The organism is Streptomyces sp. NPDC058653, from assembly GCF_042716895.1.
Classification (GTDB): Bacteria; Actinomycetota; Actinomycetes; order Streptomycetales; family Streptomycetaceae; genus Streptomyces.
Genome location: NZ_JBHXRM010000007.1, coordinates 49466 through 233762, shown reverse-complemented (window position 1 = coordinate 233762; position 184297 = coordinate 49466). Strand labels below are relative to the sequence as shown.

The following is a 184297-nucleotide window of genomic DNA, read 5'->3' as shown; positions in this document are numbered from 1 at the left end:
CGACCACCTCGATCTTCACTAATATATACGTCTGCAGAGTAAGTTGTGTATAAGATACAGCCTCACAACTGGGCTCCCTCACAACTGGGCTCCCTCACAACTGGGGCCTGAGCAACTGGGGCCTGAGCAACTGGGGCCTGAGCAACCGGGCCCGTCAGAAGTCGAGTTCGGCCCCGGTCCCGTCGCGCCGCAGCGGGGCGACGGCCGACTCGTCGGCGAGGACCACCCCCGTGAAGGCGGTGGGCCGGAAGAACCGCCGGGCCGCGTCCGTCACGGCCTCGTACGTCACCCCGTTCAGCAACGACCCCCACCCGTGCAGCCAGTCCGTCCCGACGCCGATGTGCAGCAGATTCGAGAGGCCGGAGGCGAGGGAGGCCGGGGAGGACATCGCCGTGGCGATGGAGCCGATCGCATAGCTCCTGGCCGCGTCGACCTCCCGCTCCGACGGCGGTTCGGCCGCCATCCGCGCCAGTTCGTCCCGGATCACCGCGAGCGCCGCCACCGTGTGCTCGGCGGCGGTGTCCGCCTCGATCATCAGCGTCGACGCGCCCGGTACGGACTCCATGCCGGAACCGAGCTGGTACGCGTACCCCTTCTCCTCGCGCAGATGCGCGACCAGCCGGGAGGCGAAAGACCCGCCGAAGACCAACTGGGCCAGATGCAGGGCCGGATAGCCCGGATCGGTACGCGGCAGGGCCGGGGTGGCCAGCCGGATCATGCTCTGCACGGCGCCCGGCCGGTCCACCCACAGGGGCGGTCCGCCGAGGAACGGCGGCTGCTGGGGTACGTCGTCCGCCTCGCCCCGGTGCCACGCCCCGAACGCCTCACCGACCGCCGCGAGGGCGTCGTCGGGCCGCAGGTCACCGACGAGGACGAGCACCGCGCCGTCCGCGCCCAGTTGGCGGGCGTGCAACTCGCCCAGGTCCTCCGGTGTGCAGGCGGCGGCCAGTTGGGGCGCCGGCCGGAGTCGGGCGGCGAACTCCTCGCCGTACCGTCGGCGCAGCAGCGCCTGTTGCGCGACGGCCGCGGGCTGGTGCGAGGAGAGCTCGATACGGCGTGCCAGCCTGGTCCGTTCGGGGGCGACGACGTCCTCGGTCAGCCGGGGGCCGAGCACGGTCTCGGCGAGCAGGGCCAGGACGGCGGGCAGGGAGTCGGCGAGCGTGTGGCCGGTGACGGTGAACCGTCGCGCGTCGGCGCCCGCGTCGAGTGCGGCGCCGTGCGTGGCGAGGGCCGTGTCGAAGGCGTCGGCGTCGCGGTGCGTGGTGCCTTGCAGCAGGATGCCGGCGAGTAGTTGGCGCAGCGCGACCTCGCCGGGTCCCGTGGCTGCGTACGGGACGGTGAGCCGGATCTCGACGAGGGGGACGACGGGGGCCGAACAGAGCACCACCCGGAGCCCGTTGGGGAGGGTGGTGTCGAGGTCGGGCAGCGGCAACCGCGGTTCGCCGTACGCGCCCGAGCCGTACGCGCCGGAGGCCTTCGTACCCGACGGGTTCGCGCCCGAGCCGTACGTGCCCTGCGAGTCGGCGCCCGAACTGTACGTCCCCGGCGCGTTGGCGCCCGCGCCGCTCATGCCGCCACCGCCTTTCCGGGAGCCGTCGCGGCCCCGGCCGGGGTTGTCGCCGCAGCGCCCGTACCCGGTACGAACCGTACGACCGCCCGGTGCGACGCACGCAGCCGGGCGGCGGCCCGGCTCACCTGGTCACCGGTCACCCCGGTCCGTATCAACTCGGGCAGCCGCTCGGTCAGCTCCGCCTCCCCGAAGAGCATTTCGCGCTGGCCGAGAAGCTGCGCCCGGGTGCTCGGATCACCCAGTTCGCGCAGCGCGCCCGCCGCCCAGCGGGCGGCGGTGGCGCGCAACAGCCCCGGCTCCACCTCGTTCTGCGCCAGAGCCGTCAGCGCGGCGTCCAGCGCGTCGGTCACGCCACCGGCCACCGCCCCCTCCCGCGCACCGCCGGACCCTGACTCTCCTCCCCCGTACACCGCGAACAGCGTCAGCAGATCGGGCCCCGTCGTGTCCAGGGGCAGCCCGAACAGCCCGCAGCCCACCGAGAGGCTCGCCACCCCGGTCGGCGCGGCCGGCCCGCGACGCAGCAACGCGTGCCGGCCCTGGCCCAGCAGCGCCGCCAGCACCACATGCGCGAGATAGTCGGCGCGTTCGGTCACGGGGTCCGGCATCCGGTAGCCGATCGCCACCGCAGGCAGCCCGGCGTGCGGGTCGGTGACCGACAGATGTCTGTCCTCGTCCGGCTCCGGCTCCGCCCCGTCCGGAGCGGGGGCCACGGGACGGCCGGGCAGGGGGTCGAAATGCCGGCGTACGAGGCGCTCCGCCTCGGCGGGTTCAAAGGCGCCGGTCAAGGTCACCAGGGCGTTGCCGGGACCGTAGTGGTCGACGAAAAACCGTTCGCACAGCGGGATGTCGATGGCCGCCAGATCGACGGTCTCGCCATATCCGTCCCGGGTGTTCTCGGGCCGACTGTGCAGGGCACGCGGTATTACCCAGGGAAATGCGCCGTAAGGCCGATTGCGGACCATGAGACGTATTTCTTCGTCAATCACCGCGGTCTGCGTGCGTAGATTCTGCGAAGAAATGAGCGGTGAACGCATTCGATCCGCTTCAAGATCGAGCAGCATTTCCAACGCGGAGGCGGGAGCGGCGGCGTAATAGACCGTCACGTCCTGCCGTGTCTTCGCGTCACCGAGGCCGCCCGCCCGCTGTACCTGGGGCAGGTATCCATCGGGGGCGCTCCGGGAGCCGCCCTGGATCATGAGATGTTCGAAGAGATGGGCCAGGCCCGTGTGCCCCTTGGGCTCGGTGCGGAAACCCACTCCGTAGTGCACCGCCATACCGATTGACGCGCCCGTCGGATTGGGTGCGAGCAGCACCCGCAGACCGTTGTCCAATACCATGCGGCGCATCTGATTTCGGGTCATCCAGGCGAGCATAGACGTGGTCAACTACACCGCCAACGGGGCCCGTTGACCGAAAGCGGCCAGTGTCCGAAAGCGGTCAACCCCATTGCCAGCGCGGCACCGCTGGCGGAATGGTGCTGGCACGGCCGGAGAACGTGATTCCCCAATTGCCGATCCGGTGCACGGTTCAGGCGCAAGGTTCATTCGAGAAGTCCAAGGGAGTTGCCATGAACACCCAGTCCCTGATCAGCGGCTACACCAGCTACGCCGACGCCGACGAGCTCGTCCCCGCGGTCGACGCCCCCGGCGGCACCATCACCATCACGGTGACCTCGTCGCAGGCGTGCATCTCCGCGGCGTCCGCCATCTCGGCCGTGTCGATCGACAACACCTTCGACCACTCCTGCTGAACCGCGTAGCCGCACCACTGCACCACCGCACCACCGCACCACCGCTCGACCCTCGGCAATCGCCGAGAAGCCACGTTCATCCGCATCACAAAAGGGAGTTGCCATGAACACCCAGTCCCTGATCAGCGGCTACACCAGCTACGCCGACGCCGACGAGCTCGTCCCCGCGGTCGACGCCCCCGGCGCCACGATCACCGTCACGGTCACCTCGTCGGCCGCGTGCATCTCCGCCGCGTCCGCCATCTCGGCCGTGTCGATCGACAACACCTTCGACCACTCCTGCTGAACCGCCTGACCGGCTGAGCAGGAGCGGACGAGCAGGACGAGCAGGACGAACGAGAAACAGGGCGGGTGCCCACCGCCGCAATCGGTGGGCACCCGCCTCATCGTTTTACCCGTCGCGCTCGTCCCGGAAGCTCTCGCCGTCCTCACCGTCGATGCCGGACAGTCCCAGCAGGATCGAGGGCAGGGCCGCGGAGGTCAGCATCAACGTGGTGAGCAGCGCGGGGATCCGCTCGATGACATCCGGTTCGTTCTGGAAGGAGACCATGACCAGGACGACGACCATGCCGGCGCCGACCGCGCACTGGTACCCGATGAAGGCGACCCTGTTGCGCACGCCCTGCTCTCGTTCGTCCAGGCCGGCCACCGGCCGTTCACCGAGGCCGCGGGTCATCGAACGCAGCAGGCCCCAGAGCATCAGCCAGACGACGAAGGCCACGAGCCACCAGGAGTCGGAGAACGCGTTGCCGTCGGAGATCTGCGACAGCACCACCATCGCGGCGCTGAGCACGCAGAGCCCGATCGCCATCGGGCGCAAGGGCCCGCCGGCCACCGTCGTCGTCTCGTCGGAACTTGGTTGCGGGGTCACGGGCGTTCCTCCTTGTTGTACAGCTGCGCGGAGAGCGGGACGAAGGGCTTGCGACTGAAGATCGCCTCGACCGGAAGGCCGAACACATCACTGAGCCGGAACGCCAGATCGAGACTCGGGAAGTAGTCACCCCGTTCGATGGCACCGATGGTCTGCGGGTGCACCTCGACCGAGTTGGCGAGCGCGACCCTGCTGAGACCGCGCTCGGCGCGCAGGACTCTCAGCTGGTTGTAGATCGGCGATCCCTCGCGATGGCTCACTGGGCTCATAGCTAGAAGGTAAGGGAAACACAACATTCCGTCAAGGAATGACAACAGATACAGTCAGCAACAGGCACTGCCAGAGCAACCGTCACAGCTACCAGGGAAGGTGTGCTGCCTCGTGACCACCGACGCCTCCGACCGGTCCACGCTGCCGGGCATCCTCGTACCGAGCATGCCGGACAGCACCGAGACCGTACGTCCCTACGCCGAGCTGGTACGCGACGGCGACGCACGCCGCGTGTGGATGGGCCAGTCGCTCAAGGTGGAGACGCACCAGGTGTTCGCGCATCTCGCCGGTGCCGGGGTACGTGTCCCGGTGGGCACCAGCGTGACCCTGATGCCGCTGCGCCATCCGTACGAGGCCGCCCTCCAGGCCCGTTCGCTGGCCCTGACGACGGGTCACCCGGTGGTCGCCGGCTACGGCGTCGGCGCGCCGGCCTTCGTACGGAGTCTCAACGGGCGGCCGTACGACAGCCCCCGCACGATGGCGGCGGAGTACCTCCGCACCGTCCGCTCCCTGCTGGACGGCGAGATCGTCGACCACGCCGGTGACTACCACGCGCTGCGCGGGCGCCTGATGCCGATGGAACACGCGCGGGTGGAGGTCGGGGTGGGTGTGCTGCGCCCCAACATGGCGCGCACCGCGGGCGGTGTCGCCGATGTCGCCATCACCTGGATGACGCCACCCGGTTATGTCGCCGAGACCCTGATCCCCGCGCTGGACGAGGGCGCCAAGGAAAGGGACACCCGGTGCCGGGTCGCGACCGTCGTCCATGTCGCGGTGGACCGCCCGAAGCGGGACCCGTACGTCCTCGCGCACACCGCTGCGTCCGGGCATCTCTCCGCCGACCACTACACGGACATGCTGCGCCGGGCCGGTGTCGCGGCCGACCCGGCCGACCCGAGGGCGGGCGCCGTCGCGCTGGTGGACAGCGGGACGTACGTGTACGGGAGCGCCGACCACATCGCGGGCGTGCTCGGCGAGTACCGCGACGCCGGGGTGGACGAGGTGATCCTCAACTGCGGCGGAGTCCTCTTCACCGAGGGCCAGGACGCCGCGCTGAAGGACGCGCGGGAGATCGTGGACGCGGTCAGGCGGCGGGACGGCCGTGGCTGAACCCCCGGGCGCCTCGGACGCGGCCGGAGCCGCGCACGCCGTGGGCGACCGGGCGGCGGTCCCCGCAGCGGTACGGCCTGCGGGGACCGCCGGATCGGTGACCGTGCGCGAGTACGGCACCCGGTACCTGCGGATCAGCGTGCGGTACCACGGCGAGGGCCGCTTCAGCTGGCTGCGCGTCCCGGGGCCGGCCCATGACCGGCCGCAGACTTCTCCCTCGCCCGAAGTCGCCGCCGCCCTGCGCCGGGCGGCCGACACGGCGTTCGGCGCCCGGCTCGCACTCGGGGAGTGGGCGACGGGGCCCGGGGGCGAACGGGGCGGCATGGTCTACCGCGTGCCGGGCGCCATGTCGGTGGCCCGCCTGCTGCCCTCCGGAGACGACACGGGCTACCGGCTCTCGGTACGAGCGCTGACGGACATGGGCCGGACACTGCGCCAACTGCACGATGTCCCCTGGAATTTCAGCGCCCCCGCACCACCGCACCACGGCGTTCGACGCCTTCTGACCTGGATCGGGGGACGGGACGGGGCCTCCGACTCACCGGGCTCCGACCTGCGGGAGGCCGACCCGCGGGGACGCGGCCTGCGGGACCCCCGTTCGCCGGACCAAGGCTCGCGGAGGCCCGGCCCGCAGGGCGCGGATGCGCTTGGCGCCGACCCGGCGGGCTCAGGCTCGCGGGACGCCGACCCGCGTGACCCCGCCTCGCGGGAGCGCGGCCGTGGGCGGCTCGGTCCGCCGGACCGAGGCCCGTGCGACCCAGGCCCCGGCGGCCAGTTGTGGGCCCTTGCCCGTGGGCGGCTTGGGGCGCGGCTGTGGGAACGGCTGGGGGACTGGGCCGAGGCCGCCCGACAACCACCCGGCAGGGGAGGTGTGGTCCTGCTGCACGGCGCCCCCAGCACCGGGTGGCTGGTCCCCTCCCCTGCCGGTGACCACAGCGTCCTGCTCACCGGCGAGGAGGTCACCGGCGGCGACCCGGCGCTCGACCTCGGCTGGATCCTCGGGGAGCTGCACGAGCTGCGCTCCGCCGCCACGCGCGGGCTCGGCGCCGCCGGCCAGGGCCCGCCCGTGGACTATCCGGCGGCGGCGCGTGCCCTGCTCGCCGGCTACCTCCATACGGAGGAGAGTCCGGAAGACCTCGGCCCGGCACTGCCACCGGGCACCGCCCGCGCGGCCACCCTCCGACTCGCCGTCCATATGCGGGACTTCGCGTCCTTCGTCGGCTGGCACGAGGACCTGCGCCACTACGCCGACCTGCTGGCGGAGACGCTCGACGCGGACGGCGAGCCCACCCTCCACTGGTGAGCCCGCGCGGACCGCCCCCCGTCACGCCCCCGCGACGGTGGCGGTCTCCTCCTGCGCCTCCGCACCGGGCTCCGTCTCGCCGATGAAGCTGCGCCACAGCCGCGCGTACACGCCGTCCCGCACGAGCAGTTCCGCGTGCGTACCGTCCTCCACGACCCGACCGTGGTCCAGCACGACCACCCGGTCCGCGCGCGCGGCCGTCGTCAGCCGGTGCGCCACGACCAGCGTCGTCCGCCGCCCCGACAGCCGGTCCGTCGCCTGGTTGACCAGCGCCTCGGAGGCGAGGTCGAGCGCGGCGGTCGCCTCGTCCAGGAGCAGTACGTCCGGGTCGACCAGCTCGGCACGGGCCAGCGCGATCAACTGCCGCTGACCGGCGGAGAGATTACGGCCCCGCTCGGCGACCTCGTGCAAGTAGCCGCCGTCCAGGGTCGCGATCATCTCGTGCGCGCCGACCGCGCGGGCCGCCGCCTCCACCTCGGCGTCCGTCGCCCCGGGACGCCCGTACGCGATGGCGTCGCGCACCGTCCCGGCGAAGAGGTACGCCTCCTGCGGTACGACGCCCAGCCGGTGCCGGTAGGCGGTCATGTCCAGGTCGCGCAGGTCGGTGCCGTCCGCCGTGACACGGCCGGACGTCGGGTCGTAGAAGCGGGCGACGAGCTTGACCAGCGTGGACTTGCCCGCGCCCGTCTCGCCGACGAAGGCGACCGTCTGACCCGCCGGTATACGGAGGTCTATGCCCATGAGGGCGGTCTCCTCCTGGACGGGGGCCTTGGACAGTACGACGGACTCGTCCGGGTCGCCGGCGCCGCCGCCCTCCGCCAGGCCGCGCTCCAGCGTGCCGTACGCGAAGTGCACGTCCTCGAAGGCGATCTCGCCCCGCAGCGACTCCACGGCGAGCGGCTTCCTCGCCTCCTCTGTGGAGGTCGGCTCGCGCAGCAGTTCCTGGATGCGGCCCAGCGAGACGGCGGCCTGCTGGTAGCCGTCGAAGACCTGCGACAGCTGCTGCACGGGCGCGAAGAACAGCTCGATGTAGAGCAGGTACGCGACGAGCGCGCCGGTCGTCAGTGTCCCCGACTCCACCCGGGCCGCGCCCACGATCAGCACCGCCGCCGCGGCCACCGACGACAGCAGCTGGACGAAGGGGAAGTAGACGGAGATCAGCCACTGGCCCCGCACCCGCGCCTGCCGGTAGTGGTCGCTGCGGTCCGCGAACCGCCGCGCGCCGTCCTTCTCGCGCCCGAAGGCCTGGACGATGCGCAGCCCGGACACGGACTCCTGGAGGTCGGCGTTGACGACGCTGATCCGCTCGCGCGCCAGCTCGTACGCCTTGACGCTCTTGCGCCGGAAGAAGACCGTCCCGACGATCAGCACGGGCAGGGTCGCGAAGACCACCAGCGCCAGCTCCACGTCGATGACCAGGAGCACGACAAGGATGCCGAAGAAGGTGACGACGGAGACGAAGGCGGTGACGAGCCCCGTCTGGAGGAAGGTGGACAGCGCGTCCACGTCCGTCGTCATCCGGGTCATGATGCGGCCGGTCAACTCGCGCTCGTAGTAGTCGAGTCCGAGCCGTTGGAGCTGCGCGAAGATCTTCAGGCGCAGTGAGTACAGGACCCGTTCGCCGGTGCGGCCCGTCATCCGCGTCTCGCCGATCTGGGCGGTCCACTGGACCAGGACGACGAGCAGGCCGAGCAGGGACGCCACCCACACCGCGCCGAGCGCGAGCTGTTCCACGCCCTCGTCGATGCCGTGTCTGATCAGGACGGGCAGCAGCAGGCCCGCGCCGGCGTCGACGGCGACCATGGCCAGGCTGGCCGCCAGCGGCAGTCCGAAGCCGCGCAGCAGCCGGCGCAGTCCGTAGGAGGACTCGGAGGCGACCGCGCGGGCCTCGTCGATCGAGGGGACGTCGGTGGCCGGGGGCAACGCCTCGACCTGCGCGAGCAGTTCGGGTGTCGCGCCGGGCGCGGCCGACTCCTCGGCGGGCGTCTCCTGGCGCTCCCACAGGGTGGGGGTGATGCCGCGTTCGGCGTCGAACTCGGCGTCCATCTCCTCCTGGACGGTGCGGTCGTCCTCCGCCGCCGTACCGCCGACGAGGGCCGGGACATGGCCCGGGGAGACGCCGCCGAGCTCGTCGGGGTCGGTGAGCAGCCGCCGGTAGAGGGCGGACCGTTCCTGGAGTTCCTCATGGGTGCCGATGTCAGCGAGCCGCCCGTCGTCGAGCACGGCGATACGGTCGGCGAGGCCGAGGGTGGAGCGTCGGTGGGCGATGAGCAGCGTCGTACGGCCTGCCATCACCGAGCGCAGCGCCTCGTGGATCTCGTGCTCGACGCGGGCGTCGACGGCGGAGGTGGCGTCGTCCAGGAGCAGCAGACGGGGGTCGGTGAGGATCGCGCGGGCCAGGGCGATGCGCTGGCGCTGACCGCCGGAGAGGGTCAGGCCCTGCTCGCCGACGGTGGTGTCGTAGCCGGCGGGCAGTTCGGCGATGAACCGGTCGGCCTGGGCGGCGCGGACGGCGCGCTCGATCTCCTCGTCGGTGGCGTCGGGCTTGCCGTAGGCGATGTTGGCGCGGACGGTGTCGGAGAAGAGGAAGCTGTCCTCCGGTACGAGCCCGATGGCGGCGCGCAGCGATTCGGTGGTCAGTTCGCGTACGTCGTGGCCGCCGACGAGGACGGCGCCGTGCGTCACGTCGTAGAAGCGCGGCAGTAGCAGCGAGACGGTGGACTTGCCGCTGCCGGACGAGCCGACGACGGCGACGGTCTCGCCGGGGCGGATCTCCAGCGAGAAGCCCTCAAGGACGGTGCGGCCGTCTTCGTAGGAGAACGTCACGTCGTCGAACTCGACGGACGCCTCCGCGTCGGCGGGCAGCTCCTTGGTGCCGTCCTGGATCGACGGCTCGGTGTCGATGAGTTCGAGGACCCGCTCGACGCCGGCGCGGGCCTGCTGGCCGACGGTCAGGACCATCGCGAGCATGCGGACGGGGCCGACGAGCTGGGCGAGGTAGGTGGAGAAGGCCACGAACGTGCCGAGGGTGATCTCGCCCCGGGTGGCGAGCCAGCCGCCGAGCGCGAGCATGGCGACCTGCCCGAGGGCCGGCACGGCCTGGAGGGCGGGGGTGTAGCGGGAGTTGAGCTTGATCGTGCGCAGCCGGCCCGCGAAGAGCTTGCGGCCCGCCGCGCGCAGCTTGCCGGTCTCCTGGTCCTCCTGGCCGAAGCCCTTGACGACGCGTACGCCGGAGACCGATCCGTCGACGACCCCCGCGACGGTCGCGGCCTGCGACTGGGCGTACCAGGTGGCGGGGTGCAGCCGGGTGCGGCTGCGGCGGGCGATGTACCAGAGGGCGGGGGCGACGCCGAGGGCGACGAGGGTCAGGGGCAGCGAGAGCCACGCCATGATCACGAGGGAGATGAGGAAGAGCAGGACGTTGCCGATGGTCATCGGCAGCATGAAGAGCAGGCCCTGGATCAGCTGGAGGTCGCTGGTGGCGCGGCCGACGACCTGTCCGGTGGAGAGTTCGTCCTGGCGGCGGCCGTCGAGCCGGGCGATGGTGCCGTACATCTCCGTACGGAGGTCGTGCTGGACGTCGAGGGCGAGGCGTCCGCCGTAGTAGCGGCGGATGTAGGTCATGACGTAGATCACGACGGCCGCGGCTATCAGCAGGCCGGTCCAGACGGCGATGGACCGGGTGCCGGTGCCTATGACGTCGTCGATGACGACCTTGGTGATCAGCGGGACGAGAGCCATGACGGCCATGCCGGCGAGGGAGGAGCCGAGGGCGAGGATCACGTTGCGCCGGTAGCGCCAGGCGTAGCCGATCAGACGCCGGGCCCAGCCGCCCTTGCCGTCCCCGGACTCCCCGGGCTGTCCAGGCCCCCCGGGCTTTCCCGGCTTCACCGATGCGCTGTCCAGGGCCTTGCCCACTCCCGCTCCGCCCGCCTCTGTCCCGCTCGCGACCGCGTTGCCCGCGCCGGCCTCGTTCACTCCGGCCGGGCCTCCGCCCGGCCTTTCGCGCTCGGGGTCTGTTCGCTCCGCCGCCACTGTCTGCCGCCCTCCGTCTGCCCTGCCGCTTGTCGGTACGCGGGCGTCCCCCGTGGACCCCCTGCCGGAAGGCATCAACGCGCCCACGTGCGGATTTCATCCCGCGGCAACACATACCCGTCGCTGGACCGAGGCGCGCGCCGGAGGGACCAGGTCCTCAGACGTAGTACGTGTGGTGACTGTGCGTGCCGGGGCTATCCGGGTGACAGGTGCGTCGGGGCGAACAGTCTCAGGAGCGCCGGGAGCACCACCACCGACGGGCCGGGGGCCGCCAGCGCCTTCGACAGGTCCTCCCGCAGCGCCTCGGGGCTCGTGCGGACCGCGGGCACCCCGAAGGACTCGGCGAGCGCGACGAAGTCCGGGCGGGCCAGCTCGGTGCCGGTGGTCTCGCCGTAGGCGTCCGTCATGTACTCGCGGAGGATGCCGTAGCCGCCGTCGTCCACGATCAGCCAGGTGACGGGGAGGTCGTACTGCCGGGCCGTGGCCAGCTCGGCGATCGAGTACATGGCGCCGCCGTCGCCGGAGACCGCGAGCACGGGCTTCGTACGGTCCGCCGCCGCCGCTCCGAGGGCCGCCGGGTAGCCGTAGCCGAGGCCGCCGGCCCCCTGGCCGGAGTGCATCGCGCCGGGCCAGGCGGACCAGGCCCAGTAGGCGAGGATCGTCATGTCCCAGAAGCTGGGCGAGGCGGCGGGCAGCGCGTCCCGGACGGCGGCGAGCACCCGCTGCTCCAACTCCAGGTCCTGGGCGCCGATCCGCGCGCGTACCTTTGCCAGCACCGTACGGACGGCCTCCCGCGCGGACTCGGCGGCGGCCGGGTCGCTCCGGGGGGTCACGGACTCCAGGAGCGCGGAGAGCGCCTCGCGCGCGTCGGCGTGGATGCCGAGCGCGGGGAGGTTGGCCTCCAGCTTGCCGAGGTCGGCCTCGATCTGGATCACCCGGCCGCGCGGGCGGAACGTGTGGTAGTTGGAGGACAGCTCGCCGAGCCCGGAGCCGACGACCAGGACGACGTCGGCGTCTTCCAGGAAGTCGGTGGTGTGCCGGTCCTCCAGCCAGGACTGGAGCGACAGGGGGTGCTCCCAGGGGAAGGCGCCCTTCCCTCCGAAGGTGGTGACGACGGGAGCGGCCAGCTTCTCGGCGAGGCTCCGCAGCTTGCCGGCCGCGTCGGCCCGTACGACTCCGCCCCCGGCGATGATCACGGGGCGCTCGGCGTGCGAGAGGGCGTGTGCCGCGACGGCGATCAGCTCCGGGCGCGGCAGCAGTTCGCGCGGGGTGGCGTCGACGGCGGTGACGAGCGGCAGCGTCGTCTCCTTGAGGAGGACGTCCTGCGGGATCTCGACCCAGACGGGTCCGTGCGGCGCGGTGAGCGCGGACTCCCAGGCCGTGGCGATCGCGGACGGGATCTGGGAGGGCGTACGGACGAGATGGACGGATTTGACGATGTCGCGGAACGAGGCCTGCTGGTCGCGCAGTTCGTGCAGATAGCCGTGCCGGCCGCCGCCGAGGCCCGCCGACGGGATCTGGCTGGAGATCGCGAGGACGGGCGAGGACCCCGCGGCGGCCTCCTGGAGGGCTGCGAGCGAGGTGAGCGCGCCCGGCCCGGTGGAGAGCAGCAGGGGCGCGACCTCGCCGGTGACGCGGCCGTAGGCGTCGGCGGCGAATCCGGCGTTGTTCTCCACGCGCAGCCCGACGTACGCCAGGTCGGACCGGCGCAGCGCGTCGAACATGCCGAGGGCGTGCTGGCCCGGCAGACCGAAGACGGTGGTGGCGCCGAGGCCGTGCAGCGTCTCGACGACGAGGTCGCCGCCGGTGCGCCCGGCGGGCGGGTTCAGCGCCCGCGCGGTCTGCTCGGGGGTGTAGCGGGGGATCTCGTGGTGGTGGTCGTGGGTCACTTCGCGCGGACCTCCGAGATCTGCCGGGACATGATCGTGGTCAGCTCGTACGCCGTGTGCGAGGCGGCGACGGAAGTGATCTCCGCGTGGTCGTACGCGGGGGCGACCTCGACCACGTCCGCCGAGACCAGGTGGCAGGAGGCCAGGCCGCGGAGGATCTCCAGGAGTTCGCGGGAGGTGAGCCCGCCGGCCTCGGGGGTGCCGGTACCGGGCGCGTGGGCCGGGTCGAGCACGTCGATGTCGATCGAGATGTACAGCGGGCGGTCCCCGATACGCTGCCGCAGCTGGTCGGCGACCTCGTCGACCCCGCGCCGCATGACGTCGGCGGAGGTGACGATGCCGAAGCCCATCCGGTGGTCGTCGTCCAGGTCCTTCCTGCCGTAGAGAGGGCCGCGTGTGCCGACGTGCGACAGCGCCTCCGTGTCGAGGATTCCTTCCTCGACGGCTCTGCGGAACGGCGTGCCGTGGGTGTACTCGGCGCCGAAGTAGGTGTCCCAGGTGTCCAGGTGCGCGTCGAAGTGGAGCAGCGCGACCGGGCCGTGCCTCTTGGCGACCGAGCGCAGCAGCGGGAGCGCGATGGTGTGGTCGCCGCCGAGGGTCATCAGGCGCGCGCCCGTTCCCAGCAGGTCGTCGGCGGCCGCCTCGATCGTGTCGACGGCCTCGTTGATGTCGAACGGGTTGGCCGCGATGTCACCGGCGTCGGCGACCTGCGCGAGCGCGAACGGCGACGCGTCCTGGGCGGGGTTGTACGGGCGCAGCAGCCGGGACGCCTCGCGGATCGCGTTCCCGCCGAAGCGGGCGCCGGGCCGGTAGGACACCCCGCTGTCGAAGGGGACGCCGACGACGGCGACATCGGCGGCCCCGACCTCGTCCAGCCTGGGCAGCCGGGCGAAGGTGGCGGGTCCGGCGTACCGGGGCACGCGTGAGGAGTCGACGGGCCCCCGGGGGCCGCCCCCCTCCCCGCCCGTACGCGCTCCGGCGCCGGTGCTCTCAGGTCCTGCTGCGCTGCTCATGCTTGTCGGGCCCTCTCGTGGTGCGTGTACGTGTCCAGCATGACCCTGGCCACTGACAACGGGTGCGGCGCCCTCCCGGAGCGCCGGGTTCAGCCCGGGCTTCCGGCCGGGCTTCCGGCCGGGCTTCCGGCCGGGCTTCCGGCCGGGACGGAGCCGGGCCGGGAGGCGTCCCCGCCGCCGCCCGTGTCCTCGGGGCCGTTCGTGTCCTCGGGGCCCTCGCCCGCGAGGCGGCGGCGCCAGGCGGCGAGCACGGCCTCGTCCGTCGGCTTCGTCAGGAGGCTGACGACGAGGTAGACCGCCAGCGAGGCGAGGAGGCCGTAGTAGATGGGCTCGTTGGCCAGGATGCCGTGCGCGGCCATCAGGCCGATGACGGTCAGCCCGCCCACGACCATCGCGGCGAGCGCGCCCTGGACGGTGCCCCGCTTCCAGAGGAGGCCGCCGAGGATGGGCACGAGCAGACCGCCGACGAGCAGGTTGTACGCGACGGTCAGCGCCCCCACGACGTCGTTCAGCGCGATGGCGACACCGATCACGGCCACGCCCATGACCAGGATGAAGGCGCGGTTGTCCTTGACCTCGTCCCGCTCCCCGGCGTCCTTCGACAGCCCCTCGCGGCGCTGTCCGAGGAGTTCCCGCAGCCGCGCCCAGATGTCGTTGTTGGCGACGGTCGCGCAGGCGATCAGCGCGCCCGAGGAGGTCGACATCACGGCGGCGAGTGCGGCGGCCAGCACCAGTCCCCGTACGCCCGGCGGGAGTTCGTCCTTGACGATGGTGGCGAACGCGTCGTCGGCGCTCGGCAGCTTGGGGTAGAGGACCTTGGCCGCGGTGCCGATGACGGCTCCGGCGATCGCGTAGAGAAGACAGTAGGTACCGGCGACGGTGCCGCCCCAGCGGGCCGTGGTGTCGTTGCGCGCGGTGAACACCCGCTGCCAGATGTCCTGGCCGATCAGCATGCCGAAGGTGTAGATCAGCACATAGGTGAAGATCGTCTCGCCGCCGATGCCCAGCGGGTCGAAGTACTCCGTGGGAAGCTTCGCCCTCATCTCCCCGAAGCCGCCGGCCTTGACGACCGCGATGGGCAGCAGGAGCAGCAGCACCCCGATCGTCTTCACGACGAACTGCACCATGTCCGTCAGCGTGATCGACCACATGCCGCCGAGCGCCGAGTACGCCACCACGATCGCGCCGCCCAGGATGATCGCGACGGTGCGGTGCAGATCGAACAGGACGTCGAAGATCGTGGCGTACGCGATGGTCGAGGTGACCGCGAGCATCAGGGTGTAGGCCCACATGACCAGCCCGGAGATGACGCCGGCGCGTCCTCCGTACCGAAGGTCGAGCATCTCGGAGACGGTGTACACCTTCAGCCGGGCGATACGGGCGGAGAAGAACACCGAGAGGGCCAGCAACCCGAGGCCGATGGTGAGGACCATCCAGGCGCCGGAGAGGCCGTACTGGTAGCCGAGTCCCACGCCGCCGATGGTGGAGGCGCCGCCGAGGACGATCGCGGCCATCGTGCCGGAGTACATCCAGGGGCCGAGCCGCCGGCCCGCCACGAGGAACTCGCTCTTGGACCTGGCACGGCGCATGCCCCACCAGCCCATGGCGAGCATGCCGGCGAGATAGACGACGATCACCGCGTAGTCCAGGGCCATGGGGCTTCCTCCTGATCGACTCCGAAGCTTCCGGCGAGTCCGGGGGTCCGGTGCTGTGGGAGTCGACGGTAGGTGGCCGGAAAGGAACGCTGAAGTGTATGTTTCATCCATTCTTCGCGCTGTCGATGGATGGATCATCCATGCCGGAACCTTCCGCTCCGCCCACTCCGCCCGTGTCGCTGGCCGCGCTGCTCGCCGACGGCGCGCTGGGTCTGCGGCTGCTGTCGGGGCTGCCCGGCGATCTCCCCGCAGCCGCCGAGTCGGTCGCCGTCCACTGGGTGCACACCTCGGAGATGGCCGACCCGTACCCGTATCTGCTCGGCGGTGAGCTGCTGCTGACGGCGGGCGTCCAGCTCACCGACGCGCACGCCGACACCTATGTACGGAGGGTCGTCGAAGCGGGCGCGGCTGCGCTCGGCTTCGGGGTGGCGCCGGTGTACGACACGGTCCCCGACAGCCTGGTCGAGGCGTGCGACCGGCACGGGCTCCCGTTGCTGGAGGTCCCCCGGCGCACCCCGTTCACCACCGTGGCGCGCGGGGTCTGGCAGCTGATGGCCGAGGAGCGCCACCGCGAGCTGCGCCGGGTCACCGAGGCCCAGCAGGGCCTCGCCGCCGCTGCCGCCCGCCCGGACCCGGTTCCGGCGGTGCTGCGCCAGCTCGCCGGGCGCCTCGGCGGTCGCGCGGTCCTGTTCGCCCCCGACGGCGCGGAGTTGCACAGCACGGGCCGGGACCCGGCCCCGGGCTCCCGTACGGCGCTCGCCCGGCTGGCACGGGTGGTGAACCCGCCGCACGGCACGGCCACCGACGCCGCGCGGGGCGCGCGTCTCGCCGCGTACGCGCTGAGCGGCGGCCGGGGCCTCGTCCTCGGCGTCGCCGCCGGTGGCCGGGAGGCCGGGGACCACACCGTCACGGGCATGGCCGTCGTCCTCCTGTCGCTGCTCACGGCGGAGCACCAGGGCGCGGCGGAGGCGGCGCGCTCGGCGGCGCTCGTACGGCTCCTGCTGGGCGCCGCGCCCACCGACGCGGCGCCGCTGCTCGGCCCCGGCCCCTGGATCGTCGTGCACGGCCACGGCGGTGACACGCCCTTCGCCCCGTCGGCACTGGCGGCGGCCCTGGGCAGCGCCCTGGCGGAGTCGGACGGCACCACCGTGCGTGTCCTCACCGACCGCCCGGTCACCGCGCAGCCGGGCTGGACGCTCGGAGTCAGCGCGCCGGTCGCCCCCGCCGGCCTGGCCGAGGCCGACACCCAGGCCGGGCGCGCCCTGCGCCACGCGGAGGCCACCCGCGCGCCCCTCGTCCAGCACCGCGCGCCCGGCCCCGGCGCCCTGACGGCGCTCATCCCTCCTGAAGAGGCGGCGGCCCACGCCCGCGCCCGGCTCTCCCCGATCGCCGACTCCCCCGCCCTGACGGAGACCCTGCGCACCTGGCTCTCCCTGCACGGCAGTTGGGACCGCACGGCGGTGGCCCTGTCGATCCACCGCAACACGGTGCGCCAACGCATCACCCGCTGCGCGACCCTGCTGAACACGGACCTCGACGAGGCGGACACCCGCATGGAGTTGTGGTTCGCACTGCGCCTACTGTGACGTGCGCGACGGCTCGGACCCCGCCCTGGACAGTCGCGGTGACCGCCGGGTAACTTTCTAAGAACTGAGCAAGCGCTTAGGTCTAGCGCTTCAGGCCGCTCAGACCACTCAGACCGAGGAGAGGGCTTCCGTGCGCCGTAGCGTGTACAACGAGGACCACGAGGCGTTCCGGGAGACTCTCCGCGCCTTCATCGAGGCCGAGGTCGTGCCGGTCTACGACGAGTGGTACGCCGAGGGGCTCGTCCCCCGCGAGTTCTACTACAAGCTCGGCGAGCTGGGCATCTTCGGGATCGAGGTGCCCGAGGAGTACGGCGGCGCGGGCGAGGAGTCGTTCAAGTTCCAGGCCGTCGTCTCCGAGGAGTGCGCCCGCGCGGGTGTCTCCTTCGGAGGGTCCAGTGTGCATGTCGCGCTCTGCCTGCCGTATGTGAAGGCGTACGCCACCGAGGAGCAGAAGAAGCGGTGGCTGCCCGGGTTCGTGACCGGCGAGACCATGTACGCCATCGCCATGACCGAGCCCGGCACCGGCTCCGACCTCGCGGGCATGAAGACGACGGCGAAGCTCTCCGCCGACGGCTCGCACTACGTGCTCAACGGTGCCAAGACCTTCATCACCGGCGGTGTGCACGCCGACCGCGTCATCGTCTGCGCCCGCACCGCGCCGCCGAGCCCGGAGGACCGCAGGCACGGCATCTCGCTCTTCGTGGTGGACACCGCGTCCGAGGGGTACGCGGTGGGCCGCAAGCTCGACAAGCTGGGCCTGAAGTCCTCGGACACCGCCGAACTCTCCTTCAGCGACGTCAAGGTGCCCGTCGAGGACCTGCTCGGCGAGGAGAACAAGGGCTTCTCCTACCTCGGCCAGAATCTGCCGCAGGAGCGCCTGGGCATCGCCGTAGGCGCGTACGCGCAGGCGTCGGCGGCCATCCGGTTCGCGCAGCAGTACGTGCAGGACCGCACCGTCTTCGGCAAGACGGTCGCCTCCTTCCAGAACACCAAGTTCGAACTGGCCGCCTGCAAGGCCGAGGTCGACGCGGCCGAGGCCGTCTGCGACCGCGCCCTCGACGCGCACGACAAGGGCGAGCTGTCCGCGGCCGAGGCCGCGTCGGCGAAGCTCTTCTGTACGGAGGTCGCGCACCGCGTGATCGACAAGTGCCTTCAACTGCACGGCGGGTACGGCTACATGAACGAGTACCCGATCGCCCGCCTTTACGCGGACAACCGCGTCAACCGCATCTACGGCGGCACGAGCGAGGTCATGAAGATGATCATCGCCAAGTCGATGGGCCTGTAGGTCCGCGGGACCGCGCGTGAGCACCGGGGACACGATCAGCCCATGAACGCACTGGAGTCCCTCCTCGAACTGCTCGACCTGGAGCGGATCGAGGAGGACATCTTCCGCGGTGTCAGCCGCTCGGCCGCGATCCCGCGCGTCTACGGCGGCCAGGTCGCCGCGCAGGCCCTGGTGGCCGCGGGCCGTACCGTCCCCGCCGACCGCTCCGCCCACTCCCTGCACTCGTACTTCCTGCGGGCGGGCGATCCGGGCGCGCCGATCGTCTACACGGTCGACCGCATCCGCGACGGCCGGTCCTTCACCACGCGCCGGGTGGTGGCCGTCCAGCACGGGAAGCCGATCTTCCATCTCTCGGCGTCCTTCCAGGCGTACGAGGAGGGCCTGGAGCATCAGGCGCCCATGCCGCCGGCGACCGATCCGGAGTCGCTTCCGACGGCCGCCGAGACGCTGCCGCGCTACGCGGACCGGTTCGTGGACCCGTCCGTCGCCGACCGGCTGCTGGAGGCACGGGCCGCGGTGGATCTGCGGTACGTCGACGCCCCGCCGTACGCGACGGCCGGGCAGCCGCGCGAGGCGCGCTCGCAGGTGTGGTTCCGCACGGTGGGCAAGCTCGCCGACGACCCGCTGCTGCACGTCTGTCTGGCGACGTACGTCTCCGACATGACGCTGCTCGACTCGGTGCTGCTCGCGCACGGCAGGGGCGGCTGGGCGGTGGGTGACATCGTCGGGGCGAGCCTGGACCACGCGATGTGGTTCCACCGCCCCTTCCGGGCGGACGAGTGGCTGCTGTACGACCAGACGTCGCCGTCCGCGTCCGGCGGCCGGGGGCTCGGCCAGGCCCGTATCTACACGCAGGACGGACGGCTGGCGATCTCGGTGATCCAGGAGGGCGTCATGCGCGTGCCCAGGGAGTCCGGGGCCTCTCGCGCGGGCTCCGGGATCGGTGGCGGGAGCTCCGGGGCCTCCGGCGCGGGCTCCGGGCCGGGGCGCGACTGAGCCCGGCCGCTGTCCGTGTCCTCAGCGCCGGGCTGCTGTGGTGCCGTGGTGGTGCCGGTCGGCCGCTCAGACGGTGTTGGTGAGGCCGGCCGCGTTCAGCAGGTACTCCGTCATCGGGTCGTAGAAGCGGGGGTCCGTCACATGGTCGTCCAGCGGGACCGTCACCTGAAGGGTGCCCTCGGCCTCGCCGATGAACAGGGCCGGGTCGTTGCAGTCCGCGTACCCGATCGAGTCGAGGCCGCGCTGCCCCGCGCAGCCCGCCCAGCCGTGGTCGGCGAGCACCAGGTCCGGCTGCGGTCTGCCGTCGCGCTCCAGGCCGTCCAGGATGGCGCGCATCGGTTCGGGCGAGTGGGTGTGCCAGAGGGTGGCCCCGCGCTCCAGCATCGCGACACCGGCGAACTGGAAGACCATGCCCTCGTCGGCCGTGAGACCGCCGGGGATCCGGACGATCTCGCAGCCGGCCAGCCGCAGCGCGTCCGCCGTCTGACGGTGGACGTCCAGCAGCCCGCCGGGGTGACCGGTGGCGAAGAGCACGCTCTCGCGGGCGTCCGCCGCCTTGCGCAGCCGCGCCGCCATCCGTTCCAGGGCGTCGACGGTCAGTTCGGGATCGATGGTGTCCTGGCCGTGCCGGTGCTCCGGATCGTCGTTGACGCCGCACCGCTCGGCCATCACGGCGAGCACGTCCTGCTCGTCCGTCCAACGGTCGCCGAGCTCGAGGCCCAGCCAGAAGTGGCGGTCGCCGTTGGCGAGCTTGCGGTAGTGGGAGAGGTTGTTGTCCCTGGGAGTGGCCACGTCTCCGGCGATACGCGTACGGACGAGGTGGTCGACGAGAGCTTCGCGGCTGGGTATCGGCATGAGCCCATTGTGCCGTCAGATGTACGCGTCGGGCCGCTCGTCCCGGTGACTGGACTCGCCCGGCCCTGTCCGGGAGGGCCCGCGCGGCCGGAGAAATCCGGCGGAGCGCGGCGAGTGACGAGCGGGGAACGACCCGTAGGACCACGGAGTGCGCGGACAGCCGCGCACCCTGATCAGCGAGGAGCCTCTTGTGGCAGCGACAGCCGGTCTCGGCCTTCCCCCGGAGAATTTCACCCTGCCCGGCGGGGTGCTCGACGGGGACGACACCTTCGTACGGAGGGAGTACCGCCTCGACGAGCAGCGCGGCCGTCCACTCGTCCTGGCCTTCTACCCCGGTGACGACACCAGTGTCTGCACCAAGCAGATGTGCTCGTACTCCAGCGGTCTTGAGACGTTCACCGAACTGGGCGCCCAGGTGTGGGGCATCAGCCCGCAGGACGTCGACAGCCACGAGGGGTTCGCCCGTAAGCACCGGCTGCGCATCCCGCTGCTCGCCGACACCGGCCGGACGGTGGCGCGGGCGTTCGGGATCGCCGCCCCCGGGATCGGGCTGCGCCGGTCGGTCTTCCTGATCGCGCCGGACGGCACGCTGCACTGGAAGCACGTGGCGCTGTTCGGAGCGCGGTTCCAGGCGGTGGAGACGCTGGCGGGGCAGCTCGCCGGCCTCCGGGCCTGAGGTACCGCCGGCGGCAGCCGGCCGGGCCCCGCCCTCACAGACGCGCCGAGCCGTCCTCCTCCTCACCGAGGGCGGCGAACGCGCCGTGCGCCAAGCGCCGCAGGAGCGTTTCCGCGACCGCGCGCCGGGGTGTGCCGCGCCCGGTGGGGCTCAGATGCGGGGTCGAGTTCAGCAGGCCGAAGACCGCGTGCACGGCGCCGCGCGCCACCGGCTCGGGCAGATCCTGGTGGATGTCGCGGACGACACCGACCCAGAGCTCCACGTACTGCCGCTGAAGCTGCCGCACGAGCTTGCGGTCGCTGTCCCTGAGCCGGTCCAGTTCGCGGTCGTGCAGCGTGATCAGCGGGCGGTCGTCCAGCGCGAAGTCGATATGGCCGTCGATCAGCGAGGCGAGCACGGCCTCCGGGTCACCGGTCGTCGCCGCCACCCGCTTCCTGCCGCCGTCCAGCAGCCGGCCGCTGATGCCGACGAGCAGTTCGGCGAGCATGGCGTCCTTGCCCGCGAAATGGCGGTACAGGCCCGGCCCGCTGATACCGACGGCCGCCCCTATCTCGTCCACGCCCACGCCGTGGAAACCGCGCTCCGCGAAGAGCCTGGCGGCCTCGTTGAGGATCTGCTCGCGGCGCGTCGGGGCCGCGGTCCTGGTGCTCATGGAAATCCATTCTAGACAGGACGGTTAGCGGTCGTTAACCTGAGACCGTAACGTTAACGCTTATTAACCGTGCGAGGGAGCTCGACCGATGCAGCAGGCACCCGTGCTGGCGAGCGCCGCCGACCCGGCCGCCGAGTCCTGGCGCGTCAACGAGTCGGCGCATCAGCGGCTCTCCGACGCCCTGCGCGACCGGCTCGCCGCCGCCCGGCTGGGCGGCGGCGAGAAGTCCCGCGCCCGGCACGTGGCGCGCGGGAAGCTGCTGCCCCGCGACCGGGTGGACACGCTGCTGGACCCCGGCTCGCCCTTCCTGGAGCTGGCGCCGCTGGCGGCGGAGGGCATGTACGGCGGCCAGGCGCCCGCGGCCGGGGTGATCGCCGGGATCGGCCGGGTCAGCGGCCGAGAGGTGGTCGTGGTCGCCAATGACGCCACGGTCAAGGGCGGGACGTATTACCCGATGACGGTGAAGAAGCATCTGCGCGCCCAGGAGGTCGCGCTGGAGAACAGACTGCCGTGCGTCTATCTCGTGGACTCGGGCGGCGCCTTCCTCCCGATGCAGGACGAGGTCTTCCCCGACCGCGACCACTTCGGCCGGATCTTCTACAACCAGGCGCGGATGTCCGGCGCCGGAATCCCCCAGATCGCGGCCGTCCTCGGCTCCTGCACGGCGGGCGGCGCGTATGTGCCCGCGATGAGCGACGAGGCGGTGATCGTCCGCGGCCAGGGCACGATCTTCCTCGGCGGCCCGCCCCTGGTGAAGGCGGCGACGGGCGAGGTCGTCACCGCCGAGGAGCTGGGCGGCGGCGAGGTCCACTCGCGTACGTCGGGGGTGACCGACCATCTCGCCGAGGACGACGCGCACGCGCTGCGGATCGTCCGTACGATCGTCTCGACGCTCCCGGAGCGCGGTCCGCTGCCGTGGCGGGTCGAGCCGGTGGAGGAGCCGAAGGTCGACCCGATGGGGCTGTACGGGGCGGTGCCGGTCGACTCGCGCACTCCGTACGACGTCCGCGAGGTCATCGCCCGGCTGGTGGACGGCTCGCGGTTCGCGGAGTTCAAGTCCGAGTTCGGTACGACCCTGGTGACCGGCTTCGCCCGGGTCCACGGCCACCCGGTGGGGATCGTCGCCAACAACGGCATCCTGTTCTCCGAATCGGCCCAGAAGGGCGCGCACTTCATCGAGCTGTGCGACCAGCGCGGCATCCCGCTGCTCTTCCTCCAGAACATCTCGGGGTTCATGGTCGGCAAGGCGTACGAGGCGGGCGGTATCGCCAAGCACGGCGCGAAGATGGTGACGGCCGTGGCGTGCGCGCGCGTGCCGAAGCTCACCGTCGTGGTCGGCGGTTCCTACGGCGCGGGGAACTACTCGATGTGCGGCCGGGCCTACTCCCCCCGCTTCCTGTGGATGTGGCCCAACGCCAAGATTTCCGTCATGGGCGGCGAGCAGGCGGCCTCGGTCCTCGCGACGGTCAAGCGCGACCAGATCGAGGGGCGCGGCGAGGAGTGGCCGGCCGACGAGGAGGAGGCGTTCAAGGACCCGGTGCGCGCGCAGTACGAGACACAGGGCAACGCCTACTACGCGACGGCGCGGCTCTGGGACGACGGGGTGATCGATCCGCTGGAGACCCGCCAGGTGGTGGGTCTCGCGCTGACGGCCTGTGCCAACGCCCCGCTTCCCCAGAAGGACAGCACCGCCCCCGGCTTCGGCGTCTTCCGGATGTGAGTGACACATGACCTCCCTGCACACCACCAGCACCGCGCGTACGACCACCGCGCCCACCCCCACCGTTCGAGCGGCGGCTCCGGGCGGCATGTTCGACACGGTCCTCGTCGCGAACCGGGGCGAGATCGCGGTCCGCGTCATCCGTACGCTGCGCGCGCTGGGCATCCGTTCCGTCGCGGTCTTCAGCGACGCGGACGCGGACGCCCGGCATGTACGTGAGGCGGACACCGCCGTCCGGATCGGTCCGGCGCCCGCGTCCGAGAGCTATCTCGTGAGCGGCCGCCTCCTGGAGGCCGCCGCCCGTACGGGCGCCCAGGCCGTCCACCCGGGCTACGGCTTCCTCGCGGAGAACGCGGCCTTCGCGCAGGCGTGCGCGGACGCCGGTCTCGTCTTCATCGGGCCGACGGCATCCGCGATCTCGCTGATGGGCGACAAGATCCGCGCCAAGGAGACCGTCGCCGCCGCCGGTGTGCCGGTGGTGCCCGGCTCGTCCGGCAGCGGACTGACCGACGACCAACTGGCCGAGGCGGCCAGGGAGATCGGGATGCCGGTGCTCCTGAAGCCGTCGGCGGGCGGCGGCGGCAAGGGCATGCGGCTCACCCGCCTGGAGTCGGCCCTGCGCGACGAGATCGCGGCGGCCCGGCGCGAGGCCCGCGCCTCCTTCGGCGACGACACGCTTCTGGTCGAGCGCTGGATCGACCGCCCCCGCCATATCGAGATCCAGGTGCTCGCCGACGGGCACGGCAATGTGATCCATCTCGGCGAGCGCGAGTGCTCGTTGCAGCGCCGGCACCAGAAGATCATCGAGGAGGCGCCGTCCGTCCTGCTCGACGAGAAGACCCGGGCGGCGATGGGCGAGGCCGCGGTGCAGGCGGCGCGCTCCTGCGGCTACCGGGGGGCGGGGACGGTCGAGTTCATCGTCCCGGGCGACGACCCCGGTTCGTACTTCTTCATGGAGATGAACACCCGTCTCCAGGTCGAGCACCCGGTCACCGAGCTGGTCACCGGTCTGGATCTGGTGGAGTGGCAGCTGCGCGTCGCCGCCGGTGAGCGGCTTCCGTTCACCCAGGAGGACATCACCCTCACCGGGCACGCCATCGAGGCCCGGATCTGCGCGGAGGACCCCGCGCGCGGCTTCCTCCCCTCGGGCGGCCGGGTGCTGTCGTTGCGCGAGCCGGACGGCGACGGCGTACGCACGGACTCGGGCCTGAGCGAGGGCACGGAGGTCGGGAGCCTGTACGACCCGATGCTGTCGAAGGTGATCGTGCACGCCCCGGACCGGGCGACGGCGCTGCGCCGACTGCGGGCGGCGCTGGCGGAGACGGTGACGCTGGGCGTCCCGACCAACGCCGGCTTCCTGCGGAGGCTGCTGGCCCACCCCGCCGTGGTGGCGGGCGAGCTGGACACCGGCCTGGTGGAGCGGGACGCGGACGCGCTGGTGCCGGGGGACGTGCCGGTGGAGGTGTACGAAGCGGCGGCGGCGGTACGGGAGTCGGAGCTGGCCCCCGCGCCCGCCACCGGGTCGGGCGGCGGCTGGACCGACCCCTTCTCCGTACCGAACGGCTGGCGGATGGGCGGCATGACCGTGCCGGTCACCCACCATCTGCGTGTCGCGGGACATGAACCGGTCACCCACCGGCTGCTCGGCGGTGGCCCGCCGCTTGTGGAGCCCGGCCGGGTCACCGTCACGGTGGACGGGAGGACCCACACGTTCCACCGGGCGGACGGCTGGCTCGGCAGGGACGGCGACAGCTGGCACGTACAGGACCATGATCCGGTCGAGGCCGCGCTGCTCGGCGCGGCCGGCGCGGCGGGGCTCGACGCGCTCACGGCCCCGATGCCCGGCACGGTCACGGTCGTGAAGGTGGCCGTCGGGGACGAAGTCGTCGCGGGCCAGGGCCTGTTGGTGGTCGAGGCGATGAAGATGGAGCACGTCGTCTCGGCCCCGCACGGGGGCACCGTCACGGAGCTCGACGTGGTGGCGGGCTCCACCGTCGCGATGGACCAGGTGCTGGCCGTGGTCGCGCCGACCGCGGTCACCGAGGAGGAGAGATGACACTCCCCATGACCGTCATGGACGAGGGTCTGCCGACCCGGATCCGGATCCATGAGGTGGGCGCGCGCGACGGCCTCCAGAACGAGTCGACGATCGTCCCCACCGAGATCAAGGCCGAGTTCATCCACCGCCTCGCCGCCGCCGGGCTCACCACCATCGAGGCGACGAGCTTCGTCCACCCCAAGTGGGTGCCCCAACTGGCCGACGCGGAGCAGCTGTTCCCGATGGTGCGCGATCTCGAGAGCGTACGGCTGCCCGTCCTCGTGCCGAACGAACGGGGACTGGACCGCGCGCTGGCCCTCGGCGTCCGTCAGGTGGCCGTCTTCGCCAGCGCGACCGAGTCCTTCGCCAAGGCCAATCTGAACCGGTCCCTGGACGAGTCGCTCGCCATGTTCGAGCCGGTCGTCGCCCGCGCCCGCGAGGAGCGCCTCCATGTCCGGGGCTACTTGTCGATGTGCTTCGGCGACCCGTGGGAGGGGCCCGTCCCCGTCGACCAGGTGGCCCGCGTCGTCAGGGCCCTGGTCGACATGGGCTGCGACGAGGTGAGCCTCGGGGACACGATCGGTGTCGCCACCCCCGGCCATGTGCAGAGCCTGCTCGCCACGCTCATCGAGGAGGGTGTGCACGTCTCCAGGATCGGGGTGCACTTCCACGACACGTACGGCCAGGCACTCGCCAACACCTTCGCCGCGCTCCAGCACGGAGTGACGACCGTCGACGCGTCGGCGGGCGGCCTCGGCGGCTGCCCGTTCGCGAAGAGCGCCACCGGAAATCTCGCCACCGAAGACCTCCTGTGGATGCTGCAAGGCCTCGGTATCTCCACCGGGGTCGATCTCGGCCTGCTCACCGCCACCAGCGCCTGGATGGCCGGCCAGTTGGGACGACCCAGCCCCTCGCGCACCGTAAGCGCCCTCTCCCACAAGGAGTCCTAGCCATGACCCTGGACCACCGGCTCTCCGACGAGCACGAGGAACTGCGCCGTACCGTCGAGGCGTTCGCTCAGGACGTCGTCGCACCCAAGATCGGCGACTTCTACGAGCGGCACGAGTTCCCCTACGAGATCGTGCGCGAGATGGGGCGGATGGGCCTGTTCGGCCTGCCCTTCCCCGAGGAGTACGGCGGCATGGGCGGCGACTACATGGCGCTCGGCATCGCCCTGGAGGAGCTGGCCCGCGTCGACTCGTCGGTGGCCATCACCCTCGAAGCGGGCGTCTCGCTCGGCGCGATGCCGCTGCACCTCTTCGGTACGGAGGAGCAGAAGCGGGAGTGGCTGCCGCGCCTGTGCTCCGGTGAGGTCCTCGGCGCCTTCGGGCTGACCGAGCCCGAGGCCGGCTCGGACGCGGGCGGCACCCGCACCACGGCCGTACGGGACGGCGACGAGTGGGTCATCAACGGCTCGAAATGCTTCATCACCAACTCCGGCACGGACATCACGGGCCTGGTCACGGTCACCGCGGTCACCGGCCGCAAGGAGGACGGCCGCCCGGAGATCTCCTCGATCATCGTCCCGTCCGGCACCCCGGGCTTCACGGTCGCGGCCCCGTACTCGAAAGTCGGCTGGAACGCGTCGGACACCCGCGAGCTGTCCTTCTCGGACGTCCGGGTGCCGCTGGCGAACCTGCTCGGCGCGGAGGGCCGGGGTTACGCGCAGTTCCTCCGCATCCTGGACGAGGGCCGCATCGCGATCTCCGCGCTGGCGACGGGCCTCGCCCAGGGCTGTGTGGACGAGTCGGTGAGATACGCGAAGGAGCGGCACGCCTTCGGCCGTCCGATCGGCGCGAACCAGGCCATCCAGTTCAAGATCGCCGACATGGAGATGCGGGCGCACATGGCCCGCCTCGGCTGGCGCGACGCGGCCTCCCGCCTGGTGCACGGCGAGCCCTTCAAGAAGGAGGCGGCACTGGCGAAGCTCTACTCCTCGACGGTCGCGGTGGACAACGCCCGCGAGGCCACCCAGATCCACGGCGGCTACGGCTTCATGAACGAGTATCCGGTGGCCCGCATGTGGCGCGACTCCAAGATCCTGGAGATCGGCGAGGGCACGAGCGAGGTCCAACGCATGCTGATCGCAAGGGAGCTGGGCCTCTAGGGCCGGTCCGGCGGGACGGCCGCGACGGGACGGGACGGCCGCGACGGGACGGCCGGCGACTCTCGCCGAGTGGCCGCGCCGGATACGGGCCCTGTGATGTGCTGCGCCCATGAATGGCGTTCTCTCCACTCTGGTGGCTGTCCTCGGCACGATTCTCGGCGTGGTCGTCACCCACCTGTTCCAGCGCACCTCCTCGGAGCGCGCTCAGAACTTCGCGCTGGGCCAGCAACTCCGCGCGGAGCGCCTCACCGTCTACAGCGACTTCGCCGGCGCTGTCACCGAGCTCCGCCGAGGTCAGCAGGACCGCTGGCACAGGAGGCGTGAAGACCCGGAAAGCTCCCATCACTTCGAGGCGCGCACCGAGTCCTACCGCCTGCGCGGGGTGGCCCTGCACGCGTTGTTCCGTGTGCAGCTCATAGCCGACTCCCCGGAGGTGGTCGACGCCGCGAGGGACGCGTACGAGAAGACGTCCGCCCTCCACCAGGCCGATGATCAGCAAGGACTGCGCGCCAACGGGGAGCTGGCCCGAGAGCGCCTGGAGCAGTTCATCGTCCTCGCGTCCACGGATCTGGGGGTGAGCCCGGACGCGAGGCCCACCCTCAGCGGTGGCTCAGCACGTTGACGACCCGGCCGCCCGGGTCTCGGACGAAGAAGCGGCGGACGCCCCACTCCTCGTCCTGGAGCGGGTGCACGATCTCCGCGCCGCTCGCCCGCACCGCCGCGTAGGCCGCGTCCACGTCGTCCACCTCGACGCTCATGTCGGCGACGACGGGCCCCGTCATGTCATGGGTCAGAAGGCTCACCTGCGCGCCCGGTGTGGAGGGTGAGGCGAGGGTGAGGATCCAGCCCTGGTTCATGACCTCCTCGAAACCCAGGAGGCCGTAGAACTCCCGGCTCCGCTCCTGCTCCTCGGCCTTCACATGGAAGTTGGGCACCACGCGGCGCACGGACATCACTGACTCCTTCGGGACGACGGACGCGGCTGTCCTTCCCACTCTCCCGCACCGGTCGGACACCCGCCCCGTACGGCGCGGCCGACATCTCGCCGCGGCCGTCGGGAAGACCCGGAAAGTCGCGTGGTCCACGCCGAGTTGCCGTGCGCGTCGGTCAGCCGGCGGCGCCGACCGGGACCCGGGACGCCGACCGGCCCGCCGGCACGCCGTGCGAGTGCGCGGCGGTGGACCACGCGGCGGTGACCGCGCCGTGGGCCTGCGCGGTGGCGGTCCCCGGGTCGCCCGTCAGCCGCAGCGGGGGCCCGATGTGCACCCGCAGGTCCGGGCGGCGCAGGGGCGCTGTCGCCAGCCCCGCGAGTTGCCCGACGACCCCGCCGGAGGTGACGCGCCGGGCGCCGCTCTGCCCGAGGGGGACGACCGGGGCGCCGGTCGCGGTGGCGAGCCGGGCCAGGCCGGTACGGAAGGGCCGGGGAGGGAGCTCGGTGGCGTCGCCGCCGTCCGGGATGCCGCCCTCGCCGTAGATGAGTACGGTGCGGCCACGCGCGAGCGCCGCCGCCGCGTCGTCGAGACAGCCGGCGGCCCGTGGGTCGGCGCGCCGGACGGGGACGTGCCCGCCGCGGGTGAGGGCGCGCCCGAGGAGCGGTACGCGCCACAGCCCCGCCGCCGCCATCACGACGGGCTCGACGCCCAGTCGGCGCAGCGCGGCGAGGACGATCGCGGGGTCGCTGAGCGAGGTGTGGTTCGCGGCGACGATGCTGCCGGGAGCCAGCTCCGCCCCGGCGTCCAGCGTGACCGTGAGGCGGCCGAAGAACGGCACCAGTGCGGCGGCTGTACGGCTGAGCATGAGGGGCCTCCGGTGTCGACGAACGGGCGGTGGTTCCCATGGTCACCTGGGGCGCGGCCGACAGCGTGAGTATCCGTACTCACCGACCCGCGCCACAACGACCCATCCCAACCACCGCGCCCACCCCAGCAGTTGGCCACCGCCCGACGAGCAGTCCGGTCGTCCCGCCGAGGGTGCCGGGACCGGCGGGCGCCCGCGCTCACGCACGGTCCCTCTCGGGCGCCCGCCTGCTCGTCAGTGCCCCCGGCTCACCGGGATCCGCCCGTCCCCGGCCACGGCACGACCGGCGACGGGTAGTAGTCGATCCCCAGGGCCGTCATCCGCGGGCCCTGTGACGCCAGCCGTTCCTTGTACGTGTCCCAGTCCCGCGCCGACTGCGGGGACCAGCCGATCTCCGCGACACCGGGCAGCCTCGGGAACGCCATCCTCTCGATGTTGTCGCTGGTCGACAGGGTCTCCGACCAGAGCGGCGCCTCGATTCCCAGCACCGCGCCCGGGGCGACCCCCGCGTCGGCGAGATAGGTGGCCGGGTCCCAGTCGTAGGAGCGGTCCACCTCCACGAGACCGGCCCAGCTCTGGCCGAGGTCGGTGTTCCGGTCGTACTTCATGTCGAGGTAGACCCGGTCGGCCGGCGACAGGACCAGCTTCGTGCCGGCCTTCGTCGCCTCGGCGACCTGGGCGCGCTCGGCGGCGCCCGTGGCGTCGTAGCCCCAGTACTGCGCGACCGCGCCCTTCACCGGGTCGGCGCCGGTCAGCTGGTGCCAGCCCACCACCGTCTTGCCGTAGGCGCCCACGACCGCCTGGGTCCGCCGCATGAACTCCACATAGTCCTCGTGGCTGGTGGAGTGCGCCTCGTCGCCGCCGATGTGCAGATATCTGCCGGGCGTCAGGGCGGCCAGCTCGCGCACCACGTCGTCCACGAAGTCGTAGGTGATCTCCTTCGTCGCGCAGAGCGAGCTGAAGCCGACGGAGGTGCCGGTGTAGAGCGGCGGCGCGACGCCGTCGCAGTTCAGCTCGGCGTACGAGGCGAGCGCCGCGTTCGTGTGGCCCGGCATGTCGATCTCCGGGACGACCTCGAGATGGCGGGAGGCGGCGTAACGCACCAGCTCGCGGTACTGGGCCTTGGTGTAGTACCCGCCGGGACCGCCGCCGACCTGGGTCGAACCGCCGTACGTCGCGAGGCGCGGCCAGGAGTCGATCGCGATGCGCCAGCCCTGGTCGTCGGAGAGGTGCAGATGCAGGGTGTTGATCTTGTAGAGCGCCAACTGGTCGATGTAGCGCTTGACCTGCTCGACACCGAAGAAGTGCCGTGAGACGTCGAGCATCGCGCCGCGGTAGGCGTAGCGCGGCTTGTCGGTGATGGTTCCGCCGGCGATCCTCCAGGGCCCACGTTGCCGGCTGTCGCGCTCCACGGAGGCCGGTAGGAGCTGGCGAAGTGTCTGGACGCCGTGGAAGAGCCCGGCGGGCTCGCGGGCGGTGAGGGTGACCCCGTCACGGTCCGACTCCAGACGGTAGCCCTCGTCGCCGAGCGCCCGGTCGCGGTCGCCGGAGGCCAGCCGCAGCCGGATCCCGTCGTCGCCCCGGCCGCCGTGGCCCCGGTCCCGGCGGTCGTCGCTGATCCGCAGGTCATAGCCGGTGGAGGGCCGCAGCACCCCCGCCAGATAGGTGCCGACGCTCCGTACCTCGCGCGAGCCGTCGACCCGGATGCGGGTCGAGCCGGTGAGGGTGTACGGCTTCCCGCCCGGCCGCACCGAGGCGGGTACGGGCACGACGTCGCCGAGCGGCCGGACGTCCTGGGCGGCTCCGGCCGCCGTACGCCAGCCGCCACCGCCCCCACCGCCTCCGCCGCCGCCCGCACCACCGCCGCCCCCGTCTCCGGGGTCCGCGGCGGCGACACCGCCGGAGGCGGCCACGCAGGAGAAGAGGGCGACGGCGACGAGCAACGGCGCGCGCAGTCGCCGGGACGCGGGTGAGGCGACGGGCGTGCGGGACGCGAGAGGTGTGGGGGACGTGGGGGACGTGGGGGATGTTCCGTGCTGTCTCACAGGCTTGGCCCCTTCAGGGAATTCAGGACTGTGGTGCGGAGCAACCGAACCTCCCCATCGGACCCCAACGCCCCATCAGTGGTCAAGGTGTAGACCATTCTTCGGCGCCTCGGTGGAACAATCGGCGCCATGGCGGAAATCATCCAGAAGGACGGTACGTGGACCTTCGACGGCGACACCGTGCGGATCGTGCCCGGCAGCGACAAGCGTGTGAGTCCGCTGCGCAAGTCGCTCGGTGAAGTCGCCGTTCCACTCCGGGCGTTGGCGGGCATCACCTTCGAGCAGGGCCGTAGGTCGGGGCGGCTCAGGCTGCGGCTGCGTGACGGCGCCGACCCGCTGACGAGGGTCGCCGGGGGAAAGCTGGACGAGGGCTCGGACCCGTATCTGCTGACGGTGGAGAACGACCGTACGGGCGTCGCCGAGTACTTCGTGGACGAGGTGCGCAACGCCCTGCTGCTGGACGAGGTCGAGTCGGGTCCGACCGACCGCTATCTGCTGCCCGGCCCGTCCCTGCCGATCACGATGGGCGCCGGCGACGGGACCGCGAGCTTCGACGGCGAGCAGATCCGGCTGGAGTGGAACTGGAAGACGGAGGAGTCCAAGTCCTCACGGGGTATGACGACGCTCACGATCGACGACGTGGACGGCGTGGAGTGGCGGCCGAGCGCCGGGATGGAGAACGGCTTCCTGCGCTTCGTCGTCGGCCGGGGCAATTCCCCGGCGCCCAAGTACGACCCGCACGCCGTGGAGCTGTACGGCTTCCGGAAGGACCCGCTGATGGCGCTGGTGGCCGCCGCCGTGGTCGCCCGGCTTCCGCATCCGAACGCCGCGCCGTCGGCGGGCCCCGATCTCACCAAGGCACTCGACGGCGCCGTCCCGGGCCCCCGGCCGGCCGCGAGCGGTGACGATCATGACGCGCTGCTGCGCAGGCTGCGTGAGCTGGGCGAGCTGCACCAGGCCGGGATCCTCACGGAGGAGGAGTTCACGACCGCCAAGCAGGCGGTGCTGAAGCGTCTCTGAGGGACCCCTCGCAAGAGATCATGGGTACTCCTGCCCGGATTCGGGCAGGATTCTTGCAAAGAACCTCCTTGCACCCGCAGTATCTACGGGTGCTCGAACGCCGTTCACCGTCGTCCCACGACGACCTCGTCGACCATCTGGTCCGCAGCACCGCGCTCCCGCGCGGCGAGGCGGCCCGGGTGATTCTGGACGTACTGGCGTATTTCGACGAGACCGCCGAAGAGTTCGTCCGGCGCAGACACCGCGAGCTCCAGGCCGGCGGCGCCGCGAACCCGGAGATCTTCGAGCGGATCGCGGCGGAACTGCCGCACCGCGCGGTGGCTCCGCCGGAGCTGTCCCTCAGGCAGCTCCGGCGGATCGTCTACGGCTGAAGCCCCCGGGACGTGGCGCCGGAAGGCTCCGGGGCCGTGAGGCCGTACCCGTCCATGGACGGCGGCCGGGCACACCACTGGACATTGGCGGAGAGGCAGAGACTGATATGTGCGGAATCGTCGGTTACATCGGAAGGCGTGACGTCGCTCCACTGCTGCTTGAGGGCCTGCAGCGGCTGGAGTACCGGGGCTACGACTCCGCGGGCCTGGTCATCACCAACAAGCCGGCCGCGGGCAGGTCCGCGGGGCTGAAGATGGTCAAGGCCAAGGGCCGCGTGCGTGAGCTGGAGTCCCGTGTCCCCAAGCGCTTCTCCGGCACCACCGGCATCGCGCACACCCGCTGGGCCACCCACGGCGCCCCGAGCGACCACAACGCGCATCCGCATCTCGACCCGGAGAGCAAGGTCGCCGTCGTCCACAACGGCATCATCGACAACGCCACCGAACTGCGCGTGAAGCTGGAGGCCGACGGTGTCGTCTTCCTCTCCGAGACCGACACCGAGGTCCTGACCCATCTCATCGCGCGCTCACAGGCCGAGACGCTGGAGGAGAAGGTCCGCCAGTCGCTGAAGCTGGTCGAGGGCACGTACGGCATCGCCGTGCTGCACGCCGACTTCGCGGACCGTATCGTCGTCGCCCGCAACGGCTCCCCCGTCGTCCTCGGCATCGGCGAGAAGGAGATGTTCGTCGCGTCCGACGTCGCCGCGCTGGTCTCCCACACCCGCCAGGTCGTCACCCTCGACGACGGCGAGATGGCCACCATCAAGGCCGACGACTTCCGTACGTACACCACCGAGGGCTCGCGCACCTCGGCCACGCCGACCACCGTGGAGTGGGAGGCCGAGTCGTACGACATGGGCGGCCACGACACGTACATGCACAAGGAGATCTCCGAGCAGCCCGACGCCGTGGACCGGGTGCTGCGCGGCCGGATCGACGACCGGTTCTCGACCGTGCACCTGGGCGGCCTCAACCTGGACGCACGCGAGGCCCGGGGGGTGCGGCGCATCAAGATCCTCGGCTGCGGCACCTCGTACCACGCGGGGCTCATCGGCGCCGGGCTGATCGAGTCCCTGGCGCGGATCCCGGCGGACGCCGAGCCCGCGTCCGAGTTCCGCTACCGCAACCCGGTCGTGGACCCCGACACGCTCTACATCGCCGTGTCGCAGTCGGGCGAGACGTACGACGTGCTGGCCGCGGTGCAGGAACTCAAGCGCAAGGGCGCGCGGGTGCTCGGCGTGGTCAACGTCGTCGGCTCGGCGATCGCCCGCGAGACCGACGGCGGTGTGTACGTGCACGCGGGCCCGGAGGTCTGTGTCGTCTCCACGAAGTGCTTCACCAACACGGTGGTGGCCTTCGCGCTGCTCGCGCTGCACCTGGGCCGGATCCGCGATCTGTCCGTCTCCGACGGCAAGCGGATCATCACCGGGCTGCGTGAACTGCCCGCGCAGATCGCGGAGATCCTCCGGTCCGAGGCGGAGATCAAGAAGGTCGCGGAGGAGTACGCGGACTCCGCGTCGATGATGTTCATCGGCCGGGTACGCGGCTATCCGGTGGCGCTGGAGGCCTCGTTGAAGCTCAAGGAGATCTCGTACATCCACGCCGAGGCCTATCCGGCCTCGGAGTTGAAGCACGGTCCGCTCGCGCTCATCGAGCCGGCGCTGCCGACGGTCGCGATCGTGCCCGACGACGACCTGCTGGACAAGAACCGGGCGGCCATGGAGGAGATCAAGGCGCGCAGCGGCCGTATCCTCGCGGTCGCGCACCGGGAGCAGCCGAAGGCCGACCACACGATCCTGGTGCCGAGGAACGAGCCCGAGCTGGACCCGATCCTGATGGGCATTCCGCTCCAACTGCTCGCCTACCACACGGCGTTGGCGCTGGGCCGGGACATCGACAAGCCGCGCAACCTGGCGAAGTCCGTGACGGTGGAGTAGCCGTGACGGCGCGTCAGCCGCGCCGCCACGGCACGACCCGGGGCTAGGGGATGACCACGACGGGCCGTTGGGCCCGTCGTGCCAGCCGGCCCGCCACCGAGCCGAAGATGCGTCCCACGATGCCGTGCGTGGAGCCGACGACGATCGCGTCGGCCGAGTACTCCTGGCCGACCTCTTCGAGTTCGTGGCAGATGTCGCCGCCGCGCTCGACGAGGATCCACGGCACCTCGGAGAGGTAGTCGGCGCAGGCCAGTTCGAGACCGAGCACCTCGGTGCGGTGGTCCGGCACATCGACGAAGACCGGCGGCTCGCAGCCCGCCCAGACGGTGGTGGGCAGCCGGTTGGCCACATGCACGATGATCAGGGCGGATCCGAGTCTGCGGGCCATTCCGATGGCATAGGCGAGCGCGCGCTCGCTGGACGTCGACCCGTCGAATCCGACGACCACTCCGTGCCGGAAGGCCGGGTCGCAGGAGTGGCGTGTCTCTTCCGCCGCTTGCAGGTCCGACGCGTGGTCGGTCAACTGCTCGCGGTCAGCGGGTTCGGGGATCTCGTGACCGGCCATCGATGTCTCGGCGAGGAAGGTCCTTGTGTGAAGGAGCAACAATTGACGGGGCAACGGAGCTGTGTCTGGGAATCATCTTCCCAACCCCTTACCCGTAAGGGTACGGCGACATTCCTCTTCTGCCCAGGCGTGACCGTCGCACACGCGACGTATCAGGGGAGCATGCCCGAGCCCGTCGGGGATCGCAACGCCGGATGGCTCGTACACAAGGACGCGAGGGGCGGGCCACCCGGGGGGTGGTAAGTGACCGGACGACCGGACGCCTCGTTGATCATGGGTCCCCCGTAGTCGACGCAGTCAATCCAGTCACCACAGCCACCCCCGTAACCAGGGAGCTCACGTGTCCGTACGACCGCACCACCACGCCTCCCCCTCGGGGCCGGAGTCCGCGTCGGCCGCCGCCACCGAGTCCGCGAGCGATGTGGTTCGCTGGGCCGCCTTCAGCTGTGTGCTCGTGCCGGTGGTGCTTGTCGTGTTCGGGACGTCCGTCGGCGGAGCGGCCGTGCCCGCGCTCGGCCTGCTCGCCGTGACGGCCGTCTGCCGACTCCTGCTGCGCCGCTCGGAGCGCTCCCTCCGTGCCCAACGTACGGCGGGTAACACCAGGCCCCAGGGGGCGCATCGAGGCGCGCGCGCCCATGACTGAAGCGCGCCGGGCGACTTACGCTTCCGGGCCCGCACACCCGTAAGTTTTCAGCCAACTTCACCCCTGCGACCGATCCTTGGCGAAATGGCCTGCCAACCCCCTTGTCACCAGGGCAGAGAGGTCCTTTCCGGCCGCGAAGGGCCTACGGGGACGGGCCATGCGCGTGAGGCGCACTTCCCTGTGGGCCGTGGGAGTGGAACGCTTCGTGATCGAATGCTTCGCGCCAAGTTGCCTTGTCGACATAGCGCCGGATGGAGAACTTGTCACGCCGGCACCACGGGACACAGTAGATTCGATCATGAGTAGCGAACAGTGGGGTCCCGTGCAAAACCGAGGGGAATCGTGCAGGAGCGAAAGACCCGACACGAACGGGGAGACGCGAACACCGAGGGGGGCTTAGCGCCATGAGCCAGGACTCCATTGCCGCACCGGAGTCAGCACGGAAGCTTTCCGGCCGCCGCCGCCGGGAAGTCGTCGCAGTGCTGCTGTTCAGTGGCGGGCCCATCTTCGAGAGCTCCATCCCGCTCTCCGTGTTCGGTATCGACCGTCAGGACGCCGGGGTTCCGCGATACCGGCTGCTCGTGTGCGGTGGGGAGGACGGTCCGCTGCGCACCACCGGCGGGCTCGAACTCACCACGCCCTACGGCCTGGAGGCGATCGGCAGAGCGGGCACCGTGGTCGTACCGGCCTGGCGGTCCATCACCTCGCCGCCGCCGCCCGAGGCACTCGACGCGCTGCGCCGCGCGCACGAGGAAGGCGCGCGGATCGTGGGACTGTGCACCGGCGCCTTCGTCCTCGCGGCGGCCGGCCTGCTGGACGGCCGGCCGGCGACCACGCACTGGATGTACGCGCCGACGCTCGCCAAGCGGTATCCGTCCGTCCATGTGGATCCGCGCGAACTGTTCGTCGACGACGGCGATGTGCTCACCTCCGCCGGCACCGCGGCCGGAATAGACCTGTGTCTGCACATAGTGCGTACGGATCACGGGACGGAGGCCGCCGGGGCACTGGCGCGCAGGCTCGTCGTCCCGCCGCGGCGCAGCGGCGGTCAGGAGCGCTATCTGGACAGGTCTTTACCAGAGGAGATCGGCTCCGACCCGCTCGCCGAGGTCGTGGCCTGGGCGCTGGAGCATCTGCACGAGCAGTTCGACGTGGAGACCCTGGCCGCCCGCGCCTATATGAGCCGCAGGACGTTCGACCGCCGTTTCCGTTCGCTCACCGGCAGCGCGCCGTTGCAGTGGCTGATCACACAGCGCGTGCTCCAGGCGCAGCGGCTGCTGGAGACCTCCGACTACTCGGTCGACGAGGTCGCCGGCCGCTGCGGCTTCCGCTCGCCGGTGGCGCTGCGCGGGCACTTCCGGCGTCAGCTGGGCTCGTCCCCCGCCGCGTACCGGGCCGCCTACCGGGCCCGTCGTCCGCACGGGGACCAGCTCGCGCCGGCGACGGTGGAGCAGGCCGTACCGGTCCAGGCCCCCTCGGGGGCCAGACGGACCGCGGCGGCGGCGGCCCCGTCCGGTGCCACGACGGCCTCGTCGCCGGTGCCGGAGCCGGTCAAGTCCTACTCGGAGGCCTTCGCCTCCGGCCAGGGCCGCCCGAGCCTGCCGGGTCAGCGGAGCGCACCGTAGGGTAAGGCGCATGAACGATCGAATGGTGTGGATCGACTGCGAGATGACCGGGCTCTCGCTGACGGAGGACGCACTCATCGAGGTGGCCGCCCTGGTCACCGACTCGGAGCTGAACGTGCTCGGCGAAGGGGTCGACATCGTCGTGCGTCCCCCGGACGCGGCGCTGGAGACGATGCCCGAGGTGGTGCGGCAGATGCACACCGCCTCGGGCCTGCTCGACGAGCTGGCCGGGGGCACCACCCTCGCCGACGCCGAGGAGCGGGTGCTGGCGTACGTACGGGAGCATGTGAAGGAGCCGGGGAAGGCGCCGCTGTGCGGCAACACGGTCGGCACCGACCGCGGCTTCCTGCTGCGGGACATGCCGGAGCTGGAGGGCTACCTCCACTACCGGATCGTCGACGTCTCGTCGATCAAGGAGCTGGCCCGCCGCTGGTACCCGCGCGCGTACTTCAACAGCCCGGAGAAGAGCGGCAACCACCGGGCGCTGGCGGACATCCGCGAATCCATCGCGGAGCTGCGCTACTACCGCGAGGCGGTCTTCGTCCCGCAGCCCGGCCCGGACTCGGACACGGCGAAGGCGATCGCGGCGAAGCACGTGCTCTGACGCGGGCGGGGGTCCCCGGGCGCCGCCGAAACCCGTGCGCGAGCACCCTCGCGGAGGCTGTACACTTTTTCTCGGCCGGTCGGGTACAGGATTGACCGGACATGGTGGGTATAGCTCAGCTGGTAGAGCACCTGGTTGTGGTCCAGGATGTCGCGGGTTCAAGTCCCGTTACTCACCCTGACGAATGAAGGGCCGGTTCGCGCGAGCGGACCGGCCCTTCGTCGTGTCGCCGCCCGGTCCCTTGACACTCCTCATGCGAGCGGAGACTCTCGACCCAGCCATGGGAGCGCTCCCATAGCGGTCGAGGGAGGACGTCATGCGCACACATTCCCGTGCGTCCCGCCGGATGGCGGGCCTCGTGGCCGCCGTCGTGCTCGCGGGCGGGGCGGCGGCCGGGTGCGCCGAGGACCCGCCGGAGCCGGGCGTCGCCGCCGTGAGCGGTGGGGGCACGAGCGGTGGTGTCGACGGGGGGAGCCGGGGGACCACGCTCACCGTGGGCGTCTTCGGGGCCTTCGGTCTCAAGGAGGCCGGGCTCTACGACGAGTACATGAGGCTCCACAAGGACGTTGTTGTCAGACAGACCTCCATCGAGCGGAACGAGAACTACTACCCGCAGCTCCTCACCCACCTGGGCAGCGGCAGCGGGCTCGCCGACATCCAGGCCGTCGAGGTCAACAACATCGCCGAGATCACCGCCACCCAGGCCGGCAGGCTCGTGGACCTGGGCCGGACCGAGGGCGTACGGAAGGACAGCTTCCTGCCCTGGAAGTGGTCGCAGGCCACCACCGCCGACGGGCGGACCGTAGGCCTCGGCACGGACATCGGGCCGCAGGGGATCTGCTATCGCAAGGACCTGTTCGCCAAGGCGGGGCTGCCCACCGACCGTACGGCCGTCGGGAAGCTGTGGGCGGGCGACTGGCGCAAGTACCTGGCGGCCGGGAAGCGGTACAGGGCGAAGGCGCCCGAGGGGACGGTCTTCGTCGACTCGGCGGCCGGGGTGATGGCGGCGATCACCGGCGGGAACGAGAAGCGGTTCTACGACACCGGCGGCAAGGTCGTCTACAAGACCAACCCGGCGGTACGGCAGGCCTGGGACACCGCCGCCGAGTTCGCGCGCCAGGGGCTGACCGGCAGGCTCCAGCAGTTCACCCCCGCGTGGGACCAGGGCTTCGCCAACGCGACGTTCGCGACCGTCTCCTGCCCCGCCTGGATGCTCGGCTACATCCAGGACAAGGCGGGCGCCGCCGGCAAGGGCAAGTGGGACGTGGCGACCGCGCCCCGGCCGAGCAACTGGGGCGGCTCCTTCCTGACCGTGCCCAAGGCCGGGAAGAACACGGCCGCCGCCGCCCGGCTCGTCGCCTGGCTGACCGCCCCCGAGCAGCAGGCCAAGCTCTTCGAGAGGCGCGGCAGCTTCCCGAGCGCCCGCGCCGCGTACAGCCTGCCGGCGGTCTCCGAGGCCCGGCACGCCTACTTCGGCGACGCGCCCATGGGACGGATCTTCGCGGGCGCGGCGGAGGGCGTGCCCGTCCAGATCGTGGGTCCGAAGGACCTGATCATCGCCCAGAACCTCGCGGACGTCGGCATGCTCCAGGTCGACCAGAAGGGCAGGTCGTCGAAGCAGGGCTGGGACGCGGCGGTCAAGGCGATCGACAACGCGCTGGACCGGTGAGCGACATGGCGGGCGTGGCGGGAGACGCGACGACGACGGTCCCCTCCGGGTGGGAGGGCACCGCCGCCCGGCCCACGCCGCCCGGCGCCGACGGCACGGGCCGGGACGGGCGCGACGAGCGGAGACGGGAGCGGCGCCGGCGGTGGCACCACAGGGATCTGACGTGGAGCCCGTACGCCTTCGTCGCGCCGTTCTTCCTCTTCTTCGCCGTCTTCGGGCTCTTCCCGCTCCTCTACACCGGCTGGGCCTCGCTGCACCGGGTCGAACTCACCGCGCCCGGCGACATGGAGTGGGTCGGGGCGCGCAACTTCTCGCGGCTGCTGCACGACGACTTCTTCTGGAACGCGCTCCAGAACACCGTGACCATCGGACTGCTCTCGACCGTCCCGCAGTTGCTGATCGCGCTCGTCCTCGCGCAGCTGCTCAACCAGCGGCTGCGCGGCTCGATGTTCTTCCGGGTGGCCGTCCTCACGCCGTACGCCACGAGTGTCGCGGCGGCCACGCTGGTCTTCGTCCTGCTCTTCGGCCGCGACCACGGAATGATCAACTGGGGCCTCGGGCTGGCCGGACTGGACGCGGTCGACTGGCAGAACGGCACCTGGACGTCCCAACTGGCCGTCTCCACCATCGTCGTATGGCGCTGGACCGGCTACAACGCGCTGATCTATCTGGCGGCGATGCAGTCGATCCCCGACGAGCTGTACGAGTCGGCGGCGCTCGACGGGGCCTCGCCGCGCCAGCAGTTCCTGCATGTCACGGTGCCGTCGCTGCGGCCCACGATCCTCTTCACCTGCGTCGTGTCGACCATCGGCGCGACCCAGCTCTTCGGTGAGCCGCTGCTGTTCAGCGGCGGCGCGGGGGCGACGGGCGGCTCCGACCACCAGTTCCAGACGCTGGGGCTCTATCTGTACGAGCAGGGCTGGGTGAATCTGCATCTCGGCCGGGCCTCCGCGATCGCCTGGTCGATGTTCCTGATCCTGCTGATCATCGGTGCGGTGAACCGGCTCGTCGCCCGCCGGCTGCGGAGGAGCTCATGACGCCGGGGAAGCGCACCACGACGCGAGGCACCGACCCCCGACGCACCACGGCCCGGCGCGGCGCCGGGACGCACCGGCACGCGGGCCGGATCACCTACGCCGTACTGGCCCTGTTCGCCGCTGGCTCGCTGTTCCCCCTCGTCTGGACGGCGATCGCCGCGTCCCGCAACACCACCCGGCTCGCGCAGACTCCCCCGCCCTTCTGGTTCGGCGGCAATCTCCTGCGTAATCTCCGTATCGCCTGGACCGACGCCAACATGGGTACGGCGCTGTTCAACACGGTCCTGGTGGCGGGCGCCGTGGCCGCCGGGACGGTCCTGTTCTCGACGCTCGCCGGCTTCGCCTTCGCCAAGCTCCGCTTCCGGTTCAGGGGTCCGCTTCTGGCGCTGGTGATCGGCACGATGATGGTGCCGCCCCAGCTCGGTGTCGTACCGCTGTACATGCTGATCGCCGAGCTGTCCTGGACCGACCGGCTCCAGGCCGTCGTCCTTCCGACGCTGGTCAGCGCATTCGGGGTGTTCTTCATGCGGCAGTATCTGGTGCGGGCGCTGCCGACCGAGCTGATCGAGGCGGCGCGGGTGGACGGCGCGAGCAGCTGGCGCGTGGTGTGGCACGTCGTCTTCCCGGCGGCGCGGCCGGCGATGGCGGTGCTGGGGATGCTGACCTTCGTGATGGCCTGGAACGATTTCTTCTGGCCGATCATCGCGCTCACCCAGAACGGCAACCCCACCGTGCAGGTGGCGCTCACCGGTCTCGGCCGCGGCTACATTCCCGACCAGTCGGTGATCATGGCCGGCGCCCTGCTCGGTACGCTGCCGCTGCTGCTGGCCTTCGTGATCTTCGGCAAGCATATTGTCGGTGGCATCATGACCGGTGCGGTCAAGGGCTGACCGCGCGTTTCTCCCGACCCGGAGCGCACCCATGTCCCTCACCTTCCCGTCCGACTTCCTATGGGGCACCGCCACCGCCGCCTACCAGATCGAGGGCGGCGCGCGGGAGATCGGCCGCACCCCGTCGATCTGGGACACCTTCAGCCACACCCCCGGCAAGGTCGAGAACGGCGACACCGGTGACACCGCCGCCGACCACATCCACCGCCGGGCCGAGGACGTGCGCCTCATGGCGGACCTCGGCGTGAACGCGTACCGCTTCTCGGTCTCCTGGTCGCGCGTCCAGCCCATCGGACGCGGCCCGGCCGTCCAGCGCGGTCTCGACTTCTACCGCAAGCTCGTCGACGACCTGCTGGAGCGCGGCATCCGGCCCGTGCTCACCCTCTACCACTGGGACCTGCCGCACGATCTGGAGACGGCGGGCGGCTGGCCGGTGCGGGAGACGGCCTTCAGGTTCGCGGAGTACGCGCGCATCCTCGGGGACGCGCTCGGTGACCGCGTCGACCGCTGGGTGACCCTCAACGAGCCCTGGTGCAGCGCCTTCCTGGGGTACGCCTCCGGTGTGCACGCACCCGGCCGTACGGACCCGGTGCTCGCGCTGCGGGCCGCGCACCATCTGAACCTCGGCCACGGTCTCGCCACGCAGGCGCTGCGGACGGTGCTGCCCAGACGCGCGCAGGTGACCGTCTGCCACAACGCGGCGGCGATACGGGCCCGTTCGCACTCCCCGGAGGACCTGGACGCGCGGCGCCGGATCGACGCCCTGGCGAACCGGATCTTCACCGGGCCGATGCTGGCGGGCGCGTACCCCGAGGACCTGTTCAAGGACACCGCGCGGATCACCGACTGGTCCTTCGTCAGGGCCGACGACGCCGCGACGATCCATCAGCCGCTGGACTGGCTGGGCGTCAACTACTACACACCGCACCTGGTGTCGGCCGCGACCGGCACCGGCGCGGACGCCGACCGCCGGGACACCCGGGGCCTCGCGCCGCGGACGGCCGAGAAGTCGCCGTGGCCCGGCGCGGAGTCCGTGACGTTCCATCAGCCAGCGGGCGAGGTCACCGAGATGGGCTGGTCGGTCGACCCGACGGGGCTGTACGACGTGCTGATGCGCTACACCCGCGAGGCACCCGACGTACCGCTGGTGATCACGGAGAACGGCGCGGCGTACGACGACAGGCCCGACGCGGACGGTGTGGTGCACGACCCGGACCGGATCCGGTTCCTGCACGGGCATCTGGCAGCGGCGCACCGCGCGATGGCCGACGGGGCCGACGTACGCGGCTACTTCCTCTGGTCGCTGCTGGACAACTTCGAGTGGGAGCGGGGCTACGGGAAGCGCTTCGGCGCGGTGCACGTCGACTACGAGACGCAGTCGCGTACGCCCAAGTCCAGCGCCCGCTGGTACGCCCGGCTGACGGAGACGGGCGTACTGCCCGACCCGCCCGCCTGACGGGGCGCGCCCCGGCCGGGTGGGGGGTCGGACGGCCGGCCGGGACGCGGCGGGGTGGCGACCGGTGGGGGACGGCAGCCGTGCGGTCGGTGCGCTCTCGCGTCAGCACGCTAGTGCCCCCGATCCGGACAAGCCGCCGATTACGGACGGGTGTCGGTGTTCTTGAGCTCCCCTTAAGGAACCATTGGGAGCGGATTAATGGTCGGTCGCCGTACCGGCCCACCGCACCCGCCGCCCGCACCGCCCCACCGCGCTGCCCCGCCGCGCCCGCCCGCTCAGGCCTCGACCGACGTACGGCCGTTCCCCCGGCGGCGCAGCCGGTGCCCCCGGCTCTCCCCGGTGGACCGAGTGGCGCGCCGCCCGCCGAGTCCGATCCAGATCCGTACCTCCGTGCCGCCGAGCACGGAGCGCCCGATCCGTACGTCCCCGCCGGTCGACTCGGCGACCCGGCGCACGATGTCGAGCCCCAGTCCCGTCGAGCCCTCGCCGGCCCCGCTGTTGCCCCGTACGAGGGCGGCCTCGGGGTCCGCGATCCCGGGGCCGGCGTCCGACACCAGGACGATCACGGCGTCGTCCGCGTGGTGGACGTCGACGGCGAAGGCGGTGCCCTCCGGGGTGTGCCGGAAGACGTTGCCGAGCAACGCGTCGAGGGCGGCGGCCAGTTCGGGCCTGGCGACCGGGATACGGACCGGGCGGCCGACCCCGGCGAGCCGTACCTTCCGGCCCTCGTCCTCGGCCAGCGCCGACCAGAAGTCCATCCGCTCCCGGATGACCTCGGAGACGTCGCAGCCCACACCGGGTGTCGTCGCCCGGGTCTGCGGCTTGGCCTTGCGGGCGGTACGGATGATGGTGTCGACCTCGCGCTCCAGCTGCGCGACGGCCGCCCGGGTCTGCTCGGCGGCCGGCCCCTCGCCCAGTGAGGCGGCGTTGAGGCGCAGCACGGTGAGCGGGGTACGCAGCCGGTGCGAGAGGTCGGCGGCCAGTTCTCTCTCGTTGGCGAGGAGCTGGACCACCTGGTCGGCCATGGAGTTGAACGCGATCGCCGCCGACCGCAGCTCGGTGGGGCCCTTCTCCGGGACCCGGGCGCCGAGTCTGCCCTCGCCGAGGTCGTGGGCCGCGCCCGCGAGCCGCTGGGCGGGCTGGACCATCCGTACGCCGAGCCGGTCGGCGACGGCGACCGAGCCCACGATCAGCGCGACGCCCACGCCCGCGAGGACCAGCCAGGCGGTGGCGACACCGTTGGAGACCTCGTCCTCGGGGACGAACACCTCGATGATGGCGACCTTTCCGGTGGAGATCGCGATCGGCTGGAGGAGCGCGGAGCCGCCGCTGACCTCCGCGATGGAGGCCCGGCCGAGCCGCTCGGTGGCGGTCAGGTCCTTCTGGGCGGCCCGGCGGGTGCCGATCTCCATGGGCACGCTGCCGGGCTCGCCGGAGGCGGGCACATGGACGGCCAGCTGTCCGCTGTCGCCGATGGGGCTGGACTGGACGGCCCATTCGAGCTGTTCACGGCCCTGGGCGATGGAGAGCACCGGGCCGAGGGTGGCGGCCTGGCGTTCGGCGTTGGAGAAGGCGCGGTCCTTGGCCATCTCCTTGATCACGAGCCCGAGGGGGACGGCGAAGGCGAGCACGACCATCACGGTCACCGCCAGCGAGACCCTGACCAGCGCCCACCTCATGACAGGGGCTCGTACGCGCCGGGGCCGGACGCCGACGCGCGGGGGGCCGGCGGCTCCAGCTTCACGCCGACGCCGCGCAGGGTGTGCAGATAGCGGGGCCTGGCCGCCGTCTCCCCCAGCTTCCTCCGCAGCCACGACAGATGGACGTCGATGGTCTGGTCGTCGCCGTACGACTGCTGCCACACCTCGGCGAGCAGCTCCTTGCGTGCGACCACGACCCCGGGGCGGCAGGCGAGGAAGGCCAGCAGATCGAACTCACGGCGTGTCAGATCCAGTCGCGCGCCGTCGAGTTCGGCCTGGCGGCGCAGCGGGTCGATGGCGAGTCCCCCGACGCGGATGACGCGCGAGGGCGGGTCCTCGGGGGCACTGGCGCGGGCGCGCCGGAGCACGGCGGCCATCCGGGCGGAGAGATGTTCCACCGAGAACGGTTTGGTGAGGTAGTCGTCGGCGCCGTCGTTCAGCAGCCGTACGATCTCCGCCTCGTCGTCCCGCGCGGTGGCGATGATCACCGGCACGTCGGTGATCCCGCGCAGCATCTTCAGCGCCTCGGACCCGTCGAGATCGGGCAGTCCGAGGTCGAGGATGACCACGTCGAAACGGAAGTGGGCGACCTCACGCAGGGCCTCCAGGGCGGTGCCGACGCTCCGTACGGTGTGCGAGGCCTCGGTCAAGTGCCTGATGAGGGCGGAGCGCACGAACTGGTCGTCCTCGACCACGAGCACACTTGGCATGGGCGGCACCGTACGCCATCCAGAAGACGACGGGTCCTCCGTTCGGCGACGCGGGCGGGAACACGGAAGGGAACACCGGGCCGGGAACCGGGGCGGGAACCGGGTCCGGAGCCGGGCGGGAAGGCGGGTGGAAGGACAGAGCCGGGGCGGGTGGTGCAGTATGGCCCCGATGCGCAGAGGACTCGTACATGCCATGGCGTGGACGCTGGCGACCGGGGCGGCGGTCACGCTGTCCTGGTGGGGCGTGCACACCGTCGTGGTGGGCACGGTGTACGACCGGCCGAGGGCGCTGCCGATCACCGGGGAGAACGCGACGACGCAGCGTGCCCGGCCGCAGTCCTCGTCGACGCACCGCCCGCCGCCCTCGCCCTCGCCCTCGTCCCCCGGGGCCACGGCGTCCTCCGGGGCCCCGGGCCCGTCGAGGACGCCGGACGACAAGCCGTCGGCGTCCCCGCCCCCGGAGACCCGGGAGGCCGGCGAGCCCTCGGACACCGGCCCGGCCCCCACGGCGGACGGCGACGTGAAGAGCTATCCGGTCGACGGCGGACGGGTGGTCTTCGACCTCGGCCCCCACTCGGCCGAGCTGGTCTCGGCGACGCCGGAGGCCGGCTGGCAGATGCAGGTGTGGAAGCAGGACTTCTGGATCCGGGTGACGTTCACACAGGGTGACCGGGAGGTCTCGGTCTTCTGCACCTGGCACGACTCGGCGCCGCGCGTGCAGATCGACGAGCGGTAACTCCCCGGCGCCGCCCGGGTGTTCAGTCGAAGGAGCCCGCCGGCGGCAGGGGTGACGGCTTGGCGCCCGCGTCGGTGACGGGGGCCGCGCCGCCGGTGAAGTCCCTGAGGGAGCGGCCGTGTTCGAGCCGGCCCGGATGCGGGTCGCTCGCGACCCGGCGGGTCAGCTCGGCCACCGGCAGCTCCCGGTCGGACGCGAGGAGTACGGCGTTGCCGAAGCGCCGGCCGCGCAGCACGGCGGGGTCGGCGGCGAGCGCCAGCTCCGGGAAGACGGTGGCGGCCGTGGCGATCTGGGACCGCAGATGCGCGAGCGGGGGCCCGTCCGCGAGGTTGGCCGCGTAGCCGCCGCCGGGCGTGAGCACGCGCCGCACGTCGGCGAGGAATTCGGTGCTGGTCAGATGCGCCGGGGTACGGGCCCCGTCGAAGACGTCCGTGATCACCAGGTCCGCCCAGTCGTCGGGCATCTTGGCGAGACCGGCGCGGGCGTCGGCGGAGCGGACCCGGACACGGGCGCCCGGGTCGAGCGGCAGTTCCCTGCGCACGAGTTGGACCAGGGGCGCGTCCAGTTCCACGATCTGCTGGGTGGAGCGGGGGCGGGTCGCCGCGACGTAACGGGCCAGGGTGAAGGCGCCGCCACCGAGGTGCACGACGTGCAGCGGCCGGCCGGCGGGCGCGAGGAGATCGGCGAAGTGGCCGAGCCTGCGCTGGTAGGAGAAGGAGAGGCGCGTCGGGTCGTCGAGATCGACGTGCGACTGCGGGGCGCCGTCGATCAGCAGGGTCCAGGCACGGGCGCTCTCGCGGTCGGGTGCCAGCTCGGCGAGGCCGCCGCCGACGGCTTCGGTGACGCTCTCGGACCCCGGTCCGGCTCCGGGGGCGCCTCGTCCACGTCGCCTGCTCTTCGCCGCCGGGTTCCTCGCCACCGGTCCATTATCGCCCGGCGCCGGTCGTCGGCCCCCGCTCATGGGTTCTCGCCCGGAGGCCCCGGGCTACCGGTGGCCGTCCGCCGCCTCGATCAGCCTGGCCGCCTCGTCGAGGGCCTCCCGCAGCACCTCCGGGTCCGTGACCTCGCCGATCCCGGCGTCCGGCGGCAGCAGCCACGCGCCGCCGGTCACCGGCGGCTCGGCCGGCACACGCAGCCCCCGGCCGGCCGTCTCCGTACACGCGCTGCCGGGCACGTCCCAGCCCGCGGCCGTGCCGGGCGGCACCAGGAATCCGAGCCTGTCGCAGTCGACGTCGAGGAGCACGGGTCCCACGGCGGGAGCCTCGCCCGCGCCACGGCGCAGGATGTCGACGGCCTCCAGCCCCTGCCGGGCCGGCACGGTCACCAGGTCGCAGGGCCCCCGGTGGTTCTCGGCGGTGTCACCGGGCGGCGACGCGCTCTCCTCGGCGCCGGGCGTGTGCTGAGCGGTCGTCCATGAGCTGTCACCGGTCTTCATACCGACCTCCAACTCCAACAAGGGAACCCTCCTCGTCGAGTGGAGACACGTGGCGCGTCTCCGCATGGTTCAACGCCTCGCGGCGTCAACGGCTACGGCGCGAGTCCGCCGCAAAGGGTGGCAGTTCATGGCAGATCGTGGGTGAGATATCCGGTTTGTAGCCAAACCCTGTGTGAGCAACTCGTCACAACAGGTACGTTCTTGGACGCCGGAGCGCCGGAAGCCCGGTCAACAGGTGGACCGGCAGGCACGACCAAGGTGTTCCAAGAGAGGTCTCGGCCATGGCGTCGACCAGGGCAGTTCCCAATCTCGCCTTCCGCCGGCTGCGCGGGCGCCGCTCGCCGGGAGAGTTCGCGGCGGCCGTACGCAGGGCCGCGCGCGAGATCGGTGAACAAGTGGCGTGCGACGCACGCTACATCGGCCGGGTGGAGGCCGGCGAGATCCGCTGTCCCAACTACGCGTACGAACGCGTCTTCCTCCATATGTTCCCCGGCCTCACCCTGGCCGACCTGGGCTTCTCGGCGCGCGAGAGCGTCCGCGGCCGGGCGTCCAGAGCCACGGCCGACGCCCGTACGGCGCCGGCCGCCCCCGCGAACCCGACTCCGGCCCCGACCCCGACGTACGGCGACCCAGGTGACATCAGCGAGGAGAGCGACGTGCGGCGTCGCGCATTCATGACCGGCGGCACGGCCTCGGTGGCGGCGGTCGCCTCTCTGGGCATCGGCATCGGCATCGGCGCCGCGCCGGCGGCCGCCGTCCCCGGCCCCCGGCGGGTGGGCGAGGCCGAGGTGAGCGCCCTGGAGGAGGCGGTACGCCGGATCCGGCTGCTGGACGACCGGCACGGCGCCGACGGGCTGTACCGGCGGGCGGCGCAGCCGCTGCGGACGGCGTACGCGCTCCTCGACGCGGGCACCGCCACGCGCGGGACGACGGCCGACCGGCTGCACGCGAGCGCGGGCGAACTGGCCATCTCGGTGGGCTGGCTGGCGCACGACTCCGGCCGCTTCGACGACGCGCGTTCGCACTACGCGGAGGCGCTGGCGACCGCACGGGTCGCCGGGGACCCGGCGCTTGAGGCGCACGCGTTCTGCAACACCTCGTTCCTGGCGAGGGACGCGGGCAGGCACCGCGAGGCGGTACGCGCGGCGCAGGCCGGCCGGCGCGCGGCCCGCGACCTCGGCTCGCCCCGGCTGCTGTCGCTCCTCGCGCTGCGCGAGGCGGGCGGCTGGGCCGGGCTCGCGGACCGTACGGCCTGCGAGCAGTCGCTCGGCCAGGCGCACTCGCTCTTCGAGCGCGGCCCCTCGGACAGCGATCCGGAGTGGATGTCGTTCTTCGGCGAGCCCGAACTCCAGGCACTGGAGGCGCAGTGCCGGGCGGCCCTGGGCGACTGGTCGACGGCGGCCCGGCACGCGTACCGGGCCACGGTCCTCCTGGACCCGCACTTCACCCGCAATCTCGCGCTCTACCGGGCGGAGTTGGCCGTGGACCTGGCGCGCTCGGGCTCCCTCGACGAGGCCTCCGCCGCCGGCCACCGGGTGCTCGACCTGATGGACGAGGTCCAGTCGTCCCGTATCCAGGGCATGCTCGCGGGCATGGTGCGGGTGCTGCTGCCCCGGCGCCGTACGGCGGACGTCGGCGCCTTCCTGGACCGCCACGCGTCGACGGCGGCGACGGCGCACCGGGTCTGACGGCACCGGCCGGGCGATCCGTGAGAAGGGCCCCGGGTCGGTCGGCGCGGCTCAGCCCGCGAGATGCCCAGTGTCGTTCCAGATGTCGATCGCCGGCGCCCCGTACGCCCAGTCCAGGACGGACAGCGACGTCGGCGCCAGCCGGATCCGGGAGGCGAAGGACACGTCCTCCCCCAGCCAGCGCGCGCCGATCGCGCGCAGGATGTGGCCGTGCGCGAAGACCAGCACGTCACGGTCGGCCGAGCGCGCCCAGTCCACGACCTCGTCGGCGCGCGCGGCGACCTGCGCCAGGGTCTCGCCGTCCGGGACGCCGTCGCGCCAGATGAACCAGCCCGGCCGCACCGCCTGGATCTCCGCCGGGGTCATGCCCTCGTACGCGCCGTAGTCGAACTCCATCAGCGCGTCCCAGGGCCGGGCCCGTCCGGCGAACCCGGCCAGCTCACAGGTGTCGCTCGCGCGCAGCAGCGGACTGGTGCGGATCTCCGCGTCGGACAGCCCGGACCACGGCTCGCGGTGCAGCCGCTCCCCCAGGAGCTTCGCGGCGCGCCTGCCCTCGTCAAGCAGAGGGACATCCGTCCTGCCGGTGTGCCTGCCCGACAGCGACCACGCCGTCTGACCGTGCCGGGCGAGGAGGATGCGCGATGCCATGGAGACTCTCCCTGAGGTTCACAACAGGTGCCCTCACATCATCCCGCACCTGAACACGGGGCAACCTCCGGGACGATCGCGGCGTCCCCCTGATCAGCCGACGATCACGTCGCGAGGCGCGTCCGCCGACGCACGAGGGTTCTCCGGGGGGACCCCTCGCGAGCGCGCGATCGCCTACACCGTACGGTTGAACGTCGGCGGAAGGCCGCGTGAAAAGCATGAGGGAGAGCGTTCGGATGCGGCAGACCGACCACGCGCGCACCACCCGTCGGCCCCACTGGTGGGCCGAACTACTGCTGCTGGCGGTGTTGTACGGGGGGTACTCGGCGGGTCGGGTCCTGGCGCGGGGCGATGTGTCGACGGCCGTCGACCACGGACTGGCGATCCTCCGAATAGAGAAGGCGTTCTTCCTGAACGCCGAACATCCGCTCAACCGCCTCTTCACGGACACCCCGGCCCTCGGGATACCCGCCGACTTCATGTACGCCTCGCTGCACTACATCGTGACACCCGCCGTACTGATCTGGCTCTTCCGCCGCCGTCCCGCCGGCTACCGGGCGGCCCGTACCTGGCTGATGGCCTCCACCCTGCTCGGCCTGGTCGGCTTCACCCTCCTTCCGACGTGCCCGCCCCGGCTGCTGGACGCCTCGCACGGCTTCGTCGACACGATGGCGCAGTACAGCTCCTACGGCTGGTGGGGCACGGAGGCGAGCGCTCCGCGCGGGCTGGGCGCGATGACCAACCAGTACGCCGCGATGCCGAGTCTGCACGTCGGCTGGGCGCTGTGGTGCGGGGTGCTGCTGTGGCGGCACGGAAAGGCCCCGCTGCTGCGGGCCGTCGGCGCCGTCTATCCGGTCGTCACCCTGATCGTCGTCATGGGGACGGCGAACCACTACTTCCTCGACGCGGTCGCCGGTGCCGCGGTGATGGGGGCGGGCGCGCTGCTGACCGGGCCGGTCCTGCGGGCCGCCGACCGGGGGTGGGCGCGGGCGGTGGGCCGGTACGCGTTCGTGGGCCGGCTGGCGCGGGTGGCCGCGTCGGACGCGCGGCCCCCGGTGAAGGGCGGTTCCGTCACGGTCGCGAAGGGTTCGGCGCACTCCCCGGCCGTCCCGGTAGGACACCCGAATGTCAGTGAGGGATGCGAGACTTCCGCGGGTGAGCGAATACCCGGGCAGCGCACCCGCACCAACAGCAGCACCGGCCACCCCGGCAGTACCGGAGCCGCGACCGGCGACGCTCCGGCAGCGGCTCGCTGAGCTGCGCGGACCGGACGTCGCGCCGCATCCGCTGGACGCCCGCGCGCTCGCCGCTCTCGCCGCCAACCCCGGCTGTGGCCGCCGTGCGCTGCTCGACGGCGCCGGGGTCGACAAGACCGCGCTCGCGGCGGCGCTCGGCTCTCCCGCCCCGTTCGGTCAGTCGCAGTTCGCGTTCATGCGGGGCAACGCCTTCGAGGCGCGGGTGAAGGCCGACGGCGGTACGGAACTGCTGCGTCTGCTGCACGAGCGGACGGGCGCGGGGTCACCGGCGCCGATGCCCGGTCAGACGCGCGTCCCCGATCTGTCCGCGGCCGGTCCCGAGGGACGTGTCGCGCGTACGGCGCTGGCGCTGCGCGAGGCGGCGGAGGCGGCCGGCGGGTCCGAGGCGTGGACGCTGCTCGTGCACCCGCTGCTGGCGCTGGAGGTGGCGGGCTCGCCCGCCTATCTGGAGCCGGACGCCGTGGTGGTGCGGCCCGACGGCCGGTGGACGGTCGTGGAGATCAAGTCCTTCCCGATGATCGACGGTTCGGCCGACCCGTCGAAGGTGGGGGCCGCGGCGCGGCAGGCCGCCGTGTACGTGCTGGCGCTGGAGCGGGTCGCCGCCCGGGTGACCGGCTCCCGGGTGGACCACTCGGTGCTGCTGGTCTGCCCCAGGGACTTCTCCAACCTGCCGACGGCCTCGGTCGTCGACGTACGCAAACAACTCTCCGTGACCCGGCGGCAGCTGACCAGACTCACCCGGATCGAGGACATCGCGGCCTCCCTGCCCGACGGCGCCAGTTTCGATCTGGAGCGGTGCTCGCCGGCGGAGCTGACGGCGGCGGTCGACGCGGTGGGGGCGGCGTACGCGCCGGAGTGTCTGGCCGCCTGCGAGCTGGCCTTCCACTGCCGGGGCCAGGCCCGCTCCGCCGGCGCCGTGGAGGCGCTGGGACGGGGCGTACGGGGCGAGTTGGGCGGGCTGACGACGGTCGGCGCCGTCCTGGCGGCGGCGCGCGGCGAGAGCGCGCCGGGGGCCGCCGACGACGACCCGACGGTCGTGGCGCTGCGCAGGGCCGCCGCGCTGCGCGCCGAGGCGCTGGAACCGGTCCCCGGGGGCCCGGGGTCCGTCCCGGAAGGCGCGGTCGCCGGATGTCGCTGATCACCACCCTGGCCCGGCTGGAGGCGGTGGAGAGCGGGCGCGCGCAGCCGCTGGCCACCGTGCGCCACCGGCGGCTCTCCGAGCGCCCGCTCGTCTTCGTGCCGCTCACGACGGCCGGTGAGGCCGGTGCCCCGCTCGGCGCCCTCGTGGGTACGGACCGGGAGTCGCCCCGTCTGCTCTCCGTGGCGCAGCCCCGCGACCGCGATCTGCGGTTCGCCTTCCTCGCCGATCTGGCGGAGGTGCTCCTGCCGCATCTGGACGCGTACGCGGACGAGGTCGAGCCCGCCGAACGCGCGGAGACCGACCCGGAGACGGGCCGACGCGTCAAGGTGGAGGTCGATCTCTGTGTGGACGCGCCGCAGTTGATCGTGCCGAACCGGCCGGGTGTCGACTTCGTGCGGCTGCTGGGGCGTTCGATGCGGTTCCGGCGTACGGCGGAGCAGGACCCGGACACGCCGTATCCGGCGCCCGCGCGCGTCCCGCTGCTGGGCCGCTGGCTGACGCACTACGGCGAGCGGGCGCGGGTGCCGGGGTCGTCGCTGCTGCTCGCGGCGACCGATCTGCTCAACAGGCACTGGGCCACCGGGCAGTCCAGTCTGGAGGACCAGCATCTGGGCGCGCTGCTCGCCTGGATCGACCCGCCGCACGGGGGGTCGGGGCGGGACGCCGCTCTCCGAGCGGAGACGGAGCGGGACGGCCGTGGGCAGTTGCTCTGCCCGCCCGCGGGCCCGGCGACGGACCCGGCGTTCGACAACAGGCTGCTGGCGCCGGCGATCGACGAGTACGACCGGGCGCGTCAGTCGCTCGGGGCCGCCGAGGACGGTCCGGGCGCGGACGAGCAGCTGGGCCGGCTGACGAGGGCCGAGCGGGAGATCCGGCGGCTGCTGGAGAGCCAGGCGCGGCCGACGTGGGACGCGGTGTGGCGGGGGCTCGACCTGGTGCGGGAGCTGCCGGAGGGGGCGCGGGTCGCCGACCGCTGGACGCGCGACCGCTGGTCCTTCACGGGCCACCGGGACCGGGTGCGGTCCGGCGAACCGCCGCAGCCCCGGCACGACGACGCGGTGACGGCGGCGCAGAAGCTGGCCTCGCGGGAGACCGCACAGGCGCAGTTGGAGGCGCAGGAGGCGCTGGACGACCCGCTGGTGCTGGCCGGGCGCAGACTCTCCGGCGAGGCGTTCATCGGGGAGGTGACGGACGTGGTGATGGCCTACAGCGAGGGCAGACGGCCGGGTCCGCGTCCGCTGATCACCCTGTACAGCGAGGACCGGCCGCAGCTCGGCGAGCGCGCGAAGGTCTACCGCTCGCTGGACGGCAAGCCGCAGTCGGCCGAGTTCGTCGAACGGGAGCCCGGCGGGCACGGGATGCTGGTGGTGCGGCTGACGGACCGGATGGGCCGTGGCAAGGAGCCCGCCGAGGGGTCGGTCCCCCGGAAGGGCGACCGGATCGCCTGGACCCTGTTCGAACACGACCAGCGCGGTGGCCCGAAACTGCCGTCGGCGGAGGAGACGCCGTGGACGCACGGGGGGCCGCCGGGCGCGGAGGGCGCGGGCACCGTGAGCACGTCTGCTCCCGACGCCGGTGCCGGTGGCGCGGACGTGGCCGGTCCCGTCCTCGGAGCCGTACGCCTTCCCGAGTCGCATACGCCGGCCGACGACGCGCCCGCGCCCTCTCTCCCCCTCCCGCTTCCCGACCCGGTGACCGAGGACGACTTCCTGTGACCGCCACGACCGCATCCGACCGGGCCGGTTTCGATCCCGGCGCCGAGGCCGCGCGGGCCACCGACGCGATCCTGTACGACACGCTGCACGGCGCCTACCGGGGCGTGGTCGTCGACTCGCCGCCCGGCGCCGGGAAGTCGACGCTCGTGGTGCGCGCCGCGCTCGAACTGGCTGCGGCGGGAAGGCCGTTGATGGTCGTCGCGCAGACCAACGCGCAGGTGGACGACCTCGTCTCACGGCTCGCCGAGAAGGCCCCGGACCTGCCGGTGGGCCGGCTGCACAGCAACGACCCGGATCCGTACGACCCGTCGCTGGACGAGTTCCCGTCCGTACGGAAGTCGGCGAAGGCGGCCGATCTCGCGGGCCTGGACGTCGTCGTGTCCACGGCCGCCAAGTGGGCGCATGTGCAGGGCGTCGAGCCGTGGCGGCACGCGATCGTGGACGAGGCGTACCAGATGCGGTCGGACGCGCTGCTCGCGGTCGCGGGGCTCTTCGAACGGGCGCTGTTCGTGGGCGACCCGGGGCAGCTGGACCCGTTCAGCGTGGTCGGCGCGGACCAGTGGGCGGGGCTGTCGTACGACCCGTCGGCGAGCGCGGTCGCCACCCTTCTCGCGCACAATCCCGAACTGCCGCAGCACCGGCTCCCGGTGTCGTGGCGGCTGCCGGCGTCGGCGGCGCCGCTGGTGTCGGACGCGTTCTACCCGTACACGCCGTTCCGCAGCGGTACGGGCCCGGCGGACCGGCGGCTCACCTTCGCCGTCCCGTCCGACGGCTCGGGCCCGGACCGGGTGGTGGACGAGGCGGCGGCGTCGGGCTGGGGTCTGCTGGAGCTGCCCGCGCGTCGTACGCCCCGTACGGACCCCGAGGCGGTACGGGCGGTGGCGCTGGTGGTCCGCCGGCTGCTGGACCGGGGCGGCGCGACGACCGGCGAGCGCGGCCCGGGGGCGGCGCCGCTGACGGCCGACCGCGTCGCCGTGGGCACGGCGCACCGCGACCAGGCGGCGGCGGTCCGCGCGGCGCTGGCGGAGCTCGGGGTGACGGGGGTGGCCGTGGACACGGCGAACCGGCTCCAGGGCCGTGAGTTCGACGTGACGGTCGTCCTGCACCCGCTCTCGGGCCGCCCGGACGCGACGGCGTTCCATCTGGAGACGGGCCGCCTGTGCGTGCTCACCTCCCGCCACCGCCACGCCTGCGTCGTGGTCTGCCGGGCGGGCGTCCCCGAACTGCTCGACGAGCACCCGTCGACGGAGCCGGTCCAGCTGGGAGTCACGATCAAGTTCCCGGACGGCTGGGAGGCGAACCACGCGGTCCTCTCCCACCTCGCGGAACACCGCGTGACCTGGACGCCCTGAGACCTGCTCGCGCCGGGCGGTCCGGGCGACCCCGAGGCCCACTTGCGCGGGGCGGGACAATGGACGGTGGCCGTGGCGAACACGTGCGACATCACAGGCACCCGCACCAGGACCAGCAGGAGGCACACATGGCGGAATCCGAGTCGAGTCAGCGGCGGCTGCGGCCCGCCCCGCTGCTGTTCGAGCCGTCGGAGGCGGCCTCCGATCCCGAGCACTTCTTCGACCTGGAGTCCATCGACGACCCGGGCGCCCTGCTGGACCGGGCCACCGAGCTGACGCTCGCCTTCCGGGCCGCGACCGACCGGGCCGTGGAGTTCCAGGCCCTCGCCGCCGCCCAGCTCGCCGACCCGCGGCGGTTCGACCGGCTCACGCCCGCCGACATCGCGGCACGGGCGGAGTGGACCGAGGACTACGCCAAGAAGATGGTGGAGTTCGGGCGGGATCTGCTGCGGGACGGACGCACCCCGGGAGAGTGAACGGGCGGGTTCTCCGGCCGGCCGCCTGGCATATGCCGGGCCGCAGGTTACGCCCTCCCGCACCACCCTGTCCCGATTTCCGGCAACTCCCGGGAACGGGTCGGTTACTCCCGGTAGATGTAGATGTCATGAGCGCATGGCTGCGAGAAGAATCCCCCTTGAGTCCGGGTGCCTGTGACGACGAGCGCCGGACCGACATCTTCGACTACCTCCGTGAGGACGGCCGCCATCACACCGCGCAGGTCACCGCCGCCGGCGCCGGCTGGCTCGCCTCGGCGGAGCCGTATCCCCGTTCCACGCTCTCCCTCTGGGAGGCCAGACCGACGACCCCCGGAGTGCTGCCCTGCGGCGCCGTCTTCGACGTCGTCAACGTGCCCGCCGTCTTCGGCAGACGTGTGCTCGACCGGCTGTGGTCCGACGGCCCCGGCTCCGGACCGGTCGCCACGCACCGGGGCCGGACGATGCTGTTCGCGGCCCCCGGCACCGCCCAGCGGCTGCCGTCGCTGCTGGCCTGGGAGGAGTGGGGGCGCTCGGCCCCGGAGGGCGCCGCCCCGGCCGTACCGCCGCTGCTCTGCCACGGCTCCGGCGACGCCGTGACCGTCCCGCCGCTGGTGCCCGCGCCCTGTCCCGCGCCGCGCTGGGTGGTGGCCCCCGACACCCGCCATCCGTGGCTGCCGGGCCCCGAGGTCCTGCTGTGGGCGTGCGTCCGGGCGGGCCGCCCCAGGTTACGGACGGCGGTCACCCGCCCCCGGACCGACGCGGTGGCGAGCCTGCCGGGTTCCCGCCCCTGAGCAGCGCACCAGCGTCGCCCGGGGCCTGTCATATCGATTTTTCTTCGCACCGATCCTGGTGCTAAGGTCTACGACGTCAGCAGGCGCCGCTAGCTCAGTTGGTTAGAGCAGCTGACTCTTAATCAGCGGGTCCGGGGTTCGAGTCCCTGGCGGCGCACAGACACGGAAAGCCCCCTGCGGAAGCGGGGGGCTTTCTCGTACGCCCGGGGTCAGACGCCCGTCGTGACCTTCACCGTCCACGCGCCCGTCCGTGTGCGGTCGGCCACCTCCACCTTCGTGCCCTCCCCCGGCACCGTGAACGTCTCCCCGACGCCCAGGGGCGCGTCCGCCAGCGGTGGATAGACCGACTGGTCCCAGCACGCCTCGCTGTCCGGGTGGGTGTCGATCACCTCGATGGGGCCGCCGCCCGACTCGGCCTCGCCCTCGACCCGGTAGATCAGGACCCCCTCGTTGCAGGTGGTGGCGTCGTTGCCGGTCGCGCCGCGCGCCTCGATCGCGAGGGCGGAGTTCTCGCCGGTCCTGACCACCGCGAGCCGGGTCCCGGCGCTCGCGCCGGGCGGGGGCGCGGTGTCCAGCGGTTCCAGGGTGAGCATGCTGCTGCCGGTGGGCTTCACACAGCTGATCTGCCGTCCTTCGAGCCAGCCCAGTTTCCATTTGTGCCAGCCGAACAGGTCGGGCGAGAGTCCGAACTGGCTGCCCATCACATCCCAGTCGCCGACGTGGGTGTCCCAGTCGCCCTTGCCGTCGGTCGGCCGGTGGTAGAGGTCGGGCAGGTCGAACACGTGGCCGGTCTCATGGGCCAGCACATTGCGGTCCGGGGGATGGCGCTCGAAGACGGTGACGACGCGCTTGATGTCCGTGCCGTCCGCGCTGAGCGGATGGTCGAAGTTCACCACCTTCGTCGCGTCGGAGTCCACGCCGGGCGCGTCCGGGTCGGCGACCAGATAGACGAGGTCGTACCGCGAGAAGTCGATCACCGGATCGGCGACCGAGAGCGCGTCCTTGAGATACGCCGTGCGCATCGCCGGGTCCCAGTCGCGCCTTATGGCGTAGTCCGTGGAGGGGCGGGGCATCTCCACCCACCGGAGCCGCGGGTGCGGGCGCAGGGCGAACTTCCCGTACGAGGCCCGCTCGAAGAATCTGCTGGTCGCGGGGAAGTGGTCGGCCACCAGCTCGGCCGGTTCGAGACGCGGCACCCCGTCCGGGAAGGAGAGGAAGACCATGACGGCGTCCAGGGTCCTGGCCGGGCGCGGATAGGAGGCGTTCCAGGTGTCGAGGCCCAGGGAGTGGTGCGCGGCGGTACGCGGCAGGGCGCACGGCCCCGCGGAGTGGGCTGCCACGGCGGGGCCGGCCACCAGTGAGGTGGCGGCGACCGCGACGAGGGAGGTGAAGGCCGCGGCCGTGCTGCGCAGGCGCGGCCGTTCCACTCCCCCGTGTGTCGGGCGACGCTCCACGTGGACCTCCGGCTGTGGAATGCGGGACAGCTCACCCACCTTGTGCCTTTTTGCCGGAGGACGCCCTGTTCCAGTGGCCCGGTTGGGTGAGTGGACGACACCCCCGACGGATCACGGAAAGTCACAACCGATCAGGACGAGTCCGTCCCGCGCCGCAGCCGCGCAGAAACGATCGTCCCCGGTCCCGGCGTCGACCTCGCGCGCCCCCGTTCACCACCGAGGAGCTGGAACGGCCCAGTGGCCAGCCTCTATGATCGGCAGACTTATCTGCGCCGACCATCCCGAATCCCCCTGTACGAGACCACTGCACCGCGGGAGCGAGCCGTGAGCGGAACCTCCGAAAGGCCGCGGCCTGCGGCAGTCGCGGCACCCGATTCCAGCACGCCGTCGCTGACGGAGAGTGATGCTCTGGCCATGCGGGACGGTACGGGCTTCGCGTTCGGCGAGCTGCGGACCCTCACCCGCCCGGCGCCCGCGCGGCCCACCCCCGCCGGCCGGCGGGGCGAGCGCGAGAACCCCGGCCACCAGGCCGACCTCCGCGACTACCGCGCGGCCTTCAACGCCGCCCGGCTCCCGATGGCCGTCGTGGACCGCCGGGGCACCGTCGTCACCGCCAACGACGCCCTCGCCGAGCTGGTCGGCGCCGAACGCTCCGCACTGCGCGACCGCGCCGCCGCCGACCTGGTCGACCTCGCGTCCGACGACCGGACCTGGCACGCGTACCACGAGGTGCTCCGGGGCCGCCGCTCCCGCTTCCGCTGCACCCGCCGCCTCAAGCACCCCGACGGCCGCACGCTCTGGGCCGAGGTCACCGTCGCGCCGCTGCCCGACGGCGGCTCGGTGCTGCTCTCCCTCTCGGACATCAGCGAGCGGCGCGAACTCCAGGCCAGGATCCGCCATCTCCAGATGCACGACCCGGTGACCCGGCTGCCCAACCGCACGCTGTTCTTCGAACGGCTCTCCGCCGCGCTCGAATCGTCGTACGACCATGGCAGAACAGGGCGGATCGGGCTCTGCTATCTGGATCTCGACGGGTTCAAGGCCGTCAACGACACCCTCGGGCACCGGGTCGGCGACCGGCTGCTCGCCGCCGTCGCGGGCCGGCTCACCGAGTGCGCCGACAACGACGCCCACAGCCGGGGCGGCAGCCATCTCGTCGCCCGTCTCGGCGGTGACGAGTTCGCGATCCTGGTCGAGGACTCGGCCGGTACGGAACAGCTCGCCGACCTCGCCCGCGCCGTACTCGCCGCGCTTCAGCTCCCCTTCGACCTGGCCGGGCAGCGGCTCTCGGTCTCGGCCTCCATCGGCGTCGTCGAACGGACCGCCGACGGCACCACGCCCACCGGCCTGATGCAGGTCGCCGACACGACGCTGTACTGGGCGAAGGCGGACGGCAAGGCCCGCTGGACCCTCTTCGACCCGGAGCGCAACGCGCACCGGATGACCCGCCAGGCGCTGTCGTCCACGCTGCGCCCGGCGGTCGAGCGCGAGGAGTTCGTGCTCCAGTACCAGCCGCTGGTGGGAATGGCCGACGGCGTCCTCCAGGGCGTGGAGGCGCTGGTCCGCTGGGACCATCCGCAGTTCGGCATCCTCGCGCCCAACCGCTTCGTCGGGATCGCCGAGGAGGACGGCTCGATCGTCCAGCTCGGGCGCTGGGTGCTGCGTACGGCCTGTCTCCAGGCCCGTCGGTGGCAGCGCGACCACCCGGCGGAGCGGCCGCTGTTCGTGAGCGTCAACGTCGCCGTACGGCAGGTCTGGGACTCCGACCTGGTGGCGGACGTGGCCGCGATCCTCGCCGAGACGGGCCTCGCGCCGCATCTGCTCCAACTGGAGCTGACGGAGTCGGCCGTGATGGGCTCGGCGGGCCGGCCGCTCCAGGCGCTCCAGGCGCTGAGCGACATGGGGGTGCGGATCGCGATCGACGACTTCGGGACCGGCTACTCGAACCTGGCCTATCTGAGCCGGCTGCCCGTCTCCGTACTGAAGCTGGACGGCTCCTTTGTACGGGGCTTCCGTTACGACGGCGGCGCCCACCCCAATCCGGCGGACGAGACGATCGTCGAGACGCTGGTCCATCTCGCGCACCGGCTGGGCCTGACCGTCACGGCGGAGTGCGTGGAGACGGCGGGGCAGGCGGCGCGCCTGCGCGGGATCGGGTGCGACACCGGGCAGGGCTGGCTGTACTCGCGGGCGGTGGGGCCGGAGCGGATCGCGGAGATGATCGGGACCGGCCCGCTGAAGGTCTGACCCGGCCCCACCGCCGCACGGTCAGGCGGGCAGGCCGTACGCGTCGGCGATCAGACCGTAGCTGTGGAGCCGGGCTTCGGCGCCGTGGGCGTTGGCGGTGAGCATCAGCTCGTCGGCGTCGGTGCGCTTCTGGAGGTCGTCGAGTCCGGCGCGGACGGCGTCCGGGGTGCCGTGGACGATGTTCGTCAGCCAGCCGTCGACGAAGTCACGCTCCTGCGGGCTGAAGCTGTACGCCTCCGCCTCCTCGGGCGTCGGTACGAGTCCGGGGCGCCCGGTGCGCAGCCGCAGCATCGACAGCGCGCCGGTCAGGACCTGCCGGCGGGCCTCCTTCTCGTCGTCGGCCGCGAGTGCGGCCACGCCGATCAGCGCGTACGGGGCGTCGAGCACGGCGGACGGCCGGAAGGACTGGCGGTAGAGCTCCAGCGCGGGGATGGTGTTCTGCGCCGAGAAGTGGTGCGCGAAGGCGAACGGCAGCCCGAGGGTGGCGGCGAGCCGGGCGCTGAAGCCGGAGGAGCCGAGGAGCCAGATCGGCGGGCGTGCGGCCGGGCCCTGGACAGGTCCGGGGACGGCGTGGATCCGGGAGTACGGGTGCCCGTCCGGGAAGTCGTCGTCCAGGAAGCGGGTGAGCTCCGCGAGCTGCTGCGGGAAGTCGTCGGCGCCCTCGTTCAGCCGGTCGGTGCGGCGCAGTGCGGCCGCCGTCGCCCCGTCGGTGCCGGGCGCCCGCCCGAGCCCGAGGTCGACGCGCCCGGGGGCGAGGGCCTCCAGCGTGCCGAACTGCTCGGCGATGACGAGCGGGGCGTGGTTGGGCAGCATGACGCCGCCCGAACCGAGCCGGATCCGCTCGGTGTGGGCGGCGAGATGGGCGAGGATCACGGCGGGCGACGAGGAGGCGACGCCGGGCATCGAGTGGTGCTCGGCGACCCAGTGCCGCTGGTAGCCCCGGCGCTCGGCGAGCTTGGCGATCTCGACACTGGTCCGCAGCGAGTGCCGCGCGGTGCTTCCGCTGCCGACGGTGACCAGGTCCAGTACGGACAGCGGGACGGGCGCGTCGCCCAGCGTCGTCCCTCGAATTGCGTCAACCACCGGTGCGAGCCCTCCTGAGCGGGAATCAAGTACAACCCCCGGCAACAGGAGGACGGCTCCGTTTTATTCCCGGCCCGGGGGCCGCTACTCGCGGCTCGCGAAGAGCGTCCCGAGCTTCGGGGCCCACGCGTGCCGCTCCACCAGCCGCAGGCCCTCCCAGACCGTGACCTGGTTCGCGGTGAGCACCGGCTTGCCCACGGCCTCCTCCAGCTCCGGCAGGAACGCCACGGTGTGCAGCGCGGTGTCCGGCAGGAGAACCACCTCCGCGTCCGGGTGGTCACCCGCGCGGGCCAGGGCCAGCACCTCGTCCCGGCCCCAGGTGCCGACCTCGGCGGCGGTGATGATGCCGCTGCCGCGGGTCGAGACCACCTCGATGCCCGCCGCCTTCAGGAAGGCGGTGAAGTAGCCAGCGACGTCCTCCGGATAGGTCGCGGCGACCGCGACCCGCCGGGCTCCCAGCGCCTGCACCGCGTGCGCGAAGGCGAAGGACGTGCTCGAAGCGGGCAGCCCCGCCTCCGTCGCCAGGGTGCGCGCCTGCTCGTGCGCGCCGTCCCAGCCGTACACGAAGCTGCCGCTCGTACAGGCCCAGACCACGGACTCGGCGCCCGCCATCCGCAGCTCCTCGACACCGTCCGCCAGCCGCCGGGCCGAACCCATCTCCAGAAGGGCGTCGACCCGGTGGGCGTCCTCGCCGATGTCGGTGTGGACGAGGGGCAGTCTGATGTCGCTGTCGAAGAGCATCTCCAGACGGGGGTAGTCGTCCTCGGCGGAGTGGCCGGGGTAGAGAAGTCCGACGGTCGTCATGTCCACCCTTCCTGTTCCTCGGTCGGAGCGTCCGGCTGGGAGGGCTGCGCCCACTCGGCCGGCTGGGCCGGCTGGATGTCCTGCATCTGCTGGACCGGTTCCATCCGCCCCATCTCCGCGATGCCGGGGATGTCACTGATCGCGGAGATCTCCTTGATCTCCGCGATCTCGGAGATCGGGACCTCGGGTATGTCCGAGGCCTCGGCGAGTTCTCCCATCCCCTCCAGCGTAGGCACGTGGCGCACCGGAGGCGGGTTGAGCAGCAGGCCCTGGTAGGGCCCGACCGCGTGCGCGCCGATGCGGCGCAGCGCCGCCCACATCGTGACCTGGTTCGCCGACAGCACCGGCATCCTCAGCTCGGCCTCCAACTGCGGGATCGCGTCGTACGTCGGCAGGTTCGTACAGCTGATGAACAGCGCGTCGGCCGCACCGACGACGGCCTGCCGCGCCATGTCCACGACCGACCTGTACGGCACCTTCCAGATGTGCCTGGTCAGCCCCAGAAAGGCGCGACCCGTGACGGTTACCCCGGCCTCCGCCAGGTACTCCTCCAGCGACTCCGTGACCGACTCCGTATAGGGCGTGACCAGGGCGATCCGTTTCGCGCCCAGCTCCTCCAGCGCTTCGAGGAGCGCGCCGGAGGTGGTGAGCGAGGGCACCTCGCCCGCCCTGTTCATGGCCTCGCACATGGCCCGCTCGCCGCCGACCCCGCCGACGAAGCTGCCCGAGGTGCAGGCGTACGCGATCACTTCCGGTTCGGTCGCCCCAAGGGCACGCACCGCCTCTCCAAGGGTCTCGTGCTCACTCACGAGCCTGGCAAGGTCCAGCGACACCTCGACGGGGACGTAGGGCGTCCTCGTCAGGCGCAGCGAGATCTCGTCGGGCATCCAACGCCAGAGTTCACGGTCGAGAGCGAAATCGAATGGGGCGACCACACCGACACCACGCTGCGGCTGCGGTCCACCCAGAAAGGAGACATCCAAGGCACGGCCCCCTTTGGCTGTTGTTGACGACGGTAGGAGCTAAATGCGAGCGTGGTCAATCCGCACAGGAAAGACGTTGCAACGAGTTTTCCTCGGGGAAATCCCCGCCCCGCTCAGAAGGGCTCTCCCGATGGCCGAACCGACCCTTCTCGTACTGGGTGCCGACCCACCGCCGCGCCTCGGCCGGCTGACCGGCCGAGCCCGCATCCGGTACGCGGACGACTCCGACCTAGCCGCTCAACTCCCCCTGGCCGACGTCCTGTTGGCGTGGGACTTCACATCCGACGCGATCCGCCTCGCCTGGCCGGGGGACGGTCCGAGGCCGGTCTGGGTGCACACGGCGAGCGCCGGCGTGGACCGGCTGCTCAGCCCCGAGCTGATCAACTCCGAAACATTGGTCACAAACGCCCGGGGCATCTTCGAGGAGCCCATTGCCGAATATGTGGCGAGCCTGGTGCTTGCCATGGCCAAGGATCTGCCCGGAACTCTCGAACTCCAGCGCCAGCGGCGCTGGCGCCACCGCGAGGGACTGCGGGTCGCCGAGAGCCGTGCGACCGTCGTGGGCGCGGGTCCGATCGGCCGGGCGATCGCCGACACGCTGAAGGCGCTCGGCGTGACGGTGGCGATCACCGGCCGTACGGCGCGCCCGGGAATCCACGGCGCCGACCAGCTGGACCGGCTGCTGACGCGGTCCGACTGGGTGATCTGCGCGGCTCCGCTCACCGAGAGCACGCGCGGCATGTTCGACGCGCGTCTCTTCGGTCTGATGCAGCCGTCCGCGCGCTTCATCAATGTCGGGCGCGGTCAGCTCGTCGATGAGAACGCGCTGGTGGAGGCGGTGTCCAAGCGCTGGATCGCGGGCGCGGCCCTCGATGTCTTCGAGTCCGAGCCGCTCGATCCGGAGAGCCGGCTCTGGGACGTGCCCGGGCTGATCGTGTCGCCGCACATGAGCGGTGACACCGTCGGCTGGCGCGACCGACTGGGCGAGCAGTTCGTCGGGCTTTACGACATCTGGGCGTCCGGAGAGCCACTGCCTAACGTGGTGGACAAGAAACGTGGGTACGTCCCCATGCATGACTGAGTCCATGTTCCTCACCGATCTCACCGCACGACAGCTGCTGGCCGGCTACGAGAGGGGCGACTTCTCACCGGTCGACGTGACGCGCGCCACGCTGGACCGGATCGAGGCGATCGAACCGCTCGTCAACGCCTTCGTCCGGGTCGACGCCGAGGCGGCGCTGGCCGCCGCCGAGGAGTCCACCGTCCGGTGGCGCGGAAAGGAGCCCCAGGGGCTGCTGGACGGGGTCCCCGTCTCGGTGAAGGACATCTTCCTCCAGCGCGGCGGGCCGACGCTGCGCGGCAGCCGGACGATCGACCCCGCGGGTCCCTGGGACGAGGACTCGCCCGCGGTGGCGCGGCTGCGCGAGCACGGCGCGGTCCTCGTCGGCAAGACGACGACGCCGGAGTTCGGCTGGAAGGGCGTGACGGACTCGCCGCTGAGCGGGGTGACCCGTAATCCGTACGAGCTGTCCAGGACCGCAGGCGGGTCCAGCGGCGGCAGCGCGGCGGCGGTCGCGCTCGGCGCCGCGCCGCTGTCGATCGGCACCGACGGCGGCGGCTCGGTCCGGATCCCCGCGTCGTTCTGCGGCATCTTCGCGCTCAAGCCGACCTACGGGCGGATCCCGCTCTTCCCGTCGAGCGCGTTCGGCACACTGGCGCACGCCGGTCCGATGACCCGGGACGCCGCGGACGCCGCGCTGCTGCTGGATGTCATCAGCGCCCCGGACTGGCGTGACTGGTCGCAGCTCGCCCCGGCAGGAGGTGTCGGCGGCGCCCTGTCGGAGGGGGTGGCCGGGCTGCGGATCGCGTACTCGCCGTCGTTCGGCGGCCAGGTCGCGGTGCGGCCGGACGTGGCGGCGGCGGTCCGGCGCGGGGTGGAGCGGCTCGCCGAGCTGGGCGCGTACATCGAGGAGGCCGACCCGGACATCTCGGACCCGGTGGAGGCGTTCCACACACTCTGGTTCACGGGCGCGGCGCGGGTGACGCAGTCGCTCGGCGACCGGCAGCGCGAACTGCTGGACCCGGGGCTCCAGGAGATCGTGGCGACGGGGGCGCGGGCGAGCGCGCTGGACTATCTGGCGGCGGTGGACGCGCGGATGGAGCTGGGCCGCCGGCTCGGCCGGTTCCACGAGACGTACGACCTGCTGGTCACGCCGACCATGCCGATCACCGCCTTCGAGGCGGGCGTGGAGGTGCCGAAGGGCTCGGGCCACCACCGCTGGACCGGATGGACCCCGTTCACCTACCCCTTCAACATGACCCAGCAGCCCGCCGCGACCGTGCCGTGCGGGGTGGACGCGGACGGGCTGCCGATCGGCCTCCAGCTGGTCGGTGCCCGTCACGCCGACGCGCTGGTGATGCGGGCGGCACACGCGCTGTACGAGTCGGGAGCGACCTCGCTGCCGGCCCCGACCGGCGCGTAGCGCTCTGTCCGCACAGGGCCACCGGGCCCGTCCTGACGGCCGGTAATGTCCTCGGTCGCCGGACGGCCTCGGACAGGCCCGCCCGGCGACCGGGGACGGCGTGGGCCCACCGCCTCAGACCCGGCGGAAGTTGAGCGTCTCGCCCGTCGCGCCCGCGCGCCACAGGTCCTGGCACGCCTCCGCCATCGCGTCGAGCCCCTCGACCACCGAGCCCCAGACGATGCCCGGGATCCACCCCGTGTCGCCGTTGATCAGCAGGTTGTTGCGCTCGTAGAAGAGCGCGAGGTCGACGACGGTACGGCGGCCCCGGTGGGCGGCCTGCTCCTCGTAGCCGTACGACGTGGTGCCGAGCACCGTGTCGGAGAAGGTGAAATAGCAGAGATCACCCGGAATGGGGGTGACCGTCGGATTCTCCAACGGCGGCTCCTGCGCGGCGAACCCGGGCATCAGCGCGTAGATCTCGTTGCGCGCGTACTTGGCGTGGTAGACGTCACCGCCCAGCGGCAGCGCGTCCCACACCGCGGCGCAGGTGATCGGGGCCAGTTCGTCGAGGAGTTTGGCGGTGCAGCGCACTCCGCGCCTGTCCAGGGAGACTTCGATGAAGCGCTCACTCATAAGTCTTCGCGCCCTTCTCGTCGGTTCGTATACAGCCTGTGTCCGGCCATGAATACCCGCCCCGGCCGCGCGAATGCGGGGCCGGACGGACCGCCCGCCCCGCGGGTAACGATAGGCATATCGGTCCGAAAATGATCCGCATACCCTCGGACGATTCGGGTAGCCGCGCGCCTATGGCTCCACTAAAGGGGAACAACAGACGAAGCACAGGAAGCGGGCTCAGGCGCCGTTCGCTGCTCGCGGGCGCCGCGGCACTCGGTGTCGCGGGGGCGGTCGGAGCCTCCAGCGGATGCAGCCGCGTGGCCACCGCCGACGCCGGCGACGGAGGAACGCTCCTCGACCAGCTGCGCGCCAAGGGAACGGTGCGCCTCGGGCTGGCGGGTGAGCAGCCGTACAGCTACATCGGCAAGGACGGCGAGATGACGGGCTCGGCCCCGGCCATCGCCTCGCGCATCTTCAAGGAGCTGGGCGTGGACAGTGTCCAGCCCTTCGCCACCGAGTTCGGTTCGCTGATCACCGGACTGAACTCGCTCCAATTCGATGTGGTCGCCGCCGGGATGTACATCAACCCGGAACGCTGTGAACAGGTGATCTTCGCCGACCCCGAATACCAGATGCTCGACGCGTTCATCGTGCCGAAGGGGAATCCGAAGAATCTGAACAGTTACCAGGACATCGCGGACGCCGGCGCGAAGATGGCGACGGGTGTCGGTTACGCGGAGATCGGCTACGCGGAGGAGGCCGGGGTCAAGAGCATCACGACCCTGCCCGACCAGCTGGCCGGACTGCTCGCCGTCGAGCAGGGCCGCGTCGATGTCTTCGCCGGCACGGCGGTCACGGTGTTCAACGTCATCAAGGAGACCGAGAGCACGAAGGCGGAGGCCACCAAGGAGGTCACGCCCGTCGTGGACGGCAAGCCCGTCATCGACGTCGGCGGCTTCGCCTTCCGCTCACCGGAGACCAACCTCCGCGACTCCTTCAACCGCGAGCTGCACAAGCTCAAGAAGAGCGGTGAACTCCTGGAGATCATGCGGCCCTTCGGCTTCACGAAGGACCAGATGACGACCATCACCGCCAAGGAGAAGTGCGCGCCATGAGCGAAATCACCTGGGGTCTCTGGGAAATACTCCTCAAGGGCGTCTGGATCACCGTCCAGCTGACCGTCTTCAGCGCCGCCCTGGCCGCCGTGGTCGCCCTGGTCGTCGGCCTCGCCCGCTCCCACCGGCTGTGGATCGTGCGCTTCATATCCGGCGCGTACTTCGAGATATTCCGCGGCACCTCCGCGCTGATCCTGATGTTCTGGATCTTCTTCGTGCTCCCGCTGGGCTTCGGCTGGCAGCTCGTCCCGCTGTGGGCGGCGACGCTGGCGCTCGGGCTCACCTACGGGGCGTACGGCTCCGAGGTCGTCCGGGGCGCCGTACAGGCCGTGGCTCCCGCCCAGCGCGAGGCGGGGATCGCGCTGAGCTTCACCCCGGCGCAGCAGCTGCGGAAGATCATCCTGCCGCAGGCCTGGCCGGAGATGATCCCGCCGTTCAACAACCTGCTGATCGAGCTGCTCAAGGGCACGGCACTGGTCTCCATCATGGGCGTGGCCGACATCGCCTTCGGTGCGTCGCTGGTGCGCAACGCGACCGGCCAGAGCGCGCCCGTCTACACGATCATCCTGCTGATGTACTTCGTGCTCGCCTTCGTGCTCACGCGCGGGATGCGCGTCCTGGAGCGGCAGGCGAAGGCCGGGATCGGCCAGCGGCCCGAGAGGAAGTCCCGGCCGATCGGCCGCAAGGTCGAGATCTCCCGGGGGGACACCACCCCGGCGACCGTGGGAGGTGAGCGCCGATGAACTGGGACTGGTCCGCGGTCGGCGACTTCATGCCGATGTTCTGGGACGGCCTGCTCGTCACACTCCAGGCACTGGTCCTGGGCGCGCTGCTCGCCTTCGCCCTCGGTCTCGTCTGGGCGATGGCCCAGCGGTCCGGCCTCGCGGTGGTGCGCTGGCCGGTGAACGTCATCACCGAGTTCGTCCGCAACACCCCGCTGCTCGTGCAGCTGTTCTTCCTCTACTACGTGCTCCCCGAGTGGGGTCTGACGCTCAGCGCCATGGTCACCGGTGTGATCGGCCTGGGCCTGCACTACTCGACGTACACCGCCGAGGTCTACCGCGCCGGCATCGACGGCGTCCCGGCGGGCCAGTGGGAGGCGGCCACGGCGCTCAGTCTGCCGAGGTCGCGCACGTGGGGCGCGGTGATCCTGCCCCAGGCGATCCGCCGCGTCGTGCCCGCGCTGGGCAACTACGTCATCGCGATGCTGAAGGACACTCCGATGCTCTTCGTCATCGGAGTACTGGAAATGCTCGGCGAGGCACGGCAGTTCGCCTCCGAGACCTTCCTGACGGTCGAGGTCTTCACCGTCGTGGGTGTGGCCTTCATCGTCATCTCCTATCCGGCATCCCTTCTCATGCGAGCATTGGAGCGTCGCCTTGTCCGCTGACAGCACTCCCCTCACCACCTCGAAGGAAACGGCCAATCCCGTCGCCGACGGCAGCGAGCTGATCCGCTTCGACAAGGTCACCAAGCGCTTCGGGTCCAACACGGTCCTGGACTCGCTCGACTTCACGGTCAACTCCGGCAAGCACGTGACGCTGATAGGCGCCTCCGGATCGGGCAAGACGACGATCCTCAGACTCCTGATGACGCTGATCAAGCCGGAGGAAGGCACGATCAGGGTGGCCGGCGACTACCTCACGCACGAGGAGAGGGACGGCAAGCTCGTCCCGGCCGGCGACCGCCATGTCCGCGAGGTGCGCAAGAAGATCGGCATGGTCTTCCAGCAGTTCAACCTCTTCCCGAACATGAAGGTGCTGCGGAACGTCACCGAGGCGCCCGTGCATGTGCTCGGTCTCTCCCCGGACGAGGCGGAGGAGCGGGCGCGCGGCCTGCTCGACCTGGTGGGGCTCGGGGACCGCTGCGACGCGTACCCGAGCCAGCTCTCCGGCGGCCAGCAGCAGCGGGTGGCCATCGCGCGTGCGCTCGCGATGCGGCCGCAGGTGCTGCTCCTGGACGAGGTGACGTCCGCGCTCGACCCCGAGCTGGTCGCGGGCGTCCTCGACGTGCTGAGGGACATCGCCCACACCACGGACATCACGATGCTCTGCGTCACGCACGAGATGAACTTCGCGCGGGACATCTCCGATGACGTACTGATGTTCGACGCCGGTCATGTCATCGAGTCGGGGCCGCCGGAGAAGATCTTCAGCGAGCCGGAGCACGAGCGCACCCGGGAGTTCCTGAGCGCGGTTCTGTAGGGCGTACGCCCGGCGCGTTCACGCAGGCGGAGGGCGCGCCGTTTTCGGGGGAACCCGGTCCGACGATACGGACCGGGTTCCCCCGTTTCCCGCTCCGCGCGGCCGAAGGTTATGACTCGGGCATATGCCGGGGCGATACGCGCCAGATGGAGGCGCCGGACCTGCGGTCATTCTCCGCAACAGCCGCCCCGCAACCGGCTCTTGACGGCTATCGTGGTAAAGAAGCTTGCGGTCACAACCTATTAGGGGGAAACCGTGGCGCTGAAGCCGGAGCCGACCGCGCCGTTCCACTCGGTGCAATACGTCCTGCGCGTCCTCGAAACGGTTTCCAAGCACACCGGTGGTGTCACCGACGTGCAGATCGCGCGCGAGACGGGTCTGCCGACCGGCCATCTCGCCCCGCTGCTCGCGATGCTGCGCCGCGAGGGCTATGTGGAACAGGTCGCGGACGGCGCCTATGTCGTGGGCGACTCGCTGGTCCTGCTCGGCTCCGGGACCACCCGTGAGGAGGCCCTGGAGGCCAAGCTCCAGGACACGCTCGCGGAGCTGCGCGACTCGGTCGGGGCGGCGGTCTACATCAGCCGGTACATCGACGGCGAGGTGAGGATCACCCAGGTCGCGGACGGTCCGGACGCGCCCGCGGTCAACGAGTGGGTGGACTTCCGTTCGGCGGCGCACGCGAGCGCCGTCGGCAAGTGCCTGCTGACCCAGCTCGACCAGAACAGCCGCCGGGACCATCTCTCCCGGCACAAGATCGCGCGCCTCACCTCACGGACCATCACCAACGAGCGGGTGCTGTTCTCCAAGCTGGACAGCCAGCCGCCGACGGTGCCGATCCTGGACCTCCAGGAGTACGCGGTGGGGACGGTCTGCGCGGCGGTGCCGCTGACGGCGGGCTCCTCGGTCGGCTGTCTCGCGCTGTCGATGCCGATCGAGCACGCCCACCGGCTGCGCTCGGCGGCGGACACGCTCAACCGGGGCGCGGCCCCGGTGGTGCTCTCGCTGGCCATCTGAGTCGGCCGGGTCCGGCGGCGGAAAGGCCAAGGCCGGGCCGTGGCAGGCGGGTTGCGGCACACACCCCGCGTACGACGGCCCGGCCCGTCAGCGTGGAAGCGGACCCTCGTCGGTCACTGCTGATGGACTGGGATCAGACGGACTGAACCCAGGTGGACTGAACCCAGATGGATCAGAACTTCACGTCCGAGCAGGCGTAGAACGCGTTGGACGTGTCCGCGACGTTCCAGACCGCCAGGACGATGTGCTTGCCCGACTTGCCGCCCGGCATCGAGCCCTGGTGGACGAGCGTGGCCGGCGGCTGCATGTTGTTGTACGGGACGGTCATGAACGGCTGCGGGTCGAGGGCCGCGCGGGTGAGCGGCTTGGTCGGGTCCCATCCGTTCTTGGTGATGTAGTAGCGGAAGTCGCTCGTGGAGTGCCGGGCGGTGAACTGCCAGCGGAAGCTGTAGGACTGCCCGCCGGCAACGCTGGTGGCGGGCCAGTTGCCGCCACGCGGGTCGTCGAGCTGTGCGAACTGACCGTTGCCGCCCGCGCAGATCTTTCCGTCGGCGGGACCTGCGGCCGGGAAGCCCTTAGGTCCCTCGACGCTCTGCGGCTCCCACTGGATGTTCCCGCATCCGGTGACGGTGCCGTTCTGGCACAGCTTCTGACGGCTGATCGGTGAGTCGGTGTAGCCGTGGCTGGTCGCGCTGCCGGTGGCGAGCAGGGAGACGCCCGCCACCGCGAGACCGAGTACCGCGGCGCTGATTCTCTTCTTACGCATGCTCTCGCTCCAAGGACCGTGGGACGCGGATGGTGCGGTGACTCCTGACTGCGCAATCAGGTCTAGACCAAGGCTCAGAGTATTGACGGCACGTGATCGTGTCCATAACAAAGCCAAGAAAGGTCCAGACCAATCACCCGCGCGCGGATCGGTCAACTCCGCTCGTTCAGCCCGTGCCTGCCGGTGTAGAACGCCACCGTCAGATCCTTCACGAGGACCTTGCGCTCGTAGTCGTCCAGCTCCACCAGCCCGCGCGAGGTGAGCCGGTGCACGGTGTCGTCCACCGCGTCGACCACCGACGTCAGCACGCTGTCCCGGTGTCTGGCGTCGATCGCCGCGATCCGGCTGCGCTGCATGGCCGCCGAGATCTCCGGCGCGTACTCGATCCGCGTCGGCTGCGCCGAGAAGACATCCAGCCCGACGGGCCGGCACTCGGCCGACAGCATCCGGGTCAGCGCCTCACCGACCAGCTCGGCGTTGCGCAGCGTCGGCGCGGCCTCGTTGAAGGCGTCGGCGGGCAGCTGCGAGAGCACCCGGGCCATCGCCGCCTCGACCTGCTCGCGCAGATACTCCTCGTGGTCCCGCACCCCGAGCGCCGCCCGGACGGTGTCCCTGACGCGCCAGACCACCAGGACCACGACGCGCAGCTCCGTACCGTTCGCGTCGACCGCGGGCATCGGCTCGCTGCGCCAGTGCCGCAGCCGTACGTCCACACGCCGGCGCAGCAGGAGCGGGCTCACCCAGAGAAGTCCCGTACGCCGCACGCTCCCCCGGTACTCGCCGAAGAGCGTCAGCACCCAGGCGTGACCGACCCGGCCCCGGCCGAGTCCGCCGAAGGCGAAGAGCGTGAGCGTCACGGCGAGGGCGAGCAGCGCCCACTTGCCGATGCCGATCCCGTTGTACGGGTTCGAGTCGAGCCCGAACATCTCGGTCAGCGCCTCGGGGATCGCCCCGACCCACCAGAGCACCGCCGCGCAGCCGAACAGCCCGGCGAATCCGACGAGCGCCGCCGTCCAGCCGGGCAGGGTGGGGCCGGGCCGCTCGACCAGCTTGGTGTCCACCGGTGTCGCGGGACGCGAGGACGCGGCCGGGTCCAGCACGGCGGGCGCGGGCGGGGTGGCGACGGCGGGTCCGCGCCGCAGCTGCGGGCGCCCGGCCGTCGGGGCGGTCGCCGACCCCTCGTCGCGGAAGAGGAGATGCACGGGGATCTCGTGGGTGGCCTCGCCCACGATGAGCGGGCTCCAGCGCTGGCTGTCGAAGGTGAGAGCGGCCCGGGTGGGGACGACGGAGCCGGACCCGGCGGGCACGGTGACGTTCCACACGGGGGCGGGGATGCCACTGGACGTGGCGGCGGCAGAATCTGACGGATCGTCATCGGCGCCGGTCGCGACGGCCGCATCGGCGTCGCCGGTCCCGGTCCCGTTCTCGTTCCCGACGGACTCGGCGGCGGCCTCGTGGCCCGGCTCGGCCTCGGGCGAGGCCTCCCCCATGTCCGTCTCCCGCTCGGAGCGCTCTTCCGACGGGGGCATCCGCCACGACCCGCCCCGCGCCTGCGGTACGTCGGAGTCCCCGGGCGCCGGTTCCACCACCGGCATCGCGTACGTGGTGGGCGCGGAGTACTCGGTCACGATCTCCGGCGACTCCAGGAGCCCGCCCGCCGCCACGCGCTGTTCGACCGGGGCCTCGGTGGTGGCAGTGGACAGCGAGGTGCCCGTCTCCGTCGGCAGCTCCAGCGACACGAACTCCGGTGGCCGCTCCCGCTCCTTCTCCGCCGACGCCCACTCCACGATGTCCGCGACCTCGGGCGCCGTACCGCCGTAACAGGCCTCCGGCCCGGCGGCGAAGCCGTGTTCGGGCTCGGGCTCCCCCGACGGCATCGACTCGGGCGCGCGCCCGGCCGCGTGCTCCGGCGCGTGCTCACCCACCTGCCCGTGGTCGCGCCCGACGGAAAGCTCCGTCTCCGCGGGCTGTTTCGCGAACGCGTCCGGGCGCGCCGCCGTGGCCACCGGTCCCGGCGGCTCCCCCTCGTGCGGTGGGCCGGCCTCGGCGGGCGGCCCGCTCAGCAGACGTACGTTCTGGTACCAGCCGCTCTCGTTCCAGCCGGCCGGGGCGACCGGCGCGGGCGCCACCGGGGCCTCGGCCTCCCCGGGCGCGACCGAGGCCACCGGCGCCGTCGCGGCGACGGGTCCCACGGGCCGGGCCGGTTCCGCCGGGGCCCCGGAAAGCTCCGCCGAATCCGCCGGGTCCACGGGCTCCGCGTGCCCTCGTGCCGTCAGCGCGTTGCGTGCCGCCGCCCTGAGGGCCTGCGCTCCCCGCAGCATCTGCCCGTCACCGTTCGGTTGCGATGTCTGTGTGGTCATCCTTGCCTCCGTCGTCATGCGAAGAGTCGTCGCCAAGTCTCGGGGCCGGGGTACCCGTCGGCCGCGCTGCCGCGCCAGCCCTGCGCCCGTTGGAAGGCCTCGACGTTGCGCCGGTCGGCCTCGCCCCACGCCGGGCCGGGGTCCGTGACGTAGTGGCTGCCGTAGCCGCGCTCCACCAGCCGCTCGCCGAGCCGGGTGATGTGCTCGCCGGACCGGCCGGGCCGGAACGTCCCCGCGCCGGGGTACGCCGGCCCCGCGCCCGTACCGCCGGGGCGGCCCGCCCGCGCACCCGGGATGTCCTTGCCCTTCCCCTCCACGAGGTACCGCCAGGTGTCCGGCCCCGGCATCCCGTCCGCCTCCGCGCCCACCCATCCCTGCGCCCGCTGGAAGGCCTCGGTGGCACGCCGGTCGGACTCGCTCCAGCGGGGGCCGGGACCCACGGTGTAGAACCGTTGGCCGCCCCGGGCGACGAGCATGTCGCCGAGCCTGGTCACGTGCGCGTTGTCGGCGCCGGGGCCGAAGGACTTCGCACCGGGGAAGGCCGCCGGCTTCACGGTGTTCACCGGCTTCGCCGCGTCGCCGCCGCTGTCTCCGGTCACCCCTTTGTAACGGTACGCCACGTAACTCGCCGAATTGTTCCAGTAGGCCATCGGCGTCGCCTGCGCCCGGGTGGACGGCTTCGTCTGCTCGTACGCGAGGTAGTGCGCGTGCGTGTAGTCGGTCCAGCCGCCGAAGATCGTCACGTGCGACCCCTTGGTCGGGTCGGACGGGTTGTGGAACAGCAGGATGTCGCCGGGCTGGAGTTCCTCCCTCTCGATACGGGTGCCGAAGCGGGACAGGCTGCCCGTCCACTCGTTGCCGTCCAGGTTCCAGGCCATCGAGACATAGCCGGAGCAGTCCTGGCGGTAGCCGTCGGACCAGTACTTGGTCATGGAGTAGGGGACCTTCGCCTCCACCCACACCTTGGCCCGGTTGATGATGTCGGCGCGGCTGGTCTCGCGTGGAGCCTCGACCGCGGGGTCGGGCGAGGGCCCCGCGGACGGAGGCCCGTAGAGCGGGCCGCTCGCGCCCTGCGGAGTCGCGGGCTCCGGTTCGGCGTTCGGCGCCGTGGTCGTGGTCGTGGCCGTGGCGGCCCCCTCCGGGCCGGGCGAGCCACCGAGCGAGGCACCGCGCGCCGGCCCGCCGGTGTCCGCGTCGGCCTCGCCCGCACCCACGCCCGAGGCGGAGAGCGCGACTCCGGCCGCGGTGACGAGAACCAGGGCGCGGCGCGCGCCACGGGTGGCGGGATGGCCGCCCTCGCGCGGGGACATGCCCCGGGCCAGCAGGCGGCGTTGCTCGGCGCAGCCGCCACAAGGACAGTCACCAGCGGGTTCGTACTCCTCGAAGACCGGTGCGGTCATGCGATCCCCTCCACACTCGACAAGGTGTTGTGCGGTGTTGCACGGGCGTCAGTCCTAACAAGCCTGACTAATCACATTTTGACGGATCAAATGTAAAAAACGACCATCCGACAGGCCACATCGCTCATCAAATGGTTGGGAGCACTCCGGGGCGTCGGGTAGAGTTCTCCAGGTCAGCAGGCGCCGCTAGCTCAGTTGGTTAGAGCAGCTGACTCTTAATCAGCGGGTCCGGGGTTCGAGTCCCTGGCGGCGCACGCAACATCAAGGCCCCCTCGTAGCTGTACGAGGGGGCCTTGATCGTTCCCTGATCCCCTGTCGCGAGAGGGTCCGGCCTTCGCGGGAACTTCACAGTCCGGCCACAGCTCCACCCCCAGGGGGGCTTCAATGCGGGCATATCAGAAGCAAATAGTATCTTTCATCCTTGCGATCATGGCGGGGGTCGTAGAACCTATCCTGAAGCCGACGGGTCCAAAGAAGCGCGTGTGATTCGCAGTTGGGGCAGCTGAAGAATTTGCTCCGGTTTGCATACCGAGTGGGGTGGGGGTCCCACTCACGGGCCGATGTCGCAAACGGCATCATGCAACCGGAAGGTCCCGATGCGTGTCTGTACTGACGGTGGCGCGCACCCGGACGAACCGACCGACCAATCACGCACCAGCATGCGTGCGGGGGGATGACTGATGACGTCGACGCCGAACGGCGAGCGGCCGAACAACGACGCGTCCCGGACCACCCAGCTCCGGGTCCCCTCTCAGCTCAGGGCCGGCGGATCGCGGTTCCGGCAGAAGAAGACGGAACTGCCCAAGTACGACTACGAGCACTACAGCCGGCTCGCCGGGCCGCTCACCCAGCCCGATCCGAACAAGCCGTACAAGGTGCAGTACCGCTCGCTGCTCTCCCAGGAGCCGCACCGGATCCGCGCGGCCCTGCTGCTCGGCGCCGCCCCTCTCCTCTCCCTCGGTCTCTTCGCCTGGCTGATGCAGCCCCAGCACTGGACCGAGCGCGACCCGAACCTGAAGAACGACACGCTGCTCGTCCTCGACATCGTGATGCTCGTCTCGATCGGACTGATCGAGCTGTTCCGCACAATGAACGTGCTGTCCAACGCGCACGCCACGCTGGTGGCACGTGACCCCGTCCCCGTCGTGCCCGCGAGCGGCACCCGCGTCGCCTTCCTCACCTCCTTCGTCCCGGGCAAGGAGCCCCTGGAGATGGTGACGAAGACGCTGGAGGCCGCGGTCAAGATCCGGCACCGGGGGCTGATGCACGTCTGGCTCCTCGACGAGGGCGACGACCCCGCCGTCAAGGAGGTCTGCGCCCGTCTCGGTGTGCACCACTTCTCCCGCAAGGGCGTGGCGAAGTGGAACCAGACCAAGGGCGCGCACCGCGCCAAGACCAAGCACGGCAACTACAACGCCTGGCTGGACGCGCACGGCGACGACTACGACTTCTTCGCCTCCGTCGACACCGACCACGTCCCCACGGCCAACTATCTGGAGCGGATGCTCGGCTACTTCCGCGACCCGGACGTCGGCTTCGTCATCGGCCCGCAGGTGTACGGGAACTACGACACGTTCGTCACGAAGGCGGCCGAGTCGCAGCAGTTCCTCTTCCACGCGCTGATCCAGCGCGCGGGCAACCGCTACGGCTCGCCCATGTTCGTCGGTACGAGCAACGCCGTACGGATCTCCGCGCTCAAGCAGATCGGCGGGCTGTACGACTCGATCACCGAGGACATGGCGACCGGGTTCGAGATGCACCGCGCCAGGAACCCTCAGACCGGCAACAAGTGGCGCTCGGTGTACACCCCCGACGTGCTCGCCGTCGGTGAGGGACCGACCGCCTGGACGGACTTCTTCACCCAGCAGCTGCGCTGGTCCCGGGGGACGTACGAGACAATCCTCAAGCAGTACTGGAGGGGCTTCACCACCCTGCCGCCCGGCAAGCTCTTCAACTACACGATGATGATCATCTTCTACCCGATGTCGGCGCTCAACTGGATCCTGGCGGCGCTGAGTTGTGCCCTGTTCCTGGGCATGGGCGCCTCGGGTGTGCAGATCGACCCGGCGATCTGGATGATGCTCTACGGCAACGCCTCCGCCCTCCAGATCGGCCTCTACATCTGGAACCGGCGCCACAACGTCTCGCCGCACGAGCCCGAGGGGTCCGGCGGACTGGCCGGTATGGCGATGTCCGCGCTCTCCGCGCCGATCTACGCGCGCTCACTGCTGGACGCCGTACTGCGCCGCAAGAGCGGCTTCGTCGTGACGCCGAAGGGCGACTCGTCGAGCCCGGACACGCTGTTCGGGACGTTCCGGATCCATCTGTTCTTCATTCTCGTGTTCGCCGGATCGCTCGTCTCGTCCTTCTTCCTCGGGCACGATCATCCCGCGATGATCACCTGGGCGACACTGGCGCTGCTGATCACGGCGTCGCCGATCATCATCTGGCGGCTGGGGATGCGCGCGGAGAAGAAGAAGCGCGGGAAGCACGGGGCGCGCCATTCCTCCCGGCACTCCGCGCAGCGGCCGCCGCAGCCGCCCGGGGCGGACTCGCAGGCACCACAGGCACCCCAGGTGCCGCCGGCCTCGCAGCAGACGCCCCCCGCGGCCCTCGACCAGACCATACAGATTTCCCTTGGGGGACCTAAGCAATGAGTGCGCTTCCCGTCCGGCCGAACCACCGCAGGAACCGCGCCCGTCGCCTCGCGATAGGCGCCGCGGTGGTCGTCGTGGTGGCCGGGATGAACGGGCCGGCGATGTGGCGGTTCGGTTCGGAGCAGTACCACGAGTACAAGATCAACCGGCCGGAGTACAAGGCCGAGAACGGCCACTGGGACTTTCTCGACATCCCCTCGAAGTACAAGATCAATTCGATTCACGCGTCGCTGCTGCACACGGGCAAGGTGCTGCTGATAGCCGGGTCGGGGAACAACCAGAAGAACTTCGACGCGAACAAGTTCGAGTCCGTCCTCTGGGATCCGGCGACCGACGACTTCACGATGATCCCCACGCCCAAGGACATGTTCTGCGCCGGGCACACCCAACTGCCGGACGGCAAGCTCCTGGTGGCGGGCGGCACCAAGCGGTACGAGAAGCTCAAGGGCGACACCACGAAGGCCGGCGGGCTGATGGTGGTCCACAACGAGGACCCCGACAAGCCGATGACACTGCCGGCGGGCACAATGTTCACCGGCAAGAAGAACGGCAAAACCTTCGAGTCCAAGGACCCGGTCCTGGTCGAGAAGGCGAAGAAGATATTCGACCCGGCGACCGGCGCCTTTCTGCGGACCGAGCCCGGTCTCGGCCGTATCTACGTCGAGGCCGACAAGTCCGGGAAGAAGTACGAGACCGGCACCGAGGACAATTACCGGGTGCAGGGCATGAAGGGCGCCGACGCCCGCAACGTCTACGGCATCGCGCAGAAGCTCGCGCTCGACAAGAAGGACTTCCAAGGCATCAAGGACGCCTTCGAGTTCGACCCGGTCGCCGAGAAGTACATCAAAGTGGACCCGATGAACGAGGCCCGCTGGTATCCGACGCTCACGACGCTGGAGGACGGCAAGGTACTCGCGCTGTCGGGCCTCGACGAGATCGGGCAGATCGTCCCCGGCAAGGACGAGATCTACGACCCCGAGACCAAGGAGTGGGAGTACACCGGGATCATCCGGAAGTTCCCCACGTACCCGGCGATCTTCCTGATGGACAACGGCAAGCTCTTCTACAGCGGCTCCAACGCCGGTTACGGCCCCGCCGACATCGGCCGCAAGCCCGGCATCTGGGACCTGGAGACCAACAAGTTCCAGAACATCCCCGGCCTGAGCGACGCGGACACGATGGAGACGTCGGCGACCGTCATGCTGCCCCCCGCGCAGGACCAGAGGTTCATGGTCATCGGCGGCGGTGGCGTCGGTGAGTCGGAGAAGTCGAGCGAGAAGTCCCGGCTGGTCGATCTCAAGGAGGACAAGCCGGAGTTCAAGGACGGCGCCTCGCTCGACAAGGGCACCCGCTACCCCAGCGCATCGCTGATGCCCGACGACACCGTCCTCGTCACCGGTGGCGCGGAGGACTACCGGGGCCGGGGCGGCTCCAACATCCTCGAAGCGCGGACGTACGACCCGAAGTCGGGCGAGTACACGCGCGTCGCCGACCCCCAGGTGGGCCGCAACTACCACTCGGGCTCACTGCTGCTGCCCGACGGCCGCGTCATGATCTTCGGCTCCGACTCCCTCTACGCCGACAAGGCCAACACCAAGCCGGGCGTCTTCGAGCAGCGGATCGAGATCTACACCCCGCCGTACCTCTACCGGGACTCCAAGCCCGAGCTGACCGACGGACCGAAGCGGATCAAGCACGGCGACTCGGGGACCTTCAGGACGAAGGACGCGGCGTCGCTCAAGTCCGCGAAGCTGCTGCGGCCCAGCGCCGTCACCCATGTCACGGACGTCGAACAGCGGTCGATCGCACTGGACATGGAGAAGACCGCCGACGGGATCAAGGTGACGGTGCCGAAGAACCGGGCGCTCGTGCCGGCCGGCTGGTACATGCTCTTCGTCACGGACGACAAGGGGACGCCGTCCGAAGGCGTGTGGGTCGAGGTGCCGTAGCGCCGGACGTACCGACGCGAGAGGGCCCGTACGCCTCGTACGGGCCCTCTCGCCGTTCCCGCGTGCGCGAGGCGAGACGTCTACCTGGCGTTGCGCGCCAGCTCCAGCGCGTACTCCGGATACCACTCGCCGGCCTTGGGCCCGCCCTTGCAGTCGCCGTCCGACTCCCCCGGGCGCTTGACCCACAGATACGCCTTCACCAGCGGATCGCCCGTCTTCGTGGTCGGCGGCTCGCCGAGCGCGCGGCCGGGCGGGTTGCACCAGTTCTCGGCGGGATCGCCCTCCGTGTAAGGGCCGTTGCCATTACGGCTGGTGTCGATCACGAACGGCTTGCCGCCGACCTTCGCCGACAGCTTCTTGCCGAACTCCTGGCTCATGTCGGTCGGGAAGAAGTTGGAGACGTTGACCGAGAAACCGTCCGCCTTGTCGACGCCCGCCCGCTGGAGCGGCTCGAAGAGCGCGTCGGGCGACTGCCAGCCGGCGTTGCCCGCGTCCAGATAGACCGTGGTGGCCGGCTGCTGCTTGAGCCGTTCGACGGCACCCTTCAGCAGATCGAACCGCTCCTCGTGGAACTCCTGGGGCGTACACCCGTCCACCAGATGCAGCAGCGCGTCCGGCTCCAGGACCACCGTGGCCCGCCGGTCGCCGATGCCCTTGGCGACCTTGTCGACCCACTCCCGGTACGCGTTGCCGTCGGAGGCGCCGCCCTTGGAGAACTGGCCGCAGTCGCGGTGCGGCACGTTGTAGAGGACCAGCAGCGCGTCCCGGTCGGCCTTGGCGGCGGCCTCGGTGAAACCGCGGGCCTCCTCCTCGGGGTTGTCCGGGCCGATCCACTCGCCGACGGGCTGCGCGGCGATCTTCTTGATCAGGGCGGCGTTCTTGTCGTCGCCGTCCTTGGTGTAGTCGGCGACCTGCTTGGCCGCGTTGCCGTCGGGGTTGACCCAGTACGGATCCGTCGCCTTCGGCTGCTGGCTCGTCGCCGGGTTCTTCTCGCCCTTGTCCTCATCGCCGGACGAGCAGCCCCCGACGAGCAGAGCCGCTCCCGTGGCGGCCGCACACGCCGTCACTCGAAGACTGCGACCGGAATTACTGCCGTACATCCACTCCCCCTCGGTGCCCGTTCGTCGGAGCCGCCCCCCAGGCGCCTCGTTGCTGCCCTGCCTGCCGCCTGCCTGCCCGAACAAGCCCGGTCGAATCCATCCTGGCACACGGGCCGGGGCCGTAACGGAGCCCGATCGCCTTCGTGTGCGAGCTGTGACAGCGGGGTGGAGATGACGCCGGATCAGCCATGGCGGGGGGCCTCTTTCACATCGGTGAGGTACGCCGAGACGACCACGTTCGCCGTGTACGTACGGGTCTCGCGGTCGAAGGTCCCGCCGCAGGTGATCAGCCGCAGCTCCGCGCGGTCCGGCTGGTGGGGGCCGTACACCTTCCGCGCGTCGAACTTCTCCCGGGTGTAGACCCGTACGTCGTCGATGGTGAACTCCGCGATCGAACCGTCGGTCCGGGTGACCCGGATCTTCTCGCCGGGCCGGGTCGCGCTCAGGTCGTAGAAGACGGCGGGCTCGGTCCGGGTGTCGACATGCCCGACGAAGAGCGCGGTGCCCGTGGCGCCGGGCCGGGCGCCGCCGCCGTACCAGCCGACAGTCTCCGGGAGTTCGTACGGCGGCGGCTCGACCGCCCCCGTGGAGTCGAGGCCGCGGGGGACGACGGGCGCCTCTATCCCGACGGAGGGAACCTCGATACGGCGCGGTTCCGCCGGCTGTCGCGGATCGCGGGCGGGCGGCGGGCGCCCCTCCATCGGGCGGCCGACGGCGGCGACGTCGCCGGTCATCGGCGACGAGGCGCCTACGATGCCGTCGTGGCCCCAGCCCCAGAGGCCGAGGAGCAGCACGGCCCAGGCGACGCCGGCCAGCAGCCGGCCCGATCCCGCCGGGCGGTCGGCGGTGGCTGGGTTGTGCGCCTTGTCACCCATGTCGGCCCTCCCCGCCGTCTCAGTCCGAGTCCCGTGCGGCGGAACGCCTCCGGCGCGCGCTGCGGATCGCGACGGCCACGGCGGCGGCACCGGCGAGGACGAGCCCGATCACGGTGTGGGGGGTGCTGGGGCCCGCCTCGTCCCCGGCCAGCGCGGTGGTGGTCCGACCGCCGCCACCGGCCCGCACGGGTGCGACGGGCGAGGCATGCGGGTCGCTGGGGCGGGGGTGCGCGGGGTAGGCGACGTGGGAGTCCCGGCCGTTGGTCTGCACGGGAGCGGGCGACGACGGAGCGGCGGCCGCCTCCGGCGCGGTCTCCGACGTGGCGGACGGCTTGCCCGAGGCGTTCGTGGCCGGTTCCCGCTTGGGCTCGGACCTGACCAACGCGTTCGAAGACGACTTGGCGGACGCCTTCGCGGACGCTTTGGCGGACCCCTCCGCCGAAGGCTTGCCCGAAGCCTTCGCGGACGGCTTCCGCTGCGACTCGGACCTGGCCAACGCGTTCGAAGACGACTTGGCGGACGCCTTCGCCGAAGGCTTCACAGACGGCTTGCCCGAAGCCTTCGGGGAAGCCTTCGCGGTCGCCTTGCTCGAAGCCTTCGTAGAAGGCTTCTGCTTCGGCTCGGACTTGGCGGACGCCTTCAGAGACGGCTTGCTGGAAGGCTTCATCGACGCCTTACCGGACGCCTTCGCCGAAGGCTTCACGGACGCCTTGCCCGAAGCCTTCGTAGACGGCTTCTGCTTCGCCTCGGACTTGGCCGACGCCTTCGGAGACGCCTTGCTGGAAGTCTTCGTGGAAGCCTTCGCCGAAGGCTTCACGGACGGCTTCCGCTTCGGCTCAGGCTTGGCCGACGCCTTCGCTGATGCCTGCTGGGAAGCCTTCGCGGTCGCCTTGCTCGAAGCCTTCGTAGAAGGCTTTTGCTTCGGCTCGGACTTGGCCGATGCCTTCGCCGACGCCTTCTGGGAAGCCTTCACGGACGCCTTCCCCGAAGGCTTCGCCGACGCCTTGGGGGAAGCCTTCGCCGAAGGCTTCGCGGACGGCTTACCCGAAGCCTTCGGCTTCGCCTCGCGGTCCACCTTGAAGACCGCCGCACCGAGATGCTCGTGCCCGTCGCACCAGACGTCCGCCTTGTACTTGCCGTCCTTCGCCGACGACTTGATCTTCGCCTCGCCGAGCAGCGTCGGCTTCCGGTCGTCGCCCTTGCGGGCCGCGAGCTCGGAGTCCGCGACGAAGACGTCGGACCTGGCCGCCACCGCGCGGGGGCTCGCACAGCCCGTGACCTTGATCCGCACCTCACCGCCGGGCCGGACGGGGGCCGGCGTCACCGTCGCGTTCACGGAGTCGTGGGCATCAGCGGCGGTGGTGCCTATGACGGAGACCGCCACCAGGGCGACCACCAGCCCGGCGGCACGGAGAGCGAGCAAGCCTGAACGCATCGTGAACCTCCTGATGAAGGAAGCCTCACGCGTTCAGCCGGATCCCGCATCCGCAAGCGGCCCCAGAAAGCCCGACACACCGCCGTGACCAGCGATTATTCAGTCAGATCCGGTCAGATCAGATCCACCAGATCGGCGATGGAGTCGACGATCGTGGAGGGCCTGAACGGATACCGGTCGATGTCCTCCGGCTTTGTCAGACCGGTCAGCACCAGGAACGTCTCCATCCCCGCCTCCAGCCCGGCCAGGACATCCGTGTCCATCCGGTCGCCGATCATCGCGCTGGTCTCGGAGTGCGCCCCGATGGCGTTCAGCCCGGTGCGCATCATCAGCGGGTTCGGCTTGCCCGCGAAGTACGGCGCCTTGCCGGTCGCCTTGGTGATCAGCGCGGCGACGGAACCGGCGGCGGGCAGCGGCCCCTCCGCCGACGGGCCCGTCTCGTCGGGGTTGGTGCAGATGAAGCGCGCGCCGTCGTTGATCAGCCGGATCGCCTTGGTGAGGGATTCGAAGCTGTACGTACGGGTCTCACCGAGCACCACGTAGTCCGGTTCCTGGTCGGTGAGGATGTAGCCGATGTCGTGCAGCGCCGTAGTCAGACCGGCTTCGCCGATGACGTACGCCGTGCCGCCGGGACGCTGGGCGGCGAGGAACTTGGCGGTCGCCAGCGCGGACGTCCAGATGTTGTCCACGGGCACGGCCAGCCCCATCCGGGCGAGCCGGGCCTGGAGGTCGCGCGGGGTGTAGATGGAGTTGTTCGTGAGGACGAGGAAGGGCTTGCCCGACTCCCTCAGGCGCTTGATGAAGTCTCCGGCCCCGGGGATGGGGATGCCTTCGTGAACGAGGACACCGTCCATGTCGGTGAGCCAGGAATCGATCGGCTTGCGCTCTGACATGTGACGGACTCCTGCCGTACGCAGTGTGCTGGTGGCGCCGGGGCACTGCTCCGTACCGCTCGGCGCCCCCAGCCTAATCAGCTTCCGATGATCTTGGCTCTCGGAGGGCGCGGCCGTCAGTGTCCGGTCGCTTCCTTCCAGGAGTCCACGTATCCGTCGAGGCTCGGCTCGATGCGCTGCCAGTTGGGCTCGAAGAGCGTGACGCCGTCGATGACCCCGGCCAGCTCGATCGCGTTCTCGTCGGTCGGTCTGACGTCCGTACGAGCGGGGAAGCCGCCGCCGATACCGCTGACCTGCTTCTGCGCCTTCTCGGTGAGCATGTATTCGAGCAGCTTCTTGCCGTTGCCGCTGTGCGGGGCGTCCTCCATCAGACCCGCCCCGTAGTACATGGCGAAGGTGGTCGGCTTGCCGCCCTCTTTCGCCGGGAACCAGATCCCGAGGTTCGCCATGCTCTTGGACTGCTCGAAGTTCGTCTGGACGTCACCGTTCGCGACGAGGATCTCGCCCTTGTCCACCTTGGCCGCGAGCTTGAAGGTGGAGGGGGTGGGGCCGACGTTGTTCTCTTCGAGCTTCGCCAGGTAGTCCATCGCCGGCTTCTCCCCGCCGAAGTCCTGCATCGCCTTGATGAGCAGGCCCGTGCCGTCGCCGGCGACCCCCGGGGTGGAGTACTGGATCTTGTCCTTGTACTTGGAGTCCAGCAGCTCCTCCCAGGTGGCCGGAGGGTCCGTCAGTTCCTTCTTGTTGTATATGAAGCCGAAGTAGTTGTTGACGACCGACGTCCACCGGTTGTCCGCCGACTTCACCGAACCGTGCACCTTGTCGGAGCCCTTCGGGTCGTACGACGCCAACAGCCCCTTCCTCTCGGCATGTTGGATGTAGGGCGGCAGGACGATGAGCAGGTCGGCTCTGGTGTCGTCCTTCTCGCGCAGCGCCCGGTCCACCATCTCGCCGGAACCGGCCTCCTGGTACTTCACCTTGATTCCGGTGTCCTTCTCGAAGTCGGCGAAGACCTGGTCGTACCAGCCGTCGTTCTTCACACCCTTGAGCCCGTCCGCGCTGTAGACGGTGACGACCTTGTCCTCTGCGGCACCCGAGCCGCCGCAGCCGGTGAGGGACGCGGTGAGGACGAGGCTGCCGGCGACGGCGGTGAGGGGGGTGCGCAGGGCGCGGGAAGCGTGGAAGGCGCGGGAGTTGTTGCGGGACATGCGGCTCGTATCTCCTAGCGGGAGGTGGCTCGGGGTGGAGCCGGGCGGCGTCCCGTACTGCTGTGCACCGACACGCCCGCTCACCACCCCGTAGATCACATACGGACCCGCGGAAATGACGATATCGAGGGCCACGCACGCGACTTCATGGGTCGCGGGGGTGACCGGACTCCAGAATCGCTTCGTTCAGGCCCAGGACGTCGACGAGATTACCGCTCGCGGGGCCGCATGGCTCCGTGCGTGCCAGGATCGAGACACCGTCAGGAGCGGTTACGCGCGTGGCGGAGCGCGAGCAGCAGGGCGAGACCGGAGAGCAGGAGCAGTACGGCGCCGATCGCGGGCCCGAGGACGGAGCCGGAACCGGTGTCGGCGAGGGCGCCGATACCGAGGGGGAGCGAGGGATTCGATCCCTGCTTCTCGGAGTTGGGGGCGGTGGGGGCGGGGGTGCGGCCCGGGTCGCCGCCGTCGCGGTGGTTGTCGGGGCGGGTGTCCGGCGCGGTGCTGCGGGTACCGGAGCCGGTCCCGGTGTCCGGGTCCCCGTCGTTGCCGGTGCGGGTGTCCCTTTCGGAGTCCGTGACCGCGTCCCCGGCCGCGCCGCCCACGGAGAAGCGGTAGTCGTTCGACTCCCCCACCCAGTCGCCGTCACCGCCGCGCCGCTGCACCGTCGCCGCGTTCGCCACGATCCTGTTGGAGCCGGCCGCCGCCGTGAAGGCCAGCCGCGCCCGTACGGTGACGGTCTCCTGGCCCGGGACGGCGAAGCCCGAGAAGCCGCCTTCGAGGACGGCGATCATCTCGTCCTCGTCCGACTTCTCCAGTGACATGGTCCGCCACCGGCCCTTGTCGTCGGCGAGTTGGAGCCGGACCTGCTTCTTGGTGAGGGAGCGCTGACGGTCGCTGAGAACGATGACCGGGTGGATGTTGTGGCAGGCCTCGTCGGTGCCGTTGGTGAGATCGATGGACCAGATGCGCGGCGGGCCGCCCGGACGGTACTCGTCGGGGCCGCCGTGGATGCGGGCCCCGATGGGGAAGTCCGGGTCGGACGCCTTGCCGCAGCTGGGCTGGCGGTCGGCCCCGGGGCCGTCGGCCGACTCGTCGCCCACCTCCGACACGGACGTCCTCACGGACCCGCTCACGGACCCGGTCGCGGTCGCGGTCGTCGCGGGCAGCACCGTCGGCACGATCGTGCCGAGGGTGACGCCGACAGCTCCGACGGCGCCGATGACTCCGGTGACGAGGGCGGGGCGCAGTCGCGTGGATCGCATGGGGGGACCTTTGCTGATCGCGAAGCGGTGGGGACGGGCATGGACGTGGGAGAACTCCGACGCTGCCACGGCCCGGCCGCCGTACCCGGGAGCCACACCCCTTCACGGTCAGAAAATCGCACAAATGCACCCCAACAGCCCTACGCCGAGGCGTCGGCGGCGGGAGCTCAGGGACGCCCTCGGCCGAAGACCCGGGCGTGCCCGAACACCGGCGCGAGGACCAGCTGCGCCGCCCCCTCCGCGACCGCGTGCGCGCCGCCGCATGCCATCGCCACCGGTACGAAGGGGCCACGCGCCCGCTCTTCGAGTACGGCTCCGACTCCCGTGACGAACTGCTCCTCGGCGGCGGCCACGGCGCGCCCACCGAGCAGCACCCGGTCGATGTCGAGCAGCCCGACCAGATTCGCGGCTCCCGCGCCCAGCACCCGCGCGGCCTCCGCGAGGTCGCCGCGCGCCACCGCGGACATGCACAGGGCCTCGATACAGCCACGGTTCCCGCAGTCGCACGGCGGCCCGTCGAGCTGGATGACCTGGTGCCCGAACTCGCCCGCGCCGGTGCGGTCGCCCCGGTGGAGGGCGCCGCAGAGTACGAGGCCGGCGCCCAGCCCCGTACCGAGATGGAGATAGGCGAACGAGTCGCCGGGCCCGCTCAGCGCGATGCCGAGCGCGGCGGCGTTCGTGTCCTTGTCGAGGACGACGGGCAGACCGAGGCGGGCGGCGAGCGCGTCGCGCAGCGGGAAGCCCTCCCACTGGGGGAAGCCGGTGACGCGGTGGGGCACGCCCGTGGTGTGGTCGAGCGGGCCGGGCATGGCGACCCCGACGCCCAGCGGTCCGCCGGGGCTGTCTCCGGCGACGCCGGGGCCCCCGGGTGCGACCGCGCGCGCCGCCCCGGCGGCCTCCGCCCGTACCGACTCCACCTGCCGCGCCGCGATCTCCACGACCTCGGCCGCCCCGGCGCCCAGATCGAACGGCACCGTGCGGGCGGCGACGGGGGTGCCCGCCAGGTCGACCACCACGGCCGTCAGCTCGTCGCGGTCCAGATGCAGGCCGACGGCGTGCGCGGCGGAGGGGACCAGACGGAGCACGGTCCGCGGTTTGCCGCCGGTGGAGGCGCGTTGGCCCGCCCCGGCCGCCAAGCCCTCCGTACGGAGCCTGGCCGTGATCTTGCTGACCGCCTGCGGGGTGAGTCCGGTGGACTCCGCGAGCTCCAGCCGGCTGATGCCGCCCTCACCCGCCGTACGGAGCAGGTCGAGCACCAGCGCGGAGTTGTGGCTGCGCAGCGACGGCAGATTCGCGCCGGTGTGCGCGCCCGGGTTCACGCCGGTGTGCGGGCTCGCGTTCGCGCCCGTACGCATGCCGCTCACCGCCGGTACGTCCTCCGGTACGTCTTCCGGTGCCTCTGCCGACACCTCTTCCGCTGCCTCTTCGACCGCGCCGTCGTCGCCCGTGCCGTCATCGCGCCTACCGCCGCCGAGGCCGGCGTCACTGTTGCCCACGGTGTCATTGTGACGCGCGCTTGCACTATGGCAACACCGTTGCTTAAGTGGAACTCATGACTGGCACCGGTACGCCTCTGCGCGTCGCACTCGTGGGCTACGGCCTCGCGGGCTCCGTCTTCCATGCCCCGCTGATCTCCACGACCGACGACCTCGTCCTCGACACGGTCGTCACCTCGAATCCCGAGCGGCAGGCGCAGACGCGCGCCGAGTTCCCCGACGTCCGCTTCGCGGCGTCACCGGACGAACTCTGGGACCGGGCCGACGAACTGGACCTGGTCGTGATCGCGTCGCCGAACAAGACGCACGTCCCGATCGCGACGGCCGCGCTGAAGGCGGGCATCGCGGTGGTCGTGGACAAGCCGCTCGCCGGCACCGCCGCCGAGGCGCGCGATCTGGCGGCTCTCGCCGATGAGCGCGGTCTGCTGCTCTCCGTCTTCCAGAACCGCCGCTGGGACAACGACTTCCTCACCCTCGGCCGGCTCATCGCGGGCGGCGAACTGGGCGACGTACAGCGCTTCGAGTCGCGCTTCGAGCGGTGGCGGCCGGAGACCAAGGGCGGCTGGCGCGAGTCGGGAGCACCGGAAGAGATCGGAGGGCTGCTCTACGATCTGGGCAGCCATGTGGTGGACCAGGCGCTGGTCCTGTTCGGTCCGGTGGCGTCGGTGTACGCCGAGTCCGACATACGGCGGCCCGGTGCCGCGGCGGACGACGACACGTTCATCGCGCTCACCCACACGAACGGTGTCCGCTCGCATCTGTACGTGAGCGCCACCACCGCCCAACTCGGCCCCCGCTTCCGGGTGCTGGGCTCGAAGGCGGGCTATGTGAAGTACGGCCTGGACCCCCAGGAGGCCGACCTGCGCGACGGCAAGCGGCCCAACTCTCAGGAAATGGCCGGAAACTGGGGTGTGGAGCCCGAGTCGCTGTGGGGCCGGATCGGCGCCGGTGAGTCCCCGGCGACCGGTGGCGGGCACCCGGTGGAGAGCACGCCCGGCGACTATCCCGCGTTCTACGCCGCTGTCGCACGGGCACTGCGCGAGGGTACGGCGCCGCCGGTGACCGCCCACGAGGCGGCCGCGGCGCTGGACGTCCTGGAGGCCGCCCGGCGCTCAGCGCGCGAGGGTGTCACGGTCACGATCGGAGCCTCGTCATGACGGCGGACCAGGGCCGCGCCCTGCCGACGGTGGACGAACTGGAGGCGCAGGAGGCCCGGTTGGTCCTGCCCCGCTTCTCGTACGACGACGCCTGGGCGCTCGGCAGCCTCCTCGCCGAGCTGTCGCGCGAGCGCGAGGCGCCGGTCGCGATCGACATCCGGCGGGGCACCCAGCAGTTGTTCCACTGCGCGCTGCCGGGCTCGTCGGCGGACAACGACGCCTGGATCGACCGCAAGCGGAGGGTCGTGGAGCGGTACGGGTCGAGTTCGTTCCTGGTCGGTACCCGATTCCGCGCCAAGGGCAGCACGTTCGAGGACTCCTCGCGGCTGGACCCCGATCTGTACGCGGCCCACGGCGGCTCGTTCCCGATCGCGGTCGAGGGCACGGGAGTCGTCGGCACGGTGACGGTCTCGGGCCTCCCGCAGGAGGAGGACCACGCGCTCGTGGTGGAGGCCCTGGAGTGGCTGCTGGGGCGGATGTCGTAGTCCGCCGGGCCGCGTGCACGGTGCGCGGTAGGCCGTCGGGCCGCGTGTACGGCGCGGTAGTCCGCCCGGCCGCTTGTACAGCGCCGTAAGCCTGGGGCCGTACGGCGCTGGGCGCGCCCCGGAGTTCCGTCAGGTCTTGATCTCGCGGAACTCCGGGACGCTCGCGACGAGCAGCGTGCCGTCCCACAGACGCAGCGCGTCCTCGGGGTCCGGCGTCTCGCTGATGACGGGGCCGAAGAACGCGTGCCTGGCTCCGGAGGGGTGGGTGACGGCCAGGATCGGCGTGCCCACCTCCCCGACGACCAGGCTCATCGCCTCCTGGTGCGAGGCGCGCAGCGCCCGGTCGTGGTCGGTGGTGAAGCCCGCCAGGGCCAGTTCCGCAGGCAGCCCGGCGGCGCCCAGGGCCTCACCGATGTCACGTATCCACTCGCGCCGCCCGCCGTCCGGCGCGGTCCACAGCGCGTCGTAGAACCTGCCGAGCGCCTCGTGCCCGTGCAGCGTCCGGATCGCGACGCAGACGCGCGCCGGAATCCAGAGATAGCCCTCCTCGTCGCCCTCGGGGTCGACGTCCTTGCCCTCGTTCAGTACGGAGAGGCTCATCACCCGCCACCGGATGTCGATCGGTCGCCGCTCGGCGACGGTGACGATCCATGACGCGGTGATACGGCTGAGAGGACAGGCGGGGTCGAACCAGAAGTCCACGGTCCAACGGTCCCGGTCGCCCGTGGCCATCGAAACGCTCCTCCCGTCGGTCCGACCCCTCCGCGTCCTGCCGCGGCCTACGCGTCCTTCAACTCCTGGCGCTGCCGCCCCAGTCCGCCGATCTCCAACTCGACGACGTCACCGGCCCGCAGGTACGGCTTCGGATCGGGCTGCCCGAGCGCCACACCCGCCGGCGTACCGGTGTTGATGACATCGCCCGGGTAGAGCGTCATGAACTGGCTGACGTAGCGCACCACTTCGGCCACCGGGAAGATCTGCTCGGCCGTCGTGCCGTCCTGCTTCAGCTCACCGTTGACGGACAGCTTGAGCGAGAGCGCCTGCGGGTCCGGGACCTCGTCGGCCGTCACGAGCCAGGGGCCGAGCGGGTTGAACGTCTCGCAGTTCTTGCCCTTGTCCCACTGGCCGCCGCGCTCGATCTGGAACTCGCGCTCCGACACGTCGTGCGAGACGGCGTAGCCCGCGACATGCGCCAGGGCCTCCTCGTGGGACTCCAAATAACGGGCGGTGCGGCCGATGACGACGGCCAGCTCCACCTCCCAGTCCGTCTTGACGCTCTTGCGCGGTACGAGGACGGTGTCCTCCGGGCCGACCACCGTGTCCGCGGCCTTGAAGAAGATGATCGGCTCGGACGGGATGTCCGCACCGGTCTCGCGCGCGTGGTCGTGGTAGTTCAGCCCGATGCACACGATCTTGCCGATCCGGCCGACCGGCGGCCCGGTGCGCAGTCCGTCGGGGTCGACGACGGGTAGCTCGCCGGAGGCGGCGGCGGCCCGTACCCGGTCGAGCGCGGCCTCGTCGGCGAGCAGCGCGCCGTCGATGTCCGTGACCAGTCCGGACAGGTCCCGCAGGGTCCCGTCCTGGTCGAGCAGCGCCGGGCGCTCCGCACCCGCCGTACCGACACGCAGCAGCTTCATGGTCTGTTCTCCCTCTGGTCGAGCGGATCGACCTGGTCGAGCGGGGGTCCCACCGACGGGTTGCGGCCATCGGGGTGTTGGCTGATCGTCCAAGACATCGGATCACTCCGCAAGACCCCGTTCACACCCTGGACCGCGCCGACGCGACGCCCGGCGCCCCGCGCGGGGTCACGTGGCGGGGGCGAGCGCGCCGGCCGCCGGGGCGTCCCGGTAGAGGAAGACCCGTTCGACCGCGGTCCACGTGGTGCTCGTCACGACGTACAGCGCGGCGGCCAGCGGCACCACACCCACCGTGAGGAGCGTCGCGAAGGACATCAGCGGCATCAGCTTGGTCATCGCGCCCATGCCGGGCATCCGCTGCCCGTCGTCGCCCACGGCCGGCATCGGCATGGCGGCCATCTGCCGCTTCGTACGGCGGTAGTTGAAGGTGGCGACGGCCAGGACGACCGCGAAGAGGGCGACGTACACCAGCCCCGCTCCCCCGAGGATCCCGCCGTCGGCGAGCGCGTCCTTCCAGCGGTCGCCGAGCGGCGCGGCGCCGAGGGAGTGGCCGAGCAGTTCGTTCGCTTTGCCACCGATCTCACGGCTGGAGAACAGGTGGTACATCAGGAAGAACGCGGGCAGCTGGAGCAGGCTCGGCAGACAGCCGGAGAGCGGCGAGACCTTCTCCTTCGCGTGCAGATCCATGATCGCCTTCTGGAGGCGCTCGGGGTTCTTGCGGTGCTTCTTGCGCAGCTCGGCGATCTGCGGCGCGAGCCTGGTGCGGGCCTTCTGGCCCCGGGCCGCCGCCCGGGAGAGCGGGTGGACGGCGAGCCGTACGCAGGCGGTGAAGAGGATGATCGCCACCGCGGTCGCGCCGCCGTGGAAGAGCGGTTCGAGCAGATCGGCGAAGTGCCCGACCAGGGAGGCGAAGCCGGAGAGGAAGACGGACATGGGTGAGCCCTCCGAGGGTCTCGTCGTGCCGGATGGGATGCGCGGCGCCGGAGGTACGGCACGGCGCGGCTCGGCATGACGGCCCGCGTGGGGTGGCTCGCTCAAGGGTGTTCCCCGGCGCTTCGGCAGCGCTTCAGCGGCGCTTCTCGGCAGCGCTTCTCGGCAGTGCTGGAGCCGTGCTCGGGGAGCGGGCGGACTTCAGCGGTGCTGCTGCTCAGCGGTGGGTGGGGAAGCGGCGAACCGGCCCTACGCGGTCGTCAGGACGGGACGCCCTGGAGCTCGGGGCCTGGTGCGGCCCCGTGCGTCGGGATCTCGCTGGGGCAGGAAGGCCGTCCGCTGCTCGCGGTCGCGGATCGCCGTACGGACCCGGGTGGGCGGTACGGCGGGGGCGCACCGGGCCGAGATGGCCGCGGAGGCGGCGAACGCGGTGGCCGCCGCCGCGGTGGCTGCGAGGGCGACGGCGGCGGAGAGGCTGCCGGCGTCGAGGAGCAGGACCTGGAGAAGGGCGACGAGCAGGAAGAACACCGGGGCGGCGGGGCGCGGTGGCCGCGCTACGCGACGGATCATGGCCTGCCCCTTCCTGCTGTCGTGTCCCCGGTGCCCGGCGCCCGGTCCGGGCGTCGTGCCGGAGCGTCATGGCCCGGGGGGTGTGTCGGGCCGCGTTCGAGGCCCTCCAGCCGTTATACACGATCCGTTTCGATGGGCTGAAGCAGACGGCGGGGTCCGAGCATGGCCCGGCTCACCGGATTGTCGGGGTCCGGATCGAGCCCGGGGCCCGGCAGCACCTCCACATCGCGCGGGGGTACGAAGGAGCCGCAGGCCGGGCACTCGCCGTAGGAGCCCAGTTCCGTACCGCAGGCGGCGTGGGTGTAGACGCGCATGGGGAGGACGCCGTCGATGTGCTCGCGGCCCCAGAGTCCGAGGGAGCGCACGACGGGCCAGAGGGCGATGCCGCGCTCGGTCATGACGTACTCGTCGCGCGGCGGCGACTGCTGATAGCGCCGCTTCTCCAGGATGCCGGCCTGTTCCAGGTTCTTGAGGCGGGTGGCGAGGACGGCGCGGGGCACGCCGAGGTGGGTGAGGAAGTCGTTGTAGCGGCGGACTCCGTAGAAGGCGTCGCGTACGACGAGCAGCGTCCAGCGCTCGCCGACGATCTCCAGCGCGCGGGCGATCGAGCACTGCTGGGTGGAGTAGTCCTTCCCGAGGGCCATGGCGCCACCTTAACAAGACCAAGGTTCAATGAATGAACTCATCATGCTACGGTTCGGCACACACTTAGGTTCATTCACCGAACCTGCTGCTGAACCTGCCGTCGAGTCTTCCGTCGCCCTCTTCAACGAGCCTGAAAGGTGCCGCCTCGCCATGCCCCCGACGCCCGCGTCCGCGAGTTCTGCCACCTCGACCACGCCCTCCGTCTCCCCCTCCGGCTCCGCTGCCCCGGCCCGTGGCCGGGCGCCGGGCCGCTCCGGCCCCCGCCCCGCCGCCACCCTCGCGGTGACCAGCGCCGCCACGACCGTCGCGCTCATGAACTACACGGTCCCGATGCTCGCGCTGCCGGATCTGGCCGCCGACTTCGGCACCGCGATATCCGCGCAGGCCTGGCTCCTCAACGGCGCCCCGCTCGGTCTCGCGGCCCTGTTGCTCGTCGCGGGCAGCCTCGCCGACGACTTCGGCAGGCGTCGGCTCTTCCTCGCCGGGACCCTCGGCCTCGCGCTCACGACCGCCCTCGGCGCGCTGGCCGGCTCCACCCTCACCTTCACCCTCGCCCGGATCGCCCAGGGCGCCTCCAGCGCCGCGATCATCGCCAGCAGCCTCGGCCTCCTCGTACACGCCTTCCCGCCCGGCCCGGCCCGCGTCAGGGCGACCGGCGTCTGGGGAGCCTTCGTGAGCGCGGGGATCGCCACCGGTCCGCTGCTGGCCGGCGTGCTCGGCTCGTACGGCTGGCAGGTGCCGTACGCCGTCCTCGCCGCCACCGCCCTCGTCGTCGCGGTCTTCGCCCTCCGTACGCTCACCGAGTCCCGCGCCCCGCGCGGCGGACGGCCCGACCTGGTGGGCGCCGTCGTACTCGCCCTTGCCATGACCTCGCTCGTCAGCGCGCTCACTCTGGGGCGCGACGGATGGCTGCGTACGCCGGTGATCCTGCTGCTGGTGGCCGCCGCCGTACTGACCGGTGTCTTCGCCGCCGTCGAGCGGCGCGGTGGCGCGCCGCTGATCGACCCCGGGCTGCCGGGGCGGCGGCCGTTCCAGGCGGCCACGGCGGGGGCGCTGTTCACGGGGCTCGCGGTGATCGGGCTCTTCAGCTATCTGCCCTCGCTGCTCCAGCGCACGCTCGGCATCTCCCCGATGGGCGCGGCGGGCCTGTTCGTGCTCTGGTCGGGCACGGCCTTCCTGGTCGCCCTCCAGACCCGCCGTATCGCCCACCGCGTGAGCGCCCGCCACCAACTGGCGCTGGGCTTCCTCCTGCACGCGGCCGGCGTCCTGTCGATGCTGGGCGCGGTGGGCGCGGGGTCCTGGGTACGGCTCGTGCCCGGGCTCGTCGTCGCGGGGGTGGGCAGCGGCCTGCTCAACGCCGCGCTGCCACGGCTGTCCGTCGAATCCGTTCCCCAGGAGCGTGCGGCGATGGGTTCGGGCGCGAACAACACGGTCCGCTACATCGGCTCGGCGGCCGGCGTCGCGCTGATGATCGCGGTGGCGACCTCGGCGGGCACCCCGCAGCAGGGCACGGACCTGGTGATCGTGGTGTCCGCGGCGGCGACGGTGCTGGGGGCGGCGGTCCTGCTGGCGCTGCGGCACGACTCCCCGCGGTGACGACCGGTGACGCCCCGTTCCCGTACCACGAACACCCTCCGCCCCGACCGGCCTACAGCAGTACCGTGTGGACCATGCGCCCCGACATCCCTGCCGACCACACCACCGAAGCCGAGCGCCTGCTGCGCACGGCGGCCCGGTACCCCGAGGATCGTGAGCCCCTGCTCCTCCAGGCAGCCGCCCATCTGGAACTGGCCGACGCCCGCGACCGCGCCACCGGCCTCTACGACGACCTCCTCAGCGGCGACCCGGACCACCCCCACCTGGTGAAGGCGCTGAAAGCGGCGAACCTGTGGGAGTACGGGCACGAGGCCGAGGCCCGCGCGATCATCGAGGGCCTGCGCATCGCCGAACCGCTGGAGCCCGCTCCCTGGGAGATCGTCGCGGAGACGCTGGAGGCCCACGACGAACTCGAAGCGGCCCACGACTCCTACACCACGGCCCTGAACCTGCTGCTGACCCCCGGCGAGGAAGTCCCCTACTCGGCCGGGTCCCTCCTCCTCGGCCGCCACCGTCTGCGCCGCCTGCTGGGCCTGGAGCACGACGACTGGGACGCCCTGGGCGACCAGGTGAACAAGACGGCCGTCCCCCTCGACGAACTCCACGACCCCAAACGCCTCTGGGCCCTCGGCTCCGACAACCCGGCCGAACTCCAGGCCGAGATCGCCCGCCTGCGCGCCGAACTGGGCTCGTACCGCTCGGCGCTCTCCCGCCCGTTCCCGGTCGCGGTCCTCCACTGGCCGGCCGCGGAACTGGCCGAACTCCTCGCGGCGTACCCGAACCTGCGCACCGAGTACCCCTCCCGCAAGACGCACCTCGCCCAACTGGAGTCCTCCCTCCGCGAACTGGCCTCCACGGGCACTCCGAACCTGGGCATCGTGACCGGCACGGTCCCCTCCTACGAGGCCTTCGCCGCCTCGGAGTCGGCCTCCCCCTCGGACCCGAACCTGCTCCCCCAGTACGCCACCACCCTGGCAGCCCGCGGCCGCGCCACGGCCTGGCCCCCGGCCCGCAACGCCACATGCTGGTGCGGCTCGGGGGACCCGTACAGGGAGTGCCACGGGGCGGATTAGTCCGGAGGGCCCGCGGATGAGGGAACGTATCCACAGCGGCATCGCGTACGGCCTGACTCCGTGCCTCGCACCACGAGTCGGCCGGCACAATGCCGGGATGCCCAAAGTCGTTCCCTCGTCCGCCACTGTCTCGGCCCGTATGAGCCGCCAGGCCTCTCGCGACACAGCCCCGGAGGTGGCGGTGCGCAAGATCCTCCACGCGGCCGGGTTGCGCTACCGCGTGAACGTGCCCGTCCCGGGCATGCCTCGTCGGACGATCGACATCGTCTTCGGCCCGGCCAAGATCGCAGTCTTCCTCGATGGTTGCTTCTGGCACGGCTGCCCCGAGCACGCGACCAGCCCCAAGTCCAACGCCGAATGGTGGCGCGCGAAGTTGGACAAGAACATCGCACGCGATCGCGAGACGACGGAGCACCTGGAAGCCCAGGGGTGGACGGTCCTGCGATTCTGGGAGCACGAGGACCCGGAGGACATTTCACAAGCGGTCGCCCGGACCAAGGAGGCGACCTCGCCGCCACATGGACCATCGACAAGCGGAGCGTGATTCTCCCCGCACTCCTCGTTAGGGGTTTCCACACCCACTGTCAGCCCCAACCGCTACGGTCACTAATCATCGTATTAGTTGCAGGTTCTCCGAGGCGAGGAAATGACCCACGACTGGAAGTTCGACGTCCCCACCGTGGGGAGCAAGCGCCTGCCGCCCGACGCGAGATACATGGAGGCGCTCAGCAGCCAGGGGTACGGCTTCGAGATCGCCATCGCCGACCTGGTCGACAACTCAATCGACGCCGGGGCGAAGGATGTCGTCATCCACTTCCTCCGTGACGGCGATCAGCTCGTCAGCCTCCTCGTCGTCGACGACGGCCGGGGCATGAACGAGACAGCCTTGGACGTCGCGATGACCGTGGGCGGAAGACGCGACTACGCCGTCGACGCGCTCGGGATGTTCGGTACAGGCCTCAAGTCCGCCTCGCTCAGCCACGCCTCCGCCGTCACCGTGGTCAGCACCACCAAACGCACTCGCACAGCAGGCCGACGTTGGATGATGGAGCGCGCCCTCTCAGGATTCCACTGCGACATCGTCGATCCCCACTACGCCCAGACATTGATCGATCGGTACGACAACAAGCGCCCGATCGAGTGGCAGGGCACCGTGGTTCGGTGGGACAGTGTCAAGGATTTCCCCAAGCATGGGGGCGGAGGCCAGACCGACCGTTACCTCCACAGGACGATCAACAAGTTGGGCCTTCACCTCGGCCTCCATCTGCACCGATTCCTGGCCCGCGACGACTTCAACATCACCATCGCCGTGGAAGACGTGCGGTCCGGAACGATCTACATGAATTTCGGCGTCGAACCTCTCAACCCCTTCGGCTATCCGGTCTCGGGCCATCCCGACTACCCCCGTAGGTTCACGGCGTCCCTGCCCTCGTTCGGTGACATCACCTTGGACGCTCACGTCTGGACACCCAAGTCGAATCTCGACGAGTACAAAGCCGTCGGTTCGGTCATGGAGCGTCAGGGCTTCTACTTCTACCGGCACAACCGGCTCGTCCAGGCAGGCGGTTGGAACACGTTCCGTCAGGCCGAACAGCATCTTTCATTGGCACGCGTCGCCGTCGATCTCCCGGATTCCCCCGGTGATGCTTTTCGTCTCACCGTGAAGAAATCCGGCGTCGAGGCATCCCCGGAGTTCGCCTCCGCGCTCGAATCGGCGACAGACGGCAATGGACTCACCTTCCTCGACTACCTGACATCGAGCGACACGGCCTATCGGGATGCCCGTAAACGCGCCGGCACGGCGCGCAAGCCGGTCCTGCCCCCTGGGGAGGGCCTCGATCGCGCCGTACTCGAAACGATCGTGGAGGAACTTCCGATCATTCCGCACGAGGACGGCATCGCACTCCGCTGGCAACGACTCGACAACGAGCTCTTTTTCGAGGTCGATCGGCCAACTCGTTCGATCGTCCTCAATCAGCACTACCGAGCAGCGATTCTGGGCGGTCGCGGCGGTGGACCCAATGACGCACCCTTGATCAAGTCCCTGATGTACGTGCTGCTGCACGACGTGTTCGAGAAGGAGTACAGCGGCAGCCGAGAGCGGGACAACCTGCAGCTCTGGCAGTCGATCCTCGTCTCGGCGGCGCGGGCCGAGCTCGGCAGAGTGGGAGAGCATGACTGACGAGCCGTTCGTTCCATGGCGTTCCGTCGAGTACTACCTCGGTGAAAATCAGGCGACATCCTACCGTTTGTCCGCACCCTCGGCTCATCCCGAGGTCTCCTATGTGGTTGGCGGCAACGACGAAATCGCCCTCTACGTGGAGCTGGACAACCGCCACAAGCCCCCGACATCGCCTCTACCACTGATCCGCATCGATCAGATCTCCGAGCGCGGCATGCGTATGGCTCGCATCAGAACCACTCAAGCCGCGCTCGTCCGTGACTTCCACGATCTCTTGAACGCCGTGGCCGACCGGATCGTCACCCACCAACGCACGTTGGATCAGGCCTTCGGCGAAACAGTAAGAGCCTGGAGCGCTCTCCTGGAACGTCCGAGGGGCATCGGAACGCAGAAACGTATCGGTCTGCTCGGTGAGCTCTCCGCCCTTGCCTCCATCGCCCACGCTCATGACTGGTCTGCCGCCGTGCGGGCCTGGAAAGGCGCGTACGGCGAAGAACACGACTTCGGGCTCGTGGACTTCGATCTCGAAGTGAAAACTACCGCTTCCGAGCAACGCAGCCACACTGTTCACGGTCTCGGTCAATTGACACCGACCGGTGATCGCCCCCTGTGGCTTCTCTCCCTGCAGGTCACCCGAGGTGGCGCCCAAGGACGTTCGCTACGGGACGCCGTTCACGCCGTACGCCACGAGATCACGGAGCAGGCTCCGTCGACTCTCGATCTTTTCGACGCGCGACTCTCCGCATCGGGTTGGGATCCGGAACCGCAGGACGACGAGCGCTGGCATATGCGCAACGATCCCGTCCTGATCGCGGTCGACGACCGACTACCGCGTCTCGATATGAGAACGGTGCCGGCGCACGTGCTGGATCGGGTGCGTGATGTGACGTACACACTCGATGTGAGTGGCCTTCCGCAGTCGGCCGAATTCCCAATTGAACTTCACGAGATCCGCATCCCGTAAGCCGAGGAATGATGATGAACAGCTCCGAACTGCTGCGGCTCACCCTGCATACGTCGGCCCTTGCCGGGATGGACAGCCGACCCAAGAATCTCCTCCGCGCCTTGAAGTATCAATCCGAGGAGGAGGGGCCGGAGGCCGCACTGCTAGCCACCGAGGCCGACTTCTTCGAGACTCTCAATGCCGCCCATGCCACGGACCAGTTCGTGGAACTGTGGCGCAAACAGCTGACGCAGTGGGACTACTCGGAGAACCCCACATGGTCGGAGACCGAGCCCCGCACAGAGGAACGCCGAGAATCCGTCCTGACACTTCTGGGGCTGGCCGAAGCAACAGGGAAGATCCTCAATTCTCTGATCCCCGTCCCAAAGGAAACGGGACCGGTTGTCATCAGCGAGACCTTCAAACCCTGGTACACATCCCAGTCGCAGCAGGGCCGTAGTTGGTACTGGCCCGCATACCGTCAACTCCTCTCCGAGAAAGGCTGGTCCGAAACGGCGGTCGCAAGCCTGGACGCGGCTTCCGATCGCGTCGTGGAGCGCCTGGCCGATCCAACGGCTCGCAACGCCTACCAGTCCAAGGGTCTGGTTGTCGGATACGTCCAGTCGGGGAAAACCGCCAACTTCACCGGCGTCATCGCCAAGGCAGTGGATTCGGGGTACCGCCTGGTGATCGTCCTCGGCGGCACCCTCAACCTCCTGAGGGCACAGACGCAGCGCAGGTTGGACATGGAGCTCGTCGGTCGCGAGAACATCCTGCGCGGCGCTTCGGAGTACGAATCCGACTACGCCGACGACCCGGCATGGCCCCAGGGTAAATTTCTGTCCCACGGCGGCCTTCCCTCCGCCCTGGGTGGTTTCGACATCGTCCGTATGACTACACGGGACAACGACTACAAGAGTCTGCTCCAGGGAATCGTGGCGCTGGAATTCGAGAAACAGGAACCCGCGCTCCCTCTGCACGACCCGCGCAATCTCCACCGTTCATCCGCCCGCTTGATGGTGGTCAAGAAGAACAAGACCGTGCTCGGGAAACTCGTCAAAGATCTCAACAAGATCAAGACACCGCTCTCCGAGATTCCGGTTCTGATCATCGACGACGAATCCGACGAAGCATCGGTCAACACCGCGAATCCCAATAAGCAGGACTCGGAACGCACCGCGATCAACGACAAGATCTCGGAGTTGCTCCGCCTTCTCCCCCGCGCCCAGTACGTCGGCTACACAGCGACACCGTTCGCGAACGTCTTCATCGACCCCAGCGACGCCGAGGACATCTTCCCCAAGGACTTCATCGTCTCCCTGCCTCGGCCCGACGGGTACATGGGTGTCCAGGACTTCCACGACCTGGACTCACCGATCCCACTGGATGACCGCAACTTCGCCAACTCCAATGAGAAGGCTCATGTCCGCGACATCCACCTGGAATCGGAGGAGGACGACGCCGCCCTTCAGCAGGCAATGGACATGTTCGTGCTCACCGCGGCCATGAAGCTCTACCGCGAGAGCAACGGGCTGGGTGACCGCTACTTCCAGCACCACACCATGCTGATCCACGAGTCGGTTCGTACGGCCGATCACCGCGCGCTGCGCGGCCGAGTCCACAAAATGTGGTGGTCCGCCGGTTACACCGGTCCGAATGGTCACGCCCGATTGCGCGACCTCTTCGAGAAGGACGTCGCTCCGGTCTCGCGCGTTCGAGCCGACGGTTTCCCCGTGCCGGCCTCCTACGCGGATCTTTCGCCGTACGTCGGCGCCGCGGCCATCCGTATCGGCGGCGACGATCAACCGATCGTCGTGGTCAACGGCGACACGGACATCGAAAACGGCGAAGCGGACTTCGACAAGCGGCCTCTCTGGAAAATCCTCATCGGCGGCCAGAAGCTCGCTCGCGGCTTCACTGTCGAAGGCCTGACTGTCACGTACTACCGCCGCCGCACCAACAATGCCTCCACTCTGATGCAGATGGGACGGTGGTTCGGCTTCCGCAAGGGATACCAGGATCTGGTGCGCCTCTACCTGGGTCGGGAGGAGACAATGGGCCCGCGGGACATCGACCTGTACGAAGCCTTCGAGGCAATCTGCCGCGACGAAGAGAGTTTCCGGGACCAGTTGCAGCAGTACTCGGCCCTGATCGACGGCGAGTCCCAGGTCACGCCGGCTCAGGTGCCTCCCCTCGTGTCGCAGCACCTGGCCTGGCTCCGACCCGCGAGTACCAACAAAATGTACAACTCCCGCCTGGTGGAGATTCATTCACCGGGCAAGTGGGAGGAACCGACCGCGTACCCCTCCGGAGCGCCAGCCCTGCGCCACAACACTCAGTTGTGGTCGCCGGTCCTGGAGTCGTTGTCGAGCGAACCGAGTTCGTTCGCCTACCACTTCGACGACGAGGCGGCGACACACCACCGGTTTGACGCCCTCTCCGGAAGAATCTCCTCCGACGAACTCCTGTCCCTGCTACGAACGCTCAAATGGGATGCCGCCGGGAGGTTCGACCCCCATCTCACCTACCTCGAAGACATCACTCTCGCCTCGCCGGCCAAGGTGGACGACTGGGTCGTCCTGGCCCCTCAGCACTCTTCCATGAACAAACGACTTCCCATGGGTGCTTCCTCACGGGCCTTCTCCTGGTTCGGTCGCCGGCGCCGACGTGGTGACGTCTTCGGCGCCATCAGCGAGCCCAAGCATCGCGCGGTCGCCCTGCGCATCGCCGGCGCGTTGCCCCACGGAGGAAACACGACAACCGAGCAGTACGTCGCGGAACGTCGTGGAGTGGTATCCCTCTACCCGGTGGTGGAACCTGAGCACAGGGCCGAATTCGAAACGTCTGGCCGAATGGATCCGAGCCGGGTTGTGATGGCGTTCACCTTTGTGGCTCCGGCGACCGCACGAAGTCGTGACGGGAAGGTGGTTCGATTCACTACGATCGATTCCAAGGACGCATGAGATTCGGGGCACTCAGTTCACGCTGTCGGCATTGGGGGGACATGCACGAGCACGGACCACGTTTCACCGCGATCGAGTTGTGTGCCGGGGTCGGGGGCCAAGCACTGGGCCTCGAACGCGCCGGATTCGATGTCGTGGCCGCAGTCGACATCGACCCGGACACCTGCTCCACCCTCGCTCGCAACCGCCCTGGGTGGTATACGGTCCGGGATGATGTCAAGCAAATGGAACCGGTGAACCACGACCCCCTCAATTCTGCCGATGTTCTGAGCTGTGGTCTCCCTCGGTCTCCCTACAGCATTGCCGGAAAGCAGCTCGCCACGGACGACCGTCGTGACACTCTTCGGGCAACGCTCGACATGGCCGCCTACATCAGGCCGCGAGTTCTCGTCATCGAGAACATCCCCACCTTTCTCCGTGCCGCGAGGTTCGAGTCCGCTCGAGCCTCAGTTCGGGAGGCGGTCGAAGACCTGGGGTACGAAATGGTGTCATCCACACTGACAGCGACCGATTTCGGCGTGCCCCAGCGCAGGAAACACGGGTTCATCGTCGCCATGCACCCCGACGACCTCAGTCACTTCACCTGGCCCACCCCCGCCTGCAAGCGCTGCCCAACTCTCGGAGACACCCTTTACGAGTCGATGGCCTCGGCAGGGTGGCCGGAGGCGGCCGACTGGGCTGCCGAAGCTTCGGAGCCCGCCCCATTGATCATGGGTGGCGCCACCGGTCGAGGGGGCGCCGATCTCGGAGCCACACGTTCGAAGGCGCTTTGGGCCCGTTGGGGCATCTACGGCGGAAGTATCGGCAACTCAGTACCGGGACCCGACTTCCGCCGGAACTTCGACATCGAGCCTCGTTACGGGCTACCAAAGATCACGGTTGACCAGGTAGCACTGCTCCAAGGCTTCCCCACCGATTGGGAGATCGTGGGTGGGAAGACGTCGGCGTACCGACAGATCAGTCAGACCACCCCTCCTCCTGTGGCCGCTGCACTGGGTCGACAGATCATGACGGCCCTACGACGGTCCGCTGGTAGAGTCTGAGGACTGGGTGAGGTTCCCAAGTGCCGCTCGACGAAGCTTGTACGGTGGGACAGGTCCAATAGATCATCTTGGCAAGTAGACTCACGCACCATGGTGACCACCTCGACCAGCAACGCCTCGGCAGCGACACAGGCCGACCCCACGATCAAGGTGGTTGACCTGTTCTCGGGCGCCGGCGGATTCTCCGCAGGCTTTCGCGCCTACGAGCCCGCCGGCCCGGGATCGTCACCGTTCGAATCGGTGGCAGCCGTTGAATTTGACGAAGCGGCTGCGGCAACCTACGCGGAAAATTTTGGCTCCGCGCACGTCGCCAACATCGATATCAGCAACTGGGACGCGAGCTCCTATGCGGGGTGTGTCGACGTCATCATGGGTGGTCCTCCGTGCCAGGGTTTTTCGGCGCTCAACAGGGACAACCTCGCGAAGAAGCCTCCGAAGGCCGACGATCCTCGGAACCTGCTGTGGCGCGAGTACATGCGTGCCGTTACCACGATCAAGCCGAAGATCTTTGTCCTGGAAAACGTCGATCGCTTTTTTAGATCTCAGGAGTTTGCAGACCTCAGGGCATCGACCAAAGACGGGGGTGACCTCGAAAACTACACGTTGAGCCACAAAATCCTCAATGCTGCGGATTACGGCGTCCCCCAGGCACGAAGGCGGGCGATTGTCATTGCAACCCGCAAAGACCTGGGAGCAGCCCTGGAGCATCCAGCCCCCACGCACGCCCGGGACGTCAGCGCGGTACAGCCCACTCTTGACGGCAGCACCATCGAGAATGGCAGTATCCAACCCTGGTTGGCGGTCGGCGATGCGGTCTTCTCACTTACACAGGAGACCACGAGCAGGATCAACCTGCCGGAACGCACGGACAAGCCCTTGGGCGTTGTCCTGCCTGGGCCTTACAAGACCACCGAACTTCACATCGGACGAAATCCGACGCCCCTGTCACTGGCGAGATACAGGGCAATCAGCTCTGGTGGCAACCGCCACGATCTCAGGGGGCAATTCGCCACGGTGCTCGGCAAAAGGACATATCTCTCCACGGAGAGCTGGGACAAACATAATTCCGGTTCCGGTGACGTGATGGGCCGAATGCACAAGGATCGCCCGTCTGTCACCATCCGCACCGAGTTCTACAAACCCGAAAAGGGTCGCTACCTCCACCCGGTCGCGGACCGTCCCATTACCCACTACGAAGCAGCCCTTATTCAGGGATTTCCTGCCGACTTCAAATGGTTTGGCAGCAAGGTGCAAATTGCCCGCCAGATCGGTAACGCCGTTCCGGTCGGCCTGGGCCGGGCGCTCGCCCAGGCCATTCATGAGCGGCTGCGTAGCTGAATCGAAGCTTGCCGGCCCGAGAAACGGCGGCATGATCTACGCGATTTTGGTCTTACCCCGAACCTGCGCGTGCTTGAAGAGCTCTTCGAACCACTCTGCCAAGATCTCTGCCGAGCGGTGAGGAACACTTCCGTCTACCGGGCCCCTGGGCAAAGTTTCGTACTGGACCGGCGCAGCGTCCCCAGCAGCCAGAATCCAATCGCGCAGCGCTTCTGAGTCCTGAAGCTCATCCGGTGCCATGGCCTCGTACACCAGAGTGGCCGCAGCAGCGTTTGCCGCCGAAGCGGCAGCGTTCATGTCCCGTCCCGTCCGAACAACGTCGCCCTTCTGAAGTCTCAACAGGCCCTGCGCGGCAGGACGGTGCTGAATCATTTCCTGCCGCAACACTGTATTCAGCACGTCTTGATTGCCGCAAGCGACTACAACCGGCCCGTAGTTGTCGCCGTCACGAAAGAGCTCCGCAGCCCACCACAGGCGAGAGAAGCATTGCAGATCCCATCTGCCCGAGAAACGCGCCGTCTGCCTGACGCCCGGGCCGCCGGATCCAGCACCCCAACGCCAATACACAAATTCAGGCGCCACACACAGAGCCAGAAAATTCCACAACCCCGATTCCGACGCCTCACTCCTTGTGAGTCGCAATATGTAGTGGAGACGGGGAGCGAGCCATGCGTCGCTCGCAGTGGACGGACCGTCCGCGAAGCGACGTTGCGCCTCTGCCAGCAATTCCCTGATGGGCTCTGCGTCCCATCTCACCGTGTCGTCGATAGGGTCCTCGATCTTACCCTTGAAAGAGCTGAAAGAAAGCTTCTCGTAGCCTTGCAGGACGCCTGGCGTGATCGCGCGGGCCGCAACAAGATCCGGTAGTCGACCTATCCTTGAAGGTAGATCATTACCGTTCATTGGGCTCATTCCTCACTCCTCCCGCCGGCAATCCGCGTCAAAGCCCTGACGGTGTTCGCCACGGTTTTCTGCTTTCGGGAGTTGAGCGTGGCCGAATGCATAAGACGCGCATGCAGGTCCGATCCATTTTCTCCACCTGCCCGACGGCCCACAAGTTCCGTCAGCGCCTCGTCGGGAGATATTTCGGGAAAGAGATCGGGGAGCATCTTCCTAAGAACCTCTTCCTGCCAGCCGCCCGGCCACTCGGCCGCACCATGTTCATCCACCGTACTCGCATAGAGAGCGGTGTTGAACATCGCAGTCCAGGCCTCTGCAGCAATTTGAGTGGCCATCATCTCCCGCACAATTTTCTGCTCAGTGCTGGAAGGCGAATCCAGCACTGCACGGAAACCCTCAATGGACGAGTTGAGATAAAGAATGGGTTCACCCACCTCCGCATCGAGCATCCACGGATCGTCTCGAAAATCCTGGAGGAAGGGGTGGTCCGAGAAATCTTTCCAGACCATCTTAATGCTTCTCTGCCTGGTAGGTTGCTTGGCTTCGAAATCCGCACTCCAACGGTGTGACGCCCGACCGATCAAGCGGTTTTCCGACCCCTTGACGCCAGCCACGATCCAAGCATCGATCTCACATCGGCCCAACTGCTCTCCTTGACGCAGCTCAATTTCGCCACTCCAGACGCCTGCCCTTTCCTCCTGGAGAGGGAACGTCAAACGAACCTTCGTCTTTCTGTTGTGCAACATCGCCAGACAGGACGGATTCCCCCAGGGGCCGGACAATATTTCGTCGCCGTCGGCCGTGACAGCCACCTTGATACGGATTTCATTCCAATCACGCTTGATTGCGTGAAGGGCGATAACCCGCTCACCGTCGGACACAAGTCCGAGAGAAAGTGGAATATTATCCACCCAGACCTTATCCACAACGAGGTCTATCCGGTTGGCAATTATCGGATAGGGGAATACAGTCTTCACTGTACAATCTCCTTGGCCCGAGGTACATCGACCTCGACACAAGACATATTGGCCACCACAGGGTGACTGGATACGTCAGTGACTCCCGTGAACACCCCTCGTGAAGTTCCTTCACTGAATCGGAGATTCCCGTTCGCCGTAAGCTCGCAATTCTGCTCAGGAACCAACGTCCCAATCCAATCCACAGGAATGCTCCCTCCGGAACGAACAACGAAACGTGCAACGGGTGCAAGCACCCAAGGTTCGTCTCTTGCCGGGAGCTTCACTGTCACTCTCAGATGCCAGGCACCGCCTTCGGATACGTCTCCCGATACGGCGTGCACCGACGGAACACCTGGTGTACGTGACTTCTTCGGAACACCCAGGACCAGCAGGTCTCTAAGAATTTGTGGACCCTCGTCCGCTTCGCTCTCCGCTTCCTGCCCCCTCAAGAGTTCACGAATTTCTTGCTCTGCGGCTCTCTTGAAGTTCAAGATGCACTGTCGGGCACCGCGCACGTACGTCGCAGTGAGGTCTTCGGTGCTTGTCCAGTCGTTGTGGTCCGGAGGTTCTGCAGTACGCAGGAACTGCTCGGCTTCGAGAGCATCCGAGCCACTGTTTCCGGTTGCCAGGCCGGCCAGCAGGACCGCTTGGAATCGACGATGCCCCAAGGGTAGATCGCTGACACGTTTGTTCTTGACAACCATTCGGTTTGCACGCATGTAGGCAATGTGGTCCGGCCTCGGGTCGTCCTCGGGCGTCGGGGTGATGAGCAGGACTGCGTCGTGGAACTGAACAGACTTGGCGACATCGCCCCGAGGCCGCTTACGAGCCGGCAACTTGAGCTGTACCGAAGCCTGCAGCACGTCCTCGCGCGACGTCAGCTCACTGGCGGTGCTCCCATCGAGGAATGCCTTGACTGCCCGGGATCTGGCCGGCTCGTGGATGTGCGGATCGATGAGCCGCTCGCGCACCACAGGCACTCCGTTCCGCCATGACGCGACGGACGCTCGCAGCATGGGTCCGGCCTGCTCACCGCCGACCATCGAGGCCCAGAAGTTGCGGGCGATACCGGTGGTCAACTGGTCCTGCATCTCTTCCAGTTCCTCGGTGTCGCCGGTCCCGTCGTAAGCACCCACCACAAGGAACGAGGTCCCTGGGCTGGAGTCGTCCCTCTCCAGGTACAGGCTCTCCGCGGTAGCCCTGTCGGCCCACCAAGATCGTGCGGCGTTTTTCCGTTCGTGGTCAGCAGCGCCGAACCAGGCCGGCCCGGCGAACTCTTCTCCGTCCAACACGTGCCAGGGTAGTTCCAACCGACCCGCCATGCGCCGCTCCTGGCGGCCGTCCTGCCTCTCGGACAATGTGCTGTTGACCAGGACCAACCCGAAACGACTTGTTGCCCAGAGAGCGGCTTTCCCGAGCCCGTACGAGCCTCCCTGAGCCCCTCCCTTGCCGCTGTCCAGGGTGCGACGGACGACCCGCGCAAAACGACCGTCACCGTACTCCGGCCCGGTCAGACCGCTGGCGTTGTAGTCGTCAATGCGGAGGAGGACAAGACGACCGGTTCGCTCGAGTTCGTTCAAGCCATCGACCAATACCCGGCCGGCCTTCTGTCGTCTGTCCGCCGCCGTTCCCAGGTGCTGCCTTATCGAGTCCCACCTCAGAGCGGCCAGGAAGTCGTTCAGGTGATCGCCAGTCAACTCATGGAGCACGAAGCGTGAGGTGACGGGTTGTTCTTGCAGAAACCTCTCGTCGAGACTGTTCTGCGTCGCCTCGCGTGCAAGAACTTCCAGGTTCGCGGCGAAGGCATAGGCCGCCGCGTTGCCTCCGATCCTGCTGCCGTCCTCGGGCGCATGCTGAAAGATCCATTCAAGCTCCGAGCTTGACGATTCCGGTGGACGCAGGCTCACCGCGTCCTCGACGGCGACACCCAATGCCTCCGCTATGGCCGCGATCTTCTGGTACCGGGGTACTGAGCGGCTGTTCGCCCAGGCGTTGACCGCCGCCGGCGTCACCCCGACCATGACGGCCAACTCCTTCTGGTTCAGGCCTCGCTGGTTGAGCATGCCGATCAGCCAGTCCCCGAAATCCTGTGCCACTGCAACTCCCTCTCGTCATCCGTCCCCAGGAGCGTACAAGATCAAAGTTCATCGCGGGAGATGAAATTAAGAGTTCCACTATCGACATTCGACTAAATCGGTCATTACACATCAAATTCACCACCCCCTCGATCAACACGCCACGCCCGTACGACAATCGGCACACCTCGCGACCTGAACGCGTGTACGATCGCCCGACAGGAGCGCAGCTTAATCGGCAGCAAAAATCTCCCGGCGCCGGACGTGATTCCCACCTCCTCGCACGCACGGTCACAAGGAGCCGGGAAGGCGTAAACGCCAGGAACCCTTTGTCCATATTTGTAGCGCTATGTGGACACAGACGTGTGGTTGCTCCCCCACGGAACCCGTCCCTCTCATGGAGCTCCCCGAAAGGATTCACACGTGATCGCGCAGAGGATGGTCGAGTACAGCTTCTCCGTTCCCGCTGACGGTACGGCGTCGGTCTCGCTCACTCACTCGCCCGACAACGCCATTTGCACCATCGAATGCGAGGGCTATCACGACGTGTCGCGCCGTGAGTTCGACCTCGTACAGGAGGAGGACGGCCCTGGCCTCGATGCGGATCCGCCGGAACCCTGCGAGTCCTGAGGGGCCCGAACGGTCAGTGCGACTGAAGGGGGTGGTGATCGCCTGATCACCACCCCCTTCAGTTGAACGCGGTCGTCATGGGCGGAGGATGACCGTTGGGCGGGTTGTGCGGGTTGTTGCCAGGTGGAGTTTGGTGAGGACCGCCGTGACCAACTCCTCCGGGTGGTCGCGGACCAGTGTCGGTGTCACGCTCAGCACTCCCACCCCGTGGGCTTCCAGCAGGAGGCGGCGGCGCAGGGTGGCGCGGTACTGGGCGATGCCCATGTGGTATTCCGCCGAGTCCACCTCCAGCGCCACCCCCTCCTCCGGCCAGTACGCGTCCGGGCGGGCCAGGAAGGTGCGCTCCGGGGTCAGCAGGACGGGGTTCCAGAGCGGGTCGGGGATGCCGGCGCTCAGCAGGGTGTCGCGGGTTTCGGCCTCCGCGATGGAGCCGATGCCGACGCGGAGGTCGTCCAGGACCGCGCGGGCCGCCGGGTTGCGCAGGGCGTGGGACGCGTGGAGTTCGGCGCGCAGGTCGTCCGGGTGGCAGCGGCCCCGTTGGACCGTGCTCACCAGCAGGGCGCGGATCCGGTCGGGTGAGGGCTCGTGGGCCGCGAAGTCGGAGGCAGCCCGGACCGCGCGAACACAGGGGATGCCCTCGCCGCGCAGGGTCGGTGGCCAGCGGCGGGTGGGGTGGAGGCGGACGTACGAGCGGTCGTGGAGCTGGCGGCCCGCGCGGATCAGGACGTCGGCCCGGTCGGTGCGGGCGCCTCGTACGCCGTAGATCGCCAGGACCGCCTCGCCCGTGAGTACGGCGGTGTGGCCCGACATCAGGGAGGCGCCCCTGGCCGCGAACAGGACCGCGGCCAGCAGCTGTTGCCAGATGTCCGGCTTGCCCGTCTGTATGAGGACGACCCCCGGCAGCAGCCGCTGCCAGCGACCGCCCGGCGCGCAGCGGCGTACCGCCGTACTGGAGGGGAGGCCTGCGGCGCGCAGTTGGCCGGCGGTCGCCAGCCGTCGCTGGGTACGGGCCAGCCGGTCGATCGCCGCGGTGTTCGCTGTCGTGGGTTTCGGCATGGACGAGTTCTGCCCAGTCGTGACTCTGTGTAGCTGAAATCGCTGGAAGTTGTCCCCTTGTGTGGTCTGAGCTGCGTTCAGCGCCTGTTCAGCCCCGTAAGCCGGTCCTGCCGTTGAACGCCTACGTACGCAGGTACGTACTGAAGAGCACACTCCCCCGTGGTTGCCGGGTGTGTGGGCCGGACGGTCCGGTTCACACACCCAGCAGGGGAGCGTCGGGGAAGGTCTCGGACCGTCGTCAGCGGACGACGTCGAAGACGTTCTTCTGCAGGCCGTTGGCGTACGTCTCGTGCTCCACGAGCCGCAGCTTCTGCGCGTCCTTGTCCGTGTCGCTGAACAGCCGCTTGCCCGCGCCGAGCAGAAGCGGAAAGACCAGCAGGTGATACCGGTCGATCAGGCCGGCGTCCGACAGGTTCCGGTTCAGGGTGGCGCTGCCGTGGACGATGATCGGGCCGCCCTCCGTCTTCTTCAGCGCGGCGACATCGTCGAGCGAGCGCAGGATCGCCGTCGGGCCCCAGTCCGTGACCAGCTGGTCGTCGGTGAGGGTGGAGGAGACCACGTACTTCGGCATCACCTTGTACTGGGCGAACTCCTCCATGCCGGGCCAGACCGGGCTGAACGCCTCGTAACTCGTTCTCCCCAGCAGCATGGCGGCGGCCTCCTGCTGCTCGCGGCCCTTGATCTCGTACGCCTCGGGGAGGAACTCCACGTCCTTGAAGGTCCAGCCCGAGTTCCGGTAACCCGGCTCGCCGCCCGGGGCCTCGACGACGCCGTCGAGCGAGACGAAGGCGGTCGTGATGAGTGTGCGCATCGAAGGTCTCCTGGGTGAGTGTCTGCGTCAGCTGTATGGGGGACCGGACCTCGCCACGGAACTCATCGGTCGTGGCGGGATCCGTACGCGCTAACCGGTCAGCGCATGCGAGATCGTATAGATCAGCAGACCGGCCAGCGCACCCACCACCGTGCCGTTGATACGGATGAACTGCAGGTCGCGGCCGATGTGCGCCTCGATCTTCTTGGACGTGTGCTTGCCGTCCCAGCTCGCCACGGTGTCGGAGATCAGTGACGTGATCTCGCCGCGGTACGTCGTCACGACGTAGTCCGCCGCGTCCTCCACCCAGCCCTCAAGCTTCCGCTGGAGCCGCTCGTCCGTCGCCAGGCGGGCGCCGAGCGAGAGGAGCGAGGCGCGGGCGCGGAGGCGCAGTTCGCTGCGGTCGTCCTCGGCCGCGGCGATGATCATCGCGCGTACGGAGGACCACGCCGACGCGATGATGTCCTGTACCTCCGGGCGGGCCAGCATCTCCGACTTGAGGCGCTCGACGCGCGCCCGTGTCTCGGTGTCCGACTGGAGGTCGGAGGCGAAGTCCGTGAGGAAGCGGTCGATCGCGCCGCGCGCCGGGTGGCTCGGCATGTCGCGCATCTCCGTGACGAAGCGCAGCAGTTCCTTGTAGACGCGGTCGCCGATCCTGCGGTCGACGAAACGCGGCGTCCAGCCCGGCGCGCCGCCCTGCACCGCGTCCATCACCGAATCGCCGTGCTCGACGAGCCAGTCGTGCGCGCGGACGCAGATCAGGTCGACGGCGCGGTGGTGGGCGCCGTCCTCGACCACCCGTTCCAGCATCTTCCCTATGCCGGGGGCGATCTCGGCGGCGTCCGCGCGGCGCGTGATCGCCTCGCCCACGACGGCCTGGACGTCGCTGTCCCGCAGGACGGTCAGCGCGCCGCGCAGGGCCGTGGCCAGTTCGGCGGTGACGCGGTCGGCATGGGCGGGCTCGGCCAGCCAGGCGCCGAGGCGGTGGCCTATGCCCAGGCCGCGCAGCCGGGTCCGTACGACATCGCCGGAGAGGAAGTTCTCGCCCACGAACGAGCCGAGCGAGGCGCCGAGTTGGTCCTTCTTGTTCGGGATGATCGCGGTGTGCGGAATCGGCAGCCCGAGCGGGTGGCGGAAGAGGGCGGTGACCGCGAACCAGTCCGCGAGGGCGCCCACCATGCCGGCCTCGGCCGCCGCGGCGACATACCCCGGCCAGCCGGTGACGCCCGAATTCTCCGCCCAGGTGGCGAGGATGTAGATGATCGCGACGGAGAGCAGCAGGCTCGTCGCGGTGGCCTTCATACGGCGGACGCCGCGGCGCTTCTCCTCGTCCGCCGCGGTGAAGCCGAGCGGGGAGAACGGTGTGCGTTTGCCGGGGCCCGAGCCGGGGCCGGGGGCGGAGCCGGGGCCCGCGCCCAGGGCGGAAGAACCTGCTCCGGATGCCGCGACGGCACCTGCCGCGTCGCCCGTGCCCCTGCCTGCGGCGCTCGCGCCCGCGCGCCCGCCCTGCCCCTCGTCCGTACGAGCGCTGATGGCCGTCGCGGACCTGCCCGCCGGCCCGCCGGACGGCCCGCCCGACGTCGCCCCCGACGGCCCGCCCGACGTCTCGCCGGAACGGGCACCGCCGTTGCCGGCGGCATCGGCCCCGGGCGCACCGCGCCCCGGACCCGTGCCCGCCGCCCCGTCGCCGGCCCCTGACCTGGCCCCGGACCCCGTCGTGCCGTCCGGATCAGCCGGATCGCGTCGTTCCATTCACTCCACCCATCCGCGTACGTGCCGCCGTGACCTACCGTCCCGTACCCAAAACCGGCCCGCCAACGGGACCCCTCACCCATCCGTGCGCATTGTCCCTACCTCTGGTACTCCCGGGGCGCATCCCGAGTTCCCGCGCCATGCCGGATGATGTCCTTTGTACGTAGGTGTGAGGGAGCACGGGGGACATGGACAGACAACGGGGATTCGTCCTGCTCGCGGGCCTTATGACAGTCGTGGTACTGGTGTGCGCCACGATATTCGTCGGGGTCGGCGCGCTGGGCGACGGCGGGGAATCCGATGGCGAGAACGGCGGTGATCGGACCGCCGCGTCCGGTGGTGAGGCAGGGGCCCGGGCCCGTACGCCGGTGGGGTCCGCGGCACCCGCTTCCGCCGACGCGTGGACCGGGACCTGGGCCGCCGCGCCGGCGGGGGTCGAGCCCGGGGTGCCCCACGGCCATGTCGGGCGCTCCATCCGTAACGTCGTACACACCAGCATCGGCGGCACCGCCGCGCGCATCACGCTCTCCAACCTCTTCAGCCGCGAGCCCCTGCTCATCGGGCGCGCCTCCGTCGCCGTCGCGGCCGGGGAGTCCGGAGAGTCCGGAGAGTCCGGAGAGGAGGTCGGAGAGGTCGGAGAGGTCGGAGAGGTCGGAGAGCGGGGGGCTAGCGCCGCGCCCGGCACCATGCGGCTGATCACCTTCGGCAGGAAGGCGTCCGTCGTCGTCCCGCCGGGCGGGCACGTCGTCAGCGATCTCGTACGGCTCCGGGTGCCGTACGACTCCGACCTCCTGGTGACGCTCCACACCCCCGCGCCCGGCGGCCCGGTCACGTACCACCCGCGCGCACTCCGGACCTCGTACACGGCCCTGGGCGACCGTACGCGGGACCTCAGTGGCGCCGCGTACGCCGAGGGCGCCCCGGTCTGGCGCTACCTCACCGCCGTCGACGTACTCAACCGGCGGGCGCGCGGCGCGGTCGTCGTCATCGGTGACTCGATCACGGACGGCATCGGCTCGTCGTACGACGCCGACCGGCGCTGGACGGACACGCTGGCGGACCGGGTGCGGGGCAGCGGTCTGGGCGTACTCAACGCGGGCATCAGCGGCAATCGCGTCCTGCGGTCCAGCCTCCCCGCCGGGAAGGGGCCGAGCGCCGTCGCCCGCTTCGGGCGGGACGTGCTGGGCCAGGCGGGCATCGAGGTCGTCTTCGTGGAGCTGGGCATCAACGACATCATCCGCCGGCCGAACGAGACCGACCCGGGCCGGATCACCGCCGGTCTGAGGAGCCTCACCCGGCAGGCGCACGCCTGGGGTCTGCGGGTCGTCGGCTCGACGCTCACACCCTTCGGCGGCAACCCGCGCCACACCGACCGGCTGGAAGGGGTACGGGACCGGGTCAACGACGCGATCCGGTCGGGCGACGTCTTCGACAGGACGGTCGACTTCGACCGGCTGGTACGCGACCCGTACGCCCCCGACCGGCTGCGGCCCGAGTACGACTCGGGCGACGGCCTGCACCCGAGCGACGACGGCTACGCGGCGATGGGCCGCTTCGTCGACATCGAGGACCTGGTGGGCAAGGAACCGGCACGGCTCTGAGCACGCGCCGGACGATCACCGCCGAGCGATCCGCGGCGGCCGCTCGGCACGGCGAGCGAACAGAGCCGCGTGATCGCTGCGGGACGATCAGTGCGGCGCGAACACTCCGGAGAACGATCCGCGACGAGCGAACACCGCCACGAACGCCCCAGGCCCACCCCTCAGTCGAGTTCCTTGCGGAGCCTGTCGTTCTCCAGTTCCGCTTTTTTGCGTTCCTCCTTGAGGCGGCGCTTCTCCGCCGATCTCATCTTGCGTTCCACACCCACCCCGCCCATCAGGGCGAACCCCGTGATGACCACCTGCGGCGATCCGGGGCTCATCTCCGTGGTCTCACCGCTCTCACCGAAGCCGCCCATCAGACTCAGGCCGCGCACCGTGACGTCCATGTCCGGCGGGATGACCACGTGCATGCCGCCCATCAGCGCGAAGCAGCGGATGGTCGCCTGGCGTCCCTCGAAACGCGCCTCGCGCAGGTCGATCTGGCCGCCGCCCATCATCGTGAACGCGTGGAACCGTCGGCCGACCGTCCATGTGCCCTTGCGGTTGAACCCTCCCCACATGGAGAAGGCCGCACGGGACGTCGCGCGCCCCCGGCCGATCCAGGTCGCCCACCGGCCCGCGCCCTCGACCGTGTCGGAAGAGCGGGCGGGGGTCAGGTCGGCGGTCGAGCCCGCCGCGGGCAAGTCCCGGACCAGCGGCTGGAGTTCACCACGCGTACGGGCCTTGTACGTCGCGTCGAGGCGAGTGTCGAACTCCTCCATGTCGATGCGCCCCTCCGACAGGGCATCGCGCAGCAGTTCGGCGACGCGCTCGCGCTCGGCGTCCGATGCGCGCATCTCAGGAAGTTCACTCGTCATGTTGTCAGCCTAGTCAAAGGTGAGTCGGACGTCACAGCGCGGTGCGCTCAGCGTCGTCCTCACTCGGCGCCGCCGACGCCACGGCCTCCGGAGGCGGCGAGGCTTCCGGGACCGTCCGCCTGGACAGCATCTTCGCGATGACCGACTCGATGTCCGGCTCCCGCACCGACAGGTCCATCAGCGGATACTCCGCCGCGATCCGCGCCACCAGCGGCGCCGCCGACGCCGCGGCCGGGAAGGCCAGCCACTGCCGGGGCCCCTCCACCTTCACCACCCGCGCCCCCGGCACCTCGACCGGCGGCAGTTCGCGTTCGAGGTCGACCACCAGGGTCCGCTCGCTCTCGCCCACCTCGTGCAGCCCGGTGAGCGCCCCGTCGTACACCAGCCGACCGTGGTCGATGACCATGACCCGCGCGCAGAGCTGCTCGATGTCCGTGAGGTCGTGCGTGGTCAGCAGCACCGTCGTACGGCTCTGCGCGTTCAGATCCCGCAGGAACTCCCGGACCCTGGCCTTGGAGATCACGTCCAGGCCGATCGTCGGCTCGTCGAGATACAGCACCTCGGGGTCGTGGAGCAGCGCCGCCGCGATGTCGCCGCGCATCCGCTGGCCGAGCGAGAGCTGCCGTACGGGAACGTCCAGCAGCTCGCCCAGTTCGAGCAGTTCGACGCACCGCTCCAGGTTCTCCCGGTAGCGCTTGTCCGGGATGCGGTACATCCGGTGCACCAGCCGGTACGAGTCGATCAGCGGCAGGTCCCACCACAGCGTCGTGCGCTGGCCGAAGACCACGCCGATACGGCGCGCCAGCCTCGTACGCTCGCGCGACGGGTCGATTCCGGCGACCCGCAGCCGGCCCCCGCTCGGCGTGAGGATGCCGGTGAGCATCTTGATGGTGGTGGACTTGCCCGCGCCGTTGGGGCCGATGTAGCCGACCATCTCGCCGCGCGCCACGCGGAAGCTGATGCCGTCGACCGCGCGTACCTGATGCCGTTCACGGCGCAGCAGGCCCGCCTTCCGCCGTACGTCGAAGACCTTCTCGATGCCGTCCAGTTCGATGAAACCGGAGCCGTCCGAATCCATTACGTGTTCCTCTCCGGTTCTCGTTCCAGGTGCTCGGTCCAGGTCCTCGGTCGAGGCCGCGCGCGTCGGTCCGGGTCCTCGGTCCGGGTCCTCGGTCCAGGTCTTCGGTCGGGGTCGTCCCGCTAACTCCCCGTGCTCCGGTACGCGCGCAGCCCCACCCGCCACGCCAGTCCCGCCAGCACGCAGCACCCCGCCGCCACCAGCGGCGGCAGGAACGCCACCCAGTCCGGCAGCCCCAGCGGATCCTCACGGCCCATCACGTACAGCGCCGGCAGCCAGTTGACGAAGGCCAGCGGCACCACGAACGTCACCCCGCGCACCAGGTCCTTCGCGAAGACCGTGGGCGGGTACTGGAGCAGCGTCGTCCCGCCGTACGTGAAGGAGTTCTGCACCTCCGCGGCGTCCTGCGCCCAGAACTGGAACGCCCCGCCCGCCACGAACACCGCCGCGAAGATCGCCGCGCCGCTGAGGATCATCATCGGGACCATCGCCACCTTCAGCGGCGTCCACGGGATGTCCAGCGTCGTCAGCGCGTATCCGAGCACCAGCAGCCCCTGGGTGATCCGGCCCAGCCGCCGCAGCGCGAACCGGTCCCCCGCGACCTGGGCGAGCACCGGCGCCGGCCGTACCAGCAGGGTGTCGAGCGTGCCGTCCCTGACCCGGCGCCCCAGCCTGTCCATCGAGCCGAACAGCAGGTCGGCGAGGCCGAAGGCCGCGCCCGCGGAGCCGTACAGGAAGGCGACCTCCGTGAGCGAGTAGCCGCCCAGCCGGTCGACGTGCGAGAACATCAGCAGGATCGCCACGAAGTCGAACGCGGTGGCCGCGAAGTTCCCGAAGGCCGTCATGGCGAACGACGCGCGGTAGGCCATCGTCGACCGCACCCACATGGCCACGATCAGGCCGTACGCGCGCAGCCCCTCCCACAGACGCGGACGCGACCACTCCAGATCCGACACTTCCGACACCTGCGACGCCTGCGATACCTCCGACACCCCGTCAGCCACCCTGCACCACCACCCGTCGCGTCGCCAGGGACTGGAGCAGCCGCCCCAGCGCCAGCAGCGCCAGCGCCCACCCGGCCTGGAACGCGAACGCCCCCAACAGCCCCCACCCCGTGTGCCGCTCCAGGAGGACATCCGCCGGGATCTGGAGCAGCGACGACCACGGCAGTGCCCTCGCGACCTCCCCCAGCAGCCCGGGAAAGAGCGTCAGGGGCAGCAGCATCCCGGAGAAGAACATCCCCGCCAGGAAGGTGATCTGGCCGACCCCCGCGCCGTCCAGCAGCCAGAAGGCCGACAGCGCGACGAGGAAGCGCACGGCGAAGCTGACCAGGACCCCCAGGAAGACGGAGAAGAGGAACGCGACCCAGACGAGCGGGTTCTCGGGCAGCGCCAGGTCGAAGACGAGCGCGCCGAACGCCATCGGCAGGATCCCGCGCCCCAGCAGATGGAAGGCGGCGCGACCCAAGTCGCTTGCCAGCCACCACAGTTGGAGGTCGGCCGGACGGTAGAGATCGATCGCGACATCGCCGGTGCGGATCCGGTCCATCAACTCGTCCTCGAAGCCGCCGCCCATCATGGCGCAGGTCATCAGCAGCGACTGGCCGATCCAGACGTAGGTGACCGCCTGCGAGAGGTCGTAGCCGCCGAGCTGGGGGCGCTGCTCCCAGAGCGCCGTGAAGGTGTAGGCCACGATGAAGCCGAAGACGGTGTTGGTGAACACCCCCGCGGCCGTCGCGGTCCGGTACGTCGCGTGCCGGCGGAACCCGCCTGCGGCGACCACGGCGTACAGACGCACCCCAGCACTCCCCCTCGGTCCCGTTACGTGTGGTCTCCTCGCGCCGTTTCCGCTGTACGGCACCAAAGCGCACGACCCTAGCCCAAGGGGGTCAGCCACCGCGAGCGGTTATCCGCCCGGCGGCCTTCGCCCCGCTTCGACCGTGTTTCATGGTGCCGCACACGAATCACCCGGATAGCCCGTAACCACCGATTCGACCCGGCCGAGGAGCCTCCGCACACATGAGCGACGCGCAGCAGCAGGGCTGGCCCCCGCGCGACCCGATCGACATCGGCCGCGGCACGGGGTACGGCCGCGGCCCCGGGGGCGGCAGAGGCGGCGGCGGGCGGACAGCCCGCAGGGCCCGCCGCGGGCGCAGCGGCTGGCGTCGGATCTTCCCCACCTGGCGGATGCTGCTCGGCGGGTTCCTGTTCTGCTCGCTCGTGCTCATCGGCGGCTTCATCGCCGGCTACACGCTCGTCCAGATCCCGGCCGCCAACGTCGCCGCCGTGGCCCAGTCCAACGTGTATCTGTACGAGGACGGCAGCCAGCTCGCCCGCGACGGCGAGGTCAACCGCGAGAACGTGCCGCTCTCCCACATCCCCCAGAGCGTCCGCCGCGCCGTACTGGCCGCCGAGGACCGGGACTTCTACAACGAACCCGCCATCGACCCGCAGGGCATGGTCCGCGCCGCCTGGAACACCATGACCGGCAAGGGCACCCAGGGCGGTTCCACGATCACCCAGCAGTACGTCAAGAACTACTACCTCGCGCAGGAACAGACCCTCGTGCGCAAGGGGAAGGAGTTCTTCATCGCCATCAAGCTCAACCGCGAGGAGAGCAAGGCCCAGATCCTGGAGGGCTACCTCAACACCAGCTACTTCGGCCGCAACGCGTACGGCATCCAGGCCGCCGCGCAGGCCTACTACGGCAAGGACGTGCAGAAGATCGACACCGCGGAGGGCGCCTTCCTCGCCGCGCTCCTCAACGCGCCCAGCGCGTACGACGTCGCCCTGCACCCGGAGAACATGCCGCAGGCGGAGGGCCGTTGGAACTACGTGCTCGACGGCATGGTCAAGGAGAACTGGCTCTCCCCCGACGACCGCGACGCCATGGTCTTCCCCCTGCCCGGCAAGGCCAAGCCGTCCACCGGGCTCTCCGGACAGCGCGGCTACATCGTCCAGGCCGTCGAGGACTACCTCACCAACAGCGAGATCCTGGACGACAACACCCTCGCCACCGGCGGCTACCGCATCACCACCACGCTCCAGCGGCCGAAGCAGAAGGCCCTCGTCGACGCGGTCGACCAGCAGGTGACCTCGAAGGTCGACGAGAGACGCGCGGCCGACCGGAACGTACGCGTCGGGGGCGCGTCCATCGACCCGGCCACCGGCGAGGTCGTCGCCATGTACGGCGGCGTCGACTACACCCGGCAGTACGTCAACAACGCGACCCGCCGCGACTACCAGGTCGGTTCCACCTTCAAACCGTTCGTCTTCACCGCCGCCGTCGAGAACGGCTCGCACACCCAGGACGGCGAACAGATCACCCCCAGCACCGAGTACGACGGCACCAACAAGCGCATGGTGGAGGGCCCCGACGGCGCCATCGGGTACGACCCCGCCAACGAGGACGACGTCTCGTACGGCCCCGTCTCCGTCAGCGAGGCCACCGACAAGTCCGTCAACGCCGTCTACGCGCAGATGGCGCAGGACGTCGGCCCCGGCAGGGTCCGGGACACCGCCGTCCGCCTCGGCATCCCCGAATCGACCCCCGACCTCACCGCGTCGCCGTCGATCGCCCTCGGCCCGGCCACGGCGAGCGTGCTCGACATGGCGGAGGCGTACGCGACGCTCGCGAACCACGGCAGACACGGCACGTACACGATGGTCACGAAGATCACCAAGGACGGTACGACCGTCGAACTGCCGCGCCAGAAGCCCACGCAGGCCGTCAGCCGCCAGGCCGCCGACACCACCACGGCGATCCTCCGGAGCGTGGTGGAGGGTGGCACGGGCACGGCGGCCCAGGCCGCGAACCGCCCCGCGGCGGGCAAGACGGGTACGGCCGAGGACGACAAGGCGGCCTGGTTCGCCGGCTACACGCCCGACCTGGCGACCGTCGTCGCGATCATGGGCGCGGACCCCGTAACGGCACGCCAGAAGCCGTTGTACGGCGCGCTCGGCCTGGCGCGCGTCAACGGGGGCGGGCCGCCGGCGCAGATCTGGGGGCAGTTCACGGCCGCCGCGCTGGAGGGCACCGACGCCAGGGACTTCGAGCTGACCCTGGAGGACGGCGTGGACGAGATCGAGCCGCCGGACGACGAGTCCGGCAGCCCCGAACAGCCCGAGTCGCCGGGGCAGTCGGAGAGCCCAGGCATCTCGGGACAGCCCGTGTCACCCGGCCGTACCGGTGGCCAGAACGGGGGCGCGGCACAGGGCCGCGGCGAGGGCGCCGACGCCGGCGGGAACCAGGGCGGGGCCGAGGGCCGGACGCAGGGGCAGGGCACGGGCGGCGGCGGAGGGGGTACGGACGGCGGCCAGGGCGACGGCGGATCGCAGGGCCGGAGCCAGGGGCAGTCGAACGGCCTGACCGACGGGCTCATCTCGGGCGGTGGCCGGGGCGGCGACGGGGGCGGGGGCGCCACGGACGGCGCCGGGGGCAACGGCGCACCCCGCACCCCGGCCTGAGGCAGTAGCCCCGGGGCCCCTGAGAACGACGGCCCGAGGTCCCGTCCGGCGGGACCTCGGGCCTGGCCGACAGGACGTCAGGCCTGTCGGGCCGGACCTCGGGCCTGTACGGCAGGACCTTGGGCCTGTCGGGCCGGACGTCAGGGCTGGCCGGCCGGACCTCGGGCCTGTACGGGCGGATCTTCGCGGGCACGAAGATCCGCCCGTACAGGCAGGCCCTAGTGGCCGGACGTCGCCTTCAGGCCCACCACGGCCACCAGGAGCAGACAGACGAAGAAGATCCGGGCGGCGGTCGCCGGTTCACCGAGGGCCACCATGCCGACCACCGCCGCGCCGGCCGCGCCGATCCCGACCCACACGCCGTACGCCGTACCGATCGGCAGCGTCCTGGCGGCCTGCGAGAGCAGCACCATGCTGGCGACGATCCCGGCGCCGGTGAAGAGACTCGGCCACAGGCGGGTGAAGCCGTCGGTGAACTTCATCCCGATCGACCAGCCCACTTCGAGCAGACCGGCGACAACGAGCAGGACCCAGGCCATGACAGCACCTCCGAGCGAAACGCGGACAGGGGGTGCGTCGTCTTGGCGTGACCCGGTACGGCGCGTCTCGTCGGGGTCCCTCAAACGTAGCAAAAAGACGCCGGAAGGGCCCGGTGACCATCGTCACCGGGCCCTTCCACCACCGCTCTCGGCGGCCGTGGCCGTCACCGCTCTAGAGATAGAGCCCCGTGGAGTCCTCCGACCCCTCGAACCGGTCGGCCGCCACCGCGTGCAGATCGCGCTCCCGCATCAGTACGTAGGCCACGCCCCGGACCTCGACCTCGGCCCGGTCCTCGGGGTCGTACAGCACCCGGTCCGCCGGCTCCACCGTCCGCACGCTCTGCCCGACGGCGACCACCTCGGCCCAGGCGAGGCGCCGGCCGACGGCCGCGGTCGCCGGGATGACGATGCCGCCGGACGAACGCCGCTCGCCCTCCGGGATGTCGGTCCTGACCAGCACCCGGTCGTGCAGCATCCGGATGGGCAGTTTGTCATGGGAGGTGCCGTGGGAATTCTCGCTCACGCCCACGAATTTACCCGCCCGAAGCCGCGCCGTACGCCGGAGGGGTGGTCCCGTCCACCCGCCCCCCGGTCCACCTGCCCAGCCCGTCGACCGTCCCGCTCGTACGTCGCGGCCGTCGCGGCTGTCCCGGCCGTCGCGTCCGTCCCGCCCTCAGGCCCGGCGGCGGCGCGCCGACACCGCGAGCAGCCCGACCACACCGACGACGACCAGCGCCACCGGCACGAGCCGCTCCAGCCGGGGAGCGCCGTCGTCCGAGACGAACCTGTCCCTCACACCCGCCACCGAGCGGTTCACCGCGACAAACGCCTTGCCCGCGGTCTGGTCCACCCGGGAGACCATCCGTGCCTTCGCGTCGCCCACGATCGTCTGCGGGTGCACCCGCACCCCGATCTCGTCGAGCGTCTCGGCGAGCTGGTCGCGCCTGCGGACGATGTCCGCCTCGATCTGCGCAGGGGTCCTGGCATCCGACACCGCTGCCTCCGTCGTCATGTCCGGTTGGTTGGTCCTTCGATCCTTCGCCTTCCCGGACAGTCTGTCAGCTAGACCGCTCTCGCACCCCGCGGCGCCCCTACTACGCTCGGGCCAGATACACCTGGGCGCCCCTGCCCGCCCCCGTACCGAGGAGAACCATGAGCGAGCGACTCCAGCCCGGCGACACCGCCCCCGCCTTCACCCTGCCCGACGCCGACGGCAACAACGTCTCGCTCGCCGACCACAAGGGGCGCAAGGTCATCGTCTACTTCTACCCGGCCGCCCTCACCCCCGGATGCACCAAGCAGGCCTGCGACTTCACCGACAACCTCGACGTACTGGCCGGCGCGGGCTACGACGTCATCGGCGTCTCGCCCGACAAGCCGGAGAAGCTCGCCAAGTTCCGTGAGAAGGAGGACCTGAAGGTCACCCTGGTCGCGGACACCGACAAGTCCGTCCTCACGGCGTACGGCGCCTTCGGCGAGAAGAAGCTGTACGGCAAGACGGTGACGGGCGTCATCCGCTCGACGGTGATCGTGGACGAGGACGGCAAGGTCGAGCGCGCGCTGTACAACGTCCGGGCCACCGGCCATGTCGCGAAGATCATCAAGGACCTCGGTATCTGAGGTCCGGACGCCCCCGCGAAGGCGCGGGGACACGGCCAAAGAGCGTGAGCCGGAGCCGCGCGTGGAGCGGCTCCGGCTTGCGGCCGTCACGGCGGCGCGGAGGCTTTCCCTGAGGACTGACGTCCCCGAGGAAAGGAAACCGGCCCATGACGGCACCCGAGCGCGACCAGGCTGCCGACTCCCCGGCGGTGCGGCGCCACCGCGCGCTCTTCCGCGCGCTCCAGCGCCGTAAGAACCCCCCGCTGCGCAGGTCGGACATCACCGTCACCGACGAGGCGGCGGTGCAACGGGCGGTGAAGGCCGCCGCGCTCGGCAATGCCATGGAGTGGTTCGACTTCGGCATCTACAGCTATCTGGCCGTCACCATCGGCCATGTCTTCTTCCCCTCCGGCAACGCCACGGTCGAACTGCTCTCCTCCTTCGCGACCTTCGCGGTGGCCTTCCTCGTACGGCCACTCGGCGGCATGTTCTTCGGCCCTTTGGGTGACCGCATCGGCCGCAAGAAGGTCCTGGCCATGACCATGATCATGATGGCGATCGGCACCGGCACGATCGGGCTGATCCCCTCGTACGCGGCGATCGGTTTCTGGTCCCCCGTGCTGCTGATCCTCTTCCGGCTGGTCCAGGGTTTCTCCACCGGCGGCGAGTACGGGGGCGCGTCCACCTTCATCGCCGAGTACGCCCCCGACAAGCGGCGTGGCTTCTTCGGCAGCTTCCTGGAATTCGGCACGCTCGCCGGCTACGTGGGCGCGGCGGGGCTCGTCACCGCGCTCACCGCCGTGCTCGGCTCCGGCGGGATGCAGGCGTGGGGCTGGCGGGTACCGTTCCTCGTCGCCGCGCCGCTCGGGCTCATCGGCCTCTATCTGCGGATGAGACTGGACGAGACCCCGGCGTTCACGAGGATGGAGCAGGACACGGCACAGGCGACCGAGGGCGCCGATCTGGTCGAGACGAGCACGGCCTCCGACCTCGGCAGGATCTTCCGCGGCCACTGGCCGAGACTGATCCTGTGCGTCTGCCTCGTCGGGGCGTACAACGTCACGGACTACATGCTGCTGTCCTACATGCCGACGTATCTCTCCGACCAGCTCCACTACAGCGACACGCACGGGCTGCTGATCCTGCTGGGCGTGATGGTGGCCCTGATGGGGATCATCAGCCAAGTGGGGCGCCTGAGCGACCACTTCGGCCGCAAGCCGCTCCTGATGACCGGCATGCTCGGCTTCTTCGCCCTCTCGCTCCCGGCGTTCCTCCTGATCCAGCAGGGCGGCTACCTCGCGATCATCACCGGGATGGCGATGCTGGGGCTCTCACTGGTCTGCCTCCTCGGCACCATGTCGGCGGCGCTGCCGGCGCTCTTCCCCACGAACGTCCGCTACGGCTCCCTGTCGGTGGGCTACAACCTCTCCGCGTCGCTCTTCGGCGGCACGACCCCGTTCGTCATCACGGGCCTGATCAGCCTCACGGGCGACAACCTGATGCCCGCGTACTACGCGATGTTCGCGGCCCTGATCGGCATCGCGGCGGTGGCGAGCATGGAGGAGACGGCGGGCCTCCCGCTGGAGGGCTCGCCACCGTCGGTGGGCACGAAGGAGGAGGCGGCGGAACTGGTCCTGGAACAGGCCCTGTCCCAGGCCTCGGTCCGGACGACCTGACCCGCACCTGCCGCCAGGCGCCCACATTCCGGTCGTGACCATCCGATTACCGGTTCGTTACTCCGTACGAGACCGCGAACGGGCGGGCGGACACGGAGGGTGGGGAGGGGTACGGATGGGGGAGACGTACGACGCCGACAGGTTGGCCTCGGCGGTCGCGCAGTCGGTGAACTGGTCCGATCTGACGCGTCGGTTGGGGCTCACCATGAGTGGTGGCCAACGCCGCGTCCTACAGGCGAGGGTCGACGAACTGGGTCTCGACACCGGTCACTTCCAGCAGCGCAGCCCGTGGCGGAAGTATCCCGACGAAGCGATCGCCGAGGCGGCGGCCGAATCGACGACGCTACGTGAGGTGGTCACCAGACTCGGCGCCGCACCCGCCACAGGCACGCTCTCCCACATAGCGCGACGAATAGCGGCGGCCGGTATCGACATCAGTCACTTTCCCGGAATGAACCGCGAACAGATCGATCTGCCGTTCACGGCGGAAGAGCTCACGGTCGCGGCGTCGGCGGCGACAAGTGTGCGGGACACCGCCCGCCTCCTCGGCGTCCCCGACGACAGCCGCTCACGTGCCGTCCTGGCAAGGATGCTGCGCGAGCACGCCGTGGACATCGGCCACTTCCGGAACAGACGGCTCGCCATCGACGAGAAGGCGTTGCGTGCGGCGGTGTCGGCGTCGGTGAGTTACGCGGACGTCATGCGCGTGCTCGGCCTCGCTGTCAACGAGACCAACCGTCGGCGCGTGCGACGGATCACCGCCCAACTCGGCCTCGACACAGGTCATTTCCGACGACGCCCCTGGGGAACCGTACGAGTGCCCCGGCCAAGGCCCGCCACCCCGGCCGTTCTCGTGGTCCTTCCAGAAGGCTCGCCCCGCGTGAATCGCGCGCGCCTGCATCGGGCGCTCCAGGAGATCGGCGTCCCCTACGCGTGCGCCAGGTGCGGCAACACCGGCGAGTGGCTCGGTGAGCCGATCACTCTTCCCATCGACCACATCAGCGGCGACCGGCTCGACAACCGCCCGGAGAACCTGCGCTATCTCTGCCCGAATTGCCACGCCCTCACAGACACCTGGTGCCGCGGTCGCCGCAGTCGCCGCGGGGACGGCCGCCCGGGCGCCCCTTGAGTACGGAGCCGGTTCGGCAGGCCTCCGGTAGCATGATTGGCGCCGCGCGGCCGTGTCGGAACTGGTGAGACGAGCTGGGTTTAGGTCCCAGTGGGTTAAATCCCGTGTGGGTTCGAGTCCCACCGGCCGCACCGCGTGCTGAGGGCCGCCCCCGGGGGCGGCCCTTCGGCGTGGCGCTCAGCCCAGCAGCTCCCGTACCGCCGGTACCAGGGCGCGGAATGCCTTGCCGCGGTGGCTGATCGCGTTCTTCTCCGACGGGGTCAGTTCCGCGCATGTGCGGGTGTCGCCCTCCGGTTGGAGGATCGGGTCGTAGCCGAAGCCTCCCGTGCCCGAGGGGGTGTGGCGCAGGGTGCCGGGGAGTTGGCCCTCGGCCACCCGTTCCGTGCCGTCGGGGAGGGCGAGGGCCGCCGCGCAGGCGAAGTAGGCCGTTCGGTGCGGGGGCGTGATGTCGGAGAGCTGGGCCAGCAGCAGGTCCAGGTTGGCGCGGTCGTCGCCGTGGGTGCCGGACCAGCGGGCGGAGAAGATGCCGGGGGCGCCGCCGAGGACGTCGACGCAGAGGCCGGAGTCGTCGGCGACGGCCGGGTGGCCGGTCGCGCGGGCCAGGGCGTGCGCCTTGAGCAGGGCGTTCTCGGCGAAGGTGACGCCGGTCTCCTTGACGTCCGGGATGTCGGGGTAGGCATCCGCGCCGACGAGGTCGTGCGTGAGACCGGCGTCGGCGAGGATGGCCCTGAGTTCGGTGATTTTCCCGGCGTTGCGGGTGGCGAGGATCAGGCGCGTCATGCGTCGATTATCCGCCCACGGGCGGGTGGCCCGTTACGGGGTGCAGACCTTCCCGATCTCGGTGGCCGCGTCCGTCACGGGGCTGAGGTCGGGGCTGGCGTCACCGTTCTCGATGGACTCGCGGACGGTGCCGACACCGGTGGTGAGGTCCTCGACGGCCTGGCTGAGGTCCGCGTTGTCCGTCGTGTCCTGGAGCTTGTCGAGCTCGGTGTCGATGTCGTTCAGGGCCTCTTCGGCCTGCGTCGGGTCGTCCGCCGCGGTGGAGATCGCCTGCTGGAGCTTGTCCACGCTGGTGGCTATGGCGTCGGCGGTCTGGACGCAGTCCAGTGCCTTGTCGAGCGCGCCGCAGCCGGCCACCCCGGTGAGCGTGAACAGGACGGCGGCTATGGTCGCCGCGGTGCGTCGGCGCGAGGCCATGGGTCGGTTCCCTCCCTTGGTGCGGAAGGGCGTACGGGCAAGTCCGTACGCCCTTGAGTCGCGACAGTAACGACGCGGGACCGGCGTACTTGGTTGCCTCTTTACCTGTCGAGGGCCTCTTCGAGCACCGCGGTCTGGAGGGTGGCGAGGTCCGCGCAGCCGCTGGTCGCGAGGTCGAGGAGGGCGCCGAGTTCCTTGCGGTCGAAGGGTTCGGCCTCGGCGGTGCCCTGTACTTCGACGAAGCGGCCGTCGCCGGTGCACACGACGTTCATGTCGGTGTCGGCGCGTACGTCCTCCTCGTAGCAGAGGTCGAGCAGGGGCGTGCCGCCGACGATGCCGACGCTGATCGCGGAGACGGTCCCCGTCAGGGGCACCCGGCCGGCCTTGACGATCTTCTTGGCCCTGGCCCATTCGACGGCGTCGGCGAGGGCGACGTACGCGCCGGTGATGGCGGCGGTGCGGGTGCCGCCGTCGGCCTGGAGGACGTCGCAGTCGAGGACGATCGTGTTCTCGCCGAGCGCCTTGAAGTCGATGACCGCGCGCAGTGAGCGGCCGATGAGGCGGGAGATCTCGTGGGTGCGCCCGCCGATCTTGCCGCGTACGGCTTCGCGGTCGCCCCGGGTGTTGGTGGAGCGGGGCAGCATCGAGTATTCGGCGGTGACCCAGCCTTCGCCGCTGCCTTTGCGCCAGCGCGGGACGCCTTCGGTGACGGAGGCGGTGCAGAAGACCTTGGTGTCGCCGAAGGAGACGAGTACGGATCCTTCGGCGTGCTTGCTCCATCCGCGTTCGATGGTGACGGGTCGGAGCTGTTCGGGGGTGCGGCCGTCGATTCGAGACATGGGTGTGAGCCTAACGGGACATGGGTGAGGGGCTCGTTCCGGTTCTCCCTTGTACGTACAGGGGTTGTCCGGATCGGCCCCTCGGGCGCGGCGTTCAGCGAGCGCGGGCGTTCACATCATGTCTTCGATGTCCGCGGCGATCGGGTCGGCGTCCGTGCCGATCACGACCTGAATCGCGGTGCCCATCTTGACGACCCCGTGGGCGCCCGCGGCCTTCAGCGCGATCTCGTCGACCTTGGACGGGTCCACGACCTCGGTACGGAGGCGGGTGATGCAGCCTTCGACCTCTTCGATGTTCTCGATTCCGCCGAGGCCGGCGACGATCTTCTCAGCCTTGCTGGCCATGTCCTGCTCCCTGCTGTCCAAGGGGTGGTGTCCCGGTTCACCGTGGGTGTTCACCGCGGGCGCACACCCTGGGTCCGATTTTTCACGTTAACGCACAGTTGGCCCATCTTCACGGGCGGGTAACCGGCCCATCCCGAAAGATAACGGTCACCAGTGGTACGCCGTCCGGGGCCGGGCCCCGGGAGCGTATCGCAGCTGGTCTACACCACTGTGCCACGGGAGGACGCAGATGAGTTCGACGGGTGCCGACGCGTCAGCGGTGCCCCCCGCGCCCCGGCGACGTTGGTGGAACGGCCTGTTCCAGGGCCTTCAGAAAGTGGGGCGCAGCCTCCAACTCCCCGTGGCGGTCCTCCCCGCGGCGGGTCTGCTGGTCAGCCTGGGCAATCTCTTCGACGCGTATCTGCACGGCGACTTCTGGGACAGGACGACCGCGGTCTTCCTCCAGGGCGGCAACGCCATCCTGGACGGGAGCTTCGGTCTGCCGCTGCTCTTCTGTATCGGGGTGGCGATCGGCTTCGCCAAGAAGGCGGACGGGTCGACCGCGCTCGCCGCCGTCGTCGGCTTCATCGTCTACCACAACGTGCTCGTGGCGTTCCCCGCCGACGGCACGGTGACCGACGACCTGCCGGAGGGCACCCCGCAGAATCCGGGTGTGCTCGGCGGCATCCTGATCGGTCTGCTGACCGCCGTGGTCTGGCAGCGTTTTCACCGTACGAGACTGGTGGACTGGCTCGGCTTCTTCAACGGCCGCCGGCTGGTGCCGATCCTGATGGCGTTCCTGGGGGTGATCCTCGGGGTGGCGTTCGGGCTGCTGTGGCAGCCGGTGGGTGACGGGCTGACGTCGTTCGCGAAGTCGCTGATCGATCTGGGCGCGTGGGGCGCGGGCATCTTCGGCGTCGCGAACCGGCTGTTGATCCCGATCGGTATGCATCAGTTCCTGAACACCTTCTTCTGGTTCCAGGCGGGCGAGTTCACCACGAAGGACGGGACGGTCGTACGCGGCGACCTGACACGGTTCTTCGCCCAGGACCCGACGGCGGGGCAGTTCATGTCGGGCTTCTTCCCGATCATGATGTTCGGTCTGCCGGCCGCCGCGCTGGCGATCGCGCACTGCGCGCGCCCGGAGCGGCGGAAGCAGGTGACGGGGCTGATGTTCTCGGTCGCCCTGACGTCGTTCGTGACCGGTGTGACGGAGCCTCTGGAGTTCTCGTTCATGTTCGCGGCGCCGCTGCTGTACGGGCTGCACGCGCTGCTGACGGGTGCGTCGCTGGCGATCACGTGGGCGCTCGGGGTGCACGCGGGCTTCAGCTTCTCGGCGGGCCTGATCGACTACGTCGTCAACTGGCATCTGGACACGAAGCCTTGGCTGATCATTCCGATCGGGCTCTGTTTCGCGGTCGTCTACTACATGATCTTCCGGTTCACGATCACGAGGTTCGACATCCCGACTCCTGGGCGGGAGCCGGTGGAGCTGGAGAAGGAAGTGGAGAAGGAGAACACGGAGAAGTGAGCGCGGAGAGGTGAGCGCGGCGCGGTGAGCGTGGAGGGGTGACCACCGGGGCGTGACCACCGCAGGTGAGCGCTCCCGCCGGCCGGCCCGCGCGGCGCTCCCCGGGACCACTCCCGCGAGGACCCCCGGACCACCCCCGGTCCGGGGGTCCTTTCGAGGTCCTTCCGGGCCTCTTCCGGGCTTCTTCCGGCGTCCTTTCGGGGTGCTTTCGCGTGCCCGCCGGACACCCTCCGCGACGCTCCGACATCAGGAAGCGCCGAGTCCAGATCGAAAGATTACGAAGGTTCCTTATTCAACCCTCACCATGCTACAACTGGTCTACACCACTCATAGGTGTAGACCACATGGCCGCGCGCCGTGTTTTCCCCGGGTCGCCGCCACTCCCCGTCTTCCCTGTTCACGGCGGTGCCCTGTCCTCTGGAGGAAGTTGATGTCCACGGCCAGCGCCGCCCCCGCGGCGAACAAAAAGGGCTCCGGCGTGATGTCCGTCATGCAGCGCATCGGCCGCAGCCTCATGCTGCCGGTCGCCGTGCTGCCCGCCGGTGCCCTTCTGGTGCGCCTCGGCAACCCCGACATGCTCGGGCGCGATTCGTTCCCCACCTTCATCACCAAGATCGCCGGTTACATGGCCGCCGGCGGCGGCGCGATCCTCGACAACATGCCGCTGCTCTTCGCCGTGGGCATAGCCATCGGCTTCGCGAAGAAGTCGGACGGCTCGACCGCGCTCGCGGCCGTCACCGGTTATCTGGTCTTCCAGAAGGTCCTCGCCACTTTCACGGACAAGAACCTGCCGCAGGTCGCGAGCGTCGCCGACGGCAAGATAGTCATGTCGGACGCCCCCGTGAACGCGGGCGTCCTCGGCGGTGTCGTGATGGGCATCGTGGTCGCCCTGCTCTACCAGAAGTTCTACCGGACGAAGCTGCCCGACTGGGCGGGCTTCTTCGGCGGCCGTCGTCTCGTCCCGATCCTCTCCGCCTTCGCGGGTCTGCTCATCGGCATCGTCTTCGGTCTCATCTGGCCCGTCCTCGGCGCCGGTCTGCACAACTTCGGTGAGTGGCTGGTCGGCTCGGGCGCCGCCGGCGCCGGCATCTTCGGTGTCGCGAACCGCGCGCTGATCCCGATCGGCATGCACCACCTCCTCAACTCTTTCCCGTGGTTCCAGGCCGGTTCGTTCGAGGGCAAGAACGGCGACATCGCGCGCTTCCTCGCCGGTGACCCGACGGCCGGACAGTTCATGACCGGCTTCTTCCCGATCATGATGTTCGCGCTGCCCGCCGCCTGTCTCGCGATCTACCACTGCGCACGTCCCGAGCGGCGCAAGGTCGTCGGCGGCATGATGTTCTCGCTGGCACTCACCGCGTTCGTCACCGGTGTGACCGAGCCGATCGAGTTCACCTTCATGTTCATCGCCCCGGTGCTGTACGCGATCCACGCCGTGCTGACCGGTGTCTCCATGGCGCTGACCTGGGGGCTGGGCATGAAGGACGGCTTCGGCTTCTCGGCCGGCGCGGTCGACTTCTTCCTCAACCTGGGGATCGCGACCAACCCGTGGGGGCTGGCGCTGGTCGGACTCTGTTTCGCGGCCGTCTACTACGTGGTCTTCCGCTTCGCCATCGTCAAGTTCAACCTGCCGACGCCGGGCCGGGAGAGCGACGAGGAACTGGCCGAACTCCAGAAGGCCGAGGCCAAGTAGCCACCGCCGCACCACGGACAGGACGGTGCCCCCGGCCCTTCCCGGCCGGGGGCACCGTCATGTTCGGGCGCCGGCGTCGACGCGTGGGGGCTCAGATCTCGTACACCGCGCCCGGCGTTGCCAGTTCGACCGGTCCGGCGTACTCCGACCGCGCGTCGGTCAGGTTCCGCTCCGCGTCGGTCCACGGCGGGATGTGGGTGAGGACGAGTCTGCGCGCGCGTGCGCGGGCCGCGTGCTCGCCGGCCTCACGGCCGTTGAGGTGGAGGCCCGGGATGTCCTCCTTGCCGTGGGTGAACGCGGCTTCGCAGAGGAACAGATCCGTCTCGTGGGCCAGCTCGACCAGGGCCTCGCTGACGCCGGTGTCGCCGGAGTAGGTGAGCGATCTGCCGTTGTGCTCGACGCGGATGCCGAAGGTGTCGACGGGGTGGGCGACCTTCTCCGTACGGACCGAGAAGGGCCCGATCTCGAAGGAGCCCGGCTTGAGCGTGTGGAAGTCGAAGACCTCGCTCATGGACTTGTCCGTCGGGGTGTCCGCGTGCGCGGTGGTCAGGCGCTGTTCGGTGCCGTCGGGGCCGTAGACGGGGATGGTGTCGCAGCGTCCGCCGTCGTGGCGGTAGTAGCGGACGACGAAGTAGCCGCACATGTCGATGCAGTGGTCGGCGTGCAGATGGCTGAGGAAGATGGCGTCGAGGTCGTAGAGACCGCTGTGACGCTGCAACTCGCCGAGGGCACCGTTGCCCATGTCGAGGAGCAGCCGGAAGCCGTCGGCCTCTACGAGGTAGCTGGAGCAGGCCGATCCCACGGAGGGGAAGGAGCCCGAGCAGCCGACGACGGTGAGCTTCATGGAGCGTGAACCTCCGTGCGGGGAAGGGGGGCGACGGGGGTCGTTCGGTCTGTCGAGCGTAAGGCGCTAAAGGCCTGGTCGCTCCTCCACACCGGCCTGTTGTGGGGGAACTCACCTGCTCTGTCACCGGTTCGGGCGGACCTCGCCGCCGGGCGGCGGGCGCGGGATCGCACGGTGCCCGTGCGGGGCGGCGGCGGTACGGTCTGGGGCATGGACACGTCCTGGTGGGTGGCTCTGGTCGTCGTGGTGGTGCTGGCGATGGTCGCCACGGTCGTCGACGGGCGGGGCCGCGGTCCCCGGCCGCCGCGAGGGCGCTCGCGGCGCTCACGGCCGCCGGGCCGTACGGACGGCGGGCCGCCGGGCGGTCGCGCCGGGACGGGGCCGGGGACGCGTGCGGGCGGCCGGGGGCCGAAGCCGGGCGAGATCTGGTGGGCGATGGTGCCGTACGAGGACGGGAGCGGGGAGAAGGACCGGCCCTGTCTGGTGCTCTCGGTACGGGGCCGGACGGTGCTGGTCGCGAAGATCACCAGTAAGTTCCATGAGGAGCGCCCCGGCGTGATTCCGCTGCCGCCGGATGTGGTGGGCGACACGGAGGGACGGCGGAGCTACCTGGAGACGGACGAGTTGCGCAGGGTCGATTCGCGGGCGTTCCGGCGCCGGGTCGGCACCGCGGATCCGGGGCTGTGGCGCCAGGTCCGGCATCTGGCGCGCTGACGACGCCCCCGCCTGACGCCCGCGCGGAGCCCTAGGGCAGCGGTGCCGTCGGGTACCGCGGTGGGACGTACGGGCGTGGCACGCGGCGTATCAGGGCGATGGCGACGAGCATCGCGGCGCCGGCCGCGAAGGAGCTGGTCAGGCTCCAGCCGACGGTGGCGTCCCGGTAGTAGTCGGAGAGCCGGTCGTACTGGACGCCCGCGAGGTCGCGCAGCTGGATGTAGACGGCGATGCCCAGCAGCGCGAGGGCCGCGCCGCGCGCGGCCGGGACGTCGCACAGCAGCAGTACGCCGACGATCAGGAACGCCGCGATCAGCGCGGTGTTGTAGTAGGTGAAGCCTGCCGAAGTCCCGAACCCGCCACGGGCGTTGATGTTGAGCAGTTCGTGCCACCACTCGGAGAAGGCGCTCCGCCCGCCGCCGGGCGCGACGGCCTCGTGGAACTCCCGCAGATTGCGGGCGTACCAGAATCCCTGCACCGCGCCGACGAGGATCAGCAGGACGCCCGCCGCGCGCCGGCCGACGGTCGCTGGCTCGCGGGGTACGTCGCGTTCGCGCGCGACCAGCATCAGGGCGAGCACGACGGCGCCGACGAGGAAGGCGAACAGATGGGTGACGACGATCAGCGTGCCGCGCCCGCCGTCGAAGACGGCCTCGCGGTACTCGGCCTGGGTGAGGCCGCTGATCTGGCGGGCGCCGACGCCGAGCAGCAGGAACGCGAGGAGCAGCGCGGCGCCTCGGGCGAGGGCGCGCCGGGCGAGCGCGGCGACGCCGACGACGAGCAGGGCCCCGGCGAGGGCCCATTCGTGGGCGGTGAGTACGAGCAGCGGGCGGCCCGGCTCGTTCATGACGAGGCTTTCGAGGAGCGTGTCCGCGTCGACGCTCACGTTGATCGCGGCGTCGACGATCCAGCCGACGAGGACGCAGGCGAAGAGGGTCAGCAGGATGCCGGAGGTGACGTAGAGGCCCGAGTGCCGACGGGCCGCGCGACCGGCGGGTACCGGTGGTGCGTACGGCTGGGGCGGGCCGAAACCCGGTGGGCCGTAAGCGGGCGGGCGGTAGCCGGGCGGCCCATGGCCCGGGCCGGAACCGTAGCCGGGGCCGGGGTCGTATTCCGGACCGGAACCGTAGCCGGGGTCATGTCCGGGGCCGGGGTCATGTCCCGGGCCGGGGTCATGTCCGGGACCGAAGCCGGGCGGCCCGTATCCCGGGCCGGAACCATAACCGGGGCCGGGACCGAAGCCGGGCGGCCCATGGCCCGGGCCGGGACCGTATCCCGGGCCGGAACCGTAACCGGGGCCGGGGTCGTATCCCGGGCCGGAACCGAAGCCGCGGTCGGGGCCGGGGTCATGTCCCGGGCCGGGACCGTAGCCGGGGTCGTATCCGGCGCCGTGGCCCGGGGTGTTGGCGGGACTGTCGGCGGGGCCGGTGGCGTTCCCGGGACCGGGGCCTTCCGGACCCCCCGTACCCCTCCAGCGGTCGTCCATCTCTGCCCCCCGTTTGTGTCGGTGCGCGTGGATCGACACCGATCGTCACCGTCGGCAACGTGGTGCGACAGCCCCCGTACGAGGACTGTTGCACCACTGTTGCCGGACGGCCGTGGGGCTCAGGCCCAGAGCTGGCCCTGAAGCGTCTCGATCGCCTCTTCGTCCGTGGCCGCCGTGTAGACGCCGGTGGAGAGGTACTTCCAGCCTCCGTCGGCGACGACGAAGACGATGTCGGCGCTCTCGCCCGCGGCGACGGCCTTCTTGCCGATGCCGATGGCCGCGTGCAGGGCGGCGCCGGTGGAGACTCCCGCGAAGATGCCTTCCTGCTGGAGGAGTTGGCGGGTGCGGGTGACGGCGTCGGCGGAGCCGACGGAGAAACGGGTGGAGAGGACGGACTCGTCGTACAGCTCGGGGACGAAGCCCTCGTCGAGGTTGCGCAGACCGTAGACCAGGTCGTCGTAGCGCGGTTCGGCCGCGACGATCTTGACGTCGGGCTTCTGCTCGCGCAGATAGCGGCCGACGCCCATGAGCGTGCCGGTGGTGCCGAGTCCGGCCACGAAGTGGGTGACTGACGGCAGGTCGGCGAGGATCTCCGGCCCGGTGGTGGCGTAGTGGGCGCCCGCGTTGTCCGGATTGCCGTACTGGTAGAGCATCACCCAGGTCGGGTTCTCGGCGGCCAGTTCCTTGGCGACGCGTACGGCGGTGTTGGAGCCGCCCGCGGCCGGTGAGGGGATGATCTCGGCGCCCCACATGGCGAGCAGTTCGCGCCGCTCCTGCGAGGTGTTCTCCGGCATCACGCAGATGATCTTGTAGCCCTTGAGCTTCGCGGCCATCGCGAGCGAGATACCGGTGTTGCCGCTGGTCGGCTCCAGGATGGTGCAGCCGGGGGTGAGCCGGCCGTCCTTCTCGGCCTCCTCGACCATCCGCAGGGCCGGGCGGTCCTTGATGGAGCCGGTCGGGTTGCGGTCCTCCAGCTTGGCCCAGATCCGGACGTCGTCCGACGGGGACAGCCGCGGCAGCCGTACGAGGGGGGTGTCGCCGACGACCGCGAGCGGGGAGTCGTACCGCATCAGAGCGCGGGCATGTCGGGCATCGGCGTCCGGGGCGCGCCGCCGGCGACGGCGGGGAGGATGGTGATGCTGTCGCCGTCCGAGAGCTTGGTGGAGACGCCGTCGAGGAAGCGGACGTCCTCGTCGTTGAGGTAGACGTTCACGAAACGGCGCAGCTGGTCGCCGTTGTCGCCGTCGATGATGCGCTCGCGGATGCCCGTGTGGCGGGTTTCGAGGTCGGTGAGCAGCGCTGCGATGGTGTCACCGTTGCCCTCGACGGCCTTGGCTCCGTCGGTGTAGGTGCGGAGGATGGTCGGGATACGGACCTCGATGGCCATGGCGTGGGCTCCTGTCGGAGAAGAGGCGTGACGGGCGCGCGGCTCTGCCCCCGCGCGGGGGGTGGTGCTCGGGATGGGCGTCCTGCCGCGGCTCAGGCGGCAGCGCCGGCCGTACACATGGCGCTGGCGAGTCGGCACAGATCGACGTGCAGCCGCGCCACCAGCAGATCGCCTGGTGTCTTGTCGCTCACGTCGTGGGAAACCATGGGGTCATCGTATCGATTCCCGGTCCGCATCCCGGTATGTGATCTCGGATGATGGACGTTCGCCGTTCGTCAGTTGGACGTGGCGGCGGGACCGGTGCCCGCGGCGGCCGGTGACGCGGGCAGATAGACCACGGTGGGGGCCCCGGTCCGGGGGTGGGGCGTGACCTCGGCCGCCACCTCGTAGACATCGGCCAGCAGCCCGGGGGTGAGGACGTCGGCGGGGGTTCCCGAGGCGACGACCTCGCCCGCCTTGAGGACGTACAGCCGGTCGCAGAAGTACGCGGCGAGATTGAGGTCGTGCAGCGCGAGCAGATTGGTCGTCCCCAACTCCCTTATCAGGCTGAGGACTTCGAGCTGGTGACGGATGTCCAGATGGTTGGTCGGTTCGTCCAGGACGAAGAGCGCGGGCCGTTGGACGAGGGCGCGGGCGACGAGGGCCCGCTGGCGTTCGCCGCCGGAGAGGGAGGGGAAGGCGCGGTCCGCGAGCGGGGCGATGCCGACGCGTGTCAGGGCGGCGTCGGTCAGGGCGCGGTCGGCCGCCGTGTCCGGCTCCCAGAACCGCCGGTGCGGCGAGCGGCCCATGGCGACGACCTCGCGGACGGTGAGTTCGAACTCGGTCTGTCCGTCCTGCGGGACGGTGGCCACGCGCCGGGCACGCGCCTTGGCCGTCATGGTGTGCAGGTCCCCGCCGTCCAGCAGGGCCCGGCCGTGGGTGGGGCGCAGCGCGCCGTAGACGCAGCGCAGGAGCGTCGTCTTGCCGCTGCCGTTGGGGCCGACGAGCCCGACGGTCTCGCCGGGGGCGGCGGTCAGGTCGACGGCGTCGACGAGGTGCCGGCCGTCGCCGACTCCGTACGACAGGCCCTCCACGCGCAGTGTCGCGGCACCGGATCTCCTGTCAGGGTTCGTCTCGGCGCTCATACCGGGGCTCCTTCGGGGCGGCGGCGCATCAGCCACAGGAAGAACGGGCCGCCGGTGAGCGCGGTGAGGACGCCGACGGGGATGTCCTGCGGCGCGGCGACGGTACGGGCGGCGAGGTCCGCGACGACGAGCACGACCGCCCCGCCGAGCGCGGCGACGGGCAGCAGCGGCCGGTGCGCCGCCCCGACCGCCATCCGCGCGGCGTGCGGCACGAGCAGCCCGACGAAGCCGATCGCGCCGCTCGCCGCGACCATCACGCCGGTGACCAGCGAGGCGAGGACGAAGACGGCGGCGCGGAAGCGCGCGGTGTCCAGCCCGAGCGCGGTCGCGCCCTCCTCCCCCACCAGCAGCAGGTCCAGCGGTCGGGCGAGCGCCATGAGGGCGGCGGTCCCGGCGACGAGGACGAGGGCCGGGACGACGAGTGTGCTCCAGCGGGCGCTGCCGAGCCCGCCGAGCGACCAGAACAGCGCCTCCTGGAAGTGTTCGGGCCGGGCGGAGACGACCAGGATCAGGGTGGTGAGGGCGGAGAGGATGTACGAGACGGTGACCCCGGCCAGGACGAGCCGCCCGCCGGTCATCGTGCCGCCGCGCCGGGCGAGGGCGTAGACGAGGGTCATCGCGACGAGCGAGCCCGCGAAGGCGGCGGCGGGCATGGCGAGGGTGGTGGTGATCCCGCCGCCGATACCGCTTCCGATGCCGAGGACCAGGACGAGTACGGCGCCGGTGGACGCCCCGGAGGAGATCCCGAGCAGGAACGGGTCGGCCAGCCGGTTGCGTACGAGGGCCTGGAGGACGGTGCCGACGACGGCCAGCCCGGCGCCGACGACCGCGCCGAGCAGCACACGCGGCAGCCGTACGTCCAGGACGATCGTGCGGAAGGGGCCCGGGTCCGCGCGGCCGGAGAGGATCGTGAGGACCTCGCCGGGCGGGATACGGACGGAGCCGAGCGCGAGCCCGGCGACGACGGCGCAGGCGAGCGCCGCGGCGAGCCCGGTGAGGACCAGGGCGTGGCGCGGCCCGCGCCGGACGGGTGCTGTCCTGCAGCTCACGGCCGGGGCCCTACTCGCCCGCCTCCGGGTGGAGTTGGTCTGCGAGACGGCCGACCGCGGCGGGGGCGCGGACGCCGAGGACGGCGTCCGAGAGCGGCATCACGGCGAAACGCTTGTTCCTGATCGCCGGGACGTCCTTCAGTACGGGGTCCTCCAGCAGCCGCTTCTTCTTCTGGGCGACGGTGGTGGAGCCGTAGTCGTAGATGACGATCGTCTCGGGCCTGCGGGCGACGACCTGCTCCCAGGTGGCGTCGCCGAAGGACTTGTCGAGGTCGGCGAAGACGTTGCGGCCGCCGGCCCGTTCGATCAGCTCGTTGCCGATGCCCGCGCCGCCCGCGGTGAAGGCGGTCTTGTCGCCGCTGTCGTAGACGAAGACCGGGACCGGCTTGACGCCCTTGAGTCCGGCGGCGGTGGTGGCGAGCGTGGCGCGTGCGTCGGCTGTCCACCTCCCGGCGCGGCCGGCGACGCCGAAGGTCCGTCCGACCTCCTTGATCTCGCGGAAGAGGTCGTCCATGGAAGTACCGCCGTCCTCGGGGCAGTTCTCCAGATTGAGCCGGGTGTCGACACCGGCGTCCGCCAGGTCGTCGCGGGTGCGGCCGTCCTTGGCGGCGAAGGCGCTGGTGTAACCGCCGTAGACGAGGTCGGGATTGACGGAGAGGAGTTTCTCCTTGGAGGGGTACTCCTTGGCGACGACCGGGACGCTCTCGTACGCCTTCTCGTAGGCGGGCAGGACGGCGTCGTCGAGCCAGGCGGTGCCGACGAGGGAGTTGGTGAGACCGAGTTCGATCATGATCTCGGTGACGTGCTGGTTCATCGTGACCACACGCTTCGGGGGTGCCTCGAAGGTGGTCCGCACACCGCAGTTGGCGACGGTGTACGGGAATCCGGCGGCCGGCGCTCCGGCGTGCTCGGCCGGTTCCGGGCCGGAGCCGCAGGCGGCGAGCGGGAGCAGCAGCGGAAGCAGGGCCGCCGGTATGAGGGCGTGGCGCCGCAAGGACATGACTGGGCCTCCTCCGGGGGATTTCCGCGTCCCCTGGCATGGTGGGAGAAGGGCGACAGGTCAGTTCCTGGCTTCCGGGCCCCCGGGTGCAAGGGGGGCCTGGTCACAGTGGCGGGACCGTGCCGGATTCGCACCGGCTTCCTGGGTCCTGCCGCCCTGGTTCGGCGTCAGTGTGTCAGACGACCGTGACTTCCTCTTCTGTGACCGTGCCGTCGACGATGCGGAACGAGCGGAACTGGAACGGGCCCATGTCGTCGGTGTCGGCGGTGGAGACCAGCACGTAGTGGGCGAACGGCTCCACGGCCCGGTCGATGTCGGTGCGGGAGGGGTACGCCTCGGTCGCGGTGTGCGAGTGGTAGACGACGATCACGTCCTCCTCGCGCCGCCGCATCTCCTTGTCGACCTGGTTGTGCTCGTCGCCGTCCCACTCGTAGTACGTGGGTGAGCGGGCCGCGTTGCGCATCGGGATGAAGCGCTCGGGCCGGTCGCTGTCCTCGGGGCCCGCGATCAGGCCGCAGGCCTCGTCGGGGTGGTCGGCCCGTGCGTGGGCGACGATCTGGTCGTACAGCGCCTGGGTGATGGTGAGCATGAGTGGAAGGATAAACGGGTGGCCTCCGCGGCTGAGATACGGAGGCCACCTGGTGAGACGGCCGGTGGGACGGCGCGTGGGGCGCCGGCGGGGCCGGGGCCGCGGAGCGGGACCGGGGCCGCCGCGTGCGGCCGGGTCAGTCGGAGATCTTCGCGTACTCCGGCTCGTACGGGCCCTCCGGCTCGTCCCGGCCCGGGCCCGCGAGGTCCCTGTCGCCGCGCTTGAGCAGCGCCCAGCCGCCGACGAGGAAGACCGCCCAGACGGCGCCGACGTAGAGCGAGATGCGCGCGTCGGAGTCGTAGGCGATCAGACAGGTCACGAAGGCCAGGAAGACCAGCGCCACCCAGCTCAGCGCCGAGCCGCCCGGGGCGGGGAACGAGGACGCCGGCAGCCGACCGGCGACCACGGCGGAGCGGTACTTGATGTGGCTGATGAGGATCATCATCCAGGTCCAGATCCCGGCCGCGGTGGCGACCGAGGTGACGTAGAGGAACGCCTTCTCCGGGACGACGTAGTTGAGGACGACGCCGATGCCCATCAGGGCGACGGACGCGGCGATGCCGGCCGCCGGTGTCCGGCGGGTGTTGAGCCTGCCGAGGGCCTGGGGGGCCTCCTTGTTGGCGGCGAGGTCGCGCAGCATCCGGCCGGTGGAGTACATGCCGGAGTTGCAGGACGAGAGTGCCGCCGTCAGCACCACGAAGTTGACGATGCCGGCGCCGAGCGGGATGCCGATCTTGGCGAAGGCGTGGACGAACGGGCTCTCGCCCTCGCTGAACTCGGTCCACCGCACGACGGCGAGGATGACGGTGAGCGCTCCGACGTAGAAGACGATGATGCGCCAGGGCAGCGTGTTGATCGCCTTGGGGAGCGTCTTCTCGGGGTTCTCGGACTCGCCCGCCGTGACGCCGACGAGTTCGACGGCGAGGTAGGCGAACATCACGCCCTGGAGGGTCATCAGGCTGGAGCCGATGCCGTTGGGGAAGATGCCGCCGTGCTGCCAGAGATTGCCGGTGGCGGCGGTCTCGCCCGCGTCCGAGAAGCCGAGGGTCAGTACGCCGAGTCCGATGACGATCATGCCGATGATCGCGGTGACCTTGACCATCGAGAACCAGAACTCGACCTCGCCGAAGATCTTGACGGAGATCAGGTTGACGCCGAAGAGCACCACGAGGAAGACCAGGGCGCTGACCCACTGCGGGATCGCGGGGAACCAGAAGTGGATGTAGATCGCGGCGGCCGTGAGTTCGGCCATGCCGGTGACGATCCACATGAGCCAGTACGTCCAGCCGGTCACGTATCCGAAGAACGGGCCGAGGAACTCCCGGGCGTACTCCGCGAACGAGCCGGAGACGGGCCGGTAGAGGAGCAGTTCGCCGAGCGCCCGCATGATGAAGAAGATCACCACGCCGGCGAGGGCGTACATCAGGATGATGCTCGGCCCCGCCTTGGCGATGTTCGCGCCGGCGCCCATGAACAGCCCGACGCCGATGGCGCCGCCGATCGCGATCATCTGGACCTGGCGGCTGCCGAGTCCGCGTTCGTAGCCCTCCTCCGAGGTCTTGCCGGAGGGGCCTTCCGAGGTGTTGTCGACCTGTGGGGAGGTCATGGTGATGCGCCCTTTCTCCCTGCCTGTGCCGGTGGTCGTGAAGATTTACCACGGCTCCGGCGGCGATCCGCGGAGGTCGCTGTGGCGCGGCACACAGGAAGAAGCGGACGAATCACACGCCGAATCGCAAAGCATGCGGGCGCGGAGACGGGATCGTTATGAGGAGTTGAGCGTCCGTTGAGCAAACGGAAGGTGTCCGTCCGAAGACGGTGTGAGGGCGCGTGGGGGCGGGAGTCGGACGGTGTGAGGGGCCGGCGAAGACGCCGTGGCGGGCCGTCCGGGAGATCCCGCGCCCGCCGTCCCGTCCCGTCCCGTCAGGGCATCATCGTCTCGACCAGCGTCTCCTGGAGCGCGCCCAGCCACAGGTACGCCATCACCATCGGCTTGCGCGGGTCGTCGTCGGAGAGCCGGTACAGGCTCTCGCCCTCGTCCTCGTCGGAGATCTCCAGGCGGTTGCCGATGGTCAGGCGCAGATCGTTGAGCGCGCCGAGCCAGTGCCGGCAGTCCTCGGGCGCGAGTTTCAGTACGGCGCCGCCCTCGCCCGTGGCGGAGAGCGCGTCCAGGGTCCGTACGACGGCGAGGCCGTCCTCGCGCTTGCGCGTCCGCAGGTCGTTCTCGGTGAAGCGCCGGAACTCGGCGGCGTACTCCCGCAGTTCGTCGTCGGTGTCGTCGCCGAAGCCGTACGCGTCGGGGAAGAGCCGGGCGAGCGCGGGGTCGGACGGCGGCTTGCTGGGCCCCTCGGCGAAGAGCGCGGCCAGGGGGTCCTCCCCCTTGGCCGGTTCCTCACCGGGGCCGATCAGCTCCAGGAGCTGGACGGCGAGGGAGCGCAGGATGGAGATCTCGACCTCGTCGAGCGCGACGGCGGCGCCACCGCCGGGGATCGCCTCGAACTGCCCGGCCATCAGGCGTGGTCCTGGGAGAGCGTGGCCCACAGGCCGTATCCGTGCATCGCCTGCACATCGCGCTCCATCTCCTCGCGGCTGCCGCTGGAGACGATGGCACGGCCCTTGTGGTGGACGTCGAGCATCAGCTTGTGCGCCTTGTCCTTGGAGTAGCCGAAGTACGTCTGGAAGACGTACGTCACATAACTCATGAGGTTGACAGGGTCGTTGTGGACGATGGTCATCCACGGCACGTCAGGTTCCGGGACGGTGAACGTCTCCTCGGCCGACTCGGGAAGTTCGATCTCTGTCGGGGCAACACTCACGGTTCGGGACGACCTTCTTCTCCGCCGGGGGTCCCAGGGGTGCGCCCCGGGATGCACAGCCTCACTGCCCCCCATGCTGCCACCCGTGGGGGTGTGTCGCACAAACGGCGGTCCGAACGCCCGTGAGAAATCGTCACTCTGACGAGATGCGCGGTAGAATTGTCGGCATGAACTCTGCGGACCTTGAGAAGGGCCTGGCGAAGGACGAGGGCGGCCGGCGGGTCGGTGTTCCGTCGACGGCGCTCTTCACCGACCAGTACGAGTTGACGATGCTCCGGGCCGCGCTGCGGGCGGGGACGGCCGAGCGCCGCTCCGTCTTCGAGGTCTTCACCCGGCGGCTGCCGGAGGGGCGGCGCTACGGAGTCGTGGCCGGCACCGGCCGACTCCTCGACGCCGTCGAGAACTTCCGCTTCGACCCGGATGTCGTCGCCTTCCTGCGCGAGCGGGAGATCGTGGACGGGCCCACGCTCGACTGGCTCGCCGACTACCGCTTCAGCGGCGACATCTGGGGCTACCGGGAGGGCGACGTGTACTTCCCCGGTTCGCCGATCCTGCGTGTCGAGGGCTCGTTCGCCGAGTGCGTGCTGCTGGAGACGGTGGTCCTGTCCATCCTCAACCACGACTCGGCGATCGCCGCCGCCGCGTCCCGGATGTCGGCGGCGGCCGGCGGTCGCCCGCTGATCGAGATGGGGGCGCGCCGCACGCACGAACTGGCCGCCGTCGCCGCGTCGCGCGCCGCGTACGTGGGCGGCTTCGACACCACGTCCGACCTGGCGGCCGGGTTCCGTTACGGCATCCCGACGGTGGGCACCAGCGCGCACGCCTTCACCCTGGTGCACGACAACGAGCGGGACGCGTTCCAGGCGCAGGTCGACGCGCTCGGCAGCGGTACGACGCTGCTCGTGGACACCTACGACGTGGCCGAGGCGGTCCGTACCGCCGTGGAGGTCGCCGGGCCCGAGCTGGGCGCCGTCCGCATCGACTCCGGCGACCTGCTGCTCGTCGCGCACCGGGTGCGGCAGCAGCTCGACGAGCTGGGCGCGGTGAACACCAGGATCGTGGTCACCTCCGACCTGGACGAGTACGCGATCGCGTCGCTGGCCGCGGCGCCGGTGGACGCGTACGGGGTCGGCACCCAGCTGGTCACCGGCAGCGGGCACCCGACCTGCTCGATGGTGTACAAACTCGTGGCCCGTGCCCACTCCGCGGATCCGAAGGCGCCGCTGCACGCGGTGGCGAAGAAGTCGCTGGGCGGCAAGACCTCGATCGGCGGGCGCAAGTGGGCGGCGCGGCGCCTGGACGCGGAGGGGTACGCGGACGCGGAGGTCGTCGGTACGGGCCCGGTGCCCGCAGAGTTGCTGGACCGCCAGTTGCTGGTGGAGCTGGTCAAGGGCGGCGAGGTGGTCGCGCGCGAGCCGCTGGACGCGGTGCGCGAGCGGCATGTCGCGGCGCGGGCGGCGCTGCCGATGTCGGCGATCCAGCTGTCGCGCGGCGAGCCGGTGATCCCGACCGTCTACATGTGACGTACACGAGGGACGGAAGAGGTGGGGAAGGCATGAACGGACAGTGGCCGGGAACGCCTGGCTCGGACAGGCCGGCCTCCGGCGAGATCCCGAAGACACCCCATAAGCTCTGTGACCCCCGCCCGCTCCCCATCGAAGGACAGCCGCCATGCACCGCGCGTTGATAGTCGTGGACGTTCAGAACGACTTCTGTGAGGGCGGCAGCCTCGCGGTGCCGGGCGGTGCCGACGTCGCCGCGGCCATCACCGATCTGATCGGCCAGACGACGGCCGGTTACCGCCATGTGGTCGCGACGCGTGACCACCACATCGATCCCGGTAACCACTTCTCCACCCGGCCCGACTACGAGCACACCTGGCCGGTCCACTGCGTGGCGGGCACCGAGGGGGTGGGCTTCCACCCGAACTTCGCGCCCGCCGTCGCCTCCGGGTCGATCGACGCCGTCTTCGACAAGGGCGCGTACTCGGGGGCGTACAGCGGCTTCGAGGGCGCCGACGAGAACGGCGTGACGCTCGCGGAGTGGCTGAGGGCGCGCGACGTGAGCGAGGTGGACGTCGTCGGGATCGCCACCGACCACTGCGTACGGGCGACCGCCCTGGACGCGGCGAGTGAGGGATTCACCACACACGTGCTGCTGGATCTGACGGCGGGCGTCGCCGAGGGGACCACGCGGCGGGCCCTGGAGGAGCTGCGAGCGGCGGGCGTACGCCTGACCGGCAAGCCGGTCGTGGCTTAGGCCCCGTCCGGCCCGGGCCGGCCCGCCGCGCGACAGATCCGCGGGACAGGCCCTAGGCCGCGCTCAGGTCGCTCCCGCTGCCCGTCGGGAGCTCCGAGCGCGGGGCCGGCGAGGGGCCCGGCAGGGTGCCCGTGCGGGGCCCCGCCGGCATGCCTGTGCGGCCGCCGCGCGGCTCCGTGGCCCCGTAGCGCCGCGCGGGGCGCAGCAGGGCCCGTATGGGCTGCCAGAGCTCCTGCGCGCACTCCGGTGTGGCCCGCCAGAGCAGGCCGTCCGGATGGTGCAGCACCGCCGTGATCTCGTCCGGTGTGGGCGGTTCCGCGTTGCCGCGGAGATAGACGGCGCGCAGTCCCAGATTCCGCAGCCTGGTCAGGGCGCGGGCCCGGTTCATCGCGTGGACCAGGATCCGGACCGTACGACCCTCGGTCGCCGGGCTGGGCACGGTCAGCGCCACCACCACGGTGCCGTTCGGGAGTCTGCTGAAGCCTCCGCCTGCCATATGTCCTCAATCCCCCCGTAAGACGTCGTGTCAATAAGAGTCGGTAGGACGCACCTAAACACGATCGGCCGCCGCCCGCTAGGGGGCGACGGCCGATCATGGCTTGACCTGCGAAGATGTCCGTTACTTGGTCGAGCGGTCCACCTTCACCGTCATCGTGGAGCCACTGAGCGGCTCGCTCACGATGGAGATCTTGGTGTTGGTGTCAGGAACGTCGACGGACCCGGTCGGGTTCTCGGCGTACCAGTAGGTGCCCTTGCGGTCGTCGAAGACCGGCTTCCCGGCCTGGGGCAGGATCCACTGCGCCTTGTCGGCGTTGTGGAGCCGGAACAGGTCGGTCGGGAACGTGCTGAACGACGAGTCGAACGTCTGGATCTTGTTGCGCATCACCGTGCCGTCGGCCCACTTCAGGGGCTTGGCGTGCGCGTCGACCGGCAGGATCAGACCCTTGCCGGGGTGGACGCTGGTGTTGTTGTCCTTCTGCGAGGTGTCCCAGAGCCAGACCATGAGGCCGTTCTGGTACGCGTAGTGCTCGACCCAGTCGGCCTTCGGCGCCTTGAAGCCGAAGTTGTACGGGCCCGACTTGAGGGTCGTGTCGTAGCTGACGTACTGCCGGTTCTCCGCGATGTAGAACTGGTCGTAGTCCTTGGTGAACGACTCCGCGATGCGCGAGAAGCCCTTCGAGGTCCAGCCCGCGTCGTCGCCCTCGGCGTTGTCGGTGAAGAGCGGGGTGCCGTCCGCGACGACGCTGATCGCGTCGGCCGCGAAGCCCTTGCCGCCGGCGCCGCCGTCGGTCTGGTAGCGGAAGCGGACGTCGATCTTCTTGCCCGCGTAGGCGTCCAGGGAGTAGACGAGCTTCTTGTACGCGCCCGAGGGACCGGTCAGGGCCGGCTTGTCGCCCGCGTCACGGGTGATGGCCTTGCCGTCGGCGGTGCCGTCGACCGGGGTCCAGTTGGTGCCGTCCTCCGACACCTCGGCGTACAGGTAGTCGTAGTTGGCCTCGATGTCCCACCAGCCGTCCAGTTCCAGCGACGCCTTGGCCTTGCCGGTGAGGTCGACGGGGCGGCTCAGGGTGTTCTTGAGGTCGTCACCCATGTCGCTCCACCACTGCTTGGAGCCCTCGGCGGGCTTCACGACAGTCGTGGTGACCGGCTTCTTCGGCAGCTCGACGACGAGCGCCTGCGGGTTCTTCGTGTTGTACTCCGACACGCCCAGCTTGTGGGTCGACCCGGTCGCGGCCTTGGCCTCGTCGTAGTCGAGCCAGCCCAGCTGGAGCTTGTCCCAGGCGGTCATGTCGCCGGGCAGGTCGCCGATGGAGCCCTTGCCCCGGCCGAGCCAGGAGCCGGCGGACATCAGGGTCCAGTAACCGGTGGAGTTCTCGCCACCCGCGGTGTCGTACAGGTCGGGCAGACCGAGGTCGTGGCCGTACTCGTGCGCGAAGACGCCGAGTCCGCCGTTCTCCGGCTGCATCGTGTAGTCGCCGACCCAGATGCCGGTGTCGCCGATCTGCGTGCCGCCGGACTTGTTCTCCGGGGGGCCCGTCTTGCCGGCGTCCGTGCCGTAGGCGTACCAGCGGTGCGCCCACAGGGCGTTCTCGCCCTCGGCGCCGCCGCCGGCCGACTCGTCCTCGCCCGCGTGGACGATCTGGAAGTGGTCGATGTAGCCGTCGGGCTCGTTGAAGTCCCCGTCGGCGTCGAAGTCGTAACGGTCCCACTCGTCGTAGCTCGCGAGGTCCGTCTTGATCTCGGCGTCGGTACGGCCCTTGGCCTTCTGGTCGGCGGCCCAGGCGGCGGTGCCGTCGCGTACCGCGTCCCAGACGTTGGCGCAGTTGCTGTCGCCGCAGTAGTTCGAGCCGTAACGGGCCTCGTTGTACTTGACCTTGACCCAGTCGGAGACCTCACCGTCGACCGAGTAGCGGCCGGACGAGGTCTTCTCGTAGTAGGTCTTCAGCGACTCCTTCTGCTGACCCTTCTTGTCCTTGCCCTCACCGAAGTAGAGGTCCTGGAAGTGCTGCTGGTTGTAGTCGGCCTGCCAGGCGGTGGAGTTGTCCACCTTCCGGTCGGGCTCGGCTATCTCGTTGTGCTGGGGGCCGGGCTCGCCGCCGTACTTCGTGATCGGCGCCTCGGGGCCGTCGGCACCGTCCGGGTCGTACGTGGTGGTGTCGTCGACCTCGTCGCCGAACTCCACCAGGATCGTGAATATCTTGTCGGTCTTCTCCCGGCCCAGCTCGACGTACTTCTTGTCGTCGAGCTTGACGACCTGGGAGCCGCCGCGCTTCATGATCTTGGCGTCACCGGAGATCACCTGCTCCAGCGCGGCCTTGCGCTGCTGTTCCCGCTGCTTGCTGAAGGGGCCGTCGAGGTCGTGCCCGACATCGCCCTTGCGCGGCGCCGGATCGCGGCGCTCGATGCTCGCCGGACCTGCTGTGGGGTTGCCCTCGGCCTGGGCCGGGGCGAGCGCCGACGCTGTCGCGGCCGCCGTGGCGAGGGCCACGAACACCGCGGACGCTCTGATCGCCCGTCGATTGATGGTCACTTGATGCTGTCCTCTCCCCGCACCCGGAGTCCGCGGACCGGCTGTGTGGGGATCCGCGCGCGGGGTGCGCGTCACAAGTGACGACATTCGACCGGAGTTGAAGGAGAAAAGACAGCCCTTGACTTGAACAGGCCAAGTGCACTATGCACACGTTCTGTTCCGGTATCCGGACGCGGTGAGGACCGCCGACGGGCGCACCGATATGTCATATAGCGGGGGCGCGTGACTCCGTGCGCCCCCCATGCTCCGGCGTCGTGGGTTAGGTCACGCTTACTGTCGGTTCCTGCCGGGCATTCACCGTCGTAGGGTCGTTTGACAGTGCGACTCCGCGCAGACACGCGAGACACCCCCAACACCCCCGAAATCACACTCGATTGCCCCGAGGGACGGATCAGCCATGCCGCGTCCGACTGCCGCACAGCTTGCCTACGGTTCCGCCACCGTCGTCCTCTCCACACTCGCGATGCTGCTCCTCTCCGGCGTCACTTCGGTCGTCGGCATCGCGTTGATCGCGCTCGTCGCCCTCTGCCTCGGTCTTCTCGTCTCGGTGAAGGCGGTGGGGCCACGCGGTACGGAGGCCTCGCAGCCGGTCCGTACGAGTCCTACGGACAACTCCACCGCCGCTTCCGCCGCCCGGCCGGAGTCGTCCTCGGCCCCCGGGACCCGGATCCCGGCGTCACTGCGGCGCTGACACCACGACAGTTCTCGCCGCCTTGTCGTGCAGGCCCTGTCGGTAGGGCCGGTCGAGCAGCAGCAGGATCAGCAGAAGCAGCGGCCAGAGGCAGGCGCAGCAGACCAGTGCGGGCAGCCACAGCACGACGGCCCGCAGGAACGAGGCACGGGAGTCGGGCACCCGGCCGTCGTTGAGCATCGCCACACGGATCTTGAAGAGCTTCTTACCGATGGTCTGGCCGCGCCACTGCGTCATCGCCATGTCGTAGCCGATGAACGCGATGATCGTGATGACCCGGAAGACCCACTGGCCCCCGCCGTTCATGCCGTTGACCGTGTCGTCCCAGCTGTTGGACTCGTCCGACCAGTGCCGGTAGACGCTGAACGGAATGGCGATGATCGCGAGCGGGATCGCGACGATGATCCAGTCGACGATACGCGCCAGGACGCGCCTGCTCACGGCCGCGAGCGGCGGCATCCCGCGCAGTGGATCGCCTCCCCCGAACGGATCACCCGCCGGAGGAGGAGCGGATCCGCCGTACGGGTCACCCGCCGGTGGCGGGTTGGCCCCGCCGTACGGCTCCCCGTACCTCGGCGGCGTACCGCCACCCGGAGGGGGACCGCCGCCGGGCGGCGTGGAGCCGGGCGGCGGCTGCTTGCGGAACGGGTCGTCCTCGGGCGGCTCACCGGGCGGCGGCTGATCGTTGCTCATGGGGGCAGTGCACCGCGCCGCGTGGAGGCCCGCAACGGATCAACCGCCGTTCGGAGGAGCCTCCGCCCGCGGGTGACCCGGCGTCATCCCGCGCGGGGCGCCCCGCCCCCCACTCACCCCGCGACGAAGGTGCGCGCGATCTTGTCGTGCCAGCACTGCCGCCACGGGCGGTCGAAGAAGCACCACGCGACGTTGACGATGCCGATGACGAGCACGCCGAGCAGCCCGTACACGAGCCAGCGGCGCAGGGCCGAGCCGAAGGACGGGGACTCGAAGGACCCGATGTCCCGCACCTCGACACCGCACAGCTTCTTGCCGAGCGTGCGGCCCCACTTGGCGGTGGGCAGCGCCTCGTACAGGACGCCGATGACCAGCAGCGCGGCGAGCACCCCGCCGAAGTAGCCGGCCGTCGTGCCGTCGATCAGCCAGACGGTGACGGTCTCGCCGGTCTGCTTCGCCGCCTCGACCTTGTCGTCGATATGGGCGAGCGCCTTGGAGACGAGAGGTACGGAGAGGGCCCCGACGACCCCGAGGAGGACGACGGTGTCGATCAGCCGGGCGACGAACCGTCTGCCGAGGGCGGCGGGGCGGGCCGCCGCCTGGGCCTGCGCGGCCCGCAGGAACGGGTCGTCGACGGGCGGCTTCCACGGCACGACCGGCGGGCCCGCCACGGGGTCGGCCCCGGCGGACGGCCCGCCGGACGACTGCGCGAGCTGGTGCACCTGCTGCGCCCAGGAGGACGAGCCGGGGCCGGGGCCGGGGGCGACCGGGTGGGCCGGGGGCTGCATCGACCGGGAAGCGAGCATGTCCGGCTGCTGCGGGCTTTGGGACTGGTGAGGCGTCTGGGGCTGGGGAGCGTGGGGTTGGGGCGCGTGGGGCCCGGGTTGGGGCGGGGCCGGCGGGGCGCCCGCCGGGCCGGACGAGCGGGGCCGCAGGGCGCGCAGCGCCATGGTGCCCTCGGTCTGGCCGGTACGGCCGGTGGCCTGCCGGCCGTCCGGGGCGCCGCCGACCGGGCGGACGTCGGGGCCGTCCGTGGGCGCGTCGCCGCTCCGGGGCGCGGGCGTGGCGGACTCGCCGGTACGGGCGGCCCGGCCGCCGCGTCCGGGGCGCGGGAGGCGGATCGCGACCGTGCCCTCGTTGCGCGGTGAGTCCTCGTCGTCCTGGCCCGCGCCGGGGTCGGGTCCCAGGGACCGTACGCCGGGCAGTGCGCCACCCGTGGGGTCGACCGGGGGTTCCGTGGCCTGGCCGGGTACCCGGGGGTCGCGCACGTCCCTGGCGAACCGGGGGTCCCTGGCGTCTTCCGGTTCCGGTGCTCCCTGCGGGCCCTGGGTGCCCGTCTCGCCGGGCCGCCCGCGCGGGTCCCCCGGGCCTTCGCCCCAGGAGACCCGGGCGTCGCGCTCGCCGCCGAAGCCGGTCTGGCGCCGGGTGTCCGCCTGCCAGACGGAGGCCGGTTCCTGACGGGGCTCGTCGGCCGGGTCCTCGTCGAAGAACATCGGCCCCGTCTCCTCGACCGCGGGGGTCGACGGGGCCGGGGTCCGCCGGGCGGAGGGCGCGGGGGCCACTCCCGGCGGGGGCTCCGGCATGGCCTCGCCCGCCTGCGGCGCCGGCCGGCTGGTGCCGGGTACCCAGGAGCCGCCGTTCCAGTACCGGACGTATCCGGGAATGGAAGGGTCCGGGTAGTAGCCGGGGGAAGGGCTGCCGTCTCCGGTGGCCGAGGTCGGGGCGCTCATCACCGTGGTCCCGTATCTCTTCGATGGGCTCAATTCAAGGGTCCACATCTATCAGACCACCGGCTGGCCCAGGGTCCATCCAGCGGTTTGGACCTCGATTCGGTCACGAAAGAGTCACGGTAGGTCGCGGGAGCAAGTTCTTGCCCGAAGTCGCGTAATGACGGCGGGAGTCGGCGCTCTCAACCGGTACGGCCCACTCCCGGGCGTCGTACGAGGAAGGAAGCCCTGACATGCACACCGTGGTGGAACGCGAGCTGGAGCTCGATCTGGTGCTCTCGCCCGAGCGCAGCATCCCTGTCCCCGCCAGGCTGACGTATCGCACGGACGACCCGTACGCGGTGCACATCACCTTTCACATCTCTTCGGACACGCCGGTCAACTGGACGTTCGCACGCGAACTTCTGGTCGAAGGGGTGTTCCGGCCGTGCGGGCACGGTGACGTACGGGTCTGGCCCACGAAGGTCGACGGCCGCACCGTCCTGTGCGTGGCGCTCAGCTCCCCCGACGGCGACGCGCTCCTGGAGGCTCCTTCGGCGGCCGTCTCGGCGTGGCTGGAGCGGACGTTGCGGCTCGTGCCGCCGGGCACGGAGGCGGACCGGCTGGGGATCGACGCCGGGCTGACGCGGCTGCTCGCCCCGATGCCGGCCGACGATCCCTGGCTGCGGAACCCGTGGCCGTCCGACGAGTCGGCGGAGGGTGAGTGCTGAGGTCAGAAGAGCTTTCCGGGGTTCAGCAGGTCCAGCGGGTCGAAGGTCTTCTTGATGCCGCGCTGCAACTCCATGCCGACCGGGCCCAGTTCGCGCGAGAGCCACTCCTTCTTCAGGACGCCGACGCCGTGCTCGCCGGTGATGGTGCCGCCCAGTTCCAGGCCGAGGGCCATGATCTCGTCGAACGACTCGCGGGCGCGCCGGGACTCGTCGGGGTCCGAGGCGTCGAAGCAGACGGTGGGGTGGGTGTTGCCGTCACCCGCGTGGGCGCAGACGCCGATCGTGAGGTCGTACTTGACGGCGATGCGGTCGATGCCTTCGAGGACCTCGGCGAGCCGGGAGCGCGGGACGCAGACGTCGTCGATCATCGTGGTGCCCTTCACCGCCTCCAGCGCGACGAGCGCCAGCCGCCGTGCCTGGAGCAGCATCTCGGACTCGGCGGCGTCGTCGGCGGGGACGACCTCGGTGGCGCCCGCGGCCGTGCAGAGTTCGCCGACGGCGGCGAGGTCGGCCGCCGGGTCGGCGGTGTCGAAGGCGCAGAGCAGGAGCGCCTCGGTGGTCTCGGGCAGGCCCATGCCGGCCAGGGAGTTGACGGCCCGGACGGTGGTGCGGTCCATCAGTTCCAGCAGGGACGGTGTGTGGCCGCGTTCCATGATCCGGCAGATGGCGTCGCAGGCGGCGGAGGCGGAGGAGAACTCCGCAGCGAGGACCAGTTGCCGGGGCGGGGCCGGCTTGAGCGCGAGGACGGCCTTGACGACGACGCCGAGGCTGCCCTCCGAGCCGACGAACAGCCGGGTGAGGTCGTATCCGGCGACGCCCTTGGCGGTGCGGCGGCCGGTGGTCAGGAGGCGGCCGTCGGCGAGGACGACGTCCAGGCCGAGGACGTACTCGGCGGTGACGCCGTACTTCACGCAGCACAGGCCCCCGGACGCGGTGCCGATGTTGCCGCCGATGGTGCAGGTCTCCCAGCTGGAGGGGTCCGGCGGGTAGTAGAGACCGTGTTCGCCGACCGCGCGGGAGAGCACCGCGTTGACGACCCCGGGCTCGACGACCGCGATCCGGTCGACGGGGCTGATCTCCAGGATGCGGTCCATCTTGACGAGGGACAGCACGATGCAGCCGTCCGAGGCGTTGGCGGCGCCCGACAGTCCCGTACGGGCGCCCTGCGGCACCACGGGGACGCGCAGGGCGGTGGCGGTGCGCATCACGTGCTGGACCTGCTCGACGGTGCGCGGCAGCACGACGACCGCCGGGGAGCCCGCCTCGCAGAAGCTCGCCATGTCGTTCGCGTAGGAGGCCGTGATGTCGGGGTCGGTGATCAGGGCTTCGGCGGGCAGACCGGCTCGCAGCTCGGCGAGGAGGCTGTCCGTGGCGACGGTGGCTGGGGAGGCGGGGGACGCGGCCGCGACGAGGTCATCCATGATCCCAGCGTGGCACTCCGGGGCCATCGGTGTGAACCCGTCTGCGATCCACAACCACAAGGACGGGTGTGGTCTTCGTATTGACGCACAGTAATCACATGGACGCCAAACGCACCTGGAACACGCTGCACATGAGGCACATCCGGAAGGCCGCTCTGGCGGTGGGTGTGGGGGCGGTACTCGTCGCGGGCGTCCTGGTGCTCGTACCGGACGGGGACGAGAAGCCGCCACCGCCCGGCCCCGAGGCACGGGCCCGGGCCGCCGTCGGCGCGGGCGGGCCCGCCTCGCTGCCGGACGTGGCGGCGCTCATCAGGGACCGGGAGGCCTGGCTGCGGAAGAACCCGAGGGACGCCGGCTCCTGGGCCGTGCTGGGCGCGGCGTACGTGGAGCGCGGCGGGCTGCGGGCCGACACGGCGTACTACCCGAAGGCCGAGCGGGCGCTGCGCCGCTCGCTCGCCGTCACCCCCGGCGAGCGGCGCAACCCGGCGGCGGTCGCGGGTCTGGCGTCGCTGGCGAACGCGCGGCACGACTACGCGGCGGCCCGGAAGTGGGGCGAGGCGGTACGGAAGGCGGCCCCCTCGCGCTGGGCGACGTACCCGGTCCTGATCGAGGCGTACAACGGGCTCGGCGACTACCCGGCGGCGGGCAGGGCCCTGGAGAAGCTGCGGTCGCTGCGCTCCGGCGCACGCGTGCTGTCCGTCTCGTCGCAGGTCTACCGCGACCGGGGCTGGCGCGAGGACGCGGCGGCGAAGGCGGACGAGGCTGCGGGCAAGGCGGCCACACCCGCCGAGAAGGCCGGCGCGCTCAACGCCCTCGGCGCTCTCGCCTGGGAGCGGGGCGAGCCGGCGGAGGCGCTGCGGTACTACGACGGGGCGCTGAAGGCCGCGCCGGACCACCATCCGTCGCTGGCGGGCCGGGCGCGCGCCCTCGTGGCGCTGGACAGGGCGGAGGAGGCGGGCCAGGACTACCAGGCGGCGCTCGCGGAGCGCCCGATGCCCGAATACGCCCTGGAGCTGGGCGAGTTGTTCGACTCGCTGGGGCTGGACGGGGACGCGCGGAGCCAGTACGAGCTGCTGCGGGACCGTACGGCGCGGGCGCAGGCCGACGGGGTCGACGAGGAGCTGACGCTGGCCCGTTTCGAGGCCGACCACGGCAGTCCCCGGTCGGCGGTGGAGCGGCTGGAGTCGCAGTGGCGGCGCGGCCACCGCAGCATGCAGGTCTCCGACACGCTGGGGTGGGCGCTGTACCGGGCGGGTGAGACGAAGAAGGCGCTGCCGTACGCGAAGAGGGCGACGGAGCAGGGGATGCGGAGCGCGCTCTTCGCGTACCACCGGGGTGAGATCGAACGCGCGCTGGGGATGGACGGCCCGGCGCGCCGCCATCTGGACGAGGCGCTGCGGACGAATCCCCACTTCTCCCCGCTGGGGGCGCCGAGGGCGCGTGAGGCGCTGCGGAAGCTGGGCGAGTTGCCCGACGGCGGGCCGAAGGACATGTACGGCGACGGGGAGAGCACGCCGCTGACTCCGCCGTCCGGTGCTCCGTCGGGGAGCACGGCGCCTTCGGCGGCGCCGTCCGCGTCGCCCGCGCGGTCGGTGGCACCGTCGGGGCCGTCGGAGCCGACGGCAGCGGCTACGTCTCGGACCCGTTCCACGCCCGTATCCACGCCCAGCGTGCCCGTAGCGACCCCATCCGCGGCCCGAAACTGACCGCCGTCCCGAGCTGGGCCCGTGAGTGGGCCCTGAGGCCCTGCTCCTGGGCCCACCCCTGTCCTTAACCTCCTCGCCACTCAGGGAAATGGTGAGTGAACGGTTCGGGTGACGGCGTGGGTGAGGAGTCCGGATGAGCGGCACGAGGTCGGTACTGAGGTCGCGACGCCGGCGGGAGAGAGGCCAGGGCGGTGTCGAGTACGTCGCGCTGATAGGTGTCGTCGCGGCGATCATCGGCGCGATCGTGGCACTGACCGTTCCCACCGATACGGCCGTGGGGCTTCAGGACGCGGTGTGCCGGATCGTCAACGCCGGGGACGGCGGGGACGGTTGCGACTCCGGGGACGGGGGCGGGGACGGCGGCGGTGGGGGCGGTGGGGGCGGCGACATACCCGACGGTCCGACGGGCGACCCCTTCCAGCCCGCCAAGTGCCTGCTCTCGCAGGATCAGACGAAGGACACGGTCGTCGTCCAGATCCTCTTCATCAAGATCAGCGGCTCGGAGCAGGTCAAGCTCCAGCAGTGGTCGGACGGCACGGTCACCCTGGAGCGCGTGGGCGAGGGCGGCATCGGTGCGACCGCCAGCATCTCCGCCGGGATACCCGGTCTGAAGGACTGGGGCGGCAGCGCCTCGCTGAGCGGCAGTTATATGAAGGGCAGCGGCAGCGGCGGCCAGTGGCTCTTCAACGGCAACAAGACCGGCGACCCGCAGAAGGATCTGGAACTCAACCTCAACGACGCGCGGAAGTTCGCCTCGTACCTGGCGCAGAACGACGGCTGCCGCTACCAGAGCGGCTACAACCCCGGTGCCGCGATGGGAGCCTGCCAGTCGGACGCGGCCTCCAAGAAGCCCGACCTCGAACCGGAGCTGGCGCCGGACGTCGACATCACCAAGACCAGTACCGAGGTCGCGGGCGGGGTGAGCTTCGGCAAGTCCTTCACCAAGGGCAAGGGCGGCAAGGACAAGGACGGCAAGCCGACCGATCTCGGCAACATATCGGGTGAGTTCGGGACCGGCACCATGACCGAGGACGTCGTGGTGATGCGCGCCAACACCGGCCCGGACGCGGGCAAGATCACCTTCATCTACACCTTCAGCGTCGACGCCAAGGGCGGGGAGCTCGCGCAGGGCAAGGCCACCCGGATGCAGCAGGTGGCCGTCACGTACGACGCGAAGACGTTCGACCAGGAGGAGAAGGACGGCAAGGAGCACCGCCCGGAGAAGCTGGTCATCACCACCAGCCAGGAGAACGGCGGGGGCGCCGGGGTGCAGGCCGGGGGCGGAGCGAACATCCCCGGCACGCCGGTCACCATCGATGTCGGCGGCGGTGGCGGCACCATCAACTCCAAGATCCACACCGAGTCCGCCGAGGTCGTGCTGGACAACGACGGCGACAGCAAGCTGGTGGAGGACTGGCTGCGCGGCCGGGGCGACTTCCCCGCCAGTGACGCCCTGCCGACCCCCTCGGAGGCGGCGGAGGCACCGGGCAGCGACGCGGGGCCGCTGGAGCGCCTCCTGCACGACAAGGGCAAGCTCTCCCGGCTGGACTACAACGCCAACACCGACTGGTGGAACGCCTCGCTCGGCATCGGGTTCGGCGTCGCGGCCGGTCAGGTGTCGCTCGGCTTCAAGCTCTTCGGCATCGACATCACGCACGAGGAGAAGAACCAGACGATCACCGGCGACCCCATGTACGCCAAGGGACCGAAGAACGGCGGCGCGCGGGAGTGGGTGGAGTGGACCAACTGCACGCAGACGACCCCGATCGCGTAGCCGAGGGCCCCACCGGCCGGCCGGCCCCGCCCCGTGCGCGACGGACGACGGCGGACCGCGAACGCCGACCGGCCCCCCGGTCGCGGCCGGCTCACCACCCGCCCGCGTGTCGCCGTCATATGACGACCTGATCAACTCCACCGCTGGTGAGGAGACATCCGGCACCTCCGGTGGCAAGATCTGCGCAACTCACACACCCTGTGGGCTGTCGTCCGTACCCCGCTTGGAGGCGTCTTGTCCCCGCGCACCGCGTTCGTGTCGCCCGTAGTAGCCACCGCAGCAGCCCTTGTCGTCCTGACGGGATGCACGAGCACCGAGTCCACCGGGTCCGACGGCTCGAAGGTGGAGCTGGTGAAGTCCGGAAAGCTCACGACCTGCACCCATCTCCCGTACGAGCCCTTCCAGTCCCGCCAGGACAACAAGATCGTCGGCTTCGACGTGGACCTGGTGGATCTGGTCGCCAAGGAGCTCGATGTCACCCAGGAGATCGTCGACACGCCTTTCGAGGGCATCCAGACGGGTGAGGACCTCAACGCCCGCAAGTGTGACGTCGCCGCCGCCGGCATGACGATCACGCCCGTACGTGAGGAGAACCTGGACTTCTCCGCGCCCTACTTCGAGGCCACCCAGGCGCTGGTCACCAAGAAGGGCTCCGGCTTCGACTCGCTGGAGAGCCTGAAGGGCAAGAAGCTGGGCGTCCAGCAGGGAACGACCGGTGAGGAGTACGCGAAGAAGAACGGCAAGGGCGTGGAGACGGTCCAGTTCGAGGACCTGGCGCTGCTGCTCACCGCCGTGAAGACCGGTCAGGTCGACGCCGCCGTCAACGACAACGGCGTGCTCTTCGAGTACGTGCGCGAGAACCCGGACACCGAGGTCACGACCGAGTTCGAGACCGGCGAGAAGTACGGTGTCGGGGTGCGTACCGGGAACGACGCCCTGCGCGAGGAGATCAACAAGGTGATCGAGGCGGCCCGGTCCGACGGCCGTTACGACGCCATATACAAGAAGTGGTTCCCCGCCGCTCCCAAGAATTGAGGAACCACCACCGATGTCCATGACCCGCCGACAACGCACCCGCGTCATCAGGAGCGTTCAGTACGCCGTCCTGGCCGTGGTGGTGCTCGCCATCGCCCAGGCCGCCGACTGGGGGGAGATCCAGCGGGCGTTCTTCGATGTCGAGGTCGCCAAGGAGCAGTTCCCCGACATCATCACGACCGCGCTGGTCAACACCGTCGTCTACACCCTGCTCGGCTTCGGGTTCGGGCTGGCCCTCGGGCTGCTGCTCGCGCTGATGCGGCTGTCGCAGGTGCCGCCGTACCGCTGGCTGGCCATCGTCTACATCGAGTTCTTCCGGGGCATTCCGGCGCTGCTGGTCTTCATCGCCCTCGGGTTCGGTGTGCCGCTCGCCTTCCAGGTGGCGATCAACCAGTACGTGACGGTGATGCTGGCCCTCGGTCTGGTCGGCGCCGCCTACATGGCGGAGACGATCCGGGCCGGTATCCAGGCCGTGCCCAAGGGGCAGACGGAGGCAGCGCGTTCGCTCGGTATGTCGCAGGGCCGGGCGATGGTCTCGATCGTCATCCCGCAGGCCCTGCGGATCGTACTGCCGCCGCTGACCAACGAGTTGATCCTGCTGACGAAGGACTCGTCGCTGGTCTATCTGCTGGGTCTGTCCCTGTCGCAGTACGAGCTGGCCAAGTTCGGCCGGGACGCCCTCAACCAGAACCGCAGCCTCACACCGATCCTCATCGCCGGGCTCTGCTATCTGGTCATCACCCTGCCGCTGGGCCATCTGGTCCGCCGGCTCGAAGCGCGCACGGCAAAGGCGAGGTGAGAACGGTGACAGAACCGGTGGAGAAGCCCTCGGCCCCGGGCGGCGCGGAGGCGGCCGGGGACGCGGGAGTGACCGGGGACGCGGGAGTGACCGGGGACGCGCCCGCGATCGAAGTACGCGCGCTGCACAAGTCGTTCGGCACGCTGGAGGTCCTCGCCGGCATAGACTTCACGGTCGCGCGCGGCGAGGTGGTCTGTGTCATCGGCCCGTCGGGCTCGGGCAAGTCGACACTGCTGCGCTGTGTGAACCGGCTGGAGGAGCCGACGTCGGGCACGATCCTGGTGGCCGGCGCCGAGGTCACCGACCCGGACGTGGACATCGACAAGGTGCGCCGCGGCATCGGGATGGTCTTCCAGTCGTTCAACCTCTTCCCGCATCTGACCGCGCTCCAGAATCTGACGCTCCCCCAGCGGCGGGTGCTGGGACGCGGCAAGGAGGAGGCGGCGCGGGTCGCCCGCGAGCGGCTGGCGCGGGTCGGGCTGACCGACAAGGAGTCGTCGTACCCGGCCCAGTTGTCCGGCGGTCAGCAGCAACGGGTCGCGATCGCACGGGCGTTGGCGATGGACCCGCAGCTGATGCTGTTCGACGAGCCGACGTCCGCGCTCGACCCCGAACTGGTCGGTGACGTCCTCGCGGTGATGCGCTCGCTCGCCGACGAGGGGATGACAATGCTCGTCGTCACGCACGAGATGAGCTTCGCCAGGGAGGTCGCCGACCGGGTCGTCTTCATGGACGGCGGGGTCATCGTGGAGGAGGGCCCGCCGTCCCAGGTGATCGGCGCCCCGAGCCACGCCCGTACGAAGTCCTTCCTCTCCCGTGTGCTCGACCCGGCCGCCGCCGGGCTGAGCGACGAGGAGCGGCTCAGGAAGGAGTAGCCGGTTCCGCGGGGGCGGCCGGCCGGACGCTGAAGTCGGCGGCCGGCCGCCCTCGGACCGGTCCGGGGCCCGGAACGGTCGTCCCGGGGCCCCTCCGTGTGCGGCGCCCGGACGAGGCGTCAGAGGTTGCCGCGCCTCTCCTGCTCCCGCTCGATCGCCTCGAACAGGGCCTTGAAGTTGCCCTTGCCGAAGCCCATCGAGCCGTGGCGCTCGATCATCTCGAAGAAGACCGTCGGCCGGTCCTGGACCGGCTTGGTGAAGATCTGGAGCAGATAGCCGTCCTCGTCGCGGTCCACGAGGATCTTCAGCTCGCGCAGGGTCTCCACGGGCACCCGGGTCTCGCCGGCCCACTCGCCGAGGGTGTCGTAGTACGAGTCGGGGGTGTCGAGGAACTGGACACCGGCCGCGCGCATCGTGCGTACGGAGCCGACGATGTCGTTCGTCGCGAGCGCGATGTGCTGGACACCCGCGCCGCCGTAGAACTCCAGGTACTCGTCGATCTGCGACTTCTTCTTCGCGACCGCCGGCTCGTTGATCGGGAACTTCACCTTCAGGGTGCCGTCGGCCACCACCTTCGACATGAGGGCGGAGTACTCGGTGGCGATGTCGTCGCCCACGAACTCCTTCATGTTCGTGAAGCCCATGACCTTGTTGTAGAAGGCCACCCACTCGTTCATCCGGCCGAGTTCGACGTTGCCCACGCAGTGGTCGACGGCCTGGAAGGTCCGCTTCTCGGGGGCCGCGACGATCGGGGTGGCCGGGGCGAAGCCCGGCAGGTACGGGCCGTCGTACCCGGTCCGCTCGACCAGGGTGTGACGGGTGCTGCCGTAGGTGGCGATGGCCGCGAGTACGACGGTGCCGTTCTCGTCCTTGAGCTCGTACGGCTCCTGGAGGCCGGTCGCGCCGTTCGCGGTGGCGTAGGCGTACGCGGCGCGCGCGTCCGGCACCTCGATGGCGAGGTCGACCACACCGTCGCCGTGCTCGGCGACGTGGTCGACGAGGAAGCGCCCCCACTCGGTGGACGCCTTGACGACGGAGGTGAGGACGAAGCGGGCCGAGCCGTTCGTGAGCACGTAGCTCGCGGTCTCGCGGCTCCCGTTCTCGGGGCCCGAGTAGGCGACCAGCTTCATGCCGAAGGCCGTCGAGTAGTAGTGGGCCGCCTGCTTGGCGTTGCCGACGGCGAAGACGACGGCGTCCATTCCCCTGACCGGGAAGGGGTCGGCGTCGCGCGCGGTGGACGGGGCTGTGTCGAGGTTCACCGAGGTATCTGCCATGACGGCAGCGTCTCGCCGTTCCGCAAGGTGCGCAACAGTTCGCGCATTCGCTGGGCAGTCTGTACAGCCGGGGGCGAGGATGACCGGACCATCTGCACAGGATGACCACCCACGAATCGCCTCAGGAGGCGCCATGGCCATCGACGGGCTCGACGGCAGGCTCATCGCCCTGCTGGCACGGGAACCGCGCATCGGGGTGCTGGAGGCGTCGCGCCGGCTGGGGGTCGCGCGCGGGACCGTACAGGCGCGGCTGGACCGACTTCAGGCCAACGGAGTGATCCGCGGCTTCGGTCCGGACGTCGATCCCGCCGCTCTCGGCTACCCAGTAACGGCGTTCGCAACCCTGGAGATCAAACAAGGTCAGGGATCGGATGTGAGGGCCCATTTGAGCGGCGTTCCAGAGGTCCTCGAACTGCATACCACCACCGGAACCGGGGATATGCTCTGCCGACTCGTCGCTCGTTCGAACGCCGATCTCCAACGGGTGATCGACCGGGTTGTCGGTTTTGCCGGTATCCAGCGGGCCTCCACGGCGATCGTCATGGAGAACCCCGTTCCGCTGCGGATCATCCCCCTGGTGGAACAGGCCGCCCAGGACACCGACGGAGACCGGCCACCCGACCGGGTGGCCGACTGACCGACTCCGACCCACCAGAGAGGAGCGCCGTGGACTTCTGGGACTATCTGGCCAACCGCCACCAGCAGTTGCTCACCGACTCGTTCCAGCACGCCAGCGCCGTCTTCCAGTGCATGGTGATCGCCACCGTCCTCGGTGTCGTCATCGGCGTACTGACCTATCGCAGCCCCTGGGGCGGCAATCTCGCGGTCCTCTCCACCGCCGCCGTCCTGACGATCCCCTCGCTGGCGGCCATCGGTCTGCTCATCCCGCTGGTCGGTCTCGGCGTCGCTCCCACGGTGATCGTCCTGACCCTGTACGGGCTGCTGCCCATCGTCCGGAACGCCGTCGTCGGACTGCGCGGCGTGGACCCGGACCTGGTCGACGCCGCCAAGGGCATCGGTATGTCGCGTACCGCCCGGCTGCTCAAGGTCGAGCTGCCGCTCGCCTGGCCGCCGATCCTCACCGGTATCCGGGTCTCCACCCAGATGCTGATGGGCATCGCCGCCATCGCCGCGTACGCCTCGGGGCCCGGCCTCGGCAACGAGATCTTCCGCGGTATCGCCTCGCTGGGCAGCGCCAACGCGATCAACCAGGTACTCGCCGGAACGATCGGCATCGTCGTTCTCGCCCTGCTCTTCGACGCCGCGTATGTCCTGCTCGGCCGACTCACCATCCCGAGGGGGATCCGTGTCTGAGACCGCTGACGAGACCACCGGCCCGACACCGGCCGGAGCCAGGGACGACGCGTCGTCCGCCGCCGGGGACGCGACGGGCGGCGGCACCACGGCCGTCGTCGTGCCCACGAACGCCACCAACGGCGCCGCCGCCCCCACGAGCGGTGCCACCATCCAGCTCGACGGCCTCACCAAGCGCTACCCGGGCAGTCCCAACCCGGCCGTCGAGAACGTGTCGATGGAGATCAAGGCCGGTGAGACCGTCATCCTCGTCGGCCCGTCCGGCTGCGGGAAGTCGACGACCCTCAAGATGATCAACCGGCTGATCGAGCCCTCGTCCGGGCGGATCAGGATCGGCGACGAGGACGTCACCGACATGGACCCGGTGAAGCTGCGCCGGCAGATCGGTTACGCGATCCAGTCGTCCGGGCTCTTCCCGCACATGACGGTCGGCGAGAACATCGCGCTCGTACCGAAGATGGTCGGCTGGTCGAAGTCGAGGGTGAAGGACCGCGTCGAGGAGATGCTCGACCTGGTCGGGCTCGATCCGCGCGAGTTCCACGGCCGTTATCCGCGCCAGCTCTCCGGCGGCCAGCAGCAGCGTGTGGGCGTGGCGCGGGCCCTCGCCGCCGACCCGCCGGTGCTGCTGATGGACGAGCCGTTCGGCGCCGTCGACCCGATCACACGCGACCATCTCCAGGACGAACTGATCCGTCTCCAGCACGAGTTGCACAAGACGATCGTGTTCGTCACGCACGACTTCGACGAGGCGATCAAGCTCGGCGACCGGATCGCGATCCTGCGGGAGCGCTCGCACATAGCGCAGTTCGACACCCCCGAGGCGATCCTCACCAACCCGGCCGACGACTTCGTGTCCGGCTTCGTGGGCGCGGGGGCGGCGCTGAAGCGGCTGAACCTCACGCGCGTACGGGAGGTGGAGATCGCCGACTTCCCGGCGGTGACGGTCGAGGACCCGCTCCAGTCGATCTTCAACAAACTGAGCAGCGGCCCGCACAACGAGCTGCTGATGCTGGACCGGAAGAACCGCCCGTACAAGTGGCTGCGCCGCGGCGACCTGTCCCGCGCCAAGGGGTCGCTCGCCAACGCCGGCCAGCTGGTGCACCACACCGTGACCAGGGACGCGACCCTGCACGACGCGCTGGAGGCGGTCCTCACCGAGAGCGGCGGCCGGGTCGCGGTGACCGGCAGGCGCGGCGAGTACATCGGTGTCGTCGACATGGAGACGCTGATGACCTCCGTCCAGGAGATGCTGGAGGCGGACCGGCTCACCGCCTTCGAGCACCAGCACGAGCTGGCGGAGCAGCGCCGCCGGCGCGGCGCCCAGGAGCTGGAGGGCGGTGCGGGCGCATGACCTCTCAGGTGCGCAAACAACGCCCGCCGGGCGAGTACGACGTCAAGGGGCACGCCTTCCGGGACGAGGAGTCGGAACCGGCCCCGGCGCCCGCGGCCCCCAAGAGCCGAATAACGCGGGGCAGACTGCTCACCGTGCCCGCCGTGGTCGCCGTCGTCCTGCTGGCGACCTTCGCCTGGATCACGAACGTCCCGCTCGACTCGATCGCCCGGAACTCGATCGCCAACGGAAACGTCCAGCTGCGGCTGCGCCAGCACGTCGAACTGACCGCGGTCTCCACCTTCTGGGTGCTGGTCATCGCGATCCCGCTGGGCATCGCGCTGACCCGGCGCGGGCTGTCCAAGGCCGCGCCGGCGGTGACCGCGCTGGCCAACATCGGCCAGGCGACCCCGGCACTCGGGCTGCTGGCGCTGCTGGTGATCTGGCTGGGCATCGGCCCGTCGACGGCGATCATCGGCATGGTCGTCTACGCGGTGCTGCCGGTGCTCGCCAACACCGTGGCGGGCCTCAAGGCCATCGATCCACAGCTGGTGGAGGCGTCGCGCGGCATCGGGATGTCACCGCTCGCGACACTGACCAAGGTCGAACTCCCGCTGGCCGTACCGCTGATCCTGGCGGGCGTACGGACGGCGCTGGTGCTCAACGTGGGCACGGCGACACTGGCCACCTTCGGCGGTGGCGGCGGGCTCGGCGACCTGATCACCTCGGGCATCCAGACGCAGCGCATGCCGGTCCTGATCCTGGGCTCGGTGCTCACGGTGACGCTGGCGCTGCTGATCGACTGGCTGGCCTCGCTGGTCGAAGTGGTCCTCACCCCGCGCGGACTGGAGGAGCGCTGATGCGACACGTACGACCCCTTCCCCGCACCCTCGTGACGGGCGCGGTGGCGCTGCTGCTGAGCGCCACGACGCTCGGCGGGTGCGGTCTCAAGAGCGGCTCCCCGATGGTGGACGACGTCTCCCCGGGCTCGGTCGGCCAGGGCGAACCCCTCAAGGGCGCCTCGCTGACGGTGACGTCGAAGAACTTCAGCGAGAACATCATCCTCGGCCAGATGATCGGCCTGATCTTCAAGGCGGCGGGCGCGGAGGTCCTGGACCGGACGAATCTGCCGGGCTCGATCAGCGCGCGCGAGGCGATCGTCAAGGGCGACGCGGACGCGATGTACGAGTACACGGGCACGGCCTGGATCACCTACCTCGGCAACGAGAAGCCGATCGTCGACTCGCGCGGCCAGTGGACAGCCGTACGGGACGCGGACCGCTCGCACGACGTCAGCTGGCTGGCGCCGTCCACGCTCAACAACACCTACTCGTTGGGGATCAGCAAGAAGAACAACGCGAAGTACAAGCTGAAGACGATGTCGGACGTCGCCGAGCTGTCGAAGAAGCAGCCGGGGGCGGTCACCATCTGCGTGGAGAACGAGTTCGCGGCGCGGGACGACGGACTGCCCGGCATGGTGAAGGCGTACGGGATGAAGATCCCGGCCGCGGGCGTGAAGAAGATGGACGCCGGGATCATCTACACCCAGGCGTCCAAGTCCAACTCCTGCCTGGTGGGAGAAGTGTTCACGACGGACGGCCGGATCAAGGCGATGAATCTGGACACGGTCGCCGACGACAGGCACTTCTTCCCGAACTACAACGCGGCGCCGGTGATCCACCGTGCGACGTACGAGAAGTACCCGGAGATCGCCGGGCTGCTCGATCCGCTGAGCGAGCGGCTGAACACCAGGATCGCGCAGGAGCTGAACGCGAAGGTGGACGTGGACGGCCAGGATCCGCACGAGGTGGCGAAGGACTGGCTGATCGAGGAGGGCTTCATCAAGGAGGGCTGATCCGGAGGTCGCGCGGCCTGCCGGACATGCAAAGAAGTAGTTGCAAAGAAACCCTTGCAACTACTTCTTTGCATGTCTACGCTGAGCCCATGCCCGAGAACTCCGATGCCCCCGGCGAGCCCGAGGTGTCCAGCGCCCCCGAGGTGTCCGTACAGGACGTCCGCACGCTCGACCCGCGCTCACTGCGGGGCCTCGCCCACCCCCTGCGGATGCGGCTGCTGATCGCCCTGCGCCACCACGGCCCGGCGACCGCGTCCCAGCTCGCCGAACGGCTGGGCGAGTCGAGCGGCGCCACCAGCTACCACCTGCGGCAGCTCGCCGACCATGGATTCGTCGCCGACGACCCCGGGCGCGGAAAGGGCCGGGAACGCTGGTGGAAGGCGGCGGACAAGGGCGTCATGATCGACGACGCGCTCCACCGCGACCCCAACCCCGAGGTACGCGGGGCGCTGAACACCTTCATGCACGAGGTCGCCTCCATCCACGGCCAGGAGCTGAGCACCTGGCTGGGCACCATGCACGACTGGCCGGACGTCTGGGCGGCGAAGGCCGACCTCAGCGACTTCACGCTGCGGCTGACCCCCGAGACGCTGGTCGAACTGGAGGGCCGGATCCACGACCTGATCAACGGCTACCAGGAACGCGAGCCGGCCGGGCCGGACGAGGACGTCGCCCAGATCCGGCTCCATCTGCACGCCTTCCCCCAGAAGAGGCTCAACCCGCCGACCGACTGATCCGACTCCGCCCCTCCCACCACTCCCGACGCGTGAAGGGTCGATTTGTCATGCCATTTTCCGATGTACACCTCCAGCTCCACTCCATACGCGCGACCGCGCTCCGGGCCGAGGCGACCGCCCACCACCCCCGCCCCCACGCCCGGCGCCTCCGCCCCCGGCTGGGCTGGCTCCTGGTCGAGCTGGGCCTGCGCCTGGTCGAGCACCCGACGCGGGCCCGCGTCCGCCCCGTATGAACGCCGCGGCGAGGCGCCGCCGGCCCCTCACCGCCGTCCTGACCGCCAACGCCATATCCGCCATGGGCCGGACCCTGAGCCTGATCGGCATCCCCTGGTTCGTCCTCCAGACCACCGGCAGCGCCGGGCGCGCGGGCGCGCCGCGCTTCGCGGTGGCCGGTCTGACCGACTCGACGACGGCACTCGCGGTGGTCATGGCCGGTGCGGGGCTGGCGGGCGGGATGATCAACCCGATCCTGACGACGGTGACGTACGAACGCGTCCCGGACGGGCTCCGCAGCCGGGTCGCGGGCGCGATGACCGCGGGCTGCGAGCTGACGATGCCGCTGGGCGCCCTGACGGCCGGCCTCCTGGTCGAGACCACGGGCCTGTCGGCCGCCCTGCTGCTGATGGGCGGGGTCTACCTCCTGGCCACGCTGAGCCCGGCCCTGCTCCCGGCCTGGCGCGGCCTGGACGCCCCGGGCCCGGCGGAGGCCGAGGACGTCAGCAGTTCGGGACCTTGCGGTCCTGTGCCAGCGCCCGCAGGGACGACACCGCGTCCTTCAGCGTCCTGACCGGGATCAGCCGCATGCCGGCCGGGAGTTCGGACCGGGCGTCGGCGCATTCCGCCTCCGGGACCAGGAAGACCGTCGCGCCGTCGCGGCCCGCCGCCTGGGTCTTGAGGGAGACACCGCCCACCGCTCCCACTTTCCCGTCGGCGCTGATCGTGCCGGTGCCGGCGATCGCGCGGCCGCCGGTGAGGTCGCCGCCCGAGCCGTCGCCGTCGAGCATGTCCACGATGCCGAGCGCGAAGAGGAGGCCCGCGCTGGGGCCGCCGACATCGGCGAGGTGGAGGGTGACGTCGACGGAGTCCGGCTTCCGGCCGAGCTGGGCGAGGGCCGCGTCGACGGCGACGTTCTGCGACTTCACCATCTCCTCGGTGTTGTGCCTCTCGATCTCCTTGTCGGACTGGCCGGCCGGGTAGACGGAGTTGCGCGGCAGCACGGCGCGGTCGGACCGGAGCCAGCCGTCGAGCACGTCGCCGAAGTCGACGTCGGCGGAGGGTCCGGTCGCCAGGATGGTCGTCATCCGCAGCTGGCCCTCCGGCTCACGGGTCTGCGTGCCCTTGATCGAGATGACGGGCTCGCCCCGGTAGTCGCCGAGAACGTTCGCGGTCAGACCCGGCTGGGCCACCGCGTACGGCAGCGGGGCGACCCCGACGACGGCGAGCAGCGCGACGACGGGGACCGCCGAGAGGGCGAGGGAGCGGGGGCGCGAGAGACCGGCGAGACGAGAGAGCACGGCGTCAATCTATCGGCCGGGCCATGGGCCCGGTCCAGAGCCCGCCCCGGGGCGGGCTCCGCCCGTCTCAGCGCAGCGCGTCGGCCACCTCGCGCGCCGCGTCGACCACTCTCGGGCCGACCCGCTCCGGCACGGAGTCGGCGAGCATCACCACACCCACGCTGCCCTCGATCCCGGTGACCCCGACGAGCGCGGCGGCGGCGCCGCTCGCGCCCGCCTCCAGCTCACCGTGGGTGAGCGTGCACCGCGCCTCGGTGTACGAGCCCTGCCGGGCGGCCAGGATGGCCTTGCCGGCGGCGCCCCGGTCCAGCGGGTGGCGGAAGCCGGCGCGGTAGGCGACGTGGTAGTCCGTCCAGGTCGGTTCGACGACGGCGACGGCCAGCGCCTCGGCGCCGTCGACGAGGGTGAGGTGCGCGGTGGCGCCGATGTCCTCGGCGAGCGCGCGCAGGGCGGGCAGCGCCGCCTCGCGTACGAGCGGGTGCACCTGGCGGCCCAGGCGCAGCACCCCGAGACCCACTCTGGCGCGTCCGCCCAGATCGCGGCGGACCAGCGCGTGCTGTTCCAGGGTGGCGAGAAGTCTGTAGACGACGGTGCGGTTGACCCCGAGTTTGTTGGACAACTCGGTGACGGTCAGCCCGTGGTCGGTGTCGGCGAGCAGTTTGAGGACGCGCAGTCCCCGGTCGAGCGTCTGGGAGGTCTCCGCGGTCACGACGCCCTCTCCTTCGGAGTTTCGGAGTGAGTGACGACGGCACTCTCGAAGAGCCCGCGGCACCGGTCCCATCGGCGACACACGAAAAGAGAGGCCGCCGGCAGGCCATGGCGCACCGGCTGCGCTCCGCGGCGACATTGCCACGGCGCGTATGTAATGACGGGACATTAGCGATCCGTACCGCTCAGCGGAAGACCTCGTCCAGAATCCGGTCATGGAAGGGCAGTTGCTCCCCCTTCGCGTCGGAACACGCGTAGAAAAGGGAATCGCTCTGACCATTCGCATGATTTCCCAGGAATGGACGCGCGTAGAAAAGCCTCTTCGGACACCGCGGAGGGCGTCGGAAGAGGCTGGAAATTACCCTTCGCGCTCAGCGCATCCGGGTCGCCCACTCCTGGACTTTCTTGATCCGCTCGCGGAGTTGGCCTCCGGTGGCCTCCGCGCTGGGAGGCCCGCCGCAGACGCGGCGCAGCTCGGTGTGGATGACTCCGTGCGGTTTGCCGCTCTGGTGGACGTACGCGCCGACCATCGTGTTGAGCTGCTTGCGCAGCTCCAGCAGTTCCTTGTGGGAGACGACGGGGCGCCGGTCGGCCGGCAGCTCCAGCAGATCCGCCTCGGCGTCGGGCTTCTTGCGGCTGTGCGCTATCTGCCGGGCCTGGCGCTTCTGGAGCAGCATCTGCACCTGGTCGGGTTCGAGGAGGCCGGGGATACCGAGGTAGTCCTGCTCCTCCTCGCTGCCGGGGTGGGCCTGCATGCCGAACTCGGCGCCGTCGTAGAGCACCCGGTCGAAGACCGCGTCGGACTCCAGCGCCTCGAAGGGCAGCATGTCCTGCTCGCCGGTGTCCTCGTCGAGTTCGCGCTCGGCCTCCGCCATCTCCTTCTCGGACTCGGCGTACGGGTCCTCCTCACCCTCCTTCTTGGGCTTGTCGAGGACGTGGTCCCGCTCCAGCTCCATCTCGTTGGCGAAGCCGAGGAGGCCGGGGATGGTGGGCAGGAAGACGGACGCGGTCTCGCCGCGCCGCCGGGAGCGGACGAAACGGCCGACGGCCTGGGCGAAGAACAGGGGCGTGGAGATGGTGGTCGCGTACACGCCGACGGCGAGGCGCGGCACGTCGACGCCCTCCGACACCATGCGGACGGCGACCATCCAGCGCTCGTCGCTCGCGCTGAAGTCGTCGATACGCTGCGAGGCGGCGGCCTCGTCGGAGAGTACGACGGTCGCCTTCGCCCCCGTGATCTCACGGATGAGCTTGGCGTACGCGCGGGCCTGGTCCTGGTCGGTGGCGATGACCAGACCGCCGGCGTCCGGGATGGACTTCCGCACCTCGGTCAGCCGCTGGTCGGCGGCGCGCAGCACGTTGGGCATCCAGTCGCCGCGCGGGTCGAGCGCGGTGCGCCACGCCTGCGAGATCGCGTCCTTGGTCATCGGCTCGCCGAGCCTGGCCTCGACCTCGTCACCGGCCTTGGTGCGCCAGCGCATGTTGCCGCTGTAGCTGAGGAAGATGACGGGGCGCACGACGCCGTCGCCGAGCGCGTTGCCGTAGCCGTAGGTGTAGTCGGCGGAGGAGCGGCGGATGCCGTCGTCGCCCTCCTCGTACGCGACGAAGGGGATCGGGTTCGTGTCCGACCTGAACGGCGTGCCGGTCAGCGCGAGGCGCCTGGCGGCCGGTTCGAAGGCCTCAAGACACGCCTCGCCCCAGGACTTGGAGTCACCGGCGTGGTGGATCTCGTCGAGGATGACGAGCGTCTTGCGCTGCTCGCAGCGGTTGCGGTGGAGCATGGGGCGTACGCCGACGCCCGCGTACGTCACGGCGACGCCCTGGTACTCCTTGCTCAGCGGTCCCGCGCTGTACTCCGGGTCGAGCCTGATCCCTATCCGCGCCGCCGCGTCCGCCCACTGCTTCTTCAGATGCTCGGTCGGCGCGACGACGGTGATCTGCTGCACGACGTGGTGGTGCAGCAGCCAGGACGCCAGGGTCAGCGCGAAGGTGGTCTTCCCGGCGCCGGGTGTCGCGACGGCGAGGAAGTCGCGCGGCTGCTCCTGGAGATAGCGCTCCAGCGCCTTCTCCTGCCAGGCACGCAGCTTGTTGGCGGTACCCCAGGGGGCACGCCCGGGGAAGGCGGGTGAGAGGTGGTGGGAGGCGGTAGTAGTCACGGTCTCCGCTTCGCGGACGCTCGGGGACAGGAGGTGTCGTGCCGACCGGACCCGGCGAGCCCGGCGGAACACCCCCTACGGGCTGGACGACCGACAACGGTCTCGGATACGACAACCGGGCCACCCTACCGGCGGCCCGGCGTGATCCTCGTACGAAAGAGCCGGGGCGCGGCAGGTGCGACCCGGGTCACACCGGAGGTGCCGGCAGCACCGTACGAGCCGGAGCGGTACCACTCATCGCGCCCGGACCCGCGCCGCCACCCAGACACCCGCCAGTGCCACCGACGCCATCGGGAGGAAGACCGCCGCGAAGGCCGTCGGGTGGGAGGCGGCCGTCGGGGAGAGGGTGTGGGTGCCCACCGCGCCGCCTCCCAGGGCCGCGAACGCCGCGCCGCCCGCCGACAGCAGCAGGACGTTCGAGAGGCCGTCGGAGATCTGGAGCGCGGCCGAGTTGGTGCCCGCCTCCTCGGGGGGCGAGAGCTTCAGCAGCAGCACGCTCGTGGACGCGATCACCGCGCCCATGCCGAGGCAGCCGACCGCCCAGGCGACGCCCACGATCCAGACCGGGACCGATTCGATCAGGACGCTCGGCGCGGCGGCGATGGCCGTGGCGACCAGGACCATGCCGCCCATGAGCAGCCGTTCGCGGTGCGGCTCCATGCGGGGGCGGGACTGGATGTACGAGCCGAGTGCCCAGGTCGCCCCGCCGACGGCCAGGGAGAGGCCCGCCAGCGTCGGGGACAGGCCCCGCTGGGTGACGAGCATCAGCGGGACGAAGCTCTCCGCCGCGACGAAGGAGCCCGCCGCGATGCCACGCAGCAGGACGACCGAGGGCATGCCGTGCGCGGCGCGGTAGGTGCCGGGCGGCAGCAGGCCGAGGACGGCGGGCACGATCAGGGCGGCGCCGGCCGCGCCGGGCAGCAGCGACCACCAGGTGAGGTCCTGGCCCGCGTACTGGAGCAGCCCCGCGCCCAGCGAGATCGCCAGCGCCAGCCGGATCCGGGGCCGGTCGAAGGCCGGTACGGGCTCCGAGGGGTCGGCGGGCCCGCTCGCCATCTTGCGTATCGCGGGCAGCGCGGTGGCCAGGGGCAGCACCACCAGCACCGGGATGCCGACGAACACCCAGCGCCAGCCGAGGTGTTCGGTGACCGTCCCGGACGCGAGCGGGCCGACGACCGAGGGCACCACCCAGCTCGCCGCGAACGCGGCCATGATCGCGGGCCGCAGCCGCTCCGGGTAGGCGCGGCTGACCACCACGTACAGCGCGACGATCACCAGCCCGCCGCCGAGCCCCTGGACCGCCCGGCCGACGATGAACAGCCACATCGCGCCGGCGGTGCCGGAGAGCAGCAGTCCGGCCGCGAAGGCGCTGATCCCGGTGACGAGCGGCCTGAGCGGGCCGCTGCGGTCCGCCCACTGCCCGGAGAGCACCATCGCGAAGAGGCTGGTGGTGAAGTACGCGGAGAAGGCGAAGGCGTACAGCGAGACGCCCCGCAGCTCGCGCGCGGCGACCGGCATCGCCGTACCGACCGCCGTCGCCTCGAAGGCGATCAGCAGGACGACGCAGACGATGCCGACGCTGAGCGCCCGGTGGGTCCTGCCGAGGATGCCGTCCCGGCCGGTGTCGAGGGGGCCGGGTCCCGGCGCGGCTTCGGCGGCGATCTCGGCGTCGTTGGGTTCCAGGGCGGTCATGGGCACAGGGTAAGGGGCGTCGAACGGGATGGGCCCTGTCGCTGGTCCCGGCGGGCCTCGTCCCTTGGTCGTACTCCCCGGCCGCGCCCGGAGCCCGTCGATGAACGGCGTATGGCAGTCGCGTTGCGGGGTCCGCCGCGCTCTTGAGGGCCGCGCGCCGCCGCGCCTACGGTCGAACCACCGGTACGCACGGCCGTGTGCCCGAGTGGTTCAGGGGCTCGACTGCAAATCGAGTTACGTGGGTTCGATTCCCGCCACGGCCTCTTACGACGTCCTTCCCGTCCCCGCCGGCCTTCTCGCGACAGGCGCGGCGGGCCCGGCGGGCGCGGCTCACCCGCCCGCCGTCACCACCGCCGACTGCGGTCTGATCGGCAGCCTGTTGACCGGCCGCCCCGTCGCCGCCCGTACCGCCGCCGCGACCGCCGCCGGGGACGTCACGACCGGCACCGCGCTCGCGGGCTTCGCCCCGAAGGGGGCCACCACGTCGCGCTCCTCGACCAGTTTGACGATGCGGATCTCCGCCGCGTCCAGGGACGTCGGCAGCGCGTAGCCGGTGAGGTCGGGACGGCGTACCAGTCCGCGGGTCGTACGGAGGTTCTCGGTGAGGGCCGTGCCGATGCCCTGGGTGACGCCCGCCTCGATACGGGTTGCGAGCTGCGCCGGGTTGAGGACCCGGCCGACGTCCTGCGCGACGGCCATCTCCACCACACGGATCGAGCCGAGTTCGATGTCGACGTCCACGACCGCGCGGATCGCGCAGAACGCGAGCCCGACGAACGCGTCGCCCTGACCGCTCTCGTCCAGCGGCTCGGTGGGGTGCGGGCGGCACTGGGCGGTGGCCCACAGCTCCTTGCCGTCCATCGCCTCGGTGACGGTGGTCGACAGCACCCCGTCGTAGGAGGTGATCTTGCCGTCGGTGATCTGGAGCAGCTCCGTCGACATGCCGAACTGGTGCGCCAGCGGCTGGAGGAGCTGTGTACGGACCATCTTCGCCGCCCGCTCGACCGCGCCGCCGGAGACCCAGGTGTGGCGGCCGTGCGTGGCGGGGCCCGCCGGGGGCTGGTCGGTGTCGACGGAGGCGACGTGCACCTCTTCGATGCCGAGCGTCTCCTGGACGATCTGGCGGGCGAGGGTGGAGAAGCCCTGGCCGGTCTCGACGGCCGCGCAGATGACCGTGGCGACGCCGTCGTGGACCTTGACCGTGGCGGTGGAGACCTCGTCGGCGCCCTCGGCACCGAGCATGTGGACCATGCCGAGCGCGTAGCCGACACCGCGGCGTACGGCGCCGGGCTCGCCCGCACCCTCGGGGCCGCCCGGCAGCAGCCAGGACGACTCGGGGATGTCCTTGGGGAGCGCGGGGAGGGGGAAGTCGCGGACGGCGCGCAGCAGTTCGGCGACGGGCGCCGGGCAGGTCACGGTCTGCCCGGTGGGCAGGATGTCGCCGGTCGCCAGCGCGTTGCGCAGGCGCAGTTCGGCCGGGTCGATGCCGAGCTTGGCCGCCAGTTTGTCCATCTGGCCCTCGTACGCGGCGCAGACCTGCATCGCGCCCTCGCCCCTGACATGGCCGGAGGGCGGGTTGTTGGTGCGTACGGCCCAGCCCTCGATGAAGGCGTGCGGGACGATGTAGGGCCCGCAGGCGAAGGCGACGGCCGCCGCGAGGGACTCGGACGAGGCGTCCGCGTACGCGCCCGCGTCGAGCAGGATCTGCGCCTCGACCTTGACGAGTCTGCCCTCGCCGTCGGCGTGGTGGCGGTAGCGCAGCAGCGTCGGGTGCCGGTGGGCGTGGCCGAGGAAGGACTCCTCGCGGGTGGCGGCCAGTTTCACCGGGCAGCCGGTCTGGAGCGCGAGGAGGCCGAGCGGGATCTGGAAGCCGGGGTCCTCGCGGTCGCCGGTGGCGCCGGGGACACCGGTGACGACGACCTTCACCTGGTCGGGTTCGAGGCCGAAGCAGGCGGCGGCCAGGTCGCGGTCGGTGTGCGGGTCGGTGGAGCCGGTGTAGATCTCCACGCCGCCGTCGGGACGCGGTACGGCGAGCCCGGCCTCCGCGCCGATGGGGGCGGGGTCCTGGCGGCCGATGCGGTAGAGGCCCTCGACGACCACCTCGCCCATGAGGTCGGGGTCGCCGTAGCGCAGCGGGATGTGGCGGATGAGATTGCCGTCGGGGTGCAGCGGCTCGGCCTCGAAGGCCTTCTCCGGATCGGTGACCGGGTCGAGGACCTCGTACTCGACGGCGATGGCGGCGGCGGCGAGTCGGGCGGTGTCGGGGTGGTCGGCCGCGACGGCGGCGATGGCCTCGCCGTGGTGGCGTACGACGTCGGAGGCGAAGACGGGACGGTCGGCGACGAGCCGTCCGTAGGAGGGGTCGCCGAGGACGTCGAGATGGGTCACCACGGCCCGTACACCGGGCATCTCGGCGGCGGCGGCCGTGTCGATCGACAGGATGCGCGCGTGCGGGTGCGGCGAGCGCAGGAGCGCCGCCCAGAGCAGGCCTTCGGCCCAGAGGTCGGCGGCGTACGGGAACGTGCCCTCGGTCTTGGCGCGGGCGTCGGCCGGTGGGAGTGAGGCGCCGAGACCCAGCGCGGGCGGCTCCTGCCGGGGGCCGTCGAGTGCCTGGGTCTCGGTGGCCGCGTCGTTGCTCACGCCATGCCTCCGTCGTGCGGGTCGAGAGGTGCGGGGTGGGCGCCGCCGGCGCCCGGCGGTGCCTGGTGCGGAATGCGGGCCTCGTCGGCGGCGGCCTCGGCGCTCGCCGCGCGTTCGGCGACGACCTCGCCGACGGCGTCGAGCACGCCCCGGTATCCGGAGCAGCGGCAGAGGTTGCCGCACAGCGCCTGGCGGGTCTCCAGCTCGCTGGGGTCGTGGTTGCCTTCGAGGAGGTCGTGGACGGTCATCGCCATGCCGGGGATGCAGAAGCCGCACTGCACGGCGCCGCAGTTGGCCAGCGCGCGCTGGACGTCGGACGGTTCGCCGTCAGAGGCCAGACCCTCGACCGTACGGACCTCGGAGCCGGCGGCCGTGGCCGCCGGGACGAGGCAGGAGGCGACGAGCCGGCCGTCGACCTGGACGTTGCAGGCTCCGCACTCGCCCTGCGAGCAGCCGTCCTTGGCGCCGGCGAGGCCGAGGCGCTCGCGCAGCACGTAGAGCAGCGACTCGCCGATCCAGGCGTCGGTGACGGGGCGGTCGCCGCCGTTGACGCGCAGGACGTAGGAGTTGGCGGGGTGTTCGGCGCTGTCGTTGCTGCTGGTGAGGGGGGCGGGCTCGGGGGCCGGCTCGGGCTCCGGGGCGGCGGGCTCGTCCTCGGGGCCGGCCGCGGGGGCGAGTTCCGCTTCCGCTTCCCCCCCGGCGTCCGCGACGGTGCCTTCGGCCGGTGCGGCCGGGTCGGGGTCGCCGTCCGTCCCGTGGGCGGGCGGCGCCGCTGCCGGTACGTCCACGGCGGCCTCGGGCGGCTGTTCCGCGACGGGCTCCGCGACCGGTTCCGGTTCCGGCGCCCAGGGAGCGCGCGCGCCACCCGGAAGGGTGGCGGGCGGCGCGCCGCCCGACCACTGCGAGGTGGTGGGCATCGAGGTGGTGAACTCGCCCGATTCGTCGGGAAGCTCCTCCCCGATGACCGGGATCACCCACTGGCCGGTGGCTCCCGCCGGGGCGGGCGGGCCCGGGTCGGTACGCGGACCGGCGGCCTCGTCCGGGTCGGCGAAGGACCACTGCCCGGTCGCCCCCGGCTCGTGCGGCGCGCCGGGCCCCGCGGCCCGGTCCGCGCCGTACGCCGCCTGATGTCCCTGCCCGGCCCCGTAGCCGTACGGATCGGGCTGTGCCTGCGGTGTCCCCGGTGCCCACTGCCCGGCCGCGGACGGCCCTACGGGCGCGACGCCGCCGTCATGCCCCCGCTGGTCGATCGCCGGTGGCACGTAGCCGTGCCCGCGCGCCGCCAGCGGCGCGGCCGCCCGGTCCTCGGGCGGCAGTTGGACGAAGGCGGTCGCCTCGGCGTCGTACTCGCCGCCCTGCGGGATCGGCTGCCAGGAGCCGCGCCCGCCGGGGTGCCCGTGCGAGGGGTCCTGTCGACGCCCCTCCGGAGTCCCGGAGTTCTCGTTCTCGTCGGTGGTCACGGCAGCGCCCTCCCCAGTGCTCGTCGAGCCAGAGTGGCGACGGTACGCCTCAGGTGCAGCACGGCGGGCGGCAGGGCGGGCGGCTCGCTCCCGTCCGCCGCCGGTGCCGGGTCGGGGATGCAGGCCGCGGCCACGTACTCCCCGAAGGCCGTCAGCGCCTCGGGCGCCAGCCCGCGGTCCGCGTCCCAGTCGATCAGCGAGGCGATCCAGCGCTCGGCCTCCAGCGGGCGCAGCGGCATCGGCGCGATGGCGCCGACCGCGCAGCGCACGCCTCGGCGCGCCGGGTCGAGCACGACGGCGACGGACGCGGTGGCCCGGCCGGGGCCGGTGCGGCCGGTCGCCTTGAGGTAGACCTGGGGGGCGTGCAGCAGCGGGACCCGTACGAAACCGATGAGTTCGGCGGGCGCCAGCATCTCGCGGCCCGCCAGCAGATGCGTGACGGGGATCTCGCGGCGCGTGCCGCCGGGGCCCGCGACGACGAGGTCCGCCTCCAGGGCCGCGAGCACGGGCAGTGAGTCGCCGGTGGGCGCCGCCGTGGCGATGTTCCCGCCGAGCGTGCCCGCGTTACGGATCTGGGGCGGCCCGGCGGCGCGCGAGGACGCGGCCAGCGCGGGGATGAGCGCGGCGAAGTCGGGCCGGCCCATCCGCGCGTGGGTGAGTCCGGTGCCCAGCAGGGCGTGTCCGTCCTGGTAGTGCCAGCCGCGCAGTTCGCTGATCCGGCCGAGGCCGACCAGGCCGGCCGGCCTGAGAAGGCCCTTGTTGACAGCGGCCATCAGATCGGTTCCACCCGCGACGGGCACGGCGGCAGGCATGGCGCTCAGCGCCGCCACGGCCTCGTCGAGCGAGGCCGGCAGCGTCACGGACTGCGCCGTCTGCGGTGCGTGCGTGGTCAACCCAGCTGCCCCTTCCCGGTGTCCCGGCCGTCCGTCTGTGTTGGCCGTACCGTACGTGCTCACAGGCCGGACTAGGCAACTCTGGCACATCTTCCGGGCCTACCGGTCCGGGGGTCCATGAAGCGCGCATCCGCCCCTGAACGAGGGGAAGATCCGTTTTCGCACCTCTTCGCCGACACATGCGGAATGCCAGCATTCACCACTCCATGGGCGACTTATTCGCATGGAGAGGGTGCCGGAAGGGGTCACACGTTCGGGGGCGCTCCCTCGATCGGACGACCGAGAACGGCGGAGTCCCCGTCGGGTCCGGGACGCTTCTGCCAGGGCAACGGGCCGCCCGGCGGCCGGTAATCGACCCCGAGGGCGTCAAGGCGCTTGTAGTGCGCGGTCATTCGCCGTTCGAAATCCGCGAAGTCCCGGTCCTCGGACGCGGGCAGCGCCGACCAGGCGACCTCGGCGAAGGCGCAGAGCCGGGGGAAGAGCTGGTAGTCGACGCGGGAGCGGTCCTGCATCACCTCGGTCCACACATTGGCCTGGGTGCCGAGGACATGGGCCGCGTCGTCGCCGGTGAGCTCCGGCGGTACGGGCTCGAACCGGTAGACGTCCTGGAGGGTGCGGACGTATCCGATGGGCATCGGCTCGTCGCCGCCCGCCGCCTGACGGTGGTCCAGATACACCTGCTGCTCGGGGCACATGACGACGTCGTGGCCGGCCTTGGCCGCCGCGATGCCGCCCGCGTAACCCCGCCAGGAGGAGACGGCGGCGCCGGGCGCCAGCCCGCCCTCCAGGATCTCGTCCCAGCCGATGAGACGCCGCCCGCGCGCGGAGAGCCAGCCGTCGAAGTGCCGGATGAACCAGGACTGGAGCTCGTCCTCGTCGGCCAGGCCCAGCTCCCGGATCCGCTCCTGGGCGGCGGGTGAGCGCTTCCACTGGTCCTTGGGGCACTCGTCGCCGCCGATGTGGATGAACGGCGAGGTGGCGGCGGGGAAGAGGTCCAGCAACTCCTCGAAGACGCCTTCGAAGAAGCGCAGGGTGTGGTCGCCGGGGGCCAGCACGTTGGGGTTGACGCCCCAGGTGTCCCAGACCTCCAGCGCCGAGGTGTCGACGACATCGGTGTTGCCGAGCTCCGGGTAGGCGGCGATGGCGGCCTGCGAGTGCCCGGGGATGTCGATCTCGGGGACGACGGAGATGTGCCGCTCGGCGGCGTACGCGACGATCTCGCGGATGTCGTCCTGGGTGTAGAAACCGCCGTGCGGCTTCTCGTCCCACAGGTCCGAGAACCGGTGACCGTACTTGGTCCGCGACCGCCACGCGCCGACCTCGGTCAGCTTCGGGTGCCGCTTGATCTGGACGCGCCAGCCCTGGTCGTCGGTGAGATGGAAGTGGAAGACGTTGAGCTTGTGCGCGGCCATCAGGTCCAGGAAGCGCAGGACGCCGTCCTTGGGCATGAAGTGGCGCGACACGTCGAGCATGACGCCGCGCCAGCCGAAGCGCGGCTCGTCCTCGATGACCTGACGGGGGATCTCCTGCCGTACGCCGGGGGACAGCGGCGCGCGGCGGAAGGCCTTGGGGCCGAGGAGCTGACGGAGCGTCTGGGCGCCCCAGAAGACTCCGGCCGCGCTGCCCCCGTGTATCTCGGCGCCCCACTCAGCGGTGATGTCCAGCCGGTACGCCTCCGGGGCCATCGACTCGTCGATGCGCAGCGAGACCGCGTTGCTGCCGCCCGCGGGGCCGGGGGCCAGCGGCAGCCCCAGCGCCGCCCCGAGGGTGGCGCGCAGCCAGCGCTCGGTGGTCTCGGTCCCGGGCGCCGCCCAGAGGGTGGTGGCCGAGTCGGGGACGAAGCCACCGCTCTGTGGGCCCTCGACATTGACAGGCGCCGGGATCAGGTCCATCACGTCAGTCCTCAGTCCTCGTTCGGCTGGCATATGCCGGAGTCAATGGGTCGTTGGAGCGTGCACGTGGACACTAGGCCCGGCCCTGACGAACGGACAAGTGGTCTCAACCATTCGGTGATCAGGCACACGCGGGCGTGCGCCGGCACATGCCCGCGCCCCGCCGGTCCGTGCCCCGCCCGTCCGCACATCCGCCAGACCTACCCGTTTGCGGGCCCGCCGACGCGAACGGCTCCGGGGCGCGCAAGTGCGCGCCCCGGAGCCGTCCGGCGCTTGACGAAGAACGAGAGGGCCGGGGCGTGCCTTCGACCGAAGACGGGCCCCGGAGCGTGTTCTAGCTCTTGCCCTTGCCGCTCTTGTCCTTGCCGCCCTTGTCCTTGTCCCCGCCAGGGCCCATGGACTCGTAGATCTCCTTGCACATCGGACAGACCGGGTACTTCTTGGGGTCGCGCCCCGGCACCCAGACCTTTCCGCACAGTGCGACCACCGGAGTGCCGTCGAGGGCACTCGCCATGATCTTGTCCTTCTGGACGTAGTGGGCGAAGCGCTCGTGGTCGCCGTCGCCGTGCGACACCTTGGGTGTCGGCTCCACGAGGGTGCCCGTACCTGCCCCGCGCTCGGGCTCAAGAGTGCTCATAACCGTCAAGGGTACCCACGCCCGCGCCATCCTGAAGGCTCCGGGTCCGAGCACTCCGCAGCCGGCCGCTCACGCATCGCGCCGACGCGGTGCCGGGAGCCCTCCAACAGACGGCCGCGCCGACACCCGGCAGCTTCGCCAGGCTGTCCGAGACGACGAAGAACGGCGGGACGGGGCTGCCGAGGAGCGCGACGGTGCTGCGCGGCAGCACCGTGTCACCGGCGGAAATCAGACAGAGCAGCGTCGGGTGGACGGCGCGCCCGACGGTGGCGCGGAGCGCGCCCGGGCCGCCGAGCGAGGCGTTCCTGCGCTCGCCCCTCGCCGTCCGGGCCGCCGGGAAGGTGGCGAAGACGGTGGGCGGGCCCACCGCGAGCAGCGGTGCGACGGAGGTACCGGCGAAGCCGTGGCCGACCGCGTCGGACTCGGGCCCGGCGCCGAAGTGGCCGTAATCGCCGCTGATCACCGAGCCGCAGAGGGCGCGCCGACTCCGACGGGCCGGACCACGAAGGCCGACAGGTTCCACCAAGTGGAGGGCGGCGTTAAGGAGTTTGAGCCCCTCGGCGGAGAGGAGGAGACGGGGACGGTCCGCCCCTCGGCGGCCGGCTCCCGCGTCCGCGTCCGGATCCGGACAACGCCCTCGGGGTCCGGGCCGTTGACCGGCTCGGGCTGTCCGGAATCCGACGGGTCCTGGCGAGGCGGCGCGGATGGGCGCGGGCCGTCCGTCAGTTGAGCGAGGGGTCGTCCGGGTAGGTGGCCACCATGGCCAGTTCGCTGCGCTGTCTGCGCAGCACCGCGCGCCACAGGCTCTCCGGGCGCGGCGACGACACGTCGCCGGGCTCCGACTCGACCACGTACCAGGCGCCTTCGCCCAGCTCCTCCTCCAGCTGGCCGGGCCCCCAGCCCGCGTAACCGGCGAAGATCCGCAGCGAGCCCAGCGCCCGCGCGAGCAGCTCGGGCGGGGTCTCCAGATCGACCAGGCCGATCGCGCCGTGCACCCGGCGCCAGCCCAGCGGGCCTTCGTCGCCGGGGATGACCGCGAGGCCGAGCGCCGAGTCGAGGGAGACCGGTCCGCCCTGGAAGACGACACCGGGGTCGCCGGCCAGCCCGCCCCAGGACTCCAGGATGTCCCCGACGTCCACGGGGGTGGGCCGGTTGAGGACCACGCCGAGCGACCCCTCCTCGTCGTGGTCGAGCAGGAGCACCACCGCGCGGTCGAAATTCGGATCCGCCAGGGCCGGAGTCGCGACGAGCAGCCGCCCTGTGAGCGAGGACACCTCGGTCATGCCAGACATGATCCCGCACATTCGCCTTCCACGGGGCCCGCGCGACAGAGTGTGCGTGATCGCAGCTCAGGCGCACGGCGGCACGGGGAGCGCAAGGACCCGCCGGGCCGGTGACCGGAGTGGGCCCGGGGAGAAGGGTGACTCTGGGCTAGGGACGGCGGACGGAAAGTGTTCGGCCGTGCACTCCACGTGTCCAGGACGCCCGATGCCTTACGGGACGGGGGTGCGAGCCCCTTACTCTTTTGCTTTGGCCCCCCGTCCGACGACACCGGAACGCGAGATTCATGACCGGCACAGACGATGTAATGCTTGTCCACGGCGGAACCCCGCTGGAGGGTGAGATCCGCGTCCGAGGCGCGAAGAACCTGGTGCCGAAGGCCATGGTCGCCGCCCTTCTCGGCAGCGGGCCGAGCAGACTGCGCAACGTGCCCGACATCCGTGACGTACGGGTCGTCAGGGGACTGCTCCAGCTGCACGGCGTGACGGTGCGCCCCGGTGAGGAGCCCGGCGAGCTGATCCTCGACCCGTCGCACGTCGAGAGCGCCAACGTCGCCGACATCGACGCCCACGCGGGCTCGTCGCGTATCCCGATCCTCTTCTGCGGCCCGCTGCTGCACCGCCTCGGGCACGCCTTCATCCCGGGCCTCGGCGGCTGCGACATCGGCGGCCGGCCCATCGACTTCCACTTCGAGGTGCTGCGCCAGTTCGGCGCGACGATCGAGAAGCGCGCGGACGGGCAGTATCTGGAGGCCCCGCAGCGGCTGCGCGGCACGAAGATCCGGCTGCCGTACCCCTCGGTCGGCTCGACGGAGCAGGTGCTGCTGACGGCCGTTCTGGCCGAGGGCGTCACCGAGTTGTCGAACGCCGCGGTGGAGCCGGAGATCGAGGACCTGATCTGTGTGCTCCAGAAGATGGGCGCCATCATCTCGATGGACACCGACCGGACCATCCGGATCACCGGTGTCGACACGCTCGGCGGCTACAACCACCGCGCCCTGCCGGACCGGCTGGAGGCCGCGTCCTGGGCGTCCGCCGCGCTGGCGACCGAGGGCAACATCTACGTGCGCGGCGCCCAGCAGCGGTCGATGATGACCTTCCTGAACACCTTCCGCAAGGTCGGCGGGGCCTTCGAGATCGACGACAAGGGCATCCGCTTCTGGCACCCGGGCGGTCCGCTCAACGCGATCGCCCTGGAGACCGACGTCCACCCGGGTTTCCAGACGGACTGGCAGCAGCCGCTGGTGGTGGCGCTGACGCAGGCCGCGGGCCTGTCCATCGTCCACGAGACGGTGTACGAGTCGCGGCTCGGCTTCACCTCCGCGCTGAACCAGATGGGCGCGCACATCCAGCTGTACCGGGAGTGCCTGGGCGGCTCGGACTGCCGCTTCGGCCAGCGCAACTTCCTGCACTCCGCGGTCGTGTCGGGCCCCACGAAGCTCCAGGGCGCCGATCTGGTCATCCCCGATCTGCGGGGCGGCTTCTCGTACCTGATCGCGGCGCTGGCGGCGCAGGGCACCTCGCGGGTGCACGGCATCGACCTGATCAACCGCGGCTACGAGAACTTCATGGAGAAGCTCGTCGAGCTGGGCGCGAAGGTCGAACTCCCGGGCGGCTCCGTCGTCTGACGCGCCGTACCCAACGCCAAGGGCGGTCACCCCGAGGGGGTGACCGCCCTTGTGCTCTGCCTGAGGGTTACTTGCCCTTGGCGGCTTCCTTGAGCTTGGAGCCCGCGGAGACCTTCACGCTGTAACCGGCCGGGATCTGGATCGGGTCGCCGGTCTGCGGGTTACGAGCGGTGCGAGCGGCCCGGTGGGTGCGCTCGAAGGTCAGGAAGCCGGGGATGGTGACCTTCTCGTCGCCCTTGGCGACGATCTCGCCGACCGTCTCGGCGAGGGCGGCCAGCACGGCGTCGGCATCCTTGCGAGTCACCTCGGCGCGGTCGGCCAGGGCGGCCACCAGCTCACTGCGGTTCATGTTGTTACTCCCGTGTTCTTCTTGCGTGTGAGGCGTGAGATCGAAGCCGATGCTGCCAGGACCCTCTGACATTCCCGTTGAGCGGGTCTGTCCTTCAGGTCTTCGCGCCCCAGTGGGGTATCCCCTGGACATAGTCCTTGAGAAAGCATCCTGCCCCCACCAGCGGCGGGAAAGCCAATCCGGGCCCTGAAACCCCCTTGGAGCAGCGGGCTCATGGTCCGTCACCCTAGAGGTGGGTTCACGGTGCCGCGAATCGCGACGCGCCGGGCGTCAGACGGACGTGGCGCCTGTCACAACCACCCCGGCGGCCTTGGCGGCAGTGCGTACGGCACCCGCGACGGCGCCCGCGACCTTGTCGTTGAAGACCGAGGGAACGATGTAGTTCGGGTTGAGTTCGTCACCCGTGACGACGTCCGCGAGGGCGCTCGCGGCGGCCAGCATCATGTCCGTGTTGACGGTGCGTGACTGCGCGTCGAGAAGGCCTCGGAAGACACCGGGGAAGACCAGGACGTTGTTGATCTGGTTGGGGAAGTCCGAGCGGCCGGTGGCCACAACTGCCGCTGTCTCGCGGGCGATTGCCGGGTCGATCTCGGGGTCCGGGTTGGCCAGCGCGAAGACGATCGCGCCGTCGGCCATGGCCGCGACGTCCTCGCCGCTCAGGACGTTCGGGGCGGACACGCCGATGAAGACGTCGGCGTCGACGACGGCCTCCTTGAGGGTGCCCGTGACGCCCTCCGGGTTGGTGTTGTCGGCGATCCAGCGCAGGGGCGACTCGGCGGCGGCGGAGACCAGGTCGGCGCGGCCCGCGTGCACCACGCCGTGGATGTCGGCGACGACGGTGTGCTTGACACCGGCCGCGATAAGAAGTTTCAGAATCGCTGTACCGGCGGCACCGGCGCCCGACATGACGACCCGTACGTCACCGATTCCCTTGCCGACCACGCGCAGCGCGTTGGTCAGCGCGGCGAGCACCACGATGGCCGTGCCGTGCTGGTCGTCGTGGAAGACCGGGATGTCCAGGGCCTCGCGCAGCCGTGCCTCGATCTCGAAGCAGCGGGGGGCGGAGATGTCCTCAAGGTTGATACCGGCGAAGCCCGGCGCGATCGCCTTGACGATGGCGACGATCTCGTCGGTGTCCTGGGTGTCCAGGCAGAGCGGCCAGGCGTCGATGCCGGCGAAGCGCTTGAAGAGCGCGGCCTTGCCCTCCATGACGGGCAGCGCGGCCTTCGGGCCGATGTTGCCGAGGCCCAGCACCGCGGAGCCGTCGGTGACGACCGCCACGGAGTTGCGCTTGATGGTGAGCCGGCGGGCGTCCTCGGGGTTCTGGGCGATCGCCATGCAGACCCGTGCCACACCCGGGGTGTAGATCATGGAGAGATCGTCACGGTTGCGGATGGGGTGCTTGGACTGCATCTCGATCTTGCCGCCGAGGTGCATCAGGAACGTACGGTCGGAGACCTTGCCGAGGGTGACGCCCTCGATGCCGCGCAGCTGCTCGACGATCTCGTCGGCGTGGCTGGTGGAGCTGGCGGCGATCGTGACGTCGATCCGCAGCTTCTCGTGGCCGGACGCGGTGACGTCCAGACCGGTCACCGAGCCGCCGGAGGATTCCACGGCCGTGGTCAGCTGGGAGACCGCGGTACCGCTCGCGGGTACCTCCAGCCGGACCGTCATCGAGTACGAGACGCTTGGCGCCGTTGCCATGACCGTGTTCCTCTGCTTTCCCTGGCTTCACTTGCCGCACCGCCGCGCCCCTGGGGTCCGGCGGAACTTTCCGATGGTCGCACCTACCTGCTGGTAGGCGGTAACGGGGGTGGGGCCGGGAGAACAGGAGCGGGGGCGGCGCGCGATGTGTATCGGAACC

The 184297-nt window shown here is 70.5% G+C and carries 163 protein-coding genes, 5 tRNA genes, 3 pseudogenes and 2 riboswitches; of the genes and pseudogenes, 84 read left to right on the top strand and 87 right to left on the bottom strand.

Annotated features, from left to right (window positions below; genetic code table 11):
* Positions 1-154: 154 nt before the first annotated feature.
* The gene (locus tag ACFWU9_RS09325; protein WP_384315940.1) at positions 155-1570 is read right to left on the bottom strand and encodes a M16 family metallopeptidase; all 1416 of its coding nucleotides are present in this window, start codon (positions 1568-1570) and stop codon (positions 155-157) included.
* A complete protein-coding gene (locus ACFWU9_RS09320) occupies positions 1567-2931 on the bottom strand; it encodes a M16 family metallopeptidase (protein WP_384315938.1) in 1365 nt (454 codons plus the stop codon). The genes ACFWU9_RS09325 and ACFWU9_RS09320 overlap by 4 nt, the downstream gene beginning before the upstream one ends.
* Positions 2932-3137: 206 nt before the next feature.
* On the opposite strand from ACFWU9_RS09320, the gene ACFWU9_RS09315 reads away from it, so the two are divergent.
* Both ACFWU9_RS09315 and ACFWU9_RS09310 read left to right on the top strand, forming a co-directional pair.
* Positions 3138-3320: an LxmA leader domain family RiPP gene (locus tag ACFWU9_RS09315; protein WP_329387442.1), complete on the top strand. Its 183-nt coding sequence runs from the start codon at positions 3138-3140 to the stop codon at positions 3318-3320.
* A gap of 103 nt (positions 3321-3423) precedes the next feature.
* Entirely contained in the window at positions 3424-3606 is a 183-nt protein-coding gene (locus ACFWU9_RS09310) for an LxmA leader domain family RiPP (RefSeq protein WP_384315936.1), read from the top strand.
* 105 nt (positions 3607-3711) lie between these two features.
* Here ACFWU9_RS09310 and ACFWU9_RS09305 read toward each other — a convergent pair whose 3' ends face one another.
* Together ACFWU9_RS09305 and ACFWU9_RS09300 are read right to left on the bottom strand one after the other, a co-directional pair.
* Positions 3712-4191 (bottom strand): hypothetical protein, encoded by a 480-nt coding sequence (locus ACFWU9_RS09305; protein ID WP_384315934.1) that lies wholly within the window; start codon positions 4189-4191, stop codon positions 3712-3714.
* Positions 4188-4460, bottom strand: coding sequence for a helix-turn-helix transcriptional regulator (locus tag ACFWU9_RS09300; protein ID WP_189107025.1), 273 nt, complete (start codon positions 4458-4460; stop codon positions 4188-4190). The genes ACFWU9_RS09305 and ACFWU9_RS09300 overlap by 4 nt, the downstream gene beginning before the upstream one ends.
* Before the next feature lie 112 nt (positions 4461-4572).
* Between ACFWU9_RS09300 and ACFWU9_RS09295 the strand changes: the two genes are divergently transcribed.
* Together ACFWU9_RS09295 and ACFWU9_RS09290 are read left to right on the top strand one after the other, a co-directional pair.
* On the top strand, positions 4573-5571 hold the full coding sequence (locus ACFWU9_RS09295) for an LLM class flavin-dependent oxidoreductase (RefSeq protein WP_384315932.1): 999 nt from the start codon (positions 4573-4575) through the stop codon (positions 5569-5571).
* A complete protein-coding gene (locus tag ACFWU9_RS09290) occupies positions 5564-6874 on the top strand; it encodes a hypothetical protein (RefSeq protein ID WP_384315930.1) in 1311 nt (436 codons plus the stop codon). Before ACFWU9_RS09295 ends, ACFWU9_RS09290 begins: the two co-directional genes overlap by 8 nt.
* 21 nt (positions 6875-6895) lie before the next feature.
* Here the strand turns inward: ACFWU9_RS09290 and ACFWU9_RS09285 are convergent, their stop codons facing one another.
* From ACFWU9_RS09285 to ACFWU9_RS09270, 4 genes are all read right to left on the bottom strand, one after another.
* Complete coding sequence (locus tag ACFWU9_RS09285) at positions 6896-10765, bottom strand: ABC transporter ATP-binding protein (protein ID WP_384315970.1); 3870 nt, start codon at positions 10763-10765, stop codon at positions 6896-6898.
* Between the two features lie 338 nt (positions 10766-11103).
* Positions 11104-12798 carry a thiamine pyrophosphate-binding protein gene (locus ACFWU9_RS09280; RefSeq protein WP_384315928.1) on the bottom strand — a complete coding sequence of 565 codons (1695 nt, stop codon included), beginning with the start codon at positions 12796-12798 and terminating at the stop codon, positions 11104-11106.
* Complete coding sequence (gene speB / locus ACFWU9_RS09275; RefSeq protein ID WP_384315926.1) at positions 12795-13811, bottom strand: agmatinase; 1017 nt, start codon at positions 13809-13811, stop codon at positions 12795-12797. The genes ACFWU9_RS09280 and speB overlap by 4 nt, the downstream gene beginning before the upstream one ends.
* Positions 13812-13900: 89 nt before the next feature.
* Complete coding sequence (locus ACFWU9_RS09270; protein ID WP_384315924.1) at positions 13901-15466, bottom strand: sodium:solute symporter; 1566 nt, start codon at positions 15464-15466, stop codon at positions 13901-13903.
* A 140-nt stretch (positions 15467-15606) separates the two neighbouring features.
* Between ACFWU9_RS09270 and ACFWU9_RS09265 the strand changes: the two genes are divergently transcribed.
* The 3 genes and pseudogenes from ACFWU9_RS09265 to ACFWU9_RS09255 form a co-directional block, all read left to right on the top strand.
* Positions 15607-17052: a PucR family transcriptional regulator gene (locus tag ACFWU9_RS09265; protein ID WP_384315922.1), complete on the top strand. Its 1446-nt coding sequence runs from the start codon at positions 15607-15609 to the stop codon at positions 17050-17052.
* Positions 17053-17182: 130 nt separating this feature from the next.
* A complete protein-coding gene (locus ACFWU9_RS09260; protein WP_384315920.1) occupies positions 17183-18340 on the top strand; it encodes an acyl-CoA dehydrogenase family protein in 1158 nt (385 codons plus the stop codon).
* A 42-nt stretch (positions 18341-18382) separates the two neighbouring features.
* Positions 18383-19249: pseudogene (locus tag ACFWU9_RS09255) on the top strand (acyl-CoA thioesterase); the annotation flags it as partial.
* Positions 19250-19402: 153 nt separating this feature from the next.
* Here the strand turns inward: ACFWU9_RS09255 and ACFWU9_RS09250 are convergent.
* Positions 19403-20191, bottom strand: a complete 789-nt coding sequence (locus ACFWU9_RS09250; RefSeq protein WP_384315918.1) for a phosphatase — start codon at positions 20189-20191, stop codon at positions 19403-19405.
* Positions 20192-20381: 190 nt separating this feature from the next.
* Here ACFWU9_RS09250 and ACFWU9_RS09245 point away from each other — a divergent pair, with 190 nt between their 5' ends.
* Positions 20382-20867 carry a peroxiredoxin gene (locus ACFWU9_RS09245; protein WP_384315916.1) on the top strand — a complete coding sequence of 162 codons (486 nt, stop codon included), beginning with the start codon at positions 20382-20384 and terminating at the stop codon, positions 20865-20867.
* Between the two features lie 34 nt (positions 20868-20901).
* On the opposite strand, the gene ACFWU9_RS09240 is transcribed toward ACFWU9_RS09245, so the two are convergent.
* The gene (locus tag ACFWU9_RS09240; protein ID WP_384315915.1) at positions 20902-21519 is read right to left on the bottom strand and encodes a TetR/AcrR family transcriptional regulator; all 618 of its coding nucleotides are present in this window, start codon (positions 21517-21519) and stop codon (positions 20902-20904) included.
* 88 nt (positions 21520-21607) lie between these two features.
* Between ACFWU9_RS09240 and ACFWU9_RS09235 the strand changes: the two genes are divergently transcribed.
* The 5 genes from ACFWU9_RS09235 to ACFWU9_RS09215 all read left to right on the top strand — a co-directional run bounded on the left by ACFWU9_RS09235 (position 21608) and on the right by ACFWU9_RS09215 (position 28006).
* Positions 21608-23239 (top strand): carboxyl transferase domain-containing protein, encoded by a 1632-nt coding sequence (locus tag ACFWU9_RS09235; RefSeq protein ID WP_384315913.1) that lies wholly within the window; start codon positions 21608-21610, stop codon positions 23237-23239.
* Positions 23240-23327: 88 nt separating this feature from the next.
* Positions 23328-25295 (top strand): acetyl/propionyl/methylcrotonyl-CoA carboxylase subunit alpha, encoded by a 1968-nt coding sequence (locus tag ACFWU9_RS09230; protein WP_384315968.1) that lies wholly within the window; start codon positions 23328-23330, stop codon positions 25293-25295.
* Positions 25292-26227, top strand: coding sequence for a hydroxymethylglutaryl-CoA lyase (locus ACFWU9_RS09225; protein ID WP_384315911.1), 936 nt, complete (start codon positions 25292-25294; stop codon positions 26225-26227). Before ACFWU9_RS09230 ends, ACFWU9_RS09225 begins: the two co-directional genes overlap by 4 nt.
* 2 nt (positions 26228-26229) lie before the next feature.
* A complete protein-coding gene (locus tag ACFWU9_RS09220) occupies positions 26230-27384 on the top strand; it encodes an acyl-CoA dehydrogenase family protein (RefSeq protein WP_384315909.1) in 1155 nt (384 codons plus the stop codon).
* A gap of 109 nt (positions 27385-27493) precedes the next feature.
* Positions 27494-28006 (top strand): hypothetical protein, encoded by a 513-nt coding sequence (locus ACFWU9_RS09215; RefSeq protein WP_384315908.1) that lies wholly within the window; start codon positions 27494-27496, stop codon positions 28004-28006.
* Here ACFWU9_RS09215 and ACFWU9_RS09210 read toward each other — a convergent pair.
* The 3 genes from ACFWU9_RS09210 to ACFWU9_RS09200 form a co-directional block, all read right to left on the bottom strand.
* Complete coding sequence (locus ACFWU9_RS09210; protein ID WP_384315906.1) at positions 27984-28337, bottom strand: VOC family protein; 354 nt, start codon at positions 28335-28337, stop codon at positions 27984-27986. The two genes, ACFWU9_RS09215 and ACFWU9_RS09210, sit on opposite strands and share 23 nt — an antisense overlap.
* A gap of 154 nt (positions 28338-28491) precedes the next feature.
* Positions 28492-29181: a lysophospholipid acyltransferase family protein gene (locus ACFWU9_RS09205; RefSeq protein WP_384315904.1), complete on the bottom strand. Its 690-nt coding sequence runs from the start codon at positions 29179-29181 to the stop codon at positions 28492-28494.
* A gap of 248 nt (positions 29182-29429) precedes the next feature.
* On the bottom strand, positions 29430-31226 hold the full coding sequence (locus ACFWU9_RS09200; protein ID WP_384315902.1) for a beta-N-acetylhexosaminidase: 1797 nt from the start codon (positions 31224-31226) through the stop codon (positions 29430-29432).
* A gap of 129 nt (positions 31227-31355) precedes the next feature.
* Here ACFWU9_RS09200 and ACFWU9_RS09195 point away from each other — a divergent pair, with 129 nt between their 5' ends.
* The 3 genes from ACFWU9_RS09195 to glmS all read left to right on the top strand — a co-directional run bounded on the left by ACFWU9_RS09195 (position 31356) and on the right by glmS (position 34554).
* The gene (locus ACFWU9_RS09195; protein ID WP_384315900.1) at positions 31356-32246 is read left to right on the top strand and encodes a DUF4429 domain-containing protein; all 891 of its coding nucleotides are present in this window, start codon (positions 31356-31358) and stop codon (positions 32244-32246) included.
* A gap of 89 nt (positions 32247-32335) precedes the next feature.
* The gene (locus ACFWU9_RS09190; protein WP_189107004.1) at positions 32336-32617 is read left to right on the top strand and encodes a hypothetical protein; all 282 of its coding nucleotides are present in this window, start codon (positions 32336-32338) and stop codon (positions 32615-32617) included.
* 107 nt (positions 32618-32724) lie between these two features.
* Entirely contained in the window at positions 32725-34554 is a 1830-nt protein-coding gene (gene glmS / locus ACFWU9_RS09185) for a glutamine--fructose-6-phosphate transaminase (isomerizing) (RefSeq protein ID WP_384315898.1), read from the top strand.
* 43 nt (positions 34555-34597) lie between these two features.
* Here glmS and ACFWU9_RS09180 read toward each other — a convergent pair whose 3' ends face one another.
* The gene (locus tag ACFWU9_RS09180; RefSeq protein ID WP_384315966.1) at positions 34598-35119 is read right to left on the bottom strand and encodes a universal stress protein; all 522 of its coding nucleotides are present in this window, start codon (positions 35117-35119) and stop codon (positions 34598-34600) included.
* Positions 35120-35459: 340 nt separating this feature from the next.
* On the opposite strand from ACFWU9_RS09180, the gene ACFWU9_RS09175 reads away from it, so the two are divergent.
* The 8 genes from ACFWU9_RS09175 (at position 35460) to ACFWU9_RS09140 (ending at position 43043) form a co-directional block, all read left to right on the top strand.
* Positions 35460-35762 (top strand): hypothetical protein, encoded by a 303-nt coding sequence (locus ACFWU9_RS09175; RefSeq protein WP_384315896.1) that lies wholly within the window; start codon positions 35460-35462, stop codon positions 35760-35762.
* 404 nt (positions 35763-36166) lie between these two features.
* Entirely contained in the window at positions 36167-37387 is a 1221-nt protein-coding gene (locus ACFWU9_RS09170; RefSeq protein WP_384315894.1) for a GlxA family transcriptional regulator, read from the top strand.
* Between the two features lie 10 nt (positions 37388-37397).
* Positions 37398-37991 carry an oligoribonuclease gene (gene orn, locus ACFWU9_RS09165; protein ID WP_384315892.1) on the top strand — a complete coding sequence of 198 codons (594 nt, stop codon included), beginning with the start codon at positions 37398-37400 and terminating at the stop codon, positions 37989-37991.
* 104 nt (positions 37992-38095) lie between these two features.
* Positions 38096-38168, top strand: a tRNA-His gene (locus ACFWU9_RS09160).
* Between the two features lie 139 nt (positions 38169-38307).
* Positions 38308-39660 carry an extracellular solute-binding protein gene (locus tag ACFWU9_RS09155; protein ID WP_384315890.1) on the top strand — a complete coding sequence of 451 codons (1353 nt, stop codon included), beginning with the start codon at positions 38308-38310 and terminating at the stop codon, positions 39658-39660.
* Positions 39661-39665: 5 nt separating this feature from the next.
* Positions 39666-40697: a carbohydrate ABC transporter permease gene (locus ACFWU9_RS09150; RefSeq protein WP_384315964.1), complete on the top strand. Its 1032-nt coding sequence runs from the start codon at positions 39666-39668 to the stop codon at positions 40695-40697.
* On the top strand, positions 40694-41587 hold the full coding sequence (locus ACFWU9_RS09145) for a carbohydrate ABC transporter permease (RefSeq protein ID WP_384315888.1): 894 nt from the start codon (positions 40694-40696) through the stop codon (positions 41585-41587). The genes ACFWU9_RS09150 and ACFWU9_RS09145 overlap by 4 nt, the downstream gene beginning before the upstream one ends.
* Positions 41588-41618: 31 nt before the next feature.
* Positions 41619-43043, top strand: a complete 1425-nt coding sequence (locus ACFWU9_RS09140; RefSeq protein ID WP_384315886.1) for a GH1 family beta-glucosidase — start codon at positions 41619-41621, stop codon at positions 43041-43043.
* A gap of 275 nt (positions 43044-43318) precedes the next feature.
* On the opposite strand, the gene ACFWU9_RS09135 is transcribed toward ACFWU9_RS09140, so the two are convergent.
* Positions 43319-44722, bottom strand: a complete 1404-nt coding sequence (locus tag ACFWU9_RS09135; RefSeq protein ID WP_384315884.1) for a sensor histidine kinase — start codon at positions 44720-44722, stop codon at positions 43319-43321.
* On the bottom strand, positions 44719-45453 hold the full coding sequence (locus ACFWU9_RS09130; RefSeq protein ID WP_384315882.1) for a response regulator transcription factor: 735 nt from the start codon (positions 45451-45453) through the stop codon (positions 44719-44721). Before ACFWU9_RS09130 ends, ACFWU9_RS09135 begins: the two co-directional genes overlap by 4 nt.
* A 160-nt stretch (positions 45454-45613) precedes the next feature.
* On the opposite strand from ACFWU9_RS09130, the gene ACFWU9_RS09125 reads away from it, so the two are divergent.
* Positions 45614-46189: a hypothetical protein gene (locus ACFWU9_RS09125; protein ID WP_384315880.1), complete on the top strand. Its 576-nt coding sequence runs from the start codon at positions 45614-45616 to the stop codon at positions 46187-46189.
* Between the two features lie 22 nt (positions 46190-46211).
* Here the strand turns inward: ACFWU9_RS09125 and ACFWU9_RS09120 are convergent, their stop codons facing one another.
* Both ACFWU9_RS09120 and ACFWU9_RS09115 read right to left on the bottom strand, forming a co-directional pair.
* Positions 46212-47150: a spermidine synthase gene (locus ACFWU9_RS09120; protein ID WP_384315878.1), complete on the bottom strand. Its 939-nt coding sequence runs from the start codon at positions 47148-47150 to the stop codon at positions 46212-46214.
* Positions 47151-47174: 24 nt separating this feature from the next.
* Positions 47175-47624, bottom strand: a complete 450-nt coding sequence (locus ACFWU9_RS09115; RefSeq protein WP_384315962.1) for a hypothetical protein — start codon at positions 47622-47624, stop codon at positions 47175-47177.
* A gap of 281 nt (positions 47625-47905) precedes the next feature.
* Between ACFWU9_RS09115 and ACFWU9_RS09110 the strand changes: the two genes are divergently transcribed.
* Entirely contained in the window at positions 47906-49312 is a 1407-nt protein-coding gene (locus tag ACFWU9_RS09110) for a tetratricopeptide repeat protein (protein ID WP_384315876.1), read from the top strand.
* Between the two features lie 51 nt (positions 49313-49363).
* On the opposite strand, the gene ACFWU9_RS09105 is transcribed toward ACFWU9_RS09110, so the two are convergent.
* Positions 49364-49960 (bottom strand): histidine phosphatase family protein, encoded by a 597-nt coding sequence (locus tag ACFWU9_RS09105; protein WP_384315874.1) that lies wholly within the window; start codon positions 49958-49960, stop codon positions 49364-49366.
* Between the two features lie 236 nt (positions 49961-50196).
* Here ACFWU9_RS09105 and ACFWU9_RS09100 point away from each other — a divergent pair, with 236 nt between their 5' ends.
* The 7 genes and pseudogenes from ACFWU9_RS09100 (at position 50197) to ACFWU9_RS09070 (ending at position 56848) form a co-directional block, all read left to right on the top strand.
* The gene (locus ACFWU9_RS09100) at positions 50197-51216 is read left to right on the top strand and encodes a phosphatase PAP2 family protein (RefSeq protein WP_384315872.1); all 1020 of its coding nucleotides are present in this window, start codon (positions 50197-50199) and stop codon (positions 51214-51216) included.
* On the top strand, positions 51116-52354 hold the full coding sequence (locus ACFWU9_RS09095; protein WP_384315870.1) for a hypothetical protein: 1239 nt from the start codon (positions 51116-51118) through the stop codon (positions 52352-52354). The genes ACFWU9_RS09100 and ACFWU9_RS09095 overlap by 101 nt, the downstream gene beginning before the upstream one ends.
* Positions 52345-54072: a hypothetical protein gene (locus ACFWU9_RS09090; RefSeq protein ID WP_384315868.1), complete on the top strand. Its 1728-nt coding sequence runs from the start codon at positions 52345-52347 to the stop codon at positions 54070-54072. Before ACFWU9_RS09095 ends, ACFWU9_RS09090 begins: the two co-directional genes overlap by 10 nt.
* Positions 54069-55424, top strand: coding sequence for an AAA domain-containing protein (locus ACFWU9_RS09085; RefSeq protein WP_384315866.1), 1356 nt, complete (start codon positions 54069-54071; stop codon positions 55422-55424). The genes ACFWU9_RS09090 and ACFWU9_RS09085 overlap by 4 nt, the downstream gene beginning before the upstream one ends.
* A 128-nt stretch (positions 55425-55552) precedes the next feature.
* Complete coding sequence (locus tag ACFWU9_RS09080) at positions 55553-55900, top strand: hypothetical protein (RefSeq protein WP_384315864.1); 348 nt, start codon at positions 55553-55555, stop codon at positions 55898-55900.
* A gap of 128 nt (positions 55901-56028) precedes the next feature.
* Positions 56029-56784, top strand: a pseudogene (locus ACFWU9_RS09075) (hypothetical protein).
* A tRNA-Lys gene (locus ACFWU9_RS09070) sits at positions 56775-56848 on the top strand. Before ACFWU9_RS09075 ends, ACFWU9_RS09070 begins: the two are co-directional and overlap by 10 nt.
* A gap of 52 nt (positions 56849-56900) precedes the next feature.
* Here ACFWU9_RS09070 and ACFWU9_RS09065 read toward each other — a convergent pair.
* Positions 56901-58175, bottom strand: a complete 1275-nt coding sequence (locus ACFWU9_RS09065) for a M6 family metalloprotease domain-containing protein (RefSeq protein WP_384315960.1) — start codon at positions 58173-58175, stop codon at positions 56901-56903.
* Between the two features lie 384 nt (positions 58176-58559).
* On the opposite strand from ACFWU9_RS09065, the gene ACFWU9_RS09060 reads away from it, so the two are divergent.
* On the top strand, positions 58560-60392 hold the full coding sequence (locus ACFWU9_RS09060) for a putative bifunctional diguanylate cyclase/phosphodiesterase (protein WP_384315862.1): 1833 nt from the start codon (positions 58560-58562) through the stop codon (positions 60390-60392).
* Between the two features lie 21 nt (positions 60393-60413).
* Here ACFWU9_RS09060 and ACFWU9_RS09055 read toward each other — a convergent pair whose 3' ends face one another.
* From ACFWU9_RS09055 to ACFWU9_RS09045, 3 genes are all read right to left on the bottom strand, one after another.
* Positions 60414-61475: an LLM class flavin-dependent oxidoreductase gene (locus ACFWU9_RS09055; RefSeq protein WP_384315860.1), complete on the bottom strand. Its 1062-nt coding sequence runs from the start codon at positions 61473-61475 to the stop codon at positions 60414-60416.
* Positions 61476-61559: 84 nt separating this feature from the next.
* Complete coding sequence (locus ACFWU9_RS09050) at positions 61560-62279, bottom strand: decarboxylase (RefSeq protein WP_384315858.1); 720 nt, start codon at positions 62277-62279, stop codon at positions 61560-61562.
* Positions 62276-63262, bottom strand: coding sequence for a decarboxylase (locus ACFWU9_RS09045; RefSeq protein WP_384315856.1), 987 nt, complete (start codon positions 63260-63262; stop codon positions 62276-62278). The genes ACFWU9_RS09050 and ACFWU9_RS09045 overlap by 4 nt, the downstream gene beginning before the upstream one ends.
* A gap of 130 nt (positions 63263-63392) precedes the next feature.
* On the opposite strand from ACFWU9_RS09045, the gene ACFWU9_RS09040 reads away from it, so the two are divergent.
* A complete protein-coding gene (locus ACFWU9_RS09040) occupies positions 63393-64343 on the top strand; it encodes a D-2-hydroxyacid dehydrogenase (protein WP_384315854.1) in 951 nt (316 codons plus the stop codon).
* Positions 64336-65745 (top strand): amidase, encoded by a 1410-nt coding sequence (locus ACFWU9_RS09035; RefSeq protein ID WP_384315852.1) that lies wholly within the window; start codon positions 64336-64338, stop codon positions 65743-65745. Before ACFWU9_RS09040 ends, ACFWU9_RS09035 begins: the two co-directional genes overlap by 8 nt.
* A gap of 114 nt (positions 65746-65859) precedes the next feature.
* Here ACFWU9_RS09035 and ACFWU9_RS09030 read toward each other — a convergent pair whose 3' ends face one another.
* On the bottom strand, positions 65860-66360 hold the full coding sequence (locus ACFWU9_RS09030) for a DUF3830 family protein (RefSeq protein WP_384315850.1): 501 nt from the start codon (positions 66358-66360) through the stop codon (positions 65860-65862).
* A gap of 173 nt (positions 66361-66533) precedes the next feature.
* Between ACFWU9_RS09030 and ehuB the strand changes: the two genes are divergently transcribed.
* The 5 genes from ehuB (at position 66534) to ACFWU9_RS09005 (ending at position 70675) form a co-directional block, all read left to right on the top strand.
* Complete coding sequence (gene ehuB / locus ACFWU9_RS09025) at positions 66534-67457, top strand: ectoine/hydroxyectoine ABC transporter substrate-binding protein EhuB (RefSeq protein ID WP_384315848.1); 924 nt, start codon at positions 66534-66536, stop codon at positions 67455-67457.
* Positions 67454-68200, top strand: a complete 747-nt coding sequence (ehuC, locus tag ACFWU9_RS09020; protein WP_384315846.1) for an ectoine/hydroxyectoine ABC transporter permease subunit EhuC — start codon at positions 67454-67456, stop codon at positions 68198-68200. Before ehuB ends, ehuC begins: the two co-directional genes overlap by 4 nt.
* Entirely contained in the window at positions 68197-68847 is a 651-nt protein-coding gene (ehuD, locus tag ACFWU9_RS09015; RefSeq protein WP_384315844.1) for an ectoine/hydroxyectoine ABC transporter permease subunit EhuD, read from the top strand. Before ehuC ends, ehuD begins: the two co-directional genes overlap by 4 nt.
* Positions 68837-69661 carry an ectoine/hydroxyectoine ABC transporter ATP-binding protein EhuA gene (gene ehuA / locus ACFWU9_RS09010; RefSeq protein ID WP_384315842.1) on the top strand — a complete coding sequence of 275 codons (825 nt, stop codon included), beginning with the start codon at positions 68837-68839 and terminating at the stop codon, positions 69659-69661. The genes ehuD and ehuA overlap by 11 nt, the downstream gene beginning before the upstream one ends.
* Positions 69662-69916: 255 nt before the next feature.
* Positions 69917-70675: an IclR family transcriptional regulator gene (locus ACFWU9_RS09005; RefSeq protein ID WP_384315840.1), complete on the top strand. Its 759-nt coding sequence runs from the start codon at positions 69917-69919 to the stop codon at positions 70673-70675.
* A gap of 172 nt (positions 70676-70847) precedes the next feature.
* Here ACFWU9_RS09005 and ACFWU9_RS09000 read toward each other — a convergent pair whose 3' ends face one another.
* The 3 genes from ACFWU9_RS09000 to ACFWU9_RS08990 all read right to left on the bottom strand — a co-directional run bounded on the left by ACFWU9_RS09000 (position 70848) and on the right by ACFWU9_RS08990 (position 75201).
* Positions 70848-71441, bottom strand: coding sequence for a lytic polysaccharide monooxygenase (locus tag ACFWU9_RS09000; protein WP_384315838.1), 594 nt, complete (start codon positions 71439-71441; stop codon positions 70848-70850).
* A gap of 152 nt (positions 71442-71593) precedes the next feature.
* Positions 71594-73801 carry an SPFH domain-containing protein gene (locus ACFWU9_RS08995; protein ID WP_384315836.1) on the bottom strand — a complete coding sequence of 736 codons (2208 nt, stop codon included), beginning with the start codon at positions 73799-73801 and terminating at the stop codon, positions 71594-71596.
* 14 nt (positions 73802-73815) lie between these two features.
* A complete protein-coding gene (locus tag ACFWU9_RS08990) occupies positions 73816-75201 on the bottom strand; it encodes a peptidoglycan-binding protein (protein WP_384315834.1) in 1386 nt (461 codons plus the stop codon).
* A 180-nt stretch (positions 75202-75381) separates the two neighbouring features.
* On the opposite strand from ACFWU9_RS08990, the gene ACFWU9_RS08985 reads away from it, so the two are divergent.
* From ACFWU9_RS08985 to ACFWU9_RS08975, 3 genes are all read left to right on the top strand, one after another.
* Positions 75382-75455, top strand: a tRNA-Lys gene (locus ACFWU9_RS08985).
* A 426-nt stretch (positions 75456-75881) separates the two neighbouring features.
* The gene (locus ACFWU9_RS08980; RefSeq protein ID WP_384315832.1) at positions 75882-77858 is read left to right on the top strand and encodes a glycosyltransferase family 2 protein; all 1977 of its coding nucleotides are present in this window, start codon (positions 75882-75884) and stop codon (positions 77856-77858) included.
* Positions 77855-79807, top strand: a complete 1953-nt coding sequence (locus ACFWU9_RS08975; RefSeq protein ID WP_384315830.1) for a galactose oxidase-like domain-containing protein — start codon at positions 77855-77857, stop codon at positions 79805-79807. Before ACFWU9_RS08980 ends, ACFWU9_RS08975 begins: the two co-directional genes overlap by 4 nt.
* A gap of 80 nt (positions 79808-79887) precedes the next feature.
* On the opposite strand, the gene ACFWU9_RS08970 is transcribed toward ACFWU9_RS08975, so the two are convergent.
* From ACFWU9_RS08970 to ACFWU9_RS08960, 3 genes are all read right to left on the bottom strand, one after another.
* Positions 79888-80907, bottom strand: a complete 1020-nt coding sequence (locus ACFWU9_RS08970; protein ID WP_384315828.1) for a glycoside hydrolase family 6 protein — start codon at positions 80905-80907, stop codon at positions 79888-79890.
* A 182-nt stretch (positions 80908-81089) separates the two neighbouring features.
* Complete coding sequence (locus ACFWU9_RS08965; protein ID WP_384315826.1) at positions 81090-81782, bottom strand: class F sortase; 693 nt, start codon at positions 81780-81782, stop codon at positions 81090-81092.
* Between the two features lie 19 nt (positions 81783-81801).
* On the bottom strand, positions 81802-82053 hold the full coding sequence (locus ACFWU9_RS08960; protein ID WP_384315824.1) for a hypothetical protein: 252 nt from the start codon (positions 82051-82053) through the stop codon (positions 81802-81804).
* On the opposite strand from ACFWU9_RS08960, the gene ACFWU9_RS08955 reads away from it, so the two are divergent.
* Positions 82043-83305 carry a Sec7 domain-containing protein gene (locus ACFWU9_RS08955; RefSeq protein ID WP_384315823.1) on the top strand — a complete coding sequence of 421 codons (1263 nt, stop codon included), beginning with the start codon at positions 82043-82045 and terminating at the stop codon, positions 83303-83305. The two genes, ACFWU9_RS08960 and ACFWU9_RS08955, sit on opposite strands and share 11 nt — an antisense overlap.
* Positions 83306-83330: 25 nt before the next feature.
* Here the strand turns inward: ACFWU9_RS08955 and ACFWU9_RS08950 are convergent, their stop codons facing one another.
* The 4 genes from ACFWU9_RS08950 to ACFWU9_RS08935 form a co-directional block, all read right to left on the bottom strand.
* The gene (locus tag ACFWU9_RS08950; RefSeq protein ID WP_384315821.1) at positions 83331-84110 is read right to left on the bottom strand and encodes an HAD-IIA family hydrolase; all 780 of its coding nucleotides are present in this window, start codon (positions 84108-84110) and stop codon (positions 83331-83333) included.
* Between the two features lie 116 nt (positions 84111-84226).
* Positions 84227-85315 (bottom strand): 2-aminoethylphosphonate ABC transporter substrate-binding protein, encoded by a 1089-nt coding sequence (locus ACFWU9_RS08945; protein ID WP_384315819.1) that lies wholly within the window; start codon positions 85313-85315, stop codon positions 84227-84229.
* Between the two features lie 260 nt (positions 85316-85575).
* Positions 85576-86577 carry a hypothetical protein gene (locus ACFWU9_RS08940; RefSeq protein ID WP_384315817.1) on the bottom strand — a complete coding sequence of 334 codons (1002 nt, stop codon included), beginning with the start codon at positions 86575-86577 and terminating at the stop codon, positions 85576-85578.
* Between the two features lie 167 nt (positions 86578-86744).
* Complete coding sequence (locus tag ACFWU9_RS08935) at positions 86745-87833, bottom strand: ROK family protein (protein ID WP_384315958.1); 1089 nt, start codon at positions 87831-87833, stop codon at positions 86745-86747.
* A gap of 296 nt (positions 87834-88129) precedes the next feature.
* Between ACFWU9_RS08935 and ACFWU9_RS08930 the strand changes: the two genes are divergently transcribed.
* Positions 88130-89230: a Gfo/Idh/MocA family oxidoreductase gene (locus tag ACFWU9_RS08930; RefSeq protein WP_384315956.1), complete on the top strand. Its 1101-nt coding sequence runs from the start codon at positions 88130-88132 to the stop codon at positions 89228-89230.
* The gene (locus ACFWU9_RS08925) at positions 89227-89715 is read left to right on the top strand and encodes a heme-degrading domain-containing protein (RefSeq protein ID WP_384315815.1); all 489 of its coding nucleotides are present in this window, start codon (positions 89227-89229) and stop codon (positions 89713-89715) included. The genes ACFWU9_RS08930 and ACFWU9_RS08925 overlap by 4 nt, the downstream gene beginning before the upstream one ends.
* A 129-nt stretch (positions 89716-89844) precedes the next feature.
* Here ACFWU9_RS08925 and ACFWU9_RS08920 read toward each other — a convergent pair whose 3' ends face one another.
* The 5 genes from ACFWU9_RS08920 to ACFWU9_RS08900 all read right to left on the bottom strand — a co-directional run bounded on the left by ACFWU9_RS08920 (position 89845) and on the right by ACFWU9_RS08900 (position 93496).
* Complete coding sequence (locus ACFWU9_RS08920) at positions 89845-90447, bottom strand: disulfide bond formation protein DsbA (protein ID WP_384315813.1); 603 nt, start codon at positions 90445-90447, stop codon at positions 89845-89847.
* A 47-nt stretch (positions 90448-90494) separates the two neighbouring features.
* The gene (locus ACFWU9_RS08915) at positions 90495-91352 is read right to left on the bottom strand and encodes a fumarylacetoacetate hydrolase family protein (protein ID WP_384315812.1); all 858 of its coding nucleotides are present in this window, start codon (positions 91350-91352) and stop codon (positions 90495-90497) included.
* A gap of 168 nt (positions 91353-91520) precedes the next feature.
* Positions 91521-92285 carry a YidC/Oxa1 family membrane protein insertase gene (locus tag ACFWU9_RS08910; protein ID WP_384315810.1) on the bottom strand — a complete coding sequence of 255 codons (765 nt, stop codon included), beginning with the start codon at positions 92283-92285 and terminating at the stop codon, positions 91521-91523.
* A gap of 246 nt (positions 92286-92531) precedes the next feature.
* Complete coding sequence (locus tag ACFWU9_RS08905) at positions 92532-92852, bottom strand: DUF6412 domain-containing protein (RefSeq protein WP_384315808.1); 321 nt, start codon at positions 92850-92852, stop codon at positions 92532-92534.
* Between the two features lie 113 nt (positions 92853-92965).
* On the bottom strand, positions 92966-93496 hold the full coding sequence (locus ACFWU9_RS08900) for a winged helix-turn-helix transcriptional regulator (RefSeq protein WP_384315806.1): 531 nt from the start codon (positions 93494-93496) through the stop codon (positions 92966-92968).
* A gap of 151 nt (positions 93497-93647) precedes the next feature.
* Between ACFWU9_RS08900 and ACFWU9_RS08895 the strand changes: the two genes are divergently transcribed.
* From ACFWU9_RS08895 to ACFWU9_RS08860, 8 genes are all read left to right on the top strand, one after another.
* Entirely contained in the window at positions 93648-95093 is a 1446-nt protein-coding gene (locus ACFWU9_RS08895) for an MFS transporter (protein ID WP_384315804.1), read from the top strand.
* A 74-nt stretch (positions 95094-95167) separates the two neighbouring features.
* A complete protein-coding gene (locus ACFWU9_RS08890; RefSeq protein ID WP_384315802.1) occupies positions 95168-96166 on the top strand; it encodes an SEC-C metal-binding domain-containing protein in 999 nt (332 codons plus the stop codon).
* Between the two features lie 97 nt (positions 96167-96263).
* A complete protein-coding gene (locus tag ACFWU9_RS08885; RefSeq protein WP_384315800.1) occupies positions 96264-96710 on the top strand; it encodes a very short patch repair endonuclease in 447 nt (148 codons plus the stop codon).
* Between the two features lie 102 nt (positions 96711-96812).
* A complete protein-coding gene (locus ACFWU9_RS08880) occupies positions 96813-98348 on the top strand; it encodes an ATP-binding protein (protein WP_384315798.1) in 1536 nt (511 codons plus the stop codon).
* Positions 98341-99312, top strand: coding sequence for a PD-(D/E)XK motif protein (locus ACFWU9_RS08875; RefSeq protein ID WP_384315796.1), 972 nt, complete (start codon positions 98341-98343; stop codon positions 99310-99312). The genes ACFWU9_RS08880 and ACFWU9_RS08875 overlap by 8 nt, the downstream gene beginning before the upstream one ends.
* Before the next feature lie 14 nt (positions 99313-99326).
* Positions 99327-102254, top strand: coding sequence for a Z1 domain-containing protein (locus ACFWU9_RS08870; protein ID WP_384315794.1), 2928 nt, complete (start codon positions 99327-99329; stop codon positions 102252-102254).
* Positions 102255-102295: 41 nt separating this feature from the next.
* Entirely contained in the window at positions 102296-103297 is a 1002-nt protein-coding gene (locus ACFWU9_RS08865; protein ID WP_384315792.1) for a DNA cytosine methyltransferase, read from the top strand.
* Positions 103298-103387: 90 nt separating this feature from the next.
* Positions 103388-104635 carry a DNA cytosine methyltransferase gene (locus tag ACFWU9_RS08860; RefSeq protein ID WP_384315790.1) on the top strand — a complete coding sequence of 416 codons (1248 nt, stop codon included), beginning with the start codon at positions 103388-103390 and terminating at the stop codon, positions 104633-104635.
* Positions 104636-104671: 36 nt separating this feature from the next.
* Here ACFWU9_RS08860 and ACFWU9_RS08855 read toward each other — a convergent pair whose 3' ends face one another.
* The 3 genes from ACFWU9_RS08855 to ACFWU9_RS08845 are packed head-to-tail and all read right to left on the bottom strand — an operon-like array spanning position 104672 to position 108590.
* Positions 104672-105547 carry a DUF6339 family protein gene (locus ACFWU9_RS08855; RefSeq protein WP_384315788.1) on the bottom strand — a complete coding sequence of 292 codons (876 nt, stop codon included), beginning with the start codon at positions 105545-105547 and terminating at the stop codon, positions 104672-104674.
* A complete protein-coding gene (locus ACFWU9_RS08850) occupies positions 105544-106512 on the bottom strand; it encodes a hypothetical protein (RefSeq protein ID WP_384315786.1) in 969 nt (322 codons plus the stop codon). The genes ACFWU9_RS08855 and ACFWU9_RS08850 overlap by 4 nt, the downstream gene beginning before the upstream one ends.
* On the bottom strand, positions 106509-108590 hold the full coding sequence (locus tag ACFWU9_RS08845; protein WP_384315784.1) for a helix-turn-helix transcriptional regulator: 2082 nt from the start codon (positions 108588-108590) through the stop codon (positions 106509-106511). The genes ACFWU9_RS08850 and ACFWU9_RS08845 overlap by 4 nt, the downstream gene beginning before the upstream one ends.
* 402 nt (positions 108591-108992) lie before the next feature.
* Here ACFWU9_RS08845 and ACFWU9_RS08840 point away from each other — a divergent pair, with 402 nt between their 5' ends.
* Positions 108993-109199, top strand: a complete 207-nt coding sequence (locus ACFWU9_RS08840; protein WP_384315782.1) for a hypothetical protein — start codon at positions 108993-108995, stop codon at positions 109197-109199.
* 75 nt (positions 109200-109274) lie between these two features.
* On the opposite strand, the gene ACFWU9_RS08835 is transcribed toward ACFWU9_RS08840, so the two are convergent.
* The 3 genes from ACFWU9_RS08835 to ACFWU9_RS08825 form a co-directional block, all read right to left on the bottom strand.
* Entirely contained in the window at positions 109275-110255 is a 981-nt protein-coding gene (locus ACFWU9_RS08835) for a hypothetical protein (RefSeq protein ID WP_384315780.1), read from the bottom strand.
* Positions 110256-110493: 238 nt separating this feature from the next.
* Entirely contained in the window at positions 110494-111066 is a 573-nt protein-coding gene (locus tag ACFWU9_RS08830; RefSeq protein WP_384315778.1) for a dihydrofolate reductase family protein, read from the bottom strand.
* A gap of 90 nt (positions 111067-111156) precedes the next feature.
* Positions 111157-112818, bottom strand: a complete 1662-nt coding sequence (locus ACFWU9_RS08825) for a DUF445 domain-containing protein (RefSeq protein ID WP_384315776.1) — start codon at positions 112816-112818, stop codon at positions 111157-111159.
* A 188-nt stretch (positions 112819-113006) separates the two neighbouring features.
* Here ACFWU9_RS08825 and ACFWU9_RS08820 point away from each other — a divergent pair, with 188 nt between their 5' ends.
* Positions 113007-114419: an SGNH/GDSL hydrolase family protein gene (locus ACFWU9_RS08820; RefSeq protein WP_384315774.1), complete on the top strand. Its 1413-nt coding sequence runs from the start codon at positions 113007-113009 to the stop codon at positions 114417-114419.
* A gap of 161 nt (positions 114420-114580) precedes the next feature.
* Here ACFWU9_RS08820 and ACFWU9_RS08815 read toward each other — a convergent pair whose 3' ends face one another.
* From ACFWU9_RS08815 to ACFWU9_RS08800, 4 genes are all read right to left on the bottom strand, one after another.
* Positions 114581-115276: a DUF1707 domain-containing protein gene (locus ACFWU9_RS08815; RefSeq protein WP_384315772.1), complete on the bottom strand. Its 696-nt coding sequence runs from the start codon at positions 115274-115276 to the stop codon at positions 114581-114583.
* A gap of 31 nt (positions 115277-115307) precedes the next feature.
* A complete protein-coding gene (locus tag ACFWU9_RS08810) occupies positions 115308-116354 on the bottom strand; it encodes an ATP-binding cassette domain-containing protein (RefSeq protein ID WP_384315770.1) in 1047 nt (348 codons plus the stop codon).
* 122 nt (positions 116355-116476) lie between these two features.
* Positions 116477-117310 carry an ABC transporter permease gene (locus ACFWU9_RS08805; protein WP_384315768.1) on the bottom strand — a complete coding sequence of 278 codons (834 nt, stop codon included), beginning with the start codon at positions 117308-117310 and terminating at the stop codon, positions 116477-116479.
* A 40-nt stretch (positions 117311-117350) separates the two neighbouring features.
* Positions 117351-118151 carry an ABC transporter permease gene (locus ACFWU9_RS08800; RefSeq protein ID WP_384315766.1) on the bottom strand — a complete coding sequence of 267 codons (801 nt, stop codon included), beginning with the start codon at positions 118149-118151 and terminating at the stop codon, positions 117351-117353.
* 221 nt (positions 118152-118372) lie between these two features.
* Here ACFWU9_RS08800 and ACFWU9_RS08795 point away from each other — a divergent pair, with 221 nt between their 5' ends.
* Complete coding sequence (locus ACFWU9_RS08795; RefSeq protein ID WP_384315764.1) at positions 118373-120820, top strand: transglycosylase domain-containing protein; 2448 nt, start codon at positions 118373-118375, stop codon at positions 120818-120820.
* A gap of 218 nt (positions 120821-121038) precedes the next feature.
* On the opposite strand, the gene ACFWU9_RS08790 is transcribed toward ACFWU9_RS08795, so the two are convergent.
* From ACFWU9_RS08790 to ACFWU9_RS08780, 3 genes are all read right to left on the bottom strand, one after another.
* Entirely contained in the window at positions 121039-121359 is a 321-nt protein-coding gene (locus ACFWU9_RS08790) for a DMT family transporter (RefSeq protein ID WP_384315762.1), read from the bottom strand.
* A gap of 31 nt (positions 121360-121390) precedes the next feature.
* Positions 121391-121461, bottom strand: a riboswitch (guanidine-III (ykkC-III) riboswitch).
* Positions 121462-121531: 70 nt separating this feature from the next.
* On the bottom strand, positions 121532-121834 hold the full coding sequence (locus ACFWU9_RS08785) for a co-chaperone GroES (protein WP_189107154.1): 303 nt from the start codon (positions 121832-121834) through the stop codon (positions 121532-121534).
* Positions 121835-122032: 198 nt separating this feature from the next.
* Positions 122033-122353, bottom strand: coding sequence for a DUF3618 domain-containing protein (locus ACFWU9_RS08780; RefSeq protein WP_384315954.1), 321 nt, complete (start codon positions 122351-122353; stop codon positions 122033-122035).
* A gap of 158 nt (positions 122354-122511) precedes the next feature.
* On the opposite strand from ACFWU9_RS08780, the gene bcp reads away from it, so the two are divergent.
* The 4 genes from bcp to ACFWU9_RS08760 all read left to right on the top strand — a co-directional run bounded on the left by bcp (position 122512) and on the right by ACFWU9_RS08760 (position 125894).
* Positions 122512-122979, top strand: coding sequence for a thioredoxin-dependent thiol peroxidase (bcp, locus tag ACFWU9_RS08775; protein WP_384315760.1), 468 nt, complete (start codon positions 122512-122514; stop codon positions 122977-122979).
* Positions 122980-123125: 146 nt separating this feature from the next.
* Positions 123126-124634 (top strand): glycine betaine/L-proline transporter ProP, encoded by a 1509-nt coding sequence (proP, locus tag ACFWU9_RS08770; RefSeq protein ID WP_384315758.1) that lies wholly within the window; start codon positions 123126-123128, stop codon positions 124632-124634.
* A 115-nt stretch (positions 124635-124749) separates the two neighbouring features.
* A complete protein-coding gene (locus tag ACFWU9_RS08765; protein WP_384315756.1) occupies positions 124750-125763 on the top strand; it encodes an HNH endonuclease in 1014 nt (337 codons plus the stop codon).
* Between the two features lie 46 nt (positions 125764-125809).
* A tRNA-Leu gene (locus ACFWU9_RS08760) sits at positions 125810-125894 on the top strand.
* 46 nt (positions 125895-125940) lie between these two features.
* Here the strand turns inward: ACFWU9_RS08760 and rdgB are convergent.
* The 4 genes from rdgB to ACFWU9_RS08740 all read right to left on the bottom strand — a co-directional run bounded on the left by rdgB (position 125941) and on the right by ACFWU9_RS08740 (position 128144).
* On the bottom strand, positions 125941-126543 hold the full coding sequence (gene rdgB, locus ACFWU9_RS08755) for an RdgB/HAM1 family non-canonical purine NTP pyrophosphatase (protein ID WP_384315754.1): 603 nt from the start codon (positions 126541-126543) through the stop codon (positions 125941-125943).
* A gap of 33 nt (positions 126544-126576) precedes the next feature.
* Entirely contained in the window at positions 126577-126960 is a 384-nt protein-coding gene (locus ACFWU9_RS08750) for a hypothetical protein (protein WP_384315752.1), read from the bottom strand.
* 101 nt (positions 126961-127061) lie between these two features.
* The gene (gene rph / locus ACFWU9_RS08745; RefSeq protein WP_384315750.1) at positions 127062-127799 is read right to left on the bottom strand and encodes a ribonuclease PH; all 738 of its coding nucleotides are present in this window, start codon (positions 127797-127799) and stop codon (positions 127062-127064) included.
* 111 nt (positions 127800-127910) lie between these two features.
* A complete protein-coding gene (locus ACFWU9_RS08740; RefSeq protein ID WP_384315748.1) occupies positions 127911-128144 on the bottom strand; it encodes a glucose PTS transporter subunit EIIB in 234 nt (77 codons plus the stop codon).
* 229 nt (positions 128145-128373) lie between these two features.
* Between ACFWU9_RS08740 and ACFWU9_RS08735 the strand changes: the two genes are divergently transcribed.
* The gene (locus ACFWU9_RS08735) at positions 128374-129654 is read left to right on the top strand and encodes a PTS transporter subunit EIIC (protein WP_384315746.1); all 1281 of its coding nucleotides are present in this window, start codon (positions 128374-128376) and stop codon (positions 129652-129654) included.
* 430 nt (positions 129655-130084) lie between these two features.
* Positions 130085-131347 (top strand): PTS transporter subunit EIIC, encoded by a 1263-nt coding sequence (locus tag ACFWU9_RS08730; protein ID WP_384315745.1) that lies wholly within the window; start codon positions 130085-130087, stop codon positions 131345-131347.
* Between the two features lie 91 nt (positions 131348-131438).
* On the opposite strand, the gene ACFWU9_RS08725 is transcribed toward ACFWU9_RS08730, so the two are convergent.
* The gene (locus tag ACFWU9_RS08725) at positions 131439-132191 is read right to left on the bottom strand and encodes an MBL fold metallo-hydrolase (protein WP_384315743.1); all 753 of its coding nucleotides are present in this window, start codon (positions 132189-132191) and stop codon (positions 131439-131441) included.
* Between the two features lie 210 nt (positions 132192-132401).
* Between ACFWU9_RS08725 and ACFWU9_RS08720 the strand changes: the two genes are divergently transcribed.
* Entirely contained in the window at positions 132402-132905 is a 504-nt protein-coding gene (locus ACFWU9_RS08720; protein WP_384315741.1) for a type II toxin-antitoxin system PemK/MazF family toxin, read from the top strand.
* A gap of 31 nt (positions 132906-132936) precedes the next feature.
* Here the strand turns inward: ACFWU9_RS08720 and ACFWU9_RS08715 are convergent, their stop codons facing one another.
* From ACFWU9_RS08715 to clpS, 11 genes are all read right to left on the bottom strand, one after another.
* The gene (locus tag ACFWU9_RS08715; protein WP_384315739.1) at positions 132937-134391 is read right to left on the bottom strand and encodes a hypothetical protein; all 1455 of its coding nucleotides are present in this window, start codon (positions 134389-134391) and stop codon (positions 132937-132939) included.
* A gap of 119 nt (positions 134392-134510) precedes the next feature.
* On the bottom strand, positions 134511-135461 hold the full coding sequence (locus tag ACFWU9_RS08710) for a PLP-dependent cysteine synthase family protein (RefSeq protein ID WP_384315738.1): 951 nt from the start codon (positions 135459-135461) through the stop codon (positions 134511-134513).
* Positions 135461-135778: a MoaD/ThiS family protein gene (locus ACFWU9_RS08705; RefSeq protein ID WP_384315736.1), complete on the bottom strand. Its 318-nt coding sequence runs from the start codon at positions 135776-135778 to the stop codon at positions 135461-135463. Before ACFWU9_RS08705 ends, ACFWU9_RS08710 begins: the two co-directional genes overlap by 1 nt.
* Before the next feature lie 92 nt (positions 135779-135870).
* Positions 135871-135984 (bottom strand): putative leader peptide, encoded by a 114-nt coding sequence (locus tag ACFWU9_RS08700; protein ID WP_354608293.1) that lies wholly within the window; start codon positions 135982-135984, stop codon positions 135871-135873.
* A gap of 69 nt (positions 135985-136053) precedes the next feature.
* Positions 136054-136902: an ABC transporter ATP-binding protein gene (locus ACFWU9_RS08695; protein WP_384315733.1), complete on the bottom strand. Its 849-nt coding sequence runs from the start codon at positions 136900-136902 to the stop codon at positions 136054-136056.
* Positions 136899-137951 (bottom strand): FecCD family ABC transporter permease, encoded by a 1053-nt coding sequence (locus tag ACFWU9_RS08690; protein WP_384315732.1) that lies wholly within the window; start codon positions 137949-137951, stop codon positions 136899-136901. The genes ACFWU9_RS08695 and ACFWU9_RS08690 overlap by 4 nt, the downstream gene beginning before the upstream one ends.
* A 10-nt stretch (positions 137952-137961) precedes the next feature.
* Positions 137962-138951, bottom strand: coding sequence for an ABC transporter substrate-binding protein (locus ACFWU9_RS08685; RefSeq protein WP_384315730.1), 990 nt, complete (start codon positions 138949-138951; stop codon positions 137962-137964).
* Positions 138952-138991: 40 nt separating this feature from the next.
* Positions 138992-139138, bottom strand: a riboswitch (cobalamin riboswitch).
* Entirely contained in the window at positions 139127-139540 is a 414-nt protein-coding gene (locus ACFWU9_RS08680; RefSeq protein WP_384315728.1) for a Mov34/MPN/PAD-1 family protein, read from the bottom strand. It overlaps the preceding riboswitch by 12 nt.
* A 136-nt stretch (positions 139541-139676) precedes the next feature.
* Entirely contained in the window at positions 139677-141146 is a 1470-nt protein-coding gene (locus ACFWU9_RS08675) for an amino acid permease (protein ID WP_384315726.1), read from the bottom strand.
* Between the two features lie 314 nt (positions 141147-141460).
* The gene (locus tag ACFWU9_RS08670; RefSeq protein ID WP_384315724.1) at positions 141461-142048 is read right to left on the bottom strand and encodes a DUF2017 domain-containing protein; all 588 of its coding nucleotides are present in this window, start codon (positions 142046-142048) and stop codon (positions 141461-141463) included.
* Entirely contained in the window at positions 142048-142353 is a 306-nt protein-coding gene (clpS, locus tag ACFWU9_RS08665; RefSeq protein WP_189106923.1) for an ATP-dependent Clp protease adapter ClpS, read from the bottom strand. The genes ACFWU9_RS08670 and clpS overlap by 1 nt, the downstream gene beginning before the upstream one ends.
* Positions 142354-142520: 167 nt before the next feature.
* Between clpS and ACFWU9_RS08660 the strand changes: the two genes are divergently transcribed.
* Both ACFWU9_RS08660 and ACFWU9_RS08655 read left to right on the top strand, forming a co-directional pair.
* Positions 142521-143876 carry a nicotinate phosphoribosyltransferase gene (locus ACFWU9_RS08660; RefSeq protein ID WP_384315722.1) on the top strand — a complete coding sequence of 452 codons (1356 nt, stop codon included), beginning with the start codon at positions 142521-142523 and terminating at the stop codon, positions 143874-143876.
* A gap of 148 nt (positions 143877-144024) precedes the next feature.
* Positions 144025-144612 (top strand): nicotinamidase, encoded by a 588-nt coding sequence (locus tag ACFWU9_RS08655; RefSeq protein ID WP_384315720.1) that lies wholly within the window; start codon positions 144025-144027, stop codon positions 144610-144612.
* A 199-nt stretch (positions 144613-144811) separates the two neighbouring features.
* Here the strand turns inward: ACFWU9_RS08655 and ACFWU9_RS08650 are convergent.
* Together ACFWU9_RS08650 and ACFWU9_RS08645 are read right to left on the bottom strand one after the other, a co-directional pair.
* A pseudogene (locus ACFWU9_RS08650) lies at positions 144812-145108 on the bottom strand (hypothetical protein); the annotation flags it as partial.
* Positions 145109-145231: 123 nt separating this feature from the next.
* Positions 145232-147643: an immune inhibitor A domain-containing protein gene (locus tag ACFWU9_RS08645; protein WP_384315718.1), complete on the bottom strand. Its 2412-nt coding sequence runs from the start codon at positions 147641-147643 to the stop codon at positions 145232-145234.
* A 397-nt stretch (positions 147644-148040) separates the two neighbouring features.
* Between ACFWU9_RS08645 and ACFWU9_RS08640 the strand changes: the two genes are divergently transcribed.
* Entirely contained in the window at positions 148041-148334 is a 294-nt protein-coding gene (locus tag ACFWU9_RS08640) for a hypothetical protein (RefSeq protein ID WP_384315716.1), read from the top strand.
* On the opposite strand, the gene ACFWU9_RS08635 is transcribed toward ACFWU9_RS08640, so the two are convergent.
* Together ACFWU9_RS08635 and ACFWU9_RS08630 are read right to left on the bottom strand one after the other, a co-directional pair.
* Positions 148320-149027 (bottom strand): RDD family protein, encoded by a 708-nt coding sequence (locus ACFWU9_RS08635; RefSeq protein ID WP_384315715.1) that lies wholly within the window; start codon positions 149025-149027, stop codon positions 148320-148322. The genes ACFWU9_RS08640 and ACFWU9_RS08635 overlap by 15 nt on opposite strands.
* A 113-nt stretch (positions 149028-149140) precedes the next feature.
* Positions 149141-150757, bottom strand: a complete 1617-nt coding sequence (locus ACFWU9_RS08630; protein WP_384315713.1) for an RDD family protein — start codon at positions 150755-150757, stop codon at positions 149141-149143.
* Between the two features lie 230 nt (positions 150758-150987).
* On the opposite strand from ACFWU9_RS08630, the gene ACFWU9_RS08625 reads away from it, so the two are divergent.
* Positions 150988-151464 carry an SsgA family sporulation/cell division regulator gene (locus ACFWU9_RS08625; protein ID WP_384315711.1) on the top strand — a complete coding sequence of 159 codons (477 nt, stop codon included), beginning with the start codon at positions 150988-150990 and terminating at the stop codon, positions 151462-151464.
* Between the two features lie 2 nt (positions 151465-151466).
* On the opposite strand, the gene ACFWU9_RS08620 is transcribed toward ACFWU9_RS08625, so the two are convergent.
* Positions 151467-152885: an FAD-binding oxidoreductase gene (locus tag ACFWU9_RS08620; protein WP_384315709.1), complete on the bottom strand. Its 1419-nt coding sequence runs from the start codon at positions 152883-152885 to the stop codon at positions 151467-151469.
* 98 nt (positions 152886-152983) lie between these two features.
* Between ACFWU9_RS08620 and ACFWU9_RS08615 the strand changes: the two genes are divergently transcribed.
* From ACFWU9_RS08615 to ACFWU9_RS08595, 5 genes are all read left to right on the top strand, one after another.
* A complete protein-coding gene (locus ACFWU9_RS08615; protein WP_384315707.1) occupies positions 152984-154591 on the top strand; it encodes a tetratricopeptide repeat protein in 1608 nt (535 codons plus the stop codon).
* Between the two features lie 133 nt (positions 154592-154724).
* Positions 154725-156365, top strand: coding sequence for a hypothetical protein (locus tag ACFWU9_RS08610; protein ID WP_384315705.1), 1641 nt, complete (start codon positions 154725-154727; stop codon positions 156363-156365).
* Positions 156366-156599: 234 nt separating this feature from the next.
* Positions 156600-157400, top strand: a complete 801-nt coding sequence (locus ACFWU9_RS08605; RefSeq protein ID WP_384315703.1) for an ABC transporter substrate-binding protein — start codon at positions 156600-156602, stop codon at positions 157398-157400.
* A gap of 13 nt (positions 157401-157413) precedes the next feature.
* A complete protein-coding gene (locus tag ACFWU9_RS08600) occupies positions 157414-158199 on the top strand; it encodes an amino acid ABC transporter permease (protein WP_384315701.1) in 786 nt (261 codons plus the stop codon).
* A 68-nt stretch (positions 158200-158267) separates the two neighbouring features.
* Positions 158268-159074 (top strand): amino acid ABC transporter ATP-binding protein, encoded by an 807-nt coding sequence (locus ACFWU9_RS08595; RefSeq protein ID WP_384315952.1) that lies wholly within the window; start codon positions 158268-158270, stop codon positions 159072-159074.
* A 119-nt stretch (positions 159075-159193) separates the two neighbouring features.
* Here the strand turns inward: ACFWU9_RS08595 and hppD are convergent, their stop codons facing one another.
* Complete coding sequence (hppD, locus tag ACFWU9_RS08590; RefSeq protein WP_384315699.1) at positions 159194-160348, bottom strand: 4-hydroxyphenylpyruvate dioxygenase; 1155 nt, start codon at positions 160346-160348, stop codon at positions 159194-159196.
* 133 nt (positions 160349-160481) lie between these two features.
* On the opposite strand from hppD, the gene ACFWU9_RS08585 reads away from it, so the two are divergent.
* The 8 genes from ACFWU9_RS08585 to ACFWU9_RS08550 all read left to right on the top strand — a co-directional run bounded on the left by ACFWU9_RS08585 (position 160482) and on the right by ACFWU9_RS08550 (position 166371).
* Positions 160482-160985, top strand: a complete 504-nt coding sequence (locus tag ACFWU9_RS08585; RefSeq protein ID WP_384315697.1) for an Lrp/AsnC family transcriptional regulator — start codon at positions 160482-160484, stop codon at positions 160983-160985.
* A gap of 29 nt (positions 160986-161014) precedes the next feature.
* The gene (locus tag ACFWU9_RS08580; protein WP_384315695.1) at positions 161015-161662 is read left to right on the top strand and encodes an ABC transporter permease; all 648 of its coding nucleotides are present in this window, start codon (positions 161015-161017) and stop codon (positions 161660-161662) included.
* Between the two features lie 100 nt (positions 161663-161762).
* Positions 161763-163013 (top strand): ABC transporter ATP-binding protein, encoded by a 1251-nt coding sequence (locus ACFWU9_RS08575; protein WP_384315950.1) that lies wholly within the window; start codon positions 161763-161765, stop codon positions 163011-163013.
* The gene (locus tag ACFWU9_RS08570) at positions 163010-163852 is read left to right on the top strand and encodes an ABC transporter permease (protein WP_384315693.1); all 843 of its coding nucleotides are present in this window, start codon (positions 163010-163012) and stop codon (positions 163850-163852) included. The genes ACFWU9_RS08575 and ACFWU9_RS08570 overlap by 4 nt, the downstream gene beginning before the upstream one ends.
* A 104-nt stretch (positions 163853-163956) precedes the next feature.
* Positions 163957-164847 (top strand): glycine betaine ABC transporter substrate-binding protein, encoded by an 891-nt coding sequence (locus ACFWU9_RS08565; protein ID WP_384315948.1) that lies wholly within the window; start codon positions 163957-163959, stop codon positions 164845-164847.
* A gap of 89 nt (positions 164848-164936) precedes the next feature.
* Positions 164937-165581 carry a helix-turn-helix domain-containing protein gene (locus tag ACFWU9_RS08560; RefSeq protein WP_384315691.1) on the top strand — a complete coding sequence of 215 codons (645 nt, stop codon included), beginning with the start codon at positions 164937-164939 and terminating at the stop codon, positions 165579-165581.
* A gap of 50 nt (positions 165582-165631) precedes the next feature.
* Entirely contained in the window at positions 165632-165817 is a 186-nt protein-coding gene (locus tag ACFWU9_RS08555; protein ID WP_384315689.1) for a hypothetical protein, read from the top strand.
* Positions 165814-166371, top strand: a complete 558-nt coding sequence (locus ACFWU9_RS08550; RefSeq protein WP_384315687.1) for an MFS transporter — start codon at positions 165814-165816, stop codon at positions 166369-166371. Before ACFWU9_RS08555 ends, ACFWU9_RS08550 begins: the two co-directional genes overlap by 4 nt.
* Here the strand turns inward: ACFWU9_RS08550 and ACFWU9_RS08545 are convergent.
* The 4 genes from ACFWU9_RS08545 to ACFWU9_RS08530 form a co-directional block, all read right to left on the bottom strand.
* A complete protein-coding gene (locus ACFWU9_RS08545) occupies positions 166301-167098 on the bottom strand; it encodes a S16 family serine protease (protein WP_384315685.1) in 798 nt (265 codons plus the stop codon). The two genes, ACFWU9_RS08550 and ACFWU9_RS08545, sit on opposite strands and share 71 nt — an antisense overlap.
* Before the next feature lie 67 nt (positions 167099-167165).
* Positions 167166-167807, bottom strand: a complete 642-nt coding sequence (locus ACFWU9_RS08540; protein WP_189106903.1) for a helix-turn-helix domain-containing protein — start codon at positions 167805-167807, stop codon at positions 167166-167168.
* 370 nt (positions 167808-168177) lie between these two features.
* Complete coding sequence (locus ACFWU9_RS08535) at positions 168178-169962, bottom strand: DEAD/DEAH box helicase (RefSeq protein ID WP_384315683.1); 1785 nt, start codon at positions 169960-169962, stop codon at positions 168178-168180.
* A 234-nt stretch (positions 169963-170196) separates the two neighbouring features.
* Positions 170197-171654: an MFS transporter gene (locus ACFWU9_RS08530; RefSeq protein WP_384315681.1), complete on the bottom strand. Its 1458-nt coding sequence runs from the start codon at positions 171652-171654 to the stop codon at positions 170197-170199.
* A gap of 191 nt (positions 171655-171845) precedes the next feature.
* Between ACFWU9_RS08530 and ACFWU9_RS08525 the strand changes: the two genes are divergently transcribed.
* Positions 171846-171917 (top strand) — tRNA-Cys (locus ACFWU9_RS08525).
* A 67-nt stretch (positions 171918-171984) separates the two neighbouring features.
* On the opposite strand, the gene ACFWU9_RS08520 is transcribed toward ACFWU9_RS08525, so the two are convergent.
* The 7 genes from ACFWU9_RS08520 to ACFWU9_RS08490 form a co-directional block, all read right to left on the bottom strand.
* The gene (locus ACFWU9_RS08520; protein ID WP_384315679.1) at positions 171985-174294 is read right to left on the bottom strand and encodes a xanthine dehydrogenase family protein molybdopterin-binding subunit; all 2310 of its coding nucleotides are present in this window, start codon (positions 174292-174294) and stop codon (positions 171985-171987) included.
* Positions 174291-175754: a 2Fe-2S iron-sulfur cluster-binding protein gene (locus tag ACFWU9_RS08515; RefSeq protein WP_384315677.1), complete on the bottom strand. Its 1464-nt coding sequence runs from the start codon at positions 175752-175754 to the stop codon at positions 174291-174293. Before ACFWU9_RS08515 ends, ACFWU9_RS08520 begins: the two co-directional genes overlap by 4 nt.
* Positions 175751-176647 (bottom strand): FAD binding domain-containing protein, encoded by an 897-nt coding sequence (locus ACFWU9_RS08510; RefSeq protein ID WP_384315675.1) that lies wholly within the window; start codon positions 176645-176647, stop codon positions 175751-175753. Before ACFWU9_RS08510 ends, ACFWU9_RS08515 begins: the two co-directional genes overlap by 4 nt.
* A 245-nt stretch (positions 176648-176892) precedes the next feature.
* Entirely contained in the window at positions 176893-178539 is a 1647-nt protein-coding gene (locus ACFWU9_RS08505; RefSeq protein ID WP_384315673.1) for a beta-N-acetylhexosaminidase, read from the bottom strand.
* 334 nt (positions 178540-178873) lie between these two features.
* Positions 178874-179176 (bottom strand): DUF3039 domain-containing protein, encoded by a 303-nt coding sequence (locus ACFWU9_RS08500; RefSeq protein ID WP_031231446.1) that lies wholly within the window; start codon positions 179174-179176, stop codon positions 178874-178876.
* The gene (locus ACFWU9_RS08495) at positions 179163-179639 is read right to left on the bottom strand and encodes a hypothetical protein (protein WP_384315671.1); all 477 of its coding nucleotides are present in this window, start codon (positions 179637-179639) and stop codon (positions 179163-179165) included. Before ACFWU9_RS08495 ends, ACFWU9_RS08500 begins: the two co-directional genes overlap by 14 nt.
* Before the next feature lie 259 nt (positions 179640-179898).
* Positions 179899-180459, bottom strand: coding sequence for a YqgE/AlgH family protein (locus ACFWU9_RS08490; protein WP_384315669.1), 561 nt, complete (start codon positions 180457-180459; stop codon positions 179899-179901).
* 284 nt (positions 180460-180743) lie between these two features.
* Here ACFWU9_RS08490 and murA point away from each other — a divergent pair, with 284 nt between their 5' ends.
* Positions 180744-182084, top strand: a complete 1341-nt coding sequence (murA, locus tag ACFWU9_RS08485; RefSeq protein WP_384315667.1) for a UDP-N-acetylglucosamine 1-carboxyvinyltransferase — start codon at positions 180744-180746, stop codon at positions 182082-182084.
* A gap of 67 nt (positions 182085-182151) precedes the next feature.
* On the opposite strand, the gene ACFWU9_RS08480 is transcribed toward murA, so the two are convergent.
* Both ACFWU9_RS08480 and ACFWU9_RS08475 read right to left on the bottom strand, forming a co-directional pair.
* Entirely contained in the window at positions 182152-182433 is a 282-nt protein-coding gene (locus ACFWU9_RS08480; protein ID WP_003954777.1) for an HU family DNA-binding protein, read from the bottom strand.
* Positions 182434-182703: 270 nt separating this feature from the next.
* Entirely contained in the window at positions 182704-184137 is a 1434-nt protein-coding gene (locus ACFWU9_RS08475) for an NAD-dependent malic enzyme (RefSeq protein ID WP_384315665.1), read from the bottom strand.
* Between the last annotated feature and the right edge of the window lie 160 nt (positions 184138-184297).

What these genes read in the sequence shown, in the direction of transcription:
- ACFWU9_RS09325 (WP_384315940.1), bottom strand. Translation starts at nt 1,570, where the DNA reads ATGAGCGGCGCGGGCGCCAACGCGCCGGGGACGTACAGTTCGGGCGCC.
- ACFWU9_RS09320 (WP_384315938.1), bottom strand. Translation starts at nt 2,931, where the DNA reads ATGACCCGAAATCAGATGCGCCGCATGGTATTGGACAACGGTCTGCGG.
- ACFWU9_RS09315 (WP_329387442.1), top strand. Translation starts at nt 3,138, where the DNA reads ATGAACACCCAGTCCCTGATCAGCGGCTACACCAGCTACGCCGACGCC.
- ACFWU9_RS09310 (WP_384315936.1), top strand. Translation starts at nt 3,424, where the DNA reads ATGAACACCCAGTCCCTGATCAGCGGCTACACCAGCTACGCCGACGCC.
- ACFWU9_RS09300 (WP_189107025.1), bottom strand. Translation starts at nt 4,460, where the DNA reads ATGAGCCCAGTGAGCCATCGCGAGGGATCGCCGATCTACAACCAGCTG.
- speB (WP_384315926.1), bottom strand. Translation starts at nt 13,811, where the DNA reads ATGAGCAGCGCAGCAGGACCTGAGAGCACCGGCGCCGGAGCGCGTACG.
- ACFWU9_RS09270 (WP_384315924.1), bottom strand. Translation starts at nt 15,466, where the DNA reads ATGGCCCTGGACTACGCGGTGATCGTCGTCTATCTCGCCGGCATGCTC.
- ACFWU9_RS09265 (WP_384315922.1), top strand. Translation starts at nt 15,607, where the DNA reads ATGCCGGAACCTTCCGCTCCGCCCACTCCGCCCGTGTCGCTGGCCGCG.
- ACFWU9_RS09250 (WP_384315918.1), bottom strand. Translation starts at nt 20,191, where the DNA reads ATGCCGATACCCAGCCGCGAAGCTCTCGTCGACCACCTCGTCCGTACG.
- ACFWU9_RS09240 (WP_384315915.1), bottom strand. Translation starts at nt 21,519, where the DNA reads ATGAGCACCAGGACCGCGGCCCCGACGCGCCGCGAGCAGATCCTCAAC.
- ACFWU9_RS09235 (WP_384315913.1), top strand. Translation starts at nt 21,608, where the DNA reads ATGCAGCAGGCACCCGTGCTGGCGAGCGCCGCCGACCCGGCCGCCGAG.
- ACFWU9_RS09230 (WP_384315968.1), top strand. Translation starts at nt 23,328, where the DNA reads ATGTTCGACACGGTCCTCGTCGCGAACCGGGGCGAGATCGCGGTCCGC.
- ACFWU9_RS09225 (WP_384315911.1), top strand. Translation starts at nt 25,292, where the DNA reads ATGACACTCCCCATGACCGTCATGGACGAGGGTCTGCCGACCCGGATC.
- ACFWU9_RS09220 (WP_384315909.1), top strand. Translation starts at nt 26,230, where the DNA reads ATGACCCTGGACCACCGGCTCTCCGACGAGCACGAGGAACTGCGCCGT.
- ACFWU9_RS09215 (WP_384315908.1), top strand. Translation starts at nt 27,494, where the DNA reads ATGAATGGCGTTCTCTCCACTCTGGTGGCTGTCCTCGGCACGATTCTC.
- ACFWU9_RS09210 (WP_384315906.1), bottom strand. Translation starts at nt 28,337, where the DNA reads ATGTCCGTGCGCCGCGTGGTGCCCAACTTCCATGTGAAGGCCGAGGAG.
- ACFWU9_RS09205 (WP_384315904.1), bottom strand. Translation starts at nt 29,181, where the DNA reads ATGCTCAGCCGTACAGCCGCCGCACTGGTGCCGTTCTTCGGCCGCCTC.
- ACFWU9_RS09195 (WP_384315900.1), top strand. Translation starts at nt 31,356, where the DNA reads ATGGCGGAAATCATCCAGAAGGACGGTACGTGGACCTTCGACGGCGAC.
- glmS (WP_384315898.1), top strand. Translation starts at nt 32,725, where the DNA reads ATGTGCGGAATCGTCGGTTACATCGGAAGGCGTGACGTCGCTCCACTG.
- ACFWU9_RS09180 (WP_384315966.1), bottom strand. Translation starts at nt 35,119, where the DNA reads ATGGCCGGTCACGAGATCCCCGAACCCGCTGACCGCGAGCAGTTGACC.
- ACFWU9_RS09170 (WP_384315894.1), top strand. Translation starts at nt 36,167, where the DNA reads ATGAGCCAGGACTCCATTGCCGCACCGGAGTCAGCACGGAAGCTTTCC.
- orn (WP_384315892.1), top strand. Translation starts at nt 37,398, where the DNA reads ATGAACGATCGAATGGTGTGGATCGACTGCGAGATGACCGGGCTCTCG.
- ACFWU9_RS09155 (WP_384315890.1), top strand. Translation starts at nt 38,308, where the DNA reads ATGCGCACACATTCCCGTGCGTCCCGCCGGATGGCGGGCCTCGTGGCC.
- ACFWU9_RS09150 (WP_384315964.1), top strand. Translation starts at nt 39,666, where the DNA reads ATGGCGGGCGTGGCGGGAGACGCGACGACGACGGTCCCCTCCGGGTGG.
- ACFWU9_RS09145 (WP_384315888.1), top strand. Translation starts at nt 40,694, where the DNA reads ATGACGCCGGGGAAGCGCACCACGACGCGAGGCACCGACCCCCGACGC.
- ACFWU9_RS09140 (WP_384315886.1), top strand. Translation starts at nt 41,619, where the DNA reads ATGTCCCTCACCTTCCCGTCCGACTTCCTATGGGGCACCGCCACCGCC.
- ACFWU9_RS09135 (WP_384315884.1), bottom strand. Translation starts at nt 44,722, where the DNA reads ATGAGGTGGGCGCTGGTCAGGGTCTCGCTGGCGGTGACCGTGATGGTC.
- ACFWU9_RS09130 (WP_384315882.1), bottom strand. Translation starts at nt 45,453, where the DNA reads ATGCCAAGTGTGCTCGTGGTCGAGGACGACCAGTTCGTGCGCTCCGCC.
- ACFWU9_RS09125 (WP_384315880.1), top strand. Translation starts at nt 45,614, where the DNA reads ATGGCCCCGATGCGCAGAGGACTCGTACATGCCATGGCGTGGACGCTG.
- ACFWU9_RS09120 (WP_384315878.1), bottom strand. Translation starts at nt 47,150, where the DNA reads ATGAGCGGGGGCCGACGACCGGCGCCGGGCGATAATGGACCGGTGGCG.
- ACFWU9_RS09115 (WP_384315962.1), bottom strand. Translation starts at nt 47,624, where the DNA reads ATGAAGACCGGTGACAGCTCATGGACGACCGCTCAGCACACGCCCGGC.
- ACFWU9_RS09110 (WP_384315876.1), top strand. Translation starts at nt 47,906, where the DNA reads ATGGCGTCGACCAGGGCAGTTCCCAATCTCGCCTTCCGCCGGCTGCGC.
- ACFWU9_RS09105 (WP_384315874.1), bottom strand. Translation starts at nt 49,960, where the DNA reads ATGGCATCGCGCATCCTCCTCGCCCGGCACGGTCAGACGGCGTGGTCG.
- ACFWU9_RS09100 (WP_384315872.1), top strand. Translation starts at nt 50,197, where the DNA reads ATGCGGCAGACCGACCACGCGCGCACCACCCGTCGGCCCCACTGGTGG.
- ACFWU9_RS09090 (WP_384315868.1), top strand. Translation starts at nt 52,345, where the DNA reads ATGTCGCTGATCACCACCCTGGCCCGGCTGGAGGCGGTGGAGAGCGGG.
- ACFWU9_RS09080 (WP_384315864.1), top strand. Translation starts at nt 55,553, where the DNA reads ATGGCGGAATCCGAGTCGAGTCAGCGGCGGCTGCGGCCCGCCCCGCTG.
- ACFWU9_RS09060 (WP_384315862.1), top strand. Translation starts at nt 58,560, where the DNA reads ATGCGGGACGGTACGGGCTTCGCGTTCGGCGAGCTGCGGACCCTCACC.
- ACFWU9_RS09050 (WP_384315858.1), bottom strand. Translation starts at nt 62,279, where the DNA reads ATGACGACCGTCGGACTTCTCTACCCCGGCCACTCCGCCGAGGACGAC.
- ACFWU9_RS09040 (WP_384315854.1), top strand. Translation starts at nt 63,393, where the DNA reads ATGGCCGAACCGACCCTTCTCGTACTGGGTGCCGACCCACCGCCGCGC.
- ACFWU9_RS09035 (WP_384315852.1), top strand. Translation starts at nt 64,336, where the DNA reads ATGACTGAGTCCATGTTCCTCACCGATCTCACCGCACGACAGCTGCTG.
- ACFWU9_RS09030 (WP_384315850.1), bottom strand. Translation starts at nt 66,360, where the DNA reads ATGAGTGAGCGCTTCATCGAAGTCTCCCTGGACAGGCGCGGAGTGCGC.
- ehuB (WP_384315848.1), top strand. Translation starts at nt 66,534, where the DNA reads ATGGCTCCACTAAAGGGGAACAACAGACGAAGCACAGGAAGCGGGCTC.
- ehuC (WP_384315846.1), top strand. Translation starts at nt 67,454, where the DNA reads ATGAGCGAAATCACCTGGGGTCTCTGGGAAATACTCCTCAAGGGCGTC.
- ehuD (WP_384315844.1), top strand. Translation starts at nt 68,197, where the DNA reads ATGAACTGGGACTGGTCCGCGGTCGGCGACTTCATGCCGATGTTCTGG.
- ACFWU9_RS09000 (WP_384315838.1), bottom strand. Translation starts at nt 71,441, where the DNA reads ATGCGTAAGAAGAGAATCAGCGCCGCGGTACTCGGTCTCGCGGTGGCG.
- ACFWU9_RS08995 (WP_384315836.1), bottom strand. Translation starts at nt 73,801, where the DNA reads ATGACCACACAGACATCGCAACCGAACGGTGACGGGCAGATGCTGCGG.
- ACFWU9_RS08990 (WP_384315834.1), bottom strand. Translation starts at nt 75,201, where the DNA reads ATGACCGCACCGGTCTTCGAGGAGTACGAACCCGCTGGTGACTGTCCT.
- ACFWU9_RS08980 (WP_384315832.1), top strand. Translation starts at nt 75,882, where the DNA reads ATGACGTCGACGCCGAACGGCGAGCGGCCGAACAACGACGCGTCCCGG.
- ACFWU9_RS08975 (WP_384315830.1), top strand. Translation starts at nt 77,855, where the DNA reads ATGAGTGCGCTTCCCGTCCGGCCGAACCACCGCAGGAACCGCGCCCGT.
- ACFWU9_RS08970 (WP_384315828.1), bottom strand. Translation starts at nt 80,907, where the DNA reads ATGTACGGCAGTAATTCCGGTCGCAGTCTTCGAGTGACGGCGTGTGCG.
- ACFWU9_RS08965 (WP_384315826.1), bottom strand. Translation starts at nt 81,782, where the DNA reads ATGGGTGACAAGGCGCACAACCCAGCCACCGCCGACCGCCCGGCGGGA.
- ACFWU9_RS08950 (WP_384315821.1), bottom strand. Translation starts at nt 84,110, where the DNA reads ATGTCAGAGCGCAAGCCGATCGATTCCTGGCTCACCGACATGGACGGT.
- ACFWU9_RS08945 (WP_384315819.1), bottom strand. Translation starts at nt 85,315, where the DNA reads ATGTCCCGCAACAACTCCCGCGCCTTCCACGCTTCCCGCGCCCTGCGC.
- ACFWU9_RS08940 (WP_384315817.1), bottom strand. Translation starts at nt 86,577, where the DNA reads ATGCGATCCACGCGACTGCGCCCCGCCCTCGTCACCGGAGTCATCGGC.
- ACFWU9_RS08930 (WP_384315956.1), top strand. Translation starts at nt 88,130, where the DNA reads ATGACTGGCACCGGTACGCCTCTGCGCGTCGCACTCGTGGGCTACGGC.
- ACFWU9_RS08925 (WP_384315815.1), top strand. Translation starts at nt 89,227, where the DNA reads ATGACGGCGGACCAGGGCCGCGCCCTGCCGACGGTGGACGAACTGGAG.
- ACFWU9_RS08920 (WP_384315813.1), bottom strand. Translation starts at nt 90,447, where the DNA reads ATGGCCACGGGCGACCGGGACCGTTGGACCGTGGACTTCTGGTTCGAC.
- ACFWU9_RS08915 (WP_384315812.1), bottom strand. Translation starts at nt 91,352, where the DNA reads ATGAAGCTGCTGCGTGTCGGTACGGCGGGTGCGGAGCGCCCGGCGCTG.
- ACFWU9_RS08910 (WP_384315810.1), bottom strand. Translation starts at nt 92,285, where the DNA reads ATGTCCGTCTTCCTCTCCGGCTTCGCCTCCCTGGTCGGGCACTTCGCC.
- ACFWU9_RS08905 (WP_384315808.1), bottom strand. Translation starts at nt 92,852, where the DNA reads ATGATCCGTCGCGTAGCGCGGCCACCGCGCCCCGCCGCCCCGGTGTTC.
- ACFWU9_RS08900 (WP_384315806.1), bottom strand. Translation starts at nt 93,496, where the DNA reads ATGGCCCTCGGGAAGGACTACTCCACCCAGCAGTGCTCGATCGCCCGC.
- ACFWU9_RS08895 (WP_384315804.1), top strand. Translation starts at nt 93,648, where the DNA reads ATGCCCCCGACGCCCGCGTCCGCGAGTTCTGCCACCTCGACCACGCCC.
- ACFWU9_RS08890 (WP_384315802.1), top strand. Translation starts at nt 95,168, where the DNA reads ATGCGCCCCGACATCCCTGCCGACCACACCACCGAAGCCGAGCGCCTG.
- ACFWU9_RS08885 (WP_384315800.1), top strand. Translation starts at nt 96,264, where the DNA reads ATGCCCAAAGTCGTTCCCTCGTCCGCCACTGTCTCGGCCCGTATGAGC.
- ACFWU9_RS08880 (WP_384315798.1), top strand. Translation starts at nt 96,813, where the DNA reads ATGACCCACGACTGGAAGTTCGACGTCCCCACCGTGGGGAGCAAGCGC.
- ACFWU9_RS08875 (WP_384315796.1), top strand. Translation starts at nt 98,341, where the DNA reads ATGACTGACGAGCCGTTCGTTCCATGGCGTTCCGTCGAGTACTACCTC.
- ACFWU9_RS08870 (WP_384315794.1), top strand. Translation starts at nt 99,327, where the DNA reads ATGAACAGCTCCGAACTGCTGCGGCTCACCCTGCATACGTCGGCCCTT.
- ACFWU9_RS08865 (WP_384315792.1), top strand. Translation starts at nt 102,296, where the DNA reads ATGCACGAGCACGGACCACGTTTCACCGCGATCGAGTTGTGTGCCGGG.
- ACFWU9_RS08860 (WP_384315790.1), top strand. Translation starts at nt 103,388, where the DNA reads ATGGTGACCACCTCGACCAGCAACGCCTCGGCAGCGACACAGGCCGAC.
- ACFWU9_RS08855 (WP_384315788.1), bottom strand. Translation starts at nt 105,547, where the DNA reads ATGAGCCCAATGAACGGTAATGATCTACCTTCAAGGATAGGTCGACTA.
- ACFWU9_RS08835 (WP_384315780.1), bottom strand. Translation starts at nt 110,255, where the DNA reads ATGCCGAAACCCACGACAGCGAACACCGCGGCGATCGACCGGCTGGCC.
- ACFWU9_RS08830 (WP_384315778.1), bottom strand. Translation starts at nt 111,066, where the DNA reads ATGCGCACACTCATCACGACCGCCTTCGTCTCGCTCGACGGCGTCGTC.
- ACFWU9_RS08825 (WP_384315776.1), bottom strand. Translation starts at nt 112,818, where the DNA reads ATGGAACGACGCGATCCGGCTGATCCGGACGGCACGACGGGGTCCGGG.
- ACFWU9_RS08820 (WP_384315774.1), top strand. Translation starts at nt 113,007, where the DNA reads ATGGACAGACAACGGGGATTCGTCCTGCTCGCGGGCCTTATGACAGTC.
- ACFWU9_RS08815 (WP_384315772.1), bottom strand. Translation starts at nt 115,276, where the DNA reads ATGACGAGTGAACTTCCTGAGATGCGCGCATCGGACGCCGAGCGCGAG.
- ACFWU9_RS08810 (WP_384315770.1), bottom strand. Translation starts at nt 116,354, where the DNA reads ATGGATTCGGACGGCTCCGGTTTCATCGAACTGGACGGCATCGAGAAG.
- ACFWU9_RS08795 (WP_384315764.1), top strand. Translation starts at nt 118,373, where the DNA reads ATGAGCGACGCGCAGCAGCAGGGCTGGCCCCCGCGCGACCCGATCGAC.
- ACFWU9_RS08790 (WP_384315762.1), bottom strand. Translation starts at nt 121,359, where the DNA reads ATGGCCTGGGTCCTGCTCGTTGTCGCCGGTCTGCTCGAAGTGGGCTGG.
- ACFWU9_RS08785 (WP_189107154.1), bottom strand. Translation starts at nt 121,834, where the DNA reads ATGCTGCACGACCGGGTGCTGGTCAGGACCGACATCCCGGAGGGCGAG.
- bcp (WP_384315760.1), top strand. Translation starts at nt 122,512, where the DNA reads ATGAGCGAGCGACTCCAGCCCGGCGACACCGCCCCCGCCTTCACCCTG.
- proP (WP_384315758.1), top strand. Translation starts at nt 123,126, where the DNA reads ATGACGGCACCCGAGCGCGACCAGGCTGCCGACTCCCCGGCGGTGCGG.
- ACFWU9_RS08765 (WP_384315756.1), top strand. Translation starts at nt 124,750, where the DNA reads ATGGGGGAGACGTACGACGCCGACAGGTTGGCCTCGGCGGTCGCGCAG.
- rdgB (WP_384315754.1), bottom strand. Translation starts at nt 126,543, where the DNA reads ATGACGCGCCTGATCCTCGCCACCCGCAACGCCGGGAAAATCACCGAA.
- ACFWU9_RS08750 (WP_384315752.1), bottom strand. Translation starts at nt 126,960, where the DNA reads ATGGCCTCGCGCCGACGCACCGCGGCGACCATAGCCGCCGTCCTGTTC.
- rph (WP_384315750.1), bottom strand. Translation starts at nt 127,799, where the DNA reads ATGTCTCGAATCGACGGCCGCACCCCCGAACAGCTCCGACCCGTCACC.
- ACFWU9_RS08740 (WP_384315748.1), bottom strand. Translation starts at nt 128,144, where the DNA reads ATGGCCAGCAAGGCTGAGAAGATCGTCGCCGGCCTCGGCGGAATCGAG.
- ACFWU9_RS08735 (WP_384315746.1), top strand. Translation starts at nt 128,374, where the DNA reads ATGAGTTCGACGGGTGCCGACGCGTCAGCGGTGCCCCCCGCGCCCCGG.
- ACFWU9_RS08730 (WP_384315745.1), top strand. Translation starts at nt 130,085, where the DNA reads ATGTCCACGGCCAGCGCCGCCCCCGCGGCGAACAAAAAGGGCTCCGGC.
- ACFWU9_RS08725 (WP_384315743.1), bottom strand. Translation starts at nt 132,191, where the DNA reads ATGAAGCTCACCGTCGTCGGCTGCTCGGGCTCCTTCCCCTCCGTGGGA.
- ACFWU9_RS08720 (WP_384315741.1), top strand. Translation starts at nt 132,402, where the DNA reads ATGGACACGTCCTGGTGGGTGGCTCTGGTCGTCGTGGTGGTGCTGGCG.
- ACFWU9_RS08715 (WP_384315739.1), bottom strand. Translation starts at nt 134,391, where the DNA reads ATGGACGACCGCTGGAGGGGTACGGGGGGTCCGGAAGGCCCCGGTCCC.
- ACFWU9_RS08710 (WP_384315738.1), bottom strand. Translation starts at nt 135,461, where the DNA reads ATGCGGTACGACTCCCCGCTCGCGGTCGTCGGCGACACCCCCCTCGTA.
- ACFWU9_RS08705 (WP_384315736.1), bottom strand. Translation starts at nt 135,778, where the DNA reads ATGGCCATCGAGGTCCGTATCCCGACCATCCTCCGCACCTACACCGAC.
- ACFWU9_RS08700 (WP_354608293.1), bottom strand. Translation starts at nt 135,984, where the DNA reads ATGGTTTCCCACGACGTGAGCGACAAGACACCAGGCGATCTGCTGGTG.
- ACFWU9_RS08695 (WP_384315733.1), bottom strand. Translation starts at nt 136,902, where the DNA reads ATGAGCGCCGAGACGAACCCTGACAGGAGATCCGGTGCCGCGACACTG.
- ACFWU9_RS08685 (WP_384315730.1), bottom strand. Translation starts at nt 138,951, where the DNA reads ATGTCCTTGCGGCGCCACGCCCTCATACCGGCGGCCCTGCTTCCGCTG.
- ACFWU9_RS08680 (WP_384315728.1), bottom strand. Translation starts at nt 139,540, where the DNA reads ATGCTCACCATCACCCAGGCGCTGTACGACCAGATCGTCGCCCACGCA.
- ACFWU9_RS08675 (WP_384315726.1), bottom strand. Translation starts at nt 141,146, where the DNA reads ATGACCTCCCCACAGGTCGACAACACCTCGGAAGGCCCCTCCGGCAAG.
- ACFWU9_RS08670 (WP_384315724.1), bottom strand. Translation starts at nt 142,048, where the DNA reads ATGGCCGGGCAGTTCGAGGCGATCCCCGGCGGTGGCGCCGCCGTCGCG.
- ACFWU9_RS08660 (WP_384315722.1), top strand. Translation starts at nt 142,521, where the DNA reads ATGAACTCTGCGGACCTTGAGAAGGGCCTGGCGAAGGACGAGGGCGGC.
- ACFWU9_RS08655 (WP_384315720.1), top strand. Translation starts at nt 144,025, where the DNA reads ATGCACCGCGCGTTGATAGTCGTGGACGTTCAGAACGACTTCTGTGAG.
- ACFWU9_RS08640 (WP_384315716.1), top strand. Translation starts at nt 148,041, where the DNA reads ATGCCGCGTCCGACTGCCGCACAGCTTGCCTACGGTTCCGCCACCGTC.
- ACFWU9_RS08635 (WP_384315715.1), bottom strand. Translation starts at nt 149,027, where the DNA reads ATGAGCAACGATCAGCCGCCGCCCGGTGAGCCGCCCGAGGACGACCCG.
- ACFWU9_RS08630 (WP_384315713.1), bottom strand. Translation starts at nt 150,757, where the DNA reads ATGAGCGCCCCGACCTCGGCCACCGGAGACGGCAGCCCTTCCCCCGGC.
- ACFWU9_RS08625 (WP_384315711.1), top strand. Translation starts at nt 150,988, where the DNA reads ATGCACACCGTGGTGGAACGCGAGCTGGAGCTCGATCTGGTGCTCTCG.
- ACFWU9_RS08620 (WP_384315709.1), bottom strand. Translation starts at nt 152,885, where the DNA reads ATGGATGACCTCGTCGCGGCCGCGTCCCCCGCCTCCCCAGCCACCGTC.
- ACFWU9_RS08615 (WP_384315707.1), top strand. Translation starts at nt 152,984, where the DNA reads ATGGACGCCAAACGCACCTGGAACACGCTGCACATGAGGCACATCCGG.
- ACFWU9_RS08610 (WP_384315705.1), top strand. Translation starts at nt 154,725, where the DNA reads ATGAGCGGCACGAGGTCGGTACTGAGGTCGCGACGCCGGCGGGAGAGA.
- ACFWU9_RS08600 (WP_384315701.1), top strand. Translation starts at nt 157,414, where the DNA reads ATGTCCATGACCCGCCGACAACGCACCCGCGTCATCAGGAGCGTTCAG.
- hppD (WP_384315699.1), bottom strand. Translation starts at nt 160,348, where the DNA reads ATGGCAGATACCTCGGTGAACCTCGACACAGCCCCGTCCACCGCGCGC.
- ACFWU9_RS08585 (WP_384315697.1), top strand. Translation starts at nt 160,482, where the DNA reads ATGGCCATCGACGGGCTCGACGGCAGGCTCATCGCCCTGCTGGCACGG.
- ACFWU9_RS08570 (WP_384315693.1), top strand. Translation starts at nt 163,010, where the DNA reads ATGACCTCTCAGGTGCGCAAACAACGCCCGCCGGGCGAGTACGACGTC.
- ACFWU9_RS08565 (WP_384315948.1), top strand. Translation starts at nt 163,957, where the DNA reads ATGGTGGACGACGTCTCCCCGGGCTCGGTCGGCCAGGGCGAACCCCTC.
- ACFWU9_RS08560 (WP_384315691.1), top strand. Translation starts at nt 164,937, where the DNA reads ATGCCCGAGAACTCCGATGCCCCCGGCGAGCCCGAGGTGTCCAGCGCC.
- ACFWU9_RS08555 (WP_384315689.1), top strand. Translation starts at nt 165,632, where the DNA reads ATGCCATTTTCCGATGTACACCTCCAGCTCCACTCCATACGCGCGACC.
- ACFWU9_RS08550 (WP_384315687.1), top strand. Translation starts at nt 165,814, where the DNA reads ATGAACGCCGCGGCGAGGCGCCGCCGGCCCCTCACCGCCGTCCTGACC.
- ACFWU9_RS08530 (WP_384315681.1), bottom strand. Translation starts at nt 171,654, where the DNA reads ATGACCGCCCTGGAACCCAACGACGCCGAGATCGCCGCCGAAGCCGCG.
- ACFWU9_RS08505 (WP_384315673.1), bottom strand. Translation starts at nt 178,539, where the DNA reads ATGGACCTGATCCCGGCGCCTGTCAATGTCGAGGGCCCACAGAGCGGT.
- ACFWU9_RS08500 (WP_031231446.1), bottom strand. Translation starts at nt 179,176, where the DNA reads ATGAGCACTCTTGAGCCCGAGCGCGGGGCAGGTACGGGCACCCTCGTG.
- ACFWU9_RS08490 (WP_384315669.1), bottom strand. Translation starts at nt 180,459, where the DNA reads ATGACCGAGGTGTCCTCGCTCACAGGGCGGCTGCTCGTCGCGACTCCG.
- murA (WP_384315667.1), top strand. Translation starts at nt 180,744, where the DNA reads ATGACCGGCACAGACGATGTAATGCTTGTCCACGGCGGAACCCCGCTG.
- ACFWU9_RS08480 (WP_003954777.1), bottom strand. Translation starts at nt 182,433, where the DNA reads ATGAACCGCAGTGAGCTGGTGGCCGCCCTGGCCGACCGCGCCGAGGTG.
- ACFWU9_RS08475 (WP_384315665.1), bottom strand. Translation starts at nt 184,137, where the DNA reads ATGGCAACGGCGCCAAGCGTCTCGTACTCGATGACGGTCCGGCTGGAG.